Below are 220279 nucleotides of genomic sequence, written 5' to 3'. Positions count from 1 at the left end.
CGCTGACGATGCGCACCGACAACTGCTCCCCCAACGCCCCGCCACCATGGCGATAGGCACGCTGGCGGTCATCATTCATGTACGGCGGGTTGGCGACGATCAGGTCGAACTGCCCTTCGACGCTGGCCAGCACGTCACTGTGGTACACGCTGACATTATTCAACCCGGCCAGCTCGGCATTCACGGCGGTCAGGCGCAGGGCACGCGGGTTGATGTCCACCGCCAGCACCTGGGCGTCATGCCTGGCCCGGGCAACCACCAAGGCACCCACACCGGCGCCACAGCCAATGTCCACCGCACGCTTGAGCGGTTCGAAACGCTGCTGCAAATGCGCTTCGATCACCTGGGCAAAACGGTAGCTGTCGGGGCCGAAGAACACCGCGTCCGCTTGCACCGTGGGATACGGCGAATGGGCGAACAGCAGATCGTCGAGGCTCGACCAACGCACCGTGCTGCGCCATAAGGCATCGTGCTTTTCGATCACATCGGCTTGCTGCAACTCTTCGCGAAATGCCTCCGGCAGCAGGTCGTGGTCGAACGGCATCGACCAGCCGAATACGTCGCGCAGCGTCATCGCCAGCGGCGTCGCCAAACGCCGGTAGACGCGCTCATGGGTCAAGGGCGTCGGCGTAATGAAGCGGTAACCCCTCTCCTTCAACCCCCGGCCCAGGTTCAGCAAGGCGCGATCAGCGAGTTGTTGGGCAGACATAGGCACATTCCTTAGCGCAAACGCGCACGCAGTTGGATAAAGCGGCGGGTGGCGTACAAGCCTGCGGGGCTGCTGTGGCGCCGCGCCGACATCCATGGGATCAGCGCATTGAGCTGTTGCTCGTCGGGCAGGTTCCACAGTGAATCGGCCAGGGCCTGGGTGTCGGGGTCCGCCGGGCAGTGCTGCTCGCGGGCAAGCCGACTGCCGCGCCCCGGCCGTAACGGCGGCACGCGCTGGCCGCTGGCCCAGTCACCGGCGATCCAGTCATGCAGCAGCTGTTTTTCCGCCGCGCTGAATACCCCGAACATCGCCGCGCCGGCCCCCTCGATCAACTGCCAGAAACGGCTGTCGGCAGGGTCCTGGTTGAGCTTGATCCAGCCCTTGTCCTGCAAGGCGGCGAGGAAATCGCCGATCTGCCCCGGCTTGGCCAGCCATTGGTTGACGGTCTGGCCTTCGAAGCGGCAGTAGTCCGAGTGCATGTGCTGGCCGAAGGTGCGCTTGCGCTCAAGCATCGCGACCACTTCGTCGTGCAGGTTGAACTGCTGGATGACAGCCGTGGTACCCGGGCCAAGATCGTTGAGGCGATACCCAGCGGCGACGCGGCGGTAGAACGCGGCCCTGCCCTCGCCCAGCGGCAGCAGGCCCAACACCGATTGCGCGGCCTTGCTGGCGTGGCCGCTGCTGGCGTTATCGATGGTCACGTGGAGGGTGAAGTAATAGGGGTCGATGCCCAGTTCGCTGAGTTCGTAAGCGGTGATCAGCAGGTGCAGCGGCAACTGTTCGTAGCCCAGGTTGTAGCCGATGACTTCCGGCAGGAATTGGTCGGCGCACAGGCCCAGGGCCAGCTGCAGCGCACCTTGCAGGTAGTGCTCGTCCTCAAGGCCAGCTTCGCTGTCGGCATCGTGGTCGCTGAGCAACTTGCGATAGATCACCACGTGGTTCTGCGCGGCTTCACCGTCGCCCAATTCCTCCAGATAGGTAGTGAGCAAGCCGTCGAAGCGCTGGTCTTGCCAATAGTGCAGCAGGCCATAGAGCCAGGCGCCGTCCACCTGTTTGGTCGGCGCCACACGCTGCAGGACATACAACGCGTGGGCTTTGTTGTGAAAATAGCGCCGTGGCCGGCCTTGCTGGCGCTGCTCAAGGTAATCGGCATAGGCCTGGGCCACAACGGCGCAGCGCTGTTCGACCCAGGCCGTCAGGTGTTCGGGCGACTCAGGCAAGTCGCAGTCGGTTTCCTCTACCTGGGCCAATTGATCCTGCAGGTAGTCATGCGCCAGTTCGGCGGCGTCTGGCGTTTCGCCGTACAGCTGTCGATACACCCGTTGATGATGGCCCTGGACCGAGTCGGTGAGAGAGGCCGGCTGGCCCGACAGCGCTGTAAGGAGTGTCATGATGGCAGTTTCCGCAAAGTCCGTTACAACGGGCCTCCCACAAGGTGGCCCCGCAAGAGCGCTCAACTTCACGCGCTTCTAGAATGCAGAGCGTCGGGGCGTGCGGAAAATTCAAATGAGGTTATGAAGGGGGGGATAAGCGGTCGCAGTAAAGGCGCTCGCTGATGAAATACGAAGGCGGGAGGCTCAGGGATATTCTTGCCTGGCGTGCAATACGTTGACTATTTCGATCCGCTCGGCAGTCACTCTATACACCAGCACATAATTGGGATGTACAACCACCTCACGAGTACCTGGCACTGGGCCGCACGGATACAGATAGGGGTGCTCAGCCAGTGGTAGAGGCGCGCCTTCCAGGCGGGTCTTGATGCGTCATGCAGCGCCGGGGCTTTCTGCTGCGATAAAAGTCACGATATCAATCAGGTCGCCGATGGCTTCGTCAAGCCAAACAACGGCCAACATCAAGCTTTGGTCCGCTGCTCAAGCTCTGCTTGCAGAATAATCGCCTCAACTCGTGCCATGACCTCGTCATGAGGTACACCGGGGCCGGGGTTGGCCAAGCTTTTTTCGACTTTTTTACGAAACCAGAGATCATGACTACTCGCCTGCTCTTCGGTTTCAAACTCGGAAACAATTGGGGAAAGTTGAACACCCATCAGATAACCTCCTGTATGAATGCTCAGCAGTTTAGTCGCAACCTGGCGGGCTGTCTCGAACCACCGGATGAAATGCAGGGCGTCGCACTTCAAGCTTCAAACAAAACGGCACGTAAACGTGCCGTTGCGTCGTACTCACTTAGCGCTGTTACTTGCGCGCCGCCTCCCACTGTTTAAGCAGATCGTTGTAGTTCACGGTTTCGCCCTTGGGCTTCTCGTTTGCCAGTTTCGGCTTCGGCGCGCCCGGCTGGTCGAACCAGTATTGCGCGTCACGCTCGGGGTTCATTTTCGGGCCGCACACCGGTTGCACCTTGGAGCGTTCCAGGCGCGTCATGATCGCGTCCTGCTCCTTGGCCAGATTGTCCAGCGCCTGTTGCGGGGTTTTCTCGCCGCTGGCGGCGGCGGCGATGTTGCTCCACCACAGTTGCGCCAGGCGTGGGTAGTCCGGGACGTTGGTGCCGGTAGGCGACCACTCGGTGCGCGCCGGGCTGCGGTAGAACTCCACCAGGCCCCCGAGCTTGGGCGCCATGTCGGTCATGGCCTGGGAGTTGATATCAGACTCCCGAATCGGCGTCAGGCCAACGATGGTCTTCTTCAGCGACACGGTTTTGGAGGTCACGAACTGCGCGTACAGCCAGGCCGCGAGTTTCTGTTTCTCAGGCGTGGACTTGAGGAAGGTCCAGGAGCCTACGTCCTGATAGCCCTTCTTCATGCCCTTTTCCCAGTACGGCCCGACCGGCGACGGCGCCATGCGCCATTTCGGCGTACCGTCGGCATTCACCACCGGCAAGCCCGGCTTGACCATGTCGGCGGTAAACGCGGTGTACCAGAAGATCTGCTGGGCAATGTTGCCCTGGGACGGCACCGGGCCGGATTCGGAGAAGGTCATGCCCGCCGCTTCCGGCGGCGCGTAGGCTTTCATCCAATCCACATATTTTTGTGTGGCGAACACCGCCGCCGGGCCGTTGGTGTCGCCGCCGCGGGTCACGCTGGAGCCCACCGGGTGGCAGTCCTCCACACGAATGCCCCACTCGTCCACCGGCAAGCCGTTGGGCAAGCCCTTGTCACCGCCGCCGGCCATGGAGAACCACGCATCGGTGAAGCGCCAGCCCAGGGACGGGTCTTTCTTGCCGTAGTCCATGTGCCCGTAGACGCGCTTGCCGTCGATTTCCTTGACGTCTTCGCTGAAGAATTTGGCGATGTCTTCATAGGCCGACCAGTTCACCGGGACGCCGAGGTCGTAGCCGTATTTTTCCTTGAACTTGGCTTTCAGCTCCGGGCGTTCGAACCAGTCGGCGCGGAACCAGTAGAGGTTGGCGAACTGCTGGTCGGGCAACTGATAGATCTTGCCGTCCGGCGCGGTGGTGAAGGACAGGCCGATAAAGTCCTTGAGGTCCAGGGTCGGCGAGGTAAAGTCCTTGCCTTCGTTGGCCATCAGGTCGGTGATGGACTCGGTCTTGCCGTAGCGAAAGTGCGTACCGATCAGGTCCGAGTCATTGACCCAGCCGTCATAGATATTCTTGTCGGACTGCATCTGGGTTTGCAGCTTCTCCACCACGTCGCCTTCCTGTAGCAGGTCGTGGGTCAGCTTGATGCCGGTGATTTCACTGAACGCCTTGGCCAGTACCTTGGATTCGTACTCGTGGGTGGTGAGGGTTTCCGACACCACGTTGATCTTCATCCCACGGAAGGGCTCCGACGCCTTGATAAACCACTTCAATTCCTCAAGCTGTTGGGCTTCGGTGAGGGTCGAGGGCTTGAACTCGCTGCCGATCCATTTTTTCGCGGCATCTTCATACGCATCGGCCCAGGCCGAAGCGCTCAAACCGCTGAGGGCCAGTACGGCGGCCAATGAAATGCTATGTCGCAGCTTATTGTTTTTATTCAACATAGAGACCTCCTGGTTGTTTATTCATAAGGGCATTAGCCCCAACGCATCACACTCAACAGCCATAACAGGGAGAGCGCGGACGCCACCCAGATGCTCCAGTCGGTAACGCCGATGACCAGCAAATGCAGGTAGGCGCTGCCGAGAAGACCGATAAACAAGCGATCACCACGGGTGGTGCTGATCGGCAGCAACCCGCGCCGAGGAATGCTCGGCGAACGCAGTTCCCAGGTGGTCATGCCCGCCAGAATCAGGGCGATGCCGCCAAAGAACAGCGCAGTGGGGGTGGTCCAGGCCATCCATTCCATCATCGATTCCTCTAGACCCGGCCCAGGGCAAAGCCCTTGGCCACGTGGTTGCGAACAAACCAGATCACCAACATGCCCGGGAGGATAGTCAATACCCCCGCTGCCGCCAGTACCCCCCAATCAATACCCGACGCAGAGACCGTGCGGGTCATTACCGCCGCGATGGGCTTGGCGTTGACCGAAGTCAGCGTGCGCGCCAACAGCAGTTCGACCCAGGAAAACATAAAGCAGAAAAACGCAGTCACCCCAATGCCGGAGCCGATCAGCGGGATAAAAATCTTCACGAAGAACTTGGGAAAACTATAGCCATCGATGTAGGCGGTTTCGTCGATTTCCTTGGGCACGCCGGACATGAAGCCTTCAAGGATCCACACCGCCAACGGCACGTTGAACAGGCAGTGAGCCAGGGCCACGGCGATGTGCGTATCGAACAGGCCGATGGAGGAATACAGCTGGAAAAACGGCAGCAGAAACACCGCCGGCGGCGCCATGCGGTTGGTCAGCAGCCAGAAGAACAGGTGCTTGTCACCCAGGAAGCGGTAGCGCGAGAACGCATAGGCTGCCGGCAGCGCCACGCTCAGAGAGATCACCGTGTTCAGGCTTACGTAGTACAGCGAGTTGAGGTAGCCGGTGTACCAGCTCGGGTCGGTGAAGATCACTTTGTAGTTGGCCAGGGTGAAATCCTGGGGAAACAGGGTCAGGCCGCCGAGGATTTCGGTGTTGCTCTTGAACGACATGTTCAACAGCCAGTAGATCGGCACCAGCAGGAACAGGATATAAATCAGTAACGGAATAAGCTTGCGCTTGCTCATGTTGGCGGCCTCAGCGGTTGGCGTCGGAATGGGTCATGGCGGTGTAGAACAACCAGGACACCAACAGGATGATCAGGAAATACACCAGCGAAAACGCCGCTGCCGGGCCCAGGTCGAATTGGCCTACGGCCATCTGGGTGAGCGTCTGACTCAAGAAGGTGGTGGCGTTCCCCGGGCCGCCCCCCGTGAGTACGAAAGGCTCGGTGTAGATCATGAAACTGTCCATGAAGCGCAGCATCACCGCGATCAACAGCACGCTTTTCATCTTCGGCAACTGTATATGTCGGAACACTGCCCAGGCCGATGCACGATCAATCCGCGCGGCCTGGTAGTAGACATCCGGAATGGCCCTTAAACCCGAGTAGCACAGCAGCGCCACCAACGAGGTCCAGTGCCACACATCCATCACCAACACGGTGACCCAGGCGTCCATGGTGTTGGCCGCATAGTTGTAGCTGATGCCCATGGCGTTGAGGGTCGAACCCAGCAGGCCGATGTCGGCACGGCCAAAGATCTGCCAGATGGTGCCGACCACGTTCCATGGAATCAGCAGCGGAATGGCGAGGATAATCAGCACCAGCGATGACCAGCGCCCCTTGGTCGGCATGGTCAAGGCGATGGCGATGCCCAGCGGGATTTCAATCAGCAGCACACAGGCCGAGTAGATGAACTGGCGCAGCAACGAGTCATGCAAACGTGGATCGAGCAGCACCTGCTTGTACCAGTCGGCCCCGACGAAGTAGCGGCTGGACTGGTCGAAAATATCCTGCACCGAGTAATTGACCACGGTCATCATCGGGATCACCGCACTGAACGCCACCAGCAGGAACACCGGCAACACCAGCCACCAGGCCTTGTTGTTCTGCACCTTGTTCATGGCGCCACCTCCAGCAGGTAATCGTCGGCATAAAGCATCAGCCATTGCGCGGGGAAGCTGATGGACGCCCTGCCCTCCGGCACCGGTTTGTCTTCGGCCAGGCGCACTTTGAGCGTGGCGCCGTCGAGGTTGAGGGTCATGATCTTGTAGGTGCCCAAGTCCTCCACATGCGTGACGTCGGCTTGCAGGGCGTCAGGGTTGTGGTCATCCCATACATGGATAAATTCCGGGCGGATGCCAACCTGGAGTTTTTGGTAGTCGGTGCTGCTGATACGTTGCTGCAACGCCTCCGACAGCGGCAGAAAGGTATTGGCAAACCCCACACCACCACCCCTGGCCTGCACCTCAATCAGATTCATCCCTGGGCTGCCGATGAAATAGCCGACAAAGGTATGACTCGGCCGCTCGAACAATTCACGCGGGGTGCCGAACTGCACGATCTGCCCGCCGTACATCACCGCGATCTTGTCGGCGAAGGTGGAGGCTTCCAGTTGGTCGTGGGTGACGTAGACCATGGTGATATTGAACTGCTCATGGATCTGCTTGAGCTTGCGCCGCAGTTTCCATTTCAGGTGCGGGTCGATCACCGTCAGCGGCTCGTCGAACAGGATCGCCGATACGTCATCGCGCACCAGGCCACGGCCCATGGAGACTTTCTGTTTTTCGTCGGCGGTGAGGTTGCGGGCTTTTTTGCTCAGCAGGGTTTGCAGGTCGAGGACTTCGGCGATTTCCTGCACCTTGCTGTGGATTTTCGCTTCGGCCATGCCCTGGTTTCGCAGCGGGAAGGCCAGGTTGTCGAACACCGTCATGGTGTCGTACACCACCGGAAACTGGAACACCTGGGCGATATTGCGTTTCTCCGGCGTGAGGTCGTTGACCACCTGGGTATCGAACAGCACCTGGCCCTCAGAGGGGCTGAGCAGGCCGGAGATGATATTGAGCAGCGTGGATTTGCCGCAGCCCGACGGCCCGAGCAACGCGTAGGCACCGCCCTGCTCCCACACATGGTTCATTTCCCGAATGGCGTAGTCCTCAGGCCCTTTTGGCGCGGGGCTATAGCTATGGGCAAGGTTACGCAAATGGATCTCGGCCATCAGGCAACCCTCGCGACACGGCGCCCGGGGGCCTGGACCAAACGGCCCTGTCCATCGAACACAAACAGTTTATGGGTGGGGATATACACGCGGATCGGCGCGTCCACATCGTACTCATGCACCCCCGGCAGGTGCAGCACCAGCAGGAAGTGCTCGCTGCGCACATGCAGGAAGGTTTCCGAGCCGCTGATCTCGGCGACTTCCACGGTCACCGCCAGCTCCAGGTCATCGTCATTGCTCGGTACCAGGCTGATATGGCTGGGACGCACGCCGAAACGGAACTCGCCCTCGCCGATGGGGCGCAGGTCGACGTTGAGTGGGAAATGCACGAAATTGGCGAAGCTCACTTCGTTGCCGCTGATGCGCCCTGGCATCAGATTGATCGGCGGTTCGGAGAACAGCTCAGCGGCCAGAACGGTTTGCGGCTGGTGATAGACCTCGGCGGCCTTGCCGCTCTGGATCACCCGGCCTTCGTGAAGAATGGTGGTGGTGCCACCCAGGGCCAGGGCCTCGTTGGGTTCGGTGGTAGCGTAAATGGCGATGGTGTGGCGCGCTTTGAACAGTTCGCGCATTTCCTGACGCAGCTCTTCGCGCAGTTTGTAGTCCAGGTTCACCAGGGGCTCATCGAACAGAATCAGTTCGGCGTCTTTGACCAGGGCGCGGGCCATGGCGGTGCGCTGCTGCTGGCCACCGGACAGTTCCAGCGGGTGGCGTTGCAGGAACTTCTCGATGCGCAGCATCCTGGCGGTTTCCAGCACCTTGCTCTGGATCAGCTCGTTGGACACACCGGCCTGGCGCAACGGCGAGGCGATGTTCTCGAATACGGTCATGGTGGGATAGTTGATGAACTGCTGGTAGACCATCGACACATTGCGCAGGCGTACCGGCTTTTGCGTAACGTCTACACCGTTCATCAGGATGCGGCCGCTGTCGGGCTTGTCCAGACCAGCCATCAGGCGCATCAGACTGGTTTTGCCCGACAGGGTGCGACCGAGCAAGACGTTGAAAGAGCCGGCTTCAAAACGCAGGTTGGCGTCGTCGATCCAGGTTTGGCCGTCGACAACGCGGGAGACATGTTCCAGGGTCAATGACATGACACGACCTTTTTATTATTGGAATGAATCTGGCCAGGTGTCAGAGCGAGTTTCGTGCCAAAACTGCAAGCGCTTGATGCGTAAGGGAATGGGTTAATGGTGATGTTCAGGAGTGAACAAAGTGGCTGAACAACTGAACACTTTCGGAGTTGACAATGAACAGTTCTGAACAACACTCTCATGACCAACACAAGATAAAAATGTGGGAGGGGGCTTGCTCCCGATAGCGGTGTATCAGTCAGCATCTTTTCACTGACATACCGCTATCGGGAGCAAGTCGAATCGTCGCACCGCCCCTCCCACACTTGAACCCATTTCAATGGTTGAATGTGCACATCCAATAACAATAAAAATGAAGGTCGCACCATGGCCGAACCACTGGCACACGACACCCTTATCCAGGAATCCTGGCGACGTTGCCGCGCCTTCGGCCTGGACCACCAGAGCACGCCAAGCTTTGATCAACTGCCCGCCGAAGGCATCAGTCAACTCCTGGAAAGCCAGCATTCACTGGTGCAGACCACGCACCAGGAAGTACTGCCCTACTATGAAAACATCCTCAGCAACTCCAACTGCCTGATCATGCTGGCTGACAATCAGGGCCAGGTCCTGACGTCGTGGGGCACCCAGCGGTTTATCGAACCCAAGCTGGCCCGTGGCTTCAGCCCCGGCGCCAGCTGGGTGGAACGTGCCAGCGGCACCAATGCCATCGGCACCGCGCTGGCCTGTGCCCAGGCCGTGCATATCGAGCACGATGAACACTTCCTCAAGGCCAACCGTTTCATGACCGGTTCGGCGGCGCCTATCTTCGACGCCCAGCGCGAAATCATCGCGGTGCTGGATGTGTCCAGCGACAGCTACCTGCCGCCCTCCCATACCCTGGGCATGGTCAAGATGATGAGTCAGACCGTGGAAAACCGGCTGATCCTCAACCTGTTCCGTGGCGAACATTTCCAACTGACCTTCAACACCGGCTTGAGCAACCTCGACAGCCAGTGGGCCGGCCTGCTGATCTTTGATGAAAGCGGCCAGGTACTATCAGCCAATCGGCGTGCGGATAACCTGCTGGGCATCAGCCTGTCGCGGGTGATGATCGACAGTCTGTTCAAGGTGTCGCTGCTGGAGTTGCTCAACCAGCCCGAAGGGTTGCCCTTTGCGTTGCAGGCGGCTGGGCGCAACCGCTTCCAGTGCCTGTTGAAGCGACCCAGGCAGATGCCAGTGCAGGCCCGGGTGTTCAGCCAACCGCCGCCAGCGCTGCCCTCGATCAACCTCAAGACCCTGCACTTTGGCGATGTGCGCATGGAGAAAGCGGTGCGCCAGGCCGAACGCCTGCTGGAAAAGGACATTCCATTGCTGATTCACGGCGAGACTGGGGTGGGCAAAGAGGTGTTCGTCAAAGCCCTGCATCAGGCCAGCTCGCGCAGCCGACAGGCATTGATCGCTGTGAACTGTGCGGCGATTCCGGCTGAGCTGGTGGAATCGGAACTGTTCGGCTACGAAAAAGGCGCCTTCACCGGCGCCAATCAGAAAGGCAGCATTGGCCTGATTCGCAAGGCGGACAAGGGCACGCTGTTTCTCGACGAGATCGGTGATATGCCCTTGCCGACCCAGGCCCGCCTGTTGCGGGTGTTGCAGGAGCGCTGTGTGCAACCGGTGGGCAGCAGTGAGGTGTTCCCGGTGGATTTGCGCATCATCTCGGCGACCAACCGCGCACTGCGCGAGCTGGTGCAGGCCGGGCGCTTTCGCGAGGATTTGTACTACCGCATCGGTGGCCTGACCCTGGAGTTGCCGCCATTGCGCGAGCGCACCGACAAGCAAGCGTTATTCCAGCAACTGTGGCAGCAACATCGCGAGCCGAACCAGTGGGCCGGGCTGAGTGCCGAGGTGCTGGGGTTATTCGAGCAACATCCGTGGCCGGGCAATTTGCGTCAGGTGAGCAGCGTGTTGCAGGTGGCGCTGGCGATGGCCGAGGAGCAGCCGATCCGCGCAGAACATCTGCCCGATGATTTTTTCACCGATTTGAAGCAAGCGGCGCCGCTGCCCACCTGCGAGCGCCTGGATGAAAACCTTGACCTCAACCAACGCCTGCAAGCCGTGGGCGGCAATATTTCCCACCTTGCGCGGGAGTTGGGAGTGAGCCGCAACACCCTGTACAAGCGCCTGCGCCAACACGAAGGTTGATTTAACGCCAGCTCCACGACACGCCGGTGTAGATACCACGCCCATCGGCAGGGGTAGAACGTGCTGCGTCCACGCCTTTGTCGTTGTACCCCGGCGTAACGGTATTGGCATAGCGACGGTTGGTCAGGTTGCGCAGATCGACCCAGGCTTGCCAGTCTTGCTTGGGCGCGTCATAGCCGAACGTGGCGCCGAGGGTGGTGTAGGCCGCGGCGTAGTAGGAGTTGGCGTAGTCCACCGCTACCCGCGAGGCATGTTCGGTGTTGAGGCTGGTGTAGAAACCCGTCGGGTGGCTGTAGCGCACCTGCGCCTGATAGTAATGCTTGGGGATGCCGGGCAAGGTGTTGTCGCCGAAACGGTCATCGTCACGGTAGTGGAAGTCGCTGAAGGTATAGGCCTGGCGCAGGTCGAGCTTGCCGTTGCGGCCGCCGTCCCATAGCGGGCTGAGCAGGCTCAGTTCCACGCCCTGGTGCATGGTGGGGCTGGCGTTGGATTCGGCGATGATCGCGCTGCTGTTGGCAGTCTGGGCCTGGGTTTCCACGGAAAGCAGTTCGTGGCGTACTTCAGAGCGGTAGAGGGCCAGGTCCCACTGGCCGAGCCACGCTTCGCCGCGCCCGCCGATTTCCAGGGTGGTGGCGGTCTGGTTCTTCAGGCTGACGCCTTCGCGTGCCAACCCATTCGCAGGGCCAGCGTTGAAGTATTTGTTGGAACCCCAGATCATCGACCAGGCGTGCGGCGGCTCTACCGAGCGGCTCAGGTTGGCGTATACCTGCAATTGCGGGGTGAAGTCATAACGCAGGCCGATACGCGGTGCGTAGTCCCAGTCATGTTGACTGAGCGGCGCCTGGCCATCGGGGTAAGTCACCTGGGTTTCGCGGCGGGTGTAGATCGCGGCGAGGCCGGTGGTGAGCCACAGATCCTCCACCAGTTCCAGCTCGTTGCCGACATGCAGCACGGTGTCGGAGCCCAGGTAGCTGTAATCGCGGGTTTTGGTGCCGGGCGCGTAGATTGCGGTGTTGCCTGCGGGGATGCGTACATATTCCGACGCGCCGTTATTGGGCATCGCCTGGGTGGTACGCAGGCCGACGGTGGTTTTGCTGGCGTGGCCGAACAGGCTGTCCTGACGGATGTAGTTCAGGGTGCCGCTGATATCGGTATAGGCGACCTTGAGGCGGTTGGTGCCCTCGCGCAGATCCATCGGGTAGTCGTGATAGGCCAGCCCGACTTCCACTCGGGCGTTGTCGTCCAGTTGCAAGGTGGTTTTGTTGGCGATCCAGGTAGAGCCCGGTTGCAGGCGTTTTGAATCGCGGGCGGCGTTGAGGCTGTTGGCGGCACGTGGGTCGTGGCTGATCTGGTAGCGCGTGAGCTTGCCGGGGGAATCGTTGGTGGTTTCGCGGTAGCGCAGGTAGAAGCGCGTTTCCAGGTCCGGGTTGAAGCGGTAGCCAAAGTTGGCGGCGATGCCCTTGCCGGTTCCGGCGCTCTGGTGCTGGTAGCCGTCGGACTCGGAATCAGTGAGGCTGATGTAGTAATCGGCATCCCCCAGCACCTGGCCGGAACTGACCTCCCGCTGGGCATAGCCGCGGCTACCGACTTCATAGCGCACCTTCAGTTTGGGCGCGTCGTAGCCGGTGTGGGTTACGTAATTGACCGAACCACCCAGGGCCAACGCGCCCTGATCGAAGCCATTGGCGCCCCGCAGCACTTCCACGCGGCTTTGCCACAACGGGTCCTTGAGTTCATAAGGTGTACCGCCCGGGCCCGTGAGCGGCAGACCGTCGAACATTTCATACAGGCCGGAGGCATGGGCGCCCGGGCTGCGATTCAGGCCAGAACCGCGAATGGACAGCTTCACGCCTTCGTTATTCGCCGCCTTGGCGTACACCCCGGCCTGGTACTTGAACACATCCTCGTTACTGCTCACCCGCCCCTGTTGCACGCTACTCATATCGATGTAATTGCTGCCGCCGGGCACGCGCTGTAGCTGTGCCTGGGCAATTTCGCCGGCACTGGCTTCAGTGGTGGTGACTTCGACTGGCGCCAATTGCAGGCCTTCGGCCTGTACCAGCGAGCTGAGAGTCAGGGCGGCAAAAAGAAAGGGCGGTTGGCGCAGCAGCATTGGGGCGGGTCCTTGGAATTACGGAACGCGGCAGGCCAGGCCCACCACGCGAACAGTGATGGGAAGGCAGGCACGCCCGTCAGGTCACGCCTTATTGACGAACCATGGCGCTGGCAAAACAGTACCGGGCAGGTTTCAGCCCTCCGGCTCCGCCAATTCCCGCATCAGATCATCCGCATCGGAACCCGGCGCAAAGCGGAAACCGTACATTTCATCGGTAGCCAGAATCTCGTCCAGGGCATCAAGCAGCTGGGCTTGCGAGGGTGAGTTGCGCAGCAGCGTGTGCGCCGGCAACAGCAACTCGGCAGAGACGCCCTGAGCAGTCGCGGCGTCGATGACCGCGAACAGGATAAACCGCAAACGTATTTCGCGATCCGTGGGCCAAACCGTTTTTCGTTTACCCAAGGGAGGGCCTCGTGTTTAAGAAAAATCCGAGGCTATTGCTCGCAGGCAAGCGTTTCAAGCAGCGAGAGGCAAGATAGGCACCTTCCTACAGCAGAAAGGGAAACACCCCACTGATTGTTCGATGGATGCGCCTCACTGCACCGGCAGGAAGTTCATCAGCAATAAACTTTGCGCGTAATTGAGGCCAATGCGTCGGTAACGCTCATCGAGGATTTGGGTAAGTAAGTCCAGGCGCGCAACGATCTTGCCAAACTCAACGGCAAAACTGAGGTTACTGCCCTCCTCCGATATTTCATTGGAGAACAACAGCAATACACCGTTGGCATCCTGGCGCTGGCTGAGCAGCCAAGTGGCCTTTTCGATATTGCGCGCCGCATTGCTGACAAACTGCGGGTTAATCGAGTCAGTCACATAAAACTGCGTACGCCCGCCGTGGGCGGTCACGAGCATACTGCCAATCGCGTAGATAAACGCGCCGACACGGTCACCACGAAAGTCGGGACTCAGGGAGTAACTCAGGGCGGCCAGATCACGCCGGTCTCCCAGTGCGGGCAAGGGTTGACGGTTTTCGATGGCCTGGCGAATGACCCGGGCGGCGCTCACCGCATCCGGATAGCCCGACTGACGCCACTGGCTGGGATTGCGCAGGTAAAGCTTGCTCATCAGCAGGTAGAGGCTTTGCAGGTTGTCGCGCATCCCCAGGGTGGCCATGCGATCGACACTGGTCTGGAAGAACTCATCGGGCTTGCCATCGCTGAATTGCCTGGCGATATCGCGGCCTTGTTGCTGGCTGCAACCCACTGCGCAGAGCGCAAGCAGCGCAGCCAGCAACAGCGGCCATAGAGAGGTAAAAACTGTTGACGTTCGATCCATCGGCACCGGGTCTGATTCTGTGGGCCACGTGCGGGAGTCGAGTGGCCGGGACAGGGGTAGATCAGCAAAATGGAAAAAAGTGCAGCGGTGCGGGTCAGATAAGCATGGGACTACAGGCGCTGATCTGACCCGGCACTTGATGGCCGGATGCGCTAAAGCACTATCGTGGCAAGCATCCCCAAGGCGCCCAGGCAAAACCCGACCAACGCGCCGCGCCCAGGCGCTTCATGAAACAGCGACCAAACCACCACAGGCTCAAGCAGCAACAAGGACGTGACCGAGACCACGGTGACAATCCAGATATCACCCACCGCCTTGTACCCCAGCCAATAAGCGCCCAGCAGGCAAAGCCCGGCAAAACACATCACCACGACGGGCAGCACAAACGTCGCCCAGGAGCCGCTGCCGGTGTGGGCCAGCCTGGCGGTTACCACCTCGCTGTAGATTGCACAAAACTCCCCGATCACCATCAACCCTAGAGCAAAAACTCCGAGTAGTTCTTTGGACATATCAAAAACTCCTTCGTATTCAGCGCAGTGTTTTTCAGCTCCCAGCCAGCGACGCTGACATCTAGGGAGGCGTTGGCTTGATACGAAATGCTTTTGAAAAGACCTGAATTATCGAAGTACTTGTCCACGCTCATATCCTTCAAAGGGGGTCGAGGCTCAGCGCCTCTTTGGTGAGTGCGAGCTGATCATAGAGGGACCGTGCCGCCATTCACAATGATCGAATGCCGATATTGAACGGTAAAAGCAGAGCCCCTCCCGGTTAGTGAGAGAAAAATTAAATAAGGATTTTCGCTGGAAAAATAAGAAAGGTCTTACATCTTTAGCGCTGATTTCATGCAATTAATCCCATATATTCAAGGAGCTAACCAGAAAGGATACCCATTGCTAGTTGTCACCAGAACACCCAATAAACGCCTATACATCGGCGACGAAATCCAAATCAAAGTGATCAAGGCTGAAGGCGACACTGTGTCCCTAGGAATCACTGCACCGAAACACATCTTGATTATTCGATCAGAGCAAGACGAAAGAGCCTTGGATGACGCGCCTATAGGTTCCGATGCACTGGAATAGGTAAGGTGCCCATGAGCATAATCGTAGTCATGGGCTGGTAATTGATGGCGAGTACTGCCATGAGATTTTCTCTGGAAAAAAAGCCCGCCGAAACGAGCCTTGAGTAAATGGCGGATCGTTTAAAGACAGCTTTGCAGTGCCGCCAGTCTTTTGTTGGCGATCCAGTTGCCAACCACCACATAATATTTGGCCTCCGAGCCGGCCCCTTGAGGCTGAATATCGACGAAATATTGGGAGCCTTCTGTAAAGACCGTATATCCATTATCGCGTCCAGGCTGAAGCGTTGCGCCAGGAGTACCCCCGAAGATAGGCTGGTTTTGCCATTCGTAATGAACACATTTAGCCAGCGCTGCGTCGGACTTCTTCGAGGTCAAGACTTTGTATGGTCCCTATTGGCGAGCCTCGTTCATCGTTGGCGCCATACACCCCGCTAGCATCGCCACCGCGGCGGCCACTATCAAAATCCGCATGTCATTCCCTTTTTAGTCTGGCGGGACTGTAGCACTGAGAGGGCTGGATGCAAAAAACCCAGCTCGGGACTGGACTGGCAAAGGTTTATGCCTGCGCACTCCAGACCGCCAACTCATAACCATCCGGGTCAATGAAGTGAAACCTTTTGCCTCCAGGAAAAGAGAGAATCTCCCGGCTTAATAGGCATCCAGCATGGATGGAGTACCAGTAAAGTGGGAGCGGCTCGGCGTGATCTGTGCGCCCTGGCTGCAAGACTGATTGAGCAATTGCGTTGTCGAACTGTTTGAAGCAGCGACGATCTACCGACGTAGCGGTTTACCGTCGTTCCGAGGAGAGTATGAAGCCTACGCGCTGACCGCGGTAAGCAATAGGTTGCGGAAACCGCCAGAAATGATGCGGAAACGATCAGGCTTTAGAGCTTCTGCCTATCCAAAACCCGAAAACGCAAAAGCCCCGCAATCGCGAGGCTTTTGTGTAAATCTTGGCGGGAAACCAGGGATTCGAACCCTGGGAACGCTATTAACGTTCGCCGGTTTTCAAGACCGCTATGCAAACTCATACGGGCTGGGGCTCTGAAGGCCTGCGGAGTTCCATTACCCAAGGAAAGTGACCGGGCTACAGACTGCATTCTACAAGGGGTGCGGTTTTAGTTTTGGAACTCTCCCCCCCCTCCCCCGGCGTCCTGTCGACCGAACACAAACCACCAATAGGCCACGAATCATGAGACAAATCCTATGGCTGCATTCGGCCAAAAGCGGCCGATCGGCGTACTGTATGGGTGCGGAAAATTTCTTTGAGGGAAAACCCTCATTGCTGGGCCTGCGTCACGCTATTAGCATTGATTTCGACAATCGGCCCATTCGTAGGAGAAAACCATGACTACCTTGCAGAGTGACGACAAGCGCCCCACACCGGATCAGGCAGAGGACAATGCCTTTTTCCCCTCTCCATACTCGCTAAGCCAATTTACCTCGCCAAAATCTGATTTGAGTGACGCGGATTACCCTAATCCTTACCAAGGTGGCCGCTGGAAGATATTGCTGATCGGCGCCGACGAGCGCTATTTACTGACCGACAACGGCACCATGTTTTCCACCGGTAATCACCCGGTCGAGACGTTGCTACCCATGTACCACCTCGACAAAGCCGGCTTCGCGTTCGACGTTGCGACCCTGTCAGGCAATCCGGTGAAGTTTGAATTCTGGGCCATGCCTTCCGAAGATACCGAGGTAAAGAATTTCTACGCCAAATACCGCGAACAGTTCAAGAAACCCTTGAAGCTTTCCGATGTGGTCGAAAAGGCACTGGGCGAGGATTCGGATTACATCGGGGTTTTCATACCCGGCGGACACGGCGCGCTGATTGGATTGCCGGAGAGTGCCGACGTGAAAGCGGCTTTGCATTGGGCAATCACCAACGACAAATTTGTGATTTCCCTATGTCACGGCCCAGCAGCAATGCTCGCGGCGGGTATTGGAGAGTCGAGGGATTCCAACATTTTCAACGGCTACAAGATCTGCGCATTTCCAGACAGTCTCGACGCAAAAACGCCCGACATCGGTTATATGCCTGGGCATTTGACCTGGAAATTTGGTGAGCAATTGAAAGCCCTGGGAGTTGAGATCGTCAACCAGGATATTTCAGGTGCAACGCTTCAAGACCGCAAGTTGCTGACCGGCGACAGCCCACTGGCAGGCAATAATCTGGGCAAGTTGGCAGTTGAAGCATTGTTGAAAGAGGTCGCATCGTAGTGAGCGACGGGCCGGCAGAAACAGCGATGCGAGCTGCTCTGGAGATAGAGACGGCGCGCACACTTGAATCAATCAAGAAAGCCGTCAGGGGTTTTGCCACGCCCTACGGCTATGATCGATTCGTGTTGTTTTCTGCATCGCCGGCAAGTGAAGAAGTGGTTGAGCATATCTACTGGGTCGAAGGCGATTGGTTCGATAACGGTCGATCGGTGGATGCAGAGACTTATGTTCGACATTGTCCGGTGACTCGCCACCTTCTGAATGCTCGGCAATCCTTCTTCTGGCAGAAAGAGCAGGTCAAGGGAGAAGAGCGCTACCGGGTGATTCGTTCTCCAGGTGACCCAGGGATTCAGGGGTTGCAGGTACCAGTTTTCGGCCCGCAGGGGCTTGAGGGCGCGATGAGCTTGGGGGGTGAGCCGGTGGATGGAAGCGCGCGGGTTCGCTTGGGACTAAGCCTGGTTGCGACGGCCGCTTTTTTCGCAGCTAGGGGGTTGCTTGAGGCTCCACTGGACGAAGCGTTACAAAGCCTTTCCCCGCGAGAGCGCGAAGTCATGGAATGGACGGCTGCCGGAAGACGGCAAGCGGATATTGCAGCAACTCTCGGTTTGTCGGAGCGTACGGTTGAAAATCACCTGCGCTCAGCGCGCCGACGTCTGGGCGTGACAACGACAGCACAAGCCATCAGGATGGCCATCCGTAACGGCGATATCGATGGTTAAGGACGCGGCGAGATCGAGTGGTGGAACGTTTGGACCTCCGAGTAATTTCCTCAATGGGCTGATCTGAATGTCGGCTATTGGCCGAATACCGCCCTTCAGAAGTTTCTATATTTCCCGTCACGAAGCTTGCTTTGGCCTAGCTTGAGGCGTCCATGCCAGGACAGACCGCTTGCGAGCCTAAGCTGACCGTCATGGGCTATTTGGCCGGCGCTGGTCGACCTGATGCTCCTCGTAACGTCAGTGTTGAGACGGTACTGTATGCGACGGATGAATTCAGAGAATCGGAAACCCATGCGGACAAAGACCATACCGGTAGGCCAACTGATTATTGAAGGTCTCGGAGATACAGATAATGCGTATGAATATGTCTACGAGTTGATGCCACTAATCGGAGAGGTTGTCCTCTGGTTTAATACACTTGAGGCGGACATCGATAATATCTTATGCGGATTCATCTCTGACCGAACAGATCAAAAAGGTCTCTTAGTCGTGGGTAATATGATGTATACGACTAAGCTGGATTTGTTCGAGCGATTCGCTTCTGATTTTTTCCGTGACAGAGGCGATCAGCCTGCCTGGTTCTCACAGCTCCTGTCAGATCTCCGGGAGTGTGGCAGCCTTCGCAACAAGGTTGTTCATGCGAATTGGATGCACACCAATGAGGATGGATACACCCAAGTCAAAATTAAATTCAGTAAGAGGGGGCTTGAGCATGAACTTGTCCAATTCTCCAAAAACTCGCTCGAGCTCATCATCGGTAAAATTGAGGCTGCGAGAAACCAATTGGATGACCTCAGTAATGAATTTTTACCCTGCTGATGTGTAAAAAAGGAGTCCAATGATGGAGGCAGAACGCTACTGTATTCGTTTAATGTTCGAATGGGGCGGTGGTTGTCTTTGGTGTGGAAACGATACTGCCCTGGATAAATTTTCTGTAGGGCCTATTGAAGAGAAGCTGCCACTCAGTGACGAAGTCCAAGCACTGCTTAACAAGCTTTCACAGTGGCATGACACTTCGCTGAACTGGGATTACCCACCTGATCCCGGCCCTTGGAACACAGACGATTACGCAAGATTTGAAGAGGCTGCCACCAGACTACTGAAATCCATCCAAGAGGAATTAGGTGAAGAATTCGAAGTAGTGTACGAAAAACTATAGCTTGTCCGTGTGAGCCTTCGGCCAATTCAGTTGAAAGCGTGTACTCGTGAGTCACCGCTTTTGGCCGAAAATGGACGCTCATGACCGCTCCCAATCGTCAACTGCTACGCTGTTCACTCCACAAGAGGAACGCCAATGCCCAGCTCAGATCTGCTCCCTTCCCTGCTTTCAAAACTCTACGAAAACCAACTCGCCCTTGAGGCGTCCATCATGGAATTATCCAACTGGGTGGAGCAGCGTGGCTCTGCCGAGATAGCAGAGAATGTTCGTGGCGCCCTTCAAGCCATCGACGATAACGAGGAGTTCATCAAACTGACTCTGGCGGTACTAATGAGTCCTGAATAACAGCTACTTGCAGGCTACAGCCCAAAGCTGGTCCAGCTTGGTGGTGTAACTCTGGCTCATCATTTCCCGACGCATACCCCAGTCGGGATTGGTGGGCACGCTAGCAGAACGAAGCGTTCCCCTTCCCCACCTCTCGTTGATCTGATCAAGGACGGTCATAACCTGGGTTGCCTCGGTCGGCTGCGATATTGCAAAAAGATCATCGGTGTATTCGCCTGGCTGACACAGATTGAGCAGCATCACTTCGGCCTTGCTGTATTTGAAACCGGGCCGAAAAATCCTGTCGAGCGCATCGACAGCGGCTTTCGTGAGCAGGCGCACGTCATCGGTGGGGTATGGCATATCCACCACCACGCCGTTGGCGTACTTCGCCTCCTCCGGATTGAACATGCCTGTGCGGATGCAGACGCGGACCTTTTTGCAAAGTGAGTTTTGGGCGCGGAGCTTCTCTGACGCCCGCATCATGTAGGTGGCCACCGCTTCCTTGATCGGCGGCAGATCGGTCAGCCGTTTGCCGAACATCCGACTGCAACAGATTTCCTGCTTGGGTGGGTCGGGCTCATCAAGCTCCATGCACGACGTGCCGGCCAGTTCACGCGCCGTCTTCTCGATCACTACGCTGAATTTCTTGCGCAGCGTCCAAGGATCCGCCTTGGCGAGGTCCATCGCTGATTTTATGCCCATAGCGTCGAGGTGGAGTTTCATTTTGCGGCCCACGCCCCACACTTCGCAGACGTCAGTATTACGCAATACCCAATCGCGCTTGACCGGATCGGTGATGTTCACCACTCCACCGGTTTGAGCTTGCAGTCGCTTTGCCGTGTGGTTGGCCAGCTTGGCCAAGGTCTTGGTGCTCGCTATTCCAACTCCCACCGGTATGCCAGTGCAACGCAACACCCGCGCCCGGATCTGACGCCCCAAAGCATCCAGCTCGGGAATACCCGACAGGTCAGCAAACGCCTCATCGATACTGTAAATCTCAACGGCAGGAACCATCGATTCGATCAGGGTCATCACTCGCTCGCTCATGTCGCCATAGAGCGCGTAGTTGGATGAAAAAGGAACGATGCCATGCTGCTTCAGCTTGTGTTTGATCTGGAAATACGGCTCGCCCATCTTGATAAAAGGCTTGGCGTCGTAGCTGCGGGCAATGACGCACCCATCGTTATTGCTCAGTACGACGATAGGCACCTTTGCCAGATCCGGACGAAATACCCGTTCGCAGCTTGCATAGAAACTGTTGCAGTCAATCAGCGCGAAGACCGGCGCATTACACATGACTACGCACTGTGCTCGTGATCACGCCCCAGATCGATAGCTCGTCCCCCTCCAATACATACCGCGCTGGATATTTCGGATTCTCCGACAGAAGAATGACCTCTTTCCCACGCTTGCACAGTCGCTTACAGACGGGATCATTATTCAAGAGAGCGACAACGATGTGCCCGTGGACCGGCTCAATTGACCGGTCCACAACGGCCAAGTCTCCCTCAAAAATTCCCGCCCCTTGCATACTTTCGCCAGTAATCGCGATGAGATAGACATGCGGCGCCCTGATATTTAGGACCTCATCCAATGAGATGTGCTGCTCGATGTGATCGGCCGCCGGCGATGGAAAGCCGGCGGGCACCCGAAAAGAGCAAAAGGGCAGCTTCGTGCCACCCTCGGCGATAGGACCTAAAATTGAGAAGCTCATGACGCAGCCTTTTACAGATACTGTACGAATGTACAGTTAATAGCGCAGATGGCTTGCGGTCAATTTGGTGTAAGAGATATCTGACAAGCGGCCGCGTCAGACCAATTCATCTGCGTATGCGGCGACTGCCTCTTCCGTCAGCTCCCGCCACTCAGACTCATCTATCAGGCCCTGCTGCTTCAAGTCGTCCGCCAGGGCCAGCCGCGATTCGTAGCGCTCCTCAGGTGTGGCCGATATGAAGGAGGGATCATTGCGGAGTGCAAACCACGCCTCCATTGCGTTCACCTGTTCAATGTTGGTCGCCATGACGAATACCTTGGGCCAGTGTCTACAGTGTAGAGATTGGCCGGGGACCGGCTGTTCATCGGCGCCGACGAGCGGAGATGCTTATGTGCGGGAGACTTTCACAGTACCGAGGAATCCACGAATTCGTTGCAGCACTGAGTATGCCCAATGCACTGGCGAACTCCGTGGGCGATCAACCAATTGAACGGTACAACGTGGCACCGACAACCGCGGTTGCACTGCTGCATCTGCAGGGAGAGTTGCTCCACGCTGATCCGGTACGCTGGGGATGGCGGCCGCACTGGGCGAAAGACCGGGCAGCACCTATCAACGCCCGCGTGGAAAAAGTGGCGCATGGTCCGTTCTTCAGGGCGATCTGGCCGCACCGGGCGATCACGCCTATCGATAACTGGTTTGAGTGGGTAGACGAAGGTGGGCCCAAGAAGCAGCCCTACCTAATCCGCCGGCGGGATGGTGCACCAATATTGTGTGCCGCCATCGGCCAACTACCTGACGCAGATGAAGGCCCGGGCGAGCACGACGGCTTTGTGATCATTACCGCCGATAGTGCCGGTGGCATGGTGGACATTCACGACCGGAGGCCCGTGGTGCTGACGCCGGACCTGGCCCGGGAATGGTTGGATCCAGCCACGCCCAAGGAGCGAGCCGAGCAGATGGTGCTGCACCAGGGGGAACCTTCTGAGGTGTTCGAGTGGTTCAAGGTCGATACGGCCGTGGGCAACGTCCGGAACAAGGGGCCCGAGCTGATTAAACCGATCAGCGAGCAATAGCCCTGACGTACGCCTGACAAGCACGCAGCGCGATTATGGCGTTATCCCCGTCATCGGTGATGCGGATAATTCTTTGAGAATGCGCTGGGTCAAGTTGGGCTCGACGGACTGCATGAACCACGCCGGCGGCGCCGGGGGTGGTAGGCACGTTGCAGCCACTGGCTGAATCCTCGATGAGGACTGACAGCCTGACATCAGCAGTAGCAAGCTGGTCACGCAGGCGAGCCTGGTTGCGCTGGGCATCGGATAATTCCTTGGTGTGTTGTTGGTCCTGGAGCGCGAGCTGTTGCTCAGTGGCCAGGCGCTTGTCCTGCTCGGCCTTCTGCTGCCGCCAGGCCTCGCTGGTAATGGTGTCGAGTTGGCCCTGGTGCGCGGCGTTCTGCGCGGATAGCTGTTCAGACAGCTTCTTGCCCATGCGCCAGTCCTGAATCTGCCAAGCCACGCCCGCGGCACCCGCCATATGCAGCAGGATCAGCACCAACAGGCCGGCCAGCTTCTGTACCGGCGTCATACCAGCGCCCGCCGCACGCCTTCGGCCAACACCGTATCAGGGTAGGCATAGCCTGCGTTCTCGTGATGGATGATGGCTTTGACGAAGCCAGCCATTACGGCGGGCCGGGCCAGATCCACCTCGGCGCCAGGCCGGGTGCCGGTGTTCTCTTCGACCGCGCGCACGTACGCCGCGGTGTCGTTCTCCACCGACGGTGCCCAGCGGCTGATTATCGCCTTCACAGTCTTCAGGCCATGCTTGCGCTGGTAGGTCAGCAGCAGCTTACCCAGGGCACGAATACCGTTCTCCGGGGTGTCGAACCTGGCAAAGCGCTTCTCGATCGCAAGGTCGGGCTTGAGCTGCCCCTGCCACTGGTTGCTCGCGTTGTAGTCAATGTTTCCGGGGTTTTTGTTACGGACGCCGCGGGTTTCGATGTTCGGCATGATTTTCTCCAGGCGTAAAAAAGCCCGCTCAGTGGCGGGCTGTCATTCTTCGGTGGTGGCTGGGAGTGGCGGCGGTGGTGATGGGTACTCAATAGCAGGCATCTCAAGACGCACATCGATCCAGCTGTTGAGCGGTACATCTATCGGCGCCCCAGGACCTGACACCATTTCCCCGTCATCAGTCAGCGTCCAACGTTGCTTGAATAGACGCACCGTGACGGCCCCATCTTCATCCTGGCGACTTTCGGTGATACCCAGCATCCGACCGCCATCTGGCGAGACCGGGTCATGCGTTCGCCATCCTTCAAGCGCCAACCCCAGGCACCCGGTGATGCGGTACTCGCCGACCCCCAGCCGCTCAACCGCTACACCCTGGGCCTGGTCGTTTGCAACACCCCAGCCGCCGACAGGCTCGAAGGTGGTTTCCTGCAAATCAAGGCGGGTGGTATCAGCAACATTTGCTATGCGGACAATTGGCGATGCTGCCGACAGAACTCCGCCTGAGCCCCTGGTGGTGTTGCCGTCGTGGTAGATCTTTCTCCAAGCATCAGGCAGACCGCTACCCGCGACAGTTCGGAACATAAGATTCATACTGCCGGTTGACAGAACTTGGCCCACCAAGTCCACAGCGGCGTTCTGAAATGGGAATTGAGCCCGTAGTCCAGCCCAATAAAGCCCGCCAGCAGGGACGTTTGTTGTGTTGTCCCCGTAAGCTGTGAAGTGACTGCCGACTTCCGCAAAGGCAGAGTTTCCGACCATCGCTGCTGGTGCACTCACATCTTGAATTTCGCCTGGCCCAATACCTACATTTTTATTTGAGGCAGTGCCAAGTAGACCATTACGAGAGTAAAGCTCTTGGGTCATGGCGTTAATTTTAATGGCAGCACTGCGGGTTGTATCGCCGCCAGCACCTGTGGGTGCAACACCGATATTTATTTCTTGTCTTGCCATTTAGAGGTTCCTTGAAAATTAAATTTATGCGGATATTTTTCCAAACATAGCAGGCAGCAAAAAGTAAATTGGATTCGATACGGTTGTGACACTAAACCTCAAAAGTGAGACGGCAAAATCATACCTAAGCCCAGTTCCGCGAGACTCATTATTTCCGCCCATCATTGGCATTCTGGCATTGTTCACCATTAAATAATCGCCAAGCTCATAACTCATCGGAACCGAGTACCAATTAGTAGGAAGCCCCTGAGTACTGTAGGTGGTGTGTGTGTAGGTCCAATTTTGTACAGCCCTGGTAAATACTGCCGCTTGAGTGCCAGAGTCAAAGATTTGCTTGCCCGTCGCATCCCACATCCTCAAACCATAGGAAGCGCTTGGGACAGACGAAAAGGCCCCAATGAATATAGCCCCAGAGTGTGCTTGCCCTGATGTTACGGAACAGCCAGTCCAAGCACCTGCGCCCCCCTCTAGCAAAACGCCAAGCTGTATAAGCGACCCATTGCTCTGCGGGCGTACAAAAACAAGGGGCGGCTCTTGGGTGGTAACAACTGAAGAGAATACAACTGAGACACCAGCGGTGTAGGAGCCTTTGTGAAATACGCACAGCCTCGAATACTCAGAATCAAGGGAGACAGCCCCGACATCGTTTACTACTTGCAGGCCATAATTCATTAGCCAAACCTCGCAACCATTAATCGCATCGTTGCGGTAGAGAATGAGTCAGTCGGCCGGTCTTTCAGAAAATTCCTAACATACACAAGCTCCGTACCCATCTCGCACTCCAGCTGCCTATTCGACACAACCTGTGAGTTATCATTGTTTATTGGCAATAAAAAGCAAATTGCATTGGTTGCGGTACAACCTGGAGCCGAAAAAGTCCTAGTGCCTCCAGGACCTGAAGAATATGAAACCAATACAGATAAAACGATCCTGTAAGTAGATGTCGTGGTGTCAAATTCCAGGTTACCAGTTGGTGACCATATCCTCAGACCGGAACTCATTCAGTAAGATCTCCGATTTGAACGCGCTTGACGCCACCATTATCCCAAAACCGCAACGAGCGATTTGTCATCATTGATCGGCCCTGCCCTGGTACAACTCCGTTGATTTCAAACGTCCCGTCGAAGAACAGCTTCCAGCCAGCCTTGCCTGGGTCATAGTTATTCGACTGGATGTAGTTTCCGATCTTGGCGTTGGTGATAGTGCCGTCCTGGATGAATGCGGACTTGATAAAGGTCTGCCCACCTTGGACTGCGAACGGCACCGATCCGGCCTGGCCAATGGCGAACCTATCGGCGTCGATGATGAACTGCGACTGCAACCCACCAGGCCCATTCTCCAGCCCAAGCCCGATACCGGCGTACTTGTAGAGGCCAGTGGCAGTTTCGTACTGAATCCGCACCGACCAGTTCGCCGTGACCTTGCCATCGACCGTTTGAATTGCCGTGGTGTTGGTCTGGATAGCCAGCGTGTTGCCGTTGACCGAGTTCTTGACCGTTTCGATGCTGGACGACAACACGCCGTCGGCATTGATTCGGGCGGTTTGCTCGGCTATGACCGCAGCGGCGTTGCTGGCAACCTTCACTTCCACTGTGTCGGTTCTCTGCCCTTGAACCAAGTCACCCTCGATCAGCGCGGACTGAGTTGACCAAACGCCTACGTAGCCGGCCTCTGACCCAATAAGCGCAGTGTCATCACCCTGGAGTGGCGGGTTTACCTGGAGGTAGATGCCGTCTACCCGCTCCGCCGTGGTGGTGACCTTGCCGTCGAGAGTGGTAACCGTGGCTTTGAGGGTGCTTAACCCGCTGGCCGTGGCGTTCACGCCGGTTACTGGGTCGTTGACCGTGACCTTAACCGCATTGAGCTGTTGCGCCTGGGCGGTGATGTCCTGGCCGTGCTGCGTAATGGTCGCGCTGTTTTGCTGTACCTGGGTGGCCAACGCATCCACTGTCTGGGCTACAGTGCCGATATCGGTCCAGTAGGTCGCGTTCGGTGGAGGATTATTCGCCGGTACCGGGCCTTTCGCCTGATACAGGTGCTGACCCATGCGGACTATTTCGTTGAGCGCGTATGCCTTCGCAGGATCGTATTCCAGTGCGTCGACGATCTGGTCAATCAAACCTTCCAGCTCATCCTTGGCCGCTTCGATGCGCCCATTGACCGAGCCAGGGCCGTTGCCGTCGATAAGGTTGATGCGCTCATTCAGCAATTGCCCAAGGGAGGTTTCGTCGATCTGCCCCTTGATCTGCTCAAGAATCGGCCCAGCATCCGAACTGGCCTGGCCCATCACCCCATTCACCACCGGATAGAACGCCCCGATGTTGCCGGTTCGATCCACCAGGCGCGCCCAGAAGAACAGCGTTGCACCCGCCAGCAGTGACTGCATACGGTAGTCGGCCTGCGGATATGCCAGGTCGGCAAGCTTCGTCGCGGCTTGCAGGTTGTTCGCCGGACCGTACCAAAGCTCGGTGCGCTGGGTGTCCTCGGCGCCAGCAGGGAAGCCCCACTTGATGCCGATGCCGAACAGCTCGCTGGTGGTGGTCAGGAACGACACCGCCGGCGGCAGACCTGTCTTGCCTTCCAGGTTGGTCAGGTTGGAGCTTTTCCAGATCGACGAAATTTCGAACGCGCTTACCGAACGCACACGGGCCAGGTAAGCGCCCGAGTAGATGCCAGTGACGTCGACGCTCGTTGAGCCAGTACGCTGCACCTTGATCCAGTTGCCGCTGTCCTTGCGCCACTCCACGTCATAGGCGACGGCGCCAGCAACAGCGGGCCATGAGATGTTCATGGTACTGATAGCAATGCCCTGGTCGATCGATACGTTCGAAGTGATGGTGACGCTGGCGGGCGCCGGAACGACAGTAATGGGGATGACGCTGATCGGGCGCTCCTCCAAGCGCGCGCCGGTGTCGATGCTGGCGAACTTGCCTGGCTCGTACTGCAAGGCGCTGATGTCGTAATCGCCCTCTGGCGTCCGTGCGGTCCTCATCACTCTATATAGAGGGATCGCAAGGTCATCAGCGTCGATTGCCCACTGAAGCTGGGCCGCCGGCGCCTCGCTGTATGCAACGGTCACGGTTACATTCCGGCCGTTCACGCTTTCCACGGTGCGGCCTTCTGCCCGCCCGCCAGGGAGGTTGATCACCAGCAGGTCGCCGGGCTTGGCCATGGTGTCCCGGTCCAGCTTGATGACCTTCCCCGCCGCTGCCGCAATGCGCCCACCGATCTCCCGACCAGCCAGCAGCGAATCCGCGACGGGGATGATGAACCCTGGCAGCGGGATACGACCTTCCATGCCCGTCCTGAAGCTGATCGTACGGTCCTGGTTGTTGCTCAGGACCAGCCATTTTGCCCGGCGCTGAGCTTCCGATGCCCGGGTGCAGCCAATGGCACTGATCTCAGTCGGCTTGTCACCCAGGCGGCGCTGGATCGGCAAGTCGGAATAGACCGTGACGTCGGTGTCGTAGTTGTTCAGCGGGTTGTCATAGCTGACCAGGCAGCGAGTAAAGCGGGTCTTCGCCGATGCGCTGCCGTAGGATATTTTCCCGTCGATGACGTTGGAGCGAGTGAAGACGTAGTCGATGTCCTGTGAACGAGGCATATCAGCCTGCATGACCAACTGGCCCTGGGCCCAGTAGGTCATGCCGCGGTAAATGCCAGCGATGTCACGCAGCAGGGACCAGGCGTCGGCCTTGCCCTGCAGGTTCATGTCACACAGGAAGCGCGGCTCAACGCCGTCGGCGCCGTTCGATACCAACTGATCGCAATACTGCGCGATTCGGTAAAGCTCCCACTTATCAACCATCCACGGCTTGATACGGCGGCCGAGGCCGAAACGGTCCTGAGTGCAGATTCCGTAAGTAATCCAGGCCGGGTTATTGGTCCAGGCCTCCTTCATGGTGCCATCCCAGGCGCCGGTGTACGTGCGGGCCACTGGGTCGTAGTTGCTCGGAACCTGCCAGCGACGGGCCTTGCACTTCACGGTCACGGCCGGGATGTTGGTGAACTGCTCGGCGTCGAATTCAACGAACAGCAATGCAGTGTTCGGATAGCGCAGCTTTGCGTCGATCACCTGGGTGTAGCCGGCGATGAACAAGGTGTCCGCGACTTTGTCGGTGTTCTGGGAGTTTGGCGTGAGGCGTCGAACGCGGATCAGCCAGCCGCTGGTAGCCGGTGGCAGATCAATACGCAGAGACCGCTCGTACCGGGTGGTGGTCTTTCCATCCATGGCGCCCAGGAGAACCTGCTGATATGCACCACCATCGGTAGCCACATCGACCGCATACTCAATACGGTAGCCGTTGATGTTTCCTTCTGCGTCCTGGCTCGCCAGGCGCGGCGAGGCCAGGCGTATGCGTGCCGCTGAAAGTTGAAGGTTGGTCAGCGACTGGACCCATGGTGCGCCGCTGCGCAGCTCGATGTTCAGCGAGGTCTCATTGTCGACAGACGGAATACCTGGGATATAGGTCTGCTCAACAGAGCCTGGGCGCCATTCCCACTTGACGTTGGTGAAGTTGAAATTGCCGCTGGCATCTTGGATCGGGGTGTTGTCGAGGAAGATATCGCGCGCGGTTGGTGTGCCGTCGAATTCACCCTCGCCAACGGCGATCAGAATCTTGGCCACGTTGGTGGAACGCAGGCTGTCGGGCGCCTCTACTGGAGACTTGGGCTTGCTCTCGCCACCTTTGGCACCGTGAATATCCAGCTTCTGTGCTGCGCCCATGCTTTCCTCCAGGCAATAAAAAACCGCCTCTTGGGCGGCCTGATCGATGCGTCGTGGTTATGTCTTGTCTTCGGCGTAGACCGATGCCGATATGATCGCCCCGCCCCATCGGCGCTCGCCGATGCAGATGGGGACGGGGTTGCCGCTGGCCGTGGTGTTCTTGGCGCTGCCGAATGCGTAGCTGGGCATGTTTTCCGGTGAGGCGCTCTGCTTAAGGCCGGCAGCCTGCGGGCTGAGCATCTGGATAACTCCGCCGGCTAGCAGCGCGATACCTGCGGGCGCCGTCGGTGCGCCGAAGTAGCTCGCCGCGATCAGCACCACGCCCAGCACGATCTGCAAAATGCCGCCGCGCTTACTACCCTCGATCACCGGAACAATCCTGATCTCCCTGGCGCCGCCCATGCCAAACGATTCCGCCCCGATGTTTTTACGGTTGCGGAAGATGGCAAAGCGAAGGCCCAGGCGATCAAGACGGCGGATCTCGGCCTCGAATCCTTCAATGGTGGCCTTCAACGCCCGGAAAACTTCCCATGTGTCGCCCGATGCGACCTGGCGCCGATGCAGCCTGCCGAACTTCTGGGCCAGCGAGCCGGACAGCTTGATGGTGGTCATCGGCGAATAAGCGATGGCGCTCATCGGGCCTCCTTGTGTCGAAGAATTATACGGGTGCGCTGCAGCCAGGGGCCGCCGTATACGATCACCTCGGACGGCCGACCATACAGATGATGCAGAACGAAGGGCCCGGCGCCGAACACGCCTGAATCTTCGCCTGGTAGCGCCGGATCAGTGCCCAGGTATATCCCGGCATGGTTCGGGTGAGCGGTGCGGCCAACCTCCATCACGATCATGTCGCCGCGCCGCGGGCTGTCGACTTGCTCAAAGCCCGCGGCGGCGTAGTTCGCTTCATAAAGGCTGGTGCTGTCTGCGCTCTCCCACCAGCCATCAGCCCTCTTGAAGTTCTCAAACTTAAGGCCCCACTCGCGCTGGTACCACTCTTCGCATACAGCCCAACAGTCCCACACACCATGAACAAACGGTCGCTTGAGCAGGGGCACGGTGCCTGACGGCGTGATCGTCCTGAGGTCTCCTTCAGGCCAGGACAGAATGTGCCAGGGCAAAGCCGTGGCCTCACACATGGCCAGGTCACGCGATGACGGGCGACTGGTGGCGTCCGGGTGGGAGTGAACGATGCCGATCACCTGACCCTGGTCTTCCGCCGCGGCGTAGTCCTCTGGCTCAAGCCGGAACTCTTCGTTTGGCTCGGTTGCTATGTTCCGGCACGGGAAGTACTTCTGGGCCCGGCCCACGGCCAACAAAAGCCCACAACACTCCTTCGGATATTCGGCCGCCGCATGAGCCTGGATGGCCGCAATGATGTGTTTGCGCATTATTCAGCTCCGGGCAATGAGTGACACAGCGGGGAAACCCCCGAATGGGTAAGGGTTACCCTCGCCAAAACGCGGGATGCAGCCCTTGCCCAGGGTGGCGTCGCACACGTCCAATTCAGGATCATCGGTAACCACCCCGTCCTTCGTGACGTAGGGGCCGGTGTATCCACAGTTGGGGCCTCTGTAACCCCCCGTCAGGCACCAGTGGCACAGAGTGGTCATCTGCCTGCCGATCGTCTCGCCGCCGACATCGCCCGGACTGGCAAGCTCCCAACTGACCGACTCATCCTCATCCACCTTCTGATCGATATACCAAACTTCAATAGATTCCTGGGTCGGATCAGCCTCTGGGTTTCCCTCTTCGAAATTCTGCGCATCCAAAAAGCGTGAAAGCGTGTGGCGGATGGTCAGTTTGAACTCCAGTAGATCCTCGAAAACCAGGCAGAGCGCGCTTATTCGACCATTGACGTTGCCTACCGATAGCTTCGGTCGTACCGCTGTGCCGTCTCCGTTTGCTTCACTTCCTTCATAATTCATAGGCCATGCGCCGTATTCTTCGCCTTGCCACCAAATGGACTTCGCTGGTAGTTGGTCGGCATTGGGTCCGGCGGCCAGCAGTTCCGCAGGCGTGTGCGGGATCGCATACCCATGGAAGCGCAGGATGTCAGCGCCGTAATCGCTGCCGTCCAATTCGAACAGCATGACTTCATTGCCAGGCTCAAGAGTCTGGATAGCATTGATCAGCGACATGAATTGACCTTTACGGGTGGAAGGCGCGCTCAAATGTCGCCGTCACTTTGAATACGCCCCCGCCCATGGGGGTCGGGGTTGGGTTCTTGCAGGTGAACAGGCCGAGCTGGCCCAGTGGCGTGGCCCACAAGAAAGCCTTGGCGCCCTTGTGACGGTCGAAGAACGCCATAATTTCCAGCGCTCTCGCCGTGTTGCCCGTGTGGGTGACCGGGTAGGAATCGACTTTGTTGTTGATCCCGTCGCCGACCTCTTGCTTGTAGCCGTCCCCGAACTGCGAAGTGCGCACCCGATAAGTGATATCGGGTGCCTCCCCGTGCTGGGTGGGCCAGGTGAATGTTTCAATCGCCATGGTTACCTCCCGTTGATAGCTCGCCAGATAGCCCCACCAGGCTGAACACCGCGTGCGATGGCAGCCTCGGCTTCGGTCTTGGTGACCTGCTGGATATTCCTTCCGGCCTGCGAGGTGTCTTCCTGAGTCGCATTGCCTCCGTCACCTCCTGTTTGCACGGAAACCGAGACGGGGAAGCTGTAGGTGTTGCCACTCCCGCCACCGCCTGACGCCGCCATAATCGAACTGCCGCCCGTCATTAATGGCGTGACGCTGCCGCCCTGCGCACCGGTCATCAAGAAAGAGCGGCCACCCTGACTGAACAGCTCTGGCCCTTTTTCGTTTACCTCGTACAGGGTATTTGGATCGACCGGGCCGCCAGATGCTCGCCCTTCAACGAGAGCGCTACCGATGCTGGAGCCGAAGCTGCCAGCTCCTGCCCCCGCCGCCGCACCGCCGCCAAACCAGGCGCCGATGGCAGTACCCGCCAGGCTCGACAGCAAGCCGGACGCCGCCTGCCGAGTAGCGATACGCGCCATGTCGGCGATGATCGACTTGGTGAAGTCCGAAAACGAAAGCTTGCCAGTGACGGCAAAATTCGCGACCGCGTCCTCCATTCCGGAAAAGGCATTCGTGAAAAGGCTCTTGGTCTGGCCAGCCACATCGTTGGCAGACTGCAGGTAGTTCTGGAAGGCTGAAGAGGCTCCGCTACGCCAGTTGCCTTGGGCCTCCGACATCTGGTCGTAGTTGTCGACCACTGTGGCGCGGTACTTCCTTTCCGCATCCTCCAGGCTGGCCAGGTCGCGCATGTAGTCTTCCTGGCTGTACTTGTCAGGCGCTGTCTTGCGGCGATCCAGAAGCTTGGCTCGCTCGTCGTTGAACTTGTCCGCGGTTGCGTCGAGGCTCGCTTGCAGTGTTGCTTGCCGGTCGCCCAAACCCAGCCCGTTTGCTGCGCGGGAGCCAGCGGCTTCCAGTGCGGCTCGCTGGCGTTCCAACTGGTTAACGTACGCCTCCGAGGCGGCCGTCAACTGCTCCAGTCGGCCCTTCTCGCTTGTAGCTATGACCGTCAGCTGGCTGTCGGCATCCTTCTGAGCTTTGACCATCCCCTGCCTTGCATCGGCGATCTTCTGATCAAGCTGGATGCTTTGAGCCGCCGTTGTGCCTTTCTTGGCCTTGGCCGCTTCCAGCGCATCAACTTCGGCCTGGTATGCGGCCGTCACATCATCCTTTTCCTGATTGATCAGGGCCGACCGTTGCTTGGCATAGTCCGACAGCGAAACCACGCCGGCCTTCTGCTGCGCCTCCAGTTCCTTCTGCGCGTTCCGGTAGTCCGTGACAATGTCGGACAGGTTGTTTTTGGCGTTGTTGAAGCTGGTCAGGTCGACTTGAGAGCCGGCGGCTTTCGGGTCTTTGTTTTTGTCGTTGAGCCCTTTCAGCAAGGTATCGTAGGCACCTCCTGAGAATTTTTTACCGTCGAAATCGACGCCGTCCAGAAGCTTAGACTTTTGGCCGGTCCTCTCAGCATTCTCGTAAAGCGTTCTGAATTTATCGTTGAGCTTGTCCAGCTCTGCTGTGCGCTTGCTTAGAGGGTTAATCTCATCGAGCTGCGCATCCAGTTCTTTTTGGACCTTAATAGCTTTCTGGTTTGCGTCGGTGTTCTCGCCCGTGATGATTGCCAGATTGGCGCTGGCTGCCTGCCTGGCCTTCAGGCTTGCGAGTTTCTTCTCAAGCGCTTCAGTGGAGTCGGTGTCATCTAGTCCTAGAATCGAGTCAAATGCTGTGCTTGCCTTGCCCAGGCCCGCAGATATAGCCCCCGAAAACCCGCCCGCCTTGCGAGTATCCAGTACGCGCTGGGTTAGCTCTATCTGCTTTGCGAGGTCTGGAAATGCTTCCGAACGGATGTAGGAATATGCTCGTTTTGTCGCGTTTCCAATGTCATCCCAATCTCGCTCAATATCGGATAGAGACCCGCGATAGGCCTTGAGGCGCTCTAGCGCCGCCTCGTTCAAATTCCCACTCAGCACATCAAGTGCGCGCTGATGATCGCCTTGATCATCAATCCCCTTGATCACCTGGTACTGATCTAGAGTGAGCAATCCATACTGGCTGCTGATCTTGCCCGCAGCCTCCGTAGCTGTATCACCGGCAGTGGCGAATGACTTTGCGAGTTCTCCAGCGCCCTGCCCCGTGATCTCGCTGATCGCTGCCGCAGCCTCCGCCAAGTTGCGCATCTGCGTGCCGCTTGTGGCGGCCCCCGAAGCAAGCGAAACAACCGCTTCACGCGCGCCGGATAGATTTCCAGTGATTCGCCCGGCGCCGTCGGCCATATCCTTCAAGCTGGCGATTGTCTGGCCGGCGCCGTTGGTGCCGCCATTGATAGCGGCATTGAACTCGCGAGCCTGCTTCATTGCATCAAAATAGGCGTAGCCAAGCGACCCAAGAACGGCCACCAGTAGTCCGGCTGGAATTATCATCCCCGCCAGACTTCGCGCTGATTCGCCGGCACCAGCACCCAATTGTGCAATGGCTCGCGCGCCGCTACCCAGATCGCCCGATTGCAGGGCGTTGGCAAGCTGCATTACGTTCTCTTGGGCTTGGCGAGTGCCGAGCTTCAATTTATCGAACGCGGTCTCCGTGGCGGTAAGCCCGGCACGGTCCTTACCGATCTTGGCTAGGGCCTCTTGGTAGCGCTCTGCATCTACCTGACCCGCTTTGTGCAGGTCGTTAAGCGCTTTCTCTTGGGCCTCCAACTTCGCCAGTTTGGCGGTCACTGGGTCAATCCCGTTTACAGTGCGTTTCATCGCCTCAATCTGGCGGTTTTCGGCATCGATCAGCTTCTGCTTCTGTGCCAACTCCTTGGCTTCGGCCTTCTCGATTTTGTCGTAGGCCTTACCCAGCTGATCTTGATACTTTGCCTGGTCTTCGATAGTGACCAAGCCGCCCTTGCGAGCGCGCTCCAAAAGGCCTTCTGCCCGCACCAAAGATTCAATGCTGTCGATATTGCCCGTCATCGCCTTGTCTAGCTGGCTGATAACGGTGATCTCTGCGGCGGCGCTTTCAGTCGCTTTGCGGCTTGCACCGGATCTGCGATCTATCGCGGCAGTGGACTTCTCGACGCCCTGGGCTACCTCATTTTCTGCCTGAGTGATCTTCTTGCCCGTGCTGGCCAAGCCTTCACCAGTCTTGCCTAGGTCGTCGATCGCCTTCTGCGCACCTTCTGCTGAGTCGACCAACTTATCCAGGTCGTCAGCGGCCTTTGCCGCTTGCGAGGACTCAACGGCAATGCCCAGGGAGGCGAAGTTGGTGCTCATTATTTTTCTCCGGGCATAAAAAAACCCGCCGGAGCGGGTAGTGATTTTATTGATGTTCAGCTTCGAAGCAGTCTTGCTTTTTCGGCTTGGAACTCATCTTCCGAGATAAATCCGCGCTCCTTCATGGACACAAGCTTTTCAAGGGCTTCGTATCTGTCGATTTCTGGGGCGGTGGTGCTGCTCTTTGCTTCCACAGGCTTGCTTATGGCAGATGCTGACCAAACCAGCGCCGCCACCCATCCTATGAGGGTCCACCCCAAAAATAAGTTGAGAAGAAATATGGAATCCGTATTTGGATGCTTTCTGCTTTTGCCATTAATAGTTGGCAAGAAATAAAGCACTGCGCCAATAAAAAACAACATTGCAGCGCCGATCACTCCCGATTCACTAGGCATCGACCCATCTCCTTGAACAAGGAAAGCAATCTACCACTTTCCGCAGGGAGCGCCCGATCCACTCCGAGCAACTTGATATCTCACCTCTATGACTCGCTTAGAAACTGCTTGGTTGAACAGCCAGAGATCCGCCGCCGGCAGGAAGGAAAACTCTGAATTTCTTCTGCTGACCTGGTTTCAGGACTACTGACGTCTCCATTCTCTCAGGATTGGCCGCGCAGAGTGCCGATCCGTCCAGCGCCGCACCGAGCAACCATTCGCCTGGCGGAACTTGGAATACTGCCTTTTCTCCAGTATCCAGCTTCGCCACGGGTGCACCGTTTAAAAAGACGGTCGCAAAGCAGCCGCCGCCGGTAAACCCAGTGTCCCGCGTGACAATTAGCGAACTGCCGCCAGGTACTGGCTTTTGGTAGCCGCTTACCCGTTCGGACGGCGCTGGACGCGCCTTGTCGGACGGCACTGGTGAAGTCGCACACCCCGCCAGCATCGCCACCGCCACCGCCGCTATCAAAATCCGCATGATCATTCCTCGTCCTGAAAGTGCCGACTGTACCGCGTACCTGGCCAGGCATCCAGTGTGTATGGAATGCCAGTGGCGGCCAGGCGCCGCGCGGTAGTAGCCTCCTGCCATACGCAAGGATTCCCCAGTCCTACGCCTGCGAGCCCAAGGACTGGGATAGCGCCAATATCGGCGCGTTTATGACCTGGAGGTCGATGTGAGTACACCTGAAATGAACCCGCTGGATGCTGCGTTAAACCAAATTAACAACACCCTTCTAGCGCTCAGCCACTTTGCCGCTCAACTTGACTCGAAAATGCTCGAGGCCTACTTGGGCGCGGCTGTAATCGCCTCTCGCGAGCAAGGTAGCGGAGATAACATTGTCTATGAAATCTACCAAAAAGCCTTGCCTGGTCGACCACTACCAACCACTCTTTCCTCCCAAGAATTTGCGAAAAAAGTGAAAGAGTCTAAGTCTTGATCTGAGCCTTGGTGATGGCCGCCTTACTGACTGTGGCAGCAGAAAGATACAGGCGGCCATCTTTGTACAGCACCCATAGTGGCTGGCCATTTTCACCCTTTGCCGCACTAGCAATACACATGCTCATGTATTTCTCCTCGTTTCCCGTTTTATAACTTCGGTACATTTTTGTGCCTGAGGATCAGGCGCCTCTCGCACTCTCCCGCTGTTCCGCCATCACCTGCAGGGCTTCAGCCTCCATCCGCCGGAAGTCGCTGAAAATGGTTTGTCGCTGGCTGATCGGTACGCCGCACATCCGAATCACACCGGATAGAACGCTGTAGTCCATGCCTGTTGCGCCGCACGCGCCTATGCGCCACTGGGTGCTCATGGCCTCGAAGACTTTGAAGGCCTCCCAGTTGTCCGGCCAGATGCCGACTTCCCTGTCGGGGATGTCCTGGCGCGATAAACCGAAGGCCATCAGATCTGCATCCGACGGCCCTGGCTCATACAGTGCGCGTGAGGCGCTTAGGAGTTTCCCAAGCGGGCTTCGCTGAAGGCCTCGGCGTACGCGTTCAGCACTGCCTTGGGCGCCGAGTTGATCGAGTTAACGAGGATGCGCACGTTTTCAGGCGTGAATTCCTCTTCGATATCCCAGCCCACCACTACATCCAGCAGCTGGTCTGCTTGCAGGGCGATCTGGGCAGCGGTGAAAGCCTTGAGGTCCATGTCCCCGACCAGCTTGCTCAGCTCGTCGTGCCGCTCGTTCCAGCCGGTATACAGCTCGGCAAGCGCGGTGCGGTCCAGATACTTGAACTCAAACTCAACCTTTTCAGCGTTGTAGCCCGCGCGCTGGATCATCACCGGCGCCTTGAAGGTCGGCTTTTGGATCAGCTTGAACTTGGCCATGGGTTACACCACTGCTGCCGCGTAGCGGGTTGGGCGGCCGGTCAGCGCCAGACTGATAACGCGGGTCATCAGATTGTTGCGGGACATGGTCGGCGTCGACGTGATCGACACGTAGCCGTTGTAGATGATGCTGCTGCCGCCAGGAAGGTTGAGCCGGAGCAGGCGCGCTTGCTTGTCGTCGTCGGCGGCCTCGCAAACCTCCACATAGGGCTTGGAAGGATCATCGGCGACGGTGATGGTCAGCGTGATCGGATTTTTGGTGGTCGGCATCTGACGATCATCGTCGTCGGCCAGGAAACCAAAGGTCAAAAACTGCTGATCGCCGCCGCTGGAGTTCAGCTCGGTGATCTGCGAAATCTCAGTGAACCCCGTCACCTCACGTACCGAGCCAATGCCCGAGCCGGCTGGATACTGCTGGACGTTGACGGTATTCACGTTTTCCAACGCGAAAGTGCCGCTGGCGATCTCGCCGACACGAACGCCTCGCCCTTCAAGGCGAGTCCAGCCAGAGTTGACGGCGATAACATCACCCTCGGCCAGGCCATGCGCTGCCGCGGTAGCGACGGCTGGATTGGCGTTCGTCAAAGCAGTGAATGGAATCGAGGGGCCGTAGGTGGCTGCAATCTCGAAGGTGGCGCCGTTGGGCATTTGGATGCCGGCCATGGGTGTTTCCTCTTTTCAGAAATGACAAAACCCGCACAGATGCGGGTTTCGGGGGTTGCCCAACGGGCGGATTAGAACGTATCGGCTCGGTACTGAAACGACAGAGGCAAAGTACTCGTAGTCTCGCCCTGGATGGATGCGGCAGTGGCCATGGGCGAGCGGACGTAAACCGTGAAGTCCGCTTTTTTCATCGGCAGGTTGTTCGGGTACAGCTGTGCGATCTCTTCGGCAATCGCGCCGGCGGCACCAGTGCCCGAACCCGACGCGGTAACTACGCTGACCTGAAATACACCCCGATAAGAGACGTGCTTGCCTGCCAGGTCCTCGCTATCGGTACTCCCAGGCATCAGGTATGCCCTCAGGTAAGTTGCCCCGCCGGCCGGTGGCGTGAATGTCACGCCTTCATATGCGATCACCAGCTTAGGCACACGGGTGTCGACCCAGGCCTTCAAACGCGCTTCGAACAGACTTCGGATAATCCGGTCGCTCATGTTGAAAGCTCCGAGACGGCTTTGTTGATGTACATCTGAAACTCGGTCACGGTGATCTGCACCATTCCGGCGGGCGCCTGGCTGGACCAGCCTTCGTACTCAAGCCGAGGGCCGTACGGGAGATTGTTCGTGATCCAGATCGCCCCTTTGCCAATCGTAAACGTCTGGATAAGAGCTGCGCCCGCATCCCTTGTCGCGCTGCTCTTTGGATCAATGCGGTCGATGCTACTGGTGATTGCGGTATCAAAAGAGACCTGCCAGTTACCCCTAAAGCGACCTCCTACATATTCCTTACCTGCAACAAGGTCCATACCATCTTTGATCAAGCGCCCAGGCTTTAGGCGGCCATTTTTGGTGAGATTCGCAGGATCGTTACGTAGCGCCGTATTCAGCCTTTTAACTTCATCGTTGTACTGAACTGCAGTGGCATTGACCGCCCAAAGCTCTGAGTTACCAACTGGTGACCGATCGACAACGGAGGTCAGAAGATCGATGGCGGTCTTCTTGACCACTTCCTCAAGATCACTTTTGGTCTTCTCGACGAACTCCCGAACATCGATGCTAAAGCTCATTTTCTGGCCTGCACGCTGAAGCCGACAGCGATGCCAGCATAGTCCCAAGGATCGACGTGCTGGACCGTGTAGGTGTCACCGTCGAAGGCGATCTTGTCCAGCGTCACCGGTTGGGGCGTGTCTGCGCCATCCAGCAGCACTGGAGAGATGAGGATCTTGACGTCACCCTGCTTGATCAGCGAGCCGTCGATATCTTGCTGGCGATAGTTTTGGCGAAGCCCTGAGCCGTCGAATTGCTCCATGGTGACAGGACTGCCGCCAATCTCAGGGTCGTAATCACCGGTAGTGACCCGAACTAGGGATAGCTCCAACCCCTTGCCGCCTCTCGAGCGCGGCGCCAGCATCCGTGCAGCGCTCGCCTTTGCACGATCATAGATATCTGCCATCAGCTTCGTACCAGGTTGACCTGACTTGAGGATTCCAGCAGGCCGGAGAACTGGGCATACGACTGCCGAGTTGCTGCTGGCTTGCTCACCGACTTGGTGGCAACTGCAAACGTGGTGCTGATCGGCCCAACAGTTTCGGAAACGACTGCTCCCGTTTTGGTTTCAGGCGCGATCAGGTCATCCGCATGGATCTCGGCGGCCAAGGCCATCTGGCCAGCCTTGATCTGTGGCGGGATTTCGTCGAGCCGCAACACCCAGCCCTGACGCTTAACCTCAGCTCTAGGCCAGGCCAGCGCCTGATCGCGATTCACAGCCCTGCCCTTCCATGGCATCGCGTCCATTTGCAGGGCCGCGCGGCGCAGCAGGGATTCCTGCGCGACCTCGTCGGTTGGAATGACCTTGCCGAAGTTCGTGGCGTAGGTGACCAGTTCGGCGGCCGTTGCGAAGCTATCGGCGCCTGGCACCACCTTGCCGTTCTCGATCACCAGAGCCATATCAGACCTCTTTCCAGCCGAGACGCTTGTGGTCATCTAGGCAGGAAGGATGAACATGCAATTCCTCACCGCCCTGTTCAACCTTCACCAGGCCGGTGTAATCCGGTTCGTCGTCTTCCGCGACAGGCTTGCTTTGAGATTTGGCAGCCGCAGCCTCATCCGCAAGGCGCTGAGCATCTGCCGCAGTCAAATCAATCGCATCCTGTGCGCTTTTGCTCCAGTCGGCACGCTCCTGCTCACCCAGAGCCTCGAAAGCTTCCGCGCTCAAACCACTAAGCTCGATCGCCTTAGCCAGCAGCACCTTTGCCGCCTTCTGTTCTTTCGTCAGTCCAGCCATTGTCATTCTCCAGAAACAACGCAGGGGCCGAAGCCCCTGGTTGTCGTTGTGGTTGAGTTAGCCGAGCAGCAGGCTGATGTGCTCATCCTTGATCGCGCGGCAGCCCCAGGCCAGACGCACGTGGTAGGCCGTTTGCAGGAACTGGCGGTAGACCGCTATCTCGAACGACAGACCGGTCAGCGGGTCGGTGATGGTGATCACGTCGTCCGCCGAGTCACCACCCTCAGGCATCGCGGGGGCACGAGTTGCCAGTACGATCGCCGAGCGGGCAAACGCCACGTTCGCTGTGTACGAGTTGCCCAGGGTCAAGGCGTTACCGGTCGGGATGACGATCTGCGAGCCGGGCTTGTTCAGCGTGATGGTGCCCGGGGCCGCAACACCAGCGCCAACAACGTACTTGTTGTCACCGTCAGCCGCGAAGGTCGCGATGTCGCCAGCCAGAACAGTACCGGTACCGGTCGCCAGAGCGATGTTGGTCGCGCCGATCGCGGTGGAGCCGTTGGTGACGTACGCCGCACCGGTGCCTTTGACGTGTCGGCCCACCTGGTGGGAGTGACGAATCGCCATATTCATGATGCGGTCGGTCATGCCGTTGCGCAGCATGTCGCTGGAGCCTGCTTCGTTGACCTTGAACAGGCCGGACTGCTTGCCACGCATGTTGCCGATAGCGGAGTGACCCAGGACCAGCTGCAGGTCGTTAGTTGGAGCACCGTTCTGCTCCAGGATGCCCAGCACGCCAGCGAAGTCGGACAGGTCAGCCGCAGTGCCGAATGGCGTGGTGCCAACGGTGCCGTAGGCGCGGGAGGCATTGCGGTAAGCCTCCAACCACAGATCCTTCTCCACCTCGTTCACCAGGGTGCGCATCGCCTGGTAGAAGCGATCCGCCTGGATGGACGAGAAGGTACCGGCGTTTTGCAGGCCCTTGGTCTGCTCACCATTCCAGCGAACCGGAACGTGCTTGCTCTTGGTGATGGCCACCGCGACGTTATCGACGATGGTGTCGCCCGAGTCCGGAGCGGTAACGCCCGGAACGTTGTCAGCCGCAGCCACTTCGCTGGTGATGGGCACCAGCACGTCCTGGCCGATTGCCGCACGGGCAACGGACGAGTCGCGGGATACCGCCGGGATGAAGCCCGTCATCTCGCGAGAGATAACATCAAGCGCTTCGTACAGAGCCGGCACCAGGCCGTTAAGGGTGTTCGCCATTTTGGCTTTCTCCACAAAAAAGCCCGCTCAGTGGCGGGCATTGATTACTTGCCGGGCAAACCCCGGCGGCGTTGGTCAGTCAGTTACCAAGCCGCCATTGCGTGCATGATCAGCCTTGGCGGCTGGATCAAGCGCATCAAATGCGGCTCGCGGAAGGGTCTTCTTATCGCCACCCTTGCCGCCATTGTTCGGAGAGCCGCCACCACTGGCGCCGGTGCCCTTGAGAATGTTGTCGCGGTACGGGTAGCGCTCGACCAGAGCTTCCAGCGCCTCGTCGAAGTCAGCCAGCTCACCAGGGCGGGCGCGGCTGTAGATCTTGTTGCCATCGTCGCCATAAGCCACGACCTTGCCTTCCTCGACCTTGAAAGCCTTGCCGAAGGTGTTTTGCAGCATGTCGGGCGGAACAGCGATTTTGTCGGTGACGAACTTGGAACGGCCGAAGGCGCCGCCGATCTTCTCCTGGTAGAGAATGCCGGTGGTGGTGTCGCGCTCCGTGGTGACGGTCTTGATCTGCTCGGTGAGCGTGGACACCTGGGCCTTGAACTTCTCCTCGGTGGCCGCGATGGCAGCTTGCTTGATCTCATCCACCTTTCCGGCCTGGACCAACTGCCCGGCGTCGAGGTTGGCGACAGTTGCCAGTGCCGCGCGGGCTTTTTCCGGGTCTTCGATGCCTTCGAATGCCTTGGCGCGAGCCTCGGCGGTTTCTTTGGCTTCGCGATGCCCTTTGGCTTCGGCGTTCAGCGCGGTGATTTTGGATACGGCCGACGGCGCGTCAAACGCTACGTCCTTCCCATCGTCATGCGTGTAGACCGGCTTGCCATCCTGCACAACCACATGGCCTTGTTCGTCGAGTTTCAGTTTCATCGGTTCGTCTCCGGGCATCCGCCCATCTGGTGGGCCATCCGGCCCGATGCGGCGCTATCCATCCGGAATCGCGCCCAAAAAAAAGCCCTAGCGGATGCCAAGGCTTATGGTTAGAAGTGCTTAAATGCGTGTTTTATCGCTTAGCAAATGGAGTTGACCCTATGAGAAAACACACATTGTGGGCACTGTTATTACTGCTGACGGGGTGCAGTACAGGCCCCTATCTCCATCCCGAATCAGCGGTGGGCCAAAACGCCCTTCTCGAACGCACATGTCCTGGGCCGAAAACTGCGATGAGCTATGCGCCGCTTTCTGAAGAACTCGACTGGGTTCATGTTTTGGTTTATGCAGCGCCGCCGGGGACATCCAGCCTGCCGGGAAATATCCGATCAACCGAAACTGAGCTTCGCTTGTTTGGCCGCCTCTACAAGCCGCCTTACCTGCGTGACCTGCACACTCCGGAACAACGCAGAGCGGCCTTCAAAGAGACCCCGCCCGACCTTTGGGTGAGCGCCGCATCGCCGATGGTCACCGTGCAACTGGTTACAGGCCAGTCCTATCAGGTCAGCGTTGAACAACTGAAAACTGGTTTTGATCCGAGGAAAATCTTTCACTCCGGCTTCAAGGGAACGCCTTTAGGGAAAGGTGATATGGACGACTTCACCGTCACCTTTCCGGATATTTTCGTGAACGGTGAAAAAGTGCCGATGGCGCCTATCCACTTCAAGAAACGTGAAGAGCGCTACGCACCGGTATTCAATTGCTGAGTCAGGCGTACTAAAGAACGACTCTATCGCCGCGCAGCAAGCACCCCACACAAATCAGCGTCCTCGTCCCGCCAGTCGGCTTGCCATTCTTCATCAGCACACCGATCTTCGTTTCGATCACCTCGCGACCGCCGCAGCGATGGCACTGGACCATCGTTGCCGGCTTGGGCATCCCTCTAACCCGCTTGCGCACCTGCTCCGCCGGAGTGTCCGGGGCTGGCGTGCCTTGAATGAGGTGAAGCTTCTGCTTGTCGGTCATGCCGCCATCTTAGCGAACGCCTGCGAATCCTGCTGCTTGATCTGCTCCAGGGTTAACCATTCGCCTGTAGACGAGTAGAAATCCTCAAGGTTCTTGCCGTCCTTGTAAAGTTGGTACCGCACCGGGCCAAGGACTTGAGATTTGCGTGCATCGGACTGGCGAGAAAGCCAAGTGCTGAAGTTCGTATCTCCCGGCACCTGACCATCCATGCTAGCCCTCTGACCTGGTGTCATCTCATCAATGGGAATGCCAAGCTCTCGCCACGACTTGGTTCGCGGCGTTGAAGTGCTGCGGCAGCAGAAGTGAATTCGCCCAGGGCCTTGTAGCCACGGCACCTTGTGCCCTATCGGCTTGTGCGTGCCAACCTCATACGAAAGCTTGTCACGGATGATGCAGTCGGTGGAGGTCTTCGTGTCCAGGGTGCTGAGCCAGTCCTCAGCTTTCAGGATTTCGCTGTTCGCAACATTGAACTGTTCTCGTGCCGTGGCTGCGGTGTGGCTTACGGCCGTTTGCACGACCGCTGCCAGGTCCTTCCGTGGCCGCTCAAGGAAGCCATCGGCATAGCCGGCCGCCCTGGTACCGCGAATGCTGCGGATGATCTGGTCGGTGGTTCTGCCCTCGAGGTAGCCAGATCGGATGGCATTGCGGACCTTGACCATGCGCTCGGCGCCTACCTGCATGCCCCAGTCGCGCAACAGGCGTCCCTGGAACGGACGAGACATCGCGGCCGCGTAGACTTGCTCGGAACTGATACTCACCAACGGGAAGCGCACCAGCACCGGTTCCGGCAGCGCCTGATGAAACAATGTCTGCTGCCAGTTGGCTTCGTAGCCAGCAAGCTCCTGTAGGTCAGCCTCAAGCGCTTTGAACACTTGATCATATGCCTGCGCGTTAACCGCCCTCACCTCATCCAGCAACAGCTCCAAGCGTTCAACGGTGAACGCTTCGGCGGGCATCCGCTCAAGCGCTTCAGTCAGCGCTGCCGATAACCTGCCATCCGACTGATTGAGCAGAGCGATGATGCGCCGCACCACACCGAGCTTGTACTTCTCCAGCGATACCGCGTGGGCGATATGCTCGTCCTGAAGAATCTCGTTGACCGTCGCCATTTAAAGAGCTCCGAGCGCGGGCCCCTGGTCGGCAATCTTCTGTTTCTCGACCTCCCACTCAATGTCATCCGAGACTACGCCGCGGCGCTTGTACTCATTGAACAGGGTTTCGTCAGAGAGGCGGCCTTGGGTTGCCATGTTGAGTAGCAGTGGAAGCGTGGTTTCCGGCGCGAAGTCCACGTCGAAGTTACCATTCACCTTCACGTGACCCCCTTCCTTCTCGCCCTTCCAGAGCGCGAAGAACTGAAGCACCTGGTCAAGCGTGTCCTCCAGTTGGCTGGCCATGGTTTGCAGCGGGCTCATTTCCTGAGCCGCCTCTTCCTCGGCCTGGGTCGCCGTCTTCGTGGTCTGCTTGTCCTTCTGAAGCAGCTTCGCACCAGCGATGCGCATCTGATCTTCAAGATCTTCCAGCGATTTGCGGCCAGCCTCGATGGCGGCGCCGGTATGCTCTACCCACTTCATGTCGCCACCGGTAGGCAGCTTGGTAGCGGAACTGGTACCGACCTTCAGCTCAAAAGCATCGTCGTCTATACCGGAGATCATCAGCATCGGAACGCGGGCTACGTGCAGGATGTTGTCCTGATCGCTTTGGGACTGCCAGTGCTTCTTATTGAGGTGCGCCAGCTCCAGCAGCGGCGGCGTAGCGGTCATGAACCCCGTGCGTTTGGTGTAGTACGTGGCCAGCGGGATGATCGGGAGCGTGTTCGTGCCTTCATCGGTCTTGGTCCACTCTTTTTTCCCGTTGTCGTCTTCGGTCTTGCGATACACCCTCCAGCCACCAGGGATCAAAACCCTGATCTGCGGAATGACTGTCACACCGAAATCGCCTGCGCGCTCTTCGACCGCCTCCGCATACCAGAACTGGGACAACGAGCATTCGCCGCCCTTTTCTTCGGTGAGCCAGCCAATCACCTGCTGAGGGTGGATCATCACCGCATACGGGCGAACGCCGGCGGCCTTTTCGTCAGCAGCAGTGCGTACGACAGAGTTGCCTTGCTCGTCCTTCGTCTTCGGGTAATCAACCAGCACATGGCAAAGTCCGTGGGAAAGCCCGACCGTGAACAGCTGCTGAGCCCAGACTTGCAGGTTGTTGCCCTGGCGGTCGAAGTTCTGCACGTAGGCCTTGATCGAGTCGGGCACATCCTCGCCAAGCACAATGTTCTCGGCGAACACCCTGCCCTTCATGTTCTGGACCGTCTCGCTGAACGCCGGGAGCAGCGTGGACAGCGACAGGCGCTCCTTGTAGGCGTCGTCGTCTTCCTTGGGCCACTTCGGCAGGTAAACCTTGCCCGCCAGCTGCATTGCCTTCGTTCCGCCCATAAGCGCGTCAACAAGAGCCCAGTCTTCGCGCATGGCGTCTACTGCCGGTAGCGTTTTGCTTGGGTCATTGCTCATGGGGTCACATTCTCAGGGATTCGGTGGATGCTGTGCGCTTGAGGCACGGCCACTCAACATCGATGCAATAACCGATAGCTGTCGTGATGTGCTGGTAGTCGTTTTTCTGGTCTTCCTGGAACGTAGAGCCGGCTTGAAGCTGAACCGTACTCAAGCCCTTGTGACACCAGGGGGCGGTAACAGGATTAATGAACAGGCTGGTTTCGCCCGAAGCAGTCAGGATCTTCGCCCGTACGGCGTTCTGCCGGTCCTTGATGGCTGGGTGGGCAGATTTGACCTTGCGCGTGTACGTCCAACCATTGGCCTTCAGCACGCCCTCGATATCGGTGTAGTCAGATGCGTGACCGTGCTTCTCGCCCGCCTTGCCTGCTGGGTCGCCGTAGATCAGGACATGCTTGTTCTTGTGGTTCTTGAACTTGTCTACGAACTCGGTCGCCGACTGCTTCGATACGGCACTGATCAGCACGATCTCATCCAGTAGATAGAGGTCTTTGCCGTCGTTACGCCGCACACCGATGGCCGAAGACAGGGGCGTGAAGTTCTGGTCGTGCATCCACATCAGTTGCTCGTGCGGCTCGATGACTGCATCCGTGGTGTTGGCCTTGCTGTAGTCCTCGTAGATCCGGCCAGACGCCGTTTCGAACGACGCTTCAAATTCCTGCTTGAACTGCTTGGCCGACATGGCTCGCTTCATTGCGTCCATCACATCCGCCGGAAGAATCTCGGCCGATTTCCAATGGAACACACGGAAGTTCGGGTCATTCCCCGACTCCGCCTGCATACACAGGTCGTAGTAGTGGTTCAAGCCGTCAGGTACGCCGAGCAACCAGCACCAGGCGCGATAATCCGGCATGGTCGGGTTGACGGTGTTCAGCGCCGGGAGAATGTTTGCCTCCCAGGCATCCGGCTTGATGTCGGCAAATTCGTCAATGCCGCCGCCGGTCCAGGGAATACCCTCAATCCGCTGCGGCTTGTCCAGGCCGATGACGTGAATCTCACTACCGTTGTCCAGGTAGATGATCAGGTCCGACTCGGACGGCCGGCGACTGTGCATGCAGCACAGCGTGAAGGCCTTGAGGTCATCCCAGAAGATCTTCTTGGCCTGGGCGTGTGTCGGCGCTGCGGCAAAGTACATGCCGGTGTAGGCCGATGCCTGCTTCACCACGAAACGCTTGAACCGCTCTGTCTTGCCGCTGCGTCGCCCAGCCGGCACCAGAGGGAATCGAATGCCTTCCGATACGGCCGCCACCAAGGCGAGCTGCACCGGGTGATCCTTCAGCGGATACCAGCGGGACAGCTGGCGGTCCAGCATCAGGTTGCCAGTGTTCGCGATCATGACGGCAGCCTCGCGATCAAATCGGCCAGCAGTTGGGCATTGGAGTTGCCACCGCCCTTCTCTATCAGCTTGAGCTCGGCCTTACGCTTCTCGATCTCGAGCCGTTTGATTTCTTCATCCAGCGACTTGTCAGGTTCAACGCGGCGATTGACGTAGACGTCTCCGGCCTCCTTGGCGGCTTGCTCGTAAAGCTGAGCAGTCAGCGCCAGGTTGCGCATGTTCTCGGCCTTTTCAGCCATCCGCCCCAGGCCGCGAAGCCGGTACGCACGGTTAGCGATGGGAATATCCGTAGTCTCTTCGCGGAATTGCTTTCGGGCGGCGTGAAATAAGTCCACCCAGGTCTTGCCGAGTTTCTTCCCAGCGAACTTTGTCGGATCATGCGTTTCGCACTGCTGGCGGGTGATCTCAACCCCGAATTCTGTCTTGACCGCTGCTACCACCTGGGATGGCGTATCGAAGCAGGCAAGAGCCTGAACGATGAAGGCTTTAACCTCGCTTCGTAGTACTGCCATATGGTCGTCATCCGTCAATACCTGTCATGGAATCAGGCCGACTTGAGCAGACAGGTTCCGCAGGCCCTCGATATGTTCAATTTCCCCACCTCAGCAGGACTGTTTGCAGCATCCACCAACGCTTGAACGTCAGGGCTCGCACCATAGCGGCGGACCACACCGACGAACTCTTCGACGTCGTGACCACGCATCTCCAGCTTCGGCGCCCCTTCCTTGGTAAAGGCTGGCTGGCCGTACCTATCGTTAGCGTGGGCGATGTGATAAAGCTCATGCTCTACCAGTCCGCAGAAGTCGGTGTCGCTGCACTGGGCGCAGTAGTCAGCAGCCAGCGTGATGATGAAGGCCGGCACCTCGCCGAACCAATCACGCATCTGTTGCTCCATCCGGGCTTTCTGCCAACCGCCGGCGCGGAACGCTACCTGCTCGGCCTGGCCCAGGACTGTGCGGCCCTGCTTGGCGAAGCTCGATGACGCCCACATGACCTGGATGTCTGCATCCAGCAAATGGGCATGGTCTTCGTTATGAATACTGCCAGTGTCAGCGAGTACCTCGGCCTGTAGCCATTCCCACACCTCGGGTGCAGGTGTTAGGCGGATACCGAAGTCAGAGAGGTCGGACAACTCAAGTAACGATTTTGGCGGGAGCGGCCTTTTCACTTGTGCCCTCCAGCTTGAAATAGTGGCGCGTTGCCGGTATTGGTAGTGATCAACTCAACAGCAGGGATGTAGAAATGTCGAACGACAATGCAGCAAGCTATGTAATCGCCGCTGGCCCACGAAATACAGATGAACTGGACTATCGGGCCAAGGCAGTTGCAGCGGCTATCGAGATCATCCGCGCCAAGGCATCAGGCGCTGATGCGACGAGTCTCAAGGTCGAATTCGGAAATCTTTCGTTGTACGCAGATCAAATCCAAGCGGCACTAAAAGTGAAGTGATACACCCGTGCCGCACTCACCTGCGGCACACCTACCCTTCTCCGCCATGCAGCAGCAAATCGACGCCTGCTCGGCCAGCTTCACCGCGCCAAAGAGATCCCTTGAGCTTGGTCAAACCCCGTTCGGTTTAGGATTGATATGGTTTCAAGTTGGGCGTATGCAGTTACTACATGCTCCCCCCTCCAACCTCACAGAGAGCCACCACATGCAAGAGAACAACACGCAGATTGATCAGCAAAAGCTCACAAACTGTATTGCCAATTTCTTTGCGGCCAAAATCGTGCTTAATGAACCGCGCCGCGCATCTAGTAGCGAGCTTGACACCGCAAGGAAAACGCTCAAATTGACCTATGACAATCTTGTTTTCGTCGATTTTCTTCCGGACGAGTCCTTCTTTAAGGAGCTTTCGGAAGGAATGGATCGCCACCTAGAAATCATTAACGGCCAAGATGGCTGCATGCCTTTCAGCGATCGTGAGCGCTGCTTCACAGTACCAGGTTCAATCATCCAGTTTGTCCTGAGCAACTTTTACCCGACGTGGTTCCATAACTTGAACCGCGCCTGACACCAACTCGGCAACAGATATCCGCGTTCGTATGATTGGGCGAACGCGGAGCTATAGTGGCTGGAGAGCGAATCAGGCGAACAGGTCGGCTGACTTGGCGATCGAGCGCACGAACCACATGAAACCCTGTTGTAGGTTGGTCTTGGCCAGGGCCAGCAACCGCAGGTCTACACCCTCAATACGGCCGATCTGCTTGAACAGCTCGCCGGCATCAGCTTCGAGCGCCTTGATAGAGTTCATACCGTCGATCTCGGACTGGCTCAGGTCGCGATAGCCGGTGATTTTCTGGTGCTGGTTGTCCATGGGAGGTTCCTCATTGTTCCGCGCCACGATTGGGCACATTCGAAAACGTGGCGCGGATTACTCAGCCTTACGGCCTGGCAGCTTGAAGTCAGTCACCCGGTCAGCAATGGACCGGATCTTCTCTACGCCAAGGAAGCCAACCCAGCCGCCGACGAAGGTGGCCATGCTCTGCGGGAGCGAAAAGAACTCAAGCCCGCTGATTATGGTCACGGCCAGGCCGCCACAGATGGCGCCCTCCACGATCATCTGGCGACGTGTGCCGCCGCCGTAGGTGATTCGCAGGACAGCCATCGCACAGGACAACGCTGCCGCATAGAGGATTGGCGAATGCTGGCTCAACCACGCAAGCGCTATCGCCCAGGTGTCTGGTTTGTCTGGCATGTTGGACATCTCGGTTCCTCCCCGTCAGGGAGTTAGGGATACGACAGGCCATGACCTGCGGAATTGAATCGGCTCAGAATGCACTCCCAGCTCGGAGCAATGGGTATGGTGGAGCCGAAAACGAAAAGGCCTCGATCAATGTCGAGGCCATAAAGTTATTTGGTAGCGACCAGAACCGCCCGAAAATGTCAGGCTCGCCCTCTGAGAACCTAAAATAAATTCTAAATCGATGATCGACTTGGTTTAACAACTCGAATCAACCCCACACAAAGCAAAATCACAACCAAAAAAAACAATACCCCACTTAAGACCCCGACTATCGAATCGTACGAAAATGCCGCCACCGAAAAAACACCAAGGACACACGTTAAAAGCAAGGGAAAGTTAGCAAGGCTGGAGATGAAAAGCTTCGTTCTAGAATGCTCAATACTCACAACCTTACAAGCCAGCAAGCCAATCAATGACAGACCCCAAGAAATCGCACCCAACCCCATAATGAAGGATGAGAAAATATATGCTGCCGGAACCCCGACTGTATCGCTTGGATCATTCGGATTTTCGAGCGCACCAGCAACTGAGTACACGTATAAAAGAAACGCTAACAACGATAAGAAGACAAGAAAAAAATACCACTTCAATGAGCTCATACTAACCCAACTCCATCAAGATCAATCGTCCGAAATATTGATCAATATTAGAGGTGTTTTTTTGGGTCCGTCAAACCACTCATTCGAAAAATCACAAATCTCCACACAAAACCCACAAATAGCAGTCATGCCAATAGCTGGCATGACCGTGCCCAGAAGAGATCTCCCCCGCCTACAATGACTCAGTTACCGATGGATATCGATCGGCAGCGAGCCCCTGATTTCGATTTCAAATTCCTGAGCGCCTGTCCCGTTTTGAATCGCTCGTAGAACCGTCGTCGCCGCCTCGGGCAACGCATTTCGGAAGGATCCTTGATTCGCGTCATACTTGTCGTTATAAGCACGAGCCTCACCATTAAATACCACGGCGCCGCCTTCATACTTGGTAGCATTACCTTCGATCTTCAGGGTGATATTCCCAAGAACGGAACCCGTATTGAAAGAATCGTCGAAAGTATTGTAAGGAACCTTATCCAGCACGATCCTCGTAGTGCCAATGGACAGAGCACTGAACTGCTGCTCAAGCATCGGAATTTTAGTAACCGATGGATTCAGTCCTAGTTTGGTAATATCCATCCGGACGGTGGCACCTTTACCGTTTATGAAATGACCCAATGCAGACACAGGGCCAAGTTCTGATGCAGAAATTTGTTTCACTTCTTGCGTCGGAACGGTAGATGTCACCAGCAAAGGATTGCGATACGCATAAGACAGAGCGACTGCCGGACTGACACCTGTACTACACATATAATTGTCCGCGAAAGATAGAACTTTCAAGTCCCGGCCAAATGTATTAGAACCCAGCATCCAAGGCTCAAATTTACCGTAGCGACCAATATAAAAATCAACTTCCGAACAGTGCTTAACTAATACCTCGCGCCACATGTTCTTGGCATAGTACCCATTCCTGATCAATTGCATCCCATTGAATGCCACCATTGGACTTTGCATGGTTGCGCCACCCGTCTGGTTGAGGCCTGGGTAGAATGGTTCTGGAGCTGTAATATTAATGGCTGGAAGTTCCATTTTTTCACCTATTGAGTCGAATGATTTGTCGCGGAGGATTCCGCTTTCATGTCGCTCAAAGGCGATTGCTCGAGGCTCGTGGCCTTCACGTGATTCAACGTCCCGCATCGGGAACACTTGATCTGGAGCTCTGTAAACCCACCCGTACGGGCGAGAAGTCTTTTGCAGTTACCGCATCTGAATTCTTTCAACATCTGCAAATTCCTTTTGCTGAATCGCCCTTTCCGTGGGCAATAAAAAGCCCCGCACTGGGCGAGGCTTGGAGAAATGCGTAGCGGTTATGTCGATCGGGCGAACGAGTTCCACTCTTCAATGGCGTCATCAGCCGCAGATTTATGCTTCCGAATAGCGTCTTGCTGCTCCTCTACGAAGTCAGTGATGCAGGATTTGTACTCCTCCACCTCAGCGTTGAATTGATCACGCTCGTCCTGGTCTTCAAATTCGTATGGAACACTCGGCTGGCTACAGTCATGTGAGGGCTCGATTGTGTCGGCAAACGCCAAAGGCGAGATCAACATTCCGAGAAGTAAGAGAGTTCGCATCATCCTTTGCCTCACATGAAAAAGCCCGACTTCATGCCGGGCTTTACTGTGCAACCTCAACGCGCAAGATCGACAGGATGGATAAATACTCTCTCACTTTCTCACTCAGTGCAATGGCTTTTTGCTACGCGGCGCAACTTTCGATAAGCCCCTCTGCGTCGAGCAGTTCCTGAGCGGCAGTGAGCGCCTCGTTCACCTGGTCATCGAGCGACTTGCGAATCCCTGAGCGCCACCGGTAACGAGTCGATTCTGGCTTGCCGTCGTTATCCCAGTTGGTAATGTCGTACCAAGCTGCCGGTAGCACTGCGGCGGAGCGCTTGCCCTCGGCGCCTGCCACTTGCGGAATGGCCCAGGTCAGCACAGCACATTCCCGGAAGCGTTTCGGCGCCGGCGTCTTCACCGAGTTCAGCAGTTCCAAAATGGCGCCGTGCTTGCGCTCGTGGTGCGTAGAGTACTTCGCCACGAGTGCCCGCCAGTGTGCCGGAGTCAACGCCTTGTGCAGCCGACCGAATACCCAGCAGTCCTGGAGGAATGCCGCCTCCTTGCCGACGATCTCCCCCTTCTGCTTGGCGCACTGCACCTTGGGCTCGAAGTCGCAGCCGCCGGCGGAGTTAATGGTTTCGGCCGCAAGGGCTCGAACTACTGCTGAAACAACGTTGCGATAGGTCATGCTGCAGCCCTCTTGAGTTCTCTGGTCTTTGCCCGATATTCGGCGGTGATGGCTTTCAGTTGTTCTACGGTTTCTTTGCGTGGCATGTGGTCGGCTTCCAGCACCTCGACAGCATCCAGGCCGATTCGGGCGATCAGCCCAGCACGGAAGCCCTGGGAAACCGTTTCGCCTTTTCGGGCGAACTTGGATGAACCCGCGTTACAGCTTTTGCACTGGAGCCAGATATTGGTGGGCACCAGCCTTAACTCTGGTCGGGCACCCTTGCCAAGGAAGTGGCCCGCATCGAATGCCCCGCCAGTCTTCCAGCCCTGGGCATGGAGGATTGATTCCTGCGACTCGCCACAGCTGATGCAGCCACTGCCAATACTCAGTTCATAGGTGCGTCGGTAGTCGCGTACGGCCTTCTCAGCATCTTTCATGTGGTCGGCACGACTCTTCAAGGCCTCCTTGCGGACCTTGATCTCCCGGCGCCCTACCTCTGCCAGCGCCTTGCGAGCGGTCGCTTTCCCTCTCTCGGACTGTCCATGAGCAATCGCGCATTCGATCTCACCGCAAACCGCCTGCGAGTCACGGGTAGGCGCGAACATCACTAGGCACTCAGGGCAGCGCTTGCGGCGTGATGCACCAGACTTGAGCGGGGTTTTGCGTTGCAGCGGGGTGCGCTTCATACAACCTCCTTGGCTGTCTGCCGGTTGTTACCGAACAATGGCGCCTGACCCTGGGACAGCTTCCAGTCGAACTTCTCCTTGCAGCCTGTAGCGCACTGGCGCTTGTTCAGGCTTGGCATGTTGCTCATAGGCTCACCGCAATTAGGGCAAGGCTTTCCGTATCCGTTGTCGTGACTCATGCAACCTCCTTGAATGCTTCAAACTCTGCCATTTCGGTCAGGCGCTCTTCCGTGAGCGTTGGCCAGTCATGCAGCACCAGGTACGCGCAGCACTGGCGCCAAAAATCTTGGAATATCTCCTCCCCCATCGAATCGTAGGAAAGGCTGCGGGGTGTTTTGCGGGTGAGCTGGCCCAGGCCAGGGATGTCGAACAGTTCCTCGTCGCAGTACACGCCAGACTCCAGTTGCAACGCCTTGATGGCGTCGTGTGACTGCTTGCCGGAGAACCGATCGATGTTCTGGCTCAACACTCGGCCCAGGCCATGGACCAAGCCATTGAACCGTGGATTACGGGGCTGCTTAAGGTCGGCGCGGATCTTGGTGTTGATCCGGAAATCACGCTCACGAAGGATCGACCGATCAGCGTCGGAAGACGGCACGAACGCGGCCACCTCCTTGCCGGTGGCAGGATCAACCAGGCGGCGCAGCACCAGGTACACGGGCATCAGGCGAGGCTTCGCTGGCTTGGTCATTGCGCCGCCCTCTTCTCTTCCAGTTCCTGGGCCTGCTTGATCAGCAGCGCTCGGCGATCCGCCAACCCATTGGCTGCCTCAATGCGCATCTCGTCTTTTTTCTCGGCGCTGGCTGCACGCATCTCCAGCATCGACGACTTCACCAGCTCGAGCTTTTCGCGGAGAGCCGGCGCTGGCCGCGTAACGGTGCCGGTGAGCAAACCAGCAATCGCCCGACCGTCTTCGGTGACTGGCTCGACACTCAGGTCCGCCAGGTACTTCTGGGCGTGTTCGCGCGGGATACGCTTTAACTCCATCGCCTTGGTCACAGCCTGGATACGGCGGTCGGCGTCGAAGCCTACGGATACGTGCCAGTTGACCGCCTTCGCATCCTCGCGGGCCTGGCCCACGAACCTTTGGTAGGCGTCGATGAAAGCCATGCGTGCGCCGATCTTGTCGCCGCCATCCAAGATGGGTTTCGCGGCTGCCAGGGCCAGCTGGATCTCGTCGGTCAGCACCACGGTTTCAAATTCGTCGTTGGTGGTCATGGCGATGGCCCAGGCCTCGTCCTTGCCGGGACGGCCGTCGGAGGACTGGACGCGTTGCAGGATGTCAGCCATTGCCAACTTGCCCTTCACCTCGAAGCGGCAGGCCTTCAACGCGGCTTTGACGACAGGCACCGGGTAGGCACAGAGGTCTTCCGCCATCATCGCGGCGGTACCGGGGTTCATTTCCTGGCCCATGGCCTCGGCCGTTGCGCAGATGGCAGCGGCCAGTCCGGCAACCTGCTGGTCGTTCATTTCAGAGGTATTCATTGCGGTCACCTGCTTGGCGTTTGGCCAAAACCATCTGGGCGGCCTGCTCGGCTGCGGAGAGGTTGGCCTCGGTTCGTTCCATCTGGCGGGCGGTTGTGCCGTTGACGCGCTGTCCGGTCACCCACTGGGTGTGGTAGCTCTCGGCGTTGGCCAGCAGTTCGTTGAGGCTGTGGCACTTGCGCAGGACAGCGGCATCGCTGGTTTTCAGGAAGTGGGCTGCCACGTGGTGGGCAACGTCGGCGCCCAGGCGATCGACCAGTTGGCCGAGCTGACCACCGACCTTGGCATTCCACACAGGCCAGGCGCTGTAACGCTTGCGGTAAGCCATGGCGTAGTTCGCCCAAACTTTGAAGGTCTTACAGGCCTGGTCTTTGGGGCCGGGCATGTCGGCGGGGATCTCGACCCGGGGAATATCGGTGCGTTCAACCACCAGCACCAAGCCGCGGGACTGAGCCGGTTTGCCGGTGGCGTCCTGCAAGTCCTGACTAGTGTCCTGATTGGTACCCTGATGATTGGTATCCTGATTTGTCGGAGATTTATCCGACCCTTGCTCGGATTTTTTTCCGACCTTGCTCGGAGATTTATCCGAGGTAGATCGGATAATTTTCCGACCTTTGTTTTTTGGTGGGGTCGGATATTTTTCCGACCCGTCGAGTTTCTGGTTCCACTCGACAGCCTTCTCTGTGAGGCGGAACAGTGTGATGTTCGAAGTGCTGGAAAGCTCAATCAAACCGGCCTCTTCAAGGGCCTTCAACATGCGGTAGGCGGTGTCCGGTTTATCGGTGAGCAAAGGTAGCTCCTCGATGATCTTGGCCTTACTCAACGCGAAGAAGATCCCCCCATCAGTTTTGATTGCCTTGGTCCAACTTGGGCAGCCGTAGACGAAGGCGAACAGCAGGGCCTGCTGAGAATTCAGCCCCCACTCCAGCGCCTTCACCTGGTTAATCGTGACGGTGAATTGCATGTCAGGCCTTCCCGACCTTAGCGGCCAATTCAAGGAAGCGATCCACGTACCAGTGAGGCTGCGTCTCGCGGGGGCATTGAGGACTGGTGAGGTTCTTGCCGTAGGTCATGCCCTTCTCGGTCACAGACCAGAAGTCCACCATTTCCTGCCTGGAGTTTTTTCGCTGGAGGACCTTGAGGAAGCCGTGAGCCTCCAATGCAAGGTTGAAAGCGCGGGCCGTGCTGGCGATGGCGTGGCCTTTGATCAGGGCAGTGATTGCCTTGGTGGGCATCGAAGAGCCACCAGCGGCATCAGGGGCGGCGTCAACGGCGTACCCTGGGAGGAACTTCGGATCCAGGCCATTGTTCTGGGCGATCTTGGTGAGCATTGCCATCTGACAGGACGCGGCAGGCTTCAGCAGGCGCGTGAAACACTCCATTATGGCGATCTCGCCGATTACCTTGGTGCCGGTGAGCTGGACCTGTTCGCGAGCACCCTGCTGCTGTTCCAGTTCACGCCAGCGACGGATCACTTTCATGCGCAGACCCGCGCTGTACCCTGTCAGCAGGCAATCCGTGTGTTCGCGGTCAAGCAGATACTCAACCTGCTCTCGATTCCGGCTGTCGTTGTAAATGTGAGCAAATTCGCTCACATCTACTTTCAGCTCTACGGCCATGGCCTGAATATCGCGTTTCACGTCTGGGTGACGTTTGCCGGTGAGATTCGCGATCTCGCGTGACGACATAGTCCGCGCCACGTTTTCAGAATGCGAAAAACGTGGCGCGAGATTGGTAGTGCTATTGATATGTGGCGGGGTTTGCATATAATCGGCCTCACAAAGTGTTATCGAATTAGCCGACCTCGACCGTCGGCTTTTTTGTGCCTGGGTTTCCGATCCGCTTAATTCATAGTGCGAACCCAATGGGCACCGATTTCCGCGCATGCGCGGGAAATCAGGAAACAGATTTCAAATTTCGCTGGACCGAAGCGAGCAACTGCTCGGCACGGCGCCCCAACTCCCCCGCCTTCGCTTCAACCTGGCGGCACTGCTTGGCGAACGCCGGCAAGTGCGGAAGATCCAGTTCGCACATCACCTGGTCATCGAAGACTTCGCTGCCGGTATCGATCACATCGCCCAGGGCGCGGATGAGAGCGCCGAAGCTTTTGTTCGCGCATTGGTCGCTGGTCATCTGGCGGGCGCCGGTCAGGCCGTGGCGGCTCGCTAGTTCGTTCAGGCAGTGATCGCGGTACTCAGGCTCAAGGGCGTTGACCCACGATTCTTCTAGCCAGGACGGCATTTCCTGATCGCCGTTCAGCCAGCGCTGAACGCGCTTGAGCCAGCGGCCGGTGGCCTTCACGAACTCATTAACGTCGCCGGTCAGCACGGTTGAATTGAAGTCAGGAACGACCTTTTCCTTGGCTCGACCGGGAATCGACAGGTGCAGCTCACGGCTCAGCGCCTGGGCGAAATCGTCCTGGCTCAAGCTGGTGCGGGCGATCTGGTTTTGAGCATGGGCGACCAGCACCTGATCACGGGTTTGTACGGTGTGTCTGGAACTGGACGTATGCATGGGGACTACTCTCTTCTAATCTGGCTCCAATGGAATGGCGGGCGGGGATGTCGCTTAGGCGGCCCGAACATCCGTAGAAGATCGCTGCGGAAAAACGCGATCCAAAGTGCATTTCGCACCTAATTCATTCAGCGCCTGGACGATCTTCCGGGCATCTTCAAGCTTCAATGGGCGTGCCCCCGACTCGTAGTTAGCGAGCCGCGACTGCTTCCAGTTGAGCTTTCGGTGCAAGGCTGCCTGGGTGATTCCGGCCTCCTCACGAAACTCTGCTATGAGGTTCATTGCGTTGCTCCTGCGGTCATTAAACCAAGGATAAACACATAACGTGTTATTGGCAAACACAATAAGTGTGCGGAATTTATTTCACTCCGTGATTAAAATTCGATCCATGAAGACACTCGGATCGCGCATCGCTCACTACAGAGAAAAAGCAGGGCTTTCTCAGGCTGCCTTAGCAAAGGCGTGCGGGTGGAAATCCCAATCGCGCATAGGAAACTATGAGAAAGATGCTCGGGAGCCAAACCTTGACGATATCGCCAAGATTGCCCATGAACTGAAAGTCGATCCGGCAGCGCTGCTTTTGCCTGGCGAAAGCCCCTCGAATATTTCAATCGCCGCCCAACCCATCAAATCATTCCGCTACCCAGTAATCAGCTGGGTCGCCGCTGGCGCCTGGGCGGAGGCCGTTGAGCCATACCCGGCTGGATTCTCGGACAGCTATGAGTTCTCGGAGTACGACTCCAAGGGCACCTCGTTTTGGCTGAAGGTGAAAGGTGACTCGATGACGGCACCCGCCGGCCAGAGCATCACCGAGGGCACTCTGATCCTAGTGGACACAGAGGCTGAGGTTGCACCAGGTAAGCTGGTGGTGGCCAAGCTACCGGATAGCAATGAGGCGACGTTCAAGAAGCTGGTCAGCGATGGCGGCCGGCTGTTCCTGAAGCCATTGAACCCGAGCTACCCAATTGAGGCGGTAGACGAGAACTGCCGGATCGTGGGCGTGGTTGTTCAGGCGCTGCAGAAGTTTTACTGATGCTTTTCAGTAGGCCCTATGTCCCTCACGAAGCCAAACCAGCAACTGCGCCGCGACCTGAAGGCGATTGCCTCAAACCTTGAGCAGTCCTGTATTGATCTGGTTAAGCTCGCCGAAAAGCTCAGTGATGCCGACGCCATAGCCCTGATGGGGTTGGTGGGTACGCTTTATGAGGAAGCTGACAGGGTGGTGGGGTATGCCGAGGAAGTGAAGGTCGGCTTGGTCAGCAGAGTCAAAGCTGGTTGAGTTGATAGGCACGGACTTGTAGGAGATGTCTTGGATCAGCAGGAAAGCAGTGAAGCCTACTGGGCGCGGCACAAGGAAGCGGAACGACTTATTACTTCAATCAAAGGGCCAAGGCCGGAGCCGACTGAGGCTAGGGATTCCATTCTTGGAGCGATGGCCGGGGGCTTTTCAGCAATGCTTGCGTTGGCATTTGCAGGCGTCCAGGGAGAGCGCTTCGACTACATCACCCTAGCTGTTGCAGGTGTTGCCGCCGGGGCAGTATTTCTGTGCCGACGCTTTCAACAGAGAGATTGGCACAAAGCCTGGATGAACCGCATGAGCCAGACCGCCCCAAGCAAGGTTAGCAGGCGGCGTGACGAGCTATAGGTGACGGTGGGAAGGATTGTGCGGGGCGAAGCTAGTAAGCGCTGAAGTTATTTTTTTGCAACTTAGCATCAAGAGGGACCATGACTTCGAAAATCGAAATGCGCCTTAACACGGAGAAGCTGGCTCAGTTGCTCACGGAAAGGGTTAAACATCCTGCTTGCGTTCTCTGCGAATCCGACGATTGGGAGCTTCCGTCCTACGCCGGGGTAACGGGCGTGTCACTCCCTTGGGCCAATGGAATTGACTATTTTGTGACCGGCAGTCCTGCGGTGATGCTGATATGCAAATGCTGCGGGAATATTCGACTTCACTCCCTTGAAATCCTGAGGGACGCACTGGAAGAGGTCGATGTGATTGAGGTTGGCCCGAGGGTTGAGTTGTGAGTAAGCCTTTTGAAGTTACAAATATTGCAGACAAATACCCCGACCGCTTCGGGCGTGACAAAGCCAGGGATCCCGGCAATACTGGTGGTGATGAGCCGCCTGGAGGACACCCATTGGAAGCCCGCGTAATAGCACTCGAAAAAGCATCCCAGGATATTCGGGAAAAGCTTGTGCGCGTGGAGTTTCGCCTCGATGCCATTGAATCCAGTATGGCAACCAAAGCAGATCTTGCCTTGCTCGCCTCCAAGGATGACCTTACAGGTTATGTAAGAGCTAGCGGCAAGGACGTTCAGGACCTGGCTGTCAGCTTTCAAAAATCAATAACCGATGTCCAAAAAACGATTAATGAGCAAACCTGGAAATTTATAGGCCTTGTCGGAGTGCTTGCGGGGCTAGCCTTCACCGCTGCTAAGTTCATCCACTAGCAGTGCTCTCTCGAGAACGCAGGCCCGGCCCAGAGCCGGGCTTCTTGTATGTGCCCTTTCACGACCTTTTCACAGGAGAGCGCCTATTGTAGGCACAGCATCTTGTGAACACCCTTAAGCCCGCCATCCCCATCGCGGGCTTTTCTTTGCCTTCAATTCCGTGTTCTACGCTATCTAGTCCCTCAATTGGGGACGACGCCATGCCCTCCCCCTACTCCCCCCGATATGCTCGAACGCATCTACGTGAACCAGCTCGCCTTCGAAGCGGCACTTATGGAGCTGACATTGCTCTTCGAAAGCCAAGGCGGTGTCGAGACTGGCGGCAATGTCCGTGGTGCACTGGAGACGATTGGTGAGAACGCCGGGCATATGAAGCAGGGGTTGGCTAGGTTGAGGGCACAAGGGCCTGATTGATCACCTGCCCGCCAGTAGTGGCTGTACGCCACGAATGTTAAGGTGCTGGCTCAGTCAGAGAGAGACCCTCATGCTTAAGAAATTGCTCGCTGCTTGTGCCGCCTCGCTTCTTCTTACCGGGTGCGTAAAGCCCACTCCAGAGCAGCTTGAAAATCCGGACTATGGACCTTATCCATTCGACTACGATCGTACGATCAAAGCATATATGGCACGGACTCAGCCGGATCCCGACTCAACAAAGTATCAATTTCTGGGTGACCCTATTCCGATGTGGAATGGCATCTTTGGGCTTCGATTCGGGTATGGGATGTGCGTCATCGTGAATGCAAAGAATATTTATGGCGGCTATGCGGGGCAAGAATTGTGGTTTTTCATGCTGCGTGGCGATCAAGTCATGGAGACAAATAGCGCTCGTGTGGGTGGACACCCAAAGGCATTTGCTCGGGTGAAGTGCGAAAAAGTTGGCTTCAACTTGGGAGGCTGAACTAAGTCGAACCCTTGAGAATTTAATAGAGAAGCCCGTCGCGCGCGGGCTTTTTCATGCCTGTAGATTATTGCGACGTCACCGAGGCTTGCGGCTGTGCAGAAGGTGGAAGACTTACAGCGCTCAGCTTGCCAGTAGCGTCTTCTGGAAGCGTATACATGGCACCTGTCAACGGATCAACGATCAACATACCTATCAAGCCGCCAATAAGCAGGTTGCCCCAGTACCAGCCGCTTACAGTCGACTTCAGAGGGACAGTTGTTTCTGCATAGCCGTCTTTTTGGAAGGTAACGGTGTAGCTCTGGCTTTTAAAGTAGCCCCTGCTCGTCTCCAAAATCGCGGAACCTGGAGTGACGCCCTTATGCAGCACACCTCCACTACTGTCCTTGATTACGTAGTTGGCATTCGTCGGAAGGCTGTACAACCCAACCTTCGGCTTGCTATCGCTGACAATGCTTGCGCAGCCGCCCAGGGCAATCATTGCAATAAGCACTGTCACTCCCGCCGCCTTTCCCATCTTCATACCATCACTCCGTAGCGCCTTCATTGGCTTGGCCGATGCTCGGCCGGCGCGCATTGTATCCGAATGATGGCAGTTAGACACCTCGCCACAGAGCAGGGCTTTTATGGGCTTAGCGCGTCTCTAATCAAGCGGTTTATGCATTTATGCATGAAACTCCTTGCCACCCTATTGCCAATAAGATGCCAATAACAATACTGTACATGCATACAGAATTCGAAAGGAGCGCAGCATGATTCAGGCACCCTACTCTCCATCAAAACCACGAAATTCCTACGAGCTTGTCGGCCGGCGCCTGCAAGGCTTGATCGCCTCTCCTCGGGTACAGAGGATTCAACTGGTCGAGGTATCCAAACGCGACGACGAAAGCCCTGAAGCCTGGCACCAGATCATCCAGGATATCGGCGACACCGCTGGCATAAGGATCGAGCATTTGGAGGGCGGCGCTGTCAGGATCGGCTGGCGCGAGTACTGCGATTCCTAAATGAGCTCGCCGATAGGCGGGCTTCCTGCTACCTCCGTCCCAATCACCCTATAAAAACCACACATCGTGATTCAATCATGAATAATACAAACACTTTTCGTGTTGACACAATAAACACACTCTGTGATTATCACCTCAAGCCAGCAATGAAGAATGTCGGCCAGCAGCGAAACCTGCGCCGCTCTTTAGCGATACCCCTTGCCGGATCACCACCGGCCCAGATTCACAGGCAGCGATGAACCGGCCTAAACGGTTCAGAGGGTTGGCAACTGACCCGGGCGTGCAGCGTAAAGCGCCAAGAACAGTTATCCAGCGGGAGAACAAGCCGAAAGGTCCGCGGCTGGAAGAACATTTAATTCAAGCCGGTGACCGACGCCAGTAGCGGGTCACGGCTCCACAGATTTACTGATGCCGCTTCTATGAGGCGGCATTGGAAATCAACGGGAGGAATACAGGATGAACAAGGTGCTTCGTATCACCCTTCGCGGCGAGCTTCAGGTGTTCGCCGATGAGGACCTGGCAGCCTGCATCCGCGAGGCCAACCGGCTCAACGCAGATCGCGGCTACACCAACGGCGTGTGTGTGGTCGAGCAGGAAGACGGGCAGCGCATGACGGCGGCGGACTGCAAGGCTGCAGCATGACGGACCTTTTCACTGATGCCCATCCAGAGCGGTGGGCATTGGGAAAACAACCGAACACCGGAGTAAGACGAAATGAAACAGGATCTGGCAAAAGGTTTCCTCACCTACACCAGCGACGAGAACAGAACTACCGAAAATCACTACGCTGTCTTGCCATGCGGAAAGGTCCTGGTCTCCTCGGGACACGGCCTGAACTGCCGCGACTTCGGTCCAAAGAACCCGGATGACTGGGGCCACTCTTCCTCATTGCCGGATCACGCCGAGTTCATCGGACATTACAAAGTCTGACCCCGCCCACCTCAAGCCCCTTAACTGGGGCTTAAACACCTCGCCTCTACCCGTCAGCACTCCTCCCCCGCGCCCATCGGCAACCAGCGGGAGGCATGAGTGTTGACGAATACAGGTGAACAACCCGCCACTTTGGAGGCGACCATGTCAGCACTACGCAAGGCTCAGTTTGAGCACGACGAACAACTGCCGCCTCCGGTGAGCGAAATATCTCAGCAATTGGCCCGCAGTGAATGGCTGTACAACGCTGCCGAAGAGCTGGCCAGAGGTGGCAGCGTGGTGTTCAAGCGCCACCTGCACCCGCAGCAAGGCGTCACGGCTTACCAGTTCGCACTGGCTGTCGATGAGTACGCCAACAACCTACTTGCCGACTGCGGCGTCGACGCTCCGGCTCTGGGCTACTTGCTGATCGCAGGGATGGCGGGTTCGAGGGTGAAATCGGAAGCACTGGAGCTACTCGGACGGAGCGACCACCCACTTGGGAAGCTCGGCGAGATTGCCGAACGACTACTTCAGCCCATGGCTGATGACGCACTGATCGCCCAAGCCGAGGACAACGAACTGTGAGCCCCTATGTTGAGATCGATAAAGCGCTTTTTGCGCTTGAGGAACCGGACAAGCCAGCGCTCGACGAGATCCTAGCCGAGGGTTTGATCGTGCGCCATTTCACCTCTGGCGCCATCAACGCAGAAGAATTTCATTGGTATAGCGCACGCCTCCTGGATGTCAGCCGGCGGCGTAAGGAGAAGGCATGACTACCGCACCGGTTAAATCACTCATCGACGAGCAGCTCGAAGATATCAGCGCTCATAACCTTCGAGAGGCCTACAGCCTTGCCGAACGACGTGGTTTCTTCGGTCCACCGGTTGAGCAATTCGCAGAACCAGGCTACGGCGGTCGAGTGCTCCAGGTCCTGCGCTACCGGGTTCAGCAGCAGGATCAGCAAGGAAACTGATCAGCCTTTCCCCTTGTTCTTGTTCTTCGCACTGCCCTGCCGCGCTTTGAATTTTGGATTGGATTTACAGATCACGTAGATCCGGCCGCGGCGCATAACGATCTGGCAGTCACGGTGACGGTTTTTAGCTTCTTTGAGTGAGGACAGCACTTTCATAGGTGAGGCTCCTTGCGTTGAGTTGAAATGTTATTACGTATCTTAGTTGCGAATAAGAACGTTTATCAACTCTTATTTCCCCTTCCCCTTTTATCGCTGCGAGCATCGCGGCAAGGATTCCCCATGTCCGCAGTATTGAAGCAGGACGACAACACACCTGCAATGTCGGAGGCCGCGCTCGTTGAAGTGCTGAGCAGCAGCCTCTATCCCGGTGCCGAAAAGAACTCGGTTGTGATGGTCCTGGCCTACTGCCAGGCCGCACACCTGGACCCGATGTTGAAGCCGGTGCACATCGTTCCGATCTGGAACTCCAAGACGAAAAAGATGCAGGACACGGTGATGCCCGGCATCGGCCTTTACCGCATCCAGGCGGCGCGCACCGGCCAGTACGCTGGAATCAGCGAGCCGGAATACGGCCCGCCAGTAACTGCGAAGCTGAGCGGCGTAGAGGTCACTTATCCCGAATGGTGCCGCGTGACCGTCAAGCGGCAGATGAGCAACGGCTTGGTTGCCGAATACACGGCCAATGAGCGCTGGCTTGAAAACTACGCGACATCGAGCAAGGACACCGCGGCGCCCAACGCCATGTGGAAGCGTCGAGCATTTGCCCAGCTTGCCAAATGTGCCGAGGCCCAGGCTCTGCGCAAAGCATTCCCTGAAGTCGGATCGGCGCCAACGGCAGACGAGATGGAAGGCAAGACATTCGAAGAAGTCGCCAAAGATGTTTCACCGGCGCGCCAAGCCCCACCAGAACCGGACACCAAGCCTGCCTATCCCGACGAACTGCTGGCTGAAAACATCGAGAAGTGGCAGCCACTGATCGACACCGGTCGCACTAGTCCGGAACACATTATTTCCAACGTCATCAGCAAGTACTCGTTGCGCGATGACCAGATCGAAACCATCACCAACCTCAATGCCCTCGATGGAGACGCAGCATGAAAATTCACAACGTAGCTCAAGGCTCCGCCGAGTGGCTTGCCCTCCGCGCCAAGTTCCGCACCGCCTCCGAAGCTCCGGCAATGATGGGCGCCTCTAAGTATCAATCCCGCACCGACCTGCTGATCGCCAAGAAGACCGGCATCACAACGGACGTCACCCCCTCTCAGCAGTTTATCTTCGACAAGGGCCACGCGACTGAAGCCCTGGCCCGCCCGCTGACTGAAGCATTGATCGGCGAAGAGCTGTATCCAATCGTTGCCACTGAGGGCAACCTGCTGGCCTCCATGGACGGCGCCACAATGCTCGGCGAGACACTGTTCGAGCACAAGCTGTGGAATGAGTCAGTCGTGGCCCAGGTGAAGGCTGGCGACCTGGCTCCGCACTACTACTGGCAGCTTGAGCAGCAACTGCTGGTGAGCGGCGCTGAGAGGGTCATCTTTGTTTGCTCGGACGGCACACCGGAGAACTTCGTGCAGATGGAGTATCGACCCGTCGCCGGGCGCGCGGCCCAGTTGATCGAAGGCTGGAAACAGTTCGAGGCAGACCTGGCCAACTTCGAGATGGCCGACGCGCCTTCAATTGTCGTCGGCAAGACACCTGATGAATTGCCAGCCCTGCGTATCGAGCTGACCGGCATGGTTACCGCCAGCAACCTGAAGGTGTTTGAAGAGTCGGCCCTGGCGGTCATCGACTCGGTGAAAACCACACTCTCCACCGACCAGGACTTCGCCGACGCCAAGAAGGCGGTCAAGTGGTGTGGCGATGTCGAGGAGGCTGTCGCTGTCGCCAAGAAACAGGCCCTGTCGCAAACTAAAAGCATAGACGAGCTGTTTTCATCGCTGGATCGCATCAGTGCCCATGCTCGCGAGACTCGCCTGAAAGTCGACAAGCTGGTGAAGGCTCAAGAGCTGCTGGTGAAGACCAGCATCAAGCAGAAAGCCGAGCTCGCCCTGGCGAGTCACATCGCGGCAATCAACAAGACGCTTGGCAAAGTCACGCTGCCTCATGTCGTTTCGGATTTCGCCGGCGCAATGAAGAACAAGCGCACCATCGCCAGCCTCCAGGACGCAGTAGATACCGAGCTGGCACGGGCGAAGATCGATGCAAGTCAGGCCGCCGATGGCATCCGCTTGAACCTGACCAGTCTGGCAGAGCTCGCCGTTGATCATGCCTTCCTGTTCAGCGACGTGCAGCAGCTGGTCATCAAAGCCAATGATGACCTGGTGACGCTGATCAAATTCCGAATCTCCGAACACCAGAAGTCGGAGCGGGAAAAGGCCGACGCGAAGCGAATCGCAGAAGAACAAGAAGCCCAGCGCCTGGCAGCAATCAAGCCAGAACCCGTTGTCGAGAAGGTGGCTGTGCCCGGGCCAGTCCGCGCTGCGCCCGTCCAGACAGCTGCACCCGCCGGCCACGCCACAAACCCTGTGGCGAGCCACTCCGTGGAGCAGGTAGCGCTCCAGGCCAACGTGACGGACTTTGAGGCCCTGGTGAAAGCCGTAGCGTATGGTCAGGCGCCGATCACCGTCCTCCTTGTCAATTGGGAAGCGCTCGACGCGATGGTCGCAGCGCAGGGTTCAACCTTCAGCATGGCCGGGGTGACGCTGGCCAAGGTCGCAGCATGATCAGCAACCTCAGATCAGATATCGAGTTCCGGCGCGAGAAAGCGCTGGAGCTTTCCAGTCAGGTCCGTCGGCACCTGGCAGCCGGCGGGAAACTCACAATCGGCGATAGTCCGGGGATCAATCCGGATCCGGCAAAGCGCTCGGAAACGATTGATCCGACGACCATCCTCAAGCGCCGCAAGCCGCCCATCACCCGAGCCGAGCGTGAAGCGCTGCGCAAACTCGCGGAGGCATTATGAGCAAGCGCAAGCCGCATAACCTGCAAACACGCATCGCCCGGTCGTGCCGCTCGCTACTGGCCTCCAACCATGTCGCGGTGGTCAACATCGACCCGAGCGGCCGCCAGGGCATGATCAATTACAAATCGCTCAAGAGCATCGCACCGGGGAAGATTGGCCAGGCCGTTTGCGGCATCCCCCACCGGTGGACGATCTACCTCAGCGCGCTTTGCATCGACACCCGCGGCGACCGCTACAGTAAGTCGATGGAAGTGGCGCCCGATGGCGTCTACCTCTCCGACCACCTCGAAGACGTGATCGAGCATTGCTACAAGAAGTTGCGCGACGAGGCAAACCAAAGCCAGATGGTGGCCTCGGGCTGGATCGCCATACCTGAAGCGATATCGCTCGACGAGGCACACGCCGCGCGGATCTTCGAAACGTTCGGCGCGTGGCACCAAGTAAAGGTCGACTCATGCGCCGCATAGCCCGCACCCAGCAACGCAAACGTCAAACCTGGCTCGCACTGCCGGCCAGCGGAATTGAAGAGGTAGGCCATGGCCAAGACTGTGCAGGAGCGCTCGGCGAAAACCGCCAGGAAGCGCGTGGCACTTGCCGAAGAGGAGTTGAGGCTCAGGGTTCGCCCCGGCACCCGACAGGCACTGGCCGACCTAATGGAGTGGTCAGGAATTACTGAGCAGGGCGAGGCGATGACGCTGATGATTCATCACCTGCACGCGATGGGTTCTGCGAAGTGTCAGCCTCTACTGATTCCGCCGCGCCACGAAATTGTGATATCGCAAAACGTGGCGCGGGAATTCCGCAGTAAAAGCCTTCTTGCCATACAGAAAGACCCGGGCGACGAAATTATCGAGCCCGTGTAATGCACATCACTCTAGGCATCCGGATATGTATGGCGGAACTGCCGCTAAATGCCAGCAGTGAACCTCATCTGGCTCGATGACATTTTACTGAATGGGTGAGTTCCTAGTCCCGCTTCATTGTGTAATTCATAAATCATTTTCCGACAAGCATCAAAACATGCACGGACATTAGCCGTGGTTAAGCTAACCTGCCATCCGACCGGAAACTGCTGTTGATGCGGCCATATCATTTCGTCAGTGTCCACTGAAAAGCTGAAGGTTTCGGTTCTGCCGTGAGCCATCTCATTCCGAAAATTTATTGCGGCTGCGACCTCAGGGTACGACTCGTCAATACTGGAATCTTGTAGGCCAACCTTCACCCTAAGAAGCTTGTATTTGCTCCAGACGGACGTCCGATCTTTCTTGTCGTTCCATTGAGGATATCCTCGCAGGGTACCTAAATGGTTGAGGTACGCCTCGATCAAAAAGCTTGAAAGTATCAGTGCATTCAGCAGGTGATAAGTCCGGCCCTCCTCCTCACTTTCGGCGGTAGTAAGGGCCGCTCTAGCACCCACGTGGAGAAACGTGTAGGTGAAAAGCTTTGTTTCTCCGATAACGCTTCCAGACATTCTTAATCCTCAGTATCCGATTCCATGCCGGTCATCGGTAATTATCGTTTCTAGCAAAATAGTCAAGTAGTCCGCACTACTACAGTTTTGTGCGTAGGTATGCCTCAATGTTAAATAGGTGCCCCTGGAATCTCTGCCAATATTCGTTGTCTTGGTCCCCTTCGTACAGGACACCCTTATGCTGTATCCAAGCCTTGGCATAGCGCTCTCTAGTTTCAGAGTCCTCCTCGGGGTTCATTGCCGATGAATATCGCCTAGCAACAGTCCACCACTCGTCCTTCATCTTCATCAGCTCACCGACTAGAGCCTCAAGCTCCGCCCCCCAAAGCGCACGAGCTTCAAAAAGATGGGCGCGAACTAGTACTAAGGATGATTCAATCGATTTCAATCTAGCTCGATAGATAGAATAGGTAAAAGCAAAGCGGCGTGTATCTCCCGTTAATTTAGTTATCTTGGAGATATCTTCATCGTCTAGTTCATCAAGGCTCAAACCGATATCTCGAGCCGCGTTCAGCGTCGCTTCGAACGTATAAATCGCAACCAGCAATTTTCGAGAAAGCTCGTGGCTAGTCGTTCCTTGCAGCTGTCGCCTCCACGTTTTGAGACCGAGAATCCCGAAAACAATCGCTGCCGCGACGGCACCAAGGCTGGCTAAAGAGCCCACAGCGGCCGCGACATCCTTAGTCAGGCCCCATTGCACTTCCGTAAACGTTAAGCACAGATTCATACATAGCTTCTCGATAAATCGCGATGCTCTCTCATACCAAACCAAATTGCCACCACCGGACGCCGGAGGGTGGCGCCTGACTGGAGATAATCCATGAGCAACTACATGTACAAGACGACCGCCCCTGCCGTGGTTGCAGCTGTTATCGCCTGGGATGCCAAGCGCAAAGAGTGGGACGCCCAGCGCGACAATCTTGGTCAGATGTTTGGAGGCTCGCCATCCCCGATGCGGTCTGGCAGCCGCAGCTATGTCGGCGGCGTGAAGCTCAGTGCAAGCCGTGACCTGGATGTGCACTGGTGCCGGCCGGACCAGTACGGCTACCGCGCTCTCCGCTCCAGCGCCAAACTAGCCAAAGGCACTTCCAAGGAAGATCGCGCTGCGCAGGTCGTCGAGCATGAGCGCTTGAGCGCGCTATGGAAGGAGCACTGCCCGACGAGCATTGATCAGGACGAGGCTTGGGAAGCGATGGGCCTTAACCCTGGCGCACTGTGGCTAGGAGGTGGCGTTTTCTTCGAGTTGGATGGAGCGGTATATCTGAATCTTGGCATTCGCCTAGAGGATGGCGTCGAGCAGATAGAGGGCGCCGCCGAGATCCTCGGCAGCGAGTTTGAAGCGGCACGGCAGACAGTCCTGGGGCAGCGACAAGCAGCCTAATGCATATTAGCCGTTACCGCGCTCATACCAAGCTGATGCTTTCTCAAGTGCCAGCCTTTCAGCGTGCTCGACGCTTTCGAAAGGCCCATTGATCGTGCCGATAACTCTGTCGCCATCGTCATTCACGGTCACATAAACCGAGACAGGTATGGGGTCGTTGTCTGCGCCCCAGGTTGGCTGCGCCATCACCTCCTTGCCTTTTCCTTTTCCGCTTTCGATGGTGAGGATGTTGGTCCATGGGCGATCCACTAGCGGTTTCATAAATTCTCCTTGATCCGGCTCCATGCCGGTCACCAATTATACCTTAAACCAAATTGCCACCACGCCGGCGGCGATGCAGGCCTAGGTCGAACCTGACCCCTTATCGCCATTCGGACATCACGCTGGATAGTGCACGAGTTACTACAGCGGTCGCCACAAGAGGTTAACGCCAATTAAATCAATTGACTTAGTCGTCTTTCCCGGATGACTTGCGGGACCTTGTTTGTTTAGTAAAAATAACCATCCTATACTTAGAAAGTATATCTTCAACCACACCTCGCTCCACCCCTAGTTCTTCCGCCTTTCGCAAAATATCTTGGATGGGTATACTTTCATTATTCGCGAGTTCAACTATGAACTCCTCTCCAGTTTTAAAGCTACTTGTGAAGCTAGGCCACTTATCTGCAACGACCGGCTGCCTATGCTCAAGCTCCCTGACGCGGCTTGATAACGATCGTGTATTGGATAATATTTCGGCAAGTATACTTTGCTCTGATCTTGGCTCTACATTCTCCGCTTGAGGAGTATTTTTAATAGCGTCTTTGAATTTTTGATCAAACTGAGGCCAGTATGTATCAAACACCTGACGTAGAATTCTTTCATCAAGTCTATTTTGATCAAGGCATGAATTTAGGGAACAAGTCAGCCCCCACATGGAAGTTCGCTCTGGAAATGTGTGATTGAACTGAGCTAAAGGATCCTCAATTTCACTACTCTGCAAATCTATCAAGAAAGTGCAAACTCTATTTGTGCTTAGCCCTTTTGCAAGAGCCCCTGTTTCGAACAATATCCAAGGCTTATTTTTGTTCTCTTGTGTTAAGCAAACTATGCCGGCTGCGGTATCCTTTAACTGATCTGATATTTCAGAAAACCAGATGGCGCCTTTGTCAATGTCCCGTGTAGAAATCCAGGGCTGAGAAGCCTGCAATACGCACTTTATCCAATCACTGATCAGCTCTGCGACTACTTTGCTACGCTGACCAGACCAGCTTACGAAGACTTTCATTTCCAGCTCCATGCGACATTCGCCAAGCTAAGCAATGTCGCATAGCCACCATACAAAATCTACTATTCACATCCGCCCCCGTATCCGGTAATGGAAGAGGCGGAGCCTGACTGGAGATAATTCATGGACGATCAGTTCTACCTGCAAGACAGCCGCAACCATGCCTGCGTCGGCGACGGGTTGTCGTTCTGGGGCTTTGGCGGCTCCGGATATGTCACCGATCTGGCCAAGGCCCAGGTATTCACCCGGGACGGCGCTTGCGATCACCGCGACACCGACATCCCCTGGCCCAAGGCCTATGTCGACGCCAGGGCGCGAATCGGTGTCGATTGCCAGAATGTCACCTTGAGCGAGGCGCTGGACCAGCATCCCGACGCAGCCGAGTTCTACATCCAGAAGCCGCAGTGCTGGAACGGCAACAACCTGGTTTGGCTTTGCGAAGATGGCGTGTTCACAAGCGACCTTTCCAAGGCTGTGGTGGTGCCGAGAGCTCACACCGTGACCTGGATCGGTAAGCTCGGTCAATCAGGTGGAGTGGCCTGGCCCAAGCCCTACATCGACGCGCGTAGCCGCCGGTTGGTCGAGCGCGATGACGTGAGCATCAAAGAAGCCCTGCGCGGCATCGGCATCAAGTTGCCCAAGCCGAAGAAGTCCAGACCGATGATGTTCAATTGTGACGGCTGCGGCCGGTTTATCAGTGACGCGCAACGCTTTGAACGCAACTGTCTGAATTGCGGCGCGGACAATCGCCCCTGACCCTCCTGCGCTAAACACCAGCGCCTTCCCTGTTCAACGATAGCGCCTCCCGGCAAGGGCGGCGCAATCGAGCAGAGCCGTTTTGCTACCGAACTTGCATCCATGAAGGATTATTTTGAAGTGCTTCGTTGCACTCATCCCAGAATTGAAATAACGCCGCCTTGGCATCTTCAGCGGTATCGAAAAGGCCAGATGGTATAGCTACTCCCCTCACCACATCATCAACTTCGATTCCGTATTGCTCCGCACCATCAACGCGAACCACTCGCGCACGAGTTCCACGTCCCACGTTGATGAATCCGTCAGCTTTGAACTCCGCGATGACTTCAACTATCTGGACCATCTCTAAACTCCCGTTGGTAAGTGGTGGCACTTTAGCATGCGCCAAAGAACTTCCTATTCCCAAAGAAAACCGGCTCCATGCCGGTCACCCGTAATACCCCATATCACTGAACAGCGCCAGCCGGCGAGGCAGGCGCGCGCCTGGAGCAATTATGAATCCTTACCTGATCACCGGCCCGGCACAGATCGGCATCAGTGGTGGTCGCACCAGCGGGCACATGGTCTACAAGATCCTCGAAGCCCACAGTGGTGTGCTCCCGCAAGATGTACATCTGTGCTTCCAGAACACCGGTAAAGAGCGCGAGGAAACGCTGGTCTTCATCGACCAGATGGCCAAGCGCTGGGATGTGCGCGTTACCTGGATGGAGTGGTGCCGAGTATACGGGCAGCCGGATGACGCCCCCTGGTACAAGTTGGTGGACTTCGCAACCGCAAGCCGCAACGGCGAGCCCTTCGCCATGATGCTGGACTACTTCGCCGAGTACCGAGCGCAGGAAAAAGGGCTTCCGATGTGGCTTCCCAACTTCTCTAACAACGCGTGTACCGCTTACTTGAAAATCAAGATCGGCGAGAAGCACATGCGCTCGCTGGGTTACGACGAATGGGATTGCGTGATTGGCATTCGAAAGGATGAACCTGGTCGCTACCACCGCATGATGGCAGCTAACGCAAAGGGCGGTGCCCGCTGGGACAGCGTCTGCCCATCCTACACCGCAGGCATCATGAAGGAGGACGTGGCGGCCTTCTGGCAGGCGCAAGACTTTGACCTAGGCATGGATTCAGATCTGGGCAACTGCGACTTGTGCTGGAAAAAGGGCGAAGACAAGCTGTTCAAGGCCATCCAGGCCGAGCCGGAGCGGGTGATCTTCTGGTCCGGCCTGGAGGAAAAATTCAACCAGGTTTTCCGCATGGACCGCCCGAAGTACTCGCATCTTGCGTGGTACGCCGAAAACTACAAAGGCCAGATGGATGCGTTTGGCTACTCCGAAGATATCGACTGCTTCTGCGGCGATTAACCGAAGACCTTCATCATCGAGAGCACCCCAATAACTGTGCCTCCAAGACCGGTAACTCCAGCCAGCCTGAAACTCCACACTTCGCGCCGGTGTTTCTGCTCCTCTCTTATGGCCGCACGAACAAACCGAATACCTTCTGGAGTTAAGTACTTCGGTTCCCTCGGATCGTCATTCCAATCAACTTGCTGATACATGGATTTATCATCAAGCGCTGGCATCGGAACTATCAGGTCATCGGCAACAGAACGAAGATAGCCCGTAAGTATCAGCAGCCTCCACTCATACAGCCTATCCGATTCGCGATGATACTCCTCCAGATCACCCCGCTCGTACGCCTCCTCGCTGTTCGGCGGCTGGCTTAGCTGATGCTTCAGCGAATACCTAGCGTGTTTATGCAGATCCATTCGGTACTGAATGTAATTCAGCATTTATCAACTCCTTCCTTCAGGTTTCAGCGAACTATACCCAAGGATCCACAATGAACAACATGTTCTGGCGCATGGTCGCCAAGTTGCTTGCGCGCCCGGCGGTTGCCGCCTGGCTAATCAATCGCGCCCAGCGCACCCCGTACCAGCACATTATGTCCGCCGACCGCGCCGAGATGTACATGGGTCGCTGGTGGTTGTTCAACCCCTACTCCCGCGAGTCGCACAAGCCGGCACTGTGGTGGTGCCCGTGGTCGTTTCGCGTGCACCACATCATGCGGCACGACCAAGACCAGGACCTGCATGACCACCCCTGGAACGCAAGAACGATCATTCTGCGCGGCTGGTATACCGAGCAGCGCTTGCTCGACCACGATGACCCGGTGCTGTCCGGCCTGAATGTGCCCGCCGGCGCCCAGGCAACCGAATACATCGACCGCCACGCCGGCGACACCGCCCGGCTCAACCACGGCGAGTACCACAGGATCGACGAGCTATCGCCAGGCGGCGTCTACACCCTCTTCATCACCAGCAAGTGGCGTGGAGACTGGGGCTTTCTGGTCAACGGCGTGAAGGTGCCTTGGCGCACCTACACAGGCACAGACAATTGATCTGGAGATTGCACAATGCGTAACACACAAACGCGTGAAGGGTTTGAGTTCTGGGACAAGCTGAATGCGCTCCCGCGCTATGCCTTCCTCCTTTCACCATCAGGCAAGTCGGTGCAGAAGTTTGAAGACCAGGCCATGGGGAACTGGGTCGATGTGCACGAGGCGCAAAAGGTCGTTGACCAGGCGCAGGAGGCGATCAGCGAACTGCGCGACGAGATCGCTACCAGTCCAAAGCCCGACCCAGTGCTATGCAAGTTCTATGACGTGACGGACTGGCCCGGCCTGGTGCGTGAACTGGTAGGCCACGTCGCCCAGCTCCAGGAGTCGGCAAAGCGCAACGTTAAGCCCTGGGAGGACACATTCCCGCCGACACTGCTGCCTGCTTACATCGAGCGCGTGAATGCTGAGAATTCAGCCGCCCATACCGACCGGTCACCAGAGGCCTATGCCATTGAGCACGCCGAGTACATGGCCAAATCAGCCGACGGGGTGCTGGCGAAGTTCCAGGCATACGGCCTGGCTCTTCTGGCCGTCGATGAGGGCGGCGACGATGGTGAAGGTGAGTTGCTCGAAAATATCGACTCAACCCGCGGCGACCTGCAGGAGTCACTGGTAGATCTGCGCAGCATGGTTTACGAGTTCCGCAAGCGTGCCGCCAAATCCCGACAGGAGTAAATCCGTACTCCACCCGAAAAACCTGTAAACCCTCCCCCTTCAAAGTCAGCCGCTATAGCGGCAAAGGACGCGCTCGCTCATGAAAACGCGAATGCTTACCCATGCCCGCCTTCTGGAGAAAGTTGTTTACGACCCAGACACCAGGAAATTCACACACCTCGGCCGCCGCCGGCCAAAGGTTGGTCAGTTCGATAAAGATGGTTACGTGAAAATATCCGTCGACGAGGTAAAGCATCAGGCTCATCGACTGGCCTGGCTGTACATGACGGGGAATTACCCGCCAGCAGACATGCGGGTCGACCATATCAATGGCGTTCGAGACGACAACCGTTGGTGCAACTTGCGACTCGTCACACATACAGAAAACCAGGCATATCGAATTGAGTCAGGCAGAACCCGAGCAAGCAGGAGTGCGAGCGGTTTTCGACACGTTTACTGGGATGGCAGAAAAGGCAAATGGTTTGTACAGGTTAGGGTTAACAAGAAAATCCACCACGGCGGCTATCACATGGAAGCGGAAACTGCCGCCCTTGCCGCGATAACACTTAGAAATCAAATTCTCGAACAGCAGGTGAAGCCATGCGCCTGAAGAAAGCTGAGCGCGAGCAAGTGCGCTTGAAATACGGCGGGCACTGCGCCTACTGCGGTGTGCTGCTGGGTGATCGGTGGCACGCCGATCACCGAGAGCCGGTGATCAGGGTCAGTGATGAGCGCGTGGCCGAGCAGGCCGAGAATCATAACCTCGCCAACATGATGCCGGCCTGTGCGCCTTGCAACATCAGCAAGGGCCGGCAGACGCTGGAGGGCTGGCGGGTCTGGATCGCCGGGCACATTAACTCACTCAACAGCTACCACCCCATCTACCGCCTGGCCAAGTCATACGGCCTGATCGCCGAGACCGGTACGCCGGTGGTGTTCTACTTCGAAAAGGTGAACCCGTGAACGAAATCAAAGAACGCCCCATCCTGTTCTCGGCGCCGATGGTGCGCGCAATCCTGGAAGGCCGGAAGACGGTCACGCGGCGGGCCTTGAACGCCCAGGCGCTGAAGAATATCGGCTACGGTGTTCGGCTCGGCGAGTGCCACGAACTTCCAACAGAAGGCCCATTGCACCCGAACAGCGTTGATTACTACAACGACTTTTGCCCGTTCGGACAGCCCGGCGACCGGCTGTGGGTGCGCGAGACCTGGGCTGGGCCACTGGTAGATGAAGACCAGATGCACCTGGTGGAAATGAGCGGCTGGGACTCTTTTCGCAAGCCTGAGCATTGCCAGTACCGAGCAAGCGGCGGCACCGCTGAATTCTTCGATTACGCGAAAGACGAAACAGTCTGTCGGTGGACCCCGTCCATCCATATGCCGCGCTGGGCCAGCCGCATCCTGCTGGAGATCACCGACGTGCGCGTCGAGCGGTTGCAGGACATCAGCGAAGACCAAGCCAAGGCCGAGGGCTGCTTCTTCACCGACTACGGCCAGCAGTGCGGCCACAGAGGCACTGGCTGGAAAGACGTCGGCATCTGTCCGGCGCAGGCCGGCCACCAGCAGCGCACCGGCTGGGCCTGGGACAAAACCACCAGCCATGAGGAATGCCTCGGGAGTCCGCGCTGGGCGTTCGCCAATCTGTGGAACTCCACCGGCGGCGACTGGGACGCCAACCCGTGGGTCTGGGTGGTCGAGTTCAAGCGGGTGACGCCATGATCGCCCCCCTCTGGTTCGCCTACGTCTTCATCTACAAGGGGCAGAGGCCATGAACGCTCAAGTCCTCGATCCCTGCAGCGCCAGCCGCATGATGTGGTTCGACAAGGGCGATCAGCGCGCCCTGTTCGGTGACATCCGCGATGAAGAGCATGTCCTGTGCGATGGCCGGGTGCTGAAGGTAGAACCGGACGTAATCATGGATTTCCGGCACCTGCCCTTCCCCGACGCCAGCTTCAACATGGTGGTGTTCGATCCACCGCACCTGGTGCGCGCAGGCCGGGAGAGTTGGCTGCGGTTGAAGTACGGAATCCTGACCGACGACTGGCGCGACGATCTGCGCAAAGGCTTCGCAGAGTGCTTCCGTGTGCTGCGGCCTGGCCAGTTCCTGATCTTCAAGTGGAACGAAACCCAGATTCGGGTCAGCGAGATTCTTGCACTCACGGAAGAACAACCACTGTTTGGCCACAAGTCCGGCAAGCGCGAGAAAACGCACTGGATCACCTTCATGAAGAAACCCTAACCCACCTTCTGCCGCCCAGCGCGGCAAGGACACCCCATGTTCGCTATGAAACTCACCCTGATACTGCTGGGCGCTTTTCTGTACCTGGTAGGAACCATCGGCTGGTTCGGCTGGCTCGGGCTCGAGCTGCTGGACACCGGCACCACCGAGGCACTGCTCTACGCCTTCGCCGGCACATGCGCCTGGCTGCTGATCACCTTCGGCCTGGCCATCCACATCATTAAGACAGCGCGGCCCACTGTGGGCGGCGGGAGGTAGATATGCAGGCTGAAATACTGTCGGACGATGAGCTCGCCGACCTTACCGGTTACAAGCGCCGATGTGATCAGCGCAAATGGCTCAAGGATCGCAACTGGGTGTACGTCGAGAGCCGCGGCGGCCGGCCACTGGTTGGTCGGATGTTCGCCCGCATGAAGCTGGGCATGATCAACGCCACAATTGCTGATCCAAACCCGCCGCCGGCGCGTCCGGCTTGGACGCCTGATTTCTCCAGAGTGAACTGATATGCGCCCCCGGAACACGGAAAACAGGGACTTGCCGCCAGGAATGGTGCGGCGTAAGCGCCCAAGGAAAAATGGCAAGGTCTGGATCGGATACTACTACCGTGACTCAACGGGAAAAGAGATTCCGCTTGGTACAGACCTGAGCAAAGCCCGGCTGAAGTGGGCCGAACTGGAGGCCAAAGAAAAGCCTGCCGACCTGACAACGATGAAGGGCATCTTCGACCGGTACGTGCGCGACGTCATCCCAAAAAAGGGGGAGCGGACCCAGAAGGACAACATGGCCGAACTGAAACAGCTTCGTCCTACGTTTGATGAGGCGCCCATCGATTCAATTACGCCGTTCAACATCGCCGGCTACCGTGATGCCCGCTCAGCAAAGGTTCGTGCCAACCGCGAGATCGCGCTCCTGTCGCACGTTTTCAATATGGCCAGGGAGTGGGGGCTGACGGAGCGGGAGAACCCTTGCCAGGGCATCAGGAAGAACAAGGAGGCGCCGCGCGATTACTACGCCAACGCGGCTGTTTGGGATGCCGTCTACGCGGTTGCCGAACAAGAACTCAAAGAAGCGATGGACCTGGGCTATTTGACCGGACAGCGGCCAGCTGACGTGCTGATCATGCGCAGCGACGATATCGAGGGTGACTACTTCCTTGTGACGCAGGGCAAGACCGGCCAAAAGCTTCGAATCCTGATGCGTACAGAAGCCGGGGAAAACAGCTTGGGGAGATTGGTCAGGGAGATTGCCGAAAGGAATGTCGGTCATTCATCCAAGTACCTGTTGATCAACAGGCATGGAAAGCGAATGACGAAGGGGATGTTGCGCTTGCGCTGGGACAAGGCTCGGGAAAAAGCCCAGCAGAACGCCATCGAACAAGGCGACCCGCTGCTCGCGGCCAAGATTGGAGGGTTTCAGTTCCGCGACATCCGGCCGAAGGCCGCGTCGGAAATCATCGATATCGGGGATGCAAGCCTGCTGCTGGGACACAGCAAACAGGAGATCACAAAGCGGGTTTACAGGAGGATTGGCGCCACCGCGAAACCGTCCAAATAGGCAAAGTTTCGGAACTCCTACCTAAAAGTTTCGGAACTCCCGCCAAAAGCAGAAGAAACATTCTCAAACCCCAGAAACGCAAAAGCCCCGCTTTCGCGGGGCTTTTGTGTAAATCTTGGCGGGAAACCAGGGATTCGAACCCTGGAGACGCTATTAACGTCCGCCGGTTTTCAAGACCGGTGCATTCAACCACTCTGCCAATTTCCCTTGTGCATCACAGGATTATAGTAGCTCATCCCGTGTCAGCGGGCGCCATAATACCCGAATGAAACACACTGTCAAACTCTCTGCATCGCTTGTTACAGAGCGTCTGTTATGATCTTTGCGACTGAACGTTTCAAAACTGAAGGAGTGTCGCCATGCGCGAACAGAATTACGCAGTGAATGGCAACGCGCAGGCTGAGCAGCTTGAAGTCAGCCGCGTGTTGCGCAATACGTACGGCTTGCTCGCCTTGACGCTCGCATTCAGCGGCGTGATGGCGTATGTGGCCCAACAGATGCGCGTTGGTTATCCGAATATCTTTGTCGTGCTGATCGGCTTCTATGGTCTGTTCTTCCTGACCAACAAGCTGCGCGATTCGGCCTGGGGCCTGGTGTCGGCGTTTGCCTTGACCGGTTTCATGGGCTTTATCCTCGGCCCGATCCTCAACCGTTACCTCGGCATGGCCGGCGGTGCGGAAGTGGTCAGTTCGGCGTTTGCCATGACGGCGCTGGTATTTGGTGGCCTGTCGGCCTACGTGCTGATCAGCCGTAAGGACATGAGCTTCCTGGGTGGCTTCATCACCGCAGGCTTCTTCGTGTTGCTGGCGGCGGTGGTGGCCAGCATGTTCTTCCAGATCAGCGGCCTGCAACTGGCGATCAGCGCAGGTTTTGTGCTGTTTTCCTCGGTGTGCATCCTGTTCCAGACCAGCGCCATCATCCACGGTGGTGAGCGTAACTACATCATGGCCACCATCAGCCTGTATGTATCGATCTACAACCTGTTTATCAGCCTGTTGCAGATCTTCGGCATCATGAGCCGCGACGACTGATCAACCAGCGCAATAAAAAATGCCCCGTATCGCAAGATACGGGGCATTTTCATTTCCAGGCCTGAAAGATCAGTACTGGTTGGGTTCCATCTCCAGCTCAACCTTGAAACGCTTGAAGATATCCTGCTGGATACGTAACGCCAGGTTGGCAATCTCGCGCCCTGTGGCTGCCCCGTAGTTGACCAGCACCAGCGCCTGCATCTTGTGCACCCCCGCATCGCCGTCTCGAAAGCCCTTCCACCCTGCCTTGTCGATCAGCCAGCCGGCGGCGAGTTTCATTTGCCCGTCGGCCTGAGGGTATGCGACCAAGTCCGGGTATTGGCTTTGCAGTTCGGCAGCGAGGGCCTGGGACACCAGTGGGTTCTTGAAGAAGCTGCCGGCATTGCCCAACTCTGCCGGGTCCGGCAGTTTCTCGCGGCGAATGCTGCAAATCGCCCGGCTCACATCGCTTGGTGTAGCGTGGGTGATGCCCTGCGCGGTCAGGCGCTGTTGCACCGGGCCGTAGTCGAGTTTCAGGTGATTGGTGCGGCTGAGGGCAAAGCGTACCCGCAGGATCAACCAGCGCCCGACCTCATGCTTGAACAGGCTGTCACGGTAAGCAAAGTTGCATTCGTCCAGGCTGAAATCCCGCAGTTCGCCCGTCTGGCGATCCAGGGCGGTGAGGCCGGCGAAGACATCCTTGATCTCCACGCCATAGGCCCCGATGTTCTGCATGGGTGCGGCGCCGACGGTGCCGGGGATCAGACTGAGGTTTTCCAGGCCGCAGAAGCCGTGTTCAAGGGTCCACAAAACGAACGGGTGCCAGGCTTCGCCCGCTTCGGCTTCGACCAGCACGCGCACGCCATCGTCGTGCAGCACGCGAATGCCTTCTGTTGCCATGCGCAACACCAACGCCGGGACATCCTGGGTCAACAGCAAATTGCTGCCGCCACCGATCACCAGCAACGGTACCGCGTGTGCAGCGGCATAGGCGATGGCTTCGCGAACCTCGGCATCGCTGTGGGCCTCGGCAAATAATTGAGCGCGCACATCAATGCCAAAGCTGTTGAATGGCTTGAGCGATACCTGCGCAAGCACTTGCAAGGTCATAACCGCCCCTTCAATTCGATCACCAATAAATCACAGGCGCGCTCGATCAGGTCCAGGACCCGCTCGAAACCTTGTTCACCTTCGTAGTAAGGGTCTGGCACTTCATCCACTTCGCCGTCAAAGCGGCGCAGGAACAAATCCAGTTCCGCCTTGCCCTGCCCCGGCTGCATGGCCTTGAGGTTGCGCAGGTTCCTGTGATCCATGGCCAGGATCAGGTCATAGCGCGCAAAATCGGCGCGGGAAACCTGCTGGGCACGCTGGGACGACAGGTCGTAACCACGCACCAGCGCCGCACGCTGGCTGCGCTGATCCGGCGGGTTGCCGACATGCCATTCACCGGTGCCGGCAGACGCTACCTCGATCTGGCCGGCCAAGCCCGCCTCGCGCAATTTATGGCGCAGGACGCCTTCAGCGGTTGGCGAGCGGCAGATATTGCCCAGGCATACAAACAGAACTTCCATCAGGCGCCCAGCAGGCGACGGACGCGTTCGAGATCTTCCTGAGTGTCGACACCCGCCGGCGGCGCTTCCAACGCATCGCCCACATGGATGCGCACGCCGTGCCACAGGGCACGCAGTTGTTCGAGGGATTCGGTGTTTTCCAGCCAGCACGGGCCCCAGCTGACAAAATCATGCAGGAAACCCGCGCGGTAGGCGTAGATGCCGATATGGCGGCGATACGGCACGCCTTCCGGCAACACGTCGCGACTCCTGGCAAAGGCATCCCGCGCCCACGGCAAGGTAGAGCGACTGAAGGTCAGTGCCAGGCCGTTGATGTCGCTGACCACTTTCACCACGTTCGGGTTGAACAGCGTCTCGATGTCTTCGATCGGTTCGGCCAGGGTCGCCATACGCGCCTCGCCATGGGCCGCGAGGTTGGCGGCGACCTGGTCGATGACACCCGGCGGTATCAATGGCTCGTCACCTTGCACGTTGACCACGATGGCGTCGGGCGCCAGGCCAAGCTTGGTCGCCACCTCGGCCAGACGATCAGTGCCGGAGTTATGGTCTTCGCGGGTCAGGACGGCTTCGGCACCGAACCCTTTGCACGCCTCGATGATACGCGGGTCATCGGTGGCCACCACTACCCGCTCGGCGCTGCTCTTGCACGCTTGTTCCCACACCAGTTGGATCATCGGCTTGGTGCCGATCATTTGCAGCGGTTTGCCCGGCAGGCGCGTCGAGGCATAGCGCGAGGGAATGACGACGGTAAAGGCGGTGGTCATTTATCCAGGCGCTCATCGGTGGTCAGGGTACGGGCTTCGCTTTCAAGCATCACCGGGATGCCATCACGTATCGGGTAAGCCAGGCCGGCACCTTTGCTGATCAGCTCGGTTTTGTCGGCGCTGAGCTTGAGCGGGCCTTTGCAGATCGGGCAAGCGAGGATGTCGAGCAGTTTGGTGTCCATGAGTGATTCCTGGAAAGAAGCGTTAAGGCAATAGACGGTTGGGCAGCAGACGCATCAGCTGCGTGTCGAACCAGGCGACAAACGCCGGCGACGGCACCGCATCCACCGCAAGGTACCACCAGTCGGGCTGGGCAAAGGCGCGGCACTTCACCGCGTCCTTTTCGGTCATGACCAGCGGCAATGACGGGGTAAAATTCAAGACCTCGGCGCTGTAGGGCGCGTGATCGGCAAAAGCATGGGGCAGCGGCTGCCAGTGTAGCGTTTCAAGGGTATTGAAGAAACGTTGCGGATTGCCGATACCGGCGACCGCATGCACCTGTTGGGCCGGCGCAAAGTGCGTGACGGGCTGGCGCTCGCCGCTGTGCAGGTTGACCAGCGCGGTGGGCTGCAGTCGGAAGGCAAAACCATCCTTACGGTCCGAACCGGCACCGTTATAGAGCAACGCATCCACACTTTGCAGGCGCTCCACCGGCTCGCGCAACGGCCCGGCCGGCAGGCAGCGACGATTGCCGAGGCCACGGGCAGCGTCGATCAGCACCAGTTCGAGATCGCGGGCCAGGCGGTAATGCTGCAGGCCGTCGTCGGAGAGGATCAGGTCCAGGGGTTCACTGGCCAAGAGGGCCTTTACCGCGCGGCTGCGATCGGGGTCGATCATCAGCGCTACGCCGCTGCGCTGCACGATCAGCAAGGGCTCGTCGCCGGCCACCTCGGCACTGTGGCTGGCCTCGACCCGCCACGGCAACTGCGGCGGCTTGGCACCGTAGCCACGGCTGACCACGCCCACGCGCAAACCGCTACGACGGCAATGCTCGATCAACCACAGGATCAGCGGCGTCTTGCCGGTGCCTCCCACGGTGATATTGCCGACCACCACCACCGGCACCGGCGATTGATAAATCTCGCCCTCACCTGCCACGAAGCGCGCACGCTTGCGTTGCACCACCCGGCGATACAGTGACTCCAGCGGCCGCAACAGCACCAATGCCGGATGGCCCTCGTACCAGGCCTTGAGCAAACGATCGGAAATGGCCATCAGGGCGGGCTCGCCGCCTCGACGGTGGTCATGCGCAAATGGCTGAAGCCGAGCTTGCCGGCCGCGTCCATGGCGGTGATCACCGCTTGGTGCTGGGTCTTGCCATCAGCACTGATCGACAGCGGTAGCCGGGTGTCGCCACCGGACTCTTTCTGCAAGGCCTCCATCAGGCTGGCGAGATCGTTTTTCTGCAGCAATTGGTTATTCACTGAAAATACGCCGTCTGCGCTGATGGCAATATCCAGTTGCTTGACCTGCTGGTCTTCGGCAGGTGAACCGCTCACCGCCTCCGGCAAGTCGACACGCAGCTGGGTTTCCCGGGTGAAGGTGGTGGTCACGACAAAGAACAGCAGCAGGATGAACACCACGTCGATCAATGACGCGAGGTTGATATCGACATTTTCCCGTTGCTTGCGGCGAAATTTCACGCTTTGCCCTCGACCAGATCTACGTCACGATCGCCCTGCACCACTTCCACCAGCTTGATGGCCTCCTGTTCCATGCCAACCACCAGTTCGTCGATGCGACGCTGCAGGAAGCGGTGGAAGAACACCGAAGGAATCCCCACCATCAGGCCGGCGGCGGTGGTGATCAATGCCTTGGAAATCCCCCCGGCCAATACTGCCGCGTTGGTGGTCATGCCCGAGCCCATGAACGAGCTGAAGATATCGATCATGCCCAGTACCGTGCCGAGCAAACCGAGCAGCGGTGCCATGGCGGCAATGGTGCCGAGGGCATTGATGTAGCGCTCCAGTTCATGGATAACCCGGGCAGCCGCTTCTTCGATGCACTCTTTCATGATCTCGCGACCATGCTTGGAGTTGGCCAGGCCGGCAGCGAGGATTTCACCCAGCGGCGAATTGGCGCGCAGCTCCTTGAGTTTTTGCTTGTCGAGCTGTTTGTTCTTGATCCAGCCCCAGACCTGCCCCAGCAGGTGTTCAGGGGTTACGCGACTGGCGCGCAGGGTCCACAGGCGTTCGGCGACGATGCCGAGTGCGGCGATGGAGCTCAGAATGATCGGCAACATCATCCAGCCGCCGGATTTGACCAATTCCCACACAGTGAATGTCCCCTCGAAAAAGTGCGCCACTTTACCATATAGGTTCGGCAGCGGGGTTCGTCGGCAACAGGCCCGCCTGTCGCGCCCCTGAGTCTTTGGTAACGCTGGGTTACGGTAACGGTTCGCGCCAGAAACGACGTTGACTGCGCGCAACCGTTGGTGGCGTGAATGCCCCCAGGCGCAGCCGTACAGCGCCTTGCTCGGCACTGTCATATACCCGGCTACCCAGCGCCTGATAGCGCTCCAGCACCTGCGGATGCGGATGGCCGAACGCGTTGCCGCGCCCCCGGGAAATCAGCACCGCGGTTGGCGCCAGCCGCTGCAGGAAAGGCCAGGACGAAGAACTGCGGCTGCCATGGTGCGGGGCTTGCAGCCAGTCGGTCGGAACCGCCAGCGGCGAGGCCAGAAATGCTTGCTCGGCGGCGCGATCGATATCACCGGTGAGCAGCAAGCGTTCACCGTTGGCCTGGACCTGCAATACACAGGATTTCGGATTGCCCTCGATAGCACCAGGCCATTGCCACAGTTCGAATGCCACGCCGTCCCACTCCCAATGTTCACCGCTCCTGCAGGGTTGCGTAGCAAGAAACGCTGGCAGCCCTTCGGTTTCACCGCCTACCACACGCTTGATGGGCAGGCCACGGGCCACCGCCGCGGCACCGCCGGCATGATCGGCATCGGCATGACTGAGCAGCATCATGTCCAACTGCCCTACCCCGAGCTTCTGCAACGACGGCAAGACCACGCGCGCGCCCAGATCGGCAGGCCCCGAGCGCGGCCCGGCATCGTAGAGCAAGGTGTGATGGCGGGTACGCAGGATCAGTGCCTGGCCCTGGCCGACATCCAGTTGCAACACCTCCACCTGGCCATGGGGCACCCCATCCCTGGGTGGAAACACTGCCACCAACAGCATGGGCCAACCCAGCACTCGGAATGGCAGCCCCTTGGGCAACAACACAATCACTGCGCCCGCCAGGCTCACCAGCCAATACCTCAAAGGTACCTCAGCCGGTACCCAGGCCGGCAGTTGTGCAGCGAGCAGCGCCAGGCCCTTGAACAATCCGTCCAGTGCGCCACCGGCCAGCCACAACACGCCCTCGCCGACCAACGGCACCCACAGCAGCGCCGTGCCCAGCAGCGCCAAAGGCAGTACTACCAGGCTGATCCAGGGCACGGCGACCAGATTGGCCACGGGGGCACTGAGGCTGATGGGCAACCCCAACACCAGCAGGACCGGAAACAAGCCAATTGCGATCAACCACTGTGGACGGGTCCAGATTTGCCAGACGCTCCACGGCCCCAGGCGCCCGCTGAATGCCCACACCAACACCGCGACCGCCGCAAACGACAACCAGAACCCCGGCTGTAGACTGGCCAAGGGCTCGATGAGCAACACGCCATTCAATGCGAGCAACAACGGCCACCACACCCCCAAATGGCGAAAACGCAAACGCCACAGCAGCACCAGGCCCACCATCACACAAGCCCGCTGCACCGGCACGCCGAACCCTGCCAGCAGGCCATAGCCCAACGCCCCGGCAAACGCCAAGCCGCACGCCCATGGCAGCCATGGCCAGCCTCGCGGCCAGCAGCCATAGCGCGCCAACATAGAGATCAAGCCGTAGATCAACCCCGCCAACAAACCAATGTGCTGTCCGGAAATCACCAGCAGATGCACCGTGCCGGTGTTCTGCAACACCTGCCAATCCTCAGGTGCAAGCCCGGAACCGTCGCCCAGCACCAACGCCGCCAGGCCCGCCTCGCGGCCGTGCGCTTCCACGGCCATCAGGCGCTGGCGAACGGCATCGCGCCAGGCATTGCGCGCCGGCGCCAGGCGCTCACCATCCTTCACCGTCGCGCTGGCGCCGATACGCTGGGCCAGCAGCCAGGCTTCGTGGTCAAAGCCATGAAAATTGAGCAGGCCGGCGGGCCGCTTGAGCGTCAGTGCCAGACGCCAGTACTCGCCGCTGTTTACGGTCGGCCCGCCGTGCCAGGACACCCGAATACGTTTGGGCAGCCGTGCATTGCGCGCCCGACTGTCGGCCAACTCGAATCGCACGCCCGTGCCGGTCTGCTGCGGCAAGCCGATGACACGCCCTTGTACCCAGCGCGTCTGCCCGTCCAGCGCCGGTTGCAATCGATCATCCAGCGCCCACTGTGCGCTGATGCAGGCCCAACTCAGGCCGACCAGAAAAAACGCCACAGGATAGGTACGAAAAGGCAGCAGCATCAAGGCCAGTATCAGCATAGCCAGCAACCCGGCGCCAGACGGCAATGCGGGTAACCAGCGCAATACCAGCAACCCCAGCGCCAGCGCGAACATCCCTGTTTTCATGAATCATCCTTTTCCAGTGATCCATTCAGTCTTAGCCGGCTGACCGAGAGCGCCTATGATGTTTTGTCACAAAGTCTGAATTTTCTGTTTATAGAATCCGGGCATACTTGCCCTTCAAATTGACCTGGACCCCTTATGCCCCGGCGCTTATTCAAACGGTACATGCCCGATCCCAGCAGCATCAGGGAACACAAGTCATTACAGTTTCTTGGCACCCTGCTGCATGATCCGAACCTCTGGCACCTGAACCGGCATTCGGTGGCTCGCGCCATGGCGGTGGGTTTATTCGCGGCGTTTATACCGATTCCGTTGCAGATGCTGCTTGCGGCGATCCTGGCGATCACCGTGCGCGGCAATATGCCGATAGCGGTCAGCCTGGTGTGGCTGACCAATCCGGTCACCATGCCGGTGGTATTCGTCTGTACCTACCTGACCGGCGCCTGGCTGATGAATGTGCCGCCACGCAGCCTACCTGACGATTTGACATGGGAATGGATCAGCGGCCAGTTGAGCACGCTCTGGCAACCGTTTCTGCTGGGTTCGGTGGTATTGGGGCTGGTGCTGGGGGCGCTGGCTTATTGCTTGACCATGGCCTACTGGCGCTGGTGGGTCGCGCACCAGTGGAAGAAACGCAAGCTGCGTCGCCGTTGACGGTTAACGGGCCGGCAAGCGTATATGCACGCGCAAACCCGGACCGCAGTTCTGCGCCCATAAGCGCCCGCCCTGACGCTGCACGGCGTTGCGGGCAATGCTCAAGCCCAGGCCGAACCCGCCATCGCCGGGCCGCGAGCCGTCCAACCGGGTAAAGGGCGCGAAGATAGTTTCCAAATCCTGCTCATCAATACCGCCGCCCTGGTCCTGTAGCCAGATATGCCAATAGTCTCCTTCGCGGCAGCCGTCGAGTAGCACGGTACCCTCGGCTGGCGAGTGGCGTATGGCGTTGCGCAGGATATTCTCCAGAGCCTGGGCCAGTGCATTCAGGTTGCCGCGCACCCAACTGTCCGGCGGTAATAAGCACGGCAAGCGCGACGCCGGCCAGTGGCTTTCGAAACAGGCGTTTTCCCGCAACATGTCCCACAGCGCCTGGAGCTGAATGTCTTCCTGGGGCAGCGGCGCTGTTTCACTGTCGAGCCAGGCCAGTTGCAGGCTGTCTTCCACCAGGCGCTGCATGGCGTCGATTTCCCGACCCAGGCGCTCACGCAGCCTGGCCGGGTCTTGCTCGCTGTCGCAAGCCACCCGCAGGCGACTCAAAGGCGTGCGCAATTCATGGGACATGTCGCGCAGCAACTGCTGTTGCAAGCGCACCGTACCCTGCAAGCGTTCAGACATATGGTCAAAGGCGCGCCCCAGCTCCCCGAGCTCATCCTGTCGACTGGTCGCATCCCGGGACATCCGCGTATTCAATTGATCCGCACGCCAGGCATTGGCCTGCTCGCGCAATTGATTGAGGGGCATGATCAGCAGCCGATAGAGGCCGATGCACAGCAACAAGGTAAACAGGCCCGGGATGACGCCATTGGTCACCACCCGCCAGAACAGTTGATAACGCCCCGGCATAAAGCGCTGCGGCAACTCGATCACCAGCGACCCCATCCCAGGATCAACCGGAAACGGCACCTTCATCCACGGCAATCCGATGACATGTCGGCTGACCGGCCAATCCAGCCCGCGCAAGAAGGTCAGGCGCTGGCTTTCCTTGTCGCTGAGCGGCGTGCTGCCCAGGGATTGCAAATCGTTGCCGATCACACCCACCCAGGTGGTTTCACGCTTGGCCATCAGTTGCAACCAGGCATCCACGCCGGCGCGGCCTTGTGTACTCCACGCCAGTTCGGCACCTGCAGCGTAACCGCTGAGGATCTCCCGCGACTTGTCGGACAGGTAAGCACTCTGCTGCTCCATGTAGCGGCCCCACGACCAACTGAGCCAAATCATCAGCAAACAGAAGGCGATCAACAGGCAGGCCAGCTTCCAGAACAATGAGTGTTTGCCAGGCAGCCGCTCAAAGCCCTTCATCATGACCGCTCAGCACATAGCCCTTGCCCCACACTGTACGCACTTCACGCTCGGCGTAGCCGATGGCCTTGAGTTTGCGGCGAATCTGACTGACGTGCATGTCGAGGCTGCGGTCATGGGGTGCATAACCGCGCTGCAGCACGTGTTGATACAGGAAGGCTTTGCTGAGCACTTCTTCAACATTGCGCTGCAGGGTTTCCAGCAGCCGGTATTCGCTGCGCGTCAACCCGGCCCAGTGTTGCTGGCAGGCCACATCACAGCGCTCATCGTCAAACTGCAACACCCGGGCATCCTCACGCATCACCGGGCGCGGCGGCTCGGGTCGGCGATCCAGGGCCACGCGGCGCAGGATGGCTTCAATGCGCACACGCAGCTCTACCATGCTGAACGGTTTGGGCAGGTAGTCGTCCGCCCCCAGGCGAAAACCGCTGATGCGATCGGCTTCAGCGCCCAGGGCCGACATCAGGATCACCGGCATGGCATGGCTCTTGCGCAAATGGGTGAGGATCGACAAGCCGTCGAGCCCCGGCAGCAGGATGTCCATCAACACCAGGTCGAACGCCTGCTCGCAAGCCATTTGCAGGCCCTGCTGGCCGTTGCGGCACCACGTCACCTGAAAACCACTGCGGCCAAGTTGCTCATGCACGTAGGCACCCAGCACAGGGTCATCTTCGATGGTCAGGATTGTGGGTAGGCCAACTGCTGCGGGAGTCATTAGCGTCTGCAAGTCATTCTCAATCACTGATTATTCAAGATTAAACGTTCACAGGCAATCGCCACCCGGCGCCGAATGGCCCGAAGATTGCCGCATGTCATTAATTTGCAAGATTCCAGGCCGTGCAAATGGCTACACTGCGCAGGTGGCGCGGGCCGGATGCCTGTGTGGATAATGGATAACAACGTGGTAGCAGGAGAGTGGCGTGCTTAGAAGAATGGGGATAAAAGGCCGCGTACTGTTGCAGACCTTATTACCGACCAGCCTGATGGCTCTGTTGTTGGGAGGCTATTTCACCTGGATGCAACTTTCGGAGTTGCAGAGCCAGTTGCTGCAGCGCGGCGAAATGATTGCCGAGCAATTGGCGCCATTGGTAGCGCCGGCCCTGGGCCACAAGAACGCCGAGCTGCTGGAGCGCATCGCCACCCAGTCCCTGGAGCAACCGGACGTGCGCGCAGTGTCGTTCCTGGCGCCAGACCGTTCGTCCCTGGCCCACGCCGGCCCGACCATGCTCAACCCACCACCCACCGGCAACAGTTCGCGCCTGTTGCAGCGCACCGGCAACGATGCCACCCGCTATCTGCTGCCGGTATTCGGCCGTCATCGCAACCTCGCCGGCGACGTGATCCCGGATGAGGCAGACCGCCTGCTGGGCTGGGTCGAAGTGGAGCTGTCCCACAATGGCATGTTGCTGCGCGGCTACCGCAGCCTGTTCGCCAGCCTGTTGTTGATCGCCATCGGCCTGATGTTCACCGCAGCGCTCGCCCTGCGGATCAGCCGCACCATCAATTCGCCGATTGGCCAGATCAAGCAAGCCGTGGCCCAGCTCAAGGACGGCAACCTGGAAACACGCCTGCCGCCCCTGGGCAGCCAGGAACTGGACCAGCTCGCATCGGGCATCAACCGCATGGCCGAAACCCTGCAAAACGCCCAGGAAGAACTGCAACACAGCATCGACCAGGCCACCGAGGACGTACGCCAGAACCTGGAGACCATCGAGATCCAGAACATCGAGCTGGACCTGGCGCGCAAGGAGGCCCTGGAGGCCAGTCGCATCAAGTCCGAGTTCCTGGCCAATATGAGCCATGAGATCCGCACGCCGCTCAACGGCATCCTCGGTTTTACTCATCTGCTGCAAAAAAGCGAGCTGTCGCCGCGCCAGCTGGATTACCTGGGCACTATTGAAAAATCCGCCGATAACCTGCTGGGTATCATCAACGAAATCCTCGATTTCTCGAAGATCGAGGCCGGCAAGCTGGTGCTCGACAGCGTGCCGTTCAACCTGCGGGACTTGCTGCAAGACACCCTGACCATCCTCGCCCCCGCCGCCCATGCCAAGCAGCTTGAACTGGTGAGCCTGGTGTACCGCGATACGCCGCTGGCGTTGGTGGGCGACCCGCTGCGGCTCAAGCAGATCCTGACCAACCTGATCAGCAACGCGATCAAGTTCACCCGCGAAGGCACCATCGTCGCCCGGGCGATGGTCGAGGACGAACAGGAGGACAGCGTGCAATTGCGCATCAGCGTGCAAGACACCGGCATAGGCCTGTCCAACCAGGATGTGCGCGCGCTGTTCCAGGCGTTCAGCCAGGCCGACAACTCGCTGTCGCGCCAACCTGGCGGCACCGGCCTGGGCCTGGTGATTTCCAAGCGTTTGATCGAGCAGATGGGCGGTGAAATCGGCGTCGACAGCACGCCGGGTGAAGGCTCGGAATTCTGGATCAGCCTGAACCTGCCCAAGACCCGCGACGACGTCGAAGACCTGCCCGCCCCGCCGCTGCTGGGTCGCCGCGTGGCCGTACTGGAAAACCACGAGCTGGCGCGCCAGGCCCTGCAACACCAACTGGAAGACTGCGGCCTGGAAGTCACACCCTTCAATACCCTGGAAAGCCTGACCAACGGCATCACCAGTGCGCACCAGACCGAGCAGGCCATCAGCCTGGCGGTGCTCGGCGTGACGGCCAATGACATTCCGCCCGAGCGTCTCAACCAGCACTTGTGGGACCTTGAACACCTGGGTTGCAAAGTGCTGGTGCTGTGCCCGACCACCGAACAGATGCTGTTCAACCAATCGGTACCCAACCCCAACAGCCAATTGCAGGCCAAGCCGGCCTGTACACGCAAGCTGCGCCGCTCCCTGGCCGACCTGATCAGCCCCCGCCCTTCACGCAGCGAGCCGGGTGAGCCGCTGTCCAGCCGTGCGCCGCGTGTGCTGTGCGTGGACGACAACCCGGCGAACCTGTTGCTGGTACAAACCCTGCTGGAAGACATGGGCGCCAAGGTGCAGGCGGTGGAGAGCGGTTACGCGGCCATTGATGCGGTGAAGCAGGAAACCTTCGATCTGGTATTGATGGATGTACAAATGCCCGGCATGGACGGCCGCCAAAGCACTGAGGCGATCCGCCAGTGGGAAAGCGAGCGCCACGGCACGCCGCTGCCGGTGGTGGCCCTCACGGCACACGCCATGGCCAATGAAAAACGCGCCCTGCTGCAGAGCGGCATGGACGACTACCTGACCAAGCCCATCAGCGAGCGGCAACTGGCCCAGGTGGTGTTGAAGTGGACCGGCCTGGCCCTGCGTAACCAGGGCCCGGAACGCGTCAACGACGGCCCGGCTCAAGGTGTGCAACTGCTGGTGCTCGACCACGAGGAGGGCCTGCGCCTGGCCGCCAACAAGGCCGACCTCGCCGCCGACATGCTCGCCATGCTGCTGGCCTCCCTGGAAGCCGACCGCCTGGCGATTACCGTCGCCCGCGAAGCCAATGACAATCACGCCCTGATCGAACGCGTGCACCGTTTGCACGGCGCCACGCGCTACTGTGGCGTGCCGCAACTGCGCGCGGCGTGCCAACGCGCTGAAACCCTGCTCAAGCAGGACGATGCTAAGGCCATGGCCGCGCTGGATGAACTGGACATGGCGATTGCGCGGCTGGCCAGTGAAGCCAGAGTCAGCGCCTGACGCAATTTTATGGACAACACCAATCAAAATGTGGGAGCAAGCCCCCTCCCACATTTAGTCAGCATTTCCATCGTGTAAATTGCAGGGAGCCTTCTTGATGCGCGTCATTCTTTTCAGCAGCCAGACCTACGACCGTGACAGTTTTCTCGGTGAACCGCTCCCCTCGGCCCTGGAGCTGCAATTCCAACCCGCCCGCCTCAACCTCGACACCGTAGCCCTGGCCGAACACCATGAGGTGGTCTGCGCCTTTATCAATGACGACCTCAGCGCCCCGGTGCTGGAGCAACTGGCCAAGGGCGGTACACGCCTGATTGCCCTGCGTTCGGCCGGCTACAACCATGTTGACTTGGTCGCCGCCAAACGCCTGGGCCTGAGCATCGTGCGCGTGCCCGCCTATTCGCCCCACGCCGTGGCCGAACACGCCGTGGCGCTGATCCTGGCTCTCAACCGCCGCCTGCACCGTGCCTATAACCGTACCCGTGATGGCGACTTCAGCCTGCATGGGCTCACCGGTTTCGATCTGGTCGGCAAAACCGTCGGCGTGGTTGGCACCGGGCAGATCGGCGCGACCTTCGCCAAGATCATGGCCGGCTTCGGCTGCCAATTACTGGCTTATGACCCCTTCCCCAACCCACACGTCCAGGCCCTGGGCGCTCGCTACGTCAGCCTGCCCGACTTGCTGGCCGAGGCGCAGATCATCAGCCTGCACTGCCCGTTGACTGCCGACAGCAAACACCTGATCAACGCCCGTTCCCTGGCGCACATGCAGCCCGGTGCAATGCTGATCAACACCGGCCGCGGTGGCTTGGTCGATACGCCCGCGCTGATCGAAGCCCTCAAGGAGGGCCAATTGGGCTACCTGGGGCTGGACGTTTATGAAGAAGAAGCCCAGCTGTTTTTCGAGGACCGCTCGGACCTGCCCCTGCAAGACGACGTACTCGCGCGTCTGCTGACCTTCCCCAACGTGATCATCACTGCGCACCAGGCATTTCTCACTCGTGAAGCCCAGGCGGCGATCGCCGGTACGACGCTGGCCAACATTGTGGCGTGGGCCGATGGTCGGCCACAGAACCTGGTCGAGGGTTGATCAGCGGTCACATACCAGGCTCATGATGGGCCGGCACCCGTGATAGGATGCCGCGCCTATTTGGAGGATCCATGGCCGAACACGATTTCCGCTTCAGCTTGCTGAGCCCGCAACACACCCTGATCGAATGCCGCGCCCTTGTGCCGGGCCGTTACCAGGTCACCGGCAACGGTGGTTCGATCAAGCACGGTGACGTGCTGATCGTCACCCTGCGCGGCAGTAAAACCCTGTCGATGCGCCTGACCGTCGAAGGTGACGCACGCTACTCCATACGCCCGGCGGGCCAATGGGTCGCCATGGCCCAGGGGCCGAAGTTCGGCGAACTGGAAATTCACACCTGGAAGGTCAACTGCGACAGCTGCGACGTCGTGCTGGAGTTTGAATTTTCGGTGGAAACCAAGCTGACCAAAGAGCCGCTGCAACCGGCCGCCAACGCACGCATCAAAGAACTCGGCTGGGCCAGTGAAGGCGACAAGCACCGCTGCCCGAAATGCCAGCAGGCCGCACAATGAAGGGCCCGCTGCTGCTCGCCGCAATCGGCGCGGCTCTGACGGGTTGTGCTGCCGACGGCCCGAAGCTCGAACGCGACCACAGCTACATGGTGGAGTGGATCGGTGAGCGCCCGCTGATGGACTACGCGCACCTGACCGTCACCCTTGGCGCTGATGGCCGCGCCTACGGCAACGGCGGCTGCAATCACTGGTTTGCACCGTATACCGTCGAGGGTGACAAGCTCAGCTTCGGACCTATCGGCAGCACCCGCAAAATGTGCGCCGAGGCGTTGATGGAGCAGGAGCACCGCTTCTTCCAGGCCTTGCAAGGCGTGCAGCGCTGGGACATCTCGCCGATCGAACAGACGCGGTTCTGGCCGGCCGAGGGCAAGCCGATTCGTTTGTGGCTTGAAGAAGGCTGATATCCCCAGTCTTTGGATTGATGGGATCTCAATGTGGGAGGGGGCTTGCTCCCGATAGCAGTGTGTCAGTCAATACATCAATTGACTGTTACACCGCTATCGGGAGCAAGCCCCCTCCCACACTTTCTCTGAGGTGTTGCTTTAACCGCGCAGGGCCTTGAGCTTGGCCAGCACCCCTTCTGCAGTCTGCTCACCCATCAACTGCTCACGCACCTTGCCCTTGTCGTCGATGATGTAGGTCACCGGCAACGCCTCGCTGCGTGGAATCTCGAAGATCCCGTCCGGGTTCTGGGCCAGGACCGTGAACTTGATCCCCAGCTTGTCGCTGGCGGCCTTCAGTTCCTCACCCTGCACGTTGTCGAAGTTAACCCCGAATACTTCCACACCCTGCCCTTTCAGTTGCTCGGCCAAGGCATTGAGCTCGGGGATTTCCGTGCGGCATGGGCCACACCATTCGGCCCAGTAATTGACCACCAGCCACTGTTTGTCCAGGCGTTCGGCCGCCACTTTCTGGCCATATTGGTCAACGCCGTAATCGTTACCGCAGCCGCTGAGCAGCAGGGTTGTGATGATCGCCAATGCACCGATCAGTCGCCTTGTCATGGGGTATTCCTTCGCAAAAATGAACGTTGGCTGCGACCTATCGCCTCTTACGGTTTAAGGACAGGCGCCAGCGCAGGTAGAATACCCGCCACCTTACGCAAGATGCGACCCGCACATGACCGATCTGACGCTTTATCACAACCCGCGCTGCTCGAAATCCCGCGGTGCGCTCGAACTGCTTGAAGCTCGCGGCCTCAACCCGACCGTGGTGCGCTACCTGGAAACCCCGCTGGACGCCGCGCAAATCCAGGCCTTGCTCAAAAAGCTGGGGTTCAGCGCGCGCCAACTGCTGCGCACCGGCGAAGAGGAATACAAAACCCTCAACCTGGCCGATGCCAACTTGAGCGAAGCGCAATTGATCGCCGCTATCGCCGGGCACCCCAAGCTGATGGAACGCCCGATCCTGGCAACTGCCGACAAAGCCATCATTGGCCGCCCACCCGAGAACGTATTGGAGATTCTGCCGTGACCACGCCCTATGTGCTGGTGCTGTATTACAGCCGCAACGGCTCGGTAAGCGAAATGGCCCGGCAGATTGCCCGGGGGATCGAGCAAGGCGGCATGGAAGCACGTCTGCGCACCGTGCCGGCGATTTCCACCGAGTGCGAAGCGGTGGCGCCGAGCATTCCCGAGGAAGGCGCGCTGTATGCCAGCCTGGATGATCTGAAGCACTGTTCAGGCCTGGCCCTGGGCAGCCCGACACGCTTTGGCAACATGGCTGCACCGCTCAAGTACTTCCTCGACGGCACCAGCAACCTGTGGCTCACCGGTGCCCTGGTCGGCAAGCCCGCCGGCGTGTTCACCTCTACCGCCAGCCTGCATGGCGGCCAGGAAACCACGCTGATGTCGATGTTGCTGCCGCTGCTGCACCACGGCATGTTGATCACCGGCCTGCCTTACAGCGAACAGGCACTGCTTGATACCCAGGGCGGCGGCACGCCATACGGCGCCAGCCACCATTCCGGGCCTGACGGCAAGCGGATGCTCGATCAACATGAAATCACCCTGTGCCGGGCCCTGGGCCTGCGCCTGGCCAAGACCGCCACGCTGCTGGAGCACGGCCGTGGCCCGCAAACCTAAAATCCTGCCGCCCCAGGCGTGGCTGGAACCGCGGGTAAACATTGCACGCGCACTGAGCCTGCTGGCGTTTTTTGCCCTGGTGGGCTTGTTGTGCGTGTACTACCTGTTCATCGCCGACCTGCATGGGGCGCGCCCATGGGTGATCCTGCTGATCGAACTGGTGCCGCTGCTGGTACTGGCGCCAGGGATGATGATCGGCAGTGCGCGCGGGCATTCGTGGATGTGCTTTGTGGTGAATCTGTATTTCATCAAGGGCGCGCTGGCGGCGTACGACCCGAACCGCCAGTGGTTCGGGGTGTTGGAGATGCTGGCGAGCCTGGCGGTGTTTTGCACGGCGCTGTTGTATGTGCGTTGGCGGCATCAGTTGAATCGGCGGTTGGCTGCAGAACCTGTATCGGCCTGAAGTCCGCTATCGCAGGCAAGCCAGCTCCCACATGTTGATAGGCGGCGCGGTCAAAATGTGCGGGCTGGCTTGCTCGCGAAGGCATCACCTGGGTCTCAATGGTTGACGGTGTACGCCAACATCATCGACAACTGGCACATCGGCCGCCCACTCTCGGCATGCCACTGGTTGAAGGCGCCCTGTACTGTGGCCAAATCCCGCAGGCTGGTCGGCGCCTTGTCGACGATCTTCTGCGCATTCAACGCCGCCACCACGTCATAGCTCGGCACAAACGTATCCTTGCCCACCATGCGCAGGAAACGCGGTGCCGACAGCCCGCCCAGTTGGTGGCCATGCTTGCTCAGGTATTTCCATAGCCCGACGATATCGGTGACCGGCCAATCGGCGACAAACGCACCGAAGCTGCCCTTTTCCTGCTCGATATCCAGGATCATCTGCGCATTGCGCGGCACACTCTTGAGCTTGCCCAGGTGGCGGATGATGCGGGTGTCCTGCATCAGGCGTTCCAAGTGCTCGGCGCCCATCAGCACGACTTTTTCCGGATCGAAGCCGAAAAACACCTGTTCAAACGCCGGCCATTTCGCGTCGACCACACTGTGCTTCAAGCCCGCACGGAAGACCCGCAGCGCCAGGGTCGACAGGTAACGGTCATCGGTGATCTTGCGCAATTGCGCCGGGGTCTTGGGCACAGGCAGGTGGGCTTCCAGCTCGGCCGCCGAACCGAAGCGGTTCAGACAATATTCTTGCAGCCACTTGTAATCGCGCATGCCCTCTCCTGGCAGTTGAATTGAAAACGGCGCCCGCAAGCGCCGTTTACTAGAGCCTCGACGAGGCTTAGAGGTTCACTACATTGACGAAACGCGAAGCAGCCGTCTCATCGATTTTCAAGCTGGTGAAATCGAACAGGTTGCGATCAGCCAGTTGAGACGGGATCACATTTTGCAGGCTGCGGAAGATGCTCTCGGTACGCCCGGGGGTCTTGCGCTCCCAGTCCAGCAGCATTTCCTTGACCACCTGGCGCTGCAGGTTTTCCTGGGAGCCGCACAGGTTGCAGGGGATGATCGGGAATTGCTTGAAGTCGGAGTACGCTTGGATGTCCTTCTCGTTGCAATACGCCAGCGGGCGGATTACCACATTGCGCCCGTCATCGGCGCGCAGCTTGGGCGGCATGGCCTTGAGCGAGCCATTGAAGAACATATTCAGGAAGAAGGTCTCGACGATGTCATCGCGGTGATGACCCAGGGCCATCTTGGTCGCGCCGATCTCGTCGGCAAAGGTGTAGAGCGTGCCACGGCGCAGGCGCGAGCACAGCGAGCAGGTGGTCTTGCCTTCCGGGATCAGCTCCTTGACCACCGAGTAGGTGTCTTTCTCGACGATGTGGTATTCAACGCCCAATTCCTTGAGGTAGGCCGGCAATACGTGCTCGGGGAAGCCGGGTTGCTTCTGGTCCATGTTCACCGCCACGATCTCGAACTTGATCGGCGCGACCTTTTGCAGGTGCAGCAATACGTCGAGCATGGTGTAGCTGTCTTTGCCACCAGAGAGGCAGACCATGACCTTGTCGCCGTCCTCGATCATGTTGAAATCGGCGACCGCTTCACCGGCCAGGCGACGCAGGCGTTTTTGCAGTTTGTTCTGGTTGACCGTAAGAGTGCCCATGGCGCTTGGATCCGCTGAAGGTGTGTGACGAAAAGCGCAGCATTTTACCGATATGAGCGGCCGAGTTCCAATGTGGGAAGGGGCTTGCTCCCACATTTGACAGACCCCACCGCGATTAAGCGCCCTGTTTACAGCGCAATTTGCTCTAAAGGCCCTACAGTTATTCCGGTCATCACTTCCTATACTGCGACTTGAGGTCGCACACATATCCAGACCTTTCAGGCCATCTGGCCGGTGGGCGCTCCGATGGGGGGCGATGGTAATAACGACAGGAGTGACTGGCATGATCCATCACGTCGTGGGGCTTTTTACCCATCCCGACCAGGAATGGCGGGAAATCCGTGGCGATAAAGAAGAAAGTATCGGCCACATGTACCTCACTCACACCCTGATTCTCGCGGCGATCCCCGCCGTGTCCGCCTTTATCGGCACCACCCAGGTTGGCTGGGTCATAGGCAACCGGGCGCCGGTGATGTTGACCCAGGAAAGCGCACTGTGGATGACGCTCATGTCGTACGCGGCCATGCTTGGCGGCGTGGCGGTGATGGGCGCGTTCATTCACTGGATGGCCCGCACCTACGACGCCAGCCCCAGCATGGCACGCTGCGTGGCCTTCGCCACCTATACCGCAACGCCACTGTTTGTCGGTGGGCTGGCGGCACTCTACCCGCATATGTGGCTGGGCATGGTGGTCGGCACGGCGGCCATTTGCTACACGGTGTACCTGCTGTACGTGGGGCTGCCGACCTTCATGAGTATCGACCCGGACGAAGGCTTCCTGTTTTCCAGTTCGGTATTGGCCGTGGGCCTGGTGGTACTGGTGGCGATCATGGCGTTTACCGTGATTGTGTGGGGCCTGGGCGTAGGGCCCATCTACACCAACTAGGCAACTCAACCCGCAGGCAAGGCCACCGCAAGGTGGCTTTGTGCGTTATGCATGACCATTCGGCGCCTGACAGATTCGGAAACACCCTGCTTTGCGGCATACTGGGCGTCTCTGGAGATTTGTACAGCATGCCCGAGCAACTCAATACCCGCGTCGAAGATTGTTTCCTGCAAGCCGAATCCTTTTTCAAACGAAGCTTCAAACGCCCCCAGGTCAGCCTCAAGCTGCGGGGCCAGAAAGCCGGTGTCGCGCATTTGCACGAGAACCTGCTGCGCTTCAACCCTCAGTTGTACCGTGAAAACAGCCAGCATTTTCTCAAGCAAACCGTGGCCCACGAAGTGGCGCACCTGATTGCCCACCAGTTGTTTGGCGAGCGTATACAGCCCCATGGCGAGGAATGGCAGTTGATCATGCGCGGGGTTTACGAACTGCCGCCGGACCGCTGCCATACCTATGAGGTCAAGCGCCGCCAGGTGACCCGTTATATCTACCGCTGCCCGTGCGCGGACAGTGACTTCCCGTTCTCGCCGCAGCGCCATGGCCTGGTGAACCAGGGGCGGCGGTATTTGTGTCGGCGGTGTCGGCAGACTCTGGTGTTCACCGGGGAAACTCGGGTGGAATGAGGGCCTCTTCGCAGGCAAGCCAGCTCCCACATCTGGATCTGTGAACGCAATCAAAATGTGGGAGCTGGCTTGCCTGCGAAAGCGTCGGCTCAGTCAACCTACAACCTTGGCCTGACGCAATTCATCTATCCGCTGAGCACTGATCCCCAACTCCACCAACACCTCATCACTATGCGCCCCCACCGCCACCCCAATATGCCTGGGCGCCGGCAACCCTTCTGAGAACTTCAGCGGGCAGGCCAATTGCGCTTGTGTCGAGCCATCCCCCCGGGGCACCTCGCTGACCAATGCCCGAGCCTTCAACTGCGGATGCTCAACAGCCTCCGCCAGGCTCAACACCGGCTCAACACACGCATCCACCCCGGCGAACAACTCGCACAGTTCCTCAAAACTGCGCTTCTCGAATTCCACCTGCAATGCCTGCTTCAGGGCCCCCTGCTGTTCAGGCTTCACGCTGTGGGCCGCCAGCTCCGGCCTTCCGAGCGCCTCGCACAATTGCTGCATAAAGGCCGGCTCCAAGCTGCCCACCGACATCCAGCGCCCATCGCGAGTGCGATAGTAATCGTAAAAACTCCCTCCATTGAGCACATGACTTTCCCACTCCGGCTCCACCCCGCAGGCCAAATAGCCGGCGCCAGCCATGGCGTTCAGGCTGAACGAACAATCGGTCATGCTCACATCCAGGTATTGCCCCACTCCGCTCTGCTGCCTGGCAATCACCGCCGCCAGCAAGCCCACCACCGCATGCAACGAACCACCTGCCACGTCCGCCAGTTGCACGCCCAGCGGCAACGGCCCGCTGTCCCGCCGCCCGGTGTGACTGGCCACACCGGCCAACGCCAGGTAATTGATATCGTGCCCGGCGCGGTCCTTGTAAGGGCCGGTCTGGCCGTAGCCGGTAATCGACACATAAATCAACCCGGGATTGATCGCCTTCAGCGTCTCATAACCCAGCCCCAGGCGCTCCATGACCCCAGGGCGAAACTGTTCGAGCAGGATGTCATGGCCCTTGACCAGCTCACGCACGATCTCCACCGCCTCGGCCTGCTTGAGGTCCAGGGCCAGGCTGCGCTTGTTGCGGTTCAAATACGCGTGGCTCGCCGAGGTACCGCGGTCATGGGGCGGCAACACCCGCAACAGGTCCATGCGCGTGGGCGATTCGATACGCAGCACCTGGGCGCCCATGTCCGCCAGCATCAACGAGGCAAACGGGCCAGGCAGCAAGGTGGAAAAATCCAGCACTTTAAGGGACGCCAAGGGACCTGACATACGGACTCCATCCGGGTTGCGAATCCCCACAGACTAGGCAGCCTTGTGCCTGCCGGCAATCGTCAGAACGATCAGCGACAGTGACCGTTTTGATCACGGCGGGCTTTTTCGCCGCGGCGGCTTTATCATTGGCCGACGTTTGTTGGCAGAGTCTCCCATGAAGTTCGCGATTGCACTGTATAGCGCCGCCCACGCGCCCTCCTCGCGCCGCGCCCTGCTGTTCGCACAGGCAGCGCTAGCGGGCGGGCATGAGATTGTGCGGCTGTTTTTTTATCAGGATGGCGTGTACAGCGCGTCCAATAACATCGTAGCGCCCCAGGACGAGCCAGACATTGCGCGCCAATGGCGCGAGTTTGTCAGCCAGCACCAGCTCGACGGCGTGGTGTGCATCGCCGCCGCCTTGCGCCGTGGTGTGCTGAACGCCGAGGAGGCCGCACGCTATCAACGCAGCGCGGTCAATCTGCAGGCGCCATGGGCGTTATCGGGCCTTGGGCAATTGCATGACGCGATCCAGGATGCCGACCGCCTGATCTGTTTTGGAGGGCCGTGAGATGTCCAAATCCTTATTGGTGATCAGCCGACAGGCGCCGTGGTCCGGGCCAAGTGCGCGGGAAGCACTGGATATCGTGCTGGCTGGTGGCGCGTTTGATCTGCCCATTGGTCTGCTGTTTCTGGATGACGGTGTGTTCCAGCTGGCGCCGCATCAGGCCGCCAAGGCCGTGCAACAAAAAGACCTGAGCGCCAACCTGCAGGCATTGGGCCTGTTCGGCATTGATGACGTGTTCGCCTGCGGCCACAGCCTGTCCGCACGCGGGTTGCTGCCGCCCGCCAATGCGCAGACGCTGCACAGCCAAGCCATTTGCGAGCTGATTGATCGTTACGACCAGGTGATTACCCTCTGATGTCGACTCTACATGTGGTGTCTCACTCTCCCTTTACCGACAGCCGCCTCGACAGCTGCCTGCGCATCTGCGGCGCTCAGGACGCAATCCTGCTGTGTGGCGACGGTGCCTACGCGCTACACACGCCCGCCCTGCAAAGCAAAGGTGTGAAGGTCTTTGTACTGGCCGAAGACATGCAGGCGCGCAACCTGCCGCTTCCCGACTGGGCTGACAGCGTGGATTATCCAGGTTTCGTGCAACTGTCGATCGACTACGACAAGGTCAACACCTGGCTATGAACACCCTGACCGTCGGCACACGCAGCCTCGAACTGGACAAGGACGGTTACCTCGTCGACCTCAATGACTGGTCCGATGAGGTGGCGCACGCCCTGGCCGCTGCCGAAGCCCTGGAGCTGACTGCGGATCACTGGGAAATCCTCAAGCTGCTGCGCCAGTTCTATACCGAATTCCAGCTGTCCCCTGCCACACGCCCGCTGATCAAGTACACCGCCTTGAAACTGGGCCCGGAAAAGGGCAACAGCCTGCATCTAAACAAACTGTTCAACGGCACTCCCGCCAAACTCGCCGCCAAGCTGGCGGGCCTGCCCAGGCCGACGAATTGCTTATGACCGACTTCGCCCCCTTGACCCTCAACACGCCCGAAGAGCACCCTTTTGCCCAGTTCGTGCGCATCCTCGGCAAAGGCAAGCGCGGCGCGCGCAACCTCACCCGCGAAGAAGCGCGGCAAGCCATGGGCATGTTGCTCGACGAAAAGGTCGAGGACACCCAGCTCGGCGCCTTTTTGATGCTGCTGCGTCACAAAGAAGAGAGCCCGGAAGAACTCGCCGGTTTCACCGAAGCGGTACGTGAACGCCTGGATGCACCGGCGTTGAACGTGGATATCGACTGGCCGACTTACGCCGGCAAAAAGCGCCATCTGCCGTGGTTTCTGTTGGCGGCCAAGTGCCTGGCGCAAAACGGTGTGCGCATTCTGATGCACGGCGGCGGTGCCCACACGGCGGGCCGGCTGTACACCGAGCAACTGCTGCAGACGCTGCAGATCCCGCTGTGCCGCAATTGGCAGCAGGTGGGAAGCGCCTTCGAGCAGGGCAACCTGGCCTTTATCCCGCTGGGCGACTGGGCGCCGCAATTGCAACGCATGATCGACCTGCGCAACACCCTCGGCCTGCGCTCGCCCATTCATTCCCTGGCGCGGCTGCTTAACCCGCTGAATGCGCGCTGCGGCCTGCAAAGCATCTTCCACCCGGGCTACCAGGGCGTACACCGCGATGCCAGCGGCCTGCTCGGGGACAATGTGATCGTGGTCAAGGGCGACGGCGGCGAGATCGAAATCAACCCCGACACCCTCAGTCACCTGTATGGCACCACCGGCGGCCAGAGTTGGGACGAAGAGTGGCCCGCGCTCTCCGCCCAGCGTCACGTCAAACCGGCGACGCTTGAGCCTGAACAGTTGAAAGCGTTGTGGCGTGGCGAAGTCGAGGACAGCTACCCGCAACTGGCGCTGATCGCCACCATGGCCCTGGCGTTGCGCGGTCTCGGCCACCCGCGGCAACAGGCCTTCGAACTGGCCCAGCAATACTGGGATGCACGGGATAAATCGATTTAGTCGATCATTCACCCCCGGTCTTTGCGCTTTTAGTTCGAACTCATCCCTTTAGACTGGACTCCAACGTTTAACAGCCAAGGAGCCAGTCATGGGTTTGCTGATTGAAGGACAGTGGAAAGACCAGTGGTATGAAAGTAGCGCAGATGGCGCTTTCCAACGGGAACAGGCACAACGCCGCAACTGGGTGACCGCCGATGGCGCGCCCGGCCCGAGTGGCGAAGGTGGCTTCAAGGCTGAGGCTGGCCGCTATCACCTCTATGTATCCCTGGCCTGCCCCTGGGCGCACCGCACCTTGATCCTGCGCAAGCTCAAAGGCCTGGAAAGCCTGATCGACGTGTCAGTGGTCAGCTGGTTGATGCTGGAAAACGGCTGGACCTTCGACAAGGCCCACGGCTCCAGCGGTGACAAACTGGACGATCTGGCCTTCATGCACCAGCGCTACACCGCCGATACGACCGACTACACCGGGCGCGTCACCGTGCCGGTGCTGTGGGACAAAAAACTCAAGCGCATCGTCAGCAATGAATCGGCGGAAATCATCCGCATGTTTAATAACGCGTTCAACGGGCTGACCGGCAATACCCTGGATTTTTATCCCGACACGCTGCGTCCGACCATCGACGCCCTGAACGAACGTATCTATCCGGCCGTGAACAACGGCGTATACCGCGCAGGTTTTGCCACGTCACAACAGGCGTATGAACGTGCGTTTGATGATGTGTTTGCCGAGCTGGATCATTTGGAACAACACCTGGGCCAGCATCGTTATCTGGCCGGTGAGTACCTGACAGAGGCGGATGTGCGGCTGTTTACCACGTTGATTCGCTTTGACGCGGTGTATTACAGCCACTTCAAGTGCAACCTGCGGCGGATTGCCGATTATGCGAATTTGTCGAATTGGCTAAGGGAGATGTATCAGTGGCCGGACGTGGCCGAGACGGTGGACTTTGCCCATATCAAGGGGCATTACTATGCCAGCCATCGCACGATCAACCCGACGGGGATTGTGCCGAAGGGGCCGTTGCAAGAGTTTGACAACAGCCATGATCGGGCGCGACTTTCAGGTAAAGGTGTCTTTAGCTGATCTGGATTATCGGTTGTATTTGATGGCCTCATCGGGAGCAAGCCCCCTCCCACATTTTGACTGTGTTCACAAACCAAAATGTGGGAGGGGGCTTGCTCCCGATGCTTTTAAGGCTCAGACCTGAGACTGAGCCCCTTCGAACCATTTGAGCTTCTCGCGCAACACCACCACCTCACCCACGATCACCAGCGTCGGCGCATGTACTTCATGCTCCGCCACCATGCGCGGCAAGTCCGCCAGGGTGCCGGTAAACACACGCTGGTTGGAAGTGGTGCCCTGCTGGATCAAAGCCGCCGGTGTGTCCGCCGAGCGCCCGTGCTTGATCAACTGCTCACAAATGATCGGCAAGCCGATCAAGCCCATGTAGAACACCAGGGTCTGCGACGGCCCGACAAGGTCCTGCCAGGGCAGATCCGACGTATTGTTCTTCAGGTGCCCGGTGATGAAGCGCACCGATTGCGCATAGTCACGGTGCGTCAGCGGAATCCCGGCATACGCGGCACAACCACTGGCCGCCGTGATCCCTGGCACCACCTGGAACGGGATGCCATGGGCCGCCAATTCCTCGATTTCTTCGCCACCGCGCCCAAAAATGAACGGATCACCGCCCTTGAGGCGCAGCACGCGCTTGCCCTGCTTGGCCAGGTCGACCAGTTGCTGGTTGATCTTATCCTGAGGCACAGCGTGGTCAGCACGCCGCTTGCCGACGTAAACTCGCTCGGCATCACGACGGCACAGTTCCAGGATCGCCGGCGCCACCAGACGGTCGTACAGCACCACGTCGGCCTGCTGCATCAGGCGCAAGGCACGAAAGGTGAGCAAGTCCGGGTCACCCGGGCCTGCACCCACCAGGTACACCTCGCCGGGTGCATAAGGTGGCGCGCCATTGACCTTTTCGATCAACAGGCGCTCAGCTTCATCGCCCTGCCCGGCCAGTTGACGGTCGGCAATCGGCCCCTGGAACACCTCTTCCCAGAACGCCCGGCGCTGCTGCACATCCGGGTACAAACCTTTGACCTGGGCGCGAAAACGCGCGGCCAAACCGGCCAATTGGCCGTAGGTGGACGGAATCCAGGTTTCCAGCTTGGCGCGGATCAAGCGCGCCAGCACCGGCGCGTCGCCGCCGCTGGACACCGCAATTACCAACGGCGAACGGTCGACAATCGCCGGGAAGATCACGCTGCACAAGGCCGGCGCATCTACAACATTGACCGGCACGCAACGGCGCTTGGCCTCACTGGACACTTGCGCGTTCAGCGGCTCGTCGTCCGTTGCCGCGATGATCAGGGTGCAACCCTCCAGGTCGGCCTCCTGATAACCGCGCAAAATCAGTTCCCCGCCACTGCCCAGTACCAGTTCACACAACTGGTCTTCGATCTGGGGAGCAACCACCCGCAGCAACGCACCGGCGTCGGCCAGCAGCCGGGATTTGCGCAAGGCAATCTCCCCGCCACCGACGACCAACACTCGACTGCCGCGCAGGTTATGAAACAGCGGCAGAAATTCCATTTAGGCGATGACCTCAACGCCGCCCATGTACGGCTTGAGCACCTCAGGTACACGGATCGAACCGTCAGCCTGCTGGTAGTTTTCCAGCACGGCCACCAAGGTACGGCCTACGGCCAGGCCCGAACCGTTAAGGGTGTGCACCAACTCCGGCTTGCCGGTTTCCGGGTTGCGGAAACGCGCCTGCATACGACGGGCCTGGAAATCACCGCAGTTGGAGCACGACGAAATTTCGCGGTACTTGTCCTGGCTCGGTACCCACACTTCCAAATCGTAGGTCTTCACAGCGCTGAAGCCCATGTCGCCGGTGCACAGCGCCAGTACGCGGTACGGCAGCTCCAACAGTTGCAGAACGCGTTCGGCATTGGCGGTCAGGCCTTCCAGGGCTTCCATGGAAGTCGACGGCTCGACCACCTGCACCATCTCGACCTTGTCGAACTGGTGTTGGCGGATCATGCCGCGCGTATCGCGACCCGATGCGCCGGCTTCACTGCGAAAGCACGGGCTGTGGGCAACCAGCTTCAATGGCAGTTGCTTGGCATCGAGGATTTCGCCGGCGACGATATTGGTCAGCGACACCTCGGCGGTCGGGATCAGGTACAGATCGGCTTCGCCGTCGCGAGTGATCTTGAACAGGTCTTCCTCGAATTTCGGCAACTGGCTGGTACCCATCAGCGCCGGCGCCTGGACCAGGTACGGGGTGTAGGCTTCTTCGTAGCCATGCTCACCGGTGTGCAGGTTGATCATGAACTGCGCCAGCGCACGGTGCATACGGGCGATCGGGCCACGCAGCAAAGCGAAACGGGCACCGGACATTTTTGCCGCGGTCTCGAAATCCAGGCCACCGGTCAATTCGCCCAGGGCCACATGGTCCTTGATCTCGAAATCGAAGGTTTTGGGCGTGCCCCAGCGGCGTACTTCAACGTTGCCGTCTTCGTCTTCGCCTACCGGCACGGATTCGTGGGGCAGGTTCGGAATGCCCAGCAGGATCGAGTCCAGCTCGGTCTGGATGCCTTCCAGCTCGGTTTTGACGTTGGACAGCTCAGTGCCCATACGCTCGACATCCGCCATCAGCGGTACGATGTCTTCGCCGCGCTGTTTGGCCTGGCCAATGGACTTGGAACGCGCATTACGCTCAGCCTGCAGTGCTTCGGTGCGGGTCTGGACGGTCTTGCGCTGTTCTTCCAGCGCTTCGATGCGCGCAACATCCAAGGCAAAGCCACGGGATGCCAGGCGGTCCGCTACGTCCTGAAGGTTGCTACGTAACAGTTTGGAATCGAGCATGTCGGTCTCTCGTTATCAAAGTTTGGTCAAGGACAGGCCGGCCCAGGTGGCGAGCAGCCCGCCGAATACGCTGATGGCCGCATAGCCAATCGCCAGCGGCACTTGCCCGCTTTCCAGCAGGCGCACGGTATCCAGTGAAAAGGATGAAAAGGTCGTCAGGCCGCCGAGAAAGCCAACCATCAATCCGGCACGCACCTCAACAGGCACTTCCGGGCGTAACAAAAACAGGCCGTATAACACGCCGATCAGCAGGCAGCCCACGATATTAACGGCGAGCGTCGCCGTATAGAAGTGTTTCGGCCAATTGGCGTTGATCCAATTGCCGGTGGCAAAGCGCAGCAGTGTACCGGCGATGCCACCAGCCGAGACAGCGACGACCAAGGGAATCATGATTTTCTCCGCTGGCGGGGGCTTAAACGGTCGAGGGTAGCAAGGTGATTGAGCTTTTCACCAATCTTCAACTCCAGGCCACGGGGCACTGGCTGATAGAACGGCTGCGGTTCCAGCGCATCGGGGAAGTAGTCTTCGCCGGCTGCATAGGCATCCGGTTCGTCATGAGCGTAGCGATATTCGTCACCGTAACCCAGCTGCTTCATCAGTTTGGTCGGCGCGTTGCGCAAGTGCATCGGCACTTCCAGCGAACCATGTTCAGCCGCCGCTCGCAGCGCCGACTTGAAGCCCATGTACACCGCGTTGCTTTTCGGTGCGCAGGCCAGGTAGGTGATGGCCTGGGCCACCGCCAACTCGCCTTCCGGGCTGCCGAGGCGCTCCTGCACCTCCCAGGCCGCCAGGCACAGGCTCAGGGCTCGTGGGTCGGCATTGCCGATGTCTTCGCTGGCCATGCGCACCACGCGACGGGCCAGGTACAACGGATCGCAACCGCCGTCGATCATGCGTGCGAACCAGTACAGCGCACCGTCCGGGTTGGAGCCGCGCACGGACTTGTGCAGCGCGGAAATCTGGTCGTAGAAAGCTTCACCGCCCTTGTCGAAGCGCCGGCGCGTATCACCCAGCAGGCTTTGCAGCAGATCGACGCCAATTTCGCCGCCGTCTTCAGCCAGGTCCGAGGCGTTTTCCAGCAGGTTGAGAAAACGCCTGCCATCGCCATCTGCGGCGGTGAGCAGGATCTTGAAGCCTTCTTCACTGACGCTCAGATGGCGCTTGCCCAGGCCCTTGTCTTCATTCAAGGCCCGCTGCAGCAGCTTTTGCATCGCCGCCTCGTCCAGGCTTTTGAGCACGTAGACACGCGCTCGCGACAACAAGGCGTTGTTGAGTTCAAACGAAGGGTTTTCAGTGGTGGCGCCGATAAAGATCAAGGTGCCGTCTTCAACATACGGCAGGAACGCATCCTGCTGCGACTTGTTGAAGCGATGCACTTCGTCGACAAACAGGATGGTGCGCTTGCCGTACTGGCCGGCCTGCTGCTTGGCGACTTCCACCGCCTGGCGGATTTCCTTGACCCCGGCAAGCACCGCCGAGACCGTTTCAAAGTGGGCATCCGAGACTTTCGCCAGCAGCCGCGCCAGGGTGGTCTTGCCCACGCCCGGCGGGCCCCAGAAAATCATCGAGTGCAGCGCGCCCTGCTCCAGCGCTTCGCGCAAGGGCTTGCCGCGAGCGAGCAGGTGTTCCTGACCGACGTACTCATCCAGGTTGGTCGAACGCAAGCGTGCGGCCAGGGGCTGGGCAATCGGGTCACTTCGAAACAGATCCATGGGCAGCGCTTGAAACCTCTCGGCAGGTTATTCCTGGATCACGTCGGCACCCTTGGGGATGTCGAACTTGAACTTGGACGCGGGCACCGGCTGGTTGGCCTTGACCCCGGAAAACAGGATATCGGTGCGCTGGCCAACGCTGTCGACCAGGCGCATGTTATTGATCACACCGTTGCCGAACGACAGGGACAGCGTGTCAAACAGCGTGTCCTTGGATTTTGGCTTGAGGGTGAACTCGATCACGTTGCTGGTCTGTTTGGAAGTGATGTCGAAGCTGTCGTTGATTTTCGACACGTCACCCGACAGCAGCAGTGCGGGTGTCTGGTTCAGGCGTGGATCGAGCTTCTTGATGGTCGCCTGTTCCAGGTCCGGGTCCCACAGGGTGACCTTCTGGCCATCGGAAACGATGGTCTGCTCAGCCTTGCCTTCGGTATGCCAGTAGAACAACCCAGGGCGCTGCACAGCCATCTCACCGGCGGTTTCCTGCAACTGGGTGCCACCGGCATCCAGGGTCAGTTGGGAGAAGCGCGCGGTCAGGGTCTGGGATTTGTCCAACAGATTCTTCAGGCTGGCGACGGAAGCCGGGTCAGCGTGAGCCGAAACAGCGGTCAGGGCCAGTGCCGGCAACAACAGCATGCGGATAAAGCGCATGGGAGTCCTCATTGAGTAGTCAGGGCGGTGCCGCGTGTTACCACGCGGCACCGGGGTCAGTCGCGCATCTGCCCGGGGGCGATGATTTCACGCGAGCCGTTGGTGTTCATTGCAGTGACGACGCCGGCGTGTTCCATGGCTTCGATCATGCGGGCAGCGCGGTTGTAGCCGATTTTCAACTTGCGTTGCACTGCGGAGATAGAGGCGCGACGGCTTTCCAGCACGAAGGCCACGGCCTCATCGTACAGCGCGTCGGTTTCGGCATCATCGTCGCCACCGCCGCTGCCACCGTCAAAACCGCTGCCGGCCTCTTCGACGCCTGCGAGGATGTCGTCGTTGTATTCCGGGGCGCCGCGCAGTTTCCAGGCTTCGACCACGCGGTGTACTTCGTCATCGGACACAAAGGCACCGTGAACGCGAATCGGCAGGCTGGTGCCCGGCGGCATGTAGAGCATGTCACCGTGGCCCAGCAGTTGCTCGGCGCCACCCTGGTCGATGATGGTCCGTGAGTCGATCTTGCTCGATACCTGGAACGCCATGCGTGTCGGGATGTTGGCCTTGATCAGGCCGGTGATCACATCCACCGACGGGCGCTGAGTCGCGAGGATCAAGTGAATCCCGGCGGCACGTGCCTTCTGGGCAATACGCGCGATCAGTTCTTCGACCTTCTTGCCGACGATCATCATCATGTCGGCGAATTCGTCGACCACCACCACGATGGTCGGCAGCTTGGTCAGCAGCGGGGCCTCGTCATGAATGTTTTCGCGTTTGTACAGCGGGTCGGTCAGCGGTTCGCCGGCGTCCTGGGCTTCCTTGACCTTGGCGTTGAAGCCCGACAGGTTACGTACGCCCATCTTGGCCATCAGCTTGTAGCGGCGCTCCATCTCGGCAACGCTCCAACGCAGGGCGTTGGCGGCGTCCTTCATGTCGGTAACCACCGGGCACAACAGGTGCGGAATGCCTTCGTAGATCGACAGCTCCAACATCTTCGGGTCGATCATGATCAGCTTGGCGTCATCCGGCCCGGACTTGAACAGGATCGACAGGATCATTGCGTTGACACCCACCGACTTACCGGAACCGGTGGTACCGGCTACCAGCAGGTGAGGCATTTTCGCCAGGTCGGTGATCACCGGCTTGCCGCCGATGTCATGGCCGAGGGCCAGGGTGACCGGCGATTTGAAATTGTCGTACTCGGGGGTCGACAGCACTTCGGAGAAACGCACGATCTGGCGGTCTTCGTTGGGAATCTCGATACCCACGGTGGTCTTGCCCGGGATCACTTCCACCACGCGAACGCTGGTCACGGCCAGGGAACGGGCCAAGTCTTTGGCCAGGTTGGAAATACGGCTGACTTTTACACCGGCGGCCGGCTGGATTTCGTAACGGGTAATCACCGGGCCGGGATGGATCGAATCCACCGACACTTCGACGCCGAACTCCTTGAGCTTGATTTCCAGCAGATGGCCGACGGCCGCCAGGGATTCGGGGGAATAATTGAGCTGTTTCTTTTCAGCAGGGTCAAGAATCGAGATCGGCGGCAAGGTGCCTTCGACGGCGCTGTCGATAAACAGCGGGGCCTGTTTCTCTTTCTGTACGCGATGGCTGGGTTCCGGCGCCTTGGGCGGTGCCGGAGCGATCACTGGCGGTACCTGCTTCTCGCGATCCGACATGTGCTTGCTCAGGGCCTGCTCGCGCTCGATCAAGCGTTCCTTGACCTTGGCCTGCTCGCGCCGATCCGGCGTGCTCGGGGCCACCACCTCGTTGACGCGGGTGTCCACCTCACGCAGTTGGGCAACCATTTGCTTGCGCTCGACACGGGCGGCCCACCAGCGGTTGGCAGCGCCCTGGAACAATTCGAACAGGTCGAGGGTGATCTTGCCGGTCACGTCCATCACCTTGAACCATGACAGGTCGGTGAACACCGTGAGGCCGAACAGGAACAGCGCGATGAACATCAAGGTGCTGCCCTGGATATTCAGCGTGCGCCGCGCCAGGTCACCGAGGCTTTCGCCCAGCGCCCCGCCCGCACCCGCCGGCAGGCCGGTGGGTGCATGGAAGTGAATATGCGCCAGCGCCGCGCCGGACAGCACCAGGAACACCAGGCCGATCAGGCGCCAGGAAAACAGCCAGCCGCTCCACTGCCACGGCTCGTGACGCTGGCGGAAGATCTGCCAGGTCTTGATCGCCAGCAGCAGCGGGAAAATGTACGCGAAATAACCCAGGATCATGAAGAGGATATCGGCGCTGTAGGACCCGACCGGCCCGCCGAAATTCTGCACGTCGTCGATCTTGCTGTTATGGCTCCAGCCCGGATCGTCCTTGCCATAGGTGAGCAAGGCCATCATCAGGAACAGGCACAGGGCACCGATGGCAATCAGTGCGCCTTCCTTGAGTCGGTAATGCAGGTGCTGGCGCCAGGCCGGTACGACTGCTGCTTTAGGTGCTGCGGCGGATTTCTTCAAAACGGGTCTTTTCCTGCGCCTTTAGCGCGTCCATCTGTTGAATGACTACACATGACTGCCCTATCCCGAGCAGCTGAAAAATGAACGTATGTTGCTGAATCTACTTTTAACACCAGGTCACGGATAGGTGAAATGGCGATAACGCCACAATGGGCGCATTGTACGGGTTTGCGTGCGCGATGCCACACACTTGCCCTCCACCTGGCAGCCTTGGCAATCGAAGTGTCAAAGCCTGTTCAATTTGAGCATGCATTGCCTTTGCTGACAAAGGCTTATGAGCTGTATCTGGCAATCCAGACAAACTTGGCAAATGGCTGGCATGTGCCAGCCCCGATTACGACCGCGCCTTATGCGCAGAGTTGCAGAAACACCCGCTCATGCTAATCCGGCCTCACGGCTTAATCGGGCTGGCCCCTTGGCGCCGGGTCGACAATAATCAACGCTTGTGCGGCAGACGCCTTGCCTGCCACTCCCCTCCCCTTCCATAAGCCTGGATGCCATGCTGACCTGGTTACAACGCGACAACCTGACTTTCCCGCCCTTGGCCAAGGCCATGCGCGAACCCAATGGCCTGCTCGCCGCCGGTGGAGACCTGTCGGCCGAACGCCTGATCCAGGCCTATCGCCATGGCTGCTTTCCGTGGTTCTCCGAAGGCCAGCCCATCCTCTGGTGGTCACCCGACCCACGCACGGTGATCTTCCCCGACGAACTGCATGTGTCCCGCAGCCTCGGCAAACTGCTGCGCCAACAGCGTTATACCGTGACGTTCGACCAGGATTTCGCCGCCGTCATCCAGGCCTGCGCTGCACCGCGCGCCTACGCGGACGGCACCTGGATCACCGAAGGCATCCAGAACGCCTACCTGGCGCTGCACAAGCGCGGCTACGCCCACTCCGTGGAAGTGTGGGACCAGGGCGAACTGGTAGGTGGCCTGTATGGCCTGGCGATGGGCCAGCTGTTTTTTGGCGAATCCATGTTCAGCCGCGCCGACAACGCCTCGAAATTCGGTTTCGCCACATTGACCCGTCAATTGCAGGCGTGGGGCTTCGTGCTGATCGACTGCCAGATGCCCAATGACCACCTGCACAGCCTGGGCGCCCGCGCCATACCGCGCAGCGACTTCGCTGACTTGCTGCGCAAGCATTTGGACCAACCCAGCTCTGGACCGTGGGTTTCGTAGGCGACTTTCGCCTACCTGGCTTACACTTATTCCAAAGCTTATCCCGAGGGTTGATCATGACCGAGCTGGCGCGCTTGAAGTTCTATGCCACTCAAGCCCACTCTTGCAGCTATCTGCCCGACGAGCAGGCCACCACGCTGTTCCTCGATCCCAGCCAGCCGATGGACGTGCACGTGTACGCCGACCTCTCGGAGATGGGGTTTCGGCGCAGCGGCGATCATCTGTACCGACCTCACTGCCAGAATTGCAACGCGTGTGTGCCCGCGCGCATCCCTGCCGCGCAATTTTTGCCCGATCGCAATCAGAAACGCATTCTCAAACGCAACGCCGACCTGACGGTAAACGCGGTCAAGCCGCAGTACAGCGAAGAGTATTTCGACCTTTATCAGCGCTACATCGAGCAACGTCATGCCGATGGCGACATGTTCCCGCCCAGCCGTGATCAGTTTTCCACCTTCCTGGTACGTGACCTGCCGTTCTCGCGCTTCTACGAGTTCCGCCTCGATGGACGGCTGCTGGCCGTGGCGGTGACCGACCTGCTGCCCAACGGCCTGTCGGCGGTGTACACCTTCTATGAACCCGAAGAGGAACGCCGCAGCCTCGGGCGCTTTGCGATCCTCTGGCAAATAGGTGAAGCGCTGCGCCTGGAACTGGAAGCGGTGTACCTCGGATACTGGATCAAGAACTGCAAAAAGATGAACTACAAGACCCAATATCGGCCCATTGAGCTGCTGATTAATCAAAGATGGGTCACACTTAACTAGAACCCCTTGGCTTGAACCCTCTTTTTCGGGCACAATGCACGCCGCTTTTGCCTGGCGCAGTTGCACCGGGCCATTCACTGGATACCGAGGGCTTTACTGCATGTCGAAAGAAGACAGCTTCGAAATGGAAGGCACTGTCGTCGACACCCTGCCCAACACCATGTTTCGTGTGGAGTTGGAAAATGGGCACGTCGTAACCGCGCATATCTCCGGCAAGATGCGCAAGAACTACATTCGTATTCTTACCGGTGACAAAGTGCGCGTCGAGCTGACGCCCTATGACTTGAGCAAAGGGCGCATCACTTACCGCGCTCGCTAAGCAAGTCAATACAAAACGCCCGGTTATGCCGGGCGTTTTTGTGTGGGTGGCATACACATAAATTGTGGGAGGGGGCTTGCCCCCGATAGCAGTGTGTCAGGCAACTAATTTGTTGCTGAACCACCGCTATCGGGGGCAAGCCCCCTCCCACATTGGATCTCGATTGTTCTGAGAATTGCATTTCAAGTCAGCAAAAAGGCGCCTTTCGGCGCCTTTTTGTGTTGCTGCACAGCGATCAGGCCATTTCTGCCGTGGTCTCGAACTCGAAGGTCAGCTCGCCGTCCTTCAGGTCGATATGCACCACGCCGCCATGGTCGGAGAGTTCGCCGAACAGGATCTCTTCGGCCAGCGGCCGCTTGATCTTGTCCTGGATCAGACGCGCCATTGGGCGAGCGCCCATTGCCGCATCGTAGCCGCCCTCTGCGATCCAACTGCGAGCCGCTTCCGTCACATCCAGCTGCACGCGCTTGTCTTCCAACTGCGCCTGAAGCTCGGTGAGGAACTTGTCCACCACGCTCTTGATAACCTCATGGCTGAGGCGACCAAATTGGATAATGGTGTCCAAACGGTTGCGGAACTCCGGCGTGAAGCTCTTCTTGATCACTTCCATTGCATCGGAAGAGTGATCCTGATGCGTGAAGCCGATAGACGCTCGCGCAGCAGTTTCAGCACCGGCGTTGGTGGTCATGATCACGATCACATTACGGAAGTCCGCCTTGCGCCCGTTGTTATCGGTCAGCGTCCCGTGATCCATGACCTGCAACAGCAGGTTGAAGACTTCCGGGTGAGCCTTTTCGATTTCATCGAGCAGCAGTACGCAATGCGGCTGCTTGGTGATCGCCTCGGTCAACAAGCCGCCCTGATCGAAACCGACATAGCCCGGCGGCGCACCGATCAGGCGCGACACGGTGTGACGCTCCATGTACTCGGACATGTCGAAACGGACCAGCTCGATACCCATGGCCTTGGCCAACTGCCGCGCCGCCTCGGTCTTGCCGACGCCGGTAGGCCCTGCGAACAGGAACGAACCGACCGGCTTGTCCGGCGACTTGAGGCCCGCACGGGACAACTTGATCGCAGTGGACAGCGAGTCGATCGCCGCATCCTGACCGAACACAGTGAGCTTGAGATCGCGCTCCAGGTTACGCAGCAGCTCCTTGTCGGAACTGGTGACGTGCTTTGGCGGAATCCGCGCGATCTTCGCCACGATGTCCTCGACCTGAGGCACATCGATACGCTTCACACGCTTCTCGACCGGCTGCAGGCGCTGGTAGGCGCCCGCCTCGTCGATCACGTCGATGGCCTTGTCCGGCATGTGCCGGTCATTGATGTAGCGCGACGCCAGCTCGGCCGCCGCACGCAGGGCCTCATCGGTGTACTCGATGCCGTGGTGCGCTTCAAAACGCCCCTTGAGCCCACGCAGGATGCCAATGGTGTCTTCAACCGAAGGCTCGGACACGTCGACTTTCTGGAAGCGTCGCGCCAGGGCACGGTCTTTTTCGAAAATGCCGCGAAACTCCTGGAAGGTGGTGGAGCCGATGCAGCGGATATCACCCGAAGACAGCAATGGCTTGAGCAGGTTGGAGGCGTCCATCACCCCACCGGAGGCCGCACCGGCACCAATGATGGTGTGGATCTCGTCGATGAACAGGATCGCCTGCGGGCGTTTTTTCAGCTCGCCGAGCAGCGCCTTGAAGCGCTTCTCGAAATCGCCACGGTACTTGGTCCCGGCGAGCAATGCGCCCAGGTCAAGGGAGTAGACAACGCTGTTGGCCAGCAGGTCCGGCACCTGGTTGTCGACAATGCGCTTGGCCAGGCCTTCGGCAATCGCGGTTTTACCCACGCCCGCCTCACCCACCAGCAACGGGTTGTTCTTGCGACGCCGCGCGAGAATCTGCGCTACACGCTCGACCTCGCTCTCACGCCCGACCAGCGGATCGATCCGCCCCTGTCGCGCCATCTCATTGAGATTGCTGGCATAGGCATCCAGCGGGTTGCTTGAAGAAGAAGACTCACCGCCCTCGTCGTCCTGCATATCCTGCTCGCCCTCGGAATGATCGCCGTGCCCGGGCACCTTGGAGATACCGTGGGCGATGTAATTGACGACATCAATACGGGCAACGCTCTGCTGCTTGAGCAGAAACACGGCCTGGCTTTCCTGTTCGCTGAAAATTGCCACCAGCACGTTTGCGCCTGTGACCTCACGCTTACCGGAGCTCTGTACGTGGAAGACAGCACGCTGCAATACCCGCTGGAAGCCCAGGGTTGGCTGGGTCTCGCGGTCCTCGTCATGCACGGGGATCAGTGGCGTGGTGGAGTCGATAAACTCCTGCAGATCATGCTTGAGTTTGTCGAGGTTGGCGCCGCACGCACGCAGAACGGTGGCGGCAGCTTCATTATCCAAAAGTGCCAGCAAAAGGTGCTCGACGGTCATGAACTCATGACGCTTCGAACGAGCCTCCTTGAAGGCAAGATTGAGGGTGACTTCGAGCTCGCGGTTTAACATAGCTTCACCTCATACCCAAGTGGTCGGCGTTAACCGTCCTTCTCGATTTCACAGAGTAGCGGATGCTGGCTTTCCCTGGCGTACTGGTTGACCTGCATGGCCTTTGTCTCGGCGATGTCGCGGGTAAACACTCCACATACTGCCCGTCCTTCTGTGTGAACGGCCAGCATTACCTTGGTCGCCAACTCGCGGTTCAGGTTAAAAAACACCTCGAGCACTTCGACGACGAAATCCATCGGTGTGTAGTCATCATTGAACAAAACCACCTTGTACATCGGCGGTGCCTGTAAAGCAGGCTTGGCCTCCTGAACAGCAATGCCTGCAGAACCGTCGTCGTCATGTTCCTGATCCGGGCGATCCTGATTGAATGTTAGTCGAATCTGGCTATTTGCATGCATGGAAAGAAAGGTTCGTCAGTGGTTCAATTACAGTGGTGGGGGCGAGCTGTCAGAATTTCAACTCTGACCGACTGGTCGCCTTGACTATCGGCAAATCGGTGTTACAACCAATAGAGCCCACAGTGGGTAAAAAAGGTCCGCGCAGTCAACCTTATTTATTCGGGTTAGGACGGATAAACTGGATGATACTCCAGTGATGGAGTCTGGTGCAGAGGGATATGGGAATGGCTAGTGGTAAGGTCAAGTGGTTCAACAATGCCAAGGGGTACGGCTTCATCAATGAAGACGGCAAGACTGAAGACCTTTTTGCGCATTATTCGGCGATTCAAGTGGAAGGCTACAAAACGGTGAAAGCGAATCAGCCTGTCACCTTTGATATCGTTCAAGGCCCAAAGGGAATGCAGGCCACGAATATCGTTCTCGTTGATACGCCTGCCACTACGAACGTCGAAAAGAAAAGCAGAAACACCGACTTACATTCAAAAAAGCAACACGCCTGATCAATTATTGAACAAAGCATTGAAAGCAAACCGGCCACCCCGAATCATCAGGGCGGCCGGTTTTCTCTGCCTGCTTACATATGTTTGATCAGCGCATCACCAAAGCCCGACGACGACACCAACGTAGCGCCATCCATCAGGCGCTCAAAGTCATAGGTCACGGTCTTGGCAGAAATCGCACCATTGGTGCCCTTGATGATCAAGTCAGCCGCCTCGACCCAGCCCATATGACGCAGCATCATTTCCGCCGACAGAATCAATGAACCCGGGTTGACCTGGTCCTTGCCCGCATACTTGGGCGCAGTACCGTGAGTGGCTTCGAACATCGCCACGGTGTCCGACAGGTTGGCTCCCGGCGCGATACCAATACCACCAACCTCCGCCGCCAAGGCATCGGACAAGTAGTCACCATTGAGGTTGAGCGTGGCAATCACATCATACTCAGCCGGACGCAGCAGGATCTGCTGGAGCATGGCATCGGCAATCGCATCCTTGACCACCACATTCTTGCCGGTCTTGGGGTTCTTGAACTGCATCCACGGGCCGCCGTCGAGCAGCGTCGCGCCGAATTCTTCAGCCGCCACTTCGTAGGCCCACTCCTTGAAGGCGCCTTCGGTGAACTTCATGATGTTGCCTTTGTGCACGATGGTCAGCGAGTCGCGGTCGTTATCGACTACATACTGCAGGGCCTTGCGCGCCAGGCGCTTGGTACCCTCTTTCGACACCGGCTTGACGCCAATCCCGCAATCCTGGTCGAAACGGATCTTGGTAACGCCCATTTCCTCCTTGAGGAACTTGATCACCTTGATCGCCTCAGGCGAACCGGCTTTCCACTCGATACCCGCGTAAATATCCTCGGAGTTCTCACGGAAGATGGTCATGTCCACATCGCCTGGCTTCTTGACCGGGCTGGGCACGCCTTCAAACCAGCGCACCGGGCGCAGACACACATACAGGTCGAGCTGCTGACGCAGAGCCACGTTCAGCGAGCGAATACCACCACCGACCGGCGTGGTCAGCGGGCCCTTGATGGACACCACGTAATCCTTGACCGCGTCCAGGGTTTCCTGGGGCAACCAGGTGTCCTGGTCGTAGACCTGGGTCGCCTTCTCGCCGGCATACACCTCCATCCACGAGATTTTGCGCTTGCCGCCGTAAGCCTTTTCAACAGCTGCGTCGACTACCTTGATCATCACCGGGCTGATGTCGACGCCAATACCGTCACCTTCGATATAGGGGATGATCGGTTGGTCAGGAACATTGAGAGAATGGTCTGCATTGACGGTGATTTTGTCGCCGACTGCCGGAACCTGAATCTTCTTGTATCCCATGCTGAACTCCATCTATGGATTGAACATCTGGCTGCGTTCGAGCCTACTCCAGATAAATGGCGACCGAAACCTCGCGCCATGCTCATTTGCATCGAAAACAGCATAAATTGTCGCCTACAAGCCTGAAAGAAAAGGGAAAAGTGCCAATCTTGAGCACATCATTCAACTTTCGGCGTAACCCCGCCCCTGCGACCTTTAGACCAATGGACGACACACCTTTTGTATGAAGGCTCTGCGTAAGCATAGCGACCTATGTATAATGCCGCCGCTGACCAAAGAGTCACGACGGTTGACCGCTCTAGACAGTAGCCTTCAGCCAGAAAGCAGGACTATTACAATAGTCCAAACGCTTGACGCTCGACTGATGCAACCCAACATCACCGCGAAGAAACCTCGACATTTCGCTCATGGATGACTTTGAACGAACGCGCTCCACCCGGCGCATCTCGAGTTTCTGCGCACGCTTTCAGCAAAGAAGAGAGTTAATCCGAATATGCCCACCCGCTCGAAGATCATCTACACCTTCACCGACGAAGCTCCAGCCCTCGCCACCTATTCACTGTTGCCTATCGTAGAGGCCTTCACGGCTTCCGCTGATATTGCCGTTGAAACCCGCGACATCTCCCTCGCAGGGCGCATCCTCGCAAGCTTCCCCGAGCAACTGGGCACCAAGGCTATCCCGGACCACCTCGCCGAACTGGGCGACCTGGCCGTAACCCCTGAAGCCAACATCATCAAGCTGCCTAACATCAGTGCCTCGACCCCGCAGCTGCAAGCCGCGATCAAGGAACTGCAGGCCCAGGGCTACGCCCTGCCGGACTACCCGGAAACCGTAACCACCGACGCGGAAAAAGAAACCCGTGCACGTTACGACAAGGTCAAGGGCAGCGCCGTGAACCCGGTACTGCGCGAAGGCAACTCCGACCGCCGCGCGCCGCTGTCGGTCAAGAACTACGCACGCAAGCACCCGCACAAGATGGGCGCCTGGGCTGCCGACTCCAAGTCGCACATTGCCCACATGAGCAATGGTGACTTCTACGGCAGCGAAAAAGCCGTACAGATCGAAGCCGCCGATGCTGTCAAAATTGCGCTGGTTGCCCAGGACGGCACCACCACCGTCCTGAAAGAAAAGACCAGCGTCCAGGCCGGCGAGATCATCGACACCGCCGTGCTGAGCAAGAAAGCGCTGCGCAGCTTCATCGCCGCCGAAATCGAGGACGCCAAGAAGCAAGGCGTGCTGCTGTCGGTTCACCTCAAAGCCACCATGATGAAGGTCTCCGACCCGATCATGTTCGGCCAGATCGTTGCCGAGTTCTATAAAGATGCCCTGGCCAAGCACGCTACCGTGCTTGAGCAGATCGGCTTCAACCTGAACAACGGCATCGGCGACCTGTATGCCCGCATCAAGGCCCTGCCGGCCGACCAGCAAGCGCAGATCGAAGCCGACATCCAGGCCGTCTACGCCGCTCGTCCTGCCCTGGCGATGGTCAACTCCGACAAAGGCATCACCAACCTGCACGTGCCGAGCGACGTGATCGTCGACGCCTCGATGCCAGCCATGATCCGTGACTCCGGCAAGATGTGGGGCACCGACGGCCAGTTGCACGACACCAAGGCTGTGATCCCGGATCGCTGCTACGCCACCATCTACCAGGCGGTCATCGAAGACTGCAAGGCCAATGGCGCCTTCGACCCGACCACCATGGGCAGCGTGCCAAACGTTGGCCTGATGGCCAAGAAAGCCGAAGAGTACGGCTCCCACGACAAGACCTTCCAGATCAAGGCTGACGGCGTTGTTCGCGTCACCGACAGTCAGGGCAACCTGCTGATGGAACAGAAAGTCGAGGCCGACGACATCTTCCGCATGTGCCAGACCAAAGACGCGCCGATCCAGGACTGGGTCAAGCTCGCCGTCAACCGTGCCCGCGCCAGCAACACCCCGGCCATTTTCTGGCTGGACCCCAAGCGCGCTCACGATGGCGTAGTGGTCGAGAAAGTTCAGGCGTACCTGAAAGACCACAACACCGAAGGCCTGGACATCCGCATCATGGCCCCGGTCGATGCGATGAAGTTCACCCTGGAGCGCACCCGCAAGGGCCTGGACACCATTTCGGTGACCGGCAACGTGCTGCGCGACTACCTGACCGACCTGTTCCCGATCATGGAACTGGGCACCAGCGCCAAGATGCTGTCGATCGTGCCGCTGATGAACGGCGGCGGCCTGTTCGAAACCGGCGCTGGCGGTTCGGCTCCCAAGCACGTTCAGCAGCTGCTGGAAGAAAACTTCCTGCGTTGGGACTCCCTGGGCGAGTTCCTGGCCCTTGCCGCTTCCCTTGAGCACCTGGGTGTGACCTACAACAACCCCAAAGCCTTGGTACTGTCCAAGACCCTGGACCAGGCTACCGGCCAGTTCCTGGACAACAACAAGTCGCCATCGCGCAAAGTCGGCAACATCGACAACCGCGGCAGCCACTTCTACCTGGCGCTGTACTGGGCCCAAGCCCTGGCCGCCCAGACCGAAGACGCTGCACTGCAAGCGCAGTTCGGCGAACTGGCAAAAACCCTGGCTGAGAACGAAGCAACCATCGTTGCCGAGCTCAACGCGGTACAGGGCAAGCCCGTGGACATCGGCGGCTACTACGCGCCGAACCCCGAGCTGACCAGCAAGGCCATGCGCCCAAGCAACACCCTCAATGCGGCGATTGCCAAGTTGAAGTAAGGTTGTAAGGATGCAAAGAAGCCCCGGCCCAGTGCCGGGGTTTCTGTTTGTAGGGACTTCATTGAAGAAACCCAATCAAATGTGGGAGCTGGCTTGCCTGCGATTACAGTCTGTCAGTTCATACAGGTGCAGCTGCCCCACCGCCATCACAGGCAAGCCAGCTCCCACATTGACCGAGTCACCTTCCCGATACCGAGGTTTGCAATGACCTGGCTCCCCCACATCACCGTCGCCACCATCGTCGAAGACAACGGCCGCTTCCTGATGGTTGAAGAACTCAAGGGCGGCCGCGCCGTACTCAATCAGCCCGCCGGCCACCTGGACCCGAACGAAACCCTCACCGAGGCCGCGGTGCGTGAAACCCTCGAGGAAACCGGCTGGGATGTCGAGCCCACTGGCATCGTCGGCATTTACCTGTACACCGCACCGAGCAATGGCGTGACCTATCAGCGCGTATGCTTTATCGCCAAGGCGCTGAAACATCACCCGGATTATCAACTCGACGAAGGCATCCTGCGCGCCCGCTGGCTGACCCGTAACGAGCTGATGACCGTGCGCGATGACTGGCGCAGCGAGCTGATCATCCGCTGTATCGATGATTATCTGGCCGGCCACCGGCACAGTCTCGAATTGATCCGCCCTTCTCTTTAGCCTTAGCGGCTCGGGCCTGATAGAATCGCGTCCTTTTTCAAGACACCCGTTGAAACCCTATGCGTGATCCAGCCCCTTCTGACACACAAAAGAAGCGCGTCATCGTCGGTATGTCCGGCGGCGTGGATTCTTCCGTTTCCGCCGTTCTGCTCATGGAGCAGGGTTATGAGGTGGAAGGCCTGTTCATGAAGAACTGGGAAGAAGACGATGGAACCGAATACTGCACCGCCATGGACGACCTGGCGGACGCCCAGGCCGTGTGCGACAGGATCGGCATCAAGCTGCACACTGCCAACTTCGCCGCCGAGTACTGGGACAACGTGTTCGAGCACTTCCTGGCCGAATACAAGGCCGGCCGCACGCCGAACCCGGACATCCTGTGCAACCGCGAAATCAAGTTCAAGGCGTTCCTCGATTACGCCATGATGCTTGGCGCCGACCTGATTGCCACGGGCCACTACGTGCGCCGTCGCGATATCGATGGCTGCACCGAATTGCTCAAGGGCCTGGACCCGAACAAGGACCAGAGCTACTTCCTGCACGCCGTCGGCGGTGAACAGATTGCCAAGACCCTATTCCCGGTCGGCGAACTGGAAAAGCCCGAAGTGCGCAAGATCGCCGAGAAACACGGCCTGGCCACCGCCAAGAAGAAAGACTCCACCGGGATCTGCTTTATCGGCGAGCGCCGCTTCAGCGATTTCCTCAAGCAGTACCTGCCGGCGCAGCCGGGCGAGATCAAGACCACTGACGGCGAAGTGATCGGCCGTCACCATGGCCTGATGTACCACACCATTGGCCAGCGCCAGGGCCTGGGCATCGGCGGCCTGAAAGACGCAGGTGAAGAGCCTTGGTACGTGCTGGTCAAGGATCTGGAAAACAACGTGCTTGTGGTCGGCCAGGGCAACGAACATCCGCTGCTGTTCTCCGGCGCCCTGCTCGCTTCCGAGATCTACTGGGTCAACCCGATCGACCTGAGCGCGCCACGCCGCCTGACCGCCAAAGTGCGCTATCGCCAGAGCGACCAGCCGTGCACCCTGGAAAAAACCGCCACAGGTTACCGCGCGACCTTCGACGACCCGCAACGTGCGGTCACCCCAGGCCAATCCGTGGTGTTCTACGACGGCGAAATCTGCCTGGGCGGCGGCGTGATTGAAGTTGCGCAAGCCTGGAGCCATCCGGCATGAGCCCGACCCAGGAGCAATTGACGGCGCTGGGCGGGGTCTTCCTCGCGGCAGTCCTGGTGGACAAGATCGCCAAGACCGGCCAGGTGACCGAGGCCGGCCTGACGTGCATGCTCGGCAGCCTGCTGGTGGTTGATCCGAAGGATACCCTGGACGTGTACGGCGGCGACGACCTGAGCCTGCGCGAAGGTTATCGCGCCCTGATCGGCGCCCTCGAACGCGACCCAAGCACCCTGCAGCGCGAGCCGTTGCGCTACGCCCTGTCGATGCTCGGCCTGGAACGGCAGCTAGCCAAGCGCGACGACCTGCTGGAAACCATCGGCAAGCGCCTGCCGCAAATCCAGTCCCAGGTTGAGCACTTCGGCCCGGCCCACGAGAACGTAATCGCGGCCTGCGGGGCGCTTTACCAGGACACCTTGAGCACCTTGCGCCAGCGCATCCAGGTGCACGGCGACATGCGCAACCTGCAGCAACCCAATAACGCCTCGAAGATCCGCGCGCTGCTCCTGGCCGGCATTCGTTCGGCGCGGTTGTGGCGGCAGTTGCGCGGACATCGCTGGCAACTGGTGATCAGCCGACGCAAATTGCTTAAAGAGCTTTACCCGTTGATGCGCAACGAATAAGTCGCATCAGCAGGCCATTTTCAAGCCGTTACGCGTAATACGCCGGTCAGTTGGCAACGGACCGGCGGATTTTTTCATGTATGATACGCGCCCCATTTCGTTGCCCGACTGTCCGAGAACACCCCATGCAGCTCTCTTCGCTCACTGCGGTTTCCCCTGTTGACGGCCGCTACGCCGGCAAAACCCAGGCCCTGCGCCCTATTTTCAGCGAATACGGTTTGATCCGTGCGCGTGTACTGGTTGAAGTGCGCTGGCTCCAGCGCCTGGCCGCTCACCCTGCCATCGGCGAAGTGCCGGCGTTTTCCGCCGAGGCCAACGCTGTATTGAACACCCTGGCGGAAAACTTCTCCCTGGAGCACGCCGAGCGTGTGAAAGAGATCGAGCGCACAACCAACCACGACGTCAAAGCCATCGAGTACCTGCTCAAAGAGCAAGCGGCCAAGCTGCCGGAACTGGCCCAGGTCAGCGAATTCATCCACTTTGCCTGCACCAGCGAGGACATCAACAACCTGTCCCACGCCCTGATGCTGCGCGAAGGCCGTGATGACGTGATGCTGCCGCTGATGCGCCAGACCGCCAACGCCATCCGTGAACTGGCGATCCGTTTCGCTGATGTGCCGATGCTCTCGCGCACCCACGGCCAGCCGGCTTCGCCGACCACCCTGGGCAAAGAGCTGGCCAACGTGGTGTACCGCCTGGAGCGCCAGATCGCTCAAGTGGCCGCCGTGCCATTGCTGGGCAAGATCAACGGCGCCGTGGGCAACTACAACGCCCACCTGTCGGCCTACCCCGAGATCGACTGGGAAGCCAACGCCCGCGCCTTCATCGAAGACGAACTGGGCCTGGGCTTCAACCCTTACACCACGCAGATCGAACCCCACGACTACATTGCCGAGCTGTTCGACGCGATTGCGCGCTTCAACACCATCCTGATCGACTTCGATCGCGATATCTGGGGCTACATCTCCCTGGGCTACTTCAAGCAGCGCACCATTGCCGGTGAAATCGGCTCGTCGACCATGCCGCACAAGGTCAACCCGATCGACTTCGAGAACTCCGAAGGCAACCTCGGCATCGCCAACGCGCTGTTCCAGCACCTGGCCAGCAAGTTGCCGATCTCTCGCTGGCAGCGCGACCTGACCGACTCCACCGTACTGCGCAACCTCGGTGTAGGCTTTGCCCACAGCGTGATCGCGTACGAAGCCAGCCTCAAAGGCATCAGCAAGCTTGAGCTCAACGAGCAGAAAATCGCCGCTGACCTGGATGCATGCTGGGAAGTCCTGGCCGAGCCGATCCAGACCGTGATGCGTCGCTACAACATCGAAAACCCGTACGAAAAACTCAAAGAACTGACACGCGGCAAGGGGATCACCTCTGAAGCGCTGCAGACTTTCATCGACGGCCTGGACATGCCAGCTGCCGCCAAGGCCGAGCTGAAACTGCTGACCCCGGCCAACTACATCGGTAACGCTGTAGAGCAAGCCAAGCGCATCTGATTACCGCAAGACCCTTGAGACGCCCGGCCGCGCCGGGCGTTTTTATTCCAGTCTTAAAAGTGCTTTTTTTCAATAGGTTACACATGAATCCTGATATCCCTCTTCAACTTCTGGGCGGCATCACGGCACGGGAATTCCTGCGCGACTACTGGCAGAAGAAACCCCTGCTGATCCGTCAGGCCATCCCTGACTTCGAAAGCCCGATCGACGCCGACGAACTGGCAGGCCTGGCCCTGGAAGAAGAAGTCGAATCGCGCCTGGTGATCGAACACGGCGAGCGCCCGTGGGAACTGCGTCGCGGCCCATTCGCCGAAGATGCCTTCAGCGCCCTGCCAGAGCGTGAGTGGACCCTGCTGGTGCAGGCGGTCGACCAGTTCGTGCCGGAAGTCGCCGAACTGCTGGAGCACTTCCGTTTCCTGCCAAGCTGGCGTATCGACGATGTGATGATCAGCTTCGCCGCGCCCGGCGGCAGCGTCGGTCCGCACTTCGATAACTACGATGTGTTCCTGCTGCAAGCCCAGGGCAAGCGCAACTGGAAGATCGGCCAGATGTGCAGCTCCGAAAGCCCGCTGCTGCAACACGCTGACCTGCGCATCCTCGCCGAATTCGAAGAAAGCGCCGAATGGGTGCTGGAGCCAGGCGACATGCTCTACCTGCCACCGCGCCTGGCGCACTTCGGCATTGCCGAAGACGATTGCATGACCTACTCGGTGGGTTTCCGCGCCCCGAGCGCCGCCGAAGTGCTGACCCACTTCACCGACTTCCTCAGCCAGTACCTGACTGACGAAGAGCGCTACACCGACGCCGACGCCCAGCCGGTCAGCGACCCACACCAGATTCAGGTCGACGCTCTGGATCGCCTCAAGGGTCTGCTGGCTGAGCACATGAGCGACGAGCGCATGTTGCTGACCTGGTTCGGCCAGTTCATGACCGAGCCGCGCTACCCGGAACTGGTCGCTGGTGAAGAGCTGGGCGAAGAAGACTTCATCAACAGCCTGCAAGATGGCGCGATTCTGGTACGCAACCCAAGCGCGCGCCTGGCCTGGTCTGAAGTCGACGACGATGTATTGCTGTTTGCCAGTGGCCAGAGCCGTTACCTGCCCGGCAAGCTGCGTGAACTGCTGAAGCTGGTGTGCTCGGCCGACGCACTGCACAGCGAAAACCTCAGCGTATGGCTGGCCGACGAAGACGGCCGCGACCTGCTGTGCGAACTGGTCAAGCAAGGCAGCCTGGGGTTCGCGGATGAATAAGATTCACGTAAGTGTCGCGGACTGGCGAAAGGATATCGACGAGATTCGGCGCATTCGTGAAGCGGTATTTATCGCCGAGCAATCGGTTCCAGCCGAGCTCGAGTGGGATGCGGACGACGCTGGCGCCATGCATTTCCTCGCATTCGAAGGCGACTTTCCGATTGGCACCGCACGCCTGCTGCCCAGCGGCGAGATTGGTCGCGTGTCGGTGCTCAAGGACTGGCGCGGGCTGAAGGTGGGCGACAAGCTGATGGAAGCGGTGATTGGAGTGGCTGAAAAGCGCGGCCAGACCCGGCAGTTCCTCAGTGCGCAGGTGTATGCGGCGCCGTTTTATGAGCGGTTGGGTTTCAAGATCGTCAGCGATGAGTTTCTTGAAGTCGGGATTCCGCATGTGGATATGGTGCGCGGGGGCTGACTCAAGACCGAGTCGCCTATATCGGGAGCAAGCCCCCTCCCACATTTGACTGAGTCCATCCTTTGAAATGCGGTCAAAATGTGGGAGGGGGCTTGCTCCCGATAGCCATATCAGCAACACCTCAAAATGCCCTGCCTGCCAGGGCATTTTGCCGTCTACGATTCAACTTGCGCCCCGCCAGGCCGACAAACTGGCACTATCAAGCCAAATGACTCGCAGAGATAACGGACATGTCCCTACGCACCCTGCTCACCGCCCTGCTCCTGACCGCCAGTGTTTCGGCCATGGCTGCCACCGAGGTCGTCAACCTGAGCAACCGCACCAGCGCCGACCTACTGCCCGTGGCGCAGAACTTCATCGGCAAGGACGGCACCGTCAGCGCCTACGGCAACCAGCTTATCGTTAACGCCGACCCTGCGAAGATCGAGGGCTTGCGTACCCTGCTCTCCCAACTGGACACGCCGGCCAAGCGCCTGCTGATCACCGTCGACACCAACGAAACCAACCAGCAGAACAGCGGCGACAGCCAGACCCGCATCATCAGCTATGGCACCGTCAGCCGGGATGGCGGCATCCAGCAGATCCAGGCCAGCGAAGGCGTGCCGGCGCTTATTCAGATCGGCCAGAGCGTACCGCTGACCACCACGCACCAGGATGGCTATGGCCGCCTGCAGAACCAGACCCAGTATCGCAACGTCACCCAGGGCTTTTACGTCACCGCCAGCGTCACCGGCGAGACCGTACACCTGGCTATCAGTACCAACCGTGACCGTATGAGCCAGGAACGTCCTGATGTAGTGAACGTGCAGAGCACCGACACAACCGTCAGCGGACGCTTGGGCGAATGGATTACCCTGGCAGGCATCAATGGCGAAACCCAGGCCGACAAATCTTCTACAACCCGCAGCTACTCTACTCAGGGCCGCGATGACCTGACGGTGCGGGTCAAGGTCGACACCCTGAACTGAAGCACCAAAAACTGACTGGCGAGTCGTATTAGACCAAAGATGTAGTGCCTTGAAAAAAGCACTACAAAACATTTGACGATCCAAAAAAGCATGGGCATGATGGCCTCGCTCCCGCTAATCAGGGGCCCTGGCAAGGGCCTTCGGATCGCCGCTCCAAGTTACCCACCTGAGCCGATTCGTGTCTGTACCGCCCACAAGGCACGTTGGACGAGGTTGCGACTGGAACGAAGTTGTCCCGAGGGACGGAAGCTAACCAGGTAACCCGGCTACGCACTGATGAATCGTACAAAGGCCCACGACGCCCGAAGACCGTTTGCAGTTTGCCCTTACCTGCTCAACTCCGCCTTGAGCCAATCGTTCATCCCGTCGCCTACCCCGCCGAACTTGACTTGAACACCCAAGCTTCTGGTCAGCGAGCAGCCATCACCACGCACTTTGTACGTGGCTGGCAAATGGAATTTTCCACCTAGACCTATGCGACGAGGTTTTTCCCCATGGCACTGACACGCGAACAGCAAATTGCAGCCCTTGAAAAAGATTGGGCTGAAAACCCACGCTGGAAAGGCGTGACCCGCGCTTATTCCGCTGCTGACGTCGTCCGCCTGCGTGGCTCGGTCCAACCTGAGCACACCTTTGCAAAACTCGGCGCCGAGAAGCTGTGGAACCTGGTCACCCAAGGTGCCAAGCCGTCCTTCCGTCCCGACAAAGATTTCGTCAACTGCATGGGCGCCCTCACTGGCGGCCAGGCAGTCCAACAGGTAAAAGCCGGCATCCAGGCGATCTACCTGTCCGGCTGGCAAGTGGCAGCGGACAACAACTCCGCTGAATCCATGTACCCCGACCAATCGCTGTACCCGGTGGACTCCGTACCGACCGTGGTCAAGCGCATCAACAACTCGTTCCGTCGTGCCGACCAGATCCAGTGGAAAGCCGGCAAGAACCCGGGTGACGAAGGCTACATCGACTACTTCGCGCCAATCGTGGCTGATGCCGAAGCCGGTTTCGGCGGCGTACTCAACGCCTACGAGCTGATGAAGAGCATGATCGAGGCAGGCGCTGCCGGCGTGCACTTCGAAGACCAGCTTGCGTCAGTGAAGAAATGCGGCCACATGGGCGGCAAGGTACTGGTACCGACCCAGGAAGCCGTACAGAAGCTGACCGCTGCGCGTTTGGCCGCTGACGTTGCCGGTACTCCGACCATCATCCTGGCCCGTACCGACGCCAACGCGGCAGACTTGCTGACCTCGGACTGCGACCCGTACGACCAGCCGTTCGTGACTGGCGAGCGTACTCAGGAAGGTTTCTATAAAGTCCGCGCCGGCCTCGACCAGGCCATTGCCCGCGGCCTGGCCTACGCGCCGTACGCCGACCTGATCTGGTGCGAGACCGCCAAGCCGGACCTGGACGAAGCTCGTCGCTTCGCCGAAGCGATCAAGAAGGAATACCCGGACCAACTGCTGTCCTACAACTGCTCGCCTTCCTTCAACTGGAAGAAGAACCTGGACGACGCGACCATCGCCAAGTTCCAGCGTGAACTGTCGGCAATGGGCTACAAGCACCAGTTCATCACCCTGGCCGGCATTCACAACATGTGGCACAGCATGTTCAACCTGGCGCATGACTACGCCCGCAACGACATGACTGCCTATGTGAAGCTGCAGGAGCAGGAATTCGCTGACGCCGCCAAAGGCTACACCTTCGTGGCGCACCAGCAGGAAGTGGGTACCGGCTACTTCGACGACATGACCACCGTGATCCAGGGCGGCACCTCGTCCGTGACCGCGCTGACCGGTTCGACCGAAGAAGAGCAGTTCCACTGATCCACTGAGTACACGGCCACTGCGGCCCCAGGGAAGACCTAACCGCAGTGCCGCACAACAATCACGCCCCGACTGGTTCGGGGCGTTTTTTTGCCTGCACAAAACCTACCGATGCACTGCGGACCAAATGTGGGAGGGGGCTTGCTCCCGATAGCGGTGGATCAGCAACAGTTGGGTTGGCTGATACTCAGCTATCGGGAGCAAGCCCCCTCCCACAAGGAATTTTGCGCAAAACATTGATCCAGAGCGGTATTCGCACACATCCAATCGGTTAAAAGAACCGTTGCGACAACTAAGCGACACTCAAGCAAGTAACGGCAACTTCCCCCGCCACATGAGAAACAATCGCTTAAACCCCACGCAAACAATATTCATTATCATTTGGCGCCTGAAAACTTCGTTACAGCTTAAACAAAACATAATTGATGAAAAGCCCGCTAATGCCCACGGCACAAGGGCTACAGCCCCAAGAAGGTGCACTATGTGCTTATTCCACCGAATAATTTCGCCCTGGGAATTTTACTTGCCCGGTGTTTAGCCATAAAATCACCGCGATTGATTGCAGTGCGACATATCGTCACTGCATCGTTACTTTTTCGAGCTCAGAGACCTTTGCTCTCTGTTAAGGATTTCCAGCATGACCGACGCGACAGGACTCATGGCCCACAACTGGGGCTTTGCCATTTTCCTCCTCGGTGTTGTCGGCCTCTGCGCCTTCATGCTCGGTGTTTCCAGCCTCCTTGGGTCAAAAGCCTGGGGCCGCAGCAAAAACGAACCGTTCGAGTCCGGCATGCTACCTACAGGTGGCGCCCGCTTGCGGCTCTCAGCCAAATTCTATCTGGTCGCGATGCTGTTCGTGATCTTCGATATCGAAGCCCTCTTTCTCTTTGCCTGGTCTGTGTCCGTCCGCGAAAGCGGCTGGACCGGATTCGTCGAAGCTCTCGTTTTCATAGCAATTCTGTTGGCAGGTCTTGTCTACCTGTTCCGAGTGGGCGCCCTTGACTGGGCTCCGGAAGCTCGTCGCAAGCGGCAAGCGAAGCTGAAACAATGAGGCTTTGGCGATGCAATACAATCTCACCAGGATCGACCCGGATGCTCCTAACGATCAGTACCCCATCGGCGAGCGGGAAACCGTCTCCGATCCGTTAGAAGACCAAGTCCACAAAAACATCTACATGGGCAAGCTGGAAGACGTGCTGAGTGGCGCGGTCAACTGGGGGCGTAAGAACTCCCTGTGGCCGTACAACTTCGGCCTTTCGTGCTGCTACGTGGAAATGACCACCGCCTTCACGGCGCCCCACGACATCGCGCGCTTTGGCGCCGAGGTTATCCGGGCATCACCGCGCCAGGCGGATTTCATGGTTATCGCCGGTACCTGCTTTATCAAGATGGCGCCGATCATCCAGCGTCTCTACGAGCAAATGCTCGAGCCGAAGTGGGTTATCTCCATGGGTTCGTGCGCCAACTCCGGTGGCATGTACGACATCTACTCCGTGGTTCAGGGGGTCGACAAGTTCCTGCCCGTGGACGTCTACGTGCCTGGCTGCCCGCCCCGCCCTGAAGCTTTCCTGCAAGGCTTGATGCTGCTGCAGGAGTCGATTGGCAAGGAGCGTCGCCCACTGTCCTGGGTTGTCGGCGATCAAGGCGTGTACCGCGCCGAGATGCCGTCACAAAAGGAACAGCGCCGCGAACAGCGAATCGCAGTCACCAACCTGCGCAGCCCCGACGAAGTCTGATCCAGCACCGCTTCTTTTATAGAACGAAAACCTGGCTTCATTCTTTACGTTGACCGAAAGCGATAAAAAACCATGACTACAGGCAGTGCTCTGTACATCCCGCCTTATAAGGCAGACGACCAGGATGTGGTCGTCGAACTCAATAACCGTTTTGGCCCTGACGCCTTCACTGCCCAGGCCACACGCACCGGTATGCCGGTGCTGTGGGTGGCGCGTGCCAAGCTCGTCGAAGTCCTGACCTTCCTGCGCAACCTGCCCAAGCCGTACGTCATGCTCTATGACCTGCATGGCGTGGACGAGCGTCTGCGCACCAAGCGCCAGGGGCTGCCGAGCGGCGCTGATTTCACCGTGTTCTATCACCTGATGTCGCTGGAACGTAACAGCGACGTGATGATCAAGGTCGCCCTGTCGGAAAGCGACCTGAGCATCCCGACCGTGACCGGTATCTGGCCGAACGCCAGCTGGTACGAGCGTGAAGTCTGGGACATGTTCGGCATCGACTTCCCTGGCCACCCACACCTGACGCGCATCATGATGCCGCCGACCTGGGAAGGTCACCCGCTGCGCAAGGACTTCCCTGCCCGCGCCACCGAATTCGACCCGTACAGCCTCAACCTCGCCAAGCAGCAGCTTGAAGAAGAAGCGGCGCGCTTCCGTCCGGAAGACTGGGGCATGAAACGCTCCGGCACCAACGAGGACTACATGTTCCTCAACCTGGGCCCGAACCACCCTTCGGCTCACGGTGCCTTCCGTATCATCCTGCAACTGGACGGCGAAGAAATCGTCGACTGCGTCCCGGACATCGGCTACCACCACCGTGGCGCCGAGAAGATGGCCGAGCGTCAGTCCTGGCACAGCTTCATCCCGTACACCGACCGTATCGACTACCTCGGCGGCGTGATGAACAACCTGCCGTACGTGCTCTCGGTCGAGAAGCTGGCCGGGATCAAGGTTCCGGACCGCGTCGACACCATCCGCATCATGATGGCCGAGTTCTTCCGGATCACCAGCCACCTGCTGTTCCTGGGTACCTATATCCAGGACGTCGGCGCCATGACCCCGGTGTTCTTCACCTTCACCGACCGTCAGCGTGCGTACAAGGTCATCGAAGCCATCACCGGCTTCCGCCTGCACCCGGCCTGGTACCGCATCGGCGGTGTGGCCCACGACCTGCCGAACGGCTGGGAGCGCCTGGTCAAGGAATTCATCGACTGGATGCCCAAGCGTCTGGACGAGTACCAAAAGGCTGCGCTGGATAACAGCATCCTCAAGGGCCGGACCATCGGCGTCGCCCAGTACAACACCAAGGAGGCCCTGGAGTGGGGTGTCACCGGTGCTGGCCTGCGTTCCACCGGTTGCGATTTCGACCTGCGCAAGGCGCGCCCGTACTCCGGCTACGAGAACTTCGAGTTCGAAGTCCCGCTGGCGGCCAACGGCGATGCCTACGACCGTTGCATCGTGCGCGTCGAAGAAATGCGCCAGAGCCTGAAAATCATCGAGCAGTGCATGCGCAACATGCCGGCCGGCCCGTACAAGGCGGATCACCCGCTGACCACGCCGCCGCCTAAAGAGCGCACCCTGCAGCACATCGAAACCCTGATCACGCACTTCCTGCAAGTCTCGTGGGGCCCGGTCATGCCGGCCAACGAGTCCTTCCAGATGATTGAAGCGACCAAGGGTATCAACAGTTATTACCTGACGAGCGATGGCGGCACCATGAGCTACCGCACCCGGATTCGTACTCCAAGCTTCGCCCACTTGCAGCAGATCCCTTCGGTGATCAAAGGCGAGATGGTCGCGGACTTGATTGCGTACCTGGGTAGTATCGATTTCGTTATGGCCGACGTGGACCGCTAAGCATGAACAGCACGCTTATCCAGACAGACCGTTTCACCCTCAGTGAAACCGAGCGCTCGGCCATCGAGCACGAGCTGCATCACTACGAAGACCCGCGCGCGGCGTCGATCGAAGCCTTGAAGATCGTCCAGAAGGAACGTGGCTGGGTGCCCGACGGCGCCCTTTACGCCATCGGCGAGATCCTCGGCATCCCCGCCAGCGACGTTGAAGGCGTGGCGACGTTCTACAGCCAGATTTTCCGTCAGCCGGTCGGCCGTCACATCATTCGCGTGTGCGACAGCATGGTCTGCTACATCGGCGGCCATGAGTCCGTGGTCAGCGAAATCCAGGCCAAGCTGGGTATCGGCCTCGGCCAGACCACCGCCGACGGCCGCTTCACGCTGCTGCCGGTGTGCTGCCTGGGCAACTGCGACAAGGCGCCGGCGTTGATGATCGACGACGACACATTCGGTGACGTACAGCCTGCTGGCGTGACCCAATTGCTCGAGGGCTACCCATGACCCTGACTTCCTTCGGCCCGGCCAACCTGATCAAGCGTTCGGCCGAGACCCACCCGCTGACCTGGCGCCTGCGTGACGACGGCGAGCCGGTATGGCTTGACGAATACCAGGCCAAGAACGGTTACGCCGCAGCGCGCAAAGCCTTCGCCGATATGGCCCAGGACGATATCGTCCAGACCGTGAAGGACGCCGGCCTCAAGGGCCGCGGCGGCGCAGGCTTCCCCACGGGTGTGAAGTGGGGCCTGATGCCCAAAGACGAATCCATCAACATCCGCTACCTGCTGTGCAACGCGGATGAGATGGAGCCCAACACCTGGAAAGACCGCATGCTGATGGAGCAACTGCCCCATCTGCTGATCGAAGGCATGTTGATCAGCGCCCGTGCGCTCAAGACCTACCGTGGCTACATCTTCCTGCGTGGCGAGTACACCACCGCCGCCAAGCACCTCAACCGTGCAGTGGCAGAAGCCAAGGCCGCGGGCCTGCTGGGCAAGAACATCCTCGGTTCCGGCTTCGATTTCGAACTGTTCGTGCACACCGGCGCCGGGCGTTATATCTGCGGTGAAGAAACCGCACTGATCAACTCCCTCGAAGGTCGCCGCGCCAACCCGCGCTCCAAGCCGCCCTTCCCCGCCGCCGTAGGCGTGTGGGGCAAGCCGACCTGCGTGAACAACGTCGAGACCCTGTGCAACGTGCCGGCGATCATCGCCGACGGCGTGGACTGGTACAAATCGTTGGCTCGCGAGGGCAGCGAAGACATGGGCACCAAGCTCATGGGCTTCTCCGGCAAGGTCAAGAACCCGGGTCTGTGGGAGCTGCCGTTCGGCGTGACCGCACGCGAGCTGTTCGAGGACTACGCCGGCGGTATGCGCGACGGCTACACCTTGAAGGCCTGGCAGCCAGGCGGCGCCGGCACCGGTTTCCTGCTTCCTGAGCACCTGGACGCACAAATGTATGCCGGCGGCATCGGCAAGGTGGGCACCCGGATGGGTACCGGCCTGGCAATGGCGGTCGACAACACCGTGAACATGGTCTCGCTGCTGCGCAACATGGAGCAGTTCTTTGCCCGTGAATCCTGCGGATTCTGCACCCCATGCCGCGACGGCCTGCCGTGGAGCGTCAAGCTGCTGATGGCCCTGGAAAACGGCGAAGGCCGCGAGGGTGATATCGAAACCCTGCTGGGCCTGGTCGGCTTCCTCGGCCCAGGCAAGACCTTCTGTGCTCACGCACCGGGCGCCGTAGAGCCATTGGGCAGCGCAATCAAATACTTCCGCTCGGAGTTCGAAGCCGGCATCGCGCCCACCAGCGCCGCCGTCCCGCCTCTGGCGAAGCCGATCGTAGTCGGCGCGTAACGCTTAAACAGGCGAAGGGTCCGTGCCCTTCGCCTGCTCATGTGCTGACGCCGTAAAGGCTGTGTAGATGCACATGAATAACAAGATTCCATTAGCCACGCCCGCTGACAACGGGCCAACGAAGAACTTTGAACCATGGCCACTATCCACGTAGACGGCAAAGCGCTCGAAGTCGATGGGGCAGACAACCTGTTACAGGCGTGTCTGTCACTCGGCCTCGATATTCCGTATTTCTGCTGGCACCCCGCGCTCGGTAGCGTCGGTGCCTGTCGCCAGTGTGCGGTCAAGCAATACACCGACGAGAACGACACCCGTGGTCGTATCGTCATGTCCTGCATGACCCCAGCCACCGACAACACCTGGATCTCCATCGACGATGAAGAGTCCAAGGCGTTCCGCGCCAGCGTTGTCGAATGGCTGATGACCAACCACCCCCACGACTGCCCGGTCTGTGAGGAAGGCGGTCACTGCCACCTGCAAGACATGACGGTGATGACCGGCCACAACGAGCGCCGTTATCGCTTCACCAAGCGTACCCACCAGAACCAGGACCTCGGCCCGTTCATTTCCCACGAGATGAACCGCTGCATCGCCTGCTACCGCTGCGTGCGCTTCTATAAAGACTACGCCGGCGGCACCGACCTGGGCGTCTTCGGCGCCCACGACAACGTGTACTTCGGTCGCGTTGAAGACGGCGTGCTTGAGAGCGAGTTTTCCGGCAACCTCACCGAGGTCTGCCCGACCGGTGTGTTTACCGACAAGACTCACTCCGAGCGCTACAACCGTAAGTGGGACATGCAATTTGCGCCGAGCATCTGCCATGGCTGCTCCAGCGGTTGCAACATCTCCCCGGGCGAGCGCTACGGCGAACTGCGTCGTATCGAAAACCGCTTCAACGGTTCGGTCAACCAGTACTTCCTGTGCGACCGTGGCCGTTTCGGCTATGGCTACGTCAACCGCGAAGACCGCCCACGCCAGCCGCTGCTGGCCGATGGCGCCAAGCTGAGCCTGGACGCCGCGCTGGATAAAGCCGCCGACCTGCTGCGCGGGCGCAATATCGTCGGTATCGGTTCGCCGCGTGCCAGCCTCGAAAGCAACTTCGCGTTGCGCGAGCTGGTCGGTGCCGAGCACTTCTACTGCGGTATCGAAGCCGGCGAGCTGGAGCGCATCCGCCTGGTCCTGCAAGTGCTGAACGACAGCCCGCTGCCGGTTCCGAACATGCGCGACATCGAAGACCACGATGCCATCTTTGTGCTCGGTGAAGACCTGACCCAGACCGCGGCGCGCATTGCCCTGTCGCTGCGCCAGTCGGTCAAAGGCAAGGCCGAAGAAATGGCCGACGCCATGCGCGTACAGCCGTGGCTTGACGCGGCGGTGAAAAACATCGGTCAGCACGCGCTGAACCCGCTGTTCATCGCCTCGCTGGCTGAAACCAAGCTCGACGACATCGCCGAAGAATGCGTGCACGCCGCACCGGACGACCTGGCACGCCTCGGTTTCGCCGTGGCCCACGCCCTCGACGCCAGCGCGCCTGCCGTCGACGGCCTGGACACCGAAGCCGTCGAACTGGCCCAGCGCATCGCCGACGCCCTGCTGGCGGCCAAGCGCCCGTTGATCATTGCCGGTACCTCGTTGGGTTCCAAGGCGCTGATCGAAGCCGCTGCCAACATCGCCAAAGCTCTGAAGCTGCGCGACAAGAACGGCTCCATCAGCCTGGTGGTGCCGGAAGCCAACAGCCTGGGCCTGGCCATGCTCGGTGGCGAGTCCCTGGACGCCGCCCTGCAAGCAGTGACCGACGGCAGCGCCGACGCCATTGTGGTATTGGAAAACGACCTGTACACCCGCACCGCTGCCGCCAAGGTTGACGCTGCGCTGGACGCTGCCAAAGTCCTGATCGTGGCCGACCACCAGAAGACCGCCACCAGCGAGCGTGCCGACCTGGTGCTGCCAGCCGCCACCTTCGCCGAAGGCGACGGTACCCTGGTCAGCCAGGAAGGCCGCGCCCAGCGCTTCTTCCAGGTGTTCGATCCGAAGTACATGGATGCCAGCATCCTGGTGCACGAAGGCTGGCGCTGGCTGCACGCCCTGCGCGCGACCCTGCTGAACCAGCCGATCGACTGGACCCAGCTCGACCACGTGACCGCTGCCACCGCCGCCAGCGCGCCGCAGCTGGCTCGTATTGTCGATGCCGCGCCGTCTGCCGCGTTCCGTATCAAGGGCCTGAAACTGGCCCGTGAACCGCTGCGCTACTCCGGTCGTACCGCCATGCGCGCCGACATCAGCGTGCACGAACCGCGTACCCCGCAAGACATCGACACTGCGTTCGCCTTCTCCATGGAAGGTTACTCGGGCTCGGCCGAGCCGCGTCAGCAGGTGCCGTTTGCCTGGTCGCCGGGCTGGAACTCGCCGCAGGCCTGGAACAAGTTCCAGGATGAAGTCGGTGGTCACATCCGTGCTGGCGACCCGGGCACCCGCCTGATCGAAAGCACCGGTGACGCGCTGAACTGGTTCACTGCGGTACCGCGTCCGTTCAACCCGGCTCCGGGTACCTGGCAGGTCGTGCCGTTCTTCCACCTGTTCGGCAGCGAAGAAACCTCTTCCAAGGCCGCGCCGGTTCAAGAGCGCATTCCTGCCGCTTACGTGTCCGTGGCCAAGTCCGAAGCCGACCGCCTGGGCGTCAACGACGGTGCGCTGCTCAGCCTCAACGTGGCCGGCCAGACCCTGCGTCTGCCGCTGCGTATCAATGACGAGCTGGGTGCCGGCCTGGTTGCACTGCCTAAAGGCATCGCCGGTATTCCGCCTGCCATTTTCGGCAAAACCGTTGACGGTCTGCAGGAGGCAGCGCAATGACTTGGTTCACGCCGGAAGTAATTGACGTGATCATCTCGGTGGTCAAGGCCATCGTGATCCTGTTGGCCGTGGTCGTCGCGGGCGCGCTGCTCAGCTTCGTCGAACGTCGCCTGCTGGGCTGGTGGCAGGACCGTTACGGTCCGAACCGCGTTGGCCCATTCGGCATGTTCCAGATCGCGGCCGACATGCTGAAAATGTTCTTCAAGGAAGACTGGACCCCGCCGTTCGCCGACAAGGTGATCTTCACCCTGGCGCCGGTGGTAGCCATGAGCGCCTTGCTGATCGCCTTCGCGATCATCCCGATCACCCCGACCTGGGGCGTGGCGGACCTGAACATCGGCTTGCTGTTCTTCTTCGCCATGGCCGGTCTGTCGGTGTATGCGGTGCTGTTCGCCGGTTGGGCCAGTAACAACAAGTTCGCCCTGCTGGGCAGCTTGCGGGCCTCGGCCCAGACCGTGTCCTACGAAGTGTTCATGGGCCTGGCCCTGATGGGCATCGTGGTGCAGGTCGGCTCGTTCAACATGCGCGATATCGTCGAGTACCAGGCACAGAACCTGTGGTTCATCATTCCGCAGTTCTTTGGCTTCTGCACCTTCTTCATCGCTGGCGTGGCCGTGACTCACCGTCACCCGTTCGACCAGCCGGAAGCGGAGCAGGAACTGGCCGACGGTTACCACATTGAATATGCCGGCATGAAGTGGGGCATGTTCTTCGTCGGTGAGTACATCGGCATCATCTTGATCTCGGCCCTGCTGGTCACGCTGTTCTTCGGCGGCTGGCACGGTCCGTTCGGCATCCTGCCGCAGTTGGCCTTCTTCTGGTTCTTCTTGAAGACCGCGTTCTTCATCATGCTGTTCATCCTGCTGCGCGCCTCGATTCCGCGCCCACGCTATGACCAGGTGATGGATTTCAGCTGGAGATTCTGCCTGCCGCTGACCCTGATCAATTTGCTGGTGACGGCTGCCGTCGTGTTGTTGAACACGCCAGCAGCCGCGGTTCAGTGAGGATTTGACCCATGTTCAAATATATTGGCGACATCGTTAAGGGTACCGGTACCCAGTTGCGAAGCCTGGTGATGGTGTTCGGTCACGGCTTTCGCAAACGCGACACCCTGCAATACCCCGAAGAAGCGGTGTACCTGCCGCCGCGCTATCGCGGCCGCATCGTACTGACCCGCGACCCCGATGGCGAAGAGCGTTGCGTAGCCTGCAACCTGTGCGCCGTGGCGTGCCCGGTGGGTTGCATCTCCCTGCAGAAAGCTGAAACCGAAGACGGTCGCTGGTACCCGGACTTCTTCCGTATCAACTTCTCGCGCTGCATTTTCTGCGGCCTCTGCGAGGAAGCTTGCCCGACCACCGCAATCCAGCTCACACCGGATTTCGAGATGGCCGAGTTCAAACGTCAGGACCTGGTGTACGAGAAAGAAGATCTGCTGATCTCTGGTCCCGGTAAAAACCCTGATTACAACTTCTATCGTGTTGCAGGTATGGCCGTTGCCGGTAAGCCGAAGGGCGCCGCACAAAACGAAGCCGAGCCGATCAACGTGAAGAGCTTGCTGCCTTAAGGAAGAAAGATGGAATTCGCTTTCTATTTCGCATCGGGTATTGCAGTGGTGTCCACGCTTCGCGTGATCACCAACACCAACCCCGTGCACGCCCTGCTCTACCTGATCATTTCGCTGATCGCCGTGGCCATGACCTTTTTCAGCCTCGGCGCACCGTTCGCCGGTGTACTGGAAGTGATCGCCTACGCCGGCGCCATCATGGTGCTGTTCGTGTTTGTGGTGATGATGCTCAACCTGGGGCCGGCTTCGGTCGCCCAGGAGCGCGTCTGGCTCAAGCCCGGCATCTGGCTCGGCCCGGTTGTCCTCGCAGCATTGCTGCTGGGTGAACTGCTGTATGTACTGTTCGCTCACCAGAGCGGCCAGGCCATCGGCCACACCACCGTAGACGCCAAAGCCGTGGGCATCAGCCTGTTCGGCCCGTACCTGCTGGTGGTCGAACTGGCTTCGATGCTGCTGCTCGCCGCAGCCATCACCGCCTTCCACTTGGGCCGCAACGAAGCCAAGGAGCAATGACGATGCCTGCTATCCCTTTGGAGCATGGTCTGGCGGTCGCCGGCATCCTGTTCTGCCTTGGCCTGGTCGGCCTGATGGTGCGCCGTAACATTCTGTTCGTGTTGATGAGCCTGGAAATCATGATGAACGCCGCGGCACTGGCGTTCATCGTGGCAGGCGCACGTTGGGGCCAGCCGGATGGACAAGTCATGTTCATCCTGGTGATCAGCCTGGCAGCCGCCGAAGCCAGTATTGGCCTGGCGATCCTGCTGCAGCTGTATCGTCGCTTCCACACGCTTGATATCGACGCTGCCAGTGAGATGCGCGGATGAACATGATCTTTCTGACTTTCGTATTCCCCCTGATCGGTTTCCTGCTGCTGTCGTTCTCTCGCGGGCGCTGGTCGGAAAACCTCTCGGCCTTGATCGGCGTGGGTTCCATCGGCCTGTCGGCCATCGTGGCCGCCTACGTCATCTGGCAATTCAACGTGGCGCCGCCAGAAGGCGGTCACTACACCCTGGTGCTGTGGCAGTGGATGTCGGTGGAAGGCTTCAAGCCCAACTTCGCCCTCTACGTCGACGGCCTATCGATCACCATGCTCGGCGTGGTGGTCGGTGTAGGCTTTTTGATCCACCTGTTCGCGTCCTGGTACATGCGCGGTGAAGCGGGCTACTCGCGCTTCTTCTCGTACACCAACCTGTTTATCGCCAGCATGTTGTTCCTGGTGCTCGGCGATAACCTGTTGTTCCTGTACTTCGGCTGGGAAGGCGTGGGCCTGTGCTCGTACCTGTTGATCGGTTTCTACTACAGCAACCGCAACAACGGCAATGCGGCACTCAAGGCATTTATCGTCACCCGTATCGGCGACGTGTTCATGGCCATTGGCCTGTTCATCCTGTTCCAACAGGTGGGCACGCTGAACATCCAGGAACTGCTGGTGCTGGCACCGCAGAAATTCCAGGTCGGCGACTTCTGGATCACCCTGGCGACCCTGATGCTGCTGGGCGGCGCCGTGGGTAAATCCGCGCAACTGCCGCTGCAAACCTGGCTGGCGGATGCGATGGCTGGCCCTACACCGGTTTCGGCACTGATCCACGCCGCAACCATGGTGACCGCCGGTGTCTACCTGATCGCCCGTACCCACGGCCTGTTCACCCTGGCACCGGACATCCTGCACCTGGTAGGCATCGTCGGTGGCGTGACCCTGGTACTGGCCGGCTTCGCCGCGCTGGTGCAAACCGACATCAAGCGTATCCTCGCCTACTCGACCATGAGCCAGATCGGCTACATGTTCCTGGCCCTGGGCGTTGGCGCCTGGGACGCGGCGATCTTCCACCTGATGACCCACGCGTTCTTCAAGGCGTTGCTGTTCCTCGCCTCCGGTGCGGTGATCGTCGCCTGCCACCACGAGCAGAACATCTTCAAGATGGGCGGCCTGTGGAAGAAACTGCCACTGGCCTACGCCAGCTTCATCGTCGGTGGTGCCGCACTCGCAGCCCTGCCGTTGGTGACCGCCGGTTTCTACTCCAAGGACGAAATCCTCTGGGAAGCGTTTGCCAGCGGTAACCAGAACCTGCTCTACGCAGGCCTGGTGGGTGCGTTCATGACCTCGCTGTACACCTTCCGCCTGATCTTCATCACCTTCCACGGTGAAGCCAAGACCGAAGCACACGCAGGCCATGGCATCTCCCACTGGCTGCCACTGTCGGTGCTGATCATCCTGTCGACCTTCATCGGCGCCATGATCACTCCACCACTGGCCGGCGTATTGCCAGAAAGCGTCGGCCATGCCGGCGGCGCAGACAAGCACAGCCTGGAAATCGCCTCGGGCGCCATTGCCATCGCCGGTATCCTGCTGGCCGCCCTGCTGTTCCTCGGCAAGCGTCGCTTCGTGACCGCCGTGGCCAACAGTGGCATCGGGCGCTTCCTGTCGGCCTGGTGGTTCGCTGCCTGGGGCTTCGATTGGCTCTACGACAAACTGTTCGTCAAGCCATACCTCGCCATCAGCCATGTACTGCGCAAAGACCCACTCGACCAGACCATCGGTTTGATCCCGCGCGCCGCCAAGGCCGGTCACACCGCCCTGAGCCGCAGCGAGACTGGCCAACTGCGTTGGTATGCAGCGTCCATGGCGGCCGGTGCCGTGCTGGTGATCGGCGCCATCGTCGTGGTAGCGGTCTGACTATGTTTAAGTGCACTGCGTACTTTGCAAACTTGCGAAAGGAAACGAGCCCGTCATGATTCTGCCCTGGCTAATCCTGATTCCCTTTATCGGCGGCCTGCTCTGCTGGATGGGTGAACGCTTCGGCGCCACCCTCCCACGCTGGATTGCGTTGCTGACCATGTCCCTGGAACTCGCACTCGGCCTCTGGCTGTGGGCCCTTGGTGACTATTCATTCGCTCCGGCACCGGGTGTCGATCCCACCTTCGCGCTTGAATTCAAGCACGTGTGGATCCAGCGCTTCGGCATCAATGTGCACCTGGCCCTCGACGGCCTGTCGCTGTTGATGATCCTGCTGACCGGCCTGCTGGGTATCCTCTCGGTACTCTGCTCCTGGAAAGAGATCCAGCGTCACGTGGGCTTCTTCCACCTGAACCTGATGTGGATCCTGGGCGGCGTGGTCGGCGTGTTCCTGGCGCTGGACCTGTTCATGTTCTTCTTCTTCTGGGAAATGATGCTGGTGCCGATGTACTTCCTCATCGCGCTCTGGGGTCACAGTTCTTCGGACGGCAAGAAAACCCGGATCTACGCGGCGACCAAGTTCTTCATCTTCACCCAGGCTTCCGGCCTGATCATGTTGGTGGCGATCCTGGGCCTGGTCCTGGTCAACTTCAACAGCACCGGCGTGATTACGTTCAACTACGCCGACCTGTTGAAAACCAAGATGTCGCTGACCACCGAGTACATCCTGATGCTCGGCTTCTTCATCGCCTTCGCGGTGAAGCTGCCAGTGGTGCCGTTTCACTCCTGGTTGCCTGACGCTCACGCCCAGGCGCCGACTGCCGGTTCCGTGGACCTGGCCGGTATCCTGTTGAAGACGGCGGCCTACGGCCTGCTGCGTTTCGCCCTGCCGCTGTTCCCGAATGCCTCGGCCGAGTTCGCGCCGATCGCCATGACCCTGGGTCTGATCGGGATCTTCTACGGTGCGTTCCTGGCCTTCGCGCAAACCGACATCAAGCGCCTGATTGCCTTCTCGTCCGTTTCCCACATGGGTTTCGTACTGATCGGCATCTACTCCGGCAGCCAACTGGCGCTGCAAGGCGCAGTGATCCAGATGTTGGCCCACGGTGTTTCGGCCGCTGCCCTGTTTATCCTCAGTGGTCAGTTGTACGAGCGCCTGCACACCCGTGACATGCGTGAAATGGGTGGCGTGTGGTCGCGCATTGCTTATCTGCCGGCGATCAGCCTGTTCTTCGCCGCTGCATCCCTGGGCTTGCCGGGGACCGGTAACTTCATCGGCGAATTCCTGATCCTGATGGGTGCCTTTGTACAGACGCCGTGGATCAGCGCCATTGCTACCTCCGGCCTGGTGTTCGGTTCGGTGTACTCGCTGATCATGATCCACCGCGCCTACTTCGGCCCGGCCAAGTCCGACACCGTCCTGCAAGGGATGGATGCGCGCGAACTGATCATGGTGCTCGGCCTTGCGGTGTTGCTGATCTTCATCGGCGTGTACCCGCAACCGTTCCTGGACACTTCTGCCGCAACGATGCATGGCGTGCAGCAGTGGTTCGGCACCGCCTTCTCTCAACTCGCTTCGGCCCGGTAAGAGCGCTATGGAATTCACGATCCAACACTTTATCGCGCTTGCGCCGCTGCTGATTACCAGCCTCACCATCGTGGTGGTGATGCTGGCAATCGCCTGGCGCCGCAATCACTCGCAAACGTTCCTGCTGTCCTGCGCCGGGTTGAACCTGGCCCTGCTGTCGATCATCCCGGCCCTCAAGGTCGCGCCATTGGGGGTGACCCCGCTGATGATGGTCGATGACTTCGCGCTGCTGTACATCGCCCTGATCCTGGTGGCGACCCTGGCCTGCGTCACCCTCGCCCACGCCTACCTCGGCGAAGGCGGCACCGGCTACCCGGGTAACAAGGAAGAGCTGTACCTGCTGATCCTGCTGGCTGCGGCCGGCGGTATCGTGCTGGTCAGCGCGCAGCACCTGGCCGGCTTGTTCATCGGCCTGGAACTGCTGTCGATCCCGACCTACGGCCTGGTGGCCTACGCCTTCTTCAACAAGCGCTCCCTGGAAGCCGGTATCAAGTACATGGTGCTGTCGGCCGCCGGTTCCGCGTTCCTGTTGTTCGGTATGGCCCTGCTCTACGCCGAAGCCGGCAGCCTGAGCTTCACCGGTATCGGCCAGGCCCTGGCCGCCACCAACAGCCCGGCGCCGATTGCCCAGCTGGGCCTGGCGATGATGCTGATCGGCCTGGCGTTCAAGCTCTCCCTGGTACCCTTCCACCTGTGGACCCCGGACGTGTACGAAGGCGCCCCGGCGCCGGTGGCCGCGTTCCTGGCGACTGCGTCGAAGGTAGCGGTATTTGCGGTGATGGTGCGTCTGTTCCAGATCTCCCCTGCCGCCAACACCGGCGTGCTGAGCAACGTGCTGACCGTAATCGCCATTGCGTCGATCCTGTTCGGTAACCTGCTGGCGCTGACCCAGAACAACCTCAAGCGCCTGCTGGGTTACTCGTCCATCGCCCACTTCGGCTACCTGCTGATCGCCCTGGTGGCGAGCAAGGGCCTGGCCGTGGAAGCCATTGGCGTGTACCTGGTCACCTACGTGATCACCAGCCTCGGCGCCTTCGGCGTGATCACGCTGATGTCCTCGCCTTACAAAGGCCGTGACGCCGATGCCCTGTACGAATACCGCGGCCTGTTCTGGCGCCGTCCGTACCTGACTGCCGTGCTGACCGTAATGATGCTGTCCCTGGCCGGCATTCCGCTGACCGCGGGCTTTATCGGCAAGTTCTACATTGTCGCAACCGGTGTTGAAGCCCACGAGTGGTGGTTGGTAGCGTCCCTGGTATTGGGCAGCGCCATCGGCGTGTTCTACTACCTGCGCGTGATGGTCACCCTGTACCTGATCGAGCCCAACCTGCGCCGTGTGGATGCCGAGTTGCATTGGGAACAGAAGGCAGGCGGCGTGATGCTGCTGGCCATCGCCCTGCTCGCGTTCTTCCTGGGCGTGTACCCACAACCGTTGCTCACCTTGGTGCAGCATGCGGTGCTGGGGGTTTGATCGCTTAGGTTGATGCAGTCAACAGAACGGCGCCTTTGGGCGCCGTTTTGCGTTTCCCAGGATCTGCTTTTCCCCTCCCCTGCTCGCTGAATTTTCCTCCTCGATCTGCCTCTTCATCCGGCATCTACCCGATGAAGCCGGCCGTATGGTGTTTGCGTTTTAGGAAAGTTCCCACAGCGCGGTCACTTGACCTAACGCGAGTGGGCCACCAAACTCTACGCAGGCTACGTACAGAACATGGATGCTCTATTTATCGAACTGCCGGCATTCGAGCGGCATCGCAAGGACTATCTGAGTGAGGAGCTTTTCCAGGGTTTTCAACAGGAGTTAATGAAAAACCCCGAAGCAGGAGATGTGATCGAAGGAACGGGCGGGTTGAGAAAGGTTCGCTTCGTTGATGAAAGGCGAAACAAAGGCAAGCGTGGTGGCCTGCGAGTCATTTACTACTGGTGGTCAGGCGGCACGCAATTCTGGTTATTCACCTTGTACGGCAAGCACGAACAGAGCGACCTGACACCCCACCACAAGAAAGCTCTTAAACACATGCTGGACAGGGAAATCAAAGCGAGAACACATCATGAAACGTGACATCTTTTCCGAACTGGTCGAAGGCTTCGACGCCCTGGCCGATGAGCGCCAGGGTAAAATCACCCTGCGCAACCACAAGGTCCACCTTAACAAGCTGGCGCCGCTCACCGCTGATGAGGTGATCGCCGTGCGCCAGCAACTCAACCTTTCCCGGTCGGTATTCGCCATGTACCTGCGTACCAACACCCGCACCCTGGAGAACTGGGAACAAGGCCGGGCCAAGCCCAACGCCCAGGCCGTCACCCTGATCCGTCTGGTAGCGCGTTTTCCTGAAACCGTGGCGCAACTTGCCGCATTGGGCTGACCTGCGAAAGCAAAAAAAACGCCCCGATTATCGAGGCGTTTTTTGCAGTACAACAGCGTCAGAATGCAATACCGACCTTGAAGCCGTATTCGTCACGCTTGAGCTTGGTGTTGTCGGCCACATAGGAGTCGTCGTCGAGCTTGTACTCGGTGCGGGTGTAGTACAGGCCCGCCATCACTGGCAGGTCGCCCTTCTGGTTCATCAGCAGGCTGACTTCAGCATAGGGGTTGGTGCGGTCCTTGAGGTCCACGCTGTCGCTGCCAACGCCGTCTACCTTGAGTTTGGCACGGCCATCGATGGTGTGACGGGCGCCGGCTTCAACGCGCAGCGTCATGTCATCGAACTGGTGGTTGTAGCCCAGCGCAGCCTTGGCGAACGGCGACTTGTTGGTCAGCTTCATATCGTAGCCATTGGTGTCCGGCTCATAGCGGGTCCAGGTGTAGCCACCGCCTACGATCACGTCGACGAAGTTGCGCGCATCCAGCGCGGCACGCCAGCCGAGGTCAAGGTCGGCCTGGCCTTCCTTGAGCTTGTTGTCGCTTTTTTCGCCGTACTTGGCTTCGATACCGGCCTGGTAGATGAAGCCGGACTCGGCGGTGAGCTTGTTGCCGAAGTTATAGAACAGGCCCGCTTCAGGCATGTGGTCCTTGTCGCTTTCGCTACCGCCTTCCAGCTTGAAGTCGTTGTAGCTACCCAGGATCCCGAACGTGGAGATCGGGTCGGTGGAAGGTGCAGCGAACACCACGCCAGGCGCAGCGACCAGGGCCAGCAACGAGGTGTTCTTGAGAAATTTTCCGAATAGTTTGGACATCGTTTTACATCTCCATTTTAAGGTGGGCAAAGTATTCAGGAATCGGTTCGAACCTTGGCGTTTGCAAAAAGTTCGAACGGATTTGCACCAAAATGGAGAAAAAACGGTTCAGCGAAGGCTCTATCTCAATATTCTTCAGGATTCGTGCGGATAAGGCTTTCAACGGCTTCGCGAAGTCGAGGCTGATCCGGCAGCTGAATCCCGAACGTGTCGTGCAATAGCGCCAGCAACTCGTCGGCACTCTGAAGCGTGCGCTTTTCACTGGGCCGATCCAGGTAATGAAGCGCATAGTGGGCGTTGGCCAAGGTATGACGTTTACCGGGGGCAAGCAGCGCGGCCTTCAACTGCCCAACGAACGGCGACCCTGGGTGCGTGGAGACGTACCAGTTGCCGATTTCGTAGTCGATATCTGCCTGCACTTGCAGATCGAACACGTACAAGCCGCGCCACTCTTCACCGACCTGGGCCCACAATGTGTAGCTGCCCTGATTGCATGTCAGGCGAAAAGGCTCATGGGCAGTGGCTTGGGGAGCTTCGTTGTCCAGTTGCAACGGGCTGCTGGGGACCATGCCACCGAAGCCGACATCGGTGATATAGCGCACGCCGTCGAGGGTCACCAGGCTCAGACGATGAGTACGGCCGGTGTGGGCGTCCGGTGGCCCGCCAATCACCACACGACCGGTAATGCCGCGAGCCTCATAGCCCAGCTCCTGCAACAAGGCCAGGAACAGCTGGTTCAACTCATAGCAATAGCCGCCGCGTCCTTGGTGCAACACCTTCTGTGTGACGCTTTGCAGGTCAATCGGCACCGGCGCGTGCATCAGGGTCGACAGGCTTTCAAAGGCAAAGGTGCAGACATGGCGCAGCTGCAAGTCCCGCAGGGTCTGCAAGGTGGGTGCCGGTGGCGAGGCATAGCCCAGGCGTTGCAGGTACAGGCGGCTATCCGTGGGTGTGAGCATGGCGCGATCCTCGGGCGCAGGGCAAGAGCGTCACTATGCCGCGCCACTGCGTACGTTGTCATTTTGAATGAACCTTTTAGAACGCTGGCCTATCCATCTATAACAAGACAGGGAGGCAACATGAGTACCGCAAAAATCTACACCATCCACTATCAGCTACACGGTAAACCCAAGTCTTTCGTGGTGCGCGCCGAGGTGATGAATAACGCCGAAGCCTGGCACTGGGCGGCCGTTGATGCCGACATTGCCCATGTCAGCCGCATCGGCCGCGTCGGTCACGAGCAAGTGAAAAAAACCACCCGGCCCTGGGCGGAAAAATACGGCATCACCGACGTCAGTTGGACCCCACCCAAATAAACAAAGCCCCGCACGACGGCGGGGCTCGATTCACTTCTTCAAGTCGCCCAACGGATCGTAGGGCGGCTTTTTCTCAGATGACTTTTTCTCATCCAGCGGCGCAATAGCCGGACCTACCGGGTCGACCTGAGGGTCGGCCACATCTGGCGAGTCCGGGTCGAAACCCAGCTCATCCTTGCCACTGGCGTGCTCGTTGGAGTGGGGACCATCGGTACGTTTGTTCATCACATGCTCCTGCTAAAGCGGGCGCGCTTTGTCGTGGAGGTTTTCCAGGTCTTGTTCGACGTGCTCGACATCGTTGTCGGGGCCACGCTCTTTGGGATCGTTGGGGCGCAAAGCATCGTTGTCGCGCTCCTCCTCCCCTGGGGTGCGGTTCGGATCAGGTGTACCTGGCGGTGGCTGCTTGTGTTCAGACATGATGGCTTACCTCATGAGGGGCTTCACAGGTTTAGAGAAACCGTGCGCAGTCATCGTTCAACTTCATTGCTGCAAGCATGAGAAGATGACCGCCCTTTCTGGAGACCTGACCCGGATGTTCGAGCTCAAACCCTGCGACCCTGTCACCTACCGTCAACAGACCCGCCGCAGCACGCTGATAGTGGCCGTACTGTTCCTGGCCCTGGCCATGCTGTTGTCGAGCCTGGCGGTGATGCTGTTCGGTGAGCCTGGCGGGGACAACTTTCGCTTCAATGTCGGCGGTGTATTTGCCGGGGTGTTGATCACCGTCGCACTGGTACGTGGCCCGTTCTGGTCCCAGCCCTGGCTGGCGCCGGCGGTGTATGGCTGGCAGCTCAAGCGCAGCCTGATGAGCGTGACCAACGTAATGCACAAGGTCACCGAGCGGGTACAAGCCAACGACCCGGCCGCCATCAAACTGTTGCGTTTCTATCACATGGGGCTGACGCAAATGCATGAGCTGGATGCCAACTCCAGCGCCCAGGCGCAACTGGTCGGCGAGATCGACGCACACAAGACCAAGATGCACGCACTGGGGATCGATACCGAACAAACCCGGCTTGACCCCGCGTGGCTGGAAACGCTCAAAAGCGCTTGAGGCGTACGTCAGGGAGCAGGCAAAGGTCGTTAAAAAACCAAACTCAGGTCCAGACGCCCTTCCCTGACCGGGGGACACCAGTAATAGCCACCAGTCAATGGCTTACTGATGCGATACAAACCATCGACAATCCCATCCTCCAACCCGCTCATACGCCGAAGCTGCGCCTCAAATGCATCGAAGGAATGACCAAACGCAAGAAACATCAATCCTGCCTGGCCATTCTCGGCCCAAGGCATCGAGCGTCGCACCACGAAGGCTTCCGGGGTGAAGCTTTCCTGGGCTGTGCGCTTGGTGTGGGCCGATTCCGGAGCGTCGTCGAGTTCTTCGTTGTCGCCATGGCGGCGGCCGATGATGTGGTCACGCTCCTGCGCAGGCAACGCGGCGAACCCGTCGAGGTCGTGCTGCCATTGCTGGATAGCGGCAAAGCTGGCACCGCTGTCGGTCAAGGCGGCTTCCACGGCGGCATCGTCGTGGGGGTTTTCGGTGCCGTCTTCGTAATCGGTCAGGTCAAAGCCGGTCTTGTAGCGGAAGCCTTCAGTCGATTGCACCAGGCGAAACGCCGGGGCCAGGGCTTTCTCGATGGCACGACTACGCAGCAGCAACTCGCCACGATCCACCCCATGCAGCCATACCCACAGCGCCTGTTGAGTCGAAGGGTTGTCAGCGCCAGGGCCGCTGACGGCGGGGAATGCACGCAGCCCTTCAATTTCGGCGCCCAGCGCCTTTACCAGCGGTTCACCGAAACCGACCACGGCCGCCGCATCCGTCAACTGCACCAGCGCGTCCAGCGCCGCGGGCACGGCTTGCAGGGAATCGAGGGCGAAAAACAGATGGCGGGCCTGCAAAGGCACCGGTGCGGCAAGAATGCCCGGCTGGTACTGACTCATGTGAACTCCTTCTGAAAAGCCGCGCAGTTTACCCGACGCGCACCGCGCTGCGAACAACAATGCGCGTAAGCCTTGCCTTAGAGCCGCTAGTTGGGTGACTCTCTAGTCATGTTTTGCAACTATTCCAGGGGTAGCGACATGACCACCAGCAACCTGCTCGCCCAGCTGTTTCCCACTTCCGTCACCCAGATTCCCGAGCAATTTCGCCTGGCGGCGCCCATTGAGCAGCGTGATTACCTGGTCGATGGCCAGTTGCGGGTGTGGAACGGCCCGCTCGCTCGCGTGCAAAGCCCGGTGCAACTGGGCGATGAGCGCGTGCATATCGGCAGCACGCCATTGCTGGATGCCGACACCGCCCTCACCGCCCTGGATGCCGCCGTGCGTGCCTATGACCGTGGCCAGGGTGAGTGGCCGACAATGCGCGTTGTCGAACGTATCCAGCACGTCGAGGCATTTTTACGGCGTATGCGCGAACAGCGCGATGCGGTGGTGAAGCTGCTGATGTGGGAAATCGGCAAGAACCTCAAGGATTCGCAGAAAGAATTCGACCGCACCTGCGACTACATCACCGACACCATCAACGCCCTCAAGGAACTCGACCGCCGTAGCAGCCGTTTCGAGCTGGAACAGGACACACTCGGGCAAATCCGCCGCGTACCGCTGGGCGTGGCGCTGTGCATGGGGCCTTACAACTACCCGTTGAACGAGACCTTCACCACGCTGATCCCGGCGTTGATCATGGGCAATACCGTGGTGTTCAAGCCGGCCAAACTTGGTGTGCTGTTGATCCGCCCCTTGCTGGAGGCGTTCCGCGACAGCTTCCCGGCCGGGGTGATCAACGTGATCTACGGCAGCGGCCGCGAAACCGTGAGCGCGCTGATGGCCAGCGGCAAGATCGATATCTTTGCCTTTATCGGCACCAACAAGGCCGCCAGCGACCTGAAAAAGCTGCACCCCAAGCCGCACCGCTTGCGAGCCGCCCTGGGCCTGGACGCGAAAAATCCCGGCATCGTGCTGCCCGAGGTGGACCTGGATAACGCGGTGAGTGAAGCGGTCACCGGTTCGTTGTCGTTCAACGGCCAGCGTTGCACTGCATTGAAGATCCTGTTCGTGCATGAAGATGTCGTCGATAGCTTTATCGAGAAATTCAACACCAAACTCGCGACGCTCAAGCCCGGTATGCCCTGGGAAGACGGCGTGGCGCTGACGCCACTGCCCGAGGTGGGCAAGGTGGATTACCTCAACGAACTGGTGGCCGATGCCGCACGGCATGGGGCCAAAGTGATGAATGCCGAGGGTGGCAGCAGCCGTGGTTCGTTCTTCTACCCGGCGGTGCTGTATCCGGTGAACCCGCAGATGCGCGTCTACCATGAAGAGCAATTCGGCCCGGTGGTGCCGATCGTGCCCTACCGTGACCTGGAGACCGTGATCGACTACGTGCTGGATTCGGATTTTGGCCAGCAACTGAGTATCTTCGGCACCAACCCCGTCGCCGTCGGGCGCCTGGTGGACACCTTTGCCAACCAGGTCGGTCGCATCAATATCAACGCCCAGTGCCAGCGCGGGCCGGACACCTTTCCGTTCAACGGCCGCAAGAACTCGGCCGAGGGCACGCTGTCGGTGCATGACGCCTTGCGCGTGTTTTCGATCCGTACCCTGGTGGCGACCAAGTTCCAGGAGAGTAACAAGGCGTTGGTCAGCGATATCCTGCGCAACCGTGACTCGAGCTTCCTGACGACCGATTACATTTTCTGAAGCCAACCCCGTTCCAATGTGCAGACAGGTCAGTGTGGGAGCTGGCTTGCCTGCGATGCCGGCGCCTCGGTCTTTCAGTCAGGTCGCGGTGATGCTATCGCAGGCAAGCCAGCTCCCACATTGAGTCGAGCACATTCATACATTTGAGGCCACTTCAATACCGATGAACCTGCCCATTTTTGCCCGGCGCCTGCTGCGCCCCCTGCTCGACCCGTACCGGCGCTTTCGCCACGCCAAGCTGATCCACGCCGCGCGCGTATCCGTCGGTTTGCTGGCGACCATCCTGCTCACCAGTGGCCTGAACCTGCCCCACGGGGAATGGGCATCGGTGACCATGCTGATCGTGATCGGCGGCTTGCAGCACCATGGCAATATCGGCAAGAAAGCCGTCGAGCGCGCCTATGGCACCTTGATCGGCGCCAGCGTCGGTTTACTGCTGGTGGTGCAACAGGCTTACTTCGGCCTGCCGCTGTTGACCTATCTGTTGATGTCATTGGTGTGCGGGTTCTTTTCCTACCATGCCATCGGCAAGGGCGGTTACATCGCGCTGCTGTCGGCTATCACAGTGTTTATCGTTGCCGGCCACGGTGACAACCCGATATCAGATGGCTTATGGCGCACGGTCGATATCCTGATCGGTATCGTGCTGGCCTTGGCGTTTTCCTTTGCCTTGCCGCTGTATGCCGTATATTCGTGGCGTTACAACCTGGCCAGTGCGTTGCGCGACTGCGCGCAAATTTATAGTCGGATCATCAATGGCCAATCGGTGACCGACGATGAACACCTCAAACTGCTCAACCGCTTGAACGCGGCGATGTTGCAACTGCGTTCATTGATGCCATCGGTGTCCAAGGAGGTGCGGATTTCCATGACCGAACTGGACGCGATCCAGCGTCATCTGCGCATGTGCATCAGCACTCTGGAGATTCTCGGCAATACCCGCCCGGATCCTCGGAATGAGCAAGCGATGGCACGGATGCAGGTGATGTTGAAGGCCGAGCATCGGCAGATTCGGGTGCAATTGGTAGGGATGGCACGGGCGTTGAAGTCGGGGGTGACGGAGCGGTTGGAGCGATCGAGTAGTGTTACGTCGAACGTCACGCTGCTGGAGGCCCCGGTACACAACGGGCTGGACGGCTACCGGCTGTTGACGCTGCAACTGGCCGCGAATATTGATGGGATGCGCGAGCGGCTCTTCAGAAGTTCGGCGCGCTGGAAGATTTGATATCACAGCAAAAACGGAACAGATCTATCTTGAATAGATCTGTTCCGTTTTTAGTTAGGACTGACCCACAAATAAAATAGATCCACCCCTTTTCATTGCGCGTTACTTCTTACTCTCATTTTTCATTTAATCGAGGCGATATACGCCTATGTAGTAGACGTGAAAGTCATTGCCCCCTTGAGAGCCTGAACCGCCCCCTAGATCTTGATAGTTATGAAGCACAACGGAAGCCGGCCCGTTAGCCGCCGGTATGAAGGACAAATTTTGTTGGCCTTCAATATAGCCGGAATTTGGAACTGTAAATTTCGGTATAGCAACCTGCGAGCCCACGAGAACAGCCGTGATGGGCGGGACACCACCGGACGGACTAGTGTTCCCGATGGAATAACTGATGCTATAGCGATGCACTCTATTAAAGTTAAATGTCCTTGAGATCACTGCGCCAGCATTAGAGGGATGGGGAGTATCCACATACAAACCAAGGACACCAAACGTAGCGCCCAGACCGCCTCTTCCTAAAGTCCATCCGCCTAAATTTCCAGTGTTAAAGTAATGGCCGACATCTGTCCAAGGGTCTGCCTTGGTATATTGAGCGTTGTTAAAAATAACGGCTTTTGACTTATCATTACTGCCGTCAAACGTTACCTCACAGGTTATCGTTATTCGTGTACCATTCGTTATGCGCTTCAGCCAACTACGCAGTACTTCCTTGTTTGCAAGCCCATTAACAGCCTCTGTTGCGGTGATTGCCACACCATTGAGAACAGTTAGCGGGGTTACGCCTGCACCGCTGCAAATCAACCAGACCCGTTGCCCTGTGTGACTCAACGACCATTTGAGCACTGCAGCCGTGGCGCTACCCGCGAAATTGTTGACATCCAGCGTACCGCCAGAAGCAATGTTGTTGATCCGTGGCTGCGGCAAACTGGCAGCAAGAATGGTATTGACCGTCACCGTCTGCACATTTGACGGAATCGGCTCTGCCACGCCCGGCCGTTCTACCGAATACTTCAAGCACACGGTACTGTTCACACTGCGGTGCAAGACCTTGGCCGAGGTCAGGTTGAATACCAGCGTGCCTCCATCCTGCCCCTGCTCGCGGGTTGAATAAGAGGTGCCGTCGGCAAAAAACCAGTAAAGCGTGATGAAATCTTGCCCACTCATACCGTCATAGCGAACCGTTGCCGTCGTATTGTGTTCAATGGGCAGCGGGTCCACCGTCACGTTCGGCCCGGTGTCGGTGGTGCCATTGATAAACGGGTGGGGCAATACGCTCGGCAGGGACTGGATGGTGTAGTGGCGCTCGCGGAACAACACCGCATTGGCCTTGTTGAAACTGCGATCAAAGCAGACCCAGAAACGGATGGTCAATAGCGTTCCATCCTTGAGCTTGCGCAGTTCGTCCACGGGGGTCGGTGGCAGGATTCCACTGGCTTCGCCTTCTTCGGTCACCAGGTTGTTGGTGTAGGTGGCCTCAAAGTATGGCGTCTCTGGAACGGTGTCATAGGTGCCGCTGTACTCCATCCAGATGCGCTGAGCCCGATGAATGAAGTGCCAGATATTGATCATCGTGCGCTCGGATCCATTCAACTTGGAAGTCTCGAGCACCGGGGCATCCCCGATCCTTTCGATGGTCGGGATCGGCAAGGTGGTTAGGTTGAGCAGCAGCAGGTCGAGGATTGGAGAAGGCGTTTCTCGTCCGTTACGTATCAGGAAGTATTGCACGTTGATCCGTTGGCCAAATGGCGCAATACTGGCGCCCACGACTTCAGGCGGGACGGTGAAGTCCACGGTTTTACGGGTGTTGCCGTCCTTGGTTTCACAGTGGCTGCCGATGTCGGGTATGCCTGTCCAGCACGCTCGAATACGGTCGGTGGGCAGCATTTGCGGGAAGGTGACTCGAATGGTCGCACCGGCGGTGACCGCTTCCGGTGCCAATTGGTCGAGGGCTTGGGACGCTTCGACGACTTCCGGGCGAGGCAAGTCGCCCAGCGCCTTACCGACAGTCACTTCGAGTATTTCAGAGCGCAGGGTGCGCCCACCATTCGCGGGGATCAGTGAATAGCTCAAGCGAATCACGCCGCCCAGGTTGGTGTCGGCGTAGTGTCGGTCCAGCGAAAAGGAGACGGGGGCTCCCGCGGTGGCGCGATTCAGGCGGATGTCATCCTGGGTGCTGCCGTCCGCGGCAGTGCCTGTCAGGCGCCATGTAAAGACATCGCCATCGTAAGTTTCAGCGTAGGGCAGCGTGATGTCGAGCTGGCCAAACAAGTCATCTGGGTCTAGGTTGTCGTCCTCATCGACCCGGTCGATTTCCGGCCTTGGCATTTCGGCGATACGCTCGCCGAACCGCACATACGTCGACTCTGACTCGCGGATGGCCTGCGTCCCTGTGCCCAATGCCCGCATGAGGCCGTCGTCTACCGTGTAGAAAACCCGCACATCGCCCAGCCCGATAAACCGAGCGAAGTTGGCTTGGGTTACGGTACGAAAACGGGTGGGCGGTGGTGGGGCGCCTGCGTTATGGCGTTGTTCGTATTCAACCAACCCGCCACCCGGTAGAACAGCCTCCATCCGCAGCCTGACCAGATTATTCGGATCGTAGGGTGTATAGGCCGGGTTCGGATAATTAATGGTGATGTAAGGCTCTTCGGGGTCAATCAAGCCGGCATCGGCCTGCACCACCGTGACTGCCGGCATGTCCGCAATCGTGCCAGATATCAGGATCGTCAGGGATTGGGACTTGGCCAGTAAGGTGCCCAGCGGGAACTCAAGCCGCCAGGTGATCTTCATCGAGCCTTGGATTAATTGTTTGATGATGGCGTCATCGACAGGAAACGACGTTGGCCAACCCGGGTCAGCGCCCTGATCGGGCAGATCGAGGTCAAACGTTGAGTCATCGGCGTGAGTACCACTCAAGGTTGCAATGACGCGAGTATTCGCCGGGACAAAACGGCCATCCGGAAGCTGAAAAGGCGTGACCACCTGAACAGCAAAGAATTTCCCTGCATCCTGATCATAATTGACCGAGGTGACCGAGGTGGAGCCGACGAGGAAGCGCGCCCGCCTGAGCAGGCTGGGGTCAAGCTCGGCCTGTACATGCACGGCCTGAGAAAAGTGCTCGACATGCCCAGAGCGGTTTTCCACTTCATCGAGCACCTGATAGCGTATCGGTAGGAGGCCACTGCCGGTGCCGATGACACTTGCCGGAACTTCCACTTCAATCGGCTTTGTGCCGCTTGCATGGTCTTCATCGAGTTCGAAAACCACCACTTGCGTGATCGTGTCCCAGTACAGATAGACCTTATCGCGCACTCGCTTACCGGGGTAATCGAGAGTGAACACTACGCCCTGGGCGGCGCGCTGCGGCGTCAACACTGCGCCGGGCGCTGCCAGGTCGTCCGGCAAGCTCAGCAGCAATTTGTCGTGGTAACCCAGCCCGGGCTGCTCATCCAGGCCTGGCCGTGCGTCCTTGACGAAGACGGTCAAGTCGCCTGATGTAGGCTGCGTGCCTGGGCCATTACGCACAACCCGTACAAACACAGGAAAGGATAGCCCCCGCGGTATACGTTCCTCGTTGATGGCCAGTTGAAAAGAGCTTTTGCCTGTTTCCTCTGGCTTGACAATGTGAAAGCCCAGACGCAGCGTACGGCTGCCGTGGAAGTATTCGCAAGTATCACCCGCTTGCAAATTAGTCCAGCGCACAATGGTTACATATAGGTAAGTATCGAGATGTCGCACGCCTAGGCCCCTGTCAGCCCCAACCACGTTGAGCACCGGGGTCGAGTAGACCGGCAGGTCGAGATCATTGCGGGGAGTGGATGAGCTTCGCACAACCGGAAAACGTTCCTCGGGGGCTGGTAATTTGGACATGACTGAACTCCTTGGGTGAGGCCTGGACGGCTATGGAACAAGGAAATCAGACGCTTGAAGGGGATAGGCGTCTAGCTGTCAAAGATGACAGTAGCGACGAGTGGTAATACAGCGAACAAAAGTGCCGTTGATACAATGCCCGCACATTCACACTTTCTCTTACATATTTTTCACGTTTTATTCACAAGCCGAGACGTAGTGTGAAGCCTCATCCGTTACAAACGTTGCATATCAAGCCCGCCGCCCCAGCGGGCTTTTTTTTGCCTGCTTTTTGGCGCTGGAAAACGCCCCGCTTTTGTAGGAGCGGGCTTGCTCGCGAAGAACGCAATGACGCCGCGGTTAACCAGAATGCCCGCGTTATCGTTGACGTTTTTCGCGAGCAAGCTCGCTCCTACAGGGGTTTGGGGAGTGGCTTCAGCGTGTGGCTTGTTCGCGAATGGCGCGCTGGGTATCCAGCACCTTCGCCAACGCCGTTTCAGCCTCTGCACTTTGCTGCGGCACCCGAATCGCCGCCGACACCAGCGTGATCAGCTTGGCCATCACCTCGGCATCCGTGGCCGGGCGGCCCAGGCTCATGGAGTTCATCAGCAGGCGCAGTTCGGTGCCGGCCATGACCCCGGAAATCGCCTTGAGGGCAAATTGCAGGCGTACGCCCAGCTCATTGCGCGGCAGGTCTGGCAGTGCCAGGGCGAAGGCTTCGAAGAAGCGCTGGAACACCGGCTGGTAATGCACCTTGAGGTATTCCTGGATAAACGGCGAGGTGTCGCTGTAAACCCGGCCAAGGAAGCGAATGAACGAGCGCCCTTCCCCGCTGGCCGGGTCGCTGCGTTCCAGGCCCATGGCCGGGGCGAACAGCACGCCGAGCAGCGTGTCGCAATCCAGCGGGCCATCGGATTCGGCTTCGCAGCGGGCGAGCAATTCCAGGCGCTGCTCGTTGAGCGGCTCCAGGCGTTGCATCAGCAGGGTTTTCATCAGGGAGTCCTTGTCCCCGAAGTGGTAGTTCACCGCCGCCAGGTTGACCTGGGCGCGTTCGGTTATCTGGCGTAGCAACACGGCGTCGTAGCCGTACTTGATGAAGAGGGCCTCTGTCGCATCCAGCAATCGAGTCTTGGTAACGTTTGGAGCGCTGAGTTTCTTCGCGACCATAAGGGTTCCACGGCGGAAATATTGTTTTAAAAAATAATTTGATTTTTTTATACCGGGGCGGCCCGGCGAAAGCAAGTAGTGACACTCCGCCATATCACTAAAAGCCTGTATAACCGGGCTATCGAGACCTATTGAAAGGATTTCTACCGGTCCGAAACCTGCATTCGGCAGAACGTTTCAAAGGGTAAAACCGCTCTACATCCATGGCTGGCGAAGCAGATTGAACGCAGGTACTATTCAAACAATATTTTAAAAACAAGAAATAAAACCAGTCCGTGACGCGTACAGGCAGCTCCCGAACTTGTTACAAGGATTTTCCGGGGGCATGGCAGTACCGTCGTGACTGCAGGCGTAGTCATGATGACAGACACCCCCACGCAACCCGGCTTGATCTCCCTGCAAGGCATCGGCAAGCGTTATCAGCTCGCCGGGCAGGAGCTGAGCATTCTCAATGACGTGTGCCTGTCCATCGCTCGCGGTGACAGCTGCGGCATCCTCGGTGCCTCCGGTTCCGGCAAAAGCACCCTGCTCAACATTCTCGGCCTGCTGGACCTGCCCAACTGCGGCCAGTACCACTTTGCCGGTCACGATATTTTCAATGCCACGCCCGACGAACTGGCCGCGATCCGCAACCAGCAGATCGGTTTTGTGTTCCAGAGCTTCAACCTGCTGCCCCGCCTGAGCGCCCTGGACAACGTCGCGCTGCCCTTGAGTTATCGCGGCGTATCGCGGCATGAATCGGTGGAACAGGCCCAGCGTATGCTCGATCAAGTCGGCCTGGCCGAGCGCGCCCACCATCGCCCGGCCGACCTCTCCGGCGGCCAGCGTCAGCGCGTCGCCATTGCCCGCGCACTGGTCGGCAAACCCTCGGTGATCCTCGCCGACGAACCCACCGGCAACCTCGACAGCACCACCGCACAGGAAATCATGGACCTGCTGCTGAGCCTCAACCGTGAGCAGCAGGTGACGCTGATCATCGTCACCCACGACGCCCACATTGCCGAGCGCCTGGAGCGCAAGATCCTGGTGCGCAACGGTGTGGTGCACGAGGCCGAGCGCCCATGAGCCTGCGGGTCGAGCAGAGCCTCAGCCAACTGCTGCATGAAGCCTTGATCAGCCTGCGCACCCTGGGCAAACGTTCGATCCTGGCGCTGCTGGGCATTGTGATCGGCAGTTCCTCGGTAGTGGCGCTGATCAATATCGGCCACAACGCGGCAGTGGATGCCGCGATGATCTTCAAGGACATGGGCACCGATACCCTCATCGCCCAGTTCCCGCCCAAGGGCAGCAGCAATGTGCCGATGCGTACCCAACTCGACCTCGACGCCGTACGCCTGGCCGTACCGGGCATTGCCCATATCGGCGCGCTCAGCCTGTTCAGCGGGCCCATCGTGTTTCATGGGCGCACCACCAATGCCAACCTGGTCGGCAGCACGCCGGGTATACAGGCCGCCATGCGCCTGGCCGTGCGCGAGGGGCGCTTCCTGTCGGCCTTCGACGCCAGCGAAACTTTCGCTGTGATTGGTGACCCACTTGCCCAGGCCCTCAGTGCGCCGGGCGACCCACTGCAACTGGGCGACCGCGTGCGCATCAACGACTACCTGTTTCTGATCGTGGGCATCCTGCACGACCAGCCCCGGGCCATGCTGATGCCAGTGCAGGCCAACGAGTCGTTGTTTATTCCGGCCGAAGGTATGCGCCGCATCTATGCCACCCCGCAGATCAGCAATGTGATCATCCGTGCGGCGCCAGGGCAGGACATGGAGCGTATCGCGAGGGACGCCACCGCTGCGCTACAACCCCAACTCAGCGACCACGACGTCAATATCACGGTGCCCCAGCAGATGATCGACGGCATGACGCGCCAAAGTCGCACCTTCGCCTACCTGCTGTTGGCCCTTGGCGCGATTTCCCTGGTGGGCGGCGGTGTCGGGGTGATGAACGTGATGCTGATGAATGTCTCGGAGCGCCGCCGCGAGATCGGCATACGCATGGCCCTGGGCGCACGCCAGCGCGATATCCGCAACCTGTTCCTGCTCGAAGCCGTCACGCTCACCGCCGTGGGTGCGCTGTGCGGTGCGGTGCTGGGCATGACCGCCGCCTGGCTGTATGCGTGGCTGTCGGGCTGGGCATTTGCCCTGGCGGTGGCCGCCCTGCCCCTGGGGGTGGGCAGTACGTTACTGGTAGGTTTGTTCTTTGGCATCTACCCGGCGGTCTCGGCCTCGCGGTTACAGCCGGTGGAGGCCCTGCGCGATGAATAAGTGCGGGCTGCTCCTTCTGCTGATCAGCCTGCCGGGCATGACTGCCGAGATGGTTATCAACCCTTCGGCGCCCAGCAGTACCCGCAGCGGCTACGAGCGCGGCGTGTCGCTGAATGCCCAGGCCACCACCATGACCCTGGGTGACGCGGTGTACCTGGGCCTGCGTAATAACCCGGCGATTCGCAGCGCCTACCTGCAACGAGTGGCGCAGAAGTTCGATCTGCGCGTGGCCGAAGATGTGTTCAACCCCAAGCTCACCCTCAACAGCTATTACCGCAGCACCCGCGGCTCCCAAGACAATGCGCGCAACGCCAACGTCGCGCCCACCAGCAGCCTGCTCGGCGAATACGGCACGCGCTTGAGCATGGCCTGGACCCAGCAGTTGAACAACGCCAACCGCGCCGGCCGTTACCGCAGCGACGGGCTCGACCTGGCGATCATCCAACCGCTGATGCGCGGCGCCGGCTGGGACGCCACCACCGCGCCGCTGCGCCTGTCGCGCCTGGCCGAGCAGGCCAACCGCCTGAACCTCAAGGCCACCGTGGCGCAGACCATCAGCCAAATCATCGCCACCTATCGCGAACTGCTGCGTGCCCAGGAACAACTGGTGATCGTGCAGGACGCGCTCAAGCGCTCCAACACCTTGCTGGACGTGAACAAGGCACTGATCAGCGCCGGGCGCATGGCCGAGTTCGAGATCGTCCAAACCGAAGCCGACATCGCCACCCAGCAGTTGGGCGTGGAAGAAGCTCGCAATCAACTGGACACCAGCCGCCTGGCCTTGCTGCGCCTGCTGGCGCTGGACCTGTCGACACCAGTGCGCGCCACCGAAGCCCTGGAGGCCAACCCCATGGAAATTGACCAACGCCAAGCCTTCAACCTGGCGCAAAACCAGCAACCGGAATACCTCGCCGCCCTGCTCGGTAGCCAACAGGCCGACCTCAACCTGGTGATCGCCAAGGACTCCGGGCGCTGGCAAGTGGACCTGGTCGCCGGCGCCAACCAGGTGCGCGCCGCCACCGACAACAACAACGGCCATGACAATAACCGTACCTGGGACAGCTACGCCGGGGTGCAGGTGCAGATCCCCATTGGCGACATCAGCACGCGCCAGGCCGAAGTACGTGCGCGAGTGAACGTCGAGGACCAGGAAATCCGCATTACCGATGCGCGCCAGGAGCTGGAGCGCAACGTCAACAACGTGGTGCGTGACCTCGGCACCCGCTGGCGCCAATATGAAATTTCCAAGCGTGCCGTGGAGTTGTCACGGCGCAAGATCGAAATCGAACGGGAAAAACTCAGTGCCGGACGCTCCACTAACTTCCAGGTGTTGAGCTTCGAAACCGACCTTCGCAACGCCGAAAATGCCCAGCTCAACGCGCTGATCGCTTATTTGAACGCCCAGACTCAACTCGACCTGACCCTGGGCATGACGCTGGAAAGTTGGGAAATCGCCCTCAATGACTACTAAGAAAAAAACGCTGCTAGTCGTTGTTTCGATCCTGCTGTTGGCTGGCGCGGCAATCAGTCTGCTCAACCAGCGCAACGGCGCCGAGCAGGCAGGTCCGACCGAGCAGTGGCTAGCGGTAAAACCCGACCCGCTGGTGCACCAGATCGGCCTGGTGGGCAAGATCGAGCCTGACACTACCGTCACCCTCACGGCGCCGTTCGACGGCAACGTGTTGGCCAACCTGGTCGAACAAGGCCAGCGCGTCGAGGCCGGCCAGGTGCTGTTGCGCATGGACCCGGCGACTCTTGAAGTGCAGTTGCGCGACGCCCTCTCCGCCCAGCTCAAGGCCCGGCGCACTGTGCAGGAAATGCAGGACTGGGACAGCAGCCCCGCCGTCAGCCGCGCCCGCCGCAGCTTGCGCACCGCTGAAATGACCGCTGGCAACACCCAACGCAAGCTCACCGAAAGCGAAAACCTGTTCAAACGCGGCATCATTCCGCGCAACGAACTGGACGATCTCAAGCAGCAAACCCAACAGCAGCAACTCGACCTGGCAGCGGCGCGCGGCGAACTGCAACAGGCCCAGGACCAAGGCAGAGGCGAATACCGACAGATTGCCGAAATGGAGCTGACCAATGCCACGGTGAAATACGAAGCCTTGCAAAAACTCCTTGAAGGCAAGGAGGTCAAGGCACCGTTCTCCGGCATCGTAGTGCCCGCGCCCGGCAGCAGCAACACCGCCCAAGGGGGTGGCAACAACAACAACAACGCGCCGGTGCAGGCCGGCAGCAAGGTCAGCCAGGGCCAAGTGCTGTTTGGCCTGGCCAATATCGAGCGGCTGAAAATCGTCGCCAAGGTCTCCGAGCTGGACATCAACCAGTTGCACCAGGGCCAGGCGGTGGAAGTAATGGGCGATGGCTTCGACGGCGAACGGCTGACCGGCTCGGTCAGCGTGGTCAGTGGCTTGGCCATCGCCAGCGACAACCAGGGCAGCGCGCAATTTCCGGTGACCCTGTCGATCCCCAAGCTGACACCGCAGCAGTTGCAACGGGTGCGCCTGGGCATGAGTGCGCGGTTGACGATTGTCACTTATAACAATGACCAGGCGATCGTGATTCCCAGCCAGGCGATCCAGGCAGACATGACGGTGGAGTATCGGGCGGCGATGGATAAACCGGTGCAGCGGGTGAAAGTGACCACTGGGCAATCGACGCCCCAGGGCGTTGAGGTATTCGGACTCAAGCCAGGCTTTGTGAAAACCTCAAGATAAGCGCAGATCAACCTGTGGGAGGGGGCTTGCTCCCGATAGCGGTGCATCAGCCACAAATGTATTTACTGACAAGCCCTCATCGGGAGCAAGCCCCCTCCCACATTTGATTTTCGTTGCTTTGAGCATTGACGTTCACTTCGCGGATCAGGGCTTGCTCACCTCCCCCACTTAGATCTGTGTGAGCTTGGTTGCCAGTGCCTTGGCCTGAAGCGCCACATCCGTCACCGCCGTACTCTCCCACCACATGCCCCGCAACGGCGGCCCCATGGCAAACAGTCGCTGGCTGGCATGGCCCTGGGCATCCAGCACCGCGCCGGCTGCATCCGCCGCAATCCCCAACGCCAAAGGCCCAGGCCGGATCAACCCACGCTTGAGCAGTTGTTGCGGCAATGGCCGGGCCACGCGGCGCCAATCGTATTCAATGCCGCTCGAGTTGATCAACACCGCGCCCGAAACCAGGATGAGTCCTTGCTCGCCACGCTGGCGCACCGCAATGGCAACGCCCTCATCCGACGGCACCAAGCCCTTGAATGACGCTGCGCGAACTCGCAGCCGCCCTTCCCCCTGTAAGCGCTCCACCAAGTGCGCACTCAATGGGGGCGAGCGGTGATGGTGGCTTTCCCACCAAGGCCGCACATGCCGCACGAACTGGCGCTTCTCACGCTCACTGGCCTGGCTCCATAAACGTGCGATATGCACACGCACGGTGTCCAGCGGTGCCTGCCAATCGATGCCTTGGTCGAGTGCGATGCGGCATTGCCGACGCACCTCGCGCAGCAATTGCCGAGGGCTACGCAGGCGGTGGTCGGCGGCCAGGAAATCGTCCCAACTTGGCGGTTGCCGGCGTACATGGGGCAACAGGCCGTGGCGCGAAAAGATCTCGATGGGACCGCGATGCCCGGCCTGTTCCAGCGACACCACGGCATCGACCATGGTCAACCCGGAGCCGATGATCAGTACCGTTGATTGCGGGTCGAGTTGGGTCATCGCTTGCACGTCCCATGGGTCCATGGCTGCGGTGTTCAAACCGCTGGACTCGGTTAGGGGCGTGCGCGCTGCCGGGAACATGCCGGTGGCCAATACCGCAAAAGTGCCACGCAGCTGCTCCCCATTATCGAGGGTCAACAGCGTGGAGGCTGCGTCGACTTGCAGGTCCACCCCTTCGGCGCGGATATGCTCGACGGTCGACGTAGACAACGCCTTGGCCTCGGCCAAGCGCTGTTGCGCGTACAGCCCGAAAATCCCGCGTGGCGGGAACAGTTCGCTGATGGGCACATGCTGCTGATCCGACTCAGGCCAACCACCGCCAGCGATGTAGTCAGTGAGCCATTGGGTCAGGTCGTCGGGGTTGTCCGGGTCGACGCTCATGCGCGCCGCATTGCCGTTCAAGGTATGACCCAGCTCGACCGCGCTATAGGCCTCGCCCCGCCCCAGCTCAGCACGCGGCTCAATCACCAGGATGCGCCGCGTGCCCGGCAGGCGCAGCAGTTGCACGGCCAGCATCGTACCGCTCAGGCCGCCGCCGATGATCAGTACATCGGCAACGCGGGTGGATTCACTCATGCCAGTTCGCCCTTATTGTTGCTCAAATCACCACATTTCGAACAAACCGTACCGCCGCGTTCCCATCATTGCGATAAGCATGGGGCTGGTGGCTGGCGAACATAAAGAACTCTCCAGCCTCGATGACATTTTCCTGATCACCTATCACCAGCGTCAGGCTGCCCTCGAACACGAACAGTTGTTCGCTCCACCCTTCCAAATCAGGGTCCGGGCAATAACGATCACCGGGTTCAAGCCGCCACTCCCACAATTCGACTTCACGCCGCGCCGTGGCCTTGGCCAGCAGCACCGCCTTACTCCCGACAATCTCGCCCGCCCAGGCCAGCTCGTTGATACGGCTGTGGTCCCGCACATCCGGCGCCTGAATCAGATCACTGAACGCCACGTCCAACGCTTCAGCCACACGATCCAAAGTGGACAAGCTGACGTTCTTCTCCCCCGCTTCAATCGCCACCAGCATGCGCCGGCTGACCCCGGACTTTTCCGAAAGTGCAGTCTGGCTCAGGTCGGCGGCGTGGCGCAGGCGACGGACGTTCTGGCTGACATGCTGCAGGACCGAAGCCCGTTGCGGATTTTCTTTGTGCACTATATTGCTCAATAGGTGGGTGTGCGCAGTATACTGCCCAACGTGCGGCGCATTGTGCGGTCCGTGCCTTTCCCTTGCAAGACCGAGCCGCCATGACAGCCCCGACCTCCCCTTCGCGATTCAACCGCTTCAGCAAAGCCGAATGCATCCTGGTGGTGATCACCATGATCTGGGGCGGTACCTTTTTGCTGGTGCAACATGCCATGACCGTCAGCGGGCCGATGTTTTTTGTGGGGCTGCGCTTCGCGGCGGCGACAATTGTGGTGGGGTTCTTTTCCTTGCGCACCCTGCGCGACCTGACCCTGTTCGAATTGAAGGCCGGGGTGTTTATCGGGGTGGCGATCATGTTTGGCTACGGTTTGCAGACGATTGGCTTGCAGACCATCCTGAGCAGCCAGTCGGCGTTTATCACCGCGTTGTATGTACCGTTCGTACCGCTGTTGCAGTGGCTGGTGCTGGGCCGTCGCCCCGGGTTGATGCCCAGCATCGGCATCATGCTGGCGTTTGCCGGGTTGATGCTGTTGACTGGCCCGGCGGGGGCTTCACTGAACTTCAGCCCAGGTGAAATCGCTACGCTGATCGGTGCCGTGGCAATAGCGGCCGAGATCATCTTGATCAGTGCATTTGCCGGCCAGGTGGATATTCGCCGGGTGACCGTGGTGCAACTGGCCACCGCTTCGGTGCTGTCGTTCATGATGGTGGTGCCCATGGGCGAGGCGTTGCCGGGCTTTTCTTGGCTGTTGCTGTTCAGCGCCGTGGGCCTGGGCTTGACCAGTGCGGTGATCCAGGTCGCGATGAATTGGGCGCAGCAGAGTGTGTCGCCAACCCGGGCTACCTTGATCTATGCCGGCGAGCCGGTGTGGGCAGGCGTGGTCGGGCGAATTGCCGGAGAGCGCTTCCCGCCGATTGCAATGGTCGGGGCGGTGTTGATTGTGGTAGCGGTGATTGTGAGTGAGATGAAGACGAAGGGGCAGAAGGCAATTGAACTCGCAGATGCCTTGGAACAGGAGCGTCAGGGATAACCTGCAAACCCTGTGGTGCCCGCTCTATCGTCATCGCGGGCAAGCCCGGCTCCCACAGGGGTCGGCGTTTCAATTCAAGGGTTTTGAACCAGTGCTGAATGAGAGGTTTCGGCCTACCTTGTAGGATCCTGCCACATCTTGCCGTTTGGTGATCGTGAAAGCGGCACGTATGATGCATCCCAAACTCCCGCAGATTAGAAGCCTATGTCCCTGATAGTTCTACTGCTTCTGCCATTCATTGGCAGCTGTCTGGCGGCCTTGCTGCCGCACAACGCACGTAATACCGAATCCCTGCTGGCCGGCCTGGTGGCATTGGTCGGCACTATTCAAGTCGCACTGCTCTACCCCCAGATCGCCCATGGTGGCGTAATACGCGAAGAATTCCTGTGGTTGCCCAGTCTTGGGCTGAACTTCGTGTTGCGCATGGACGGCTTTGCCTGGCTGTTCTCGATGCTGGTGCTCGGCATCGGCACGCTGGTGTCGTTGTATGCGCGTTATTACATGTCGCCGGACGATCCGGTGCCGCGTTTCTTTGCGTTCTTCCTCGCGTTCATGGGCGCCATGCTTGGCCTGGTGATTTCCGGCAACCTGATTCAGATCGTGTTCTTCTGGGAACTGACCAGCCTGTTCTCGTTCCTGCTGATCGGCTATTGGCACCACCGCGCCGATGCGCGGCGTGGTGCCTATATGGCCCTGATGGTCACCGGCGCAGGCGGGCTGTGCCTGCTGGCCGGGGTGATGTTGCTGGGGCATATCGTCGGCAGCTATGACCTGGACCAGGTGCTGGCGGCGGGCGACCAGATTCGCGCGCACTCGCTGTACCCGGTCATGCTGGCCCTGGTGCTGATCGGCGCCTTGAGCAAAAGCGCGCAGTTCCCGTTCCACTTCTGGCTGCCCCATGCCATGGCGGCACCGACGCCGGTTTCGGCGTATCTGCATTCGGCGACGATGGTGAAGGCCGGCGTGTTCCTGCTGGCCCGCCTGTGGCCGTCGCTGTCCGGCAGCGAAGAATGGTTCTGGATCGTCGGCGGTGCCGGCGCCCTCACCCTCCTCCTCGGCGCTTACTGCGCCATGTTCCAAAACGATCTCAAGGGCCTGCTGGCCTACTCCACCATCAGCCACCTCGGGCTGATTACCCTGCTGCTGGGCCTTAACAGCCCGCTGGCCGCCGTCGCCGCAGTGTTCCATATCCTCAACCACGCCACTTTCAAGGCGTCGCTGTTCATGGCGGCGGGCATCATCGACCACGAAAGCGGCACGCGGGACATCCGCAAGCTCAGTGGCCTGGTGCGTCTGATCCCGTTTACCGCGACCCTGGCCATGGTAGCCAGTGCCTCCATGGCCGGTGTGCCGTTGCTCAATGGCTTCCTGTCCAAAGAGATGTTCTTTGCCGAAACCGTATTCATCTCGTCGACGCAATGGGTGGAAATCGCCCTGCCGGTGATTGCGACCATCGCCGGTACGTTCAGCGTGGCCTACGCCCTGCGCTTTACCGTGGATGTGTTCTTCGGCCCACCGGCTACCGACTTGCCGCACACGCCTCACGAGCCACCGCGCTGGATGCGTGCGCCGGTGGAATTGCTGGTGTTCACCTGCCTGCTGGTGGGGATTTTCCCGGCCCAGGTGGTCGGCTCGATCCTTGCCGCAGCGGCGTTGCCCGTGGTCGGTGGTGTGCTGCCCGAGTACAGCCTGGCGATCTGGCACGGCTGGAACGCGCCAATGATCATGAGCCTGGTGGCAATGACCGGCGGCGTGGTGCTGTACCTGATGCTGCGCAAGCAACTCAAGCGTGGCCGCTTCGAATACCCGCCGCTGATCGGCTATTTCAACGGCAAGCGTGGCTTCGAGCGCTGCCTGGTGGTGATGATGCGCGGTGTGCGCAGGATCGAAAAACGCATCAGCACCAAGCGCCTGCAAACCCAATTGTTCCTACTGGTGATCGTCGCGGTGATCGGGGCCATGATCCCCATGATCAACAGTGGCCTCACCTGGGGCGACCGGCCGAAGATTGCGGGCTCCATCGTCTTCGTCACCCTGTGGTTGCTGGCGATTGCCTGCGCGCTGGGCGCCGCCTGGCAAGCCAAGTATCACCGGCTGGCGGCCCTGACCATGGTCAGCGTGTGCGGCCTGATGACGTGCGTGACCTTCGTGTGGTTCTCGGCGCCGGACCTGGCCCTGACCCAATTGGTGGTGGAAGTGGTGACCACCGTGCTGATCCTGCTCGGCCTGCGCTGGCTGCCACGGCGTATCGAGGAGGTTTGGCCATTGCCCAACACCTTGCGCAAGGCGCGCATTCGCCGGGTGCGCGACTTGTTGCTGTCCACTGTAGTGGGCGGCGGCATGGCGCTGTTGTCCTACGCGATGCTGACCCGCCAGACACCCAACGATATCTCCTCGTTCTACTTGAGCCGCGCCCTGCCCGAAGGCGGCGGCAGCAATGTGGTGAACGTGATGCTCGTGGACTTCCGGGGCTTCGATACGCTGGGCGAAATCACCGTGCTGGGTGCCGTGGCCTTGACCGTATATGCCTTGCTGCGACGCTTCCGCCCGTCCAAGGAAAGCATGCAGTTGCCGGCGCAACAGCGCCAATTGGCACCGGACGTGGCCACCGACCTGGTCAACCCGCGCCAGGCCAGTGACACCGCGCTGGGCTTTATGATGGTGCCGGCGGTGCTGGTGCGCCTGCTGTTGCCGATTGCGCTGGTGGTGTCGTTCTACCTGTTCCTGCGCGGTCACAACCAACCAGGCGGCGGGTTTGTCGCCGGGCTGGTGATGTCGGTAGCGTTTATCCTGCAATACATGGTGGCGGGCACCCAATGGGTCGAAGCGCAGATGAGCCTGCGGCCCATGCGCTGGATGGGCTTCGGCCTGCTGTCGGCGACCTTGACCGGCCTTGGCGCGCTGTTCGCCGGGTACCCGTTCCTGACCACCCATACCTGGCATTTCCACGTGCCACTGCTCGGCGATATCCATATCGCCAGTGCGTTGTTCTTCGACATTGGCGTGTACGCCATGGTCGTGGGCTCGACGCTGCTGATGCTGACCGCCCTCGGCCACCAATCTGTGCGAGCACATAAACCGAGCAACCAGCCCAAAGTCGTTGCTGCAACCGAAGGAGCCGCCTGATGGAAGAAGTCATCGCAATTGCCATTGGGGTCCTGGCGGCCTCCGGCGTCTGGCTGGTGCTTCGGCCACGGACATTCCAGGTGGTGATGGGCCTGTGCCTGTTGTCGTACGGGGTCAATCTGTTCATTTTCAGCATGGGCAGCCTGTTTATCGGCAAGGAGCCGATCATCAAGGACGGCGTGCCGCAAGACCTGCTCAACTACACCGACCCCCTGCCCCAGGCCCTGGTACTTACAGCCATCGTGATCAGCTTCGCCATGACCGCGTTGTTCCTGGTGGTGCTGCTGGCATCCCGGGGCCTGACCGGCACTGACCATGTGGATGGCCGGGAGCCGAAGGAATGAATTGGGTCAATCAACTGATCGTTGCGCCGATTCTGCTGCCGTTGTTCACGGCGGCGCTGATGCTGATGCTCGGCGAGAAACGCCGGCCGCTGAAGGCCAAAATCAACCTGGTCTCCAGCTTGATCGGCCTGGGCGTGGCCGTCCTGTTGCTGTACTGGACACAAAAAGGCGGGCCCGGCTCGATCGGCGTGTACCTGCCGGGTAACTGGCAAGTACCGTTCGGCATCGTGTTGGTGGTGGACCAGCTCTCGGCGCTGATGCTGGTGCTCACCGGGGTTATCGGCGTAAGCGCATTGCTCTTCGCCATGGCCCGCTGGGACCGTGCGGGCACTAGCTTCCATGCGCTGTTCCAGATCCAGCTGATGGGTCTGTACGGCGCATTTCTCACCGCGGATTTGTTCAACTTGTTCGTGTTCTTCGAGGTGCTGCTGGCGGCGTCCTACGGCCTGATGCTGCATGGTTCGGGTCGTGCTCGGGTGTCGTCCGGCCTGCATTACATTGCGATCAACCTGCTGGCGTCGTCGCTGTTCCTGATTGGTGCGGCGATGATCTACGGCGTCACCGGCACGCTGAATTTCGCTGACCTGGCACTGAAAATCCCGCTGGTGCCGGAGGCTGATCGCGGCCTGCTGCACGCTGGCGCAGCGATCCTGGCGACCGCGTTTCTGGCCAAGGCCGGCATGTGGCCGCTGAACTTCTGGCTGGCGCCCGCCTACTCCTCGGCCAGTGCGCCGGTGGCGGCGATGTTTGCGATCATGACCAAGGTTGGCGTGTACACCGTGCTGCGCCTGTGGACCCTGCTGTTTTCCGGCCAGGCCGGCGCTTCGGCGCTGTTTGGCGGCGACTGGCTGGTGTATGGCGGCATGGCGACCATCGTCTGCGCGGCGCTGGCGATGGTGGCGGCGCAACGCCTGGAGCGCATGGCGAGCCTGAGCATTCTGGTCTCGGCCGGGATCCTGCTGTCGGCGGTAGGGTTTGCCCAGCCAAGCCTGACCGCTGGGGCATTGTTCTATCTGGTCAGCTCCACCCTGGCATTGAGTGCGCTGTTCCTGCTGGCTGAATTGATCGAGCGTTCGCGCTCGGCCAACGACCTGCCGCTTGATGAAGAGATTGATGCGCTGCCCAAGGCCATGGAGTCGCTGCATCCGCGTCCGGGTGTGAACCTGGACGATGAGCAGAAAGCCGTGGTCGGCCAGGTCATCCCCTGGACCATGGCCTTTCTCGGCTTGAGCTTTATCGCCTGCGCGCTGCTGATTATCGGCATGCCGCCATTGTCGGGATTCATCGGCAAGCTCAGCCTTTTGAGTGCGCTGATCAACCCACTGGGCCTGGGCAACGCCGTGGACGAATCGATCCGTCCTGCAGCCTGGGGCCTGGTGGCGTTACTGATTTTGTCTGGCCTGGCGTCGCTGATCGCCTTCGCCCGCCTTGGCATCCAGCGCTTCTGGACCCCGGAAGAGCGCCCATCACCGCTGCTGCGACGCTACGAGTGCGTGCCGATCTTCGTGCTGCTGGGCTTGAGCATCGCCTTGACGTTCAAGGCCGAACCCTTGATGCGCTACACCCTGGCCACCGCCAAGAGCCTGAACAACCCGGAAAGCTATGTGATGGCGGTAATGGCCACGCGGCCGGTGCCGAGCCCTGAAGCCAAGGCCGCCGCGCTGGAGGTGCAACCATGAAGCGCCTGTTTCCTGCACCCTGGTTGTCGCTGGCCCTGTGGGTGTTGTGGCTGCTGCTGAACCTGTCGATCAGCCCCGGCAACCTGCTGCTGGGCGCGCTGCTGGGCTTTCTCGCGCCTTTGCTGATGGCGCCGCTGCGCCCGCAGCCGATCAGCCTGCGTCGCCCTGGCGTGATCCTGCGCCTGTTCCTGTTGGTGGGCCGCGACGTGATCGTCTCCAACCTGCAAGTGGCGTGGGGTGTACTGACCTGCGGCACACGCCCGCCGCGCTCGCGCTTCATCAGGATCCCCCTGGACCTGCACAGCCCCAACGGCCTTGCCGCGCTGTCGATGATTACCACGGTGATCCCCGGCACCATTTGGTCGGAACTGGCGCTGGACCGTAGCATCTTGCTGCTGCACGTATTCGACCTTGACGATGAAGCCCTGTTTATCCAGCACTTCAAAGCCACCTACGAGCGGCCCCTGATGGAGATCTTCGAATGAGCGCCCTGCTCTCCAATGCGATCCTGGCCAGCCTGTTCCTGTTCTCGCTGGCGATGGTGCTGACCCTGATCCGCCTGTTCAAAGGCCCGTCCGCCCAGGACCGAGTCCTGGCGCTGGACTACCTGTACATCCTGGCCATGCTGATGATGCTGGTGCTGGGTATTCGCTATGCCAGTGATACCTACTTTGAAGCGGCGCTGCTGATCGCGCTGTTCGGCTTCGTGGGCTCGTTTGCCCTGGCGAAATTCCTGCTGCGTGGGGAGGTGATTGAATGATGCCGTTATGGGTTGAAGTCATAGTCGCGGCGTTGCTGTTACTCAGCAGTGTGTTTGCGTTGATTGGCGCGATTGGCTTGCTGCGGATGAAGGAATTTTTCCAACGCATGCACCCGCCGGCACTCGCCTCGACATTGGGCGCATGGTGCGTGGCACTGGCGTCGATTATCTATTTTTCGGTGCTCAAGTCCGGGCCGGTGTTGCATGGTTGGTTGATTCCGGTTTTGCTCGCGATCACCGTGCCGGTCACCACAGTGCTGTTGGCGCGAACCGCCCTATTCCGCAAACGCATGGCCGGTGACGATGTGCCGGCTGAAGTCAGCAGCCGCCGCTGACCTCTCAGGCAGGCACATAAAAATGTGGGAGCTGGCTTGCCTGCGATGAGGTCGGATCAGTCACTGAAGAGGTTGGCTGGCCCACCGCTATCGCAGGCAAGCCAGCTCCCACAGTTGGATGGGTGCTAGGCGAAGGATCGGATTCTTGCCGCCAATTCCGCCAATTCGGCATCATCCGCCCGCACAAAATCGTGGGACGAGATGTAGCCCTCATACGCCTCGAAAAACTTCTCCACCTTCGAACTCATTGGCTTGAATGTACTGTCCTGCCCGGTCCCATGCATGGGAAACAACTTCGCATGCAGGTGGTCCACCCCATACCCTTCCAGAATCATCCCCGTACGCGCCACATCGGGAAATGCGCGGTCGATCTGTTGTGCGGTTTTCTTTGCTGCGACCGCGAGCCCTGCCAACACTTCATCCGACTGCACAAACGCATAGCTGCCGTAATGCTGCTTTGGAATCACCACGCTGAAACCCGGTGTGTTAGGGAAGATCGACAGGAACGCCATATGCTGATCATCCTCCCACAGGATATGGGCCGGGGAAGTTTTGCGGACAATGCTGCAGAAAATACAATCCATTTGAATCACCGCCAGTTTCGTCTTGGGTTTGGTCGTGGCAATCATCTAAAGCTAGGATGGTATGGGCGTCAAACCCTATGGGCATTTGGGAAATGTCCTAAGACCTGGGTATGCCCGCTGTGCTGAGACAGGAGTTCACCATGGATAAAAACATCATTGTCATCGGCGGCGAGTCCAGCGAAGACATGACGCGCATGACCCGCATCGACGAATATATCGTCGCTTCGTCGGGCAAAACCCAGCCCACGGTGCTCTATATCTCCACCGCCAATGGCGATGACCGTACGAAGATTGCCGACTTCACGCTCAAATACCAAAGCGCCGGCTGCACCGTTGTGCCATTGACGTTTTTCATTCCGCCTTTTCCAACCCCAGCTCATGTTGCCGCGCTGTTTGAACAGGCTGACATCATCTACGTGGCCGGCGGCAACACCCGAGCCTTGCTGGCCATCTGGCGTGAATTTGACGTGACCGCCCTTTTGAAGCAAGCCCAGGAACACGGCAAAGTGCTTTGCGGCGTCAGTGCCGGCGCCATCTGCTGGTTCGACCACGGGCATTCCGACTCAGGGGGCGTATATGCGCTGGTCGACGGACTGGGTTTTTTCCCTGGCGCGCTGTGCCCGCACTTCAGTTCAGAGGTGGGGAGAGAATCTTCGTTTGTTGAACGGGTTCGACTTGAAAACATACACCCCGCCTACGCGCTGGATGACGGCGTTGCCCTGCATTTCAAGAACGGTGAACACCACGCGACTGTTCATAACTACACGACTGGTAGTGCATATGAACTCAGCAGCACTTCGGAGCCCATTGCAAGGAAACGCCCTACAGCTCTTTAGGGTTGCCGCTCAGAAAATGGCCGCCTAATCTTTGGCGGTCGCTGCAAATTCAGCGACCGGGTTTCGCAGCTCGGTTAAACTCTAGACGCACAGCGTCCACCTCAGATAGCGGGCGCTTTTTAATGCCTGATGTTATGGCGGCTGTGCGCGGGATACCTTCGGGTATGCCGGGTGCTAGAGTCCCGGTCTGCGAACCTGCGTACAGCTGCCACCCAAATATCGTTTCGCAGCGATGGGTGGTGACTCCAATACTCTAGGAGCTACGCCATGATTAAAGACAGTCCGAATCCACCGTCAGATTCAACCGCATTTCACACTGCCGCTCATCGAGCGATAAATCACTACCTGAACCCGTCTGAAAAACCAGAGCCAGCTGCTGAGGATCATGGTTTGTTTACCGTACGTGAAGGATTAGACGTCGAGACGCTGCTGGTCAACGCGTCGGAGGATCTTGCGTCGGTTCAAGCGCTGGCAAGCCATTTGGCTTTTGAGATCGAAGGCACCCCGCGTAGCGTAGCTCTGGGAATTTGCCGGATGCTGGAAGGGATTCAGCTGATGGTGGATAAAACGCTAAAACTCAAAGACAAACCAATTCACGGATAGATCTGATCCGAAGACCGAGCAAAGTGAGCACGGTCAAAAGTGGGAGGGGGCTTGCTCCCGATGGCAGTGGGCCAGTTGCAGACGAGCTGACTGACCTACCGCCATCGGGAGCAAGCCCCCTCCCACATCTGGATCAGGCCTGATCAGCCAACCGCCACGTCGTCCCACCCTTCCCGTCTTCCAACACCACACCCATCGCGGTCAGTTGGTCACGGATACGGTCGGATTCCGCCCAGTCCTTGTTAGCCCGAGCAGCCAGACGCGCCTGAATCAATGCATCAACCTGCGCCGCATCCACACGTCCTTCAGCGCCGGCTTGCAGGAAGTCATCGGCTTCCATCTGCAACACACCCAGTACGCTGGCCAGTTCTTTAAGGCGCGCCGCCAGGCCCGCTGCCGCGTCGAGATCAGTCTCACGCAAGCGGTTGATCTCACGCACCATCTCGAACAGCACCGCGCAGGCTTCCGGCGTGCCGAAGTCGTCGTTCATCACTTCGGTAAAGCGCGCCACGAACGTTTCGCCACCAGCAGGCGCCACCGCTGGCAAGCCTTTCAACGCGTGGTAGAAACGCTCCAGGGCGCCCTTGGCGTCCTTGAGGTTGTCTTCCGAGTAGTTGATGGCGCTGCGGTAGTGGCTGGACACCAGCAGGTAACGCACCACTTCTGGGTGGTACTTTTCCAGCACGTCGCGGATGGTGAAGAAGTTGTTCAAGGACTTGGACATCTTCTCGCCATTGATGCGGATCATGCCGCAGTGCATCCAGGCGTTGGCGTAGGTCTTGCCAGTGGCGGCTTCGCTCTGGGCGATTTCGTTTTCGTGGTGCGGGAACTCCAGGTCGCTGCCGCCGCCATGAATATCGAAGGTCTCGCCCAGGCAGCAGGTGGACATTACCGAGCATTCGATGTGCCAGCCCGGACGCCCAGGGCCCCACGGTGATTCCCAGCTTGGCTCGCCGGGCTTGGTACCTTTCCAGAGCACGAAGTCGAGCGGGTCCTGCTTGGCTTCGTCGACTTCGATGCGCGCGCCGATGCGCAGGTCTTCGATCTTCTTGCGCGAGAGCTTGCCGTAGCCCATGAACTTGGCGACGCGGTAGTACACGTCACCATTGCCCGGGGCGTAGGCGTAACCCTTGTCGATCAGGGTCTGGATCATCGCGTGCATGCCAGGGATGTGGTCCGTGGCACGCGGCTCCATGTCCGGCTTGAGGATGTTGAGGCGCGCCTCGTCCTCGTGCATGGCAGCGATCATGCGCTCGGTCAGCGCGTCGAACGACTCGCCGTTTTCGTTGGCGCGGTTGATGATCTTGTCGTCGATGTCGGTGATGTTGCGCACATAGGTCAAGTCATAGCCGCTGAAACGCAGCCAGCGGGTCACCAGGTCGAAGGCAACCATGCTGCGACCGTGGCCGATGTGGCAGTAGTCGTACACGGTCATGCCGCACACGTACATGCGCACCTTGTTGCCATCCAGCGGCTTGAAGACTTCTTTGGTCTTGCTGAGTGTGTTGTAGATCGTTAGCACGACAGTTCCTTAAACAGAATCACTGGCCCCACGAATCTCGCAAGGTCACGGTACGGTTGAATACCGGAGCACCAGGTTTGGAGTCCTTGATATCTGCGCAGAAGTAACCTTCGCGCTCGAACTGGAAACGGTCTTCCGGCTGTGCGTCGCCAAGCGATGGCTCGGCACGACAACCAGTGAGCACTTGCAGGGAGTCAGGGTTGATGTTGTCGAGGAAACTCGCGCTGTCTTCGGCCTTCTCGGGGTTCGGCGAGCGGAACAGACGATCGTACAGGCGCACTTCGCACTCGATGCTGGCGGCGGCCGGCACCCAGTGGACTACGCCCTTGACCTTGCGGCCTTCAGGGTTCTTGCCCAGGGTGTCCGGGTCGTAGGAGCAACGCAGCTCGACGATGTTGCCGTCAGCGTCCTTGATCGCTTCGTCCGCACGGATCACGTAGCTGCCGCGCAGGCGCACTTCGCCGTTCGGCTCCAGGCGCTTGTAGCCCTTGGGCGGCTCTTCCATGAAGTCGTCGCGGTCGATGTAGATTTCGCGGGCGAATGGCAATTTGCGCACGCCCAGCTCTTCCTTCTGCGGATGACGCGGCAGTTCGAGGTTCTCGACCTGGCCTTCCGGGTAGTTGGTGATCACTACCTTCAACGGCCGCAGCACGCACATGGCGCGGGGGGCGTTGGCGTCGAGGTCCTGGCGGATGCTGAATTCCAGCATCCCGAAGTCGACCACACCGTCGGAACGGTTGGTGCCGACCATGTCGCAGAAGTTGCGGATCGACGCCGGGGTGTAGCCACGGCGACGGAAGCCCGACAGCGTGGACATGCGCGGGTCATCCCAGCCATGTACGTGCTTTTCATCCACCAGTTGCTTGAGCTTGCGCTTGCTGGTGATGGTGTAGTTCAGGTTCAGGCGGCTGAATTCGTACTGACGCGGGTGCGCCGGTACCGGCAGGCTGTCCAGGAACCATTCGTACAGCGGACGATGGCTTTCGAACTCCAGGGTGCAGATGGAGTGGGTGATGCCTTCGATGGCGTCCGACTGACCGTGGGTGAAGTCGTAGTTGGGGTAGATGCACCACTTGTCACCGGTCTGGTGGTGGTGGGCATGGCGGATGCGATACATGATCGGGTCGCGCAGGTTCATGTTCGGCGAGGCCATGTCGATCTTGGCACGCAGCACGCGGGCGCCGTCCGGGAACTCGCCGGCGCGCATACGGTTGAACCAGTCCAGGTTCTCTTCCACCGAACGGTCGCGGAACGGGCTGTTCTTGCCCGGCTCGGTCAGCGTGCCACGGTACTCCTTGGCCTGCTCCGGGGTCAGGTCGTCCACATAGGCCTTGCCGGCCTTGATCAGCTGGACAGCCCAGTCGAACAACTGGTCGAAATACTTGGAGGCATAGCGCACTTCACCGGACCATTCGAAGCCCAGCCACTTGATGTCGCTTTCAATGGCGTCGATGTATTCCTGGTCTTCCTTGGCCGGGTTGGTGTCGTCGAAACGCAGGTGCGTGACGCCACCGAACTCTTGGGCCAGGCCGAAATTCACACAGATCGACTTGGCGTGACCGATGTGCAGGTAGCCGTTGGGCTCTGGCGGGAAGCGGGTGACGATCTGCGTATGCTTGCCCGAATCCAGGTCCGCCTGGATGATCGGGCGCAGGAAATTGACCGGGACGGCAGGTCCGGCCTTGGCATTCGAGGTAGGGTCGACAGTGGGCTTGCTCATAGGATCCTTGAACAGACAGGTTCGTGGCCGGGTCAGGCCAGATAAAACAAAGGGCTTATCATAGCCGAAGCTGTCAACCACCTGACAGAGCGCGGTCGAAAACTGCTGCTTTAATTGCTGCTTTAATGACAGGCGCGGTAAAAAACCACCTCGAAATTCCTGCAAGGCACGCTAAACTGCGCGTCTTGGCCCAAGCTTCGCCAAACCGGTCGTGGCGCCCAGGCGCCCAAACCCACGAATTCCCTGAAAAGAGTAGTGAACATGACTCAAGTCAAACTGACCACCAACCACGGTGACATCGTCATCGAGCTGAACGCCGACAAGGCGCCGATCACCGTCGCCAACTTCATCGAATACGTGAAAGCCGGCCACTACGAAAACACCGTTTTCCACCGTGTCATCGGCAACTTCATGATCCAGGGCGGCGGTTTCGAGCCTGGCATGAAAGAGAAGAAAGACAAGCGCCCAAGCATCCAGAACGAAGCGGACAACGGCCTTTCCAACGACAAGTACACCGTCGCCATGGCCCGTACCATGGAGCCGCATTCGGCCTCCGCGCAGTTCTTCATCAACGTCGCCGACAACGCCTTCCTCAACCACAGCGGCAAGAACGTGCAGGGTTGGGGCTACGCGGTGTTCGGTAAAGTCACCGAAGGCCAGGACGTTGTCGACAAGATCAAAGGCGTGTCCACCACCTCCAAGGCCGGTCACCAGGACGTTCCAGCCGAAGACGTGATCGTCGAGAAAGCCGAGATCGTTGGGTGATATTACTGATTTCAGATTTGCATCTGGAAGAGGAGCGCCCGGACATCACCCGGGCGTTTCTGGATCTGCTCCACGGCCGCGCCCGTGGCGCCCAGGCGTTGTACATTCTGGGGGACTTCTTCGAAGCCTGGATTGGCGATGATGGCATGACCGCCTTCCAGCGTTCCATCTGTGCGGCGTTGCGTGAACTGAGCGACAGCGGCACCCCGATTTTCATCATGCATGGCAACCGCGATTTCCTGATCGGCAAGGCGTTCTGCAAAGCGGCAGGCGCCACCTTGCTCAAGGACCCGAGTGTTGTGCAATTGTATGGCGAGCCTGTGCTGCTGATGCACGGCGACAGCCTCTGCACCCGCGACCTTGGCTATATGAAGCTGCGGCGCATCCTGCGTAACCCGATTGTGTTGTTTATCCTGCGCCATCTGCCCCTGGGCACGCGCCACAAACTGGCACGCAAACTACGTAGCGAAAGCTCTGCCCAAGTGCGCATGAAGGCCAACGACATTGTCGATGTCACGCCTGAAGAAGTGCCGCGAGTAATGCAGCAGTTCGGCGTGCGCACCCTGGTCCACGGCCATACGCACCGCCCTGCGATCCATAAGTTGCAGATCGGCGACCAGGCGGCCAAGCGCATTGTGCTGGGGGACTGGGACAAGCAAGGATGGGCGCTGCAGGTGGATGAGCAAGGCTTTCAACTGGCGGCGTTTGATTTCGTCAACCCGCAGTTGGCGTTGCCTGGCGCCTAAACCTATGACACAACACCGATCAACCTGTGGGAGCTGGCTTGCCTGCGATAGCATCACCTCGGTGCATCTGATACACCGAGGTGTCGGCATCGCAGGCAAGCCAGCTCCCACAGGGACCGCGCTGACCTTATGATCAGTGCCCCGCAGCCGCCGGCCCTGCCTTTGCGGTAAATGGCGGCTTGGCCAGCCACACCAGCAACATCAACCCCATGAACATCCACCCCAGCAACGTGAAGTAATCCACGGTGGACATCATGTACGCCTGGCTGGTGAGAATCTGGTCCAGCTGCGTGTACGCCTTCTGCCCTGCCCCGCCCAGCGCCTGCAAGGCATCACGGGTGGCCGAGTCGTAGGTGGTCATGTTCTCGCTCATGTAGGCATGGTGCTGGTCCGCCCGGCGAATCCAGATCCAGGTGGTCAGCGACGCCGCAAAACTGCCGCCCAAGGTGCGCAGGAAGGTCGCGAGCCCGGCGCCGTCGGCGATCTGGTGCGGTGGCAGGTCGGACATCAGGATGCTCAAGGTCGGCATGAAGAACAGCGCCACGCCGATACCCATGAACAGCTGCACCATGGCGATATGGGTAAAGTCCACTTCGTTGGTGAAACCGGCGCGCATAAAGCAGCTCAAGCCAATCGCCAGGAACGCCAGGCCAGCCAGCAAGCGCAGGTCGAACTTGTGCGCGTACTTGCCCACGAACGGCGACATCAGCACCGGCAGGATACCGATCGGTGCCACCGCCAGCCCGGCCCAGGTGGCGGTGTAGCCCATCTGGGTCTGCAGCCACTGCGGCAGGATCAGGTTGATGCCGAAAAAGCCCGCATACCCCAGGATCAACACGATGGTGCCAATGCGAAAGTTACGGTGCGCGAACAACCGCAGGTTTACCACGGGGTGCTTGTCGGTCATTTCCCAGATGACGAACACCGCCAGGGCAATCACCGAGATCACTGCACCAATGATGATGAAATTGGATTCGAACCAGTCCAGGTCATTGCCCTTGTCGAGGATGATCTGCAAGGCGCCGACCCCGACGATCAGGCTCAACAACCCGACGTAATCCATCGGCTGATAACTGGTAACCACCGGACGCTTCTTCAACTGCGAGCGCACCACCATCACCGCGAAGATACCGATGGGCACGTTGATGAAGAAGATCCACGGCCAGCTGTAGCTGTCAGTAATCCAGCCGCCGAGGATAGGGCCTGCAATCGGTGCCACCACCGTGACCATTGCCAGTAACGCCAGGGCCATCCCGCGCCTGGCGGGTGGGTAGACCGCGATCAACAGCGTCTGCGTCATCGGGTACAACGGCCCGGCGACCAAACCTTGCAGCACCCGAAAGCCGATCAACTCGGGCATCGAGGTGGAAATCCCGCACAGGAACGAGGCCAGCACAAACAGGATGGTCGCCCACAGAAACAGCTTCACCTCGCCAAAGCGCCGGCTCAACCAGCCGGTGAGCGGCAACGCGATGGCGTTACTCACCGCAAACGAGGTGATCACCCAGGTGCCCTGCTCCGAACTCACGCCCAGGTTGCCGGAAATGGTCGGCAACGCCACGTTGGCGATGGTGGTGTCGAGCACCTGCATAAAGGTCGCCAGCGACAGGCCAATAGTGGCCATCAACAGGCTGGGTGGCGTGAACGAGGCGTTATTGCTCATCAGCGTTGCGCAGCCTTGGGAGCGGCGACGCTGTTGTCATGAATCAACTGATTGATCATGGCATCCGCTTCGGCCAATTGACGGTCATACACGCTGGTGGTGAACGAGGCCTTTTGCGGCGCCTGTTGCGCCAGCACCGGGCCGCTCTGGTCGTGCAGGTCTACGTTGACCACGGTGCTCAAGCCCACCCGCAGCGGGTGCTTGGCCAACTCTTCAGCGTTGATATGGATGCGCACCGGTACCCGCTGCACGATCTTGATCCAGTTGCCGGTGGCGTTCTGTGCGGGCAGCAAGGCGAACGCGCTGCCGGTGCCGGCGCCGAGGCTGTCGACGGTGCCGCTGTACTTCACGTCGCTGCCGTAGATGTCCGACTCGATATCCACCGGCTGGCCGATGCGCATATCCCGCAGTTGGGTTTCCTTGAAGTTGGCGTCAATCCACAGCTGGTCCAGCGGAATCACGGCCATCAGCGCGGTGCCCGGTTGAACACGCTGGCCCAGTTGTACGGTGCGCTTGGCTACATAGCCGGTGACCGGCGCAATCAGGGTGCTGCGCGCATTGGTCAGGTAGGCCTGACGCAGTTGTGCAGCGGCGGCTTGCACGTCGGGGTGGGACGAAATCACCGTGTCATCCACCAGGGCATTGGTGGTTTTGAGTTGTTGCTCAAGGTTGGTCAAGGCGTTCTTGGCCGCGGTCAGGCTGTCGCGGGCGTGGGACAGTTCTTCCTGGGAGATCGCTCCGCCCTGGGCCAGGGTCTTACGCCGGTTGTAGTTGTCCTGGGCCGTTTGCACATCGGCCTTCTGCGCATTGACCTGGGCTTTCATGCCGTCGACATTGCTGTACAACCCGCGCACCTGGCGCACGGTGCGCGCCAGGTTGGCCTGGGCACTTTGCAGGCCGACGGCAGCATCGTTGGGGTCGAAATTGATCAGCACCTGGCCTTCATGCACCAGGTCGCCATCGTCGGCGCCGATGCTGACCACGGTGCCGGTGACCAGTGGGGTGATTTCCACCACGTTGCCGTTCACGTAGGCATCGTCGGTGCTCTCGTTGAAGCGCCCGTAGAACTGATACCAGGCCCACACGCCGACCACACCGAGGATGACGATCAGCGCCAGGCCGATGAGCATGACTTTGCGTTTGCGTGGGTTGTTGTCTTTGGGTTGTTCAGTTGCGTTGTTACTGTCGGCAGTGGCCATGACAAATACCTCAAATTATTCCGTGCGTGTGGCGGGGGGGGTCGCGGCCACGTTGCTGGCGTTGTATCCGCCGCCCAGGGCCTGCATCAGTTGAATCGACAGATCGATCTGCGCCGCCTTCAGGGTCGCCAGCTGACGCTGGGCCTGCAGCAGTTGCTGCTCGATGCTGAGCACATCCAGGTAGTTACCGATGCCCGAGCTGTAGCGTTGCACCCCGGTGTCGTAGGACTGCTGGGCGATGTCGGCGGCATGTTGCTGGGCCTGGATCTGGCGGCCGGTGTCGCGCAGCTGCGAAAGGCTGTTGCCGATATCACCCAGGGCTTGCACCAGGGTTTTGTTGTACTGGGCCACGGCCAGGTCGTAGTCGGCGTCGCGGGCGTCAAGGTCGGCGCGCAGGCGGCCGCCATCAAAAATCGGCAGCGAAATCGTCGGCGCAATATTGAAGAAACGGCTGGCCGAACCGAACATCGCATCGCCCAGCAACGACTCGGCGCCTGCGCTCGCGCTCAGGTTGAGGTTGGGGTAGAAGCGGGTTTTGCTGGCGTCGATGTTCTTGCTCGCCGCCTCCACTCGCCAGCGTGCGGCGACCAGGTCCGGGCGACGACCGAGCAGCTCGGCAGGCAACACCGCGGGCACCGCGACGGCGCTGGGTTTGAGCACCGCCGGGCGGGCCAACTCGCCACCCCGGTCCGGGCCTTTGCCGAGCAATACGGCGAGGGCGATCTTGGCGCTTTGCAGTTGTTTTTCCGCGTCGATCAGTTGCGACTGGGAGCTGGCTTCCAGGCTCTCGGTCTGCTGGTATTGGTATTCACTGTCGATGCCGGAACTCAGGCGGCGCTTGCTCAGGTCGAGCATCTGGCGGGTGCGCTTGAGGTCATCGACAGCCAGGTCACGCACGATATGCGCCTGGCCCAGGTCGCTGTAGGCTTTGGCCACGTTGGCCGCCAGGGTCAGGCGCGCGGCCTGCTGGTCGACTTCGGCGGCGCGGGCCTGGCCCAACGCGGCTTCCCAGGCTGCGCGCTGGCCGCCCCAGAGGTCGAAGTTGTAGTTGAAGCTGGCGCCGATGTTGCGCACCGTCGAATAGGCATCGCCCTGACCACGCGGGTCCTGGTCTTTGGCCAAGCGCGAGCGGCTTACACCGGCGCTGGCATCCACGGTCGGCATACGGGCGGCGTTGGCGGCATAGGCGGCGGCTTCGGCCTGGTGGGCACGGGCGTCGGCGACTTGCATGTCGGGGCTGCTTTGCAGGGCCTCCTGGATCAGGCCGTCAAGCTGTGGGTCGCCGAGGCTTTTCCACCAGTCGGCGGCCGGCCAGGCGGCGCTCGACAGCGTCACGCCGCTTAGGGATTTGCCGGTTTGCAGGGTGTTGGCGTCGAGGCGCTGACCCTGGGTGTCGAGGCCGCTGTAATTGGCGCAACCGGCCAACGTCATCGCCGCCAGCACCAGGCTGAGTGCGCGTGTGTTCATGATCTACCTACCCGCTGGATCGTGATGGGGTCACCCGCAGCGATCAGTATCTTCTTCAGGATCCGCTCCAGGGTTTCCAACTCGCCCGGTTCAAGCGCGCCGGCCAGTTGGTTGAGGGCCTGGGCGCCGATGTGCGGGAGCATGTCCGCCAGGCGCTGGCCCTCGGCGGTCAGCACCAACTGCACCTGGCGGCGATCCAGTTCGGAGCGCTTGCGGCTGAGCAGGTCTTTTTGCTCCAGCCGGTCGAGCATCCGCGTCATCGAACCGCTGTCCAGGGACAGGTTGCGGCACAGCTCGGCCGGGGTGTCGACGCCGAACTGGGCCATGATGATCAACACTTTGAACTGCGCGGCGGTGATGCCGTGGGGTTCCATATGGGTGTCGATGATGCGGTCCTTGAGAATCGCGGCGCGGCCCAGCAACAGGCCGAGGTGGCAGTTGTGGAAGTTATCGGGGGTGAAGTGAGGCATCGAAAGTCACCTTATTACTGCCTAGGCAGTGAATGTGTGACGAGATATTACTGCTTAGGCAGCGAATGTCAAATGGAATAATTAGGTTGCTTGGTAGTTGACCGAAGGCTGGAGTGAAATGAAAACCAATGTGGGAGGAGCAAGTCGAATCGTCGCACCGCCCCTCCCACATTTTTTACCGCGTACCGATCAGAAATCGCGTTTGTAAAAGATATCCAGGGAACTCGCCACACCCGTGGCCACTTCCAGGTACACCTTCTTGCTCAGCAGGTAGCGCAAGGCAATGGTGTTGGCCGGCTCGAACACCCCTACCCCATAACGCAGGCTGAGCTTCTCGTTGATCTTGCCGCTCGCCACTACCGCCGTACTGTTGCCGGTGCCTTGGGTGTCCAGATCAAAGTCCTGGATACCCAGCTTATTGGCAATGTCCGAGGTCACACCGGCACTGCCCATCAAGCCCAGGCCCAGGGCGGCTTCGGCGAGCATGTTGTTGTCTTCGCCGGTGTTGGTGCGCGAACGGCCCAGCACCAGGTACGACAGCGCATCTTCTTGAGCCATGGCCGGCTCGGAGAAAATCTGCGTGGCCGGCTGTTCGGCGCTACCGCTCAGGCGAATACCGGCAGTCACGGTGCGGGACGATTCGACCACTACGCGCACCGCTTCGATATCCAGGAACGGCTGGTCCAGCGGCCCGGCAAACAACAGCCGCGCGCGGCGCACGTTGAGGCGCTGGCCGTAGGCACGGTAGCGGCCGTCGTTGAGCCACAGCTCGCCACGGGTATCCATGTTGTCGCCGATATGCACATGGCCCTGGACCTTGGCGGTGAGGCCAAAACCGGCGAAGTTGAGCTGGTCTTCACCCACCTCCACGTCGATATCCATGGCCATCGCCATCGGCGCTTTGCCCTCTTCGGTCTGGCTGCCGATGATTACCGTGTCGTCAGAGACCTTGACCGTCGAAGGCGGCAGCTCGCGCACGGTGATATCGCCACGGGGGATATGCACTTTGCCGGCAATCGCCAGTTTGTCGTCCTTGAGGCTGATCTTCAGGTCGGGTGCCACTTCCAGCTTGGCATAGGGTTCTACGGTGACCGGCAGTTGCGAGCCCTTGAGGCTGAGGTCGACCACCAGGGCGCGGCCCCAGTCGATCTGGCCCATGAGGCTACCCTGCCCGGCCTTGCCGCTACGCCAGCCACCGTTGAGCTGCACGCTTTCGCCGGCGATCTGCGCCTGCAGGTTCAAGCCCTCAAGGCTGATGGGCAACTCGGGCCCGGAGACTTCACCGTCCACCAGGTTCAGGTTGCCGTTGACCAGCGGCGCGAGTAAACCGCCAGAGATGCGGCCACTGCCGTTGAGCTTGCCGGTGAGCTTTTCCACCATCGGCACAAACGGCCGCGCCACGGCGAGGTCCAGGCCGGTGAGGCTGAAATTGCCGGTGATCGGCTTATTGTTCGGCAGCGGATTTATCTGCGCCTGCAACAACAACTCGCCAAGCTTGCCGCCACGGAAATTCAGCTGGGTGTCGATACGCTTGGGGTTGAGGGTGGTTTCCAGCTTCAGGGTGTCATAGGGGAAATCCAGCCACTGGCCCTTGTCGCGCACGCGCAAGGTGCCGCCGCTGGCATCTACCGCCACTACGCCCTTGGGCCCGCTTTCCGGCAAATCGAGCTGTACGTCAGCATTGAGCTTGCCCTGCCAGGCGAAGTCTTTGGGCAAAAAGGCCGCAAGGCTGTCGAGGGGGAATTGCTTGAGGTGGTAACGCAGCTTTGGCTCGGGCATCAGGCGCTGGTCTTCGCCACACAGGCTGGCGCCGCCGGAGACCCAGCAGTGTGCGCCGAAGGTCAGCTTGCCATCGGCCAGGCGCTCGATTTTCGCCGGGGCTTGCAGCCGCCAGTCTTGGCCACCGGCTTGCACGTCGCCACTGGCGAGGCGCCCGCGCCAGTTGTCTTTATCGAGGTTGCCGTCCAGGGCTAGGGCTAGTTTGACCAGCGGGCCAGTCAGAGCCAGTTGGACTTTCTGGTTCTTGATATCGCCCTGGGCGCTGGCAGTGAGGTTGCCGACTTGCGTCTCGCCGCTTTGAATACCGCTGGCCTTGAGGTCGAGCTTGGCGCGTTGGGCGCTATCGAGGCTGGCGTCGAGGTTGAGGGTTTGCAGGCGATTGTCAGCAAATGCCAATTGCTGGCCCTTGAGGTCGAGCTTGCCTTGCGGCGCCTTCAAAGTGCCGGCCACATCGACACGCCCATTGATTTGCCCGCGCAGTTGCGGCCAAAGCTGGGCCAGGCGCGTCAGCTTGATGTCGATCTGCCCGGCCAGGCGTTGTTGCAGGCTGCCACTGCCGTTGATGCGGTTGTCACCCAAGCGGATGTCCAGGTTGGCGAGGGTCCATTGTTCGCCTGCACCTTCGGCCTTGGCCGCCAGCACAGCGGTTTGCCCGCGCAGGCGGCCCTTGAGATCGAGGTCGGCGTTGAGCTTGAGTTGTTCATTTTTGAACTCGCCTTTGCTGCGCAGCGGTCCGGCCAGGGTGCCAGGTAACTCGGCCACCCAGTACGCCGGGTTCAGTGCCGACAGGTCCAGCGCGGTGTCCCAGGCAATACCGTCGGCAAATTGCAGGTTCAGGTGGCCTTCGGCCTTGCCCTGACCGGCCGTCAGTTTCAACTCGGGCAGGAAGACTTGCTTGAGGTCGCCACTGAAGGGGGTGACCACATTGAACTTACCCGCCGGGCCGTCGAGGTCGGCCTTGAGGTTGCCCAGGTAATTGCCGTCCTTATAGGAGATTTCACCATTGAAGGTACGCAATGCCACTTGCGGCTCGTCGATGACGGGATAGAGGCGATGCCAGGGGAAGTCCAGCCAGTCGATTTTGGCGTCAGCACTGAAGCCTTGTTGCCAGTCCAGGTTGGCACTGAGCTTGAGGCTTTGCTGGTCACCGGCATTCAGGTCCAGCCCGGCGATCTGCGCGCCCTTGGCGTCGACCTTGCCTTGCAGGAGTAAATCCACCGGGCCTTTTTCCGCTGGCAGCACGGCCTTGCCCAGCAACTGGTAGCCATCTTTCAGGTTGCCCTTGGCGCTCAAGTCCAACTGGTTGAGTTGCAAGGTGTCAGGCAGGTCGGCGCTGGGTTTGAACGCCTCGGAGGTGATGTGCAACTGCGCCGGCAGGTTTTCGGCCAGGGGTTGCAGCTCGCCTTTGAGCTTGGCCGGCAGGTAGCCGCTGCTGTCGGCGTCGAGCTTGAGGGTCTTGAGCAGGTCGCCGTCGAGCTTGAGCGCGACGCTCCAGGGTGCACCGCCTGGGGCGTAGGGCAGGCTCAGGTTGCCGGTGGCATTCAGCGGCCAATCGCCGGTAGGTTGCAGCAGGCCGGCAAGGTCGAGCACCAGGTCATCGCGCTGCAAATGTACCGAGTCAATCTGCATACCAGCGGTGGTCCAGTGCGCCGCCAGTTGCAGGCCCTTGAGTTCTTCGCTGCCGTTGAACAGCAGGCTACCGATGCGAACGTCGCCCAGTTGGATGGCAACCGGCAGTTTCAGGTCGGGGAGTTGAATCGGCCCGCTGCTGCTCTCTTCGGCACTGGGGGCAAATTCCAGGCTGACCTGTTCCACGTCCAGTCGGTTGATACACAGGGTCATGCGCAACAGACAGCCGGGCGACCAGTCAAACGTCGGCGCATTCAGCTCGACGCGGCTGCCGTCCTGCTGCCACAGCAGATGATCGGCACTCCACTGCCCGCCCAGGCGGCCCTGGTAATTCTCCACGCTCAAACCTGGCACCTGGCCCAAGGCCCAGCGACTGCCCGCCTGGGTGCCAAGCACTGACCACAGCGCCAACAACAGCAACACGAGGATGGCGACCAGCACCAGCCCCGCTATCTTCAAACCACGCATCACAGCTCAGGCCCCATGGAAAAGTGCAAGCGAACGCCGCCCGGATCTTCGAGGGCATGGGCCAGGTCGAGGCGGATCGGCCCCACCGGCGACACCCAGCGCACGCCGACGCCGACGCCGGTTTTCAGGCTCGGCAGGTCCAGGTTGTTGAACGAGTTACCCTGGTCGATGAAGGTCGCGATCCGCCATTTATCGGTGATGGAGTATTGATACTCGGCACTCAAGGCCACCATGTAGCGACCACCGATACGGTCGCCACGATCGTTCTCCGGCGACAGGGTCTGGTACTCGTAGCCGCGCACGCTCTGGTCGCCACCGGCAAAGAAGCGCAACGACGGCGGCACGGATTTGTAGCCGTTGGTGGCACTGCCGCCAAATTGTGCGCGCCCCAGAAAACGGTGGTTGTCCCACAAGGTGGTCAGGCCCTTGATCGTGGCCGTGCCGTAAAGCAGGTTGGTGTCAGACCCCAGGCCCTCTTTGGCGACCTTGGTGTCGAACATCAGGCGATAGCCATGGTGCGGGTCGATACGGTTGTCGCTGCGCAGGTAGGAATAACTCACCCCCGGCATCAACAGGTTACTCAGCCCCGAGTCATTGCCCAGGCGGTATTCCTCACGCTGGTACTTGAGGGAAATCACCCGCGTCCAGCCGCTGGGCAACTTGCTGTGCCATTCGGGGCCAATGGTGAGCAGCTTGCTCAAGGTGTCGGTGTTGGCGATCTCTTCATTCTGATAGCCACCGGCAAAGCGCAATTTGTCGGTAAGCGGCGGGTCCAGCGGGATGTCATACCACAGGCCGACGTTCTGCCGCGGTGCCGACAATTCGGCTTCCCAACCGTAGCTGTGGCCCTGGGGGTTGACCCAATGCCGCGTCCAGTTGGCTTTGCCCCGTGGGCCGACGTCGGTGGAGTAACCCAGGCCGAGGCCCATGGTGCGGGGCTTGCGGGTTTCCAATTGTACAGCGACCGGGATCACGTCATCAGTCGCGGCGGTGGGGCTGGCGTCCACGCGCACGCCTTCGAAGAAGCCGCTGGCTTGCAGGTTCTGGTTGAGTTCGGCGACCAGCTCGGAGTCGTACGGCGTGCCACTGTCAAAGGGCACCATGCGTTGCAACAGTTCTTCATCAAACGGCGTGTCGCCGCTGAAGCTGACCTTGCCCATGCTGTAGCGCGGGCCGCTGTCGTAAATGAGTTCGATGTCGGCCACGCCCGCTTGAGGATCAACCGCGAGCTTCTGGCTAGTGAAGCGCCCGCTGAAAAAGCCGTAGCGTGAGGCCTGGTTCTGGATCAGGCGCTTGGCGTCTTCGTAATGACCGTGATTGAGCACGGCACCGGGCTTGAGGTCGTCGCTGGCGGGTACGCGAAAGGCCTTGAGGCTCGCGGCCTGGCCATCGACCCGAATGGTCACGTCGCGCAAATGCACCGGTTCGCCGGGGTCGATGGTGAGGGTCAGGCGCGGATTCTTGCCGCCCTTCACCTCGCTGGCGATCTGTGGCTGATAGAAGCCCAGTGCCTGCGCGGCTTTGCGCGCCTGCTCCTCGGCGCCACGGCTGAACCGCAGCAAGGCTTCTTCGTCACGATCGCCGACCCCGCCGATATAGCCTTCGATGTTGGCTTTCAGCGCGTCGTTTGAGGGTTTGATCTGCACGTCCAGTTCACTTTGCGCCAATGCGCCGCAGCTTGTGAACAGCAGAATCAAGCCGCTGGTAAATCTTCCTGGATACTTCATAGGCGCGGATGCTACACGAGCTAGGGAGGGACTTTGAACTCGGATTTGTCTGAATAATTCTGTCCTAAGACGTTGCAGGATGTAACGCCTGGGGATTGGGATGGAAAAACACATGCTCCAGCACCGGCCCTACGGCGACTTCACCGATCTCCTCATAGCCTTGGCGCTTGTAGAAATCCAGGTAACGGGAGTTGCCGGTGTCGAGCACCACACCTGAGGAGTGCGGATCGTCGGCGCACCAATTGTGTACTGCTTCAAGCAGTTGCTCACCATGATGCTGGCCCTGGAACTGTGGGTGAATACCCAGCAACGGCAGCACATGCACGGCCTCGCTGGGCAGGCACGCCAGGACTGCCTGATGGTATTCCAGGTAACGCCGGGTACCGCGCACGCCGGTACTCAGCCACATGCGGATTTGCCAGGCCCAGCTCTCGGTGATGCCCAGGCGTCGTTGCGGCGGCGCAATCAGGGCGATACCGATCAGCCGGTCGTTGACGAACAGGCCGATGGCGGGAAGCTTCTGAAAAAAGTGCTGTTTGACCAATTCGCGCACGGTGGCGCGCACCCGTTGTTCATAACCCGGCCGTTCGGCTTCGAAGATATAGGCGAAGGTCGGTTCATGGCGATACGCCTGGTAAAGCAGGGATCGCGCTTCACGGGAATAACCGCTATTGAGCAGGCGGATTTCGGCAGTGGCCATCGAAGTGTCTGGCATAACAGTCAATCTCCCTGGGCGCCACTCAAACATGGCGTTCTTATGGGTACGAACCTGTGCAGCTCCAGTCGTTCCCAGACATTAGCAGCGCATTCACCCTACCGCCACGCTGGCCCCCGTCCGACTTGTCGGCTAGCATCGCCCTTTTGCCAGACTGGACTGCCGACCATGAAAATCGTCTCCTTCAATATCAACGGGCTGCGTGCTCGCCCTCATCAGCTGGCGGCGCTGATTGAAAAGCATCAACCTGACGTGATCGGCCTGCAGGAAACCAAGGTTCACGATGATCAGTTCCCGCTGGCCGAAGTGCAGGCTTTGGGTTATCACGTGTACTACCACGGGCAGAAAGGCCATTACGGCGTGGCCCTGCTCTCGCGCCAGCCGGCCTTGAGCCTGCACAAAGGTTTTGCCAGCGATGAAGAAGACGCCCAGCGTCGTTTTATCTGGGGCACCTTCGCCGATGAAAACGGCCACCCGGTGACCATCATGAACGGCTACTTCCCCCAGGGCGAAAGCCGCGACCACCCCACCAAGTTCCCGGCCAAGCAGCGCTTCTATGAAGACTTGCAGCACCTGCTGGAAAGCCAGTTCAGCAATGACCAGGCGCTGGTGGTGATGGGCGACGTGAACATTTCCCCGCAAGACTGCGACATCGGTATCGGCGCCGATAACGCCAAGCGCTGGCTGAAAACCGGCAAGTGCAGCTTCCTGCCGGAGGAGCGCGAGTGGATGGAGCGCCTGAAGAACTGGGGCCTGGTGGACAGCTTCCGCCACCTCAACCCGGACGTGACCGACCGTTTCAGCTGGTTCGACTATCGCAGCCGTGGGTTTGAGGATGAGCCCAAGCGCGGGCTGCGCATTGACGTGATCATGGCGTCCACCGGGCTGGTGCCACGGGTCAAGGATGCCGGGGTGGATTACGATTTGCGTGGCTTGGAGAAGCCGTCGGACCATGCACCGATCTGGTTGGAACTGAGCTGATAGCAAGCCTGGTGAAGATCTAAATGTGGGAGGGGCGGTGCGACGATTCGACTTGCCCCCTCCCACATTTAGCCTTGCGATGCATCAGTCACATTGCTGCAACCCAACTGACTTAATCTCGCGGCACTTCCTTTGGCTTGAGAAGGTGCCGGCATGATGCTGCGCGTTCTGTTCCTGTGTATTGCGATCGCCCTCCCCGCCGTGGCAGCCCCTCTTCCCGTCCCCGGCCAAGGTCCCGCCCTGCGCATCCAGGGCTCCAACACCATCGGCGCGGCACTCGGCCCGGCGTTGGTCATGGGTTTGATGGAGCATCAAGGCTTACGGGATGTGCGCAGCGAACCGGGCGCCGGGGCAAATGAACAGAGCGTGGTCGGCACGACGCACCAAGGCAAGACGGTGACCATCGAAGTCGCGGCCCACGGTTCCAGCACCGGCTTTGCCGCGCTGAAAAATACCCGCGCGGACCTCGCCGCCGCGTCCCGCCCGATCAAGGACGGCGAACTGGTGGACCTTGAACCTCTGGGCGACCTGAAAAGCCCCGATGCCGAACAGGTCATCGCCATTGATGGCCTGGCGATCATTGTTAACCCACGCAACCCACTCAATACTCTTGACACCGAGCAGTTGGCCCAGATCTTCAACGGCGAAGTCAGCACCTGGGAGGCGTTGGGCGGGAGTGGCGGTGCCATTCATTTATATGCCCCTGATGATCAGTCCGGCACCTACGACACCTTCAGGGAGCTGGTGTTGAGCCGACGTCAGCAGCCGCTCGCGCCGTCAGCCAAGCGTTTCGAATCCAGCGAACAACTGTCCGATGCAGTCAGCCAGGACCCCCAGGGTATCGGCTTTATCGGCCTGCCCTATGTGCGTCAGGCTAAAGCAGTGGCGATTGCCGATGGCGCCTCGCAACCGATGTTGCCGCTGACCAGCCTCATCGCCACCGAAGATTACCCGCTGTCGCGACGGCTGTTCTTTTATCTGCCGCCCTCCTCCCGCAATCCGTGGGCCAAGGCGTTGGTGGACTTTACCCAATCCAGTAAAGGCCAAGCGATTGTGGCGGCCAATGGGTTTATCGCCCAGCAGGTGCAGGCGATCGGCGTGACACCTCGCCCGTCAATGCCTGACGACTACCAGGCCATCGCCCGCGACGCTCAGCGCCTGACGGTAAATTTTCGCTTCGAAGAGGGTAGCGCCAGCCTCGACAACAAGGCACGCCAGGATTTGCAGCGGGTGGTGGCCTATATCAAAAGCCACGGCAAGCTGAACAAGCAGGTCACGCTGGTGGGCTTTGGCGATACCAAGAACGATCCGCAACGTGCGGCGTTGCTGTCGAAGTTACGGGCGATGGCGGTGCGCCGCGAGCTGGCAAAGAGCGGCGTGGTGCTCAAGGATATTCGCGGGTTTGGCGCCCAGATGCCGGTGGCGGCGAATACCGCGGACGAAGGTAGGATCAAGAATCGGCGGGTGGAGGTTTGGGTGTACTGAGCCTTGGAGTTTGAGGTGCTTGGACTGGCCTCATCGGGGGCAAGCCCCCTCCCACACTTGGATTTGTGAATACAGTCAAAATGTGGGAGGGGGCTTGCTCCCGATAGAGGTGACGCGGTGTTACTGCCCGCCGCGCATCATCTCCCGCGGCACATACTTGCCAATCTCGAACTTGCCGATCGCCGCGCGGTGCACTTCGTCCGGGCCATCCGCCAGGCGCAGGGTACGTTGCATGGCGTACATATAGGCCAGCGGAAAATCATTGGAAACCCCGGCGCCGCCATGGATCTGGATCGCACGGTCGATCACCTTCAAGGCCACATTCGGCGCCACCACCTTGATCTGGGCGATTTCGCTTTTCGCCACTTTATTGCCCACGGTGTCCATCATGTACGCCGCTTTCAGGGTCAGCAGGCGCGCCATGTCGATTTCCATGCGTGAGTCGGCAATCTTGTCGATATTGCCGCCCAGACGGGCCAGCGGCTTGCCGAACGCGGTGCGGCTCACCGAGCGTTTGCACATCAATTCCAGGGCACGCTCAGCCATGCCGATGGAGCGCATGCAGTGGTGGATGCGGCCCGGGCCAAGGCGGCCTTGGGCGATTTCGAAGCCACGACCTTCCCCCAGCAAGACGTTCTCATACGGCACGCGCACGTTGTCGAACAGCACCTCGGCGTGGCCATGGGGGGCATCGTCGTAGCCGAACACCGGCAACGGGCGCACGATTTTCACGCCGGGGGTGTCTACCGGCACCAGAATCATCGAGTGCTGCTGATGGCGCGGCGCATCCGGGTTGCTCAAGCCCATGAAGATCAGGATTTTGCAACGCGGGTCACAGGCGCCGGAGGTCCACCATTTCTTGCCGTTGATCACCCACTCATCGCCCTGGCGTTCGGCGCGGGCGGCCATGTTGGTGGCATCCGAGGAGGCAACATCGGGCTCGGTCATGGCGAAGGCCGAGCGGATTTCGCCACGCAACAGTGGTTCAAGCCAGCGTTGTTTCTGCTCTTCGTTGGCGTAGCGCACCAGCACTTCCATATTGCCGGTATCGGGAGCGGAGCAGTTGAACGGCTCCGGGCCCAATAAGGAACGCCCCATGATTTCCGCGAGCGGCGCGTACTCAAGGTTAGTCAAGCCAGCGCCCAGCTCGGATTCCGGCAGGAACAGGTTCCACAAGCCCTCCGCTTTTGCCTTGGCCTTGAGTTCTTCCATGATGGCCGTGGGCTGCCAGCGATCACCTTCGCTGACTTGGCGCTCAAACACCGGCTCGGCCGGATAGACGTATGCGTCCATGAACGCAGTGACGCGCTCACGCAGTTCCTGAACCTTGGGCGAATAGGCGAAATCCATGAGCAGCTCCCTTCTTTGAGAGGTTGTTTAGGTCATGTATTCGATGCTAGAACAGCGCTGATAATTTACCTAGCCTATTCTCGGCGTGTATTAACATTCATCACCGATATATGATCGGCGCATGGACACTCACAATAAGAGCGCAACGAAATGAATTTGAGCAAGGTCGACCTCAACCTCTTCATCGTCTTTGATGCGATCTATACCGAAGCCAACCTGACCCGCGCCGGGCAGATCGTCGGCATCACCCAGCCGGCAGTGTCCAACGCCTTGGCACGTCTGCGCGAAACCTTCAACGACCCGCTGTTTGTACGCACAGCCCAAGGCATGGTGCCCACACCGATGGCGCAGAACATCATCGGCCCGGTGCGCAATGCCCTGTCGTTGCTGCGCGTGTCGGTGCAGGAAAGCCGGATTTTCAATCCCCAGCAGGCCGCCAAGACCTACCGCATCAGCATGACCGACCTCACTGAAGCGGTGATTCTGCCGTTATTGTTCCAGCGCCTGCGCCGCCTGGCGCCGACCGTGGTGATCGAGAGTTTCCTGTCCAAGCGCCGTGAGACCACCAAGGAACTGGCCGCCGGGCGCCTGGATTTTGCCGTGGATGCGCCGCTCAACACCGACCCGCAGGTGCGCCATGTCAAATTGATGGAAGACCGCTACGTGTGCGCCATGCGCAAGGGTCACCCCATGGCAGGCAAGGACAAATTCAGCCTGGATGACTACCTGTCATTGACCCACATCCATATCTCCAGCCGTCGCAATGGCTTGGGCCATGTGGACCTGGCGCTGGGCAAAATGGGCATCCAACGCAAGATCGCCCTGCGTTCGCAGCACTACCTGATGGCTTCGCAAGTGTTGCAGCAGACCGACATGGTCATGACCGTGCCCGAACGCTTCGCTCGTCGCCATGAACTGCACTGGTTCAACCTGCCGGTCAACGACGTGCCCCCGGTGGAAACCCACCTGTACTGGCATGAAAGCACCGACCAGGACCCGGCAAACCGCTGGATGCGTGAGCAGATGATCGAGTTGTGCCAGCAAGTCACCGCCCACGAAAAGAAGCTCGACAAACAGCAATCCTAAGGTTCAAGAATACCCATTGTGGTAGGGGGCTTGCCCCCGATGGCACGCGCAGCGCCCCTTGACGTTCACGTCAACCTGCAATTAGCTTAGCGCCAAGCCTTTCTTGAGCATCGCCATGAGCACCACCTACAGCATCTCCGACCTCGCCCGCGAGCTCGACATCACCACCCGCGCCATTCGCTTCTATGAAGAACAAGGCCTACTGGCCCCGGAACGTCGGGGCCAGGAGCGTATCTACTCGGCGCGGGACAAAGTCAGCCTCAAGCTGATCCTGCGGGGCAAGCGCATCGGCTTTTCCCTGGCCGAATGCCGCGAACTGATCGAGCTCTACGACCCCAGCGGCGGTAACCAGATCCAGCTCAACAGCATGTTGGCCAAGATCGCCGAACGCCGCGAACAGTTGGAACAGCAACTGCTGGATATCGAACAAATGAAGCTGGAACTGGACACCGCTGAAGAGCGCTGCACCCAGGCCCTTGCGCACACCATGAGCCAAGCCGGCCATTAACCAGAAGGTAACTGCCATGTCCCTCCCCTCTTACGTGCGCCTGGTGGAAGTCGGCCCACGCGACGGTTTGCAGAACGAAGCCCAGCCCATCAGCGTGGCGGACAAAGTCCAGCTGGTAAACGCGTTGAGCGAAGCCGGCTTGAGCTATATCGAAGTCGGCAGTTTTGTCTCGCCCAAATGGGTGCCGCAGATGGCCGGCTCGGCTGAGGTATTCGCGCAGATCCAGCGCAAGCCCGGCGTGACCTACGGTGCACTGGCGCCGAACCTGCGCGGGTTCGAGGATGCGCTGGCGGCCGGGGTCAAGGAAGTTGCGGTGTTTGCCGCGGCGTCCGAGGCGTTTTCCCAGCGCAATATCAACTGCTCCATCAGCGAAAGCCTGGAGCGATTCGCGCCGATCATGGCCGCCGCCAAACAGCACGGCATCAGTGTGCGCGGGTATGTGTCGTGCGTGTTGGGCTGCCCTTACGAAGGCGATATCGCCCCGGAGCAAGTGGCCGCGGTCGCCCGTGAGCTGTACGCCATGGGCTGCTATGAAGTGTCCCTGGGTGACACCATCGGCACGGGCACCGCGGGCGCAACTCGGCGCCTGTTCGAAGTGGTCGGGGCGCAAGTGCCAAGGGACAAGCTGGCCGGGCATTTCCATGACACCTACGGCCAGGCCATCGCCAATATCTATGCCAGCCTGCTGGAAGGCATAAATGTATTCGACAGCTCTATCGCGGGCCTCGGCGGCTGCCCTTACGCCAGGGGCGCCAGCGGTAACGTGGCCACCGAAGACGTGTTGTACCTGCTCAACGGTTTGGGGATCGAAACGGGGATCGACCTGGAACGCTTGATTGGCGCAGGCCGGCAGATCAGCCACGTCCTTGGTCGACCTAGCGGGTCCCGTGTTGCGAAGGTGCGTAACGCCAGTTGAGTAGCACAGCTGTGACAATGTGTTACCGCACACCTGCACAACGGGTAACGCGGGAACATAATTCGTCATGCCTAGGCAAAACCATTTGCCCGATAAATACTAACTACATGATTTTAAACGAATTTAAAAAGTTGGCATGGCTCCTGCTATCTCTATGGCATAACAAGAATAAAAAGCGCCAAACCTAATAAAAACAAGACGAAACGACTCTGACATAACAAAAACAACACGGCAGAGACGCAGCTAACAGATTTTTTTGGAGAAGATGTGCTTCGCAGGGTACGGCATGCCGCAACCCGCAACCGGATAGAGAAAAATAAAACTACCTCAGGTAGCTACCACTGGTTGGATCGTTTACGAAGAAGCAGGTCAGCGCTCAAAAAAATACGTTTGCTCTTGACCCCGGATGGGGGTCGCCAAAAATAGCGGTACGGGCCACGGCTACCAAAAACAACAACAGGCCGCCCCTCAATAATAAGAAAAGAGCACGCAACGACAAATTAAAGGGGACCTTCGGGTCCCCTTTGTGCTGTTTGCACTTATGTGACTTAGGCGGATGCCACCTTCTTCGTCGAAAATTGGTTAAGCACAGTAACCGTCAAAGCCCGCAGCGCAGCTGTTTCCTTGGCTTGTCGCTGCGCCCTCAGTTGTTTCATTTCCTGGTTATAGAAACCACTGGTCATTGACCCATCGGCCAGAATTTGATCCCGGCTCTTACCCAGCAGGCTGGCAACTCTGTTAACCGCTGTCTCGTACTCTAGCTGCCAAGCCTTCTTTGCATCCTGCTCTACAAGGTCATCCTGTGTGTTCTGCAGATCTACCACCTTTTCCAACGCCTCTTGCTTCTCGGTTATTACCTCAAAATCGGCCATCGTCAGGGTGCTGAGGTCCTGTGGGTATTGGGCGCGAAGTTGGTTTCTCCAAAATTCCATGTCCACAAAAAAATGACTTTTTTCACTGATGTTTTTTTCGCCCTCAAGCACTTGTACATAGGCAGCATCAAGAGTCTCCGGGGCCACACCCGCGATAGGGCGATAGAGCATTTCAAGGGATTTGATCGGCAAATCCAGTCGCTGCGCCAAGCCGGAGCGATAAGCAAAGATGACTTCGGCCTGCTCGGTGAAGGCCGGCCCGCGCGCCTCGACGTCACGCTCAGCGATGATATCTACCAACTTCAGGCGAAATAGTCGCTCTGCGGTGCCAATCAGGGTCGCCTCAACGTCATGCTCTCCGACCCTCTCAAGCGATTTTTCCACCAACAGATCAGTTTCCATGTTCATGAACTCCAGCACACTCCCGTCACCACAGGTAACGCGATCATCAGCTGATTTAAACAATACATCGCGAGTGTGTTGGTTCTCATGGACGGCCCCAATCATGTCCCAAACGCGCTCCGCCAGTTGCGGCCGGGTAACCCCGGATTTGTACTCTGCACAACGGGTTGTGTCCGCCACCACGGTAAAAAATGCCGCCGCCTCGGGACTGGAACTGAGCTGGTCCCACATTTCGCCGCGACCGGCCTGCATGGCTGGGGGGGAATCGTGCAGCCACAACCTGCGCGCCTCAGCCAGGGTGACGTGGTCATCGGTAAGGACTACTTGCGACACAGGATTTTCATGCACGTTGATTCGGTCCGGATTCTCAACGGCGTACTCGGGCAGCTGAGTAATCGCGTTTGTGTGCAGATCGATCCAGTCCAGGTTATGCAGGCGCCCGGCACCTCTGGGGAAGGTCGTCGTTCCGGTATTCGCCAGATTCAGCCGGTTCAAGTCACGCATGTTGCTCAGATCGGCGGCCCATCCCAACTGACGGTTATGGGAGAGGTTAAGTACGGTCAAACGCTGCATGCCTTCGAGTTGCGTCTGGCCTTGCCTCGTCAACCGAATGTCGTTACCACTCACATCGAGCCAGGTCAAATCCGCTCCACCGTTGGCAAACTCCGGCAGCTGCGTGAAGTTGCTAGAGCTGATATCCAACCAGCGCACACCGCCGAATGCGCTCAAGAAGGGCAAGGACGCATCCGAAAGGTACATTCTGGATAAATCCAAACAGTCCACATGGTCCATGTTCGCCGTAATCGCCGGTAACTCACCGGGTTGCTCATCAGCCAAGCGCAGGATGTACGCCATGCGCTCTTGCTCGGCGGCCACGGCCTGTTGCGGCGACCGACGCTGCCATGCATCCTTGATTGCATCGGCGACCCGGCCACGGGTCCTGCGTTGCTGGCTATCACCGTCGGCCCGCCAGGCGTCCAAGTCTGTATTGAGTTGCTTGAACTCGTCTTTGAGCAAATCCATTTTTGCCATAAATCCAATATCGTTGACGCCCTCTAGCCCCAGCATCTGATCCACCTCCTCGATGGACGTTGACGGATAAAGGTCTAACGCTGCCCTTTCACATGCATAAGGTCGACGACCCGCACCGCCTACCGGGCTCAATGGATAACCAAAGCGTCCATCGGCAAGGCGCATTGGCGGTTTGTAGCGTGGTTTGGCAGGCTGCATGCGCAGCAACGCACGCAGTTCATCGCGAGGCATCAGCGGCATTTGCTCCAGTGCCTGTTTCAGACTCGCGCCGAGATCAGAGGCCGTCAGGTTCATCGCCCTCCAATCCTCAGGTGAAACTGCTGACTGTACAGCCCCATAGATGTCCGCCTGATGGTTCAATACCGCGATTTTTTCGTCCTGTACCTCATAAAGGTTCTTGGGACCGAACTTGATGAAACGACGCTTGACCGCCGCATTCTCTGGCCCCACCGAATCCAGTAGGCGCTCTCCACCCGGCAGCCGTTCGACAACATCAATGCGCAGGTCTGATGGCCAACCAGGAAGCTTATCCAGACTGTGCAGCACCATGCGTTGCGTGTCGTCATTGGCCAGGGTTTTTCGGTATAACCCTTCATACGTTCGCGCCAAACGCACCTGCTGCTGATAATGACGGGCCTCTTCAGCCAAGTTCTGCGGCATGCGTTGGCGCTCGGTGAGCGCTTGCATTTCGGAGGAGTTGGCACCGTTCAACAGTTCCTCGACAACCGCCGTGGGTAGAGAAGGGAATAAGCGTTTGATAAACCTTACTGTCGCGCTTTCTCCACCCTCGGCGGCGGCGTAGCGCTGGGTGAAAAGGTCAGATTGATACGCCGCTCTCTGTGAGGCCCTGACAGTGGAAACTTCCTCTGCCACGACATTATCCATTTCAAGTCGCTTCAAGGTATCGGTCAGTAGCGCGGGCAGTGCTGCCTGGTCTGTATGTATCTTACGTAGAGTGTCCACTTCCGTTGCAGTCATTTGCACTATGCGTTCGAGCTTAAGAGGCTCATTGGCAAAACGCTCTGCCATCGGGCCCAACCGCTGCATCAACTGCGGCCCGGTCAATGTCATCGGGTTCTCGTGCTCATGTGCCCACGCCCCGGCGCCCGTACGGCTTACCTTTGGGGTATAAGCCGCCGGGTTGTCCGGATGCAGGATTTTAAAGTCATTGCTGGCACCCATCCGCTCCACCAAGTAATGCGTGTTATTTTTTTCCCGCAGGTATAATCCCCCTTCATGTTCAAACAATCCGTCTTCATTGGCCGTGAGACCATCAGGCATTGTGACCTGGCGCTGATAAGGCCTCAGGTCAGGAGAATACAGACGGATATTGCCATCGGGGCAACGAACGTGGGCCAGGCTTTCAACAAATGCCGTCTTGACCAGCGGAAACAACTTGGCCCCCACCGCCGCCGTAGATACATTAAAGGCAATGGCCGAAACGTGGGCCCATGCCGCTTTTGTATCCCCTTCGTCCCACGCCGCTATTCCCGATGCGACCTCCCATAACATTTGCGCTGCCCCAATTGCGAGCATCACGGGAGCCAGCTCGGGGAAAATAAAAACTGCAACATTCAATACATTCAAAGCCATGCTGCCCATTTTGACCAACCAGGCGTTACGTGCACGCTGATCCGCCGCATCATTGGAAACGGCCATCGCTTGCGCATTCCTCAGTATTAGATTGGCTTTTTGCCAAGCGTGTTCGCGCCACAACACCGAAAAACGCCCCCCATAAGAAGCGGTGACGCCCCTGAGATCCTTTTTGTCAGAATCATAATCTTCACGTTCAGAAAATTTACCGGAGGGATCAAGATGCCGCTTGAGCTTAGTAAAAAATACACCTTGTCGCTCGTAGGGTATGAACTGACTAAAAAACCTTCGATAACTTACCAAACACAATCGCTCAACCAAATCAAGTTTGAAGCTTGTCAAACTCGAGTATTCCTTCAACATACAAACAGGATCTCCTGGAATGAACACCACACAAGGCTCATTCATGAACACCAGGCTGCGATGAGCAACTTGCACATTGACATTACCTATAACAACAATTTGCGCCAGCGGCTGCCCAAGCAACTTAAGTCCCGAATAAGTGAGTGTTTTCTCTCGCCACTTTAATTCCTGATGGTTATCCGCTGTTTTCCGCATCACCTGGTAGGTGTCTTCTTGAATATCCCCGCACCCAAGCGCTACCTCGGCGGCGAACAGGAACTGATACCTGGCCGAATTCAACATGCGATTACGCATGGTCTTGGTGGCGGTGCCCGCTGCAAAGTTGGGTGTGTCTTCGGGACAGATAAACGACTCGACATGCCTCAAGTATTGCGTACCCAAATCCAATTCTCGGCACAGGCTGGCAAACAAATGAGGTTGTATCGAGACTCTACCGCCGAGCGTTTGCGTATGATTGAACGTATAAGAGGGCGATTGTCGATGAAAATCATACTGAGTGATAAGCCTGGCGTTCTGATCGGCCACCTCAAGGGTATCTTCTATCGCAAAGTTCTTTAATGCCGCCTCAAGCAGACTAACACCTTCGTAATAGCAATAACATGATGCCTCTCGCCCAAAGACTTTAGAGCGATCAGCCGGCATCAACTTTTCAGTGGCAAAAAATAGCTGCCTTACATTGTGACGCCCACCGAATTTTTCTTTCATGGCCGCCACTAAAAGTGGTTCGGCAAAATCCACAACCCCTTTAAGCCCATTAAAACTGTCATCCAGTCTATTCAGCGAATTAAAGCTGCGGATGTAAGCATCACTCAGCTTCAACTTTTTACCCGACGACAAGTTTTTATACCATTCGGGCATCGCGAACTGCGTTTCAGAAAACTCCTTTTTGCGCTTAAGGTCGGCGGCGCCGTACCAGGACGGCAACCGGTCCTGTATCACCCGTGCATGAACGCTCTGCACCGCCGTTGATTGACTGCTGCCAGGTTGATCAAGCTCACTCATTTACCAAACTCCATTTGAAGGAACAAACGATCAATGTGCGATCGTTCGCGCTTCAAACGGTGGTATTCAGCTAGCCCGCGCTACAAAGCGCCCCACGGCTCATTCTCGGGCAGACGCCAACTCCTCAATGCTGATCTCGCGCATGCGAAATTTCTGGATCTTGCCCGTCACCGTCATCGGAAACTCGTCCACAAACTTGAAGTACCTGGGCGTCTTGAAGTGGGCGATGCGGTCCTTGCACCAGCTCGACAGTTCCAGCTCGTTGGCCACATGGCCGGGATGAAACTTGATCCAGGCGACGATTTCTTCACCGTAACGCTCATCCGGAATACCGATGATCTGCACATCGGCCACTGCCGGGTGGGTGAAGAAAAACTCTTCCACCTCACGCGGGTACACGTTCTCGCCCCCGCGAATAATCATGTCCTTGTTACGCCCGGCAATGCAGACGTAGCCGTGCTCGTCCATGGTTGCCAGGTCGCCGGTGTGCATCCAGCCGGCCTCATCGATTGCCTCGCGGGTGCCGTCGGGGTTGTTCCAGTAACCGAGCATCACGCTGTAGCCGCGCGTACATAGTTCACCGATCACGCCGCGCACCACGGTGTTGCCGGCATCATCGACAATCTTGGTCTCCAGTTGCGGTTGGGTGCGGCCCACCGTGGTGACGCGCCGTTCTATATCGTCATCCGCCCCGGTTTGCAGCGACACGGGGCTGGTTTCGGTCATGCCGTAGGCAATTTGCACTTCGCGCATGTGCAGTTCGTTGATGACCCGACGCATGACTTCGATCGGGCATGTCGCCCCGGCCATGATACCGGTGCGCAGGCTGGCCAAGTCGAACCCGGCCCGGCCTGGGTGATCAAGCATGGCGATAAACATGGTCGGCACGCCATACAGGCCGGTGGCTCGTTCTTCGGCGACGGCAGTCAATGTCAGCAGCGGGTCGAAACCGTCATTGGGATAGATCATGGTGGTGCCGTGGGTGATGCAACCGAGGTTACCCATCACCATGCCGAAGCAGTGATACAGCGGCACCGGGATGACCAGGCGGTCCTGCGCGGTCAAGCCCAGGCTTTCGCCGACCATGTAACCGTTATTGAGGATATTGTGGTGACTGAGGGTGGCACCCTTGGGGAAACCGGTGGTGCCGGAGGTGTATTGGATATTCACGGGTTGGTCGAAGTGCAGGCTGGTCTGCCGGCTTTGCAGTTGCTCGGGCGGCACGCCTGCGCCCAGGGCCGATAATTGCGACCAGGGCATGAATGTCGGCGGCGGGCTGGGATCGAGACTGATGAGGCCGCTCAGCTCAGGCTTCAATGCCTGGAGCATGGCGTGGTAATCGGAGCTCTTGAACGAACCGGCGCACACCAGCCATTGGCAGCCGGATTGCTTGAGCACGTAATCCAGCTCACTGCTGCGATAGGCCGGGTTGATATTGACGAGGATCACACCGAGCTTAGCGCTTGCCACTTGGCAGATCAGCCATTCGGCGCAATTGGGCGCCCAGATACCCAGGCGGTCACCGATCTGCATACCCAAGGCGAGGAACGCCCGTGCATGCAGATCAACCGTCTCGGCCAGTTGCCGCCAGGTGTAGCGCCGCTGCTGATGGCGAACCACCAAGGCTTCGCCATCGGGATACTGCGCGACGGTTTGATCGAATGCCTGGCCTATGGTCATGGCCAGCAAGCGCTTGTCCTGAGAGCCACGGCTGTAGCTCTGATTCGGTTGATCCATAACGACCCCTTGTTGTCTTTTTTGTAGGTTGACGTAAACGTAAACTACGATTGACAGCACCGCAACGCAAGCTTACGTTAACGTAAAGGTGAGCGCCCTCCTCCTGCGCCCAACCCACACAACAACAAAGCTGACATTAAGGTGCCTGCCCATGAGTTACCCGTCCCTGAACTTCGCCCTCGGCGAAACCATCGACATGCTGCGCGACCAGGTGCAGTCCTTTGTGGCCAAGGAAGTCGCACCGCGTGCGGCGCAGATCGACATCGATAACCTGTTCCCCGCCGACCTGTGGCGCAAGTTCGGGGACATGGGCCTGCTGGGCATCACCGTGCCGGAAGAATACGGCGGCGCCGGCCTGGGTTACCTGGCCCATGTAGTGAGCATGGAAGAAATCAGCCGCGGCTCGGCCTCGGTGGCGCTGTCATACGGTGCGCACTCCAACCTGTGCGTCAACCAGATCAATCGCAACGGCAACCACGAACAGAAACTCAAGTACCTGCCCAAGCTGATCAGCGGCGAGCACATCGGCGCCCTGGCCATGAGCGAGCCGAATGCCGGCTCCGATGTGGTCTCGATGAAACTGCGCGCCGACAAACGCGGCGACCACTACGTACTCAACGGCAGCAAGACCTGGATCACCAACGGCCCCGACGCCAATACCTATGTGATCTACGCCAAGACCGACCTGGAAAAAGGCCCCCACGGCATCACAGCCTTCATCGTCGAGCGCGACTGGAAAGGCTTCAGTCGCAGCAACAAGTTCGACAAGCTGGGCATGCGCGGCTCCAATACCTGCGAGCTGTTTTTTGATGACGTGCAAGTACCGGAAGAAAACATCCTCGGCGTGCTCAATGGCGGCGTGAAAGTACTGATGAGCGGCCTGGATTACGAGCGCGTGGTGCTCTCCGGCGGCCCTACCGGGATCATGCAGGCGTGCATGGATTTGATCGTGCCCTACATCCACGACCGCAAGCAGTTCGGCCAGAGCATTGGCGAATTCCAGCTGATCCAGGGCAAGGTTGCCGACATGTACACCCAGCTCAACGCCAGCCGCGCCTACCTCTACGCCGTGGCCCAAGCCTGCGAGCGGGGCGAGACTACGCGCAAGGACGCCGCCGGTGTGATCCTGTACAGCGCCGAGCGCGCCACGCAGATGGCCCTGGATGCGATCCAGATCCTGGGCGGCAACGGCTATATCAACGAATTCCCCGCCGGGCGCCTGTTGCGTGACGCCAAGCTGTATGAAATCGGCGCCGGCACCAGTGAGATTCGGCGGATGTTGATCGGTCGCGAACTGTTCAACGAAACCCGCTGAAGGAGCGCGTCATGGCCACCCTGCATACCCAACTCAACCCGCGCTCGGCGGAATTTGCCGCCAATAGCGCGGCGATGCTTGCACAGGTCGACGCCCTGCATACCCTGCTCGCCCACGTGCAACAGGGTGGCGGTGCCAAGGCCCAGGAACGCCACACCTCGCGCGGCAAGCTGCTGCCCCGGGAGCGCATCAATCGCTTGCTCGACCCGGGTTCGCCGTTTCTTGAACTCAGCCAACTGGCGGCTCATCAGGTGTATGGCGAAGACGTACCGGCGGCTGGCGTGATTGCCGGAATCGGCCGTGTGGAAGGCGTGGAGTGCATGATCGTCGCCAACGATGCCACGGTCAAAGGCGGTTCCTACTACCCACTGACAGTGAAAAAGCACCTGCGCGCCCAAACCATCGCCGAGCAGAATCGTCTGCCGTGCATCTACCTGGTGGATTCCGGCGGCGCCAACCTGCCGCGCCAGGACGAAGTATTCCCCGACCGCGAACACTTCGGGCGAATTTTCTTCAACCAGGCCAACATGAGCGCCCAGGGCATCCCGCAGATCGCCGTGGTGATGGGCTCATGTACCGCCGGCGGCGCCTATGTGCCGGCGATGGCCGATGAAGCAATCATGGTGCGCCAGCAAGCCACCATTTTCCTTGCGGGCCCGCCGCTGGTGAAGGCGGCCACCGGTGAGGTGGTCAGCGCCGAAGACCTCGGCGGCGCCGATGTGCACTGCAAGATCTCCGGCGTGGCCGACCACTACGCCGACAGCGATGAACACGCCCTGGCGCTGGCCCGGCGCAGCGTGGCCAACCTTAATTGGCGCAAACAAGGTGAGTTGCTGCAGCGCACGCCTGTGGCACCGCTGTACAGCAGCGAAGAGCTGTACGGCGTGATTCCGGCGGATGCCAAGCAGCCGTTCGATGTGCGCGAAGTCATCGCGCGGTTGGTGGACGCTTCGGTGTTCGACGAGTTCAAGGCGTTGTTCGGGACAACGTTGGTCTGCGGCTTTGCGCACTTGCATGGCTACCCGATTGCGATCCTGGCCAACAACGGCATCCTGTTCGCCGAGGCCGCGCAGAAAGGCGCGCACTTTATCGAACTGGCTTGCCAGCGTGGGATTCCCCTGCTGTTCCTGCAAAACATCACCGGCTTTATGGTCGGCCAGAAATACGAAGCCGGCGGCATCGCCAAGCATGGTGCCAAGCTGGTTACGGCGGTCGCGTGCGCCAGGGTGCCGAAGTTCACCGTGATCATCGGTGGCAGTTTTGGCGCCGGTAACTATGGGATGTGCGGCCGCGCCTATGACCCGCGCTTCTTGTGGATGTGGCCCAACGCACGCATTGGCGTGATGGGCGCCGAACAGGCCGCCGGGGTGCTGGTACAAGTCAAGCGCGAGCAGGCTGAGCGCGCAGGCAGCGGTTTCAGTGCGCAGGAGGAAGCCGCCATCAAGCAGCCGATCCTCGACCAGTATGAAACCCAGGGCCATCCCTACTACTCCAGCGCGCGCTTGTGGGATGACGGTGTCATCGACCCGTTGCAGACCCGCGACGTGCTGGCCCTGGCCTTGTCCGCCGCACTGAACGCCCGCATCGAGCCGAGCCGCTTCGGCGTGTTCCGCATGTAAATGGAGCTGCACCCCATGAACGATTTCAACACCCTCGAACTGATCACCGACAGCCGTGGCTTTGCCACGCTGTGGCTCAGTCGTGAAGCCAAGAACAACGCGTTCAATGCCGAAATGATCCGCGAACTGATCATCGCCCTGGACCGGGTGCAAGCCGACCCGTCCCTGCGATTTCTGATACTGCGCGGGCGCGGCAAGCATTTCAGTGCCGGCGCCGACCTGGCCTGGATGCAGCAGTCGGCCGAGCTGGACTACCACACCAACCTGGACGACGCTCGCGAACTGGCGGAGCTGATGTACAACCTGTCCAAGCTGAAAATCCCCACGCTGGCCGTGGTGCAAGGTGCGGCCTATGGTGGCGCGCTGGGGTTGATCAGTTGCTGCGACATGGCCATCGGCGCCGATGACGCGCAATTCTGCCTGTCGGAAGTGCGCATCGGCCTGGCGCCCGCAGTGATCAGCCCATTCGTGGTGCAGGCCATCGGCCAACGCGCGGCCCGCCGCTATGCTCTGACGGCCGAGCGATTTGGCGGCCAGCGGGCGCAGGAGATCGGCTTGCTGGCAGAGAGTTATCCGGCCGAGAGCCTGGATCACCAGGTGGACCAGTGGGTGGCCAACCTGCTGCAAAACAGTCCGGCGGCGATGCGCGCCAGTAAGGATTTACTGCGTGAAGTGGGCAACGGTGCCCTCACCCCGGCGCTGCGACGTTATTGCGAAAACGCCATTGCGCGCATTCGCGTAAGCGCCGAGGGCCAGGAAGGGTTGCGGGCCTTCCTGCAAAAACGTGCGCCGAACTGGCAAGCCCAGGAGCCGCGCTCATGAGCACACTGACCACCGTACTGGTAGCCAACCGTGGCGAGATTGCCTGCCGGGTCATGCGCACCGCCAAGGCCATGGGGCTGACGACCGTGGCCGTGCACAGCGCCATCGACCGTGATGCGCGCCATAGCCGCGAGGCGGATATTCGTGTCGATCTGGGAGGCAGCAAAGCCACCGACAGTTACTTGCAAATCGACAAACTGATTGCCGCCGCCCACGCCAGTGGCGCCCAGGCGATTCACCCCGGCTACGGCTTCCTCTCGGAAAACGCTGGCTTTGCCCGGGCCATCGAGGCGGCAGGCTTGATTTTCCTCGGCCCGCCCGCTGCCGCCATTGACGCCATGGGCAGCAAATCGGCGGCCAAGGCATTGATGGAAACCGCCGGTGTGCCCCTCGTGCCGGGCTATCACGGCGAGGCCCAGGACCTGGAGACCTTCCGCGCCGCCTGTGAGCGTATTGGCTACCCGGTATTGCTTAAGGCTACGGCCGGTGGCGGCGGCAAGGGCATGAAGGTGGTCGAGGATGTCAGCCAATTGGCCGATGCCCTGGCCTCCGCCCAGCGCGAGGCGCTGTCGTCCTTCGGCAATGGGCAGATGCTGGTGGAGAAGTACCTGCTCAAGCCGCGCCATGTCGAGATTCAAGTGTTTGCCGACCAGCATGGCCATTGCCTGTACCTCAATGAGCGCGACTGCTCGATCCAGCGGCGCCATCAAAAGGTTGTCGAAGAAGCGCCGGCGCCAGGGCTCAGCGTTGAGCAACGCAAGGCCATGGGCGAAGCGGCCGTGCGTGCGGCCCAAGCCATCAGCTATGTCGGTGCCGGTACGGTGGAGTTTCTGCTGGATGCCCGTGGCGAGTTTTTCTTTATGGAGATGAACACGCGACTGCAGGTGGAGCATCCGGTCACCGAAGCGATTACCGGTCTGGACCTGGTGGCGTGGCAGATCCGGGTCGCCCAGGGCGAGGCGCTGCCGATCACACAGGAGCAGGTACCCTTGATCGGTCATGCGATTGAAGTGCGGCTGTATGCCGAAGATCCGGCCAACGAGTTCCTGCCGGCCACCGGTCACCTGGCGCTGTACCGCGAATCCAGCCCAGGCCCGGGCCGTCGGGTAGACAGCGGTGTCGAGCAAGGGGACAGCGTGTCGCCCTTCTACGACCCGATGCTCGGCAAACTGATTGCCTGGGGTGAAGACCGCGAACAGGCACGCCTGCGACTTTTAAGTATGCTCGATGAGTTCGCGGTGGGTGGGCTCAAGACCAACCTGGGTTTTCTGCGGCGCATCATCGGCCATCCCGCGTTCGCGGCGGCCGAATTGGACACCGGATTTATCCCGCGTTATCAGGATGAACTGTTACCGGCGCCCGGTGAGTTGAGCGATGCATTCTGGCAGGCAGCAGGTTCGGCGTTTATGCAGAGCCTGCCGGTAGGTGATGGGCCTTGGGCCAATAACCAGGGCTTTCGTGCGGGCCTGCCCGCCGAAGTGTCGCTGCATCTGAGCTGCAACGGGCAGGATCGGCTGGTGACATTGGCCGGGCACACGTCGCAGTTGTGCGGCGAGCAGCTGCTGATCGAACACCAGGGTGTACGCCGTGCCCATCTGGCGGTCCGCAACGAAGGCAGCCTGTACCTGCGCTGGAATGGCGAGATGCATGCCGTCAGGCTGTTCGACCCGATTGCGGCGGTCGAGGCCGGCCAATCTCATCAGGGCGGTCTCAGCGCACCGATGAACGGCAGCATCGTTCGCGTGCTGGTAGAGGTAGGCCAAACCGTTGAGGCTGGCACACAGCTGGTGGTACTCGAAGCCATGAAGATGGAACACAGCATCCGTGCGCCCCATGCCGGGGTGGTCAAGGCGCTGTTCTGCCAGGAAGGTGAAATGGTTGCCGAAGGCAGCGCGCTGGTGGAGCTTGAAACCGCCGCCTAGAACTTCGCGGTGGCTTGCACCACGACGCCAAGGATGTGGCAGTCCTCGGTGAGCAGCGCCTTGGGGTACGTCGGATTGAGCGGCACCAGATAGCGCTGGCCGCTCTCTTCCTGCAATTGGCGAAAAGTGGCCTGGGAACTGCCAGACCATTGGGCGACAACCAGTTTGCCGGGTACAGGATCGATGGCCGGGTCCACCAGGATCATCGTCCCGGCACCGATGCTCATGCCCGTGGGCGCGGTCATGGCGTCGCCCATTACAGGCAGCCAGAACGCCTCGCCACGCGCGTGGTAATCGGTCAATTCGTAGCGGCCAGGCCCATAGAGTGCACGCTCTTCGCGCAGCTCGCACGCCTGCTGCCAGTCGCTGACCGGATAGCGAAAATACGGGTTGTAGTGCTGTTGCAACGCAGGCTCTTGCGCGGCCCGTTCGCGAATCTCCAGCGCCACCTCCAGGTAGCCCAGCCCGAGCTCGGCCAGCACCCGGTTCATGTCCGCAAGGCTCGGCACTCGGCGCTTGTTGAGCCAATGGCCGACGCCGCCCTGGGACATACCCAGGCGCTCTGCCAGTTGCTCCTGCGTGACCTTGCGGTCTTTCATGTTGGCTTTGACCAACGCTATCCAGTTATCCATGGCGCCTGACAATACGGTGCGTATTTTTCGGGGCAATAAACAGTTTGTAGTAATCCATAAAACGACATAAATACGATACGTACTATCATCAAGCCTAAGGATTTCGACACCCACCGGAGTACTGCCGCTTATGACGAATAGCCCGCTTTCATTGCCTGAAATACCCGAACAGGTTGAATTACAGAACATGTGCCACAGCGGCGCGGCCCAGCGCGCGCTGGACTATTACTTGAAAGAAGATATGTCGGCACCAGCCGTGGAGGGTGCCCTGTTCGCGATCAAGCCGGGCGTCAGCCAAGAGGAGGCCCTGGTTCACGCGTCTGACCTGCTGCGCAGTGCTGCGGCAACCGCCTACGAATCAGCGTGCAGCCATCAAGGCAATCAGCGCGACCTGGCGTTTTCCGTGGTGTATTTGATCGATATGGCGAAGGCGATGGTGGAGCGCTCGTTGCAAGCGCCGGGGGCCCAGGCAAACGCGTAACAGACACGAAAGAAAAATATTTCTATCCAAGGGATAAAAACATTTGACTTGCAAATGATAATGATTATTATTGGACCAAGCTGATCGCGAGATCAGTCGATAGACCAAGGGACCTTAGGTCGGACTCTTGGAATATCTCCTCATCAGGCTAATCACGGTTTTTGACCCGGCTCTTTGGCCGGGTCTTTTTTTTGCCAGTTTCCCTGGCATGGCTTCAGGCTAATGAAGACTGTGTGTTGCTCGATGGCGCGCATGGTAGCAAAAGACCATCGTCGAAAGAAAGCCACACGACAGCTCTAGCCCGGATCTTTGCGAAATAGCGCTTGAGAATCAATCTCATAGCCCCTAAGCTGCCGCGGCGTCAGGGATGACGCCCCCTCCCCGTGCAACAATTTTGCATCCAGGTTTTACCTGACCTCTGTGTAATATAGCCGCCACATCACTCATATTCAGGCAACCAGACTATGACCGTGGCCTTGACCTCCATCAAGATCAGCACCGACTTCGACAGCGGCAATATCCAGGTCCTGGATGCCAGCGATGCCTATCAGTTGTTACTGGCAATCAAACCCGACACCCGCAGCAAACATTTTCAATGGTTCCACTTCAAGGCCGAAGGCATGCATGTGGGGCACACCCACACTTTTCGATTGAGCAACGCCGGTGGCTCATCCTATAAACACGCCTGGAGCGGCTACAATGCCGTGGCATCCTATGACCATATCAACTGGTTCCGGGTGCCAACGCGCTTTGATGGCGAGATCCTGCATATCACGCTCCAGACCCGCGAAAAGCACGTATGGTTCGCCTACTTCGAACCCTACAGCCGTGAACGTCACGACTGGCTGATCGAACAAGCCCTGAAGTACGCCGGCGTCAAGCTGCTGGCCACCGGCAAGAGTGTCGAGGGCCGCGATATACAACTGTTGCGCCGTGGCAAAGGGGCTGAAGGTCGCCGTAAGGTGTGGATCATTGCCCAACAGCACCCCGGCGAACACATGGCCGAATGGTTTATGGAGGGCGTGATTGAACGCCTGCAAAAGGACGGTGACGCGGAGTTGAAAAAACTCTTGAAAGTGGCCGACCTGTACCTGGTGCCCAACATGAACCCCGATGGCGCTTTTCACGGTCACCTGCGTACCAACGCCATGGGCCAGGATCTGAACCGCGCCTGGCAGAGCGCCAATCAGGAAACCAGCCCGGAAGTACTGTTTGTGCAGCAGCAAATGGAAAAGTACGGCGTGGACCTGTTCCTCGATATCCATGGCGACGAAGAAATCCCCTACATCTTCACCGCCGGCTGCGAAGGCAATCCAGGCTACACCCCACGCATCGAAGCCCTGGAAAAACACTTTCGCAACCACCTGAGCCATCTGACCCGGGACTTCCAAACCACCTACGGCTACACCCGCGACCTGCCGGGCGAAGCCAACATGACCCTGGCCTGCAACGCAGTCGGTGAGAAGTACGACTGCCTGTCCCTGACCCTGGAGATGCCCTTCAAGGACAACGACGATGCGCCCAACCCGCGTACCGGCTGGTCGGGCGATCGATCGAAACAGCTGGGCAAGGACGTATTGAGCAGCGTCGCCGATATCGTCGGGCTTTTGCGTTAACCCTTGTGGCAAGCTTTTTGTGGCGAGCGAGCTTGCTCGCCACAGAAGCGATCAATCCCGGGTGCCGGTCATGCTCTGCAATACCCCATCGCGGCGGATCAACCCGTGGAACAGCGCCGCCGCCAAGTGCACAAGCACTGTCAGGAACAACAGATAGGCAAGGTAGCCGTGAGCCTTACGCAACAGCGCAAACAACGGCGCATTCGCCCCTACCAGCGCTGGCAGTTGCACAGAACTGCTGAGCATCACCGGGTCACCGGCGGCCGAAATCATCGCCCAGCCCAGCAGCGGCAACACCAGCATCAACGCATACAGCAGCACATGGGAAGCCTTGGCCGCCAGCACTTGCCACATCGGCAAATCGGCTGGCAGCGGCGGTTGCCGGGTGGTAAAGCGCACGGCCAAACGCACGAGCACCAGGGCCAGGATCGCAATACCCAGCGGTTTGTGCAGGTGGATCAGCCATTCATGGCGTTCCGACACCGACGCCGCCAATCCCGCACCAATAAACAGCATGGCAATGATCATCAGCGCCATCAGCCAGTGCAACAGACGCGCCAGCGGTGCAAAAAAACGCGGTTGAGCATTCATGGCTTCGACTCCTGAGGGGTGCTGTGCAACGGGCTGACTTCACCCGCACGGCGCAGATACGAACTGGCATACGCGGCGGAGCGTGCGGCCAGCAACGGGTCGTTGGAGGCCTCGATACCGCTGGGCAAAATCAGCGGGTCAAAGTTGATATCACGGCAATCACCGTCTGCCTGCGGCTGGCTGCTTTGCAGTACCAGAGTGCCGGCGTTGAGCTGCGTATGCGGGCCGGTCCAGGTCTTGCTCGCGTCATCCAAGGGGTCGCCGGGGTTGGCCAGGGTCATGTTCAACTGCCAACGCAAAGGCCCGGCGGCCAGGCGCTGCACCAAATCCTGTTCCAGGAAGTCACTGCCCGACGGCGCAGCATCACCCGCCGCGTCCTGGCTTTGCGGCACCACGCTCCACCGCACGGCCTGACGCTTGCCACCTTCGCCCACCAGGTAAAACGCATTGATGCCGTTGTAGGTTTGCGTCGCATAACTGGCCGATGGCTTGGCAGTCTTGACCCAGGCCAGGAACGGCGCCGTCTCCGGGTGTGCGGCAAAAAACGCCGGCATGTTCGCAGGGTTCGGCTTGCCGGTGGCCGGGTCTGGCGCACCCGCCTTGAGCAGTTGGTAGAACGCCTCGGGCGTGCCCACCGGAAACACCGGCATACTGTTCATTCCCGTTCGCCACTGCTGGCCGTTTGCCTGGCTGAATTGCACGGCAAAACTGCGAATCGGCACACTGCTGTCCGGTGCATAGGGATTGCCGCTGGGCAAAGCAAACCGGCCAATCACCGGGGTCTTGGCCTCGCTGAACACCTGGGCGCTGGAGTAAGCACGCGCCTCTGTGCTCGCCTCGAAGTAACCCGCCACACACACACCTTTGGCATGATTGCGGCGAAAGCCCGGGTGTACGCCGTTATTGGTTTCCAGGGCATTGACCAAGGTCTTTGGCCGCAGACGCTGTGGGTCGAGGGTGCCGTTGACGTAGGCAAATGCAACCACCAACACTGCCACCACGCCCCCTATACACGCCAGCCTGACGAGCAGACTTGTAGTACCAAGAGGCGGACGCGGCGGTAAAGAGTGATCAACCATAGAAGCTCCAGGGCCCGAGGCCGCAGGGGGAAAGTGTTATGAGACGAATCCCACGTAGGCTTATTCCCCCTTCACTGTAGTTTCTTTGTAGTCAACACGTGGCCAGATCGAGTGCCGGCTAGGGCTGATTAAACAAGGCCTGCCGCTTGTGAAGAAATGCCTGCATTCCTTCTTGCTGATCAGGCGTGGCAAACAGTCCATGAAACAACCTTCGCTCTTGACGCACACCTTCGTGCAACCCGACCTCCAGAGAATGCTCCACCGCCTGCCGCGCTGCACGGGTGGCCGTTCGCGAGAAGGAGGCAATTTGTGCCGCCACCGCCATCACCTCGTCCAGCAAGTTCGCAGCCGGGTAAACCCGCGACACCAACCCCGCCTGCTCTGCTTCCGTGGCGGTCATTGACCGGCCAGTCAACACCAGGTCCATGGTCTTGGCCTTGCCGATCAGCCCGGTCAACCGCTGGGTCGCGCCCATGCCCGGGATGACGCCTAGCTTAATTTCCGGCTGTGCAAAGGTGGCGGTATCAGCAGCGAAAATCATGTCGCACATCATCGCCAGCTCACAGCCTCCGCCAAACGCATAGCCCGCCACTGCGGCAATCGTCGGGGTGCGCAAACGGGTGAAGCCCTCCCAACCGACGAAGTAGTCTTCGTTGAGCACGTCCAGATAGGACTTGCCGCTCATCTCTTTGATATCGGCCCCTGCCGCGAAGAACTCTGCGGTGCCGGTAATGACAAAACACCCAATCCGAGGGTCTCGATCCATTGCTTCCAGATGACTGATCAACTCAGTCATCAGCGCCGAACTCAGCGCATTCTTGACTTCAGGACGGTTGAGCTTGACCAGGACCACTCGATCATGACGTTCCACAAACACGTTCATAGGCATCTCCACTGATTGATGTTGTTCACACTTGGGGCTGTCTCAGGAATCCCAGATCGCGCCATGGGCGGGTATTCCCCGAGCTTCCAACTCTTGCACCAGACGCTGGGTCACCGTTTGGTTGGCAATACAGATCACGGCTTCTGCACCAAAGGCTTGCACTGCACCGTAAGCCAACTTCACCAGGTCTGGCTTGCCGCGCTCATCGGTGTCCCAGATCAATGCGCAAGGCTGGGCGCGCAGAATTTCCTCCACCAGTTCATCGCCATAGGTCGTCCTCGGGCTACGGGCAGACCAGATCAACTGAATCGGTACCTGAGCCGCCAGCAGATGCGGCATGACAGGCCCGATGCCGCTGCCAGTGGCGATGTACACCACCGACTTGAACAGGGTTTCTACATTGGCAACACCCGCTGTGGTGATGCCCTTAACCCACACATGTCGCGGCAAGTCCTCGATAAATCGCCCGGTCCAATCCCCTGCGCGGGAAATTATCAGGCGGAAACCCGCCTCGTGTGGCGTGGGAATATTGGCAAAGGAATGCCACTCCAGCAGTGGGTTGCGGCTGATCGCGGTGGATGAACCGGCGAACGGTGTGGTGTGGCTCAAACGCGTAATCACCGCATGCCCGGAAGGCCGTGCGTGTTCAACAGCCACCTTGCGCAGCCGCAGCCAGGGCAGCAGGACGCTCAGGGTCAGCACTGCCAGCATCCAAAACGTAACGCTGTGCAGCAGGCTCGACGTGGTCAGTAACGTTTGCCACCAGAACAACAGCAACGCACTCCAACCGCCAAACCGATGAACGCGTTCAAACCCATTGTGGAACCGGCCTCGAATACGTGGTTGAGCCATGACCACTATGAGCAGCAATAAGCCGAGCAGCATAACGCTGACCCATAACCCGGCCACCGAAACACTGTCAGGTTGTTGCAGGTAACGCGTAACCTGCACGCCAACCAGGGCGGCAAACCACCCAGTGGCCGCAAAGGCTGCGCCACTGTGCAGCCCACCGAAGTGGTACACCTTGGCCGCGCTACGCCGCACCTGTAAGGGCCATGTAGGCGGTATTCGCGTTGCCAGCCAGAACAGCCCATTGATCACGTATTGCTGGCGAACGAGAATGGCAACCGACAGGTTGATCAGCACCATGTCCGACAGCGTCTGAACCGGGATGGCGTGCAGGTCCACAGCCAACAGCAAAAACACCAGGTTGCCCATCAGCGCGGCGGCTGCCAGGCGGTTGTAACAGGAAAACATCGGCAGTGACGTCCAGCGACGCCAAAGCGCCGGCTTGGGCGGTACAACGGTACGGATCAGCGTATCAATCATGGCCGGGCTCCCCGGTCGCGAGCGCCTGCACCGCCAACTGGTTCTCCCGGGCCGTTTGCAGTAACAATGCCTTATCGATCTTGCCCCTCGCGGTCAGTGGAAAATGCTCCACTGCGTAGATGGACTGAGGCACGCAGTAATAGGCCAGGCGCTGTTGGCACGCGGTTTGGCAAGCCTCGATGTCAGTGCTGGCAGGCGAAACAAAGGCCACCAACGTGCGGCTGTCCAGCTTCAAAGTGACGGCGCGCATGCATCCAGCGCCGGCCTCCAGAGCCGCCGACACCGCATCCAGTTCCACGCGAAAGCCGCGGACTTTCACTTGGTCATCCACGCGCCCTAAGTGTTCGAGCTGGCCGTCTCCCACCCAGCGCCCCAAATCTCGTGTGCGGAACATCATGGCGTCGCCACCGAGAAAGGGATCCGGACGGTATCGCTGCTGGGTCAATGCCGTATTGTTCAGATAGCCTGCTGTCACACCCGCACCACCGGCCCACATCTCTCCCGTTTCACCCAAGGCACAGGCACGCCCCTGCTCATCGAGCACATAGACAGTGTTATTGGGGGTTGGCCGGCCAATAGTCAGTGGCGTGCCTGGTACATGCCGGTGCAGCGTGTTGACGATGGTCGTCTCGGTAGGACCGCAGCCGTTGTAGAACGTACAGTGCTCGGCCCACCGATCCGCCAGAGCCTGGGAGCAGGCTTCTCCAGCCACCGCAACGACGTTGAGGTGGGGACACTGTCGAGGCTCAAGGGTGGCCAGTATCGAAGGCGTTGCGATCAACACATTGCACTGTGCGGCCGTCTGCGCGATGTCTTTGCCGCGAATCAGCAAGGTCGCACCATGAGCCAGGCAACCGAGTATTTCCCAAGCCGCCATGTCAAAGCCGATATTGAGAATCTGCCCTACGGTACGACCCGGTGCCATACCCATCCGCCCAGGTTCAGTGAGCAGAATATTGCATACGTTACGGTGGCTGACACACACGCCGTTAGGGCGCCCTGTGGTTCCAGATGTAAACAGTACAAAGCACAGATCATCCGGGCCAGCACCGACACGCACGCAATCATTGTCTTCAGCCAGCCATGGCGTTTGAGCAATGAACGTATCCAAATTGAGGCAGCGGTGGGACGCGTCTGCCGGAATGCGCTCCACCAGGCTCGATAAGGTCAGAATCACCGGGCTGGTCAATGATTCGAGGACCATGCCCAATTGCAGGGTGGGTACGATTCTGGCGTCCTGAGGGACATACGCGGCGCCAATCTTTAACACCGCCAGGAGCCCGACCAGCATGGGAATCGAGCGCTCGACGAACAATCCCACCGTGTCCCCAGGCTTAACACCCTGCCCAAGCAGATGCTCAGCCAATCGATTGGCTTGTCGGTTGAGTTGTTCATAGCTGATACGTTGGCCCGCGCATACCGCAGCGGTCGCCTGGGGTGCCAGCCTCGCTTGCGCTTCGAAGGCTTGGTGCACGTTGGCGTAGGTGGCTCGGGTTGAAAGGCCACAACCCCATCGCTCAAATAAAACCCGCTGCGCGGCAGGCAAATGAGCCAGCGAGATGCAGGAAAAAAACTGTTTATCACTCGGCAAACACGTCATAAGCACCCTCTCACTATTCAACTGCCGGCTGAATGCCGACAGATGCAAGGGTGGATAGAGGGCTGCGCACGAGATTACAGACTCTCAAGGTATACAGACGCTTCCCACGTATTAGCCGGGAAGTTTCTTTGCGCAAAGCGTGGAATAACCTACAGGGACCAACGTCTACTTCAACACACGTGAGTAGACTCATCCCCATGCATGAACTCGACGAACAGTTACGCGAACTCATCCCCAGGTTGCGGCGTTTTGCCGTGTCGCTGACGCGCAACAGCAGCAGCGCCGATGACCTGGTGCAGGCGACCCTGGAGCGGGCGATCATCGCCTGGGCTGATAAGCGTGTCGAAGGCGACCTGCGCGCCTGGCTGTTCGCGATCCTCTATCGACAGTTCCTCGACGCCCACCGCCGCAGCCGACGCTATGCACGTATGCTCGAATTCTTCACCGGGAGCGATGATGCGCAACCGTCGGTGGAGCGCACAGTGATGGCCCAATCCACCCTGCAAGCCTTCGACCAACTCAGCACCGAACAACGCGCCCTTTTGCTGTGGGTGTCCGTGGAGGGTTTGAGCTACAAGGAAGTCGCCGAGATCCTTCAGGTACCCATCGGCACCGTGATGTCGCGCCTGTCCCGTGCGCGCCAAGCGTTGCGTCAGCTCAGCGATGGCGAAATTGCCGGCCCTGCCCTGCGGAGACTCAAATGATCAGCCTGCCCCCCAGCGAACGCGATTTGCATGCCTACGTCGATCACCAACTGCCGGACAGTGACCGCCGCGTACTTGAAGCCTGGCTGGCCAACCACCCCGAAACGGCCGCCCAGGTCCACGCCTGGCAACAGGACGCGCAATTATTGCGGGCATCCTTGAGCGGTACCCTGCAGCAGCCGAGTAATCCGGCACTGGACCCGGCGTTGATCCGTCAGCGTATCAAGCGTCAGTCCCGCCGCCACTTCGCCAGCGCGGCGGTGTTGCTGATTGCCGTGAGCCTTGGCGGGCTTGGCGGCTGGCACGCCCGCGAAGCCACCCAACCACAGCCGCTGCCGATGACCGATGCCATGCAGGCTTACCGTCTGTTTGCCCAGGACGGCGTCATGCCCGCCGACTACAACGACGACGGCAGCGGCACTATGCAAGCCTGGCTCGACCGCTATTTCAATCAAGCCCATCGCCTGCCCGACCTGAGCCAGGCAGGCTTCAAGCCGGTCAGCGGGCGCCTGCTCACTACCGATCAGGGGGCAGCCGCCATGGTGCTGTACCAAGACCCCCAAGGCCGACGCATCAGCTTTTATATCCGCCCGCCGGGACCGAACAACGGCTTCCTGCCTCGTGGCAGCCGCAGCGCCGATGGTTTGCAGGCCGAGTACTGGTCGGGCGGCGGCTATAACTACGCAATGGTCAGCCCGGCAGACCAGCCCACCCCGGCGCTGATGAAGTTCTAGAAACCCACGTCCAGCACCACGTTGTCCAGGTAGGTGCCGCCGGGTGGTGTGGGCTGGTCGGTGTAGATGCGAGCGTTGTAGTTAAATACCTGGCTGCCTGTGCCCAACCCATTGCCGGGGTTGACCTCCGCTGTGGAACTGGCCCGCCGCGCCGCGCCGACGCTGCCCCAACGCGTGGTGCCGGCGCTTTTGAAGAGGTCATAGGCCAGGTAGTTGCTGCCGGAAACCATGCGTCGGCGCCCGCCGACACTGATCGGGTTCTGGCCGTCGCTCAAGCCCACGGTGTAGGCACTGCCCTTGGTGCAGGCGATATTGATGGTCTGGCCGGTCACTGCGGTAAACCCACTGACCACCGGCGCGCTGCCAAAGCTGATATTCGGCGCGGTGATCTGGCAGTCATTGGTCACGGTCATGCTGACGGTCAGGCTTGCCGTGCCGCTGCCCGTGTCACGCCCCAGGCAAATGCCGCCAACGCCGATTCCCGAGCAATAATTCCACACCCAGGCGATGTTCAATGTCTCGGTGTACAGCCCCGCTGCGATATTGCTGCCGGTAATGCTGCTCAGGTACAACGGCACGGTTTTCGCCCCGGGCCCGGCGATCAGGCCAATGCTCTGGGCAATGCCGCCCGCGCCCCCAAAATCGAATTGAGTGCCGCGGGTGATGGGATAACTGGTGCTGTTATTGCCATAAATCGTGTAGCCAATCACATCACCGGTCGGCCCGACCATGCCAGCGGTGGACGAGGTGATCGTGGCGTAGAAGTGGTCGGTGGACACCAGCAGCGAAATCAACGCCTGGGTGCAACTCAATCCGGAGTTGGTGGTAGAGCTGGTTTGCGCGGCAGTGCGCACCGTCATCGAGCTGATCGAACCGAAACTGGCCGGCACC

General features: G+C 59.2%; 238 protein-coding genes, 1 tRNA gene and 2 pseudogenes (2 of these 241 running past the window's edge). 118 read left to right on the top strand and 123 right to left on the bottom strand.

Translation table 11 applies throughout. The annotated features are described in order from the left end of the window. The 10 genes and pseudogenes from E4P01_RS18795 to E4P01_RS18750 form a co-directional block, all read right to left on the bottom strand. Positions 1-709, bottom strand: partial view of a class I SAM-dependent methyltransferase gene (locus E4P01_RS18795; RefSeq protein WP_216091608.1) — the 5' portion only. The gene continues 236 nt to the left of window position 1, outside the view; 709 of the gene's 945 nt are visible here — the first part of the coding sequence; it begins with the start codon at positions 707-709; its stop codon lies off the left edge, out of view. An 11-nt stretch (positions 710-720) separates the two neighbouring features. After that, complete coding sequence (locus E4P01_RS18790) at positions 721-2100, bottom strand: iron-containing redox enzyme family protein (RefSeq protein ID WP_216091609.1); 1380 nt, start codon at positions 2098-2100, stop codon at positions 721-723. A 186-nt stretch (positions 2101-2286) separates the two neighbouring features. Then, positions 2287-2562: pseudogene (locus tag E4P01_RS18785) on the bottom strand (type II toxin-antitoxin system RelE/ParE family toxin). Continuing rightward, positions 2562-2756 carry a stability determinant gene (locus E4P01_RS18780; protein ID WP_216091610.1) on the bottom strand — a complete coding sequence of 65 codons (195 nt, stop codon included), beginning with the start codon at positions 2754-2756 and terminating at the stop codon, positions 2562-2564. Before E4P01_RS18780 ends, E4P01_RS18785 begins: the two are co-directional and overlap by 1 nt. A 148-nt stretch (positions 2757-2904) precedes the next feature. Beyond that, complete coding sequence (locus E4P01_RS18775) at positions 2905-4647, bottom strand: ABC transporter substrate-binding protein (protein ID WP_216091611.1); 1743 nt, start codon at positions 4645-4647, stop codon at positions 2905-2907. Positions 4648-4679: 32 nt separating this feature from the next. Next, entirely contained in the window at positions 4680-4952 is a 273-nt protein-coding gene (locus E4P01_RS18770) for a DUF2160 domain-containing protein (RefSeq protein ID WP_003192011.1), read from the bottom strand. Between the two features lie 11 nt (positions 4953-4963). After that, the gene (locus tag E4P01_RS18765) at positions 4964-5764 is read right to left on the bottom strand and encodes a carbohydrate ABC transporter permease (RefSeq protein ID WP_003232361.1); all 801 of its coding nucleotides are present in this window, start codon (positions 5762-5764) and stop codon (positions 4964-4966) included. 10 nt (positions 5765-5774) lie between these two features. Further along, positions 5775-6641 (bottom strand): sugar ABC transporter permease, encoded by an 867-nt coding sequence (locus E4P01_RS18760; protein ID WP_005789024.1) that lies wholly within the window; start codon positions 6639-6641, stop codon positions 5775-5777. Further along, entirely contained in the window at positions 6638-7735 is a 1098-nt protein-coding gene (locus tag E4P01_RS18755; protein ID WP_216091612.1) for an ABC transporter ATP-binding protein, read from the bottom strand. The genes E4P01_RS18760 and E4P01_RS18755 overlap by 4 nt, the downstream gene beginning before the upstream one ends. After that, entirely contained in the window at positions 7735-8829 is a 1095-nt protein-coding gene (locus tag E4P01_RS18750; protein WP_057703149.1) for an ABC transporter ATP-binding protein, read from the bottom strand. The genes E4P01_RS18755 and E4P01_RS18750 overlap by 1 nt, the downstream gene beginning before the upstream one ends. 366 nt (positions 8830-9195) lie before the next feature. On the opposite strand from E4P01_RS18750, the gene E4P01_RS18745 reads away from it, so the two are divergent. Further along, positions 9196-11010, top strand: a complete 1815-nt coding sequence (locus tag E4P01_RS18745) for a sigma-54-dependent Fis family transcriptional regulator (RefSeq protein ID WP_216091613.1) — start codon at positions 9196-9198, stop codon at positions 11008-11010. Between the two features lies 1 nt (position 11011). Here E4P01_RS18745 and E4P01_RS18740 read toward each other — a convergent pair whose 3' ends face one another. From E4P01_RS18740 to E4P01_RS18715, 6 genes and pseudogenes are all read right to left on the bottom strand, one after another. After that, positions 11012-13123: a TonB-dependent receptor gene (locus E4P01_RS18740; RefSeq protein ID WP_216091614.1), complete on the bottom strand. Its 2112-nt coding sequence runs from the start codon at positions 13121-13123 to the stop codon at positions 11012-11014. A gap of 135 nt (positions 13124-13258) precedes the next feature. After that, complete coding sequence (locus E4P01_RS18735; RefSeq protein WP_148853868.1) at positions 13259-13528, bottom strand: hypothetical protein; 270 nt, start codon at positions 13526-13528, stop codon at positions 13259-13261. Between the two features lie 132 nt (positions 13529-13660). Continuing rightward, entirely contained in the window at positions 13661-14401 is a 741-nt protein-coding gene (locus E4P01_RS18730; protein ID WP_005789034.1) for a hypothetical protein, read from the bottom strand. 152 nt (positions 14402-14553) lie between these two features. Beyond that, positions 14554-14871, bottom strand: coding sequence for a hypothetical protein (locus E4P01_RS18725; protein ID WP_032880721.1), 318 nt, complete (start codon positions 14869-14871; stop codon positions 14554-14556). Between the two features lie 731 nt (positions 14872-15602). Then, positions 15603-15857 carry a hypothetical protein gene (locus tag E4P01_RS18720; RefSeq protein ID WP_248130105.1) on the bottom strand — a complete coding sequence of 85 codons (255 nt, stop codon included), beginning with the start codon at positions 15855-15857 and terminating at the stop codon, positions 15603-15605. Positions 15858-16038: 181 nt separating this feature from the next. Then, positions 16039-16146, bottom strand: a pseudogene (locus tag E4P01_RS18715) (VOC family protein); the annotation flags it as partial. A 683-nt stretch (positions 16147-16829) separates the two neighbouring features. On the opposite strand from E4P01_RS18715, the gene hchA reads away from it, so the two are divergent. The 5 genes from hchA (at position 16830) to E4P01_RS18690 (ending at position 19928) form a co-directional block, all read left to right on the top strand. Further along, positions 16830-17705 carry a glyoxalase III HchA gene (gene hchA / locus E4P01_RS18710; RefSeq protein ID WP_216091615.1) on the top strand — a complete coding sequence of 292 codons (876 nt, stop codon included), beginning with the start codon at positions 16830-16832 and terminating at the stop codon, positions 17703-17705. Positions 17706-17731: 26 nt separating this feature from the next. Continuing rightward, on the top strand, positions 17732-18424 hold the full coding sequence (locus E4P01_RS18705) for a PA1136 family autoinducer-binding transcriptional regulator (RefSeq protein WP_248129017.1): 693 nt from the start codon (positions 17732-17734) through the stop codon (positions 18422-18424). A 291-nt stretch (positions 18425-18715) separates the two neighbouring features. Beyond that, positions 18716-19243 (top strand): hypothetical protein, encoded by a 528-nt coding sequence (locus tag E4P01_RS18700; protein WP_216091616.1) that lies wholly within the window; start codon positions 18716-18718, stop codon positions 19241-19243. 22 nt (positions 19244-19265) lie between these two features. Continuing rightward, the gene (locus E4P01_RS18695; RefSeq protein ID WP_216091617.1) at positions 19266-19583 is read left to right on the top strand and encodes a hypothetical protein; all 318 of its coding nucleotides are present in this window, start codon (positions 19266-19268) and stop codon (positions 19581-19583) included. Between the two features lie 135 nt (positions 19584-19718). Further along, positions 19719-19928 carry a hypothetical protein gene (locus E4P01_RS18690; RefSeq protein WP_103734576.1) on the top strand — a complete coding sequence of 70 codons (210 nt, stop codon included), beginning with the start codon at positions 19719-19721 and terminating at the stop codon, positions 19926-19928. A 3-nt stretch (positions 19929-19931) separates the two neighbouring features. Here the strand turns inward: E4P01_RS18690 and umuC are convergent, their stop codons facing one another. The 3 genes from umuC to E4P01_RS18675 form a co-directional block, all read right to left on the bottom strand. Next, positions 19932-21206, bottom strand: coding sequence for a translesion error-prone DNA polymerase V subunit UmuC (umuC, locus tag E4P01_RS18685; protein WP_216091618.1), 1275 nt, complete (start codon positions 21204-21206; stop codon positions 19932-19934). Beyond that, positions 21199-21624, bottom strand: coding sequence for a S24 family peptidase (locus E4P01_RS18680; RefSeq protein WP_032880717.1), 426 nt, complete (start codon positions 21622-21624; stop codon positions 21199-21201). Before E4P01_RS18680 ends, umuC begins: the two co-directional genes overlap by 8 nt. Before the next feature lie 96 nt (positions 21625-21720). Further along, on the bottom strand, positions 21721-21930 hold the full coding sequence (locus E4P01_RS18675) for a hypothetical protein (protein WP_216091619.1): 210 nt from the start codon (positions 21928-21930) through the stop codon (positions 21721-21723). 83 nt (positions 21931-22013) lie between these two features. Here E4P01_RS18675 and E4P01_RS18670 point away from each other — a divergent pair, with 83 nt between their 5' ends. Continuing rightward, a complete protein-coding gene (locus tag E4P01_RS18670) occupies positions 22014-22700 on the top strand; it encodes an SOS response-associated peptidase family protein (protein WP_216091620.1) in 687 nt (228 codons plus the stop codon). Here the strand turns inward: E4P01_RS18670 and E4P01_RS18665 are convergent. The 11 genes from E4P01_RS18665 to E4P01_RS18615 form a co-directional block, all read right to left on the bottom strand. After that, positions 22687-23211 (bottom strand): lysis system i-spanin subunit Rz, encoded by a 525-nt coding sequence (locus E4P01_RS18665; protein ID WP_216091621.1) that lies wholly within the window; start codon positions 23209-23211, stop codon positions 22687-22689. The genes E4P01_RS18670 and E4P01_RS18665 overlap by 14 nt on opposite strands. Continuing rightward, the gene (locus E4P01_RS18660) at positions 23208-23633 is read right to left on the bottom strand and encodes a structural protein (RefSeq protein ID WP_216091622.1); all 426 of its coding nucleotides are present in this window, start codon (positions 23631-23633) and stop codon (positions 23208-23210) included. The genes E4P01_RS18665 and E4P01_RS18660 overlap by 4 nt, the downstream gene beginning before the upstream one ends. A 42-nt stretch (positions 23634-23675) precedes the next feature. Beyond that, on the bottom strand, positions 23676-24584 hold the full coding sequence (locus E4P01_RS18655) for a hypothetical protein (RefSeq protein ID WP_216091623.1): 909 nt from the start codon (positions 24582-24584) through the stop codon (positions 23676-23678). Between the two features lie 997 nt (positions 24585-25581). Further along, complete coding sequence (locus tag E4P01_RS18650; RefSeq protein ID WP_216091624.1) at positions 25582-29310, bottom strand: phage tail protein; 3729 nt, start codon at positions 29308-29310, stop codon at positions 25582-25584. A gap of 57 nt (positions 29311-29367) precedes the next feature. Beyond that, complete coding sequence (locus E4P01_RS18645) at positions 29368-29946, bottom strand: tail assembly protein (protein ID WP_216091625.1); 579 nt, start codon at positions 29944-29946, stop codon at positions 29368-29370. Continuing rightward, positions 29943-30698, bottom strand: a complete 756-nt coding sequence (locus E4P01_RS18640; RefSeq protein ID WP_216091626.1) for a C40 family peptidase — start codon at positions 30696-30698, stop codon at positions 29943-29945. Before E4P01_RS18640 ends, E4P01_RS18645 begins: the two co-directional genes overlap by 4 nt. Positions 30699-30701: 3 nt before the next feature. Then, positions 30702-31448, bottom strand: coding sequence for a phage minor tail protein L (locus tag E4P01_RS18635; RefSeq protein ID WP_216091627.1), 747 nt, complete (start codon positions 31446-31448; stop codon positions 30702-30704). 10 nt (positions 31449-31458) lie between these two features. Next, positions 31459-31797, bottom strand: coding sequence for a phage tail protein (locus tag E4P01_RS18630; protein WP_216091628.1), 339 nt, complete (start codon positions 31795-31797; stop codon positions 31459-31461). 2 nt (positions 31798-31799) lie between these two features. After that, positions 31800-35087, bottom strand: coding sequence for a phage tail tape measure protein (locus E4P01_RS18625; RefSeq protein ID WP_216091629.1), 3288 nt, complete (start codon positions 35085-35087; stop codon positions 31800-31802). Between the two features lie 56 nt (positions 35088-35143). Continuing rightward, positions 35144-35482, bottom strand: a complete 339-nt coding sequence (locus tag E4P01_RS18620; RefSeq protein WP_216091630.1) for a superinfection immunity protein — start codon at positions 35480-35482, stop codon at positions 35144-35146. A 97-nt stretch (positions 35483-35579) separates the two neighbouring features. Continuing rightward, positions 35580-36008, bottom strand: a complete 429-nt coding sequence (locus E4P01_RS18615; RefSeq protein ID WP_248130104.1) for a hypothetical protein — start codon at positions 36006-36008, stop codon at positions 35580-35582. A gap of 190 nt (positions 36009-36198) precedes the next feature. Here E4P01_RS18615 and E4P01_RS18610 point away from each other — a divergent pair, with 190 nt between their 5' ends. After that, on the top strand, positions 36199-36462 hold the full coding sequence (locus E4P01_RS18610) for a hypothetical protein (protein WP_216091631.1): 264 nt from the start codon (positions 36199-36201) through the stop codon (positions 36460-36462). On the opposite strand, the gene E4P01_RS18605 is transcribed toward E4P01_RS18610, so the two are convergent. The 11 genes from E4P01_RS18605 to E4P01_RS18555 all read right to left on the bottom strand — a co-directional run bounded on the left by E4P01_RS18605 (position 36452) and on the right by E4P01_RS18555 (position 42363). Beyond that, positions 36452-36589 carry a hypothetical protein gene (locus E4P01_RS18605; protein ID WP_216091632.1) on the bottom strand — a complete coding sequence of 46 codons (138 nt, stop codon included), beginning with the start codon at positions 36587-36589 and terminating at the stop codon, positions 36452-36454. The two genes, E4P01_RS18610 and E4P01_RS18605, sit on opposite strands and share 11 nt — an antisense overlap. A 54-nt stretch (positions 36590-36643) precedes the next feature. Next, the gene (locus E4P01_RS18600) at positions 36644-36922 is read right to left on the bottom strand and encodes a DUF1799 domain-containing protein (RefSeq protein ID WP_216091633.1); all 279 of its coding nucleotides are present in this window, start codon (positions 36920-36922) and stop codon (positions 36644-36646) included. A 47-nt stretch (positions 36923-36969) separates the two neighbouring features. Further along, positions 36970-37350: a phage tail assembly chaperone gene (locus E4P01_RS18595; RefSeq protein ID WP_216091634.1), complete on the bottom strand. Its 381-nt coding sequence runs from the start codon at positions 37348-37350 to the stop codon at positions 36970-36972. 3 nt (positions 37351-37353) lie between these two features. Next, on the bottom strand, positions 37354-38013 hold the full coding sequence (locus E4P01_RS18590) for a phage tail protein (RefSeq protein ID WP_216091635.1): 660 nt from the start codon (positions 38011-38013) through the stop codon (positions 37354-37356). A gap of 71 nt (positions 38014-38084) precedes the next feature. Continuing rightward, entirely contained in the window at positions 38085-38504 is a 420-nt protein-coding gene (locus E4P01_RS18585; protein WP_216091636.1) for a phage tail terminator-like protein, read from the bottom strand. Further along, entirely contained in the window at positions 38501-39076 is a 576-nt protein-coding gene (locus E4P01_RS18580) for a hypothetical protein (protein ID WP_216091637.1), read from the bottom strand. The genes E4P01_RS18585 and E4P01_RS18580 overlap by 4 nt, the downstream gene beginning before the upstream one ends. Beyond that, positions 39073-39462 carry a hypothetical protein gene (locus E4P01_RS18575; protein WP_216091638.1) on the bottom strand — a complete coding sequence of 130 codons (390 nt, stop codon included), beginning with the start codon at positions 39460-39462 and terminating at the stop codon, positions 39073-39075. The genes E4P01_RS18580 and E4P01_RS18575 overlap by 4 nt, the downstream gene beginning before the upstream one ends. Then, positions 39462-39956 carry a DnaT-like ssDNA-binding protein gene (locus E4P01_RS18570; RefSeq protein ID WP_068931889.1) on the bottom strand — a complete coding sequence of 165 codons (495 nt, stop codon included), beginning with the start codon at positions 39954-39956 and terminating at the stop codon, positions 39462-39464. Before E4P01_RS18570 ends, E4P01_RS18575 begins: the two co-directional genes overlap by 1 nt. A gap of 1 nt (position 39957) precedes the next feature. Continuing rightward, positions 39958-40293 (bottom strand): hypothetical protein, encoded by a 336-nt coding sequence (locus tag E4P01_RS18565; RefSeq protein WP_216091639.1) that lies wholly within the window; start codon positions 40291-40293, stop codon positions 39958-39960. A 57-nt stretch (positions 40294-40350) separates the two neighbouring features. Beyond that, positions 40351-41499, bottom strand: a complete 1149-nt coding sequence (locus E4P01_RS18560; protein ID WP_216091640.1) for a P22 phage major capsid protein family protein — start codon at positions 41497-41499, stop codon at positions 40351-40353. A gap of 75 nt (positions 41500-41574) precedes the next feature. Then, positions 41575-42363 (bottom strand): DUF6651 domain-containing protein, encoded by a 789-nt coding sequence (locus E4P01_RS18555; RefSeq protein ID WP_216091641.1) that lies wholly within the window; start codon positions 42361-42363, stop codon positions 41575-41577. A 161-nt stretch (positions 42364-42524) separates the two neighbouring features. Between E4P01_RS18555 and E4P01_RS18550 the strand changes: the two genes are divergently transcribed. Continuing rightward, positions 42525-43130 (top strand): hypothetical protein, encoded by a 606-nt coding sequence (locus E4P01_RS18550; protein WP_216091642.1) that lies wholly within the window; start codon positions 42525-42527, stop codon positions 43128-43130. Between the two features lie 10 nt (positions 43131-43140). Here the strand turns inward: E4P01_RS18550 and E4P01_RS18545 are convergent, their stop codons facing one another. The 6 genes from E4P01_RS18545 to E4P01_RS18520 are packed head-to-tail and all read right to left on the bottom strand — an operon-like array spanning position 43141 to position 48397. Continuing rightward, positions 43141-43389, bottom strand: a complete 249-nt coding sequence (locus tag E4P01_RS18545; protein ID WP_216091643.1) for a hypothetical protein — start codon at positions 43387-43389, stop codon at positions 43141-43143. Next, positions 43386-44498 (bottom strand): hypothetical protein, encoded by a 1113-nt coding sequence (locus E4P01_RS18540; protein ID WP_216091644.1) that lies wholly within the window; start codon positions 44496-44498, stop codon positions 43386-43388. Before E4P01_RS18540 ends, E4P01_RS18545 begins: the two co-directional genes overlap by 4 nt. Continuing rightward, entirely contained in the window at positions 44499-45893 is a 1395-nt protein-coding gene (locus E4P01_RS18535; RefSeq protein WP_216091645.1) for a DUF4055 domain-containing protein, read from the bottom strand. It abuts the gene before it with no gap. Between the two features lie 4 nt (positions 45894-45897). Then, entirely contained in the window at positions 45898-47229 is a 1332-nt protein-coding gene (locus tag E4P01_RS18530) for a hypothetical protein (protein ID WP_216091646.1), read from the bottom strand. Then, positions 47226-47741: a DUF2280 domain-containing protein gene (locus E4P01_RS18525; RefSeq protein WP_216091647.1), complete on the bottom strand. Its 516-nt coding sequence runs from the start codon at positions 47739-47741 to the stop codon at positions 47226-47228. Before E4P01_RS18525 ends, E4P01_RS18530 begins: the two co-directional genes overlap by 4 nt. 32 nt (positions 47742-47773) lie before the next feature. Next, positions 47774-48397: a putative metallopeptidase gene (locus E4P01_RS18520; protein WP_216091648.1), complete on the bottom strand. Its 624-nt coding sequence runs from the start codon at positions 48395-48397 to the stop codon at positions 47774-47776. 74 nt (positions 48398-48471) lie between these two features. Here E4P01_RS18520 and E4P01_RS18515 point away from each other — a divergent pair, with 74 nt between their 5' ends. Together E4P01_RS18515 and E4P01_RS18510 are read left to right on the top strand one after the other, a co-directional pair. Further along, positions 48472-48678, top strand: a complete 207-nt coding sequence (locus E4P01_RS18515; RefSeq protein ID WP_216091649.1) for a hypothetical protein — start codon at positions 48472-48474, stop codon at positions 48676-48678. 7 nt (positions 48679-48685) lie between these two features. Then, the gene (locus tag E4P01_RS18510; protein ID WP_216091650.1) at positions 48686-49243 is read left to right on the top strand and encodes a hypothetical protein; all 558 of its coding nucleotides are present in this window, start codon (positions 48686-48688) and stop codon (positions 49241-49243) included. 72 nt (positions 49244-49315) lie between these two features. Here E4P01_RS18510 and E4P01_RS18505 read toward each other — a convergent pair whose 3' ends face one another. From E4P01_RS18505 to E4P01_RS18445, 14 genes are all read right to left on the bottom strand, one after another. Further along, positions 49316-49546 (bottom strand): hypothetical protein, encoded by a 231-nt coding sequence (locus tag E4P01_RS18505; protein ID WP_216091651.1) that lies wholly within the window; start codon positions 49544-49546, stop codon positions 49316-49318. 57 nt (positions 49547-49603) lie between these two features. Then, a complete protein-coding gene (locus E4P01_RS18500) occupies positions 49604-49936 on the bottom strand; it encodes a phage holin, lambda family (protein ID WP_216091652.1) in 333 nt (110 codons plus the stop codon). A gap of 212 nt (positions 49937-50148) precedes the next feature. Next, on the bottom strand, positions 50149-50574 hold the full coding sequence (locus E4P01_RS18495) for a hypothetical protein (protein ID WP_216091653.1): 426 nt from the start codon (positions 50572-50574) through the stop codon (positions 50149-50151). Positions 50575-50760: 186 nt separating this feature from the next. After that, positions 50761-51600, bottom strand: coding sequence for a lipid II-degrading bacteriocin (locus E4P01_RS18490; RefSeq protein WP_164699541.1), 840 nt, complete (start codon positions 51598-51600; stop codon positions 50761-50763). 8 nt (positions 51601-51608) lie between these two features. Beyond that, entirely contained in the window at positions 51609-51794 is a 186-nt protein-coding gene (locus E4P01_RS18485; protein WP_081044268.1) for a Com family DNA-binding transcriptional regulator, read from the bottom strand. 472 nt (positions 51795-52266) lie between these two features. Then, positions 52267-52812 (bottom strand): hypothetical protein, encoded by a 546-nt coding sequence (locus tag E4P01_RS18480; RefSeq protein ID WP_216091654.1) that lies wholly within the window; start codon positions 52810-52812, stop codon positions 52267-52269. Beyond that, positions 52809-53480, bottom strand: coding sequence for a recombination protein NinG (locus E4P01_RS18475; RefSeq protein WP_216091655.1), 672 nt, complete (start codon positions 53478-53480; stop codon positions 52809-52811). The genes E4P01_RS18480 and E4P01_RS18475 overlap by 4 nt, the downstream gene beginning before the upstream one ends. Next, positions 53477-53608 (bottom strand): hypothetical protein, encoded by a 132-nt coding sequence (locus E4P01_RS28255; protein ID WP_282442973.1) that lies wholly within the window; start codon positions 53606-53608, stop codon positions 53477-53479. Before E4P01_RS28255 ends, E4P01_RS18475 begins: the two co-directional genes overlap by 4 nt. 47 nt (positions 53609-53655) lie before the next feature. Then, on the bottom strand, positions 53656-54171 hold the full coding sequence (locus E4P01_RS18470; RefSeq protein ID WP_216091656.1) for a hypothetical protein: 516 nt from the start codon (positions 54169-54171) through the stop codon (positions 53656-53658). Further along, complete coding sequence (locus tag E4P01_RS18465; RefSeq protein ID WP_216091657.1) at positions 54168-54965, bottom strand: hypothetical protein; 798 nt, start codon at positions 54963-54965, stop codon at positions 54168-54170. Before E4P01_RS18465 ends, E4P01_RS18470 begins: the two co-directional genes overlap by 4 nt. After that, positions 54952-55929: a phage replication protein gene (locus tag E4P01_RS18460; protein ID WP_216091658.1), complete on the bottom strand. Its 978-nt coding sequence runs from the start codon at positions 55927-55929 to the stop codon at positions 54952-54954. The genes E4P01_RS18465 and E4P01_RS18460 overlap by 14 nt, the downstream gene beginning before the upstream one ends. A gap of 1 nt (position 55930) precedes the next feature. Beyond that, positions 55931-56731, bottom strand: a complete 801-nt coding sequence (locus E4P01_RS18455) for a Rha family transcriptional regulator (protein WP_216091659.1) — start codon at positions 56729-56731, stop codon at positions 55931-55933. Between the two features lie 130 nt (positions 56732-56861). Then, positions 56862-57479, bottom strand: coding sequence for a hypothetical protein (locus E4P01_RS18450; RefSeq protein ID WP_216091660.1), 618 nt, complete (start codon positions 57477-57479; stop codon positions 56862-56864). Positions 57480-57533: 54 nt separating this feature from the next. Continuing rightward, complete coding sequence (locus E4P01_RS18445) at positions 57534-57761, bottom strand: helix-turn-helix transcriptional regulator (protein ID WP_216091661.1); 228 nt, start codon at positions 57759-57761, stop codon at positions 57534-57536. A 43-nt stretch (positions 57762-57804) separates the two neighbouring features. Here E4P01_RS18445 and E4P01_RS18440 point away from each other — a divergent pair, with 43 nt between their 5' ends. The 7 genes from E4P01_RS18440 (at position 57805) to E4P01_RS18410 (ending at position 60830) form a co-directional block, all read left to right on the top strand. After that, positions 57805-58512 (top strand): LexA family transcriptional regulator, encoded by a 708-nt coding sequence (locus tag E4P01_RS18440; protein WP_216091662.1) that lies wholly within the window; start codon positions 57805-57807, stop codon positions 58510-58512. Positions 58513-58530: 18 nt separating this feature from the next. Further along, a complete protein-coding gene (locus E4P01_RS18435; protein WP_216091663.1) occupies positions 58531-58758 on the top strand; it encodes a hypothetical protein in 228 nt (75 codons plus the stop codon). A 30-nt stretch (positions 58759-58788) separates the two neighbouring features. Then, positions 58789-59124 carry a hypothetical protein gene (locus E4P01_RS18430; protein WP_216091664.1) on the top strand — a complete coding sequence of 112 codons (336 nt, stop codon included), beginning with the start codon at positions 58789-58791 and terminating at the stop codon, positions 59122-59124. A gap of 80 nt (positions 59125-59204) precedes the next feature. Further along, positions 59205-59507, top strand: coding sequence for a hypothetical protein (locus E4P01_RS18425; protein WP_216091665.1), 303 nt, complete (start codon positions 59205-59207; stop codon positions 59505-59507). Continuing rightward, the gene (locus tag E4P01_RS18420) at positions 59504-59932 is read left to right on the top strand and encodes a hypothetical protein (protein ID WP_216091666.1); all 429 of its coding nucleotides are present in this window, start codon (positions 59504-59506) and stop codon (positions 59930-59932) included. Before E4P01_RS18425 ends, E4P01_RS18420 begins: the two co-directional genes overlap by 4 nt. A gap of 225 nt (positions 59933-60157) precedes the next feature. Then, positions 60158-60346, top strand: a complete 189-nt coding sequence (locus E4P01_RS18415) for a hypothetical protein (RefSeq protein ID WP_216091667.1) — start codon at positions 60158-60160, stop codon at positions 60344-60346. 70 nt (positions 60347-60416) lie between these two features. Continuing rightward, positions 60417-60830 carry a hypothetical protein gene (locus E4P01_RS18410; RefSeq protein ID WP_069868617.1) on the top strand — a complete coding sequence of 138 codons (414 nt, stop codon included), beginning with the start codon at positions 60417-60419 and terminating at the stop codon, positions 60828-60830. A gap of 67 nt (positions 60831-60897) precedes the next feature. Here E4P01_RS18410 and E4P01_RS18405 read toward each other — a convergent pair whose 3' ends face one another. Then, positions 60898-61353: a hypothetical protein gene (locus tag E4P01_RS18405; RefSeq protein ID WP_216091668.1), complete on the bottom strand. Its 456-nt coding sequence runs from the start codon at positions 61351-61353 to the stop codon at positions 60898-60900. A gap of 229 nt (positions 61354-61582) precedes the next feature. Between E4P01_RS18405 and E4P01_RS18400 the strand changes: the two genes are divergently transcribed. The 6 genes from E4P01_RS18400 to E4P01_RS18375 all read left to right on the top strand — a co-directional run bounded on the left by E4P01_RS18400 (position 61583) and on the right by E4P01_RS18375 (position 63719). Beyond that, a complete protein-coding gene (locus E4P01_RS18400; RefSeq protein WP_216091669.1) occupies positions 61583-61834 on the top strand; it encodes a DUF1654 domain-containing protein in 252 nt (83 codons plus the stop codon). 456 nt (positions 61835-62290) lie between these two features. Then, a complete protein-coding gene (locus E4P01_RS18395) occupies positions 62291-62476 on the top strand; it encodes a hypothetical protein (RefSeq protein ID WP_216091670.1) in 186 nt (61 codons plus the stop codon). 72 nt (positions 62477-62548) lie between these two features. Continuing rightward, complete coding sequence (locus tag E4P01_RS18390) at positions 62549-62764, top strand: hypothetical protein (RefSeq protein ID WP_216091671.1); 216 nt, start codon at positions 62549-62551, stop codon at positions 62762-62764. Between the two features lie 144 nt (positions 62765-62908). Beyond that, positions 62909-63331, top strand: a complete 423-nt coding sequence (locus tag E4P01_RS18385; protein WP_216091672.1) for a hypothetical protein — start codon at positions 62909-62911, stop codon at positions 63329-63331. Continuing rightward, positions 63328-63519: a hypothetical protein gene (locus E4P01_RS18380; RefSeq protein WP_032880665.1), complete on the top strand. Its 192-nt coding sequence runs from the start codon at positions 63328-63330 to the stop codon at positions 63517-63519. Before E4P01_RS18385 ends, E4P01_RS18380 begins: the two co-directional genes overlap by 4 nt. Then, complete coding sequence (locus E4P01_RS18375; protein ID WP_032880664.1) at positions 63516-63719, top strand: hypothetical protein; 204 nt, start codon at positions 63516-63518, stop codon at positions 63717-63719. The genes E4P01_RS18380 and E4P01_RS18375 overlap by 4 nt, the downstream gene beginning before the upstream one ends. Here E4P01_RS18375 and ykgO read toward each other — a convergent pair whose 3' ends face one another. Next, positions 63720-63875, bottom strand: coding sequence for a type B 50S ribosomal protein L36 (gene ykgO, locus E4P01_RS18370; RefSeq protein WP_019816741.1), 156 nt, complete (start codon positions 63873-63875; stop codon positions 63720-63722). Between the two features lie 135 nt (positions 63876-64010). Here ykgO and bet point away from each other — a divergent pair, with 135 nt between their 5' ends. The 5 genes from bet to E4P01_RS18345 all read left to right on the top strand — a co-directional run bounded on the left by bet (position 64011) and on the right by E4P01_RS18345 (position 67544). Then, complete coding sequence (gene bet / locus E4P01_RS18365; RefSeq protein ID WP_216092172.1) at positions 64011-64817, top strand: phage recombination protein Bet; 807 nt, start codon at positions 64011-64013, stop codon at positions 64815-64817. Beyond that, positions 64814-66442, top strand: coding sequence for a YqaJ viral recombinase family protein (locus tag E4P01_RS18360; protein ID WP_216091673.1), 1629 nt, complete (start codon positions 64814-64816; stop codon positions 66440-66442). Before bet ends, E4P01_RS18360 begins: the two co-directional genes overlap by 4 nt. After that, positions 66439-66681 (top strand): hypothetical protein, encoded by a 243-nt coding sequence (locus tag E4P01_RS18355; RefSeq protein WP_216091674.1) that lies wholly within the window; start codon positions 66439-66441, stop codon positions 66679-66681. The genes E4P01_RS18360 and E4P01_RS18355 overlap by 4 nt, the downstream gene beginning before the upstream one ends. Continuing rightward, positions 66678-67148 carry a hypothetical protein gene (locus E4P01_RS18350; protein WP_216091675.1) on the top strand — a complete coding sequence of 157 codons (471 nt, stop codon included), beginning with the start codon at positions 66678-66680 and terminating at the stop codon, positions 67146-67148. The genes E4P01_RS18355 and E4P01_RS18350 overlap by 4 nt, the downstream gene beginning before the upstream one ends. A gap of 69 nt (positions 67149-67217) precedes the next feature. Then, complete coding sequence (locus E4P01_RS18345) at positions 67218-67544, top strand: hypothetical protein (protein WP_216091676.1); 327 nt, start codon at positions 67218-67220, stop codon at positions 67542-67544. 44 nt (positions 67545-67588) lie between these two features. Here E4P01_RS18345 and E4P01_RS18340 read toward each other — a convergent pair whose 3' ends face one another. Together E4P01_RS18340 and E4P01_RS18335 are read right to left on the bottom strand one after the other, a co-directional pair. After that, a complete protein-coding gene (locus E4P01_RS18340) occupies positions 67589-68152 on the bottom strand; it encodes a hypothetical protein (protein ID WP_216091677.1) in 564 nt (187 codons plus the stop codon). A 79-nt stretch (positions 68153-68231) separates the two neighbouring features. Continuing rightward, complete coding sequence (locus E4P01_RS18335; protein WP_216091678.1) at positions 68232-68879, bottom strand: hypothetical protein; 648 nt, start codon at positions 68877-68879, stop codon at positions 68232-68234. 93 nt (positions 68880-68972) lie between these two features. Here E4P01_RS18335 and E4P01_RS18330 point away from each other — a divergent pair, with 93 nt between their 5' ends. Next, positions 68973-69533 (top strand): hypothetical protein, encoded by a 561-nt coding sequence (locus E4P01_RS18330; protein ID WP_216091679.1) that lies wholly within the window; start codon positions 68973-68975, stop codon positions 69531-69533. A 6-nt stretch (positions 69534-69539) separates the two neighbouring features. On the opposite strand, the gene E4P01_RS18325 is transcribed toward E4P01_RS18330, so the two are convergent. Continuing rightward, positions 69540-69794, bottom strand: a complete 255-nt coding sequence (locus E4P01_RS18325; protein WP_216091680.1) for a hypothetical protein — start codon at positions 69792-69794, stop codon at positions 69540-69542. 187 nt (positions 69795-69981) lie between these two features. Then, entirely contained in the window at positions 69982-70800 is an 819-nt protein-coding gene (locus E4P01_RS18320; protein ID WP_216091681.1) for a TIR domain-containing protein, read from the bottom strand. Between the two features lie 123 nt (positions 70801-70923). Between E4P01_RS18320 and E4P01_RS18315 the strand changes: the two genes are divergently transcribed. Next, positions 70924-71556 carry a hypothetical protein gene (locus E4P01_RS18315; RefSeq protein WP_216091682.1) on the top strand — a complete coding sequence of 211 codons (633 nt, stop codon included), beginning with the start codon at positions 70924-70926 and terminating at the stop codon, positions 71554-71556. An 85-nt stretch (positions 71557-71641) separates the two neighbouring features. Here E4P01_RS18315 and E4P01_RS18310 read toward each other — a convergent pair whose 3' ends face one another. Further along, entirely contained in the window at positions 71642-71899 is a 258-nt protein-coding gene (locus E4P01_RS18310) for a hypothetical protein (protein ID WP_216091683.1), read from the bottom strand. Positions 71900-72050: 151 nt separating this feature from the next. Between E4P01_RS18310 and E4P01_RS18305 the strand changes: the two genes are divergently transcribed. Continuing rightward, positions 72051-72914 (top strand): hypothetical protein, encoded by an 864-nt coding sequence (locus E4P01_RS18305; protein ID WP_216091684.1) that lies wholly within the window; start codon positions 72051-72053, stop codon positions 72912-72914. On the opposite strand, the gene E4P01_RS18300 is transcribed toward E4P01_RS18305, so the two are convergent. After that, the gene (locus E4P01_RS18300; protein WP_216091685.1) at positions 72911-73342 is read right to left on the bottom strand and encodes a hypothetical protein; all 432 of its coding nucleotides are present in this window, start codon (positions 73340-73342) and stop codon (positions 72911-72913) included. The genes E4P01_RS18305 and E4P01_RS18300 overlap by 4 nt on opposite strands. A 50-nt stretch (positions 73343-73392) precedes the next feature. Here E4P01_RS18300 and E4P01_RS18295 point away from each other — a divergent pair, with 50 nt between their 5' ends. The 9 genes from E4P01_RS18295 to E4P01_RS18255 all read left to right on the top strand — a co-directional run bounded on the left by E4P01_RS18295 (position 73393) and on the right by E4P01_RS18255 (position 78396). Continuing rightward, positions 73393-73950 carry a hypothetical protein gene (locus tag E4P01_RS18295; RefSeq protein ID WP_216091686.1) on the top strand — a complete coding sequence of 186 codons (558 nt, stop codon included), beginning with the start codon at positions 73393-73395 and terminating at the stop codon, positions 73948-73950. Positions 73951-73965: 15 nt separating this feature from the next. Beyond that, the gene (locus E4P01_RS18290) at positions 73966-74625 is read left to right on the top strand and encodes a hypothetical protein (RefSeq protein ID WP_248130103.1); all 660 of its coding nucleotides are present in this window, start codon (positions 73966-73968) and stop codon (positions 74623-74625) included. A 79-nt stretch (positions 74626-74704) separates the two neighbouring features. Continuing rightward, the gene (locus tag E4P01_RS18285; RefSeq protein ID WP_216091687.1) at positions 74705-75214 is read left to right on the top strand and encodes an HNH endonuclease; all 510 of its coding nucleotides are present in this window, start codon (positions 74705-74707) and stop codon (positions 75212-75214) included. Then, entirely contained in the window at positions 75205-75567 is a 363-nt protein-coding gene (locus E4P01_RS18280) for an HNH endonuclease (protein WP_216091688.1), read from the top strand. The genes E4P01_RS18285 and E4P01_RS18280 overlap by 10 nt, the downstream gene beginning before the upstream one ends. Next, entirely contained in the window at positions 75564-76322 is a 759-nt protein-coding gene (locus E4P01_RS18275; RefSeq protein ID WP_348983569.1) for a hypothetical protein, read from the top strand. The genes E4P01_RS18280 and E4P01_RS18275 overlap by 4 nt, the downstream gene beginning before the upstream one ends. Before the next feature lie 49 nt (positions 76323-76371). Next, on the top strand, positions 76372-76842 hold the full coding sequence (locus tag E4P01_RS18270) for a class I SAM-dependent methyltransferase (protein ID WP_216091689.1): 471 nt from the start codon (positions 76372-76374) through the stop codon (positions 76840-76842). A 36-nt stretch (positions 76843-76878) separates the two neighbouring features. Continuing rightward, the gene (locus E4P01_RS18265; protein ID WP_216091690.1) at positions 76879-77100 is read left to right on the top strand and encodes a hypothetical protein; all 222 of its coding nucleotides are present in this window, start codon (positions 76879-76881) and stop codon (positions 77098-77100) included. 2 nt (positions 77101-77102) lie between these two features. Beyond that, positions 77103-77345, top strand: a complete 243-nt coding sequence (locus E4P01_RS18260) for a DUF4224 domain-containing protein (RefSeq protein WP_216091691.1) — start codon at positions 77103-77105, stop codon at positions 77343-77345. A gap of 1 nt (position 77346) precedes the next feature. After that, complete coding sequence (locus E4P01_RS18255; RefSeq protein WP_216091692.1) at positions 77347-78396, top strand: tyrosine-type recombinase/integrase; 1050 nt, start codon at positions 77347-77349, stop codon at positions 78394-78396. A 116-nt stretch (positions 78397-78512) separates the two neighbouring features. Here the strand turns inward: E4P01_RS18255 and E4P01_RS18250 are convergent. Beyond that, positions 78513-78603: transfer RNA gene (locus E4P01_RS18250), tRNA-Ser, on the bottom strand. Positions 78604-78755: 152 nt separating this feature from the next. On the opposite strand from E4P01_RS18250, the gene E4P01_RS18245 reads away from it, so the two are divergent. Then, positions 78756-79427 carry a Bax inhibitor-1/YccA family protein gene (locus E4P01_RS18245; RefSeq protein ID WP_003192030.1) on the top strand — a complete coding sequence of 224 codons (672 nt, stop codon included), beginning with the start codon at positions 78756-78758 and terminating at the stop codon, positions 79425-79427. 69 nt (positions 79428-79496) lie between these two features. Here E4P01_RS18245 and murB read toward each other — a convergent pair whose 3' ends face one another. The 8 genes from murB to E4P01_RS18205 all read right to left on the bottom strand — a co-directional run bounded on the left by murB (position 79497) and on the right by E4P01_RS18205 (position 86351). After that, positions 79497-80516 carry a UDP-N-acetylmuramate dehydrogenase gene (gene murB, locus E4P01_RS18240; RefSeq protein ID WP_078821647.1) on the bottom strand — a complete coding sequence of 340 codons (1020 nt, stop codon included), beginning with the start codon at positions 80514-80516 and terminating at the stop codon, positions 79497-79499. Beyond that, positions 80513-80977, bottom strand: a complete 465-nt coding sequence (locus E4P01_RS18235; protein WP_216091693.1) for a low molecular weight protein-tyrosine-phosphatase — start codon at positions 80975-80977, stop codon at positions 80513-80515. Before E4P01_RS18235 ends, murB begins: the two co-directional genes overlap by 4 nt. Continuing rightward, positions 80977-81741, bottom strand: a complete 765-nt coding sequence (gene kdsB / locus E4P01_RS18230) for a 3-deoxy-manno-octulosonate cytidylyltransferase (RefSeq protein WP_032880648.1) — start codon at positions 81739-81741, stop codon at positions 80977-80979. The genes E4P01_RS18235 and kdsB overlap by 1 nt, the downstream gene beginning before the upstream one ends. Further along, a complete protein-coding gene (locus E4P01_RS18225; protein WP_003174668.1) occupies positions 81738-81923 on the bottom strand; it encodes a Trm112 family protein in 186 nt (61 codons plus the stop codon). The genes kdsB and E4P01_RS18225 overlap by 4 nt, the downstream gene beginning before the upstream one ends. Before the next feature lie 22 nt (positions 81924-81945). Further along, positions 81946-82956 carry a tetraacyldisaccharide 4'-kinase gene (gene lpxK, locus E4P01_RS18220; RefSeq protein WP_216091694.1) on the bottom strand — a complete coding sequence of 337 codons (1011 nt, stop codon included), beginning with the start codon at positions 82954-82956 and terminating at the stop codon, positions 81946-81948. Continuing rightward, on the bottom strand, positions 82956-83384 hold the full coding sequence (locus E4P01_RS18215) for a biopolymer transporter ExbD (RefSeq protein ID WP_216091695.1): 429 nt from the start codon (positions 83382-83384) through the stop codon (positions 82956-82958). Before E4P01_RS18215 ends, lpxK begins: the two co-directional genes overlap by 1 nt. Continuing rightward, on the bottom strand, positions 83381-84016 hold the full coding sequence (locus E4P01_RS18210; protein ID WP_005789055.1) for a MotA/TolQ/ExbB proton channel family protein: 636 nt from the start codon (positions 84014-84016) through the stop codon (positions 83381-83383). The genes E4P01_RS18215 and E4P01_RS18210 overlap by 4 nt, the downstream gene beginning before the upstream one ends. A 109-nt stretch (positions 84017-84125) precedes the next feature. Continuing rightward, positions 84126-86351, bottom strand: coding sequence for a DNA internalization-related competence protein ComEC/Rec2 (locus E4P01_RS18205; RefSeq protein WP_216091696.1), 2226 nt, complete (start codon positions 86349-86351; stop codon positions 84126-84128). A gap of 135 nt (positions 86352-86486) precedes the next feature. Between E4P01_RS18205 and E4P01_RS18200 the strand changes: the two genes are divergently transcribed. After that, positions 86487-87002 (top strand): DUF2062 domain-containing protein, encoded by a 516-nt coding sequence (locus E4P01_RS18200; RefSeq protein WP_005789057.1) that lies wholly within the window; start codon positions 86487-86489, stop codon positions 87000-87002. Between the two features lie 3 nt (positions 87003-87005). On the opposite strand, the gene E4P01_RS18195 is transcribed toward E4P01_RS18200, so the two are convergent. Next, complete coding sequence (locus E4P01_RS18195; protein WP_078821650.1) at positions 87006-88364, bottom strand: sensor histidine kinase; 1359 nt, start codon at positions 88362-88364, stop codon at positions 87006-87008. Beyond that, positions 88351-89079: a response regulator transcription factor gene (locus tag E4P01_RS18190; protein ID WP_005789059.1), complete on the bottom strand. Its 729-nt coding sequence runs from the start codon at positions 89077-89079 to the stop codon at positions 88351-88353. The genes E4P01_RS18195 and E4P01_RS18190 overlap by 14 nt, the downstream gene beginning before the upstream one ends. A gap of 205 nt (positions 89080-89284) precedes the next feature. Between E4P01_RS18190 and E4P01_RS18185 the strand changes: the two genes are divergently transcribed. From E4P01_RS18185 to E4P01_RS18170, 4 genes are all read left to right on the top strand, one after another. Then, positions 89285-92038 carry a response regulator gene (locus tag E4P01_RS18185; protein WP_216091697.1) on the top strand — a complete coding sequence of 918 codons (2754 nt, stop codon included), beginning with the start codon at positions 89285-89287 and terminating at the stop codon, positions 92036-92038. 97 nt (positions 92039-92135) lie between these two features. Continuing rightward, positions 92136-93125: a 2-hydroxyacid dehydrogenase gene (locus E4P01_RS18180; RefSeq protein WP_216091698.1), complete on the top strand. Its 990-nt coding sequence runs from the start codon at positions 92136-92138 to the stop codon at positions 93123-93125. Positions 93126-93196: 71 nt separating this feature from the next. Further along, the gene (locus E4P01_RS18175) at positions 93197-93637 is read left to right on the top strand and encodes a hypothetical protein (protein ID WP_078821651.1); all 441 of its coding nucleotides are present in this window, start codon (positions 93197-93199) and stop codon (positions 93635-93637) included. Beyond that, on the top strand, positions 93634-94038 hold the full coding sequence (locus E4P01_RS18170; RefSeq protein ID WP_216091699.1) for an META domain-containing protein: 405 nt from the start codon (positions 93634-93636) through the stop codon (positions 94036-94038). Before E4P01_RS18175 ends, E4P01_RS18170 begins: the two co-directional genes overlap by 4 nt. Positions 94039-94179: 141 nt before the next feature. Here E4P01_RS18170 and E4P01_RS18165 read toward each other — a convergent pair whose 3' ends face one another. Beyond that, entirely contained in the window at positions 94180-94641 is a 462-nt protein-coding gene (locus E4P01_RS18165; protein WP_005789064.1) for a TlpA disulfide reductase family protein, read from the bottom strand. A gap of 115 nt (positions 94642-94756) precedes the next feature. On the opposite strand from E4P01_RS18165, the gene arsC reads away from it, so the two are divergent. Genes arsC through E4P01_RS18150 form a run of 3 tightly spaced genes read left to right on the top strand, consistent with a single transcriptional unit; the run spans position 94757 to position 96124 of the window. After that, positions 94757-95110 (top strand): arsenate reductase (glutaredoxin), encoded by a 354-nt coding sequence (gene arsC, locus E4P01_RS18160; protein WP_216091700.1) that lies wholly within the window; start codon positions 94757-94759, stop codon positions 95108-95110. Further along, a complete protein-coding gene (gene wrbA / locus E4P01_RS18155) occupies positions 95107-95721 on the top strand; it encodes an NAD(P)H:quinone oxidoreductase (RefSeq protein ID WP_216091701.1) in 615 nt (204 codons plus the stop codon). Before arsC ends, wrbA begins: the two co-directional genes overlap by 4 nt. Beyond that, on the top strand, positions 95705-96124 hold the full coding sequence (locus E4P01_RS18150; RefSeq protein ID WP_078821656.1) for a DUF2069 domain-containing protein: 420 nt from the start codon (positions 95705-95707) through the stop codon (positions 96122-96124). The genes wrbA and E4P01_RS18150 overlap by 17 nt, the downstream gene beginning before the upstream one ends. Positions 96125-96219: 95 nt before the next feature. Here E4P01_RS18150 and E4P01_RS18145 read toward each other — a convergent pair whose 3' ends face one another. Further along, the gene (locus E4P01_RS18145; RefSeq protein WP_216091702.1) at positions 96220-96891 is read right to left on the bottom strand and encodes a DNA-3-methyladenine glycosylase I; all 672 of its coding nucleotides are present in this window, start codon (positions 96889-96891) and stop codon (positions 96220-96222) included. Positions 96892-96958: 67 nt separating this feature from the next. Then, the gene (ttcA, locus tag E4P01_RS18140) at positions 96959-97783 is read right to left on the bottom strand and encodes a tRNA 2-thiocytidine(32) synthetase TtcA (protein ID WP_044274647.1); all 825 of its coding nucleotides are present in this window, start codon (positions 97781-97783) and stop codon (positions 96959-96961) included. Positions 97784-98066: 283 nt separating this feature from the next. On the opposite strand from ttcA, the gene E4P01_RS18135 reads away from it, so the two are divergent. After that, positions 98067-98669: a Yip1 family protein gene (locus E4P01_RS18135; protein ID WP_005789070.1), complete on the top strand. Its 603-nt coding sequence runs from the start codon at positions 98067-98069 to the stop codon at positions 98667-98669. Positions 98670-98797: 128 nt separating this feature from the next. After that, positions 98798-99292: a SprT family zinc-dependent metalloprotease gene (locus E4P01_RS18130; protein ID WP_003192067.1), complete on the top strand. Its 495-nt coding sequence runs from the start codon at positions 98798-98800 to the stop codon at positions 99290-99292. A gap of 93 nt (positions 99293-99385) precedes the next feature. Here E4P01_RS18130 and E4P01_RS18125 read toward each other — a convergent pair whose 3' ends face one another. Next, the gene (locus tag E4P01_RS18125; RefSeq protein ID WP_216091703.1) at positions 99386-100561 is read right to left on the bottom strand and encodes a CaiB/BaiF CoA-transferase family protein; all 1176 of its coding nucleotides are present in this window, start codon (positions 100559-100561) and stop codon (positions 99386-99388) included. Between the two features lie 157 nt (positions 100562-100718). Between E4P01_RS18125 and tusD the strand changes: the two genes are divergently transcribed. From tusD to E4P01_RS18095, 6 genes are all read left to right on the top strand, one after another. Then, entirely contained in the window at positions 100719-101111 is a 393-nt protein-coding gene (gene tusD / locus E4P01_RS18120; RefSeq protein ID WP_005789072.1) for a sulfurtransferase complex subunit TusD, read from the top strand. 1 nt (position 101112) lies between these two features. Next, entirely contained in the window at positions 101113-101463 is a 351-nt protein-coding gene (gene tusC, locus E4P01_RS18115) for a sulfurtransferase complex subunit TusC (protein WP_032880631.1), read from the top strand. Continuing rightward, positions 101463-101741: a sulfurtransferase complex subunit TusB gene (gene tusB / locus E4P01_RS18110; RefSeq protein ID WP_005789074.1), complete on the top strand. Its 279-nt coding sequence runs from the start codon at positions 101463-101465 to the stop codon at positions 101739-101741. Before tusC ends, tusB begins: the two co-directional genes overlap by 1 nt. Then, positions 101738-102073 carry a TusE/DsrC/DsvC family sulfur relay protein gene (locus tag E4P01_RS18105; RefSeq protein WP_032880630.1) on the top strand — a complete coding sequence of 112 codons (336 nt, stop codon included), beginning with the start codon at positions 101738-101740 and terminating at the stop codon, positions 102071-102073. The genes tusB and E4P01_RS18105 overlap by 4 nt, the downstream gene beginning before the upstream one ends. Then, complete coding sequence (locus tag E4P01_RS18100) at positions 102070-103071, top strand: glycosyl transferase family protein (protein ID WP_078821660.1); 1002 nt, start codon at positions 102070-102072, stop codon at positions 103069-103071. The genes E4P01_RS18105 and E4P01_RS18100 overlap by 4 nt, the downstream gene beginning before the upstream one ends. An 88-nt stretch (positions 103072-103159) precedes the next feature. Next, the gene (locus E4P01_RS18095) at positions 103160-104155 is read left to right on the top strand and encodes a glutathione S-transferase family protein (RefSeq protein ID WP_078821661.1); all 996 of its coding nucleotides are present in this window, start codon (positions 103160-103162) and stop codon (positions 104153-104155) included. 114 nt (positions 104156-104269) lie between these two features. Here E4P01_RS18095 and cysG read toward each other — a convergent pair whose 3' ends face one another. From cysG to E4P01_RS18065, 6 genes are read right to left on the bottom strand one after another with little or no spacing between them, the layout of a single operon-like run. Continuing rightward, positions 104270-105664, bottom strand: a complete 1395-nt coding sequence (gene cysG / locus E4P01_RS18090; protein WP_216091704.1) for a siroheme synthase CysG — start codon at positions 105662-105664, stop codon at positions 104270-104272. Continuing rightward, a complete protein-coding gene (gene serS, locus E4P01_RS18085; protein WP_216091705.1) occupies positions 105665-106945 on the bottom strand; it encodes a serine--tRNA ligase in 1281 nt (426 codons plus the stop codon). 15 nt (positions 106946-106960) lie between these two features. Next, positions 106961-107335 carry a fluoride efflux transporter CrcB gene (gene crcB / locus E4P01_RS18080; RefSeq protein ID WP_003192080.1) on the bottom strand — a complete coding sequence of 125 codons (375 nt, stop codon included), beginning with the start codon at positions 107333-107335 and terminating at the stop codon, positions 106961-106963. Continuing rightward, complete coding sequence (locus E4P01_RS18075) at positions 107332-108657, bottom strand: replication-associated recombination protein A (protein ID WP_216091706.1); 1326 nt, start codon at positions 108655-108657, stop codon at positions 107332-107334. Before E4P01_RS18075 ends, crcB begins: the two co-directional genes overlap by 4 nt. A 27-nt stretch (positions 108658-108684) precedes the next feature. Next, complete coding sequence (lolA, locus tag E4P01_RS18070; protein ID WP_003174700.1) at positions 108685-109308, bottom strand: outer membrane lipoprotein chaperone LolA; 624 nt, start codon at positions 109306-109308, stop codon at positions 108685-108687. A gap of 56 nt (positions 109309-109364) precedes the next feature. Next, positions 109365-111773: a DNA translocase FtsK gene (locus tag E4P01_RS18065; RefSeq protein ID WP_005789085.1), complete on the bottom strand. Its 2409-nt coding sequence runs from the start codon at positions 111771-111773 to the stop codon at positions 109365-109367. A gap of 499 nt (positions 111774-112272) precedes the next feature. Between E4P01_RS18065 and aat the strand changes: the two genes are divergently transcribed. The 3 genes from aat (at position 112273) to infA (ending at position 114036) form a co-directional block, all read left to right on the top strand. Then, on the top strand, positions 112273-112953 hold the full coding sequence (aat, locus tag E4P01_RS18060; protein WP_005789086.1) for a leucyl/phenylalanyl-tRNA--protein transferase: 681 nt from the start codon (positions 112273-112275) through the stop codon (positions 112951-112953). A 56-nt stretch (positions 112954-113009) separates the two neighbouring features. After that, positions 113010-113717, top strand: a complete 708-nt coding sequence (locus tag E4P01_RS18055; RefSeq protein WP_005789087.1) for an arginyltransferase — start codon at positions 113010-113012, stop codon at positions 113715-113717. A gap of 100 nt (positions 113718-113817) precedes the next feature. Continuing rightward, on the top strand, positions 113818-114036 hold the full coding sequence (gene infA, locus E4P01_RS18050) for a translation initiation factor IF-1 (protein ID WP_002553999.1): 219 nt from the start codon (positions 113818-113820) through the stop codon (positions 114034-114036). A 235-nt stretch (positions 114037-114271) separates the two neighbouring features. Here the strand turns inward: infA and clpA are convergent, their stop codons facing one another. Then, the gene (clpA, locus tag E4P01_RS18045) at positions 114272-116542 is read right to left on the bottom strand and encodes an ATP-dependent Clp protease ATP-binding subunit ClpA (RefSeq protein WP_032880624.1); all 2271 of its coding nucleotides are present in this window, start codon (positions 116540-116542) and stop codon (positions 114272-114274) included. A gap of 29 nt (positions 116543-116571) precedes the next feature. After that, positions 116572-116940, bottom strand: a complete 369-nt coding sequence (clpS, locus tag E4P01_RS18040) for an ATP-dependent Clp protease adapter ClpS (RefSeq protein WP_005789091.1) — start codon at positions 116938-116940, stop codon at positions 116572-116574. A 218-nt stretch (positions 116941-117158) separates the two neighbouring features. On the opposite strand from clpS, the gene E4P01_RS18035 reads away from it, so the two are divergent. Continuing rightward, positions 117159-117440 (top strand): cold shock domain-containing protein, encoded by a 282-nt coding sequence (locus tag E4P01_RS18035; RefSeq protein ID WP_050549411.1) that lies wholly within the window; start codon positions 117159-117161, stop codon positions 117438-117440. Positions 117441-117514: 74 nt separating this feature from the next. Here E4P01_RS18035 and icd read toward each other — a convergent pair whose 3' ends face one another. Further along, complete coding sequence (gene icd, locus E4P01_RS18030; protein WP_005789095.1) at positions 117515-118771, bottom strand: NADP-dependent isocitrate dehydrogenase; 1257 nt, start codon at positions 118769-118771, stop codon at positions 117515-117517. A gap of 493 nt (positions 118772-119264) precedes the next feature. On the opposite strand from icd, the gene E4P01_RS18025 reads away from it, so the two are divergent. The 24 genes from E4P01_RS18025 (at position 119265) to E4P01_RS17910 (ending at position 146378) form a co-directional block, all read left to right on the top strand. Next, positions 119265-121490 carry an NADP-dependent isocitrate dehydrogenase gene (locus E4P01_RS18025; RefSeq protein WP_216091707.1) on the top strand — a complete coding sequence of 742 codons (2226 nt, stop codon included), beginning with the start codon at positions 119265-119267 and terminating at the stop codon, positions 121488-121490. 204 nt (positions 121491-121694) lie between these two features. Beyond that, entirely contained in the window at positions 121695-122141 is a 447-nt protein-coding gene (locus E4P01_RS18020; RefSeq protein ID WP_194438588.1) for an NUDIX hydrolase, read from the top strand. Between the two features lie 59 nt (positions 122142-122200). Beyond that, positions 122201-123325, top strand: coding sequence for a tRNA 2-thiouridine(34) synthase MnmA (gene mnmA, locus E4P01_RS18015; RefSeq protein ID WP_216091708.1), 1125 nt, complete (start codon positions 122201-122203; stop codon positions 123323-123325). Next, positions 123322-123945 carry a high frequency lysogenization protein HflD gene (gene hflD, locus E4P01_RS18010; protein ID WP_216091709.1) on the top strand — a complete coding sequence of 208 codons (624 nt, stop codon included), beginning with the start codon at positions 123322-123324 and terminating at the stop codon, positions 123943-123945. The genes mnmA and hflD overlap by 4 nt, the downstream gene beginning before the upstream one ends. A gap of 125 nt (positions 123946-124070) precedes the next feature. Next, positions 124071-125441, top strand: a complete 1371-nt coding sequence (gene purB, locus E4P01_RS18005; RefSeq protein WP_005789106.1) for an adenylosuccinate lyase — start codon at positions 124071-124073, stop codon at positions 125439-125441. A gap of 83 nt (positions 125442-125524) precedes the next feature. Continuing rightward, complete coding sequence (locus E4P01_RS18000; RefSeq protein ID WP_005789108.1) at positions 125525-126691, top strand: cupin domain-containing protein; 1167 nt, start codon at positions 125525-125527, stop codon at positions 126689-126691. Beyond that, positions 126684-127106, top strand: a complete 423-nt coding sequence (locus E4P01_RS17995) for a GNAT family N-acetyltransferase (RefSeq protein ID WP_032880619.1) — start codon at positions 126684-126686, stop codon at positions 127104-127106. Before E4P01_RS18000 ends, E4P01_RS17995 begins: the two co-directional genes overlap by 8 nt. A 230-nt stretch (positions 127107-127336) precedes the next feature. Beyond that, positions 127337-128074: a secretin N-terminal domain-containing protein gene (locus E4P01_RS17990; protein ID WP_032880618.1), complete on the top strand. Its 738-nt coding sequence runs from the start codon at positions 127337-127339 to the stop codon at positions 128072-128074. Between the two features lie 494 nt (positions 128075-128568). Continuing rightward, on the top strand, positions 128569-129894 hold the full coding sequence (gene aceA, locus E4P01_RS17985; RefSeq protein WP_003174717.1) for an isocitrate lyase: 1326 nt from the start codon (positions 128569-128571) through the stop codon (positions 129892-129894). A gap of 637 nt (positions 129895-130531) precedes the next feature. Next, a complete protein-coding gene (locus tag E4P01_RS17980) occupies positions 130532-130945 on the top strand; it encodes an NADH-quinone oxidoreductase subunit A (RefSeq protein ID WP_003192109.1) in 414 nt (137 codons plus the stop codon). 10 nt (positions 130946-130955) lie between these two features. Continuing rightward, a complete protein-coding gene (locus E4P01_RS17975) occupies positions 130956-131630 on the top strand; it encodes an NADH-quinone oxidoreductase subunit B (RefSeq protein WP_012724951.1) in 675 nt (224 codons plus the stop codon). Between the two features lie 72 nt (positions 131631-131702). Beyond that, positions 131703-133487 carry an NADH-quinone oxidoreductase subunit C/D gene (nuoC, locus tag E4P01_RS17970; RefSeq protein WP_216091710.1) on the top strand — a complete coding sequence of 595 codons (1785 nt, stop codon included), beginning with the start codon at positions 131703-131705 and terminating at the stop codon, positions 133485-133487. A gap of 2 nt (positions 133488-133489) precedes the next feature. Beyond that, positions 133490-133987: an NADH-quinone oxidoreductase subunit NuoE gene (nuoE, locus tag E4P01_RS17965; protein ID WP_003232080.1), complete on the top strand. Its 498-nt coding sequence runs from the start codon at positions 133490-133492 to the stop codon at positions 133985-133987. Then, positions 133984-135339 carry an NADH-quinone oxidoreductase subunit NuoF gene (nuoF, locus tag E4P01_RS17960; protein ID WP_005789119.1) on the top strand — a complete coding sequence of 452 codons (1356 nt, stop codon included), beginning with the start codon at positions 133984-133986 and terminating at the stop codon, positions 135337-135339. Before nuoE ends, nuoF begins: the two co-directional genes overlap by 4 nt. A gap of 135 nt (positions 135340-135474) precedes the next feature. After that, positions 135475-138189: an NADH-quinone oxidoreductase subunit NuoG gene (gene nuoG, locus E4P01_RS17955; RefSeq protein WP_103734498.1), complete on the top strand. Its 2715-nt coding sequence runs from the start codon at positions 135475-135477 to the stop codon at positions 138187-138189. After that, positions 138186-139193, top strand: a complete 1008-nt coding sequence (gene nuoH, locus E4P01_RS17950; protein ID WP_003192116.1) for an NADH-quinone oxidoreductase subunit NuoH — start codon at positions 138186-138188, stop codon at positions 139191-139193. The genes nuoG and nuoH overlap by 4 nt, the downstream gene beginning before the upstream one ends. An 11-nt stretch (positions 139194-139204) precedes the next feature. Further along, a complete protein-coding gene (gene nuoI, locus E4P01_RS17945) occupies positions 139205-139753 on the top strand; it encodes an NADH-quinone oxidoreductase subunit NuoI (RefSeq protein WP_003174725.1) in 549 nt (182 codons plus the stop codon). A 9-nt stretch (positions 139754-139762) separates the two neighbouring features. After that, a complete protein-coding gene (gene nuoJ / locus E4P01_RS17940; protein WP_003174726.1) occupies positions 139763-140266 on the top strand; it encodes an NADH-quinone oxidoreductase subunit J in 504 nt (167 codons plus the stop codon). A gap of 2 nt (positions 140267-140268) precedes the next feature. After that, positions 140269-140577: an NADH-quinone oxidoreductase subunit NuoK gene (gene nuoK / locus E4P01_RS17935; RefSeq protein WP_003174727.1), complete on the top strand. Its 309-nt coding sequence runs from the start codon at positions 140269-140271 to the stop codon at positions 140575-140577. Beyond that, positions 140574-142427, top strand: coding sequence for an NADH-quinone oxidoreductase subunit L (gene nuoL / locus E4P01_RS17930; protein WP_046068643.1), 1854 nt, complete (start codon positions 140574-140576; stop codon positions 142425-142427). The genes nuoK and nuoL overlap by 4 nt, the downstream gene beginning before the upstream one ends. 55 nt (positions 142428-142482) lie before the next feature. Next, entirely contained in the window at positions 142483-144015 is a 1533-nt protein-coding gene (gene nuoM, locus E4P01_RS17925) for an NADH-quinone oxidoreductase subunit M (protein WP_216091711.1), read from the top strand. 7 nt (positions 144016-144022) lie between these two features. Further along, positions 144023-145486, top strand: a complete 1464-nt coding sequence (gene nuoN / locus E4P01_RS17920) for an NADH-quinone oxidoreductase subunit NuoN (RefSeq protein ID WP_216091712.1) — start codon at positions 144023-144025, stop codon at positions 145484-145486. Between the two features lie 237 nt (positions 145487-145723). Beyond that, positions 145724-146074 carry a toxin gene (locus tag E4P01_RS17915; RefSeq protein WP_043046578.1) on the top strand — a complete coding sequence of 117 codons (351 nt, stop codon included), beginning with the start codon at positions 145724-145726 and terminating at the stop codon, positions 146072-146074. Beyond that, the gene (locus E4P01_RS17910; RefSeq protein ID WP_014718915.1) at positions 146064-146378 is read left to right on the top strand and encodes an XRE family transcriptional regulator; all 315 of its coding nucleotides are present in this window, start codon (positions 146064-146066) and stop codon (positions 146376-146378) included. The genes E4P01_RS17915 and E4P01_RS17910 overlap by 11 nt, the downstream gene beginning before the upstream one ends. A gap of 58 nt (positions 146379-146436) precedes the next feature. Here E4P01_RS17910 and E4P01_RS17905 read toward each other — a convergent pair whose 3' ends face one another. Then, positions 146437-147189, bottom strand: a complete 753-nt coding sequence (locus E4P01_RS17905) for an outer membrane beta-barrel protein (RefSeq protein WP_032880612.1) — start codon at positions 147187-147189, stop codon at positions 146437-146439. A 125-nt stretch (positions 147190-147314) separates the two neighbouring features. After that, positions 147315-148148: an arylamine N-acetyltransferase gene (locus E4P01_RS17900; RefSeq protein ID WP_148853515.1), complete on the bottom strand. Its 834-nt coding sequence runs from the start codon at positions 148146-148148 to the stop codon at positions 147315-147317. A 120-nt stretch (positions 148149-148268) separates the two neighbouring features. Between E4P01_RS17900 and E4P01_RS17895 the strand changes: the two genes are divergently transcribed. Next, the gene (locus tag E4P01_RS17895; RefSeq protein WP_005789137.1) at positions 148269-148505 is read left to right on the top strand and encodes a DUF6555 family protein; all 237 of its coding nucleotides are present in this window, start codon (positions 148269-148271) and stop codon (positions 148503-148505) included. A 30-nt stretch (positions 148506-148535) separates the two neighbouring features. Here the strand turns inward: E4P01_RS17895 and E4P01_RS17890 are convergent, their stop codons facing one another. Both E4P01_RS17890 and E4P01_RS17885 read right to left on the bottom strand, forming a co-directional pair. After that, entirely contained in the window at positions 148536-148730 is a 195-nt protein-coding gene (locus E4P01_RS17890; RefSeq protein ID WP_005789138.1) for a DUF6021 family protein, read from the bottom strand. A 12-nt stretch (positions 148731-148742) separates the two neighbouring features. Beyond that, positions 148743-148922, bottom strand: a complete 180-nt coding sequence (locus E4P01_RS17885; RefSeq protein WP_005789140.1) for a hypothetical protein — start codon at positions 148920-148922, stop codon at positions 148743-148745. 115 nt (positions 148923-149037) lie between these two features. Between E4P01_RS17885 and E4P01_RS17880 the strand changes: the two genes are divergently transcribed. Next, the gene (locus tag E4P01_RS17880) at positions 149038-149559 is read left to right on the top strand and encodes a DUF3087 family protein (protein ID WP_032880610.1); all 522 of its coding nucleotides are present in this window, start codon (positions 149038-149040) and stop codon (positions 149557-149559) included. Positions 149560-149588: 29 nt separating this feature from the next. On the opposite strand, the gene E4P01_RS17875 is transcribed toward E4P01_RS17880, so the two are convergent. After that, positions 149589-150449: a Dyp-type peroxidase gene (locus E4P01_RS17875; RefSeq protein WP_032880609.1), complete on the bottom strand. Its 861-nt coding sequence runs from the start codon at positions 150447-150449 to the stop codon at positions 149589-149591. A gap of 138 nt (positions 150450-150587) precedes the next feature. Here E4P01_RS17875 and E4P01_RS17870 point away from each other — a divergent pair, with 138 nt between their 5' ends. Together E4P01_RS17870 and E4P01_RS17865 are read left to right on the top strand one after the other, a co-directional pair. Next, positions 150588-152204, top strand: coding sequence for an NADP-dependent glyceraldehyde-3-phosphate dehydrogenase (locus E4P01_RS17870; RefSeq protein WP_216091713.1), 1617 nt, complete (start codon positions 150588-150590; stop codon positions 152202-152204). Between the two features lie 163 nt (positions 152205-152367). After that, positions 152368-153429: an FUSC family protein gene (locus tag E4P01_RS17865; protein ID WP_248130102.1), complete on the top strand. Its 1062-nt coding sequence runs from the start codon at positions 152368-152370 to the stop codon at positions 153427-153429. Between the two features lie 126 nt (positions 153430-153555). Here E4P01_RS17865 and E4P01_RS17860 read toward each other — a convergent pair whose 3' ends face one another. From E4P01_RS17860 to E4P01_RS17850, 3 genes are all read right to left on the bottom strand, one after another. Next, on the bottom strand, positions 153556-157299 hold the full coding sequence (locus tag E4P01_RS17860; protein WP_216091715.1) for a hypothetical protein: 3744 nt from the start codon (positions 157297-157299) through the stop codon (positions 153556-153558). 215 nt (positions 157300-157514) lie between these two features. Then, positions 157515-157682 carry a hypothetical protein gene (locus E4P01_RS17855; RefSeq protein WP_216092243.1) on the bottom strand — a complete coding sequence of 56 codons (168 nt, stop codon included), beginning with the start codon at positions 157680-157682 and terminating at the stop codon, positions 157515-157517. 31 nt (positions 157683-157713) lie between these two features. Further along, a complete protein-coding gene (locus tag E4P01_RS17850) occupies positions 157714-158445 on the bottom strand; it encodes a TetR/AcrR family transcriptional regulator (protein WP_014718925.1) in 732 nt (243 codons plus the stop codon). A 357-nt stretch (positions 158446-158802) separates the two neighbouring features. Between E4P01_RS17850 and E4P01_RS17845 the strand changes: the two genes are divergently transcribed. From E4P01_RS17845 to E4P01_RS17830, 4 genes are read left to right on the top strand one after another with little or no spacing between them, the layout of a single operon-like run. Beyond that, on the top strand, positions 158803-159510 hold the full coding sequence (locus E4P01_RS17845; RefSeq protein ID WP_078821672.1) for an ABC transporter ATP-binding protein: 708 nt from the start codon (positions 158803-158805) through the stop codon (positions 159508-159510). After that, positions 159507-160706, top strand: a complete 1200-nt coding sequence (locus E4P01_RS17840; protein WP_032880604.1) for an ABC transporter permease — start codon at positions 159507-159509, stop codon at positions 160704-160706. Before E4P01_RS17845 ends, E4P01_RS17840 begins: the two co-directional genes overlap by 4 nt. Continuing rightward, complete coding sequence (locus E4P01_RS17835) at positions 160699-162177, top strand: TolC family protein (protein ID WP_216091716.1); 1479 nt, start codon at positions 160699-160701, stop codon at positions 162175-162177. Before E4P01_RS17840 ends, E4P01_RS17835 begins: the two co-directional genes overlap by 8 nt. Continuing rightward, a complete protein-coding gene (locus E4P01_RS17830) occupies positions 162167-163426 on the top strand; it encodes an HlyD family efflux transporter periplasmic adaptor subunit (RefSeq protein WP_216091717.1) in 1260 nt (419 codons plus the stop codon). Before E4P01_RS17835 ends, E4P01_RS17830 begins: the two co-directional genes overlap by 11 nt. A 168-nt stretch (positions 163427-163594) precedes the next feature. Here the strand turns inward: E4P01_RS17830 and E4P01_RS17825 are convergent, their stop codons facing one another. Together E4P01_RS17825 and E4P01_RS17820 are read right to left on the bottom strand one after the other, a co-directional pair. Further along, positions 163595-164989 carry an FAD/NAD(P)-binding protein gene (locus tag E4P01_RS17825; RefSeq protein WP_078821675.1) on the bottom strand — a complete coding sequence of 465 codons (1395 nt, stop codon included), beginning with the start codon at positions 164987-164989 and terminating at the stop codon, positions 163595-163597. A 22-nt stretch (positions 164990-165011) separates the two neighbouring features. Then, positions 165012-165575 (bottom strand): XRE family transcriptional regulator, encoded by a 564-nt coding sequence (locus E4P01_RS17820; protein ID WP_032880600.1) that lies wholly within the window; start codon positions 165573-165575, stop codon positions 165012-165014. A gap of 92 nt (positions 165576-165667) precedes the next feature. On the opposite strand from E4P01_RS17820, the gene E4P01_RS17815 reads away from it, so the two are divergent. The 7 genes from E4P01_RS17815 to E4P01_RS17785 all read left to right on the top strand — a co-directional run bounded on the left by E4P01_RS17815 (position 165668) and on the right by E4P01_RS17785 (position 172841). After that, positions 165668-166597 carry a DMT family transporter gene (locus tag E4P01_RS17815; protein ID WP_032880599.1) on the top strand — a complete coding sequence of 310 codons (930 nt, stop codon included), beginning with the start codon at positions 165668-165670 and terminating at the stop codon, positions 166595-166597. 204 nt (positions 166598-166801) lie between these two features. After that, positions 166802-169723 carry a monovalent cation/H+ antiporter subunit A gene (locus tag E4P01_RS17810; RefSeq protein ID WP_103734483.1) on the top strand — a complete coding sequence of 974 codons (2922 nt, stop codon included), beginning with the start codon at positions 166802-166804 and terminating at the stop codon, positions 169721-169723. Then, positions 169723-170067, top strand: coding sequence for a Na+/H+ antiporter subunit C (locus tag E4P01_RS17805; protein ID WP_005789164.1), 345 nt, complete (start codon positions 169723-169725; stop codon positions 170065-170067). The genes E4P01_RS17810 and E4P01_RS17805 overlap by 1 nt, the downstream gene beginning before the upstream one ends. Then, a complete protein-coding gene (locus E4P01_RS17800) occupies positions 170064-171746 on the top strand; it encodes a monovalent cation/H+ antiporter subunit D (protein ID WP_032880595.1) in 1683 nt (560 codons plus the stop codon). Before E4P01_RS17805 ends, E4P01_RS17800 begins: the two co-directional genes overlap by 4 nt. Further along, the gene (locus tag E4P01_RS17795) at positions 171743-172231 is read left to right on the top strand and encodes a Na+/H+ antiporter subunit E (protein ID WP_078821678.1); all 489 of its coding nucleotides are present in this window, start codon (positions 171743-171745) and stop codon (positions 172229-172231) included. Before E4P01_RS17800 ends, E4P01_RS17795 begins: the two co-directional genes overlap by 4 nt. Then, positions 172228-172506 (top strand): K+/H+ antiporter subunit F, encoded by a 279-nt coding sequence (locus E4P01_RS17790; RefSeq protein WP_032880591.1) that lies wholly within the window; start codon positions 172228-172230, stop codon positions 172504-172506. The genes E4P01_RS17795 and E4P01_RS17790 overlap by 4 nt, the downstream gene beginning before the upstream one ends. Further along, positions 172503-172841: a Na+/H+ antiporter subunit G gene (locus tag E4P01_RS17785; protein ID WP_216091718.1), complete on the top strand. Its 339-nt coding sequence runs from the start codon at positions 172503-172505 to the stop codon at positions 172839-172841. The genes E4P01_RS17790 and E4P01_RS17785 overlap by 4 nt, the downstream gene beginning before the upstream one ends. 125 nt (positions 172842-172966) lie before the next feature. Here the strand turns inward: E4P01_RS17785 and E4P01_RS17780 are convergent, their stop codons facing one another. Continuing rightward, positions 172967-173425, bottom strand: coding sequence for an HIT family protein (locus E4P01_RS17780; protein ID WP_216092174.1), 459 nt, complete (start codon positions 173423-173425; stop codon positions 172967-172969). Positions 173426-173565: 140 nt separating this feature from the next. Here E4P01_RS17780 and E4P01_RS17775 point away from each other — a divergent pair, with 140 nt between their 5' ends. After that, positions 173566-174261: a peptidase E gene (locus E4P01_RS17775; RefSeq protein ID WP_216091719.1), complete on the top strand. Its 696-nt coding sequence runs from the start codon at positions 173566-173568 to the stop codon at positions 174259-174261. A gap of 267 nt (positions 174262-174528) precedes the next feature. Next, entirely contained in the window at positions 174529-174864 is a 336-nt protein-coding gene (locus E4P01_RS17770; RefSeq protein ID WP_078821681.1) for a DUF6124 family protein, read from the top strand. Between the two features lie 133 nt (positions 174865-174997). Here E4P01_RS17770 and cysS read toward each other — a convergent pair whose 3' ends face one another. Together cysS and E4P01_RS17760 are read right to left on the bottom strand one after the other, a co-directional pair. After that, positions 174998-176386, bottom strand: a complete 1389-nt coding sequence (cysS, locus tag E4P01_RS17765; RefSeq protein WP_078821682.1) for a cysteine--tRNA ligase — start codon at positions 176384-176386, stop codon at positions 174998-175000. A 19-nt stretch (positions 176387-176405) separates the two neighbouring features. Then, positions 176406-178106, bottom strand: a complete 1701-nt coding sequence (locus tag E4P01_RS17760; RefSeq protein ID WP_216091720.1) for a glutamine--tRNA ligase/YqeY domain fusion protein — start codon at positions 178104-178106, stop codon at positions 176406-176408. A 261-nt stretch (positions 178107-178367) separates the two neighbouring features. On the opposite strand from E4P01_RS17760, the gene E4P01_RS17755 reads away from it, so the two are divergent. Both E4P01_RS17755 and lpxH read left to right on the top strand, forming a co-directional pair. Next, a complete protein-coding gene (locus E4P01_RS17755; protein ID WP_005789179.1) occupies positions 178368-178871 on the top strand; it encodes a peptidylprolyl isomerase in 504 nt (167 codons plus the stop codon). Further along, complete coding sequence (gene lpxH / locus E4P01_RS17750) at positions 178868-179617, top strand: UDP-2,3-diacylglucosamine diphosphatase (protein ID WP_078821683.1); 750 nt, start codon at positions 178868-178870, stop codon at positions 179615-179617. The genes E4P01_RS17755 and lpxH overlap by 4 nt, the downstream gene beginning before the upstream one ends. Positions 179618-179750: 133 nt before the next feature. Here the strand turns inward: lpxH and E4P01_RS17745 are convergent, their stop codons facing one another. From E4P01_RS17745 to E4P01_RS17715, 7 genes are all read right to left on the bottom strand, one after another. Further along, positions 179751-181280, bottom strand: coding sequence for a DHA2 family efflux MFS transporter permease subunit (locus E4P01_RS17745; RefSeq protein ID WP_216091721.1), 1530 nt, complete (start codon positions 181278-181280; stop codon positions 179751-179753). Further along, entirely contained in the window at positions 181280-182479 is a 1200-nt protein-coding gene (locus tag E4P01_RS17740) for an HlyD family efflux transporter periplasmic adaptor subunit (protein WP_078821684.1), read from the bottom strand. Before E4P01_RS17740 ends, E4P01_RS17745 begins: the two co-directional genes overlap by 1 nt. Before the next feature lie 15 nt (positions 182480-182494). Further along, on the bottom strand, positions 182495-183946 hold the full coding sequence (locus tag E4P01_RS17735) for an efflux transporter outer membrane subunit (RefSeq protein WP_248130101.1): 1452 nt from the start codon (positions 183944-183946) through the stop codon (positions 182495-182497). After that, the gene (locus tag E4P01_RS17730; protein WP_005789189.1) at positions 183943-184416 is read right to left on the bottom strand and encodes a MarR family transcriptional regulator; all 474 of its coding nucleotides are present in this window, start codon (positions 184414-184416) and stop codon (positions 183943-183945) included. The genes E4P01_RS17735 and E4P01_RS17730 overlap by 4 nt, the downstream gene beginning before the upstream one ends. A gap of 189 nt (positions 184417-184605) precedes the next feature. Beyond that, on the bottom strand, positions 184606-188292 hold the full coding sequence (locus E4P01_RS17725) for a translocation/assembly module TamB domain-containing protein (protein ID WP_216091722.1): 3687 nt from the start codon (positions 188290-188292) through the stop codon (positions 184606-184608). Continuing rightward, positions 188292-190019: an autotransporter assembly complex family protein gene (locus E4P01_RS17720; RefSeq protein ID WP_216091723.1), complete on the bottom strand. Its 1728-nt coding sequence runs from the start codon at positions 190017-190019 to the stop codon at positions 188292-188294. Before E4P01_RS17720 ends, E4P01_RS17725 begins: the two co-directional genes overlap by 1 nt. A 64-nt stretch (positions 190020-190083) precedes the next feature. Next, a complete protein-coding gene (locus E4P01_RS17715) occupies positions 190084-190734 on the bottom strand; it encodes a GNAT family N-acetyltransferase (protein WP_216091724.1) in 651 nt (216 codons plus the stop codon). A gap of 168 nt (positions 190735-190902) precedes the next feature. Here E4P01_RS17715 and xthA point away from each other — a divergent pair, with 168 nt between their 5' ends. After that, complete coding sequence (xthA, locus tag E4P01_RS17710; RefSeq protein WP_032880573.1) at positions 190903-191715, top strand: exodeoxyribonuclease III; 813 nt, start codon at positions 190903-190905, stop codon at positions 191713-191715. A 153-nt stretch (positions 191716-191868) separates the two neighbouring features. Then, complete coding sequence (locus E4P01_RS17705) at positions 191869-193200, top strand: phosphate ABC transporter substrate-binding/OmpA family protein (RefSeq protein WP_216091725.1); 1332 nt, start codon at positions 191869-191871, stop codon at positions 193198-193200. Positions 193201-193320: 120 nt separating this feature from the next. Here E4P01_RS17705 and E4P01_RS17700 read toward each other — a convergent pair whose 3' ends face one another. Beyond that, positions 193321-194550: an acyl-CoA dehydrogenase gene (locus E4P01_RS17700; RefSeq protein WP_005789200.1), complete on the bottom strand. Its 1230-nt coding sequence runs from the start codon at positions 194548-194550 to the stop codon at positions 193321-193323. Positions 194551-194700: 150 nt separating this feature from the next. Here E4P01_RS17700 and E4P01_RS17695 point away from each other — a divergent pair, with 150 nt between their 5' ends. The 3 genes from E4P01_RS17695 (at position 194701) to E4P01_RS17685 (ending at position 197060) form a co-directional block, all read left to right on the top strand. Next, positions 194701-195636, top strand: a complete 936-nt coding sequence (locus tag E4P01_RS17695; RefSeq protein WP_032880570.1) for a LysR family transcriptional regulator — start codon at positions 194701-194703, stop codon at positions 195634-195636. 115 nt (positions 195637-195751) lie between these two features. Continuing rightward, on the top strand, positions 195752-196144 hold the full coding sequence (locus tag E4P01_RS17690) for a MerR family DNA-binding transcriptional regulator (protein WP_005789203.1): 393 nt from the start codon (positions 195752-195754) through the stop codon (positions 196142-196144). 16 nt (positions 196145-196160) lie between these two features. Next, the gene (locus E4P01_RS17685; RefSeq protein WP_216091726.1) at positions 196161-197060 is read left to right on the top strand and encodes a hydroxymethylglutaryl-CoA lyase; all 900 of its coding nucleotides are present in this window, start codon (positions 196161-196163) and stop codon (positions 197058-197060) included. A 548-nt stretch (positions 197061-197608) separates the two neighbouring features. Here E4P01_RS17685 and E4P01_RS17680 read toward each other — a convergent pair. Together E4P01_RS17680 and E4P01_RS17675 are read right to left on the bottom strand one after the other, a co-directional pair. Continuing rightward, positions 197609-202324: a DUF6543 domain-containing protein gene (locus E4P01_RS17680; protein ID WP_248130100.1), complete on the bottom strand. Its 4716-nt coding sequence runs from the start codon at positions 202322-202324 to the stop codon at positions 197609-197611. A 99-nt stretch (positions 202325-202423) separates the two neighbouring features. Further along, positions 202424-204061, bottom strand: a complete 1638-nt coding sequence (locus E4P01_RS17675) for an AMP-binding protein (protein ID WP_216091727.1) — start codon at positions 204059-204061, stop codon at positions 202424-202426. A 151-nt stretch (positions 204062-204212) separates the two neighbouring features. Here E4P01_RS17675 and E4P01_RS17670 point away from each other — a divergent pair, with 151 nt between their 5' ends. From E4P01_RS17670 to E4P01_RS17655, 4 genes are read left to right on the top strand one after another with little or no spacing between them, the layout of a single operon-like run. Continuing rightward, the gene (locus E4P01_RS17670) at positions 204213-205376 is read left to right on the top strand and encodes an isovaleryl-CoA dehydrogenase (RefSeq protein ID WP_005789212.1); all 1164 of its coding nucleotides are present in this window, start codon (positions 204213-204215) and stop codon (positions 205374-205376) included. 11 nt (positions 205377-205387) lie between these two features. Then, entirely contained in the window at positions 205388-206995 is a 1608-nt protein-coding gene (locus tag E4P01_RS17665) for a carboxyl transferase domain-containing protein (protein ID WP_216091728.1), read from the top strand. Between the two features lie 15 nt (positions 206996-207010). Further along, a complete protein-coding gene (locus tag E4P01_RS17660) occupies positions 207011-207817 on the top strand; it encodes a gamma-carboxygeranoyl-CoA hydratase (protein WP_216091729.1) in 807 nt (268 codons plus the stop codon). Continuing rightward, positions 207814-209739, top strand: coding sequence for an acetyl/propionyl/methylcrotonyl-CoA carboxylase subunit alpha (locus E4P01_RS17655; protein ID WP_216091730.1), 1926 nt, complete (start codon positions 207814-207816; stop codon positions 209737-209739). Before E4P01_RS17660 ends, E4P01_RS17655 begins: the two co-directional genes overlap by 4 nt. On the opposite strand, the gene E4P01_RS17650 is transcribed toward E4P01_RS17655, so the two are convergent. After that, positions 209736-210371, bottom strand: coding sequence for a S24 family peptidase (locus E4P01_RS17650; protein ID WP_078821696.1), 636 nt, complete (start codon positions 210369-210371; stop codon positions 209736-209738). The two genes, E4P01_RS17655 and E4P01_RS17650, sit on opposite strands and share 4 nt — an antisense overlap. 130 nt (positions 210372-210501) lie before the next feature. On the opposite strand from E4P01_RS17650, the gene E4P01_RS17645 reads away from it, so the two are divergent. Together E4P01_RS17645 and E4P01_RS17640 are read left to right on the top strand one after the other, a co-directional pair. Next, complete coding sequence (locus E4P01_RS17645; protein WP_177464476.1) at positions 210502-210852, top strand: DUF3077 domain-containing protein; 351 nt, start codon at positions 210502-210504, stop codon at positions 210850-210852. A gap of 464 nt (positions 210853-211316) precedes the next feature. Beyond that, positions 211317-212468, top strand: coding sequence for a M14-type cytosolic carboxypeptidase (locus E4P01_RS17640; protein WP_005789223.1), 1152 nt, complete (start codon positions 211317-211319; stop codon positions 212466-212468). A gap of 51 nt (positions 212469-212519) precedes the next feature. Here the strand turns inward: E4P01_RS17640 and E4P01_RS17635 are convergent, their stop codons facing one another. The 5 genes from E4P01_RS17635 to E4P01_RS17615 all read right to left on the bottom strand — a co-directional run bounded on the left by E4P01_RS17635 (position 212520) and on the right by E4P01_RS17615 (position 217950). Continuing rightward, complete coding sequence (locus tag E4P01_RS17635; RefSeq protein ID WP_078821698.1) at positions 212520-213059, bottom strand: cytochrome b; 540 nt, start codon at positions 213057-213059, stop codon at positions 212520-212522. Next, positions 213056-214138, bottom strand: a complete 1083-nt coding sequence (locus E4P01_RS17630) for a catalase family peroxidase (protein WP_216091731.1) — start codon at positions 214136-214138, stop codon at positions 213056-213058. Before E4P01_RS17630 ends, E4P01_RS17635 begins: the two co-directional genes overlap by 4 nt. Before the next feature lie 118 nt (positions 214139-214256). Then, complete coding sequence (locus E4P01_RS17625) at positions 214257-215021, bottom strand: enoyl-CoA hydratase-related protein (protein WP_032880559.1); 765 nt, start codon at positions 215019-215021, stop codon at positions 214257-214259. Positions 215022-215063: 42 nt separating this feature from the next. Further along, positions 215064-216350 (bottom strand): membrane protein, encoded by a 1287-nt coding sequence (locus E4P01_RS17620; RefSeq protein WP_032880558.1) that lies wholly within the window; start codon positions 216348-216350, stop codon positions 215064-215066. Beyond that, positions 216343-217950 carry an amino acid adenylation domain-containing protein gene (locus E4P01_RS17615; RefSeq protein WP_216091732.1) on the bottom strand — a complete coding sequence of 536 codons (1608 nt, stop codon included), beginning with the start codon at positions 217948-217950 and terminating at the stop codon, positions 216343-216345. Before E4P01_RS17615 ends, E4P01_RS17620 begins: the two co-directional genes overlap by 8 nt. Before the next feature lie 197 nt (positions 217951-218147). Here E4P01_RS17615 and E4P01_RS17610 point away from each other — a divergent pair, with 197 nt between their 5' ends. Both E4P01_RS17610 and E4P01_RS17605 read left to right on the top strand, forming a co-directional pair. Continuing rightward, positions 218148-218654: a sigma-70 family RNA polymerase sigma factor gene (locus E4P01_RS17610; protein ID WP_216091733.1), complete on the top strand. Its 507-nt coding sequence runs from the start codon at positions 218148-218150 to the stop codon at positions 218652-218654. Beyond that, positions 218651-219388 carry an anti-sigma factor gene (locus E4P01_RS17605; protein ID WP_216091734.1) on the top strand — a complete coding sequence of 246 codons (738 nt, stop codon included), beginning with the start codon at positions 218651-218653 and terminating at the stop codon, positions 219386-219388. The genes E4P01_RS17610 and E4P01_RS17605 overlap by 4 nt, the downstream gene beginning before the upstream one ends. On the opposite strand, the gene E4P01_RS17600 is transcribed toward E4P01_RS17605, so the two are convergent. After that, a protein-coding gene (locus E4P01_RS17600; protein ID WP_216092176.1) for a spore coat U domain-containing protein crosses the window boundary here: on the bottom strand, positions 219385-220279 show its 3' portion. 62 nt of this gene lie beyond the right edge of the window; only the last 895 of its 957 coding nucleotides appear in the window; the start codon falls outside the window, past its right edge; the stop codon is at positions 219385-219387. The two genes, E4P01_RS17605 and E4P01_RS17600, sit on opposite strands and share 4 nt — an antisense overlap.

This window comes from Pseudomonas sp. NCIMB 10586, assembly GCF_023127895.1.
GTDB classification, from domain to species: Bacteria; Pseudomonadota; Gammaproteobacteria; order Pseudomonadales; family Pseudomonadaceae; genus Aquipseudomonas; species Aquipseudomonas synxantha_A.
Note: the sequence above shows the minus strand (reverse complement) of the source record. Positions and strands in the feature narration are given on the sequence as shown.

What these genes read in the sequence shown, in the direction of transcription:
- E4P01_RS18790 (WP_216091609.1), bottom strand. Translation starts at nt 2,100, where the DNA reads ATGACACTCCTTACAGCGCTGTCGGGCCAGCCGGCCTCTCTCACCGAC.
- E4P01_RS18780 (WP_216091610.1), bottom strand. Translation starts at nt 2,756, where the DNA reads ATGGGTGTTCAACTTTCCCCAATTGTTTCCGAGTTTGAAACCGAAGAG.
- E4P01_RS18775 (WP_216091611.1), bottom strand. Translation starts at nt 4,647, where the DNA reads ATGTTGAATAAAAACAATAAGCTGCGACATAGCATTTCATTGGCCGCC.
- E4P01_RS18770 (WP_003192011.1), bottom strand. Translation starts at nt 4,952, where the DNA reads ATGGAATGGATGGCCTGGACCACCCCCACTGCGCTGTTCTTTGGCGGC.
- E4P01_RS18765 (WP_003232361.1), bottom strand. Translation starts at nt 5,764, where the DNA reads ATGAGCAAGCGCAAGCTTATTCCGTTACTGATTTATATCCTGTTCCTG.
- E4P01_RS18760 (WP_005789024.1), bottom strand. Translation starts at nt 6,641, where the DNA reads ATGAACAAGGTGCAGAACAACAAGGCCTGGTGGCTGGTGTTGCCGGTG.
- E4P01_RS18755 (WP_216091612.1), bottom strand. Translation starts at nt 7,735, where the DNA reads ATGGCCGAGATCCATTTGCGTAACCTTGCCCATAGCTATAGCCCCGCG.
- E4P01_RS18750 (WP_057703149.1), bottom strand. Translation starts at nt 8,829, where the DNA reads ATGTCATTGACCCTGGAACATGTCTCCCGCGTTGTCGACGGCCAAACC.
- E4P01_RS18745 (WP_216091613.1), top strand. Translation starts at nt 9,196, where the DNA reads ATGGCCGAACCACTGGCACACGACACCCTTATCCAGGAATCCTGGCGA.
- E4P01_RS18740 (WP_216091614.1), bottom strand. Translation starts at nt 13,123, where the DNA reads ATGCTGCTGCGCCAACCGCCCTTTCTTTTTGCCGCCCTGACTCTCAGC.
- E4P01_RS18730 (WP_005789034.1), bottom strand. Translation starts at nt 14,401, where the DNA reads ATGGATCGAACGTCAACAGTTTTTACCTCTCTATGGCCGCTGTTGCTG.
- E4P01_RS18725 (WP_032880721.1), bottom strand. Translation starts at nt 14,871, where the DNA reads ATGGTGATCGGGGAGTTTTGTGCAATCTACAGCGAGGTGGTAACCGCC.
- hchA (WP_216091615.1), top strand. Translation starts at nt 16,830, where the DNA reads ATGACTACCTTGCAGAGTGACGACAAGCGCCCCACACCGGATCAGGCA.
- E4P01_RS18705 (WP_248129017.1), top strand. Translation starts at nt 17,732, where the DNA reads ATGCGAGCTGCTCTGGAGATAGAGACGGCGCGCACACTTGAATCAATC.
- E4P01_RS18700 (WP_216091616.1), top strand. Translation starts at nt 18,716, where the DNA reads ATGCGGACAAAGACCATACCGGTAGGCCAACTGATTATTGAAGGTCTC.
- E4P01_RS18695 (WP_216091617.1), top strand. Translation starts at nt 19,266, where the DNA reads ATGGAGGCAGAACGCTACTGTATTCGTTTAATGTTCGAATGGGGCGGT.
- E4P01_RS18690 (WP_103734576.1), top strand. Translation starts at nt 19,719, where the DNA reads ATGCCCAGCTCAGATCTGCTCCCTTCCCTGCTTTCAAAACTCTACGAA.
- umuC (WP_216091618.1), bottom strand. Translation starts at nt 21,206, where the DNA reads ATGTGTAATGCGCCGGTCTTCGCGCTGATTGACTGCAACAGTTTCTAT.
- E4P01_RS18680 (WP_032880717.1), bottom strand. Translation starts at nt 21,624, where the DNA reads ATGAGCTTCTCAATTTTAGGTCCTATCGCCGAGGGTGGCACGAAGCTG.
- E4P01_RS18675 (WP_216091619.1), bottom strand. Translation starts at nt 21,930, where the DNA reads ATGGCGACCAACATTGAACAGGTGAACGCAATGGAGGCGTGGTTTGCA.
- E4P01_RS18670 (WP_216091620.1), top strand. Translation starts at nt 22,014, where the DNA reads ATGTGCGGGAGACTTTCACAGTACCGAGGAATCCACGAATTCGTTGCA.
- E4P01_RS18665 (WP_216091621.1), bottom strand. Translation starts at nt 23,211, where the DNA reads ATGACGCCGGTACAGAAGCTGGCCGGCCTGTTGGTGCTGATCCTGCTG.
- E4P01_RS18660 (WP_216091622.1), bottom strand. Translation starts at nt 23,633, where the DNA reads ATGCCGAACATCGAAACCCGCGGCGTCCGTAACAAAAACCCCGGAAAC.
- E4P01_RS18655 (WP_216091623.1), bottom strand. Translation starts at nt 24,584, where the DNA reads ATGGCAAGACAAGAAATAAATATCGGTGTTGCACCCACAGGTGCTGGC.
- E4P01_RS18650 (WP_216091624.1), bottom strand. Translation starts at nt 29,310, where the DNA reads ATGGGCGCAGCACAGAAGCTGGATATTCACGGTGCCAAAGGTGGCGAG.
- E4P01_RS18645 (WP_216091625.1), bottom strand. Translation starts at nt 29,946, where the DNA reads ATGAGCGCCATCGCTTATTCGCCGATGACCACCATCAAGCTGTCCGGC.
- E4P01_RS18640 (WP_216091626.1), bottom strand. Translation starts at nt 30,698, where the DNA reads ATGCGCAAACACATCATTGCGGCCATCCAGGCTCATGCGGCGGCCGAA.
- E4P01_RS18635 (WP_216091627.1), bottom strand. Translation starts at nt 31,448, where the DNA reads ATGTCGCTGATCAATGCTATCCAGACTCTTGAGCCTGGCAATGAAGTC.
- E4P01_RS18630 (WP_216091628.1), bottom strand. Translation starts at nt 31,797, where the DNA reads ATGGCGATTGAAACATTCACCTGGCCCACCCAGCACGGGGAGGCACCC.
- E4P01_RS18625 (WP_216091629.1), bottom strand. Translation starts at nt 35,087, where the DNA reads ATGAGCACCAACTTCGCCTCCCTGGGCATTGCCGTTGAGTCCTCGCAA.
- E4P01_RS18620 (WP_216091630.1), bottom strand. Translation starts at nt 35,482, where the DNA reads ATGCCTAGTGAATCGGGAGTGATCGGCGCTGCAATGTTGTTTTTTATT.
- E4P01_RS18615 (WP_248130104.1), bottom strand. Translation starts at nt 36,008, where the DNA reads ATGATCATGCGGATTTTGATAGCGGCGGTGGCGGTGGCGATGCTGGCG.
- E4P01_RS18605 (WP_216091632.1), bottom strand. Translation starts at nt 36,589, where the DNA reads ATGAGCATGTGTATTGCTAGTGCGGCAAAGGGTGAAAATGGCCAGCCA.
- E4P01_RS18600 (WP_216091633.1), bottom strand. Translation starts at nt 36,922, where the DNA reads ATGGCCTTCGGTTTATCGCGCCAGGACATCCCCGACAGGGAAGTCGGC.
- E4P01_RS18595 (WP_216091634.1), bottom strand. Translation starts at nt 37,350, where the DNA reads ATGGCCAAGTTCAAGCTGATCCAAAAGCCGACCTTCAAGGCGCCGGTG.
- E4P01_RS18590 (WP_216091635.1), bottom strand. Translation starts at nt 38,013, where the DNA reads ATGGCCGGCATCCAAATGCCCAACGGCGCCACCTTCGAGATTGCAGCC.
- E4P01_RS18585 (WP_216091636.1), bottom strand. Translation starts at nt 38,504, where the DNA reads ATGAGCGACCGGATTATCCGAAGTCTGTTCGAAGCGCGTTTGAAGGCC.
- E4P01_RS18580 (WP_216091637.1), bottom strand. Translation starts at nt 39,076, where the DNA reads ATGAGCTTTAGCATCGATGTTCGGGAGTTCGTCGAGAAGACCAAAAGT.
- E4P01_RS18575 (WP_216091638.1), bottom strand. Translation starts at nt 39,462, where the DNA reads ATGGCAGATATCTATGATCGTGCAAAGGCGAGCGCTGCACGGATGCTG.
- E4P01_RS18570 (WP_068931889.1), bottom strand. Translation starts at nt 39,956, where the DNA reads ATGGCTCTGGTGATCGAGAACGGCAAGGTGGTGCCAGGCGCCGATAGC.
- E4P01_RS18565 (WP_216091639.1), bottom strand. Translation starts at nt 40,293, where the DNA reads ATGGCTGGACTGACGAAAGAACAGAAGGCGGCAAAGGTGCTGCTGGCT.
- E4P01_RS18560 (WP_216091640.1), bottom strand. Translation starts at nt 41,499, where the DNA reads ATGGCGAACACCCTTAACGGCCTGGTGCCGGCTCTGTACGAAGCGCTT.
- E4P01_RS18555 (WP_216091641.1), bottom strand. Translation starts at nt 42,363, where the DNA reads ATGAAACTGAAACTCGACGAACAAGGCCATGTGGTTGTGCAGGATGGC.
- E4P01_RS18550 (WP_216091642.1), top strand. Translation starts at nt 42,525, where the DNA reads ATGAGAAAACACACATTGTGGGCACTGTTATTACTGCTGACGGGGTGC.
- E4P01_RS18545 (WP_216091643.1), bottom strand. Translation starts at nt 43,389, where the DNA reads ATGACCGACAAGCAGAAGCTTCACCTCATTCAAGGCACGCCAGCCCCG.
- E4P01_RS18540 (WP_216091644.1), bottom strand. Translation starts at nt 44,498, where the DNA reads ATGGCGACGGTCAACGAGATTCTTCAGGACGAGCATATCGCCCACGCG.
- E4P01_RS18535 (WP_216091645.1), bottom strand. Translation starts at nt 45,893, where the DNA reads ATGAGCAATGACCCAAGCAAAACGCTACCGGCAGTAGACGCCATGCGC.
- E4P01_RS18530 (WP_216091646.1), bottom strand. Translation starts at nt 47,229, where the DNA reads ATGATCGCGAACACTGGCAACCTGATGCTGGACCGCCAGCTGTCCCGC.
- E4P01_RS18525 (WP_216091647.1), bottom strand. Translation starts at nt 47,741, where the DNA reads ATGGCAGTACTACGAAGCGAGGTTAAAGCCTTCATCGTTCAGGCTCTT.
- E4P01_RS18515 (WP_216091649.1), top strand. Translation starts at nt 48,472, where the DNA reads ATGTCGAACGACAATGCAGCAAGCTATGTAATCGCCGCTGGCCCACGA.
- E4P01_RS18505 (WP_216091651.1), bottom strand. Translation starts at nt 49,546, where the DNA reads ATGGACAACCAGCACCAGAAAATCACCGGCTATCGCGACCTGAGCCAG.
- E4P01_RS18500 (WP_216091652.1), bottom strand. Translation starts at nt 49,936, where the DNA reads ATGTCCAACATGCCAGACAAACCAGACACCTGGGCGATAGCGCTTGCG.
- E4P01_RS18495 (WP_216091653.1), bottom strand. Translation starts at nt 50,574, where the DNA reads ATGAGCTCATTGAAGTGGTATTTTTTTCTTGTCTTCTTATCGTTGTTA.
- E4P01_RS18490 (WP_164699541.1), bottom strand. Translation starts at nt 51,600, where the DNA reads ATGGAACTTCCAGCCATTAATATTACAGCTCCAGAACCATTCTACCCA.
- E4P01_RS18485 (WP_081044268.1), bottom strand. Translation starts at nt 51,794, where the DNA reads ATGTTGAAAGAATTCAGATGCGGTAACTGCAAAAGACTTCTCGCCCGT.
- E4P01_RS18480 (WP_216091654.1), bottom strand. Translation starts at nt 52,812, where the DNA reads ATGACCTATCGCAACGTTGTTTCAGCAGTAGTTCGAGCCCTTGCGGCC.
- E4P01_RS18475 (WP_216091655.1), bottom strand. Translation starts at nt 53,480, where the DNA reads ATGAAGCGCACCCCGCTGCAACGCAAAACCCCGCTCAAGTCTGGTGCA.
- E4P01_RS28255 (WP_282442973.1), bottom strand. Translation starts at nt 53,608, where the DNA reads ATGAGCAACATGCCAAGCCTGAACAAGCGCCAGTGCGCTACAGGCTGC.
- E4P01_RS18470 (WP_216091656.1), bottom strand. Translation starts at nt 54,171, where the DNA reads ATGACCAAGCCAGCGAAGCCTCGCCTGATGCCCGTGTACCTGGTGCTG.
- E4P01_RS18465 (WP_216091657.1), bottom strand. Translation starts at nt 54,965, where the DNA reads ATGAATACCTCTGAAATGAACGACCAGCAGGTTGCCGGACTGGCCGCT.
- E4P01_RS18460 (WP_216091658.1), bottom strand. Translation starts at nt 55,929, where the DNA reads ATGCAATTCACCGTCACGATTAACCAGGTGAAGGCGCTGGAGTGGGGG.
- E4P01_RS18455 (WP_216091659.1), bottom strand. Translation starts at nt 56,731, where the DNA reads ATGCAAACCCCGCCACATATCAATAGCACTACCAATCTCGCGCCACGT.
- E4P01_RS18450 (WP_216091660.1), bottom strand. Translation starts at nt 57,479, where the DNA reads ATGCATACGTCCAGTTCCAGACACACCGTACAAACCCGTGATCAGGTG.
- E4P01_RS18445 (WP_216091661.1), bottom strand. Translation starts at nt 57,761, where the DNA reads ATGAACCTCATAGCAGAGTTTCGTGAGGAGGCCGGAATCACCCAGGCA.
- E4P01_RS18435 (WP_216091663.1), top strand. Translation starts at nt 58,531, where the DNA reads ATGTCCCTCACGAAGCCAAACCAGCAACTGCGCCGCGACCTGAAGGCG.
- E4P01_RS18425 (WP_216091665.1), top strand. Translation starts at nt 59,205, where the DNA reads ATGACTTCGAAAATCGAAATGCGCCTTAACACGGAGAAGCTGGCTCAG.
- E4P01_RS18415 (WP_216091667.1), top strand. Translation starts at nt 60,158, where the DNA reads ATGCTCGAACGCATCTACGTGAACCAGCTCGCCTTCGAAGCGGCACTT.
- E4P01_RS18410 (WP_069868617.1), top strand. Translation starts at nt 60,417, where the DNA reads ATGCTTAAGAAATTGCTCGCTGCTTGTGCCGCCTCGCTTCTTCTTACC.
- E4P01_RS18405 (WP_216091668.1), bottom strand. Translation starts at nt 61,353, where the DNA reads ATGAAGATGGGAAAGGCGGCGGGAGTGACAGTGCTTATTGCAATGATT.
- E4P01_RS18400 (WP_216091669.1), top strand. Translation starts at nt 61,583, where the DNA reads ATGATTCAGGCACCCTACTCTCCATCAAAACCACGAAATTCCTACGAG.
- E4P01_RS18395 (WP_216091670.1), top strand. Translation starts at nt 62,291, where the DNA reads ATGAACAAGGTGCTTCGTATCACCCTTCGCGGCGAGCTTCAGGTGTTC.
- E4P01_RS18390 (WP_216091671.1), top strand. Translation starts at nt 62,549, where the DNA reads ATGAAACAGGATCTGGCAAAAGGTTTCCTCACCTACACCAGCGACGAG.
- E4P01_RS18385 (WP_216091672.1), top strand. Translation starts at nt 62,909, where the DNA reads ATGTCAGCACTACGCAAGGCTCAGTTTGAGCACGACGAACAACTGCCG.
- E4P01_RS18375 (WP_032880664.1), top strand. Translation starts at nt 63,516, where the DNA reads ATGACTACCGCACCGGTTAAATCACTCATCGACGAGCAGCTCGAAGAT.
- ykgO (WP_019816741.1), bottom strand. Translation starts at nt 63,875, where the DNA reads ATGAAAGTGCTGTCCTCACTCAAAGAAGCTAAAAACCGTCACCGTGAC.
- E4P01_RS18360 (WP_216091673.1), top strand. Translation starts at nt 64,814, where the DNA reads ATGAAAATTCACAACGTAGCTCAAGGCTCCGCCGAGTGGCTTGCCCTC.
- E4P01_RS18355 (WP_216091674.1), top strand. Translation starts at nt 66,439, where the DNA reads ATGATCAGCAACCTCAGATCAGATATCGAGTTCCGGCGCGAGAAAGCG.
- E4P01_RS18350 (WP_216091675.1), top strand. Translation starts at nt 66,678, where the DNA reads ATGAGCAAGCGCAAGCCGCATAACCTGCAAACACGCATCGCCCGGTCG.
- E4P01_RS18345 (WP_216091676.1), top strand. Translation starts at nt 67,218, where the DNA reads ATGGCCAAGACTGTGCAGGAGCGCTCGGCGAAAACCGCCAGGAAGCGC.
- E4P01_RS18340 (WP_216091677.1), bottom strand. Translation starts at nt 68,152, where the DNA reads ATGTCTGGAAGCGTTATCGGAGAAACAAAGCTTTTCACCTACACGTTT.
- E4P01_RS18335 (WP_216091678.1), bottom strand. Translation starts at nt 68,879, where the DNA reads ATGAATCTGTGCTTAACGTTTACGGAAGTGCAATGGGGCCTGACTAAG.
- E4P01_RS18330 (WP_216091679.1), top strand. Translation starts at nt 68,973, where the DNA reads ATGAGCAACTACATGTACAAGACGACCGCCCCTGCCGTGGTTGCAGCT.
- E4P01_RS18325 (WP_216091680.1), bottom strand. Translation starts at nt 69,794, where the DNA reads ATGAAACCGCTAGTGGATCGCCCATGGACCAACATCCTCACCATCGAA.
- E4P01_RS18320 (WP_216091681.1), bottom strand. Translation starts at nt 70,800, where the DNA reads ATGAAAGTCTTCGTAAGCTGGTCTGGTCAGCGTAGCAAAGTAGTCGCA.
- E4P01_RS18315 (WP_216091682.1), top strand. Translation starts at nt 70,924, where the DNA reads ATGGACGATCAGTTCTACCTGCAAGACAGCCGCAACCATGCCTGCGTC.
- E4P01_RS18310 (WP_216091683.1), bottom strand. Translation starts at nt 71,899, where the DNA reads ATGGTCCAGATAGTTGAAGTCATCGCGGAGTTCAAAGCTGACGGATTC.
- E4P01_RS18305 (WP_216091684.1), top strand. Translation starts at nt 72,051, where the DNA reads ATGAATCCTTACCTGATCACCGGCCCGGCACAGATCGGCATCAGTGGT.
- E4P01_RS18300 (WP_216091685.1), bottom strand. Translation starts at nt 73,342, where the DNA reads ATGCTGAATTACATTCAGTACCGAATGGATCTGCATAAACACGCTAGG.
- E4P01_RS18295 (WP_216091686.1), top strand. Translation starts at nt 73,393, where the DNA reads ATGAACAACATGTTCTGGCGCATGGTCGCCAAGTTGCTTGCGCGCCCG.
- E4P01_RS18290 (WP_248130103.1), top strand. Translation starts at nt 73,966, where the DNA reads ATGCGTAACACACAAACGCGTGAAGGGTTTGAGTTCTGGGACAAGCTG.
- E4P01_RS18285 (WP_216091687.1), top strand. Translation starts at nt 74,705, where the DNA reads ATGAAAACGCGAATGCTTACCCATGCCCGCCTTCTGGAGAAAGTTGTT.
- E4P01_RS18280 (WP_216091688.1), top strand. Translation starts at nt 75,205, where the DNA reads ATGCGCCTGAAGAAAGCTGAGCGCGAGCAAGTGCGCTTGAAATACGGC.
- E4P01_RS18270 (WP_216091689.1), top strand. Translation starts at nt 76,372, where the DNA reads ATGAACGCTCAAGTCCTCGATCCCTGCAGCGCCAGCCGCATGATGTGG.
- E4P01_RS18265 (WP_216091690.1), top strand. Translation starts at nt 76,879, where the DNA reads ATGTTCGCTATGAAACTCACCCTGATACTGCTGGGCGCTTTTCTGTAC.
- E4P01_RS18260 (WP_216091691.1), top strand. Translation starts at nt 77,103, where the DNA reads ATGCAGGCTGAAATACTGTCGGACGATGAGCTCGCCGACCTTACCGGT.
- E4P01_RS18255 (WP_216091692.1), top strand. Translation starts at nt 77,347, where the DNA reads ATGCGCCCCCGGAACACGGAAAACAGGGACTTGCCGCCAGGAATGGTG.
- E4P01_RS18245 (WP_003192030.1), top strand. Translation starts at nt 78,756, where the DNA reads ATGCGCGAACAGAATTACGCAGTGAATGGCAACGCGCAGGCTGAGCAG.
- murB (WP_078821647.1), bottom strand. Translation starts at nt 80,516, where the DNA reads ATGACCTTGCAAGTGCTTGCGCAGGTATCGCTCAAGCCATTCAACAGC.
- E4P01_RS18235 (WP_216091693.1), bottom strand. Translation starts at nt 80,977, where the DNA reads ATGGAAGTTCTGTTTGTATGCCTGGGCAATATCTGCCGCTCGCCAACC.
- kdsB (WP_032880648.1), bottom strand. Translation starts at nt 81,741, where the DNA reads ATGACCACCGCCTTTACCGTCGTCATTCCCTCGCGCTATGCCTCGACG.
- E4P01_RS18225 (WP_003174668.1), bottom strand. Translation starts at nt 81,923, where the DNA reads ATGGACACCAAACTGCTCGACATCCTCGCTTGCCCGATCTGCAAAGGC.
- lpxK (WP_216091694.1), bottom strand. Translation starts at nt 82,956, where the DNA reads ATGGCCATTTCCGATCGTTTGCTCAAGGCCTGGTACGAGGGCCATCCG.
- E4P01_RS18205 (WP_216091696.1), bottom strand. Translation starts at nt 86,351, where the DNA reads ATGAAAACAGGGATGTTCGCGCTGGCGCTGGGGTTGCTGGTATTGCGC.
- E4P01_RS18200 (WP_005789057.1), top strand. Translation starts at nt 86,487, where the DNA reads ATGCCCCGGCGCTTATTCAAACGGTACATGCCCGATCCCAGCAGCATC.
- E4P01_RS18195 (WP_078821650.1), bottom strand. Translation starts at nt 88,364, where the DNA reads ATGAAGGGCTTTGAGCGGCTGCCTGGCAAACACTCATTGTTCTGGAAG.
- E4P01_RS18190 (WP_005789059.1), bottom strand. Translation starts at nt 89,079, where the DNA reads ATGACTCCCGCAGCAGTTGGCCTACCCACAATCCTGACCATCGAAGAT.
- E4P01_RS18180 (WP_216091698.1), top strand. Translation starts at nt 92,136, where the DNA reads ATGCGCGTCATTCTTTTCAGCAGCCAGACCTACGACCGTGACAGTTTT.
- E4P01_RS18175 (WP_078821651.1), top strand. Translation starts at nt 93,197, where the DNA reads ATGGCCGAACACGATTTCCGCTTCAGCTTGCTGAGCCCGCAACACACC.
- E4P01_RS18170 (WP_216091699.1), top strand. Translation starts at nt 93,634, where the DNA reads ATGAAGGGCCCGCTGCTGCTCGCCGCAATCGGCGCGGCTCTGACGGGT.
- E4P01_RS18165 (WP_005789064.1), bottom strand. Translation starts at nt 94,641, where the DNA reads ATGACAAGGCGACTGATCGGTGCATTGGCGATCATCACAACCCTGCTG.
- arsC (WP_216091700.1), top strand. Translation starts at nt 94,757, where the DNA reads ATGACCGATCTGACGCTTTATCACAACCCGCGCTGCTCGAAATCCCGC.
- E4P01_RS18145 (WP_216091702.1), bottom strand. Translation starts at nt 96,891, where the DNA reads ATGCGCGATTACAAGTGGCTGCAAGAATATTGTCTGAACCGCTTCGGT.
- ttcA (WP_044274647.1), bottom strand. Translation starts at nt 97,783, where the DNA reads ATGGGCACTCTTACGGTCAACCAGAACAAACTGCAAAAACGCCTGCGT.
- E4P01_RS18135 (WP_005789070.1), top strand. Translation starts at nt 98,067, where the DNA reads ATGATCCATCACGTCGTGGGGCTTTTTACCCATCCCGACCAGGAATGG.
- E4P01_RS18130 (WP_003192067.1), top strand. Translation starts at nt 98,798, where the DNA reads ATGCCCGAGCAACTCAATACCCGCGTCGAAGATTGTTTCCTGCAAGCC.
- E4P01_RS18125 (WP_216091703.1), bottom strand. Translation starts at nt 100,561, where the DNA reads ATGTCAGGTCCCTTGGCGTCCCTTAAAGTGCTGGATTTTTCCACCTTG.
- tusD (WP_005789072.1), top strand. Translation starts at nt 100,719, where the DNA reads ATGAAGTTCGCGATTGCACTGTATAGCGCCGCCCACGCGCCCTCCTCG.
- tusC (WP_032880631.1), top strand. Translation starts at nt 101,113, where the DNA reads ATGTCCAAATCCTTATTGGTGATCAGCCGACAGGCGCCGTGGTCCGGG.
- tusB (WP_005789074.1), top strand. Translation starts at nt 101,463, where the DNA reads ATGTCGACTCTACATGTGGTGTCTCACTCTCCCTTTACCGACAGCCGC.
- E4P01_RS18105 (WP_032880630.1), top strand. Translation starts at nt 101,738, where the DNA reads ATGAACACCCTGACCGTCGGCACACGCAGCCTCGAACTGGACAAGGAC.
- E4P01_RS18100 (WP_078821660.1), top strand. Translation starts at nt 102,070, where the DNA reads ATGACCGACTTCGCCCCCTTGACCCTCAACACGCCCGAAGAGCACCCT.
- E4P01_RS18095 (WP_078821661.1), top strand. Translation starts at nt 103,160, where the DNA reads ATGGGTTTGCTGATTGAAGGACAGTGGAAAGACCAGTGGTATGAAAGT.
- cysG (WP_216091704.1), bottom strand. Translation starts at nt 105,664, where the DNA reads ATGGAATTTCTGCCGCTGTTTCATAACCTGCGCGGCAGTCGAGTGTTG.
- serS (WP_216091705.1), bottom strand. Translation starts at nt 106,945, where the DNA reads ATGCTCGATTCCAAACTGTTACGTAGCAACCTTCAGGACGTAGCGGAC.
- crcB (WP_003192080.1), bottom strand. Translation starts at nt 107,335, where the DNA reads ATGATTCCCTTGGTCGTCGCTGTCTCGGCTGGTGGCATCGCCGGTACA.
- E4P01_RS18075 (WP_216091706.1), bottom strand. Translation starts at nt 108,657, where the DNA reads ATGGATCTGTTTCGAAGTGACCCGATTGCCCAGCCCCTGGCCGCACGC.
- lolA (WP_003174700.1), bottom strand. Translation starts at nt 109,308, where the DNA reads ATGCGCTTTATCCGCATGCTGTTGTTGCCGGCACTGGCCCTGACCGCT.
- aat (WP_005789086.1), top strand. Translation starts at nt 112,273, where the DNA reads ATGCTGACCTGGTTACAACGCGACAACCTGACTTTCCCGCCCTTGGCC.
- E4P01_RS18055 (WP_005789087.1), top strand. Translation starts at nt 113,010, where the DNA reads ATGACCGAGCTGGCGCGCTTGAAGTTCTATGCCACTCAAGCCCACTCT.
- infA (WP_002553999.1), top strand. Translation starts at nt 113,818, where the DNA reads ATGTCGAAAGAAGACAGCTTCGAAATGGAAGGCACTGTCGTCGACACC.
- clpA (WP_032880624.1), bottom strand. Translation starts at nt 116,542, where the DNA reads ATGTTAAACCGCGAGCTCGAAGTCACCCTCAATCTTGCCTTCAAGGAG.
- clpS (WP_005789091.1), bottom strand. Translation starts at nt 116,940, where the DNA reads ATGCATGCAAATAGCCAGATTCGACTAACATTCAATCAGGATCGCCCG.
- E4P01_RS18035 (WP_050549411.1), top strand. Translation starts at nt 117,159, where the DNA reads ATGGGAATGGCTAGTGGTAAGGTCAAGTGGTTCAACAATGCCAAGGGG.
- icd (WP_005789095.1), bottom strand. Translation starts at nt 118,771, where the DNA reads ATGGGATACAAGAAGATTCAGGTTCCGGCAGTCGGCGACAAAATCACC.
- E4P01_RS18025 (WP_216091707.1), top strand. Translation starts at nt 119,265, where the DNA reads ATGCCCACCCGCTCGAAGATCATCTACACCTTCACCGACGAAGCTCCA.
- E4P01_RS18020 (WP_194438588.1), top strand. Translation starts at nt 121,695, where the DNA reads ATGACCTGGCTCCCCCACATCACCGTCGCCACCATCGTCGAAGACAAC.
- mnmA (WP_216091708.1), top strand. Translation starts at nt 122,201, where the DNA reads ATGCGTGATCCAGCCCCTTCTGACACACAAAAGAAGCGCGTCATCGTC.
- hflD (WP_216091709.1), top strand. Translation starts at nt 123,322, where the DNA reads ATGAGCCCGACCCAGGAGCAATTGACGGCGCTGGGCGGGGTCTTCCTC.
- purB (WP_005789106.1), top strand. Translation starts at nt 124,071, where the DNA reads ATGCAGCTCTCTTCGCTCACTGCGGTTTCCCCTGTTGACGGCCGCTAC.
- E4P01_RS18000 (WP_005789108.1), top strand. Translation starts at nt 125,525, where the DNA reads ATGAATCCTGATATCCCTCTTCAACTTCTGGGCGGCATCACGGCACGG.
- E4P01_RS17995 (WP_032880619.1), top strand. Translation starts at nt 126,684, where the DNA reads ATGAATAAGATTCACGTAAGTGTCGCGGACTGGCGAAAGGATATCGAC.
- E4P01_RS17990 (WP_032880618.1), top strand. Translation starts at nt 127,337, where the DNA reads ATGTCCCTACGCACCCTGCTCACCGCCCTGCTCCTGACCGCCAGTGTT.
- aceA (WP_003174717.1), top strand. Translation starts at nt 128,569, where the DNA reads ATGGCACTGACACGCGAACAGCAAATTGCAGCCCTTGAAAAAGATTGG.
- E4P01_RS17980 (WP_003192109.1), top strand. Translation starts at nt 130,532, where the DNA reads ATGACCGACGCGACAGGACTCATGGCCCACAACTGGGGCTTTGCCATT.
- E4P01_RS17975 (WP_012724951.1), top strand. Translation starts at nt 130,956, where the DNA reads ATGCAATACAATCTCACCAGGATCGACCCGGATGCTCCTAACGATCAG.
- nuoC (WP_216091710.1), top strand. Translation starts at nt 131,703, where the DNA reads ATGACTACAGGCAGTGCTCTGTACATCCCGCCTTATAAGGCAGACGAC.
- nuoE (WP_003232080.1), top strand. Translation starts at nt 133,490, where the DNA reads ATGAACAGCACGCTTATCCAGACAGACCGTTTCACCCTCAGTGAAACC.
- nuoF (WP_005789119.1), top strand. Translation starts at nt 133,984, where the DNA reads ATGACCCTGACTTCCTTCGGCCCGGCCAACCTGATCAAGCGTTCGGCC.
- nuoG (WP_103734498.1), top strand. Translation starts at nt 135,475, where the DNA reads ATGGCCACTATCCACGTAGACGGCAAAGCGCTCGAAGTCGATGGGGCA.
- nuoH (WP_003192116.1), top strand. Translation starts at nt 138,186, where the DNA reads ATGACTTGGTTCACGCCGGAAGTAATTGACGTGATCATCTCGGTGGTC.
- nuoI (WP_003174725.1), top strand. Translation starts at nt 139,205, where the DNA reads ATGTTCAAATATATTGGCGACATCGTTAAGGGTACCGGTACCCAGTTG.
- nuoJ (WP_003174726.1), top strand. Translation starts at nt 139,763, where the DNA reads ATGGAATTCGCTTTCTATTTCGCATCGGGTATTGCAGTGGTGTCCACG.
- nuoK (WP_003174727.1), top strand. Translation starts at nt 140,269, where the DNA reads ATGCCTGCTATCCCTTTGGAGCATGGTCTGGCGGTCGCCGGCATCCTG.
- nuoL (WP_046068643.1), top strand. Translation starts at nt 140,574, where the DNA reads ATGAACATGATCTTTCTGACTTTCGTATTCCCCCTGATCGGTTTCCTG.
- nuoM (WP_216091711.1), top strand. Translation starts at nt 142,483, where the DNA reads ATGATTCTGCCCTGGCTAATCCTGATTCCCTTTATCGGCGGCCTGCTC.
- nuoN (WP_216091712.1), top strand. Translation starts at nt 144,023, where the DNA reads ATGGAATTCACGATCCAACACTTTATCGCGCTTGCGCCGCTGCTGATT.
- E4P01_RS17915 (WP_043046578.1), top strand. Translation starts at nt 145,724, where the DNA reads ATGGATGCTCTATTTATCGAACTGCCGGCATTCGAGCGGCATCGCAAG.
- E4P01_RS17910 (WP_014718915.1), top strand. Translation starts at nt 146,064, where the DNA reads ATGAAACGTGACATCTTTTCCGAACTGGTCGAAGGCTTCGACGCCCTG.
- E4P01_RS17905 (WP_032880612.1), bottom strand. Translation starts at nt 147,189, where the DNA reads ATGTCCAAACTATTCGGAAAATTTCTCAAGAACACCTCGTTGCTGGCC.
- E4P01_RS17900 (WP_148853515.1), bottom strand. Translation starts at nt 148,148, where the DNA reads ATGCTCACACCCACGGATAGCCGCCTGTACCTGCAACGCCTGGGCTAT.
- E4P01_RS17895 (WP_005789137.1), top strand. Translation starts at nt 148,269, where the DNA reads ATGAGTACCGCAAAAATCTACACCATCCACTATCAGCTACACGGTAAA.
- E4P01_RS17890 (WP_005789138.1), bottom strand. Translation starts at nt 148,730, where the DNA reads ATGAACAAACGTACCGATGGTCCCCACTCCAACGAGCACGCCAGTGGC.
- E4P01_RS17885 (WP_005789140.1), bottom strand. Translation starts at nt 148,922, where the DNA reads ATGTCTGAACACAAGCAGCCACCGCCAGGTACACCTGATCCGAACCGC.
- E4P01_RS17880 (WP_032880610.1), top strand. Translation starts at nt 149,038, where the DNA reads ATGTTCGAGCTCAAACCCTGCGACCCTGTCACCTACCGTCAACAGACC.
- E4P01_RS17875 (WP_032880609.1), bottom strand. Translation starts at nt 150,449, where the DNA reads ATGAGTCAGTACCAGCCGGGCATTCTTGCCGCACCGGTGCCTTTGCAG.
- E4P01_RS17870 (WP_216091713.1), top strand. Translation starts at nt 150,588, where the DNA reads ATGACCACCAGCAACCTGCTCGCCCAGCTGTTTCCCACTTCCGTCACC.
- E4P01_RS17865 (WP_248130102.1), top strand. Translation starts at nt 152,368, where the DNA reads ATGAACCTGCCCATTTTTGCCCGGCGCCTGCTGCGCCCCCTGCTCGAC.
- E4P01_RS17860 (WP_216091715.1), bottom strand. Translation starts at nt 157,299, where the DNA reads ATGTCCAAATTACCAGCCCCCGAGGAACGTTTTCCGGTTGTGCGAAGC.
- E4P01_RS17850 (WP_014718925.1), bottom strand. Translation starts at nt 158,445, where the DNA reads ATGGTCGCGAAGAAACTCAGCGCTCCAAACGTTACCAAGACTCGATTG.
- E4P01_RS17845 (WP_078821672.1), top strand. Translation starts at nt 158,803, where the DNA reads ATGATGACAGACACCCCCACGCAACCCGGCTTGATCTCCCTGCAAGGC.
- E4P01_RS17840 (WP_032880604.1), top strand. Translation starts at nt 159,507, where the DNA reads ATGAGCCTGCGGGTCGAGCAGAGCCTCAGCCAACTGCTGCATGAAGCC.
- E4P01_RS17835 (WP_216091716.1), top strand. Translation starts at nt 160,699, where the DNA reads ATGAATAAGTGCGGGCTGCTCCTTCTGCTGATCAGCCTGCCGGGCATG.
- E4P01_RS17830 (WP_216091717.1), top strand. Translation starts at nt 162,167, where the DNA reads ATGACTACTAAGAAAAAAACGCTGCTAGTCGTTGTTTCGATCCTGCTG.
- E4P01_RS17825 (WP_078821675.1), bottom strand. Translation starts at nt 164,989, where the DNA reads ATGAGTGAATCCACCCGCGTTGCCGATGTACTGATCATCGGCGGCGGC.
- E4P01_RS17815 (WP_032880599.1), top strand. Translation starts at nt 165,668, where the DNA reads ATGACAGCCCCGACCTCCCCTTCGCGATTCAACCGCTTCAGCAAAGCC.
- E4P01_RS17810 (WP_103734483.1), top strand. Translation starts at nt 166,802, where the DNA reads ATGTCCCTGATAGTTCTACTGCTTCTGCCATTCATTGGCAGCTGTCTG.
- E4P01_RS17805 (WP_005789164.1), top strand. Translation starts at nt 169,723, where the DNA reads ATGGAAGAAGTCATCGCAATTGCCATTGGGGTCCTGGCGGCCTCCGGC.
- E4P01_RS17800 (WP_032880595.1), top strand. Translation starts at nt 170,064, where the DNA reads ATGAATTGGGTCAATCAACTGATCGTTGCGCCGATTCTGCTGCCGTTG.
- E4P01_RS17795 (WP_078821678.1), top strand. Translation starts at nt 171,743, where the DNA reads ATGAAGCGCCTGTTTCCTGCACCCTGGTTGTCGCTGGCCCTGTGGGTG.
- E4P01_RS17790 (WP_032880591.1), top strand. Translation starts at nt 172,228, where the DNA reads ATGAGCGCCCTGCTCTCCAATGCGATCCTGGCCAGCCTGTTCCTGTTC.
- E4P01_RS17785 (WP_216091718.1), top strand. Translation starts at nt 172,503, where the DNA reads ATGATGCCGTTATGGGTTGAAGTCATAGTCGCGGCGTTGCTGTTACTC.
- E4P01_RS17780 (WP_216092174.1), bottom strand. Translation starts at nt 173,425, where the DNA reads ATGGATTGTATTTTCTGCAGCATTGTCCGCAAAACTTCCCCGGCCCAT.
- E4P01_RS17775 (WP_216091719.1), top strand. Translation starts at nt 173,566, where the DNA reads ATGGATAAAAACATCATTGTCATCGGCGGCGAGTCCAGCGAAGACATG.
- E4P01_RS17770 (WP_078821681.1), top strand. Translation starts at nt 174,529, where the DNA reads ATGATTAAAGACAGTCCGAATCCACCGTCAGATTCAACCGCATTTCAC.
- E4P01_RS17760 (WP_216091720.1), bottom strand. Translation starts at nt 178,106, where the DNA reads ATGAGCAAGCCCACTGTCGACCCTACCTCGAATGCCAAGGCCGGACCT.
- E4P01_RS17755 (WP_005789179.1), top strand. Translation starts at nt 178,368, where the DNA reads ATGACTCAAGTCAAACTGACCACCAACCACGGTGACATCGTCATCGAG.
- E4P01_RS17745 (WP_216091721.1), bottom strand. Translation starts at nt 181,280, where the DNA reads ATGAGCAATAACGCCTCGTTCACGCCACCCAGCCTGTTGATGGCCACT.
- E4P01_RS17740 (WP_078821684.1), bottom strand. Translation starts at nt 182,479, where the DNA reads ATGGCCACTGCCGACAGTAACAACGCAACTGAACAACCCAAAGACAAC.
- E4P01_RS17735 (WP_248130101.1), bottom strand. Translation starts at nt 183,946, where the DNA reads ATGAACACACGCGCACTCAGCCTGGTGCTGGCGGCGATGACGTTGGCC.
- E4P01_RS17730 (WP_005789189.1), bottom strand. Translation starts at nt 184,416, where the DNA reads ATGCCTCACTTCACCCCCGATAACTTCCACAACTGCCACCTCGGCCTG.
- E4P01_RS17725 (WP_216091722.1), bottom strand. Translation starts at nt 188,292, where the DNA reads ATGCGTGGTTTGAAGATAGCGGGGCTGGTGCTGGTCGCCATCCTCGTG.
- E4P01_RS17720 (WP_216091723.1), bottom strand. Translation starts at nt 190,019, where the DNA reads ATGAAGTATCCAGGAAGATTTACCAGCGGCTTGATTCTGCTGTTCACA.
- E4P01_RS17715 (WP_216091724.1), bottom strand. Translation starts at nt 190,734, where the DNA reads ATGCCAGACACTTCGATGGCCACTGCCGAAATCCGCCTGCTCAATAGC.
- xthA (WP_032880573.1), top strand. Translation starts at nt 190,903, where the DNA reads ATGAAAATCGTCTCCTTCAATATCAACGGGCTGCGTGCTCGCCCTCAT.
- E4P01_RS17705 (WP_216091725.1), top strand. Translation starts at nt 191,869, where the DNA reads ATGATGCTGCGCGTTCTGTTCCTGTGTATTGCGATCGCCCTCCCCGCC.
- E4P01_RS17700 (WP_005789200.1), bottom strand. Translation starts at nt 194,550, where the DNA reads ATGGATTTCGCCTATTCGCCCAAGGTTCAGGAACTGCGTGAGCGCGTC.
- E4P01_RS17695 (WP_032880570.1), top strand. Translation starts at nt 194,701, where the DNA reads ATGAATTTGAGCAAGGTCGACCTCAACCTCTTCATCGTCTTTGATGCG.
- E4P01_RS17690 (WP_005789203.1), top strand. Translation starts at nt 195,752, where the DNA reads ATGAGCACCACCTACAGCATCTCCGACCTCGCCCGCGAGCTCGACATC.
- E4P01_RS17685 (WP_216091726.1), top strand. Translation starts at nt 196,161, where the DNA reads ATGTCCCTCCCCTCTTACGTGCGCCTGGTGGAAGTCGGCCCACGCGAC.
- E4P01_RS17680 (WP_248130100.1), bottom strand. Translation starts at nt 202,324, where the DNA reads ATGAGTGAGCTTGATCAACCTGGCAGCAGTCAATCAACGGCGGTGCAG.
- E4P01_RS17675 (WP_216091727.1), bottom strand. Translation starts at nt 204,061, where the DNA reads ATGGATCAACCGAATCAGAGCTACAGCCGTGGCTCTCAGGACAAGCGC.
- E4P01_RS17670 (WP_005789212.1), top strand. Translation starts at nt 204,213, where the DNA reads ATGAGTTACCCGTCCCTGAACTTCGCCCTCGGCGAAACCATCGACATG.
- E4P01_RS17665 (WP_216091728.1), top strand. Translation starts at nt 205,388, where the DNA reads ATGGCCACCCTGCATACCCAACTCAACCCGCGCTCGGCGGAATTTGCC.
- E4P01_RS17660 (WP_216091729.1), top strand. Translation starts at nt 207,011, where the DNA reads ATGAACGATTTCAACACCCTCGAACTGATCACCGACAGCCGTGGCTTT.
- E4P01_RS17655 (WP_216091730.1), top strand. Translation starts at nt 207,814, where the DNA reads ATGAGCACACTGACCACCGTACTGGTAGCCAACCGTGGCGAGATTGCC.
- E4P01_RS17650 (WP_078821696.1), bottom strand. Translation starts at nt 210,371, where the DNA reads ATGGATAACTGGATAGCGTTGGTCAAAGCCAACATGAAAGACCGCAAG.
- E4P01_RS17645 (WP_177464476.1), top strand. Translation starts at nt 210,502, where the DNA reads ATGACGAATAGCCCGCTTTCATTGCCTGAAATACCCGAACAGGTTGAA.
- E4P01_RS17640 (WP_005789223.1), top strand. Translation starts at nt 211,317, where the DNA reads ATGACCGTGGCCTTGACCTCCATCAAGATCAGCACCGACTTCGACAGC.
- E4P01_RS17635 (WP_078821698.1), bottom strand. Translation starts at nt 213,059, where the DNA reads ATGAATGCTCAACCGCGTTTTTTTGCACCGCTGGCGCGTCTGTTGCAC.
- E4P01_RS17630 (WP_216091731.1), bottom strand. Translation starts at nt 214,138, where the DNA reads ATGGTTGATCACTCTTTACCGCCGCGTCCGCCTCTTGGTACTACAAGT.
- E4P01_RS17625 (WP_032880559.1), bottom strand. Translation starts at nt 215,021, where the DNA reads ATGAACGTGTTTGTGGAACGTCATGATCGAGTGGTCCTGGTCAAGCTC.
- E4P01_RS17620 (WP_032880558.1), bottom strand. Translation starts at nt 216,350, where the DNA reads ATGATTGATACGCTGATCCGTACCGTTGTACCGCCCAAGCCGGCGCTT.
- E4P01_RS17615 (WP_216091732.1), bottom strand. Translation starts at nt 217,950, where the DNA reads ATGACGTGTTTGCCGAGTGATAAACAGTTTTTTTCCTGCATCTCGCTG.
- E4P01_RS17610 (WP_216091733.1), top strand. Translation starts at nt 218,148, where the DNA reads ATGCATGAACTCGACGAACAGTTACGCGAACTCATCCCCAGGTTGCGG.
- E4P01_RS17605 (WP_216091734.1), top strand. Translation starts at nt 218,651, where the DNA reads ATGATCAGCCTGCCCCCCAGCGAACGCGATTTGCATGCCTACGTCGAT.